Annotated in this window: 214 protein-coding genes, 3 tRNA genes, 1 pseudogene and 1 riboswitch (1 of these 219 cut by a window edge); of the genes and pseudogenes, 91 read left to right on the top strand and 127 right to left on the bottom strand. The window is 65.8% G+C overall.

Going from position 1 to position 224,863, the window contains the following annotated elements; all coding sequences use genetic code 11:
- Positions 1-468, bottom strand: partial view of a signal recognition particle protein gene (gene ffh, locus A8950_RS09725; RefSeq protein WP_133613455.1) — the start only. 963 nt of this gene lie to the left of the window's left edge; 468 of the gene's 1,431 nt are visible here — the first part of the coding sequence; its start codon is at positions 466-468; its stop codon lies beyond the left edge, outside the window.
- Positions 469-717: 249 nt separating this feature from the next.
- Here ffh and A8950_RS09720 point away from each other — a divergent pair, with 249 nt between their 5' ends.
- Together A8950_RS09720 and A8950_RS09715 are read left to right on the top strand one after the other, a co-directional pair.
- The gene (locus A8950_RS09720; RefSeq protein WP_133613454.1) at positions 718-993 is read left to right on the top strand and encodes a type II toxin-antitoxin system Phd/YefM family antitoxin; all 276 of its coding nucleotides are present in this window, start codon (positions 718-720) and stop codon (positions 991-993) included.
- 27 nt (positions 994-1,020) lie between these two features.
- Positions 1,021-1,275, top strand: a complete 255-nt coding sequence (locus tag A8950_RS09715; RefSeq protein ID WP_133613453.1) for a Txe/YoeB family addiction module toxin — start codon at positions 1,021-1,023, stop codon at positions 1,273-1,275.
- A 13-nt stretch (positions 1,276-1,288) separates the two neighbouring features.
- Here A8950_RS09715 and A8950_RS09710 read toward each other — a convergent pair whose 3' ends face one another.
- The 3 genes from A8950_RS09710 to xylF all read right to left on the bottom strand — a co-directional run bounded on the left by A8950_RS09710 (position 1,289) and on the right by xylF (position 4,590).
- Positions 1,289-2,041, bottom strand: a complete 753-nt coding sequence (locus tag A8950_RS09710; RefSeq protein WP_133613452.1) for an ATP-binding cassette domain-containing protein — start codon at positions 2,039-2,041, stop codon at positions 1,289-1,291.
- Between the two features lie 14 nt (positions 2,042-2,055).
- Positions 2,056-3,321, bottom strand: a complete 1,266-nt coding sequence (locus A8950_RS09705) for a sugar ABC transporter permease (protein WP_243735596.1) — start codon at positions 3,319-3,321, stop codon at positions 2,056-2,058.
- Positions 3,322-3,516: 195 nt separating this feature from the next.
- Positions 3,517-4,590 carry a D-xylose ABC transporter substrate-binding protein gene (gene xylF, locus A8950_RS09700; RefSeq protein ID WP_133613451.1) on the bottom strand — a complete coding sequence of 358 codons (1,074 nt, stop codon included), beginning with the start codon at positions 4,588-4,590 and terminating at the stop codon, positions 3,517-3,519.
- A 250-nt stretch (positions 4,591-4,840) separates the two neighbouring features.
- Between xylF and A8950_RS09695 the strand changes: the two genes are divergently transcribed.
- Positions 4,841-6,058 carry an ROK family protein gene (locus A8950_RS09695; protein ID WP_243735595.1) on the top strand — a complete coding sequence of 406 codons (1,218 nt, stop codon included), beginning with the start codon at positions 4,841-4,843 and terminating at the stop codon, positions 6,056-6,058.
- Between the two features lie 54 nt (positions 6,059-6,112).
- On the opposite strand, the gene A8950_RS09690 is transcribed toward A8950_RS09695, so the two are convergent.
- From A8950_RS09690 to aroA, 6 genes and pseudogenes are all read right to left on the bottom strand, one after another.
- Positions 6,113-7,663: a hypothetical protein gene (locus tag A8950_RS09690; RefSeq protein WP_133613450.1), complete on the bottom strand. Its 1,551-nt coding sequence runs from the start codon at positions 7,661-7,663 to the stop codon at positions 6,113-6,115.
- Between the two features lie 196 nt (positions 7,664-7,859).
- Positions 7,860-8,216, bottom strand: a complete 357-nt coding sequence (locus tag A8950_RS09685; protein ID WP_133613449.1) for a LapA family protein — start codon at positions 8,214-8,216, stop codon at positions 7,860-7,862.
- Positions 8,217-8,366: 150 nt separating this feature from the next.
- Positions 8,367-8,639: pseudogene (ihfB, locus tag A8950_RS09680) on the bottom strand (integration host factor subunit beta); the annotation flags it as partial.
- Positions 8,640-8,962: 323 nt separating this feature from the next.
- Positions 8,963-10,702 carry a 30S ribosomal protein S1 gene (gene rpsA / locus A8950_RS09675; RefSeq protein ID WP_133613447.1) on the bottom strand — a complete coding sequence of 580 codons (1,740 nt, stop codon included), beginning with the start codon at positions 10,700-10,702 and terminating at the stop codon, positions 8,963-8,965.
- Between the two features lie 91 nt (positions 10,703-10,793).
- On the bottom strand, positions 10,794-11,450 hold the full coding sequence (locus A8950_RS09670) for a (d)CMP kinase (RefSeq protein ID WP_133613446.1): 657 nt from the start codon (positions 11,448-11,450) through the stop codon (positions 10,794-10,796).
- Positions 11,447-12,796 (bottom strand): 3-phosphoshikimate 1-carboxyvinyltransferase, encoded by a 1,350-nt coding sequence (gene aroA / locus A8950_RS09665; protein ID WP_133613445.1) that lies wholly within the window; start codon positions 12,794-12,796, stop codon positions 11,447-11,449. The genes A8950_RS09670 and aroA overlap by 4 nt, the downstream gene beginning before the upstream one ends.
- Positions 12,797-13,017: 221 nt before the next feature.
- Between aroA and A8950_RS09660 the strand changes: the two genes are divergently transcribed.
- Both A8950_RS09660 and A8950_RS09655 read left to right on the top strand, forming a co-directional pair.
- A complete protein-coding gene (locus A8950_RS09660; RefSeq protein WP_133613444.1) occupies positions 13,018-13,344 on the top strand; it encodes a TIGR02300 family protein in 327 nt (108 codons plus the stop codon).
- A gap of 150 nt (positions 13,345-13,494) precedes the next feature.
- A tRNA-Ala gene (locus A8950_RS09655) sits at positions 13,495-13,570 on the top strand.
- Between the two features lie 72 nt (positions 13,571-13,642).
- Here A8950_RS09655 and A8950_RS09650 read toward each other — a convergent pair.
- Positions 13,643-15,334, bottom strand: a complete 1,692-nt coding sequence (locus A8950_RS09650; RefSeq protein WP_133613443.1) for a methyl-accepting chemotaxis protein — start codon at positions 15,332-15,334, stop codon at positions 13,643-13,645.
- 240 nt (positions 15,335-15,574) lie between these two features.
- Here A8950_RS09650 and sugE point away from each other — a divergent pair, with 240 nt between their 5' ends.
- Positions 15,575-15,895, top strand: a complete 321-nt coding sequence (gene sugE / locus A8950_RS09645; protein WP_133613442.1) for a quaternary ammonium compound efflux SMR transporter SugE — start codon at positions 15,575-15,577, stop codon at positions 15,893-15,895.
- A 7-nt stretch (positions 15,896-15,902) separates the two neighbouring features.
- On the opposite strand, the gene A8950_RS09640 is transcribed toward sugE, so the two are convergent.
- Positions 15,903-16,448: an ankyrin repeat domain-containing protein gene (locus A8950_RS09640; RefSeq protein WP_133613441.1), complete on the bottom strand. Its 546-nt coding sequence runs from the start codon at positions 16,446-16,448 to the stop codon at positions 15,903-15,905.
- Positions 16,449-16,695: 247 nt separating this feature from the next.
- On the opposite strand from A8950_RS09640, the gene A8950_RS09635 reads away from it, so the two are divergent.
- Complete coding sequence (locus A8950_RS09635) at positions 16,696-17,169, top strand: Hsp20 family protein (protein WP_133613440.1); 474 nt, start codon at positions 16,696-16,698, stop codon at positions 17,167-17,169.
- A 27-nt stretch (positions 17,170-17,196) separates the two neighbouring features.
- Positions 17,197-17,424 (top strand): DUF1150 family protein, encoded by a 228-nt coding sequence (locus A8950_RS09630; RefSeq protein ID WP_133613439.1) that lies wholly within the window; start codon positions 17,197-17,199, stop codon positions 17,422-17,424.
- Between the two features lie 120 nt (positions 17,425-17,544).
- On the opposite strand, the gene ptsN is transcribed toward A8950_RS09630, so the two are convergent.
- The 10 genes from ptsN to A8950_RS09580 all read right to left on the bottom strand — a co-directional run bounded on the left by ptsN (position 17,545) and on the right by A8950_RS09580 (position 25,371).
- On the bottom strand, positions 17,545-18,012 hold the full coding sequence (ptsN, locus tag A8950_RS09625; RefSeq protein WP_133613438.1) for a PTS IIA-like nitrogen regulatory protein PtsN: 468 nt from the start codon (positions 18,010-18,012) through the stop codon (positions 17,545-17,547).
- Between the two features lie 100 nt (positions 18,013-18,112).
- On the bottom strand, positions 18,113-18,700 hold the full coding sequence (gene hpf / locus A8950_RS09620; RefSeq protein ID WP_133613437.1) for a ribosome hibernation-promoting factor, HPF/YfiA family: 588 nt from the start codon (positions 18,698-18,700) through the stop codon (positions 18,113-18,115).
- A gap of 173 nt (positions 18,701-18,873) precedes the next feature.
- Positions 18,874-19,089 (bottom strand): hypothetical protein, encoded by a 216-nt coding sequence (locus A8950_RS09615; protein WP_133613436.1) that lies wholly within the window; start codon positions 19,087-19,089, stop codon positions 18,874-18,876.
- 13 nt (positions 19,090-19,102) lie between these two features.
- Complete coding sequence (gene rpoN / locus A8950_RS09610; protein ID WP_133613435.1) at positions 19,103-20,665, bottom strand: RNA polymerase factor sigma-54; 1,563 nt, start codon at positions 20,663-20,665, stop codon at positions 19,103-19,105.
- Positions 20,666-20,678: 13 nt separating this feature from the next.
- Positions 20,679-21,401: an LPS export ABC transporter ATP-binding protein gene (gene lptB / locus A8950_RS09605; RefSeq protein WP_133613841.1), complete on the bottom strand. Its 723-nt coding sequence runs from the start codon at positions 21,399-21,401 to the stop codon at positions 20,679-20,681.
- Positions 21,402-21,553: 152 nt separating this feature from the next.
- Positions 21,554-22,498 (bottom strand): LptA/OstA family protein, encoded by a 945-nt coding sequence (locus tag A8950_RS09600; protein ID WP_133613434.1) that lies wholly within the window; start codon positions 22,496-22,498, stop codon positions 21,554-21,556.
- Positions 22,495-23,241: an LPS export ABC transporter periplasmic protein LptC gene (gene lptC, locus A8950_RS09595; protein WP_133613433.1), complete on the bottom strand. Its 747-nt coding sequence runs from the start codon at positions 23,239-23,241 to the stop codon at positions 22,495-22,497. Before lptC ends, A8950_RS09600 begins: the two co-directional genes overlap by 4 nt.
- A gap of 9 nt (positions 23,242-23,250) precedes the next feature.
- Complete coding sequence (locus A8950_RS09590) at positions 23,251-24,267, bottom strand: KpsF/GutQ family sugar-phosphate isomerase (RefSeq protein WP_133613840.1); 1,017 nt, start codon at positions 24,265-24,267, stop codon at positions 23,251-23,253.
- A gap of 231 nt (positions 24,268-24,498) precedes the next feature.
- Entirely contained in the window at positions 24,499-25,122 is a 624-nt protein-coding gene (locus A8950_RS09585; RefSeq protein ID WP_133613432.1) for a ribonuclease D, read from the bottom strand.
- A 164-nt stretch (positions 25,123-25,286) separates the two neighbouring features.
- Positions 25,287-25,371 (bottom strand) — tRNA-Leu (locus tag A8950_RS09580).
- Positions 25,372-25,565: 194 nt separating this feature from the next.
- Between A8950_RS09580 and A8950_RS09575 the strand changes: the two genes are divergently transcribed.
- Both A8950_RS09575 and A8950_RS09570 read left to right on the top strand, forming a co-directional pair.
- The gene (locus A8950_RS09575; RefSeq protein WP_133613431.1) at positions 25,566-26,510 is read left to right on the top strand and encodes a complex I NDUFA9 subunit family protein; all 945 of its coding nucleotides are present in this window, start codon (positions 25,566-25,568) and stop codon (positions 26,508-26,510) included.
- A gap of 26 nt (positions 26,511-26,536) precedes the next feature.
- Positions 26,537-27,271, top strand: a complete 735-nt coding sequence (locus A8950_RS09570; RefSeq protein WP_133613430.1) for a type 1 glutamine amidotransferase — start codon at positions 26,537-26,539, stop codon at positions 27,269-27,271.
- Positions 27,272-27,422: 151 nt separating this feature from the next.
- On the opposite strand, the gene A8950_RS09565 is transcribed toward A8950_RS09570, so the two are convergent.
- Complete coding sequence (locus tag A8950_RS09565) at positions 27,423-27,638, bottom strand: alkylphosphonate utilization protein (RefSeq protein ID WP_133613429.1); 216 nt, start codon at positions 27,636-27,638, stop codon at positions 27,423-27,425.
- Positions 27,639-27,695: 57 nt separating this feature from the next.
- Positions 27,696-28,514: an undecaprenyl-diphosphate phosphatase gene (locus tag A8950_RS09560; RefSeq protein WP_133613428.1), complete on the bottom strand. Its 819-nt coding sequence runs from the start codon at positions 28,512-28,514 to the stop codon at positions 27,696-27,698.
- Positions 28,515-28,861: 347 nt separating this feature from the next.
- On the opposite strand from A8950_RS09560, the gene A8950_RS09555 reads away from it, so the two are divergent.
- From A8950_RS09555 to A8950_RS09540, 4 genes are read left to right on the top strand one after another with little or no spacing between them, the layout of a single operon-like run.
- The gene (locus A8950_RS09555; RefSeq protein WP_133613427.1) at positions 28,862-30,304 is read left to right on the top strand and encodes an NAD(P)-dependent oxidoreductase; all 1,443 of its coding nucleotides are present in this window, start codon (positions 28,862-28,864) and stop codon (positions 30,302-30,304) included.
- A gap of 5 nt (positions 30,305-30,309) precedes the next feature.
- Complete coding sequence (gltB, locus tag A8950_RS09550) at positions 30,310-34,860, top strand: glutamate synthase large subunit (protein WP_133613426.1); 4,551 nt, start codon at positions 30,310-30,312, stop codon at positions 34,858-34,860.
- The gene (locus A8950_RS09545) at positions 34,857-35,330 is read left to right on the top strand and encodes an NUDIX hydrolase (RefSeq protein ID WP_133613425.1); all 474 of its coding nucleotides are present in this window, start codon (positions 34,857-34,859) and stop codon (positions 35,328-35,330) included. Before gltB ends, A8950_RS09545 begins: the two co-directional genes overlap by 4 nt.
- Before the next feature lie 2 nt (positions 35,331-35,332).
- Positions 35,333-35,914, top strand: a complete 582-nt coding sequence (locus A8950_RS09540; protein WP_133613424.1) for an RBBP9/YdeN family alpha/beta hydrolase — start codon at positions 35,333-35,335, stop codon at positions 35,912-35,914.
- A 19-nt stretch (positions 35,915-35,933) separates the two neighbouring features.
- Here A8950_RS09540 and A8950_RS09535 read toward each other — a convergent pair whose 3' ends face one another.
- The gene (locus A8950_RS09535) at positions 35,934-36,467 is read right to left on the bottom strand and encodes a hypothetical protein (RefSeq protein WP_133613423.1); all 534 of its coding nucleotides are present in this window, start codon (positions 36,465-36,467) and stop codon (positions 35,934-35,936) included.
- Between the two features lie 370 nt (positions 36,468-36,837).
- Here A8950_RS09535 and A8950_RS09530 point away from each other — a divergent pair, with 370 nt between their 5' ends.
- From A8950_RS09530 to A8950_RS09515, 4 genes are all read left to right on the top strand, one after another.
- Positions 36,838-37,416, top strand: coding sequence for a histidine phosphatase family protein (locus A8950_RS09530; protein WP_133613422.1), 579 nt, complete (start codon positions 36,838-36,840; stop codon positions 37,414-37,416).
- Between the two features lie 22 nt (positions 37,417-37,438).
- Positions 37,439-38,095 (top strand): Crp/Fnr family transcriptional regulator, encoded by a 657-nt coding sequence (locus A8950_RS09525; protein ID WP_133613421.1) that lies wholly within the window; start codon positions 37,439-37,441, stop codon positions 38,093-38,095.
- A gap of 139 nt (positions 38,096-38,234) precedes the next feature.
- The gene (locus tag A8950_RS09520; RefSeq protein WP_133613420.1) at positions 38,235-38,426 is read left to right on the top strand and encodes a YgaP family membrane protein; all 192 of its coding nucleotides are present in this window, start codon (positions 38,235-38,237) and stop codon (positions 38,424-38,426) included.
- 97 nt (positions 38,427-38,523) lie between these two features.
- Complete coding sequence (locus A8950_RS09515; protein ID WP_133613419.1) at positions 38,524-39,597, top strand: pentapeptide repeat-containing protein; 1,074 nt, start codon at positions 38,524-38,526, stop codon at positions 39,595-39,597.
- A gap of 178 nt (positions 39,598-39,775) precedes the next feature.
- Here A8950_RS09515 and A8950_RS09510 read toward each other — a convergent pair whose 3' ends face one another.
- The 5 genes from A8950_RS09510 to A8950_RS09490 form a co-directional block, all read right to left on the bottom strand.
- Positions 39,776-40,552, bottom strand: coding sequence for a succinate dehydrogenase iron-sulfur subunit (locus A8950_RS09510; RefSeq protein ID WP_133613418.1), 777 nt, complete (start codon positions 40,550-40,552; stop codon positions 39,776-39,778).
- An 11-nt stretch (positions 40,553-40,563) separates the two neighbouring features.
- Positions 40,564-42,402: a succinate dehydrogenase flavoprotein subunit gene (gene sdhA / locus A8950_RS09505; protein WP_133613417.1), complete on the bottom strand. Its 1,839-nt coding sequence runs from the start codon at positions 42,400-42,402 to the stop codon at positions 40,564-40,566.
- A 27-nt stretch (positions 42,403-42,429) separates the two neighbouring features.
- Positions 42,430-42,828 (bottom strand): succinate dehydrogenase, hydrophobic membrane anchor protein, encoded by a 399-nt coding sequence (sdhD, locus tag A8950_RS09500; protein ID WP_133613416.1) that lies wholly within the window; start codon positions 42,826-42,828, stop codon positions 42,430-42,432.
- A complete protein-coding gene (sdhC, locus tag A8950_RS09495; protein ID WP_133613415.1) occupies positions 42,828-43,247 on the bottom strand; it encodes a succinate dehydrogenase, cytochrome b556 subunit in 420 nt (139 codons plus the stop codon). Before sdhC ends, sdhD begins: the two co-directional genes overlap by 1 nt.
- A 461-nt stretch (positions 43,248-43,708) precedes the next feature.
- Positions 43,709-44,770 carry a MaoC family dehydratase gene (locus A8950_RS09490; RefSeq protein WP_133613414.1) on the bottom strand — a complete coding sequence of 354 codons (1,062 nt, stop codon included), beginning with the start codon at positions 44,768-44,770 and terminating at the stop codon, positions 43,709-43,711.
- A gap of 192 nt (positions 44,771-44,962) precedes the next feature.
- On the opposite strand from A8950_RS09490, the gene A8950_RS09485 reads away from it, so the two are divergent.
- From A8950_RS09485 to A8950_RS09475, 3 genes are all read left to right on the top strand, one after another.
- Positions 44,963-45,721, top strand: coding sequence for an SDR family oxidoreductase (locus tag A8950_RS09485; protein WP_243735594.1), 759 nt, complete (start codon positions 44,963-44,965; stop codon positions 45,719-45,721).
- 107 nt (positions 45,722-45,828) lie between these two features.
- On the top strand, positions 45,829-46,674 hold the full coding sequence (gene pdxY, locus A8950_RS09480; RefSeq protein ID WP_133613413.1) for a pyridoxal kinase: 846 nt from the start codon (positions 45,829-45,831) through the stop codon (positions 46,672-46,674).
- A 248-nt stretch (positions 46,675-46,922) separates the two neighbouring features.
- Positions 46,923-47,915 (top strand): hypothetical protein, encoded by a 993-nt coding sequence (locus A8950_RS09475; RefSeq protein ID WP_133613412.1) that lies wholly within the window; start codon positions 46,923-46,925, stop codon positions 47,913-47,915.
- Between the two features lie 127 nt (positions 47,916-48,042).
- On the opposite strand, the gene nth is transcribed toward A8950_RS09475, so the two are convergent.
- A complete protein-coding gene (nth, locus tag A8950_RS09470) occupies positions 48,043-48,678 on the bottom strand; it encodes an endonuclease III (protein ID WP_208109814.1) in 636 nt (211 codons plus the stop codon).
- Between the two features lie 102 nt (positions 48,679-48,780).
- On the opposite strand from nth, the gene A8950_RS09465 reads away from it, so the two are divergent.
- From A8950_RS09465 to A8950_RS09455, 3 genes are read left to right on the top strand one after another with little or no spacing between them, the layout of a single operon-like run.
- The gene (locus tag A8950_RS09465; RefSeq protein ID WP_166645096.1) at positions 48,781-49,341 is read left to right on the top strand and encodes a DUF2244 domain-containing protein; all 561 of its coding nucleotides are present in this window, start codon (positions 48,781-48,783) and stop codon (positions 49,339-49,341) included.
- 3 nt (positions 49,342-49,344) lie between these two features.
- Positions 49,345-50,268: a DMT family transporter gene (locus A8950_RS09460; RefSeq protein ID WP_133613410.1), complete on the top strand. Its 924-nt coding sequence runs from the start codon at positions 49,345-49,347 to the stop codon at positions 50,266-50,268.
- Positions 50,269-50,280: 12 nt separating this feature from the next.
- Positions 50,281-50,484: a tautomerase family protein gene (locus A8950_RS09455; protein WP_133613409.1), complete on the top strand. Its 204-nt coding sequence runs from the start codon at positions 50,281-50,283 to the stop codon at positions 50,482-50,484.
- Between the two features lie 6 nt (positions 50,485-50,490).
- Here the strand turns inward: A8950_RS09455 and dapB are convergent, their stop codons facing one another.
- From dapB to dnaK, 4 genes are all read right to left on the bottom strand, one after another.
- Positions 50,491-51,309 (bottom strand): 4-hydroxy-tetrahydrodipicolinate reductase, encoded by an 819-nt coding sequence (gene dapB, locus A8950_RS09450; RefSeq protein WP_133613837.1) that lies wholly within the window; start codon positions 51,307-51,309, stop codon positions 50,491-50,493.
- A 373-nt stretch (positions 51,310-51,682) separates the two neighbouring features.
- Positions 51,683-53,176, bottom strand: coding sequence for a PAS domain-containing sensor histidine kinase (locus A8950_RS09445; RefSeq protein ID WP_166645095.1), 1,494 nt, complete (start codon positions 53,174-53,176; stop codon positions 51,683-51,685).
- Between the two features lie 252 nt (positions 53,177-53,428).
- On the bottom strand, positions 53,429-54,568 hold the full coding sequence (dnaJ, locus tag A8950_RS09440; RefSeq protein WP_133613407.1) for a molecular chaperone DnaJ: 1,140 nt from the start codon (positions 54,566-54,568) through the stop codon (positions 53,429-53,431).
- Between the two features lie 139 nt (positions 54,569-54,707).
- Positions 54,708-56,639, bottom strand: coding sequence for a molecular chaperone DnaK (dnaK, locus tag A8950_RS09435; protein WP_133613406.1), 1,932 nt, complete (start codon positions 56,637-56,639; stop codon positions 54,708-54,710).
- Between the two features lie 402 nt (positions 56,640-57,041).
- Between dnaK and A8950_RS09430 the strand changes: the two genes are divergently transcribed.
- Complete coding sequence (locus tag A8950_RS09430) at positions 57,042-57,329, top strand: hypothetical protein (protein WP_166645094.1); 288 nt, start codon at positions 57,042-57,044, stop codon at positions 57,327-57,329.
- On the opposite strand, the gene A8950_RS09425 is transcribed toward A8950_RS09430, so the two are convergent.
- The 5 genes from A8950_RS09425 to A8950_RS09405 all read right to left on the bottom strand — a co-directional run bounded on the left by A8950_RS09425 (position 57,309) and on the right by A8950_RS09405 (position 61,455).
- Entirely contained in the window at positions 57,309-58,709 is a 1,401-nt protein-coding gene (locus tag A8950_RS09425) for an ELM1/GtrOC1 family putative glycosyltransferase (protein WP_133613404.1), read from the bottom strand. The two genes, A8950_RS09430 and A8950_RS09425, sit on opposite strands and share 21 nt — an antisense overlap.
- Positions 58,710-58,851: 142 nt before the next feature.
- The gene (locus A8950_RS09420; RefSeq protein ID WP_133613403.1) at positions 58,852-59,133 is read right to left on the bottom strand and encodes a SelT/SelW/SelH family protein; all 282 of its coding nucleotides are present in this window, start codon (positions 59,131-59,133) and stop codon (positions 58,852-58,854) included.
- The gene (locus A8950_RS09415; protein WP_133613402.1) at positions 59,130-60,452 is read right to left on the bottom strand and encodes an AmpG family muropeptide MFS transporter; all 1,323 of its coding nucleotides are present in this window, start codon (positions 60,450-60,452) and stop codon (positions 59,130-59,132) included. The genes A8950_RS09420 and A8950_RS09415 overlap by 4 nt, the downstream gene beginning before the upstream one ends.
- A 74-nt stretch (positions 60,453-60,526) precedes the next feature.
- Entirely contained in the window at positions 60,527-60,877 is a 351-nt protein-coding gene (locus tag A8950_RS09410; RefSeq protein WP_133613401.1) for a helix-turn-helix domain-containing protein, read from the bottom strand.
- Positions 60,878-60,924: 47 nt separating this feature from the next.
- Positions 60,925-61,455 (bottom strand): hypothetical protein, encoded by a 531-nt coding sequence (locus tag A8950_RS09405; RefSeq protein ID WP_133613400.1) that lies wholly within the window; start codon positions 61,453-61,455, stop codon positions 60,925-60,927.
- 345 nt (positions 61,456-61,800) lie between these two features.
- Between A8950_RS09405 and A8950_RS09400 the strand changes: the two genes are divergently transcribed.
- The 3 genes from A8950_RS09400 to A8950_RS09390 all read left to right on the top strand — a co-directional run bounded on the left by A8950_RS09400 (position 61,801) and on the right by A8950_RS09390 (position 66,953).
- Complete coding sequence (locus A8950_RS09400; protein WP_133613399.1) at positions 61,801-63,558, top strand: putative bifunctional diguanylate cyclase/phosphodiesterase; 1,758 nt, start codon at positions 61,801-61,803, stop codon at positions 63,556-63,558.
- Between the two features lie 80 nt (positions 63,559-63,638).
- Positions 63,639-66,416 carry an ATP-dependent DNA helicase gene (locus A8950_RS09395; RefSeq protein WP_133613398.1) on the top strand — a complete coding sequence of 926 codons (2,778 nt, stop codon included), beginning with the start codon at positions 63,639-63,641 and terminating at the stop codon, positions 66,414-66,416.
- A gap of 126 nt (positions 66,417-66,542) precedes the next feature.
- On the top strand, positions 66,543-66,953 hold the full coding sequence (locus tag A8950_RS09390) for a tellurite resistance TerB family protein (RefSeq protein ID WP_133613397.1): 411 nt from the start codon (positions 66,543-66,545) through the stop codon (positions 66,951-66,953).
- Between the two features lie 111 nt (positions 66,954-67,064).
- On the opposite strand, the gene A8950_RS09385 is transcribed toward A8950_RS09390, so the two are convergent.
- The 3 genes from A8950_RS09385 to A8950_RS09375 all read right to left on the bottom strand — a co-directional run bounded on the left by A8950_RS09385 (position 67,065) and on the right by A8950_RS09375 (position 69,285).
- Entirely contained in the window at positions 67,065-67,916 is an 852-nt protein-coding gene (locus A8950_RS09385; protein ID WP_133613396.1) for a branched-chain amino acid aminotransferase, read from the bottom strand.
- A gap of 201 nt (positions 67,917-68,117) precedes the next feature.
- On the bottom strand, positions 68,118-68,504 hold the full coding sequence (locus tag A8950_RS19445; RefSeq protein ID WP_166645093.1) for a hypothetical protein: 387 nt from the start codon (positions 68,502-68,504) through the stop codon (positions 68,118-68,120).
- Between the two features lie 85 nt (positions 68,505-68,589).
- Entirely contained in the window at positions 68,590-69,285 is a 696-nt protein-coding gene (locus A8950_RS09375; protein ID WP_133613394.1) for a S24 family peptidase, read from the bottom strand.
- A 508-nt stretch (positions 69,286-69,793) separates the two neighbouring features.
- Here A8950_RS09375 and A8950_RS09370 point away from each other — a divergent pair.
- The 3 genes from A8950_RS09370 (at position 69,794) to A8950_RS09360 (ending at position 73,257) form a co-directional block, all read left to right on the top strand.
- Entirely contained in the window at positions 69,794-70,894 is a 1,101-nt protein-coding gene (locus A8950_RS09370) for a quinone-dependent dihydroorotate dehydrogenase (RefSeq protein WP_133613393.1), read from the top strand.
- A gap of 75 nt (positions 70,895-70,969) precedes the next feature.
- Positions 70,970-72,364: an EAL domain-containing protein gene (locus A8950_RS09365; protein WP_133613392.1), complete on the top strand. Its 1,395-nt coding sequence runs from the start codon at positions 70,970-70,972 to the stop codon at positions 72,362-72,364.
- 5 nt (positions 72,365-72,369) lie between these two features.
- A complete protein-coding gene (locus A8950_RS09360) occupies positions 72,370-73,257 on the top strand; it encodes a TIGR01459 family HAD-type hydrolase (protein WP_133613391.1) in 888 nt (295 codons plus the stop codon).
- A 38-nt stretch (positions 73,258-73,295) separates the two neighbouring features.
- On the opposite strand, the gene A8950_RS09355 is transcribed toward A8950_RS09360, so the two are convergent.
- From A8950_RS09355 to A8950_RS09340, 4 genes are read right to left on the bottom strand one after another with little or no spacing between them, the layout of a single operon-like run.
- Positions 73,296-73,913 (bottom strand): flavin reductase family protein, encoded by a 618-nt coding sequence (locus tag A8950_RS09355; protein ID WP_133613390.1) that lies wholly within the window; start codon positions 73,911-73,913, stop codon positions 73,296-73,298.
- 25 nt (positions 73,914-73,938) lie between these two features.
- Positions 73,939-74,382 carry a DUF6691 family protein gene (locus tag A8950_RS09350; protein ID WP_133613389.1) on the bottom strand — a complete coding sequence of 148 codons (444 nt, stop codon included), beginning with the start codon at positions 74,380-74,382 and terminating at the stop codon, positions 73,939-73,941.
- Positions 74,383-74,387: 5 nt separating this feature from the next.
- A complete protein-coding gene (locus tag A8950_RS09345) occupies positions 74,388-74,816 on the bottom strand; it encodes a YeeE/YedE family protein (protein ID WP_133613388.1) in 429 nt (142 codons plus the stop codon).
- 1 nt (position 74,817) lies between these two features.
- Complete coding sequence (locus tag A8950_RS09340) at positions 74,818-75,168, bottom strand: ArsR/SmtB family transcription factor (protein ID WP_208109813.1); 351 nt, start codon at positions 75,166-75,168, stop codon at positions 74,818-74,820.
- Positions 75,169-75,370: 202 nt separating this feature from the next.
- On the opposite strand from A8950_RS09340, the gene A8950_RS09335 reads away from it, so the two are divergent.
- Positions 75,371-77,710, top strand: coding sequence for an Orn/Lys/Arg family decarboxylase (locus tag A8950_RS09335; RefSeq protein WP_133613387.1), 2,340 nt, complete (start codon positions 75,371-75,373; stop codon positions 77,708-77,710).
- Positions 77,711-77,713: 3 nt separating this feature from the next.
- Here A8950_RS09335 and A8950_RS09330 read toward each other — a convergent pair whose 3' ends face one another.
- Positions 77,714-78,559, bottom strand: a complete 846-nt coding sequence (locus A8950_RS09330; RefSeq protein ID WP_133613386.1) for a LysR family transcriptional regulator — start codon at positions 78,557-78,559, stop codon at positions 77,714-77,716.
- 116 nt (positions 78,560-78,675) lie between these two features.
- Between A8950_RS09330 and A8950_RS09325 the strand changes: the two genes are divergently transcribed.
- Complete coding sequence (locus A8950_RS09325; RefSeq protein ID WP_208109812.1) at positions 78,676-79,674, top strand: zinc-dependent alcohol dehydrogenase family protein; 999 nt, start codon at positions 78,676-78,678, stop codon at positions 79,672-79,674.
- On the opposite strand, the gene betC is transcribed toward A8950_RS09325, so the two are convergent.
- Positions 79,675-81,207: a choline-sulfatase gene (gene betC, locus A8950_RS09320; protein WP_243735593.1), complete on the bottom strand. Its 1,533-nt coding sequence runs from the start codon at positions 81,205-81,207 to the stop codon at positions 79,675-79,677.
- A 118-nt stretch (positions 81,208-81,325) separates the two neighbouring features.
- Between betC and A8950_RS09315 the strand changes: the two genes are divergently transcribed.
- Together A8950_RS09315 and A8950_RS09310 are read left to right on the top strand one after the other, a co-directional pair.
- A complete protein-coding gene (locus tag A8950_RS09315) occupies positions 81,326-82,204 on the top strand; it encodes a LysR substrate-binding domain-containing protein (protein ID WP_133613384.1) in 879 nt (292 codons plus the stop codon).
- Positions 82,205-82,306: 102 nt separating this feature from the next.
- On the top strand, positions 82,307-82,891 hold the full coding sequence (locus A8950_RS09310; RefSeq protein ID WP_133613383.1) for a rhodanese-like domain-containing protein: 585 nt from the start codon (positions 82,307-82,309) through the stop codon (positions 82,889-82,891).
- 30 nt (positions 82,892-82,921) lie between these two features.
- Here A8950_RS09310 and A8950_RS09305 read toward each other — a convergent pair whose 3' ends face one another.
- The 5 genes from A8950_RS09305 to A8950_RS09285 all read right to left on the bottom strand — a co-directional run bounded on the left by A8950_RS09305 (position 82,922) and on the right by A8950_RS09285 (position 88,151).
- A complete protein-coding gene (locus A8950_RS09305) occupies positions 82,922-83,680 on the bottom strand; it encodes a substrate-binding periplasmic protein (protein ID WP_166645092.1) in 759 nt (252 codons plus the stop codon).
- Between the two features lie 40 nt (positions 83,681-83,720).
- Positions 83,721-84,584: a carbon-nitrogen hydrolase family protein gene (locus A8950_RS09300; protein WP_133613381.1), complete on the bottom strand. Its 864-nt coding sequence runs from the start codon at positions 84,582-84,584 to the stop codon at positions 83,721-83,723.
- Positions 84,585-84,649: 65 nt separating this feature from the next.
- Positions 84,650-85,468, bottom strand: coding sequence for a M55 family metallopeptidase (locus A8950_RS09295; protein ID WP_208109811.1), 819 nt, complete (start codon positions 85,466-85,468; stop codon positions 84,650-84,652).
- A gap of 82 nt (positions 85,469-85,550) precedes the next feature.
- A complete protein-coding gene (locus tag A8950_RS09290; RefSeq protein ID WP_133613380.1) occupies positions 85,551-87,134 on the bottom strand; it encodes a trimethylamine methyltransferase family protein in 1,584 nt (527 codons plus the stop codon).
- A gap of 180 nt (positions 87,135-87,314) precedes the next feature.
- The gene (locus tag A8950_RS09285; protein WP_133613379.1) at positions 87,315-88,151 is read right to left on the bottom strand and encodes a pirin family protein; all 837 of its coding nucleotides are present in this window, start codon (positions 88,149-88,151) and stop codon (positions 87,315-87,317) included.
- A 260-nt stretch (positions 88,152-88,411) separates the two neighbouring features.
- Here A8950_RS09285 and A8950_RS09280 point away from each other — a divergent pair, with 260 nt between their 5' ends.
- Positions 88,412-90,535, top strand: a complete 2,124-nt coding sequence (locus A8950_RS09280; protein ID WP_133613378.1) for a methyl-accepting chemotaxis protein — start codon at positions 88,412-88,414, stop codon at positions 90,533-90,535.
- Between the two features lie 70 nt (positions 90,536-90,605).
- Positions 90,606-91,427, top strand: a complete 822-nt coding sequence (locus A8950_RS09275) for a phosphodiesterase (RefSeq protein WP_133613377.1) — start codon at positions 90,606-90,608, stop codon at positions 91,425-91,427.
- Positions 91,428-91,541: 114 nt separating this feature from the next.
- Here the strand turns inward: A8950_RS09275 and A8950_RS09270 are convergent, their stop codons facing one another.
- The 8 genes from A8950_RS09270 to A8950_RS09235 all read right to left on the bottom strand — a co-directional run bounded on the left by A8950_RS09270 (position 91,542) and on the right by A8950_RS09235 (position 97,871).
- Positions 91,542-92,177 (bottom strand): microcompartment protein, encoded by a 636-nt coding sequence (locus A8950_RS09270; RefSeq protein ID WP_133613376.1) that lies wholly within the window; start codon positions 92,175-92,177, stop codon positions 91,542-91,544.
- 146 nt (positions 92,178-92,323) lie between these two features.
- A complete protein-coding gene (locus tag A8950_RS09265; RefSeq protein WP_133613375.1) occupies positions 92,324-92,605 on the bottom strand; it encodes a BMC domain-containing protein in 282 nt (93 codons plus the stop codon).
- A gap of 30 nt (positions 92,606-92,635) precedes the next feature.
- Positions 92,636-92,893 carry a EutN/CcmL family microcompartment protein gene (locus tag A8950_RS09260; RefSeq protein ID WP_133613374.1) on the bottom strand — a complete coding sequence of 86 codons (258 nt, stop codon included), beginning with the start codon at positions 92,891-92,893 and terminating at the stop codon, positions 92,636-92,638.
- Entirely contained in the window at positions 92,890-93,333 is a 444-nt protein-coding gene (locus tag A8950_RS09255) for a hypothetical protein (RefSeq protein WP_133613373.1), read from the bottom strand. Before A8950_RS09255 ends, A8950_RS09260 begins: the two co-directional genes overlap by 4 nt.
- Positions 93,334-93,338: 5 nt before the next feature.
- Positions 93,339-93,938 carry a BMC domain-containing protein gene (locus A8950_RS09250; protein ID WP_133613372.1) on the bottom strand — a complete coding sequence of 200 codons (600 nt, stop codon included), beginning with the start codon at positions 93,936-93,938 and terminating at the stop codon, positions 93,339-93,341.
- A 15-nt stretch (positions 93,939-93,953) separates the two neighbouring features.
- Entirely contained in the window at positions 93,954-95,549 is a 1,596-nt protein-coding gene (locus A8950_RS09245) for an aldehyde dehydrogenase family protein (protein WP_133613371.1), read from the bottom strand.
- A 14-nt stretch (positions 95,550-95,563) separates the two neighbouring features.
- Complete coding sequence (locus A8950_RS09240; RefSeq protein WP_133613370.1) at positions 95,564-96,856, bottom strand: class-III pyridoxal-phosphate-dependent aminotransferase; 1,293 nt, start codon at positions 96,854-96,856, stop codon at positions 95,564-95,566.
- 16 nt (positions 96,857-96,872) lie between these two features.
- Positions 96,873-97,871: a phosphotransferase enzyme family protein gene (locus A8950_RS09235; RefSeq protein WP_133613369.1), complete on the bottom strand. Its 999-nt coding sequence runs from the start codon at positions 97,869-97,871 to the stop codon at positions 96,873-96,875.
- A gap of 338 nt (positions 97,872-98,209) precedes the next feature.
- Here A8950_RS09235 and qhpR (A8950_RS09230) point away from each other — a divergent pair, with 338 nt between their 5' ends.
- Positions 98,210-99,280 carry an AraC-like transcriptional regulator QhpR gene (gene qhpR, locus A8950_RS09230; RefSeq protein ID WP_243735592.1) on the top strand — a complete coding sequence of 357 codons (1,071 nt, stop codon included), beginning with the start codon at positions 98,210-98,212 and terminating at the stop codon, positions 99,278-99,280.
- 93 nt (positions 99,281-99,373) lie between these two features.
- Here the strand turns inward: qhpR (A8950_RS09230) and fabG are convergent, their stop codons facing one another.
- The 8 genes from fabG to A8950_RS09190 form a co-directional block, all read right to left on the bottom strand.
- Complete coding sequence (gene fabG / locus A8950_RS09225) at positions 99,374-100,156, bottom strand: 3-oxoacyl-ACP reductase FabG (RefSeq protein ID WP_243735591.1); 783 nt, start codon at positions 100,154-100,156, stop codon at positions 99,374-99,376.
- Between the two features lie 29 nt (positions 100,157-100,185).
- A complete protein-coding gene (locus A8950_RS09220; RefSeq protein ID WP_133613368.1) occupies positions 100,186-100,998 on the bottom strand; it encodes an ABC transporter permease in 813 nt (270 codons plus the stop codon).
- A gap of 4 nt (positions 100,999-101,002) precedes the next feature.
- Positions 101,003-101,860 carry an ABC transporter permease gene (locus tag A8950_RS09215; RefSeq protein WP_133613367.1) on the bottom strand — a complete coding sequence of 286 codons (858 nt, stop codon included), beginning with the start codon at positions 101,858-101,860 and terminating at the stop codon, positions 101,003-101,005.
- A 14-nt stretch (positions 101,861-101,874) separates the two neighbouring features.
- Complete coding sequence (locus tag A8950_RS09210) at positions 101,875-102,939, bottom strand: ABC transporter ATP-binding protein (protein WP_243735590.1); 1,065 nt, start codon at positions 102,937-102,939, stop codon at positions 101,875-101,877.
- Between the two features lie 122 nt (positions 102,940-103,061).
- Entirely contained in the window at positions 103,062-104,222 is a 1,161-nt protein-coding gene (locus A8950_RS09205) for an ABC transporter substrate-binding protein (RefSeq protein WP_133613365.1), read from the bottom strand.
- A 331-nt stretch (positions 104,223-104,553) separates the two neighbouring features.
- Positions 104,554-105,249, bottom strand: a complete 696-nt coding sequence (locus A8950_RS09200) for a cysteine hydrolase family protein (RefSeq protein WP_133613364.1) — start codon at positions 105,247-105,249, stop codon at positions 104,554-104,556.
- 55 nt (positions 105,250-105,304) lie between these two features.
- A complete protein-coding gene (locus A8950_RS09195; RefSeq protein WP_133613363.1) occupies positions 105,305-105,751 on the bottom strand; it encodes a diol dehydratase small subunit in 447 nt (148 codons plus the stop codon).
- The gene (locus A8950_RS09190; RefSeq protein ID WP_133613362.1) at positions 105,748-108,069 is read right to left on the bottom strand and encodes a propanediol/glycerol family dehydratase large subunit; all 2,322 of its coding nucleotides are present in this window, start codon (positions 108,067-108,069) and stop codon (positions 105,748-105,750) included. Before A8950_RS09190 ends, A8950_RS09195 begins: the two co-directional genes overlap by 4 nt.
- A gap of 271 nt (positions 108,070-108,340) precedes the next feature.
- Here A8950_RS09190 and qhpR (A8950_RS09185) point away from each other — a divergent pair, with 271 nt between their 5' ends.
- From qhpR (A8950_RS09185) to A8950_RS09160, 6 genes are all read left to right on the top strand, one after another.
- The gene (qhpR, locus tag A8950_RS09185) at positions 108,341-109,363 is read left to right on the top strand and encodes an AraC-like transcriptional regulator QhpR (RefSeq protein ID WP_133613831.1); all 1,023 of its coding nucleotides are present in this window, start codon (positions 108,341-108,343) and stop codon (positions 109,361-109,363) included.
- A gap of 202 nt (positions 109,364-109,565) precedes the next feature.
- A complete protein-coding gene (locus tag A8950_RS09180) occupies positions 109,566-111,446 on the top strand; it encodes an ABCB family ABC transporter ATP-binding protein/permease (RefSeq protein WP_133613361.1) in 1,881 nt (626 codons plus the stop codon).
- Entirely contained in the window at positions 111,443-112,423 is a 981-nt protein-coding gene (gene meaB, locus A8950_RS09175; RefSeq protein WP_133613360.1) for a methylmalonyl Co-A mutase-associated GTPase MeaB, read from the top strand. The genes A8950_RS09180 and meaB overlap by 4 nt, the downstream gene beginning before the upstream one ends.
- Before the next feature lie 190 nt (positions 112,424-112,613).
- Complete coding sequence (locus A8950_RS09170; RefSeq protein ID WP_133613359.1) at positions 112,614-114,614, top strand: methyl-accepting chemotaxis protein; 2,001 nt, start codon at positions 112,614-112,616, stop codon at positions 114,612-114,614.
- Positions 114,615-114,772: 158 nt separating this feature from the next.
- Positions 114,773-115,066: a 50S ribosomal protein L28 gene (gene rpmB / locus A8950_RS09165; protein ID WP_133613358.1), complete on the top strand. Its 294-nt coding sequence runs from the start codon at positions 114,773-114,775 to the stop codon at positions 115,064-115,066.
- Between the two features lie 212 nt (positions 115,067-115,278).
- Complete coding sequence (locus tag A8950_RS09160; protein WP_133613357.1) at positions 115,279-116,097, top strand: gamma-glutamyl-gamma-aminobutyrate hydrolase family protein; 819 nt, start codon at positions 115,279-115,281, stop codon at positions 116,095-116,097.
- Positions 116,098-116,514: 417 nt separating this feature from the next.
- Here the strand turns inward: A8950_RS09160 and A8950_RS09155 are convergent, their stop codons facing one another.
- Positions 116,515-116,892 (bottom strand): endonuclease domain-containing protein, encoded by a 378-nt coding sequence (locus A8950_RS09155; protein ID WP_279513036.1) that lies wholly within the window; start codon positions 116,890-116,892, stop codon positions 116,515-116,517.
- A gap of 155 nt (positions 116,893-117,047) precedes the next feature.
- Between A8950_RS09155 and A8950_RS09150 the strand changes: the two genes are divergently transcribed.
- Complete coding sequence (locus A8950_RS09150; protein WP_133613355.1) at positions 117,048-117,848, top strand: exodeoxyribonuclease III; 801 nt, start codon at positions 117,048-117,050, stop codon at positions 117,846-117,848.
- Between the two features lie 103 nt (positions 117,849-117,951).
- Here the strand turns inward: A8950_RS09150 and A8950_RS09145 are convergent, their stop codons facing one another.
- The 6 genes from A8950_RS09145 to A8950_RS09120 form a co-directional block, all read right to left on the bottom strand.
- On the bottom strand, positions 117,952-118,383 hold the full coding sequence (locus A8950_RS09145; protein WP_133613354.1) for a hypothetical protein: 432 nt from the start codon (positions 118,381-118,383) through the stop codon (positions 117,952-117,954).
- Between the two features lie 229 nt (positions 118,384-118,612).
- Positions 118,613-119,566, bottom strand: coding sequence for a DMT family transporter (locus tag A8950_RS09140; protein WP_166645091.1), 954 nt, complete (start codon positions 119,564-119,566; stop codon positions 118,613-118,615).
- A 161-nt stretch (positions 119,567-119,727) separates the two neighbouring features.
- Positions 119,728-120,129 (bottom strand): Rieske 2Fe-2S domain-containing protein, encoded by a 402-nt coding sequence (locus A8950_RS09135; RefSeq protein ID WP_133613352.1) that lies wholly within the window; start codon positions 120,127-120,129, stop codon positions 119,728-119,730.
- Positions 120,130-120,135: 6 nt separating this feature from the next.
- Positions 120,136-120,936: a class I SAM-dependent methyltransferase gene (locus tag A8950_RS09130; RefSeq protein WP_133613351.1), complete on the bottom strand. Its 801-nt coding sequence runs from the start codon at positions 120,934-120,936 to the stop codon at positions 120,136-120,138.
- Positions 120,933-122,396, bottom strand: a complete 1,464-nt coding sequence (locus tag A8950_RS09125; RefSeq protein ID WP_133613350.1) for a pyridoxal phosphate-dependent decarboxylase family protein — start codon at positions 122,394-122,396, stop codon at positions 120,933-120,935. The genes A8950_RS09130 and A8950_RS09125 overlap by 4 nt, the downstream gene beginning before the upstream one ends.
- Positions 122,393-123,895, bottom strand: coding sequence for an iron-containing redox enzyme family protein (locus tag A8950_RS09120; protein ID WP_166645090.1), 1,503 nt, complete (start codon positions 123,893-123,895; stop codon positions 122,393-122,395). Before A8950_RS09120 ends, A8950_RS09125 begins: the two co-directional genes overlap by 4 nt.
- A 231-nt stretch (positions 123,896-124,126) precedes the next feature.
- Here A8950_RS09120 and A8950_RS09115 point away from each other — a divergent pair, with 231 nt between their 5' ends.
- Positions 124,127-124,969, top strand: coding sequence for an AraC family transcriptional regulator (locus A8950_RS09115; RefSeq protein WP_243735612.1), 843 nt, complete (start codon positions 124,127-124,129; stop codon positions 124,967-124,969).
- Positions 124,970-124,984: 15 nt separating this feature from the next.
- Here the strand turns inward: A8950_RS09115 and A8950_RS09110 are convergent, their stop codons facing one another.
- Positions 124,985-125,185, bottom strand: a complete 201-nt coding sequence (locus A8950_RS09110) for a hypothetical protein (RefSeq protein ID WP_133613347.1) — start codon at positions 125,183-125,185, stop codon at positions 124,985-124,987.
- Positions 125,186-125,465: 280 nt separating this feature from the next.
- Here A8950_RS09110 and A8950_RS09105 point away from each other — a divergent pair, with 280 nt between their 5' ends.
- Genes A8950_RS09105 through A8950_RS09095 form a run of 3 tightly spaced genes read left to right on the top strand, consistent with a single transcriptional unit; the run spans position 125,466 to position 127,845 of the window.
- Entirely contained in the window at positions 125,466-126,575 is a 1,110-nt protein-coding gene (locus A8950_RS09105; RefSeq protein WP_133613346.1) for a class I SAM-dependent methyltransferase, read from the top strand.
- The gene (locus A8950_RS09100; RefSeq protein ID WP_133613345.1) at positions 126,572-127,288 is read left to right on the top strand and encodes a pseudouridine synthase; all 717 of its coding nucleotides are present in this window, start codon (positions 126,572-126,574) and stop codon (positions 127,286-127,288) included. The genes A8950_RS09105 and A8950_RS09100 overlap by 4 nt, the downstream gene beginning before the upstream one ends.
- Positions 127,285-127,845: a PAS domain-containing protein gene (locus A8950_RS09095; protein WP_166645089.1), complete on the top strand. Its 561-nt coding sequence runs from the start codon at positions 127,285-127,287 to the stop codon at positions 127,843-127,845. The genes A8950_RS09100 and A8950_RS09095 overlap by 4 nt, the downstream gene beginning before the upstream one ends.
- Positions 127,846-127,869: 24 nt before the next feature.
- On the opposite strand, the gene A8950_RS09090 is transcribed toward A8950_RS09095, so the two are convergent.
- Together A8950_RS09090 and A8950_RS09085 are read right to left on the bottom strand one after the other, a co-directional pair.
- Positions 127,870-129,084, bottom strand: coding sequence for a patatin-like phospholipase family protein (locus A8950_RS09090; RefSeq protein WP_133613343.1), 1,215 nt, complete (start codon positions 129,082-129,084; stop codon positions 127,870-127,872).
- Positions 129,085-129,208: 124 nt separating this feature from the next.
- The gene (locus tag A8950_RS09085; protein ID WP_243735589.1) at positions 129,209-129,769 is read right to left on the bottom strand and encodes a GNAT family N-acetyltransferase; all 561 of its coding nucleotides are present in this window, start codon (positions 129,767-129,769) and stop codon (positions 129,209-129,211) included.
- Between the two features lie 337 nt (positions 129,770-130,106).
- Between A8950_RS09085 and A8950_RS09080 the strand changes: the two genes are divergently transcribed.
- Positions 130,107-131,678: a recombinase family protein gene (locus A8950_RS09080; RefSeq protein WP_133613342.1), complete on the top strand. Its 1,572-nt coding sequence runs from the start codon at positions 130,107-130,109 to the stop codon at positions 131,676-131,678.
- A 476-nt stretch (positions 131,679-132,154) separates the two neighbouring features.
- Positions 132,155-132,496, top strand: a complete 342-nt coding sequence (locus tag A8950_RS09075; protein ID WP_133613341.1) for a hypothetical protein — start codon at positions 132,155-132,157, stop codon at positions 132,494-132,496.
- A 736-nt stretch (positions 132,497-133,232) separates the two neighbouring features.
- On the opposite strand, the gene A8950_RS09070 is transcribed toward A8950_RS09075, so the two are convergent.
- Both A8950_RS09070 and A8950_RS09065 read right to left on the bottom strand, forming a co-directional pair.
- The gene (locus tag A8950_RS09070; RefSeq protein WP_133613340.1) at positions 133,233-133,967 is read right to left on the bottom strand and encodes a BglII/BstYI family type II restriction endonuclease; all 735 of its coding nucleotides are present in this window, start codon (positions 133,965-133,967) and stop codon (positions 133,233-133,235) included.
- A complete protein-coding gene (locus tag A8950_RS09065; RefSeq protein WP_133613339.1) occupies positions 133,964-134,872 on the bottom strand; it encodes a DNA-methyltransferase in 909 nt (302 codons plus the stop codon). The genes A8950_RS09070 and A8950_RS09065 overlap by 4 nt, the downstream gene beginning before the upstream one ends.
- A gap of 730 nt (positions 134,873-135,602) precedes the next feature.
- Here A8950_RS09065 and A8950_RS09060 point away from each other — a divergent pair.
- A complete protein-coding gene (locus A8950_RS09060; RefSeq protein WP_243735588.1) occupies positions 135,603-137,033 on the top strand; it encodes a YifB family Mg chelatase-like AAA ATPase in 1,431 nt (476 codons plus the stop codon).
- 49 nt (positions 137,034-137,082) lie between these two features.
- Positions 137,083-137,892: a hypothetical protein gene (locus tag A8950_RS09055; protein WP_133613337.1), complete on the top strand. Its 810-nt coding sequence runs from the start codon at positions 137,083-137,085 to the stop codon at positions 137,890-137,892.
- A gap of 124 nt (positions 137,893-138,016) precedes the next feature.
- Here the strand turns inward: A8950_RS09055 and A8950_RS09050 are convergent, their stop codons facing one another.
- The 6 genes from A8950_RS09050 to acnA form a co-directional block, all read right to left on the bottom strand.
- On the bottom strand, positions 138,017-138,316 hold the full coding sequence (locus A8950_RS09050) for a hypothetical protein (RefSeq protein ID WP_133613336.1): 300 nt from the start codon (positions 138,314-138,316) through the stop codon (positions 138,017-138,019).
- Positions 138,317-138,417: 101 nt separating this feature from the next.
- On the bottom strand, positions 138,418-138,792 hold the full coding sequence (locus A8950_RS09045) for a hypothetical protein (protein WP_133613335.1): 375 nt from the start codon (positions 138,790-138,792) through the stop codon (positions 138,418-138,420).
- 218 nt (positions 138,793-139,010) lie between these two features.
- Positions 139,011-139,643: a GNAT family N-acetyltransferase gene (locus A8950_RS09040; RefSeq protein WP_133613334.1), complete on the bottom strand. Its 633-nt coding sequence runs from the start codon at positions 139,641-139,643 to the stop codon at positions 139,011-139,013.
- A 177-nt stretch (positions 139,644-139,820) separates the two neighbouring features.
- Complete coding sequence (locus tag A8950_RS09035; protein WP_133613333.1) at positions 139,821-140,252, bottom strand: universal stress protein; 432 nt, start codon at positions 140,250-140,252, stop codon at positions 139,821-139,823.
- A 185-nt stretch (positions 140,253-140,437) separates the two neighbouring features.
- Positions 140,438-140,869: a universal stress protein gene (locus A8950_RS09030; protein WP_133613332.1), complete on the bottom strand. Its 432-nt coding sequence runs from the start codon at positions 140,867-140,869 to the stop codon at positions 140,438-140,440.
- 195 nt (positions 140,870-141,064) lie between these two features.
- Entirely contained in the window at positions 141,065-143,788 is a 2,724-nt protein-coding gene (gene acnA / locus A8950_RS09025; protein WP_133613331.1) for an aconitate hydratase AcnA, read from the bottom strand.
- 928 nt (positions 143,789-144,716) lie between these two features.
- Between acnA and A8950_RS09020 the strand changes: the two genes are divergently transcribed.
- Complete coding sequence (locus tag A8950_RS09020) at positions 144,717-145,223, top strand: PAS domain-containing protein (RefSeq protein ID WP_133613330.1); 507 nt, start codon at positions 144,717-144,719, stop codon at positions 145,221-145,223.
- Positions 145,224-145,232: 9 nt separating this feature from the next.
- Here A8950_RS09020 and A8950_RS09015 read toward each other — a convergent pair whose 3' ends face one another.
- The 9 genes from A8950_RS09015 to A8950_RS08975 all read right to left on the bottom strand — a co-directional run bounded on the left by A8950_RS09015 (position 145,233) and on the right by A8950_RS08975 (position 157,323).
- On the bottom strand, positions 145,233-147,467 hold the full coding sequence (locus tag A8950_RS09015) for a PAS domain-containing sensor histidine kinase (RefSeq protein ID WP_133613329.1): 2,235 nt from the start codon (positions 147,465-147,467) through the stop codon (positions 145,233-145,235).
- A 149-nt stretch (positions 147,468-147,616) separates the two neighbouring features.
- Positions 147,617-148,795 (bottom strand): DUF2252 family protein, encoded by a 1,179-nt coding sequence (locus tag A8950_RS09010; protein WP_133613328.1) that lies wholly within the window; start codon positions 148,793-148,795, stop codon positions 147,617-147,619.
- A gap of 80 nt (positions 148,796-148,875) precedes the next feature.
- A complete protein-coding gene (purH, locus tag A8950_RS09005) occupies positions 148,876-150,468 on the bottom strand; it encodes a bifunctional phosphoribosylaminoimidazolecarboxamide formyltransferase/IMP cyclohydrolase (RefSeq protein ID WP_133613327.1) in 1,593 nt (530 codons plus the stop codon).
- Between the two features lie 303 nt (positions 150,469-150,771).
- Positions 150,772-151,836, bottom strand: coding sequence for a helix-turn-helix transcriptional regulator (locus A8950_RS09000; RefSeq protein WP_133613326.1), 1,065 nt, complete (start codon positions 151,834-151,836; stop codon positions 150,772-150,774).
- 124 nt (positions 151,837-151,960) lie between these two features.
- Positions 151,961-153,727: a heparinase II/III family protein gene (locus A8950_RS08995; protein WP_133613325.1), complete on the bottom strand. Its 1,767-nt coding sequence runs from the start codon at positions 153,725-153,727 to the stop codon at positions 151,961-151,963.
- A 28-nt stretch (positions 153,728-153,755) separates the two neighbouring features.
- The gene (gene rpe, locus A8950_RS08990) at positions 153,756-154,430 is read right to left on the bottom strand and encodes a ribulose-phosphate 3-epimerase (RefSeq protein WP_133613324.1); all 675 of its coding nucleotides are present in this window, start codon (positions 154,428-154,430) and stop codon (positions 153,756-153,758) included.
- A gap of 130 nt (positions 154,431-154,560) precedes the next feature.
- Complete coding sequence (locus A8950_RS08985; RefSeq protein WP_133613323.1) at positions 154,561-155,976, bottom strand: S8/S53 family peptidase; 1,416 nt, start codon at positions 155,974-155,976, stop codon at positions 154,561-154,563.
- Between the two features lie 51 nt (positions 155,977-156,027).
- Positions 156,028-156,681 (bottom strand): transglycosylase SLT domain-containing protein, encoded by a 654-nt coding sequence (locus tag A8950_RS08980; protein ID WP_166645088.1) that lies wholly within the window; start codon positions 156,679-156,681, stop codon positions 156,028-156,030.
- A gap of 135 nt (positions 156,682-156,816) precedes the next feature.
- The gene (locus tag A8950_RS08975) at positions 156,817-157,323 is read right to left on the bottom strand and encodes a PAS domain-containing protein (RefSeq protein WP_166645087.1); all 507 of its coding nucleotides are present in this window, start codon (positions 157,321-157,323) and stop codon (positions 156,817-156,819) included.
- A 150-nt stretch (positions 157,324-157,473) separates the two neighbouring features.
- On the opposite strand from A8950_RS08975, the gene A8950_RS08970 reads away from it, so the two are divergent.
- Complete coding sequence (locus tag A8950_RS08970) at positions 157,474-158,676, top strand: glycine C-acetyltransferase (protein WP_133613320.1); 1,203 nt, start codon at positions 157,474-157,476, stop codon at positions 158,674-158,676.
- Between the two features lie 22 nt (positions 158,677-158,698).
- Positions 158,699-159,724 (top strand): L-threonine 3-dehydrogenase, encoded by a 1,026-nt coding sequence (gene tdh, locus A8950_RS08965; RefSeq protein ID WP_133613319.1) that lies wholly within the window; start codon positions 158,699-158,701, stop codon positions 159,722-159,724.
- 57 nt (positions 159,725-159,781) lie between these two features.
- Here the strand turns inward: tdh and A8950_RS08960 are convergent, their stop codons facing one another.
- From A8950_RS08960 to hslV, 5 genes are all read right to left on the bottom strand, one after another.
- On the bottom strand, positions 159,782-160,135 hold the full coding sequence (locus tag A8950_RS08960; RefSeq protein ID WP_133613318.1) for a hypothetical protein: 354 nt from the start codon (positions 160,133-160,135) through the stop codon (positions 159,782-159,784).
- Between the two features lie 258 nt (positions 160,136-160,393).
- Positions 160,394-161,833, bottom strand: a complete 1,440-nt coding sequence (locus A8950_RS08955; RefSeq protein ID WP_133613317.1) for an RsmB/NOP family class I SAM-dependent RNA methyltransferase — start codon at positions 161,831-161,833, stop codon at positions 160,394-160,396.
- Between the two features lie 109 nt (positions 161,834-161,942).
- Positions 161,943-163,604, bottom strand: a complete 1,662-nt coding sequence (locus A8950_RS08950; protein WP_133613316.1) for a sensor histidine kinase — start codon at positions 163,602-163,604, stop codon at positions 161,943-161,945.
- Positions 163,605-163,835: 231 nt separating this feature from the next.
- A complete protein-coding gene (hslU, locus tag A8950_RS08945; RefSeq protein ID WP_279513034.1) occupies positions 163,836-165,194 on the bottom strand; it encodes an ATP-dependent protease ATPase subunit HslU in 1,359 nt (452 codons plus the stop codon).
- Positions 165,195-165,199: 5 nt separating this feature from the next.
- Positions 165,200-165,763, bottom strand: a complete 564-nt coding sequence (gene hslV / locus A8950_RS08940) for an ATP-dependent protease subunit HslV (RefSeq protein ID WP_279513033.1) — start codon at positions 165,761-165,763, stop codon at positions 165,200-165,202.
- Between the two features lie 282 nt (positions 165,764-166,045).
- Here hslV and hisB point away from each other — a divergent pair, with 282 nt between their 5' ends.
- The 6 genes from hisB to A8950_RS08910 are packed head-to-tail and all read left to right on the top strand — an operon-like array spanning position 166,046 to position 169,731.
- Complete coding sequence (gene hisB / locus A8950_RS08935; RefSeq protein ID WP_133613827.1) at positions 166,046-166,672, top strand: imidazoleglycerol-phosphate dehydratase HisB; 627 nt, start codon at positions 166,046-166,048, stop codon at positions 166,670-166,672.
- Positions 166,669-167,307 (top strand): imidazole glycerol phosphate synthase subunit HisH, encoded by a 639-nt coding sequence (gene hisH, locus A8950_RS08930; RefSeq protein WP_133613315.1) that lies wholly within the window; start codon positions 166,669-166,671, stop codon positions 167,305-167,307. The genes hisB and hisH overlap by 4 nt, the downstream gene beginning before the upstream one ends.
- Positions 167,304-167,861: a GNAT family N-acetyltransferase gene (locus tag A8950_RS08925; protein ID WP_133613314.1), complete on the top strand. Its 558-nt coding sequence runs from the start codon at positions 167,304-167,306 to the stop codon at positions 167,859-167,861. The genes hisH and A8950_RS08925 overlap by 4 nt, the downstream gene beginning before the upstream one ends.
- A complete protein-coding gene (gene hisA / locus A8950_RS08920; protein ID WP_133613313.1) occupies positions 167,858-168,613 on the top strand; it encodes a 1-(5-phosphoribosyl)-5-[(5-phosphoribosylamino)methylideneamino]imidazole-4-carboxamide isomerase in 756 nt (251 codons plus the stop codon). The genes A8950_RS08925 and hisA overlap by 4 nt, the downstream gene beginning before the upstream one ends.
- Positions 168,607-169,386, top strand: a complete 780-nt coding sequence (gene hisF / locus A8950_RS08915; RefSeq protein ID WP_133613312.1) for an imidazole glycerol phosphate synthase subunit HisF — start codon at positions 168,607-168,609, stop codon at positions 169,384-169,386. The genes hisA and hisF overlap by 7 nt, the downstream gene beginning before the upstream one ends.
- A 3-nt stretch (positions 169,387-169,389) precedes the next feature.
- The gene (locus tag A8950_RS08910) at positions 169,390-169,731 is read left to right on the top strand and encodes a phosphoribosyl-ATP diphosphatase (RefSeq protein ID WP_133613311.1); all 342 of its coding nucleotides are present in this window, start codon (positions 169,390-169,392) and stop codon (positions 169,729-169,731) included.
- Between the two features lie 101 nt (positions 169,732-169,832).
- Here the strand turns inward: A8950_RS08910 and A8950_RS08905 are convergent, their stop codons facing one another.
- The 3 genes from A8950_RS08905 to A8950_RS19440 form a co-directional block, all read right to left on the bottom strand.
- Positions 169,833-170,324 (bottom strand): hypothetical protein, encoded by a 492-nt coding sequence (locus A8950_RS08905; protein ID WP_133613310.1) that lies wholly within the window; start codon positions 170,322-170,324, stop codon positions 169,833-169,835.
- Positions 170,325-170,485: 161 nt separating this feature from the next.
- Complete coding sequence (locus A8950_RS08900) at positions 170,486-171,070, bottom strand: bactofilin family protein (RefSeq protein ID WP_208109809.1); 585 nt, start codon at positions 171,068-171,070, stop codon at positions 170,486-170,488.
- 200 nt (positions 171,071-171,270) lie between these two features.
- On the bottom strand, positions 171,271-171,942 hold the full coding sequence (locus A8950_RS19440) for an EI24 domain-containing protein (protein ID WP_166645086.1): 672 nt from the start codon (positions 171,940-171,942) through the stop codon (positions 171,271-171,273).
- Between the two features lie 54 nt (positions 171,943-171,996).
- Between A8950_RS19440 and A8950_RS19435 the strand changes: the two genes are divergently transcribed.
- The 3 genes from A8950_RS19435 (at position 171,997) to typA (ending at position 175,638) form a co-directional block, all read left to right on the top strand.
- On the top strand, positions 171,997-172,449 hold the full coding sequence (locus tag A8950_RS19435; protein ID WP_166645085.1) for a hypothetical protein: 453 nt from the start codon (positions 171,997-171,999) through the stop codon (positions 172,447-172,449).
- 139 nt (positions 172,450-172,588) lie between these two features.
- Complete coding sequence (locus tag A8950_RS08890) at positions 172,589-173,581, top strand: adenosine kinase (protein ID WP_243735587.1); 993 nt, start codon at positions 172,589-172,591, stop codon at positions 173,579-173,581.
- 212 nt (positions 173,582-173,793) lie between these two features.
- On the top strand, positions 173,794-175,638 hold the full coding sequence (typA, locus tag A8950_RS08885) for a translational GTPase TypA (RefSeq protein ID WP_133613308.1): 1,845 nt from the start codon (positions 173,794-173,796) through the stop codon (positions 175,636-175,638).
- 150 nt (positions 175,639-175,788) lie between these two features.
- Here the strand turns inward: typA and A8950_RS08880 are convergent, their stop codons facing one another.
- From A8950_RS08880 to A8950_RS08865, 4 genes are all read right to left on the bottom strand, one after another.
- The gene (locus tag A8950_RS08880) at positions 175,789-176,076 is read right to left on the bottom strand and encodes a GIY-YIG nuclease family protein (protein ID WP_243735586.1); all 288 of its coding nucleotides are present in this window, start codon (positions 176,074-176,076) and stop codon (positions 175,789-175,791) included.
- Positions 176,077-176,196: 120 nt separating this feature from the next.
- On the bottom strand, positions 176,197-176,865 hold the full coding sequence (locus A8950_RS08875; protein ID WP_133613307.1) for a YggS family pyridoxal phosphate-dependent enzyme: 669 nt from the start codon (positions 176,863-176,865) through the stop codon (positions 176,197-176,199).
- A gap of 157 nt (positions 176,866-177,022) precedes the next feature.
- Positions 177,023-178,123: a porin gene (locus A8950_RS08870; protein WP_166645084.1), complete on the bottom strand. Its 1,101-nt coding sequence runs from the start codon at positions 178,121-178,123 to the stop codon at positions 177,023-177,025.
- 434 nt (positions 178,124-178,557) lie between these two features.
- A complete protein-coding gene (locus A8950_RS08865; protein ID WP_133613305.1) occupies positions 178,558-179,469 on the bottom strand; it encodes a sulfotransferase domain-containing protein in 912 nt (303 codons plus the stop codon).
- A gap of 214 nt (positions 179,470-179,683) precedes the next feature.
- Between A8950_RS08865 and A8950_RS08860 the strand changes: the two genes are divergently transcribed.
- From A8950_RS08860 to A8950_RS08840, 5 genes are all read left to right on the top strand, one after another.
- Positions 179,684-180,265 carry a DUF3576 domain-containing protein gene (locus A8950_RS08860; RefSeq protein WP_133613304.1) on the top strand — a complete coding sequence of 194 codons (582 nt, stop codon included), beginning with the start codon at positions 179,684-179,686 and terminating at the stop codon, positions 180,263-180,265.
- 141 nt (positions 180,266-180,406) lie between these two features.
- Positions 180,407-182,980: a leucine--tRNA ligase gene (gene leuS, locus A8950_RS08855; protein WP_133613303.1), complete on the top strand. Its 2,574-nt coding sequence runs from the start codon at positions 180,407-180,409 to the stop codon at positions 182,978-182,980.
- On the top strand, positions 182,967-183,557 hold the full coding sequence (locus tag A8950_RS08850) for a hypothetical protein (protein ID WP_166645083.1): 591 nt from the start codon (positions 182,967-182,969) through the stop codon (positions 183,555-183,557). The genes leuS and A8950_RS08850 overlap by 14 nt, the downstream gene beginning before the upstream one ends.
- Positions 183,558-183,572: 15 nt before the next feature.
- Positions 183,573-184,625 carry a DNA polymerase III subunit delta gene (holA, locus tag A8950_RS08845; RefSeq protein WP_133613301.1) on the top strand — a complete coding sequence of 351 codons (1,053 nt, stop codon included), beginning with the start codon at positions 183,573-183,575 and terminating at the stop codon, positions 184,623-184,625.
- Positions 184,626-184,698: 73 nt separating this feature from the next.
- Positions 184,699-185,157, top strand: a complete 459-nt coding sequence (locus A8950_RS08840; protein WP_133613300.1) for a thermonuclease family protein — start codon at positions 184,699-184,701, stop codon at positions 185,155-185,157.
- A 2-nt stretch (positions 185,158-185,159) separates the two neighbouring features.
- Here the strand turns inward: A8950_RS08840 and A8950_RS08835 are convergent, their stop codons facing one another.
- Positions 185,160-185,849: a winged helix-turn-helix transcriptional regulator gene (locus A8950_RS08835; protein ID WP_208109808.1), complete on the bottom strand. Its 690-nt coding sequence runs from the start codon at positions 185,847-185,849 to the stop codon at positions 185,160-185,162.
- A gap of 254 nt (positions 185,850-186,103) precedes the next feature.
- On the opposite strand from A8950_RS08835, the gene A8950_RS08830 reads away from it, so the two are divergent.
- Positions 186,104-187,273 (top strand): acyl-CoA dehydrogenase family protein, encoded by a 1,170-nt coding sequence (locus A8950_RS08830; RefSeq protein ID WP_133613299.1) that lies wholly within the window; start codon positions 186,104-186,106, stop codon positions 187,271-187,273.
- 83 nt (positions 187,274-187,356) lie between these two features.
- Here the strand turns inward: A8950_RS08830 and A8950_RS08825 are convergent, their stop codons facing one another.
- The 5 genes from A8950_RS08825 to mnmE form a co-directional block, all read right to left on the bottom strand.
- Complete coding sequence (locus A8950_RS08825; RefSeq protein WP_133613298.1) at positions 187,357-188,253, bottom strand: ParB/RepB/Spo0J family partition protein; 897 nt, start codon at positions 188,251-188,253, stop codon at positions 187,357-187,359.
- A gap of 156 nt (positions 188,254-188,409) precedes the next feature.
- The gene (locus tag A8950_RS08820) at positions 188,410-189,192 is read right to left on the bottom strand and encodes a ParA family protein (RefSeq protein ID WP_133613822.1); all 783 of its coding nucleotides are present in this window, start codon (positions 189,190-189,192) and stop codon (positions 188,410-188,412) included.
- 32 nt (positions 189,193-189,224) lie between these two features.
- A complete protein-coding gene (rsmG, locus tag A8950_RS08815; protein ID WP_166645082.1) occupies positions 189,225-189,860 on the bottom strand; it encodes a 16S rRNA (guanine(527)-N(7))-methyltransferase RsmG in 636 nt (211 codons plus the stop codon).
- Between the two features lie 7 nt (positions 189,861-189,867).
- Positions 189,868-191,778 carry a tRNA uridine-5-carboxymethylaminomethyl(34) synthesis enzyme MnmG gene (gene mnmG, locus A8950_RS08810; protein ID WP_133613296.1) on the bottom strand — a complete coding sequence of 637 codons (1,911 nt, stop codon included), beginning with the start codon at positions 191,776-191,778 and terminating at the stop codon, positions 189,868-189,870.
- Positions 191,779-191,825: 47 nt separating this feature from the next.
- Positions 191,826-193,166, bottom strand: coding sequence for a tRNA uridine-5-carboxymethylaminomethyl(34) synthesis GTPase MnmE (gene mnmE / locus A8950_RS08805; RefSeq protein ID WP_133613295.1), 1,341 nt, complete (start codon positions 193,164-193,166; stop codon positions 191,826-191,828).
- Between mnmE and A8950_RS20000 the strand changes: the two genes are divergently transcribed.
- Positions 193,166-193,639, top strand: coding sequence for a pentapeptide repeat-containing protein (locus tag A8950_RS20000; protein ID WP_166645081.1), 474 nt, complete (start codon positions 193,166-193,168; stop codon positions 193,637-193,639). The two genes, mnmE and A8950_RS20000, sit on opposite strands and share 1 nt — an antisense overlap.
- Here A8950_RS20000 and A8950_RS08795 read toward each other — a convergent pair.
- Positions 193,611-193,856: a DUF6489 family protein gene (locus tag A8950_RS08795; RefSeq protein WP_133613294.1), complete on the bottom strand. Its 246-nt coding sequence runs from the start codon at positions 193,854-193,856 to the stop codon at positions 193,611-193,613. The two genes, A8950_RS20000 and A8950_RS08795, sit on opposite strands and share 29 nt — an antisense overlap.
- Positions 193,857-194,089: 233 nt before the next feature.
- On the opposite strand from A8950_RS08795, the gene A8950_RS08790 reads away from it, so the two are divergent.
- Positions 194,090-194,593: a PAS domain-containing protein gene (locus A8950_RS08790; protein WP_133613293.1), complete on the top strand. Its 504-nt coding sequence runs from the start codon at positions 194,090-194,092 to the stop codon at positions 194,591-194,593.
- 95 nt (positions 194,594-194,688) lie between these two features.
- Here the strand turns inward: A8950_RS08790 and A8950_RS08785 are convergent, their stop codons facing one another.
- On the bottom strand, positions 194,689-195,204 hold the full coding sequence (locus A8950_RS08785; protein ID WP_166645080.1) for a PAS domain-containing protein: 516 nt from the start codon (positions 195,202-195,204) through the stop codon (positions 194,689-194,691).
- Between the two features lie 172 nt (positions 195,205-195,376).
- Positions 195,377-195,865, bottom strand: coding sequence for a PAS domain-containing protein (locus A8950_RS08780; RefSeq protein ID WP_166645079.1), 489 nt, complete (start codon positions 195,863-195,865; stop codon positions 195,377-195,379).
- Positions 195,866-195,983: 118 nt separating this feature from the next.
- Here A8950_RS08780 and A8950_RS08775 point away from each other — a divergent pair, with 118 nt between their 5' ends.
- The 4 genes from A8950_RS08775 to rho all read left to right on the top strand — a co-directional run bounded on the left by A8950_RS08775 (position 195,984) and on the right by rho (position 201,460).
- Positions 195,984-198,113 (top strand): thioredoxin domain-containing protein, encoded by a 2,130-nt coding sequence (locus tag A8950_RS08775; protein WP_243735584.1) that lies wholly within the window; start codon positions 195,984-195,986, stop codon positions 198,111-198,113.
- A gap of 95 nt (positions 198,114-198,208) precedes the next feature.
- Positions 198,209-199,273 (top strand): ferrochelatase, encoded by a 1,065-nt coding sequence (hemH, locus tag A8950_RS08770; protein ID WP_133613290.1) that lies wholly within the window; start codon positions 198,209-198,211, stop codon positions 199,271-199,273.
- A 5-nt stretch (positions 199,274-199,278) separates the two neighbouring features.
- Positions 199,279-199,707: a protoporphyrinogen oxidase HemJ gene (gene hemJ / locus A8950_RS08765; protein ID WP_133613289.1), complete on the top strand. Its 429-nt coding sequence runs from the start codon at positions 199,279-199,281 to the stop codon at positions 199,705-199,707.
- Between the two features lie 391 nt (positions 199,708-200,098).
- Positions 200,099-201,460 carry a transcription termination factor Rho gene (gene rho, locus A8950_RS08760; RefSeq protein WP_133613288.1) on the top strand — a complete coding sequence of 454 codons (1,362 nt, stop codon included), beginning with the start codon at positions 200,099-200,101 and terminating at the stop codon, positions 201,458-201,460.
- Between the two features lie 53 nt (positions 201,461-201,513).
- On the opposite strand, the gene A8950_RS08755 is transcribed toward rho, so the two are convergent.
- A complete protein-coding gene (locus A8950_RS08755) occupies positions 201,514-202,131 on the bottom strand; it encodes a glutathione S-transferase family protein (RefSeq protein ID WP_133613287.1) in 618 nt (205 codons plus the stop codon).
- 319 nt (positions 202,132-202,450) lie between these two features.
- On the opposite strand from A8950_RS08755, the gene A8950_RS08750 reads away from it, so the two are divergent.
- The 3 genes from A8950_RS08750 (at position 202,451) to A8950_RS08740 (ending at position 208,056) form a co-directional block, all read left to right on the top strand.
- Positions 202,451-202,942, top strand: coding sequence for a fasciclin domain-containing protein (locus tag A8950_RS08750; RefSeq protein WP_133613286.1), 492 nt, complete (start codon positions 202,451-202,453; stop codon positions 202,940-202,942).
- A gap of 188 nt (positions 202,943-203,130) precedes the next feature.
- On the top strand, positions 203,131-203,667 hold the full coding sequence (locus A8950_RS08745; RefSeq protein WP_133613285.1) for a molybdopterin-dependent oxidoreductase: 537 nt from the start codon (positions 203,131-203,133) through the stop codon (positions 203,665-203,667).
- 171 nt (positions 203,668-203,838) lie between these two features.
- Positions 203,839-208,056, top strand: a complete 4,218-nt coding sequence (locus A8950_RS08740) for a CHASE domain-containing protein (protein WP_166645078.1) — start codon at positions 203,839-203,841, stop codon at positions 208,054-208,056.
- 151 nt (positions 208,057-208,207) lie between these two features.
- Here the strand turns inward: A8950_RS08740 and A8950_RS08735 are convergent, their stop codons facing one another.
- From A8950_RS08735 to hemE, 5 genes are all read right to left on the bottom strand, one after another.
- The gene (locus A8950_RS08735; RefSeq protein ID WP_133613283.1) at positions 208,208-208,813 is read right to left on the bottom strand and encodes a putative glycolipid-binding domain-containing protein; all 606 of its coding nucleotides are present in this window, start codon (positions 208,811-208,813) and stop codon (positions 208,208-208,210) included.
- A gap of 26 nt (positions 208,814-208,839) precedes the next feature.
- The gene (locus A8950_RS08730) at positions 208,840-209,829 is read right to left on the bottom strand and encodes a quinone oxidoreductase family protein (RefSeq protein ID WP_133613282.1); all 990 of its coding nucleotides are present in this window, start codon (positions 209,827-209,829) and stop codon (positions 208,840-208,842) included.
- Between the two features lie 245 nt (positions 209,830-210,074).
- On the bottom strand, positions 210,075-210,731 hold the full coding sequence (gene ribB / locus A8950_RS08725; protein ID WP_133613281.1) for a 3,4-dihydroxy-2-butanone-4-phosphate synthase: 657 nt from the start codon (positions 210,729-210,731) through the stop codon (positions 210,075-210,077).
- Positions 210,732-210,845: 114 nt separating this feature from the next.
- A riboswitch (FMN riboswitch) is annotated at positions 210,846-211,019 on the bottom strand.
- Positions 211,020-211,105: 86 nt separating this feature from the next.
- A complete protein-coding gene (locus tag A8950_RS08720) occupies positions 211,106-211,609 on the bottom strand; it encodes a methylated-DNA--[protein]-cysteine S-methyltransferase (RefSeq protein ID WP_166645077.1) in 504 nt (167 codons plus the stop codon).
- A gap of 23 nt (positions 211,610-211,632) precedes the next feature.
- A complete protein-coding gene (hemE, locus tag A8950_RS08715; protein WP_133613279.1) occupies positions 211,633-212,673 on the bottom strand; it encodes a uroporphyrinogen decarboxylase in 1,041 nt (346 codons plus the stop codon).
- A 484-nt stretch (positions 212,674-213,157) separates the two neighbouring features.
- Between hemE and A8950_RS08710 the strand changes: the two genes are divergently transcribed.
- The 3 genes from A8950_RS08710 to A8950_RS08700 are packed head-to-tail and all read left to right on the top strand — an operon-like array spanning position 213,158 to position 215,489.
- Positions 213,158-214,039: a pyruvate, water dikinase regulatory protein gene (locus A8950_RS08710; RefSeq protein WP_133613278.1), complete on the top strand. Its 882-nt coding sequence runs from the start codon at positions 213,158-213,160 to the stop codon at positions 214,037-214,039.
- A gap of 2 nt (positions 214,040-214,041) precedes the next feature.
- The gene (locus tag A8950_RS08705) at positions 214,042-214,641 is read left to right on the top strand and encodes a Maf family protein (protein ID WP_133613277.1); all 600 of its coding nucleotides are present in this window, start codon (positions 214,042-214,044) and stop codon (positions 214,639-214,641) included.
- On the top strand, positions 214,638-215,489 hold the full coding sequence (locus tag A8950_RS08700) for a shikimate dehydrogenase (protein ID WP_133613276.1): 852 nt from the start codon (positions 214,638-214,640) through the stop codon (positions 215,487-215,489). Before A8950_RS08705 ends, A8950_RS08700 begins: the two co-directional genes overlap by 4 nt.
- Positions 215,490-215,505: 16 nt before the next feature.
- Here the strand turns inward: A8950_RS08700 and A8950_RS08695 are convergent, their stop codons facing one another.
- Entirely contained in the window at positions 215,506-216,117 is a 612-nt protein-coding gene (locus tag A8950_RS08695) for a TetR/AcrR family transcriptional regulator (RefSeq protein ID WP_133613275.1), read from the bottom strand.
- A 98-nt stretch (positions 216,118-216,215) separates the two neighbouring features.
- Here A8950_RS08695 and A8950_RS08690 point away from each other — a divergent pair, with 98 nt between their 5' ends.
- Together A8950_RS08690 and lepA are read left to right on the top strand one after the other, a co-directional pair.
- Positions 216,216-216,950: an oxygen-binding di-iron domain-containing protein gene (locus tag A8950_RS08690; RefSeq protein WP_133613274.1), complete on the top strand. Its 735-nt coding sequence runs from the start codon at positions 216,216-216,218 to the stop codon at positions 216,948-216,950.
- 151 nt (positions 216,951-217,101) lie between these two features.
- Positions 217,102-218,901 carry a translation elongation factor 4 gene (gene lepA, locus A8950_RS08685; RefSeq protein ID WP_133613273.1) on the top strand — a complete coding sequence of 600 codons (1,800 nt, stop codon included), beginning with the start codon at positions 217,102-217,104 and terminating at the stop codon, positions 218,899-218,901.
- Positions 218,902-218,928: 27 nt separating this feature from the next.
- Here lepA and A8950_RS08680 read toward each other — a convergent pair whose 3' ends face one another.
- On the bottom strand, positions 218,929-219,219 hold the full coding sequence (locus A8950_RS08680) for a hypothetical protein (RefSeq protein WP_133613272.1): 291 nt from the start codon (positions 219,217-219,219) through the stop codon (positions 218,929-218,931).
- Between the two features lie 245 nt (positions 219,220-219,464).
- On the opposite strand from A8950_RS08680, the gene A8950_RS08675 reads away from it, so the two are divergent.
- Positions 219,465-219,554, top strand: a tRNA-Ser gene (locus A8950_RS08675).
- A gap of 46 nt (positions 219,555-219,600) precedes the next feature.
- Here the strand turns inward: A8950_RS08675 and A8950_RS08670 are convergent.
- Positions 219,601-220,257 (bottom strand): helix-turn-helix domain-containing protein, encoded by a 657-nt coding sequence (locus tag A8950_RS08670; protein ID WP_243735583.1) that lies wholly within the window; start codon positions 220,255-220,257, stop codon positions 219,601-219,603.
- Here A8950_RS08670 and A8950_RS08665 point away from each other — a divergent pair.
- From A8950_RS08665 to A8950_RS08645, 5 genes are all read left to right on the top strand, one after another.
- Positions 220,244-221,452 carry an MFS transporter gene (locus A8950_RS08665; protein ID WP_243735582.1) on the top strand — a complete coding sequence of 403 codons (1,209 nt, stop codon included), beginning with the start codon at positions 220,244-220,246 and terminating at the stop codon, positions 221,450-221,452. The genes A8950_RS08670 and A8950_RS08665 overlap by 14 nt on opposite strands.
- 101 nt (positions 221,453-221,553) lie before the next feature.
- On the top strand, positions 221,554-222,981 hold the full coding sequence (locus A8950_RS08660) for a C69 family dipeptidase (RefSeq protein WP_133613269.1): 1,428 nt from the start codon (positions 221,554-221,556) through the stop codon (positions 222,979-222,981).
- Between the two features lie 7 nt (positions 222,982-222,988).
- Positions 222,989-223,627, top strand: a complete 639-nt coding sequence (locus A8950_RS08655; RefSeq protein WP_133613268.1) for a VOC family protein — start codon at positions 222,989-222,991, stop codon at positions 223,625-223,627.
- A 131-nt stretch (positions 223,628-223,758) separates the two neighbouring features.
- Positions 223,759-224,172, top strand: coding sequence for a peptide-methionine (R)-S-oxide reductase MsrB (gene msrB / locus A8950_RS08650; RefSeq protein WP_133613267.1), 414 nt, complete (start codon positions 223,759-223,761; stop codon positions 224,170-224,172).
- Positions 224,173-224,423: 251 nt separating this feature from the next.
- Positions 224,424-224,863, top strand: a 440-nt coding sequence (locus A8950_RS08645; RefSeq protein WP_133613266.1) for a caspase family protein, incomplete at its 3' end; no start/stop codon positions are given.

Here is a 224,863-nt window from a genome sequence, read left to right as displayed (position 1 = left end):
GGCAAGCTGCTGTTGCGCTGCCGGGCGGCGCGTGTCCAGCGACGCCATCAGCACCTTCTTGCCCTGCTTCTCGGCCAGGCGGCGCGCGATCTTGGCGGTGGATGTCGTCTTGCCCGAGCCCTGCAGGCCCAGCATCAGGATGGGCACCGGGGCCGGGTGGTTGAGGTCGAGGCCCGCCCCGGCGACGCCGCCCGCGTCATTGGCGGGTTTGAGCACCTTCACCAGTTCGTCATGGACGATCTTGATGACCATCTGGCCCGGGGTGACGGATTTGACGACCCTTTCGCCCACCGCCTCGGCGCGGACGGCGGCCACGAAATCCTTCACCACCGGCAGGGCAACGTCGGCCTCGAGCAGCGCCACGCGCACCTCGCGCAGCGCCTCGTCGACATCGGCTTCGCCCAACTGACCACGCTTGGTCAGCTTGTCGAGCACACCGTTCAGCCGTTCCGAGAGCTTCTCGAACATGAAGATTCCGTCAGTTTTCCAACAGGTTAGCGACAAAGCGAAAACGCGCCCGTGAGCGAAACTCGCCGACGGACGGGGCCCCTCGGGGCCAAGGCTCTGCCAAAAACCGGTAAAGCGGGCCGGAAACTAGGCGCTTCGAGCGGAAGAGTCAATGTGAAGGGGAGTATCGGCAACTATTGACGTCGCCGAGATAGATGTACATATTTCTGTACGCATAGGCGCTCGAACTTCGGACTGGATCAGATCACCATGAACAATCTCAACTACACCTATATGCGCCAGAACCTCGCCAAGGTGATGGATCAGGTAAATGACGATCAGGCACCGATCTTGGTGACACGGCAAAGCGGCAAGCCGGTCGTGGTCATGTCGCTGGAGGAGTTCAACGCCCTCGAGGAAACCGCTCATCTGTTGCGGGGGGCAGCAAATGCCCAGCGATTGATCGAAGCGACTGCACAGCTGCGCAGGGGCGAAGGCAGGACGGTCGCATTGCCACTTGACGATGATGGGGCGGAGAACGATTAGGGCCTGAGCCGGTTTCGGGACTTCTCAATGCCGGTCAAGTTCGCCGACCACGCCTGGGAGGATTACCTCTACTGGCAGCAGACCGACAAGCGCATGGTCAAAAGAATCCACGAACTTGTGAAGGCGATTCAGCGTGAGCCTTATGCCGGGATCGGCAAACCCGAACCGCTGAAGCACAACCTCGCGGGCTTCTGGTCCCGGCGCATCGACGGAGAGCATCGCCTGGTTTACGCCATGGATGGCGATACCGTGCTGATTGCACAGTGCCGGTATCATTATTAGAAGGCGCTGGGCCTCACGCCGCCGCCTGACCCGGCATCTTCCCCAGAATAATCATTCCCAGCACGTCGTCCTTGGTGACGTCCTGCGTCCTCACCGTCCCCACCAGCTTGCCGTTCTTCATCACGGACAAGCGGTCCGAGAGATCGAACACGTCGTGGAGGTCGTGGCTGATGAGGAAGATGCCGATGCCTTCGCGCTTCAATTGCTGGATAAGCTCGGCCACCATCCTGGTTTCCTGGACGCCGAGGGCCGCGGTCGGCTCGTCCATGATGAGGATGCGGGCGTTGAAATGCACCGCACGCGCGATCGCCACCGATTGGCGCTGGCCGCCGGAGAGGGCCGCGACCGGCGCGTGGTATTTGCGGAAATTGGGGTTCAAGCGCCCGATCACTTCGCGCGCCGCCGCCTCCATCGCCGGCTCGTCCAGCAGGCCCGCGGCATTCACGATCTCGCGCCCGAGGAAAAGATTGGCGCAGGCGTCGAGATTGTCGGCCAGCGCCAGGTTCTGGTAGATCGTTTCGATCCGGTAGTCGCGCGCGTCGCGCGAGTTGCGGATCGCGGCCTTCTCGCCGTCGATAAAGATCTCGCCGTGATCGGCCTCATAGGCGCCCGACAGGATCTTGATCAGGGTCGATTTGCCGGCGCCGTTATGGCCGAGCAACCCCACCACCTCGCCCGGATAGAGATCGACCGAGACGTCGTCGACGGCGCGCACGCCGCCGAAGGAGATCGAGATGTTGCGCATGTCGACAAGCGGTGTTGCCATGGTGCGCTCTCCGCTCAATAGGGCCGGCGCTGCTGGTAGAGGCGGTCGACATAGACCGCCAGTACCAGGACGAGGCCGGTGACGATGTTCTGCAGGCTGGCGTCATAGCCGAGCAGCGACATGCCGCTCTGCAGGGATTGGATGACGACCGCGCCCAGAATGGCGCCGGCGATGGTGCCGGCACCGCCGGCGAGCGAACAGCCGCCAATGACCGCCGCCGCGATGACGCGGAGCTCGTCGAGGCTGCCGATCGAGTTGCCGGCCGATTGCAGGCGCGCCGACGCCACGATGGCCGAGATGCCGACGAGGGCACCCATCAAGGTGAAGACCAGCACCGTCATGCGCTTGGTGTTGATGCCGGCACGCTCGGCCGCTTCCGGATTGCCGCCCATGGCATAGACATAGCGGCCGAAACGCGTGCGGTTGAGCAGCAGCGAAACGGCGAGTGCCAGGGCGATGAGGATGATGACAGGGATGGGAATGCCCATGAAGATCTGCAATCCCTCCGCCGGCACCTCCCAGCCTTCCATCTCGGCCAGGCGCTGCGCCGCCACCGCCGGCATTTCATAGGCATTCATCACGGCGACGAAGCCGAGGGCGAGGGCGCATTGCGAACCGGCGGTGAGCAGCTCGGCCCAGAGCGGTCGCACGGGAAAGCCATAGGCGATGCGGCGGCGGCGGCGGCGATGGGCGGCGATGGCGATGGCGAGGACGGCGATGATGCCGACGACCCAGCTGGCGGTTTCGCCGATCGTGCCATAGACGCCGCCACCCAGCAGGGTGAAGGTCTCGTCGAGCGGCGCCACGGTCTGGCCCTGGGTCACCCACCAAGCGCAGCCGCGCCAGATGAGGAGGCCACCCAGCGTCACCACGAAGGAGGGTACGCCGAGATAGCCGATGAGCAGGCCGTTGAGCCCGCCAAGTGCGGCACCCAGCACGATGCCGCAGACGACCGCGATCACCACGATCATCGGATGGCCCGCACCCAGCACATTGGGCAGCCAGAAGGCCTGCACGACGCCCACCACCATGGCGGTGACGCCCAGCATGGAACCGACCGAAAGATCGATCTGGCGGATGATGATTACCAGCACCATGCCGATCGCCATGATCGCGACCGAGGTGGTCTGCAGCGACAGATTGTAGAGGTTGCGCGGCGTCACGAAGCGGCCGTCCGACAGGATGTCGAAGCCGATCCAGATGGCGGCGAGACAGAAGATCATGCCGAGCAGGCGCTCGTCGATCTCGAGCCGCGCCATGAGGTTGCGCAGATGCGTCATGTCGCAAAACCGGTCATGTCGGGTGGATCATGCGGCAGAATCCGCCGATGGCAAGGGGGTGGGAAAAAAGCGGCCGTGACTGCCGCAGGGTGCAGTCACGGCCCAGGGCTGAGAACATCCGGTCCATTGGCCAGGACTGAAGGGCCGAGGGACCAGGGCCGAGGGGCCGGGGTTGAAGGAACCGGCCCGACGGGATCAGTCGCAGGCAGCGACCTTGCCGGCGGCGACACCCTGGCAGGCTTCCGCCTTGGAAATCCAGCCGGCATCGATCACTTCATTGAGGTTGTCCCTGGTCACCGGTACCGGCTTCAGGAAAGTGGCGTTCATCTCGACGCCCTTCGGGCTGGTCCATTTGACGGTGCCCGGCACGTCGGCAAGCTTGCTGCCCTTGGCGAGGGCCACGGCGATTTCCGCCGCCGCCTTGCCGAGGTCGCGCGCATCCTTCCACACCGACACGGTCTGCGTGCCGAGGGCGACACGGTTGAGGGCTGCCTTGTCGCCGTCCTGGCCGGAGACCGGAATGCCGGCGAGGCCCTGTGCCGTCAGTGCCGCGACGACGCCGCCCGCGGTGCCGTCATTGGAAGCGACCACCGCATCGACCTTGTTGTCGTTGGCGGTCAGGATCTGCTCCATGTTGCGCTGGGCGACGGCGGGCTCCCAATTCTCGGTATATTGCTCGCCCACCACCTTGATGTCGCCGGAATCGATCGCGGCCTGCAGCACCTCGAGCTGGCCCTCATGCAGGAAATCGGCATTGGGATCGGCCTGGTTTCCCTTGATGAAGACGTAATTGCCCTTGGGCTGCACGGCGAAGACCGCCGCCGCCTGCATGCGCCCCACTTCCTTGTTGTCGAAGGTGAGGTAATAGGCATTGGGATCCTCGATCAGGCGGTCATAGCCCACCACCGGGATGCCGGCATTGCTGGCCGCCGTGATGGCCGGGCCGATCGAGGCCGAGTCCTGGGCCAGCACGATGAGCGCATTGGCGCCGCCGGCGATCAGGCTTTCGACATCGGACAATTGCTTCGAGGGATTGCTCTGCGCATCGGCCGAGATGTATTTGGCGCCGGCCGCCTCGAGGGCCGCCTTGATCGCCGCTTCGTCGGTCTTCCAGCGCTCTTCCTGGAAATTCGACCAGCTGACGCCGACCACAAGGTCCTGCGCCTCGGCGCTGAAATGGCTTCCGCCCAGCACGGCTGCGCCAAGGGCGAGACCGAACAGGCTGTTGGCAACGCGCCGCGTGACAACGCGGCTCGCGGAATTCGTCATGAGATAAGTCCTCCCGGTTGGCATTCCTGTGAAGGCGGAAAGCCGATCGGCTCTCCAGGTTGGCTTGGCACCAATCTATTAACTTCACAAAACGAATTTAATATCGCCAGCTTTCGGGATAGCCGTCAAGATTTTCGTTCATTTCGCAAATGCAGCATAATCATATCGGTCGATTTCTTTCACGACATGAAATAAACATGATCCGGCGACGGCACTTTTCCGAGTCCGGAGCGGCCATGGGAGGACGCCCTTGCGCAAAGACGGGCCCATAAGCGAGCGCGGCGACGGCGATCACGGCCAGCGGTCGAGCGCCCAGCGGGTGCTCCAGGCGGTGCGCCGGCACGGGCCGCTCGCCCGGGTCGATCTGGGTGCGCTGCTCGAGATGAGCCCGGCCAGCATCTCCAGCCTGACCAGCGACCTGCTGCGCGAGGGGTTTCTGCGCGAGGTGCCGGAAAGCGGCGGCGCCGAGCCCGGCCGCGGCCGCGGCCGGCCCAAGGTCCTCATCGAACTGGCGCCGGAAGCGGCCTGCATGATCGCCGTGAAACTCACCATCAACCGCATCGAGGTTGCGCGCGGCGATTTCGCCGGCGGCACCGGGCCGGTGACGGCGCGGGCGTTCAACACGCTGGAACTCGGCGCGGACGAACTGCTTGCCGCCCTTGGCGATCTCATCGCCGGGGAGATCGCGGCCCTGCCGGCATCGGCCGGCCGGCTGATGGGGATCGGCATCGCCGTGCAGGGATTGATCCACGGCGCCGCGACCATCATCTGGTCGCCGGCCCTGTCGCTGCGCCACGTCAACATCGCGGCACCGCTGGCGGCGCGCTTCGGCCTGCCGGCCATCGCCATGAACGACGCCGATTGCATCGCTCTCGCCATCCGCCAGCACAGCGAATTGCAGGCGATCGACAACCTTGCCGTGGTCATGCTGGGCACCGGTGTCGGCATGGGCCTCATCATCGACGGCAAGCTGCATGCGGCAAGTTCCGGCCTCGGCGCCGAATTCGGCCACACCAAGTACCAGATCGACGGCCCGCTATGCCATTGCGGGCGACGCGGCTGCATCGAGAGCTTCGTCGGCGATTATGCGCTCTATCGCGATGCGCGCTCGATGCTCGATTTGCCCAATACCGATGCGCTGCACCCTTCCGAGGAGCAGATGCAGGCGCTGACCGATCTTGCCGAAAGCGGGCACCCCGTGGCGGTCAGCCTGTTCCGCCAGGCAGGCCGCGCGCTGGGCTATGGGCTTTCCAACCTCATCGCGCTGCTGGGGCCCGACCTCATCCTCGTCACCGGCAGCGGCGTGCGCGGCTTTCGCCAGATGGAGCCGGCCATGCGCCAGGCCCTCGACGAGGCCCTGGTCGACACCTTGCGTTCCCAGACCGAGATTCGCCCCCGCGCCTGGGACGAGGATCTGACGCTGCGCGGCATCGTGCTGCAGGTGCTGGGCGAGGCGCGGACCGGCTAGCGGTCGGGCGGTGCTGCGCCGGTCGTTCGACCGGTTTCTTCGACGACGCCCCGCTCAATTGGCCGGCGATGCCGGTTCCGGGGCACGCAGAAAAATCCGGAAGCGACCAATCGGTTCGGCTTCCCGATAGTTGCGCCAGATCTCGCGAAAGGCCGGGTCTTCGTTATAGAAGGCGAGAATGTCGAAGTTGCTCGCCTCGATGGCGTGGCGTCTCTGGCCGGCATCAAGAACAACGATGCCGGGTTTTCCGGCCAAGTCGTGGAGTATGAAACTCCGCGCCTTTTCCTCGGCGAAGGCAAGCAGGCTTGCATCCATCGGCACTCGCCCCTCGCGCAAGGCGACAACAGCCGGCAGAAACCACTGGCTGTTGGTTCGGCTGGTCCAGCGAGTCTTGGCATAGAGTGCCATCGGGAAACCAGGGGTAGGATGTGTGGATATGGCGAGATAGCCGTCCGGCCGCGCATCGATCGCGTCGATTAACCGGGTAAAGAGGCGACCATCACTTCCGGTTACCGTGTTGAAATTCCGCCACCAGAATGCGGTTGCTGTACCGCCCAGCACGAGCAGCAGCAAAAGCAGCGCAAACAGGACATTCGACGCCAGGCGACTGGCGCGCGACGTCATGAATAGCGCCGCAACCGCCAAGGTCGCGAACGCGGAAGCCGGGTAGGCATGATAGGTGTATCCCTTCTGCTGCAACAGCAATGCGACCAGAAAGCCAAGGGAGGCCGCGCCCAGCATTGACGAGAGCGGCGACCGCACTCCCCGGAAATGGAGGAAGAGGATTGCCGCGAGGGCCGTCGCCTGAAACAGGATCCGCGGCGCGTAATCGCCGAAGGGCAGGTTGAAACCCCAATAGACCGGGAGTGCCAATGCCATCCCGACATCGATATAACCCCGGTCCCAAATCATCAGATGGGTGAAATAGACAGCCGCAACGGCAAGAATGGCCCAAGTCTCGATGCGGAACAGTGTTTGAAGGCGGCGCCATCTGAGCAGGATGGCGCCTTCCAGCAGAAGCGGGATGAGGAAGAAGTAGGGCTTGATGGTGACGCCGATGCCGGCCATCAGACCGATCAGCAGGCATGCTGCCACAGGCTCAACGACACCGCCCCGATCATTGTTCCCGAACCTGATTGCCGTACCGACCACGTAAGGCAGCAGCAGGGCAGTCGCCAGATGCTCACGTTGTCCAAAATCGCGGCCGCACAAGATGAATAGCCACAAGCTGGCGATGGTGACGAGAAGCAGGCGGGTGGCAGGAGTCGCGATTGCAGGATGTCGCGATAGACGCCAATGCATACAGATCAGCGCCAACGTGGCCACCAGCAGGACGTAAAGCCGGAAGACAATCTCGAGTGCCCAGCCGGTTCGTTCAGCCACCCAAGCCGGCGGCAGCGAGAGATACCATGCGAGAGGTGGGTTCGGCTCGATGATGTCACGGCCGACCTGCGCGCCGTGCAGGATCTCGCGGGCACCCCACAGGAACCAGCTCACGTCGTGATTGAGATAGGTGAAGCTCTGCAGCAGGTAGCCGGCAGCCGCCGCCAGCAGCACAATGGCCGTTGACGGCAGGGCAGAGGCTGGCGGTTCGCGGTTAGTCATCGGCACACCTAGAACCAGCCCGAAATACAGAGCGGCCGTCGCGCCATCTGCGCGCCGGAAAAATTGGCGACCCGAGTTCCGGTTTGTCCAGCTTCGCCCCTGCGACCGATGCGGGGACAGCGTTGCCACCCCGCCCCTGCCTCAACATCGCGCAATTGCCTTAAGGTTAATATCGGTTTCCCTGCACGCCAGCCGTTCACGCCGCCGGTGGCAGCATGGTCGCCGGCGGCGTGCCCTGGGTCGGGCCCTGGGTCGTGCTCCGGCTTGCCGGCTGTCGGGCTGCCTCGGCGCGCTGCAGGGCGCCCTGCGCCTCGGCCAGTTCGCGCTGGGCGAGGCGCAGCTTTTGGCGGGCGCGGCCGCCGGAGATCCAGGTGACCAATGAACCGAACAGGAAGCCGAAGACGATGGCGCCGAGGGTGAAGAGAAAAAGCGGTGCCGTGATCTCCCAGGGGAAGGGCCACAGGCTCAGCGTCACCTCGGCGCGGTTCATGACCGCGAACAGCACGACCAGGATGGCGATGGGTGCGGTGACGATCCAGACGAGACGGCTCATGTCAGCTACTTGCTCTCTTCCGCCGGATCGCGACCAGACGCCGGCCCCGACAGGGGGCTACTGGCCGGAACCGGGCTCCTTGCCGGGCTGGCCGGGCAGCGGTGCCGCGGCTGGGGCTGCGGCCGGCCGCGGCGCGGCTTCTGCCCGGTTGTTCAGGCGGTCGCGCAATTCCTTGCCGGTCTTGAAGAAGGGAACCACCTTTTCCTCGACCGCCACGGTCTCGCCGGTGCGCGGATTGCGGCCCTTGCGGGCGTCACGCTGCTTGACCGAGAAGGCGCCGAAGCCGCGCAGTTCCACCCGGTCCTGGCGCGCCAGCGCCGCGGTGATCTCCTCGAAGATCGCGGTCACGATGCGCTCCACATCGCGGTGATAGAGATGTGGATTCAGCTCGCCAATGCGCAGAATCAATTCCGATTTGGTCATCTTCCGGTCCCCATCCGCCCGTCGTCCCCGCCAGCCGGCCCCCTTGGTTCCTTCCGGCCGCGCGGGCCGGATTTCTTTGCCCTGGAAGCCGAATTTTCAAAGCCCGGCAGGGGCATGGGCGCATCCCCAGCCCATTTGTGCGGGAAGCGTGCCGGGAAAAATCCGCCCCGTCAAGGATAAGCCGCTCATTTCTCTATGTTTTTTGACGAAAGTCGGTGGTGGACAAAAGAATGGGCCGGAAAGGTTGCCCTTCCCGGCCCATCTCAACCCGATTCCGCGCCGCAACAGCGCGCAACTCGCAATAATATTACAAGGTCAACGACTTATTCGTCATCGCCCTTCTTGCCCTTCTTGGCCTTGGACAGGGCGGCACCGAGGATGTCGCCCAGGCTGGCGCCCGAATCGGACGACCCGAATTCGGCCATCGCCTGCTTGTCCTCCTCGACCTCGCGGGCCTTGATCGAGAGGGTGAGCTTGCGGGTCTTGGCGTCGACCTGGGTGATCTTGGCGTCGACCTTCTCGCCCACCGCGAAGCGATCCGGGCGCTGTTCCGCCCGCTCGCGCGCCAGATCCGCCTTCTTGATGAAGCCGGGGACGCCGTCGCCGACCGTGACCTCGAGGCCGCCATCGGTGATTGCCGAGACGGTGCAGGTCACCACCTCGCCCTTCTTCAGGCTGCCGGCGGCTTCGGCGAAATTGTCCTTGGTCAGCTGCTTGATGCCGAGGCTGATGCGCTCCTTCTCGACGTCGACGTCGAGCAGCTTCACCTTCACCATCTGGCCTTTCTTGTAGTCCTGCACGGCTTCCTCGCCCGAGCGATCCCAGTCGAGATCGGAGAGGTGCACCATGCCGTCGATATCGCCGGGCAGGCCGACGAACAGGCCGAATTCGGTGATGTTCTTGATCTCGCCTTCGAGCTCCGAACCCACCGGGTGCTTGTCGATGAAGCTGGACCACGGATTGTCCATGCACTGCTTCAGGCCGAGGCTGATGCGACGCTTGGTCGGATCAACGTCGAGGACCATGACTTCGACTTCCTGGCTGGTCGAGACGATCTTGCCGGGATGCACGTTCTTCTTGGTCCAGCTCATCTCGGAGACGTGGACCAGGCCTTCGATGCCCGGCTCCAGTTCCACGAAGGCGCCGTAATCGGTGATGTTGGTGACGCGGCCCTTGAGCTTGGCGCCGACCGGATACTTGGCGGCGACACCTTCCCACGGATCCGATTCCAGCTGCTTCATGCCGAGGCTGATGCGCTGCGTCTCCGGATTGAAACGAACCACCTGCACATTCACGGTCTGGCCGATATGGAGCGCTTCCGAGGGATGGTTGATGCGCCGCCACGCGATGTCGGTGACGTGCAGCAGGCCGTCGACGCCGCCGAGATCGACGAAGGCACCGTAATCGGTGATGTTCTTCACGACACCCTGCAGGACCTGGCCTTCCTTGAGGTTGGCGACCAGTTCGCTGCGGGCTTCGGCGCGGCTCTCTTCGAGCACGGCACGACGCGAGACGACGATGTTGCCGCGGGCGCGGTCCATCTTCAGGATCTGGAAGGGCTGCGGCGTGCCCATCAGCGGGCCCACATCGCGCACCGGACGGATGTCGACCTGGCTGCCCGGCAGGAAGGCCACGGCGCCGTTGAGATCGACGGTGAACCCGCCCTTGACGCGCCCGAAGATCACGCCGGTGACGCGCTGGTTGTCCTTGAACTGCTTCTCGAGCGCGGTCCAGGCCTCTTCGCGCTTGGCCTTCTCGCGGGAGAGAACGGCTTCGCCGTTCTTGTCTTCCATGCGCTCGAGATAGACCTCGACAACGTCGCCGACTTTGAGCTCGGCCTTGCCGGCCGGGCCGCTGAACTCGCGCAGCGCCACGCGGCCTTCCGATTTCAGGCCGACATCGACCAGGGCGAACTCGCCTTCGATCGAGACGACGGTGCCGCTGAGCACCGAACCCTCGAGACCCTGGGCAGCGCCCAGCGATTCATCGAGGAGGGCGGCGAAGCTTTCCTTCGACGCGGGAATTTCATGAGTGGCCACGCGGGCCGCAGCTGATTTAGCCATAACGGGGATAGTCCTTTCCAAAGTTCATTTTTCCGGCCAGCCGGTTGGCTCCGGCGGTCTGCAATCGGGTACGCATGACGGAACGGTCTCTTCAGGATCGCTTGCTGTCGGCGATCGCGCGGTCGACGATGGCCTTGGCGCGGTCGAAAACCTGATCGATGTCGAGGTCCGAGGTATCGAGGTGAACGGCGTCCTCCGCCGGCTTCATCGGAGCGTCGGCCCGCGCAGCATCGCGCGCGTCCCGGGCCCTGATATCCTCCAAAACCCGCGCGTATATAGCCGCCTCGCCCCTGGCTTGCAACTCCTTGAGCCGGCGGCCCGCCCGGGCCTCGGCGCTGGCGGTGACGAAGATCTTCACCGGGGCCTCCGGGCAGATCACCGTGCCGATGTCCCGCCCGTCGAGAACGGAACCGGAACCGGTCGGCGGATGGGCGGCAAACCGTTGCTGGAACTCGAAAAGCGCCCGGCGCACGCCCGGTATGGCGGCGACCTTGGACGACGCATCGCCCGCCGCGGCCGAGCGCAGCTCCGGATCGGCCAGGCTGGCGGGGTCGAGAGTCTCGGCGGCCCTGGTCGCGGCTTGTGGGTCGGTCGGGTCGCCGCCCGCCCTGAGTACCGCCAGGCCGACGGCGCGGTAGAGCGCCCCGGTATCGAGATGGGCAAAGCCGTAATGGGCGGCGAGGCGCTTGGCCAGCGTGCCCTTGCCGGCCGCCGCCGGCCCATCGAGCGCGATGACGAAAGGCTTCATCGGTTCTGCAGCCTGATGGCCGCACCCATGCCGTTCATCAGATCGCTGAAGCCGGGGAAGGAGGTGTCGATGGGTGAGCCGTCATCGATCGAGACCGGCTTTTCGGCGCCGAGGCCGAGGACCAGGAAGGACATGGCCGGGCGGTGGTCGAGGTTGACGGCGATATGGGCCCCGCCCCTGGGCCTCTTGCCATTGCCGGTGACGCCCAGCCAGTCCTCGCCTTCCTCGACGCTGACACCGCAGGCGGCGAGGCCGCGCGCCATGGCGCCGAGGCGGTCGCTCTCCTTCACGCGCAATTCGGCGAGGCCCAGCATCCTCGTCTCGCCCTCCGCGAAGGCGGCCGCCACCGAGAGGATCGGGTATTCGTCGATCATCGAGGGGGCGCGCGATGCCGGCACGGTGATGCCGCGAAGATGGCTGTGCCTGACATGCAGATCGCCGACCTTCTCGCCCGCCTCCACGCGCGCATTCTGGATCTCGATGGCACCACCCATCTCGAGCAGCGAGTCGATGAGGCCGATGCGATGCGGGTTGAGGCCCACATTCTCGATGACGATGTCGGAGCCGGGCAGGATGAGGGCGGCGACGATCGGAAAGGCGGCCGAACTGGGATCGCCCGGCACGATGATGCGGCGGCCCTTCAGTTCCGGCTGGCCGGTGATCGAGGAAGCCCGTCCCTCCGGCGTTTCTTCGACGCGGATGTCGACGCCGAAGCCACGCAACATCAGCTCGGTATGGTCGCGCGTATGCTCGGGCTCGATCACCGTGGTGTTGCCGGGCGTGTTGAGCCCGGCCAGCAGGATGGCCGATTTCACCTGCGCGCTTGCCACCGGCAGCTTGTAGGTGATGGGGACGGGGTTGGCGGTGCCGATGACGGCGAGCGGCGGGCGGCCATTGCTGCGCGTGACGAAGCTGGCGCCCATCTGCCGCAAGGGGTCGGCGACCCGCGCCATCGGGCGCGAGCGCAAGCTCGCGTCGCCGGTGAAGAAGGTGGTCATCGGATAGGCGGCGACCAGGCCCATGAGGAGGCGCGTGCCGGTGCCGGCATTGCCGAGGTCCAGGACATCGCTCGCTTCGGCGAGCCCGCCATTGCCGCGGCCGCGCGCGCGCCAGATGCCGTCGGCGCCCTTCTCGGCAGAGCCGCCCAGCTGGCGCATCGCCGCGGCCGTGCGCAGCACGTCCTCGCCTTCCAGCAGGCCGTGGATCTCGGTCTCGCCGAGGGCAAGGGCGCCCAGCATCAGCGCGCGATGCGAGATCGATTTGTCGCCGGGGACACGGATGCGCCCCTTGAGGCCGGTACCGGTACCGGAGGTGAGGGGGCGGGGGATGGCGCCGTGCTTGCTCATGAAAACGGGGTCCAGGGCGGTTGCAGCGGAGGGGCGGCGCTTCTCTAGCACAGGCGGGCCCGCCCACGGAAACCCGGATTTTGCGGGCATTCCCGTCTTCCCGCGATCCTCGGCCGGTCCGGCCAAGGATGCGGGTTTTTTCCACAATTCCGGGCCGTTGACAGGTGCCGGGCGCTATGGCAATTGGCACCTCGCATCACTGGTATCACTCGGAGAGACTCGTGACCAAACCGGAATGGGGCACCAAGCGCGTTTGCGGCAGCTGTGGCGCGCATTTCTACGACATGCGCAAAGCCACGATCGTGTGCCCGAAATGCAAGACGGTCTATGATCCCGATGCGGTGATGAAGAGCCGCCGCCGGGTCGCCGAGAAGATGACGCCGGTGAAGCAGGCAGCCGAGGAGGAACCGATTCTCCCCGATGTCGAGGCCGATGAGGAGGCGCTGGGCGACGAGGAGGATGATTCCGTCCTCGAGGACGCCTCCGAGCTGGGCGAGGACGACGAGGATATCGAGATCGTCGAAACCGGCGACGAGGAAGAGCGCTGAACGCAAGCCGGCGCAGGTCCTTCTGCTTTCGTTGATTTTTCAGGCTTTTTTTGTGCTTGAATTCCGGGCAGCGGCCACTTAGGTTCCTGCCCGTTCGACCGCCCACCCAGAGACGGCCTACTAGCCATCCCGCGGTCGCCCCCGAGTTTCGGGCCCATAGCTCAGCTGGGAGAGCGCCACAATGGCATTGTGGAGGTCAGCGGTTCGATCCCGCTTGGGTCCACCAAATGAAAACCCCCGCACCGGAACACCCGGCGCGGGGGTTTTGCTTTGATCGGCTGATCTGCGTGACATCGCCTCAGGCGGCGCGGACGCGCTCCAGGAAGCGGGTGATCTCGCCGCGCATGACATCCGCCTGGCGCGAGAGATCGGAGGCGGCACCGAGGAGGCCGTCGGCGAGCTTGGCCGATTCGGAGAGCGCCGAGGAAACGCCGGAGATGTTCTGCGAGACATCGCGGGTGCCGTCGGCGGCCTGCTGGATCGAGCGCGAGATCTCGCGCGTGGCGGCGCCCTGTTCCTCGACCGCCGCGGCGATGGTGGCGGCGATCTGGTCGATCCGCGTGATTGTATCGGTGATGCCGCGGATGGCCTGGACGGCATTGCCGGTCGCACTCTGGATGCCGGTGATCTGGCCGGTGATCTCCTCGGTCGCGCGCGCCGTCTGGCTGGCGAGGTTCTTCACCTCGGAAGCCACCACGGCGAAGCCCTTGCCGGCGTCACCCGCGCGCGCCGCCTCGATCGTGGCGTTGAGCGCCAGCAGATTGGTCTGGTTGGCGATGTCGCGGATGAGGTTGGCGACGTCGCCGATCTTCTGGCTGGCCTGGGCAAGGCCATTGATGGTGGCGTCGGTCTGCCTGGCTTCGGCCACCGCCTGCGAGGCGATCGAGGTGGATTGCGCCACCTGCTGGCTGATCTCGGTGATCGAGGCGGACAGTTCCTCGGTCGCGGCGGCAACCGATTGCACATTGCCGAAGGCCTGTTCCGAGGCGCTGGCGACGATGCCCGCCTGGCCGGTCGTTTCCTCGGTATTGCCGGCCATGGATTCGGCCGAGGATTGCAACTCGACCGCGGCCGAGGAAACCTGGGCCACCACCTGCTGTACCGAGCTTTCGAAACTATCGGCCAGATCCAGCATCGTCTTGCGCTTCTCGGCGGCGGCGCGTTCCTCCTGCGCATGGCGCTCCGCCGCGAGGCGGTCCATCTCCAGCGCGTTCTCCTTGAAGACCGCGAGGGCGCGGGCGAGGGCACCCATTTCCGCCTGGTTGTCGGTGCCTTCGACATCGATGTTCTTGTCGCCCTCGGCGAGGCGCTGCATGGCAAGCGTCGTGCGCGCCAGCGGCTTCGAGATGCTGCGCGCGATGAGATAGCTGGCGCCGGACGTGACCAAGATGATCACCAGGATGACGCCGCCCAGGATGGCGATCAGTTCCCCGAAGATCGCGTTGACGTCGTCGAGATAGATGCCAGAGCCGACGATCCAGCCCCAGGGTGCATAGCCTTTCACATAGGAGGTCTTGGCGACCGGTTCTTCCTTGCCGGGCTGCGGCCACATGTAATCGACGAAGCCGCCGCCCTGCGCCTTCACCACGTCGACCATCTCGACGAAGAGATGCTTGCCGTTGGGATCCGCCATGTCGGCCAGCGTCTCCTTCTCGGCGAGCTTGGCGTTGATCGGATGCATGATCATCCGCGGCGTCATGTCGTTGATCCAGAAATACTCCTTTTCGTCGTAGCGGAGCGCCTGCAAATCGGCCATGGCGGCGGCCTTCGCTTCGTCTTCGCTCATGGCACCGGCTTTCGCCTTCTCGCCGTAATTGGCGATGATGCCATAGGCCACTTCGACCACATGCTGGGTCTTGACCTTGCGATCGGCGAGCAAAGTCTCGCGGATCGCATAGGCGGAATAGGTACCGATCGCGACCATACCGATGATGGCCGCCAGGACGACCGCGCCCAGGCGCGTGCCGATTCGTAGATCCTTGAGTCGCATCTCGCGTATCTCCTGAAAGAGATGACTGATTTGCGAGGAGCCTACGTCCCGGGAACTAAAACTTGATTAATGAGCTTGGTTATAGAAATAGGTGAATCTTCTTAACGTCCGGGCGTGACCTGATGATCCACTGCTCTTGCAGCGGGACCGATCCTGAACCAAATAGAGGGGCCCCGGGACGACCCGGCGGCCAGCGTCATGCAAACCGGGGACGACCCCGACATCGATCGGGAGTCCGTCATGTCCTGGATACTTCTTGCTATCGCCGGTCTTCTGGAAGTGGGCTGGGCGGTGGGGCTCAAATACACCGAGGGTTTCACCCGGCCGCTGCCTTCCATCCTCACCGTGATCTCGATGCTGGCCAGCATCGCGTTGCTGGGCCTGGCGCTCCGGCACCTGCCGCTGGGCACCGCCTATGCAATCTGGACCGGGATCGGCACGATCGGCACGGTCATCTTCGGCATCCTGGTGCTGAAGGAACCGGCCGAGCCGCTGCGCCTCCTCTGCATCGCCCTCATCGTCTTCGGCATCGCCGGGCTGAAGCTGACCACGAAAGCCTGAGGGCGCTTCAGGGCACCAGCAGCAGGGCCGCGTCGCGATGGCCCTTGAATTCGGCGATCTGCTGCGGGATGCCGCCGCGATACATCTTGGCCTTCTTGTTGGCACCGTGCTTCAGCAGCACCTTGATGGCCTTGATCGAGCCCGCTTCGGCGGCGTGGTGCAGCGGCGTGAAGCGCGTACGGTTCTGCGATTCAATGTTGGCGCCCGCCGCCAGCAGGGCCTCGATCGCATCGGCCTGGTCGTTGAGGGCGGCGTAATTGAGGGCACGGCGGCCGTTGCTGTTCTCGCTGAAATCGATGCCCTCGATATCGGCACCGGCGGCAAGTGCTGCCTCGATGCCGGCCACATCGCCCGATTTCGCCGCCGCCCAAAGCGCCTTGGTCGCCTCGCTGGCCGGCGTCTCGGGGATGTCGAGGCGGCCCTCGCCGCTATTGGCGGCGGTGGCCGCGCTGCCGCCCGGCCCGGCGCAGCCGGTCAGCAGGGGGGAAACGGCCAGCAGGGCAGGCATGGCGGCAAGAGCGGCGAAGCGGCGCCGGTTCAACACGACTGACATCAAGATCCCCCTGTTTGCGGAATTTCCCGTCTCGCTGAACAGTTTAGCAAGGGCACCGTTTCCTGCAAGACGGCGCCGGCCCGGGCCGGCTTGATTTCTTAACCTAGATTACTATGTCTTGAAGCAAGCGCCATGGGGATCGGGCGGCCGGCGGACCGGCACCCGGACCCGGAATGGGCTGGACTGACAGGCGCCGCCACCGGGTCTGCCAGCGTCGCAACGATCCGCTCGCTCGGAAGGAGGGGCCATGTCACGTCTGTCGCTTTTCAACAGCCCGCTGCTCTTGGGTTTCGACCAGTTCGAACGCACGCTCGACCGCGTCGCCAAGGCCGGTGCCGAGGGTTATCCGCCCTACAATATCGAGCAGATTTCCGACCAGCAGCTCCGCATCACCCTGGCGGTGGCCGGTTTCGGTCTCGGCGATCTCGACATTCAGGTCGAGGACAACCAGCTTTCCGTGCGCGGCAAGCAGCAGGACGACCCATCCCGCGTCTATCTCTATCGCGGCATCGCCGCCCGTCAGTTCCAGCGTAGCTTCGTGCTGGCGGAGGGGATCGAGGTGGTGGGCGCGACACTCGATAACGGCCTGCTCGCGATCGACCTCGCGCGGCCGAAGAGCGAACCCAAGGTGCGCAAGGTGCCGATCGCCAAGAGCAGCGGCGAGAACGGCAAGAGCGATACCGGCAAGGCGCAGGTCACCATCGACGGCAAGGCGTCCTGAGTGCGGCTAGGGAAAGGCAGACGGATCATGGCCAACAAGATCGATACCAGGCAGGCGGTACATGCCATCAGCGCACAGCAGCTGGCGGCACTCGGCCTCAACAACCTCGCCTATGTGAAGGAAACCGAGATCGACGGCGGCACCGCCTTTGCGATCTTCGCCGCCAATGGCGAGCGCCTCGCCATCGTGCCCGATCGCGAGACGGCGATCGCCGCCGCCTGGGAGAACGGCCTGGCGCCGGTAACGCTTCACTGAACAAATGCCGCCGACCGAAATGAAAAAGCGCGGCCAGCGATGGCCGCGCTTTTTCGTATGTGGATGCCGGGCCGGCGTCCCGGGGCGCCGTTCAGCCAGACGCTCGGTTCAGCCAGATGCTTAGGCGGCGTGGGAATGCGCGCCGTCGGTCAGCAGGGCATAGATGGCATCGGCCTGGTCGGCACCGCGCAGCTTCTCGCAGATGCTGCGGTCGCGCAGCAGGCGCGACACCCGCGCCAGCGCCTTCAGGTGATCGGCGCCCGCCCCTTCCGGGGCCAGCAGCAGGAAAATGAGGTCGACCGGCTGCTCGTCGATGGCATCGAAATCGATCGGCGCATCGAGGCGGGCGAACAGGCCGAACATGCCCTTGGCCTCGGCCAGCTTGCCATGGGGAATGGCGATGCCGTTGCCGACACCGGTGGTGCCGAGGCGCTCGCGCTCCAGCAGCACGTCGAAGACGGCGCGCTCGTGCAGGCCGGAGAGCTCGGCCGCACGACGCGCCATTTCCTGCAGGGCCTGCTTCTTGTTGCCGGCCTTCAACCGCGCCATCACATGGGCCGGGGTGCGGAGCAGATCTTCAATTTCCATCTTTCGCCTCGTACGCGTCATCGCCGGCGGAATGGCTGCCGGCGATGCTGCGAATGCTGTTCGCGTTTGATCAGGAGCCCGACATCATGCCGCCGGACACTCAGGCGCCGGCCCGCAATTGCGGGTCGACCCAGCCGATATTGCCGTCATTGCGGCGGTAGACCATGTTGAGCCCGCCATGGGCGCGGTTGAGGAACATCATCGCCTGGCTGTTGGCAAGATCGAGCCGCATCACCGCCTCGCTGACCGTCAGGGTCGGAATGTCGGTCTGCATCTCGGCCACCACCACCGGCGGTGCCTCGCCATTGGCCGGTGCCGCTTCCGGCTCCTCCGCCTCTTCCGGTTCGGCCGCCAGGATATAGGCCTGGGCGCGCATGCTCTCGGTGGCGGCGCGGTGATGGTCGCGCAGGCGCCGCTTGTAGCGGCGCAGCCGCTTGGCCAGCGTCTCGGCTGCCGCGTCATAGGCGGCATTGGCGGTGTCGGCCTGGCCCTCGGCCTGCAGCAGGATGCCGCGACCGACATGGACCGCGATCTGCGCCTGGAAGAAATAGGTTTCCCTGGACATCGTGACGCTGGCCTCGATCGGGTTCGAGAAGTACTTCCCGAAGATGTGGTCGAGGCTTTCCTGGGCGCGCGTCTTCAACGCATCGCCGATATCGATGTTCTTGCCCTTGACGGTCAGATTCATGGATTTGGTCCTGCAAACTCGGGTTTGGCCGCCGGATGCCGCCTCAGGGGGCAGTCATACGGTCGGCCGGACCCTGTCGATACTTCAATTGGCCGTGGCGCGCCGATAATCGCTGTGGCGGGCTGCGCCCGGCGGGAACGCCTGTCCCGGAAGCACCACGCCGCCGGGCTAGGTCAGGCCGGCGGCGCGGCCGGGACCATAGCGAGGTTCGCGCGGAAGTCAACGGCCGGGCGGGAAGGGGCGCCGTCGGTTCGGTGCCGGAAATGGTCAGGATCGGGTGGAATGCGCATGGATTCCCTCCTCTTTTCAATTGCTTGGTGGAATTGAAACAATCTTCCCGCGATGCCGCCGCGATCCCATTGCGCCGCCTTGCGCGGCGCCTCATTCATGATGTGGCCCATCTCAGGCGGAACGCAAGGCCTTCTCGCGCCGGCGCTGCACCGATGATGAAATTCGCAAGGATTCCCGATACTTGGCCACCGTCCGGCGGGCAATGTCGACACCCTGGCCCTGCAGGATGGCGACCAGACGGTCATCGGACAGCACATCGTCGGCCGGTTCCGCATCGATCAGTTCCTTGATCTTCTGCCGGACCGATTCTGCCGAATGGCTGCTCTGGCCGTCGGCGCCCTGGATCGCGGCGGTGAAGAAGTAGCGCAGTTCGAAAATGCCGCGCGGCGTCGCCATGAACTTGTTGGTGGTGACGCGGCTGACCGTGCTTTCATGCATGCCGATGGCTTCCGCGATGTCGCGGCGGATGAGCGGCTTCAGATGCTGCACGCCATGCAGGAAGAAGGCCTCCTGTTGGCGCACGATCTCGGTCGCCACCTTGAGGATGGTGGTGGCGCGCTGGTGCAGCGTCTTCACCAGCCAGTTCGCGGTGGCGAGCCGCTCGTTCAGGTAATCGCGCTCAACCTTGTTGTGCGCCTTTGGCAGCACCTGGGCATGGTAATGCTGGTTGACCAGCAGGCGCGGCAATTGCTCGCTGTTGAGTTCGACCGACCAGGACCCGTCCGGGCGCCGCCAGACCAGGATGTCGGGCACCACCGCCTGGATCTCGACCGGCTCGAAACTGGCGCCGGGCTTCGGGTTGAGGGCGCGGATCTCGCCGACCATTTCGGCCAGATCCTCGGCATCGACGCCACAGACCTTCATCAGCTGGTTGCGGTCATGTTTTGCCAGCAGGTCGAGATGCGCCAGCAACGCCGCCATCGCCGGGTCGAAGCGGTTGCGTTCCTTGAGCTGCAGCGCCAGGCATTCGGCGAGGTTGCGCGCGAAGACGCCGCAGGGGTCGAATTGCTGCATCCTGGCAAGCACATTCTCCACCGCCGCGGCGCTGCAGCCCAGGCGCTCGGCAAGCTCCGCAAGATCGCCGGTCAGATAGCCGGCGTCGTCGATGAGGTCGATCAGCTGCAGGCCGATCATGCGCTCGGTCGGACCGTGGATGTCGAGATAGAGCTGCTGCTCGAGATGCTCGCGCAGGGATTCGGGGCGGGACAGCGTTTGTTCGAGGCCGAATTCGTCATCGCCGAAATCGCTGCGCCCGCCGCCCGAGCCGCTCCAGCTTTCGGCAAAGCCCGCTTCGCCGCGCCCCTCGGCACCGCGGTCGCCTTCGGCGGTGTTGTAGAGATTGTCGTAATCGGTATCGAGCGGCGACTGCCGTTCGCTCTGAACGCCGTCCCTGCCATATTCGCTGGCGTCCAGCAGGCGCTCGGATTCCTGGGGCGTCGCCGGCTCGCTGGTCATCGCCTCGAGGCTGGCGAGACGGTCGCCCTCGGCGGCGGGGGTATCGGCCGTGCGGCCACCCTCTTCCCGGTCCAGCAGCGGGTTCTGCTCGAGCTCCTGCTCGATATAGGCGGCGAGTTCCTGATTCGACAGCTCCAGCAGTTTGATCGCCTGCTGGAGTTGCGGCGTCATGACCAGGCTCTGCGCCTGGCGCAAGTCCATCCGTTGCGTTATCGCCATGAAATCAAGCGTACTACAGCGAGAACCTTTCTCCAAGGTAAACGCGGCGCACATCCTCGTCCGACACGATGTCGGCGGGTGTGCCTTCCCGCAGCACCTCGCCCTCGTGCAGGATGTAGGCGCGGTCGACGATCTCCAGCGTGTCGCGCACGTTGTGATCGGTGATCAGCACGCCGATGCCGCGATCCTTCAGATGCGAGATGATGTCGCGGATGTCGTTGACCGCGATCGGGTCGATGCCGGCCAGCGGTTCGTCCAGCAGGATATAGCTGGGTCTGGTCGCCAGCGCGCGGGCGATCTCGCAGCGCCGCCTTTCGCCGCCCGAGAGCGCCAGCGCCGGCACCTTCCTGAGATGGGCGATGGAAAAGTCGTCGAGCAGTTGGTTGAGCCTTGCATCGCGCGAGGCTGGGTCGCGGTCGACGATCTCCAGCACCGCCATGATGTTGTCCTCGACCGACATGCCGCGGAAGATCGAGGCCTCCTGCGGCAGGTAGCCGATGCCGCCGCGGGCGCGCTCATACATCGGCAGATCAGTCACCTCGTTGCCGTCAAGATAGATGGCGCCGGCATCGGCCTTGAGCAGGCCGGTGATGATGTAGAAACAGGTGGTCTTGCCGGCGCCGTTGGGCCCCAGCAGGCCGACCGCCTCGCCGCGCTGCACGCCGACCGACACATCGCGTAGCACCGGCTTTTTCTTGTAGCGCTTGCCGAGGTGATAGGCGATGAGCCCCGGCATGGTAACCGGATCGACGGCGACGCCGTTGACGATGAAACCGCCATGGCCGTTCACCGCGGCCGCTCCACCCGTTGCGATGCCGTCGTCGCCGGCATCGCCGGGGGTGGGATCCGGCACACCCGAATCGGCTGCCGCCTGCATGCGTCCGCCGATCATTGCGCCGTCCCGCCGCCGGTCGACTGCTTCGGCTTGATGAAGGTGTGCACGCGCTTGCCTTCGCCGGCCAGGATGCGGCTGACCTTGTTCTTGTTGTCGATCTCGGCGCGGGCGCCGCGATACTCGTTCTCGCCATCGATGATGAGCACGTTGCCGGTGACGACGGCGATGTCGGTATCGGGGTTGTAGGCGAAATTGTTGCCGAGGATGGTCTGGCCGTTGTTCAGCACCTTGACGTTGCCGGAAGCCTCGATCTGGCTCAACTCGTCGTCGCCTGCCGCGTTCGCGGCGAAATAGAGCACGGCCTGGTCGCCGCGGATCTCGCTATCCTGGCGCTTGACCACGGCATCGCCGATGGCAACCACGGCCTTGTCGCCGCTCCAGTATTCGATGCGGTCGCGCGCGGTGATGATGTCGCCTTCGCTTTCCATGCGCAGATTGCTGCCGGTCAGCACCAGCAGCTTCTGCTCGGCATCGTAATCGCCCTGGTCGCCATAGCTGGTCGAGGAACCGGCGGTCACCTTCACGCTGCCGGTCGCCAGGATGCGCTCGAAGGAGGAATCGTCGGCGCCGGTATAGAAGACCAGCTTGTCGGCGGCGATCGAGGAATCGCCCTGGGTGGCTATGGCATTGCCGCGCGCGGTATAGGTGCGCTCGCTTTCGCGCCACTCGATGCCCTGGCCGGCGCTCAGCTCGAACGGCGTCGAACCATCGCCGAAGCCCAATCCGCCACCGCCACTGCCGCCACTGGCTCCGCCACTTTCGGCCGGTACCGCAACCGCCGGGGTCGCGCCGCCGATACCGATATCGAGCGGCACTTCCTGCGCCGAGACCGCCGCTGACGAAAGCGCGGTGAGAAGCGCGATGACCGCACCGGCGCCGCCGCGCCGCACCTGCCAGATCGAGCCGCCGGCGGCGCCCGGGTTACCCTGCCACTTCATCCGTCGCTTTCCCTTTGCTTCGGCATGATCTTCATATGCGACTGCCCCTTGAACAGTACCACGCGGCCGTTCTCGAGCAGTTCGAAGCCTTCCGCCGTCAATTCGCGCCGCTCGTCAGAGCCGGTGACCCGGACCGGCGAGCTGGCGTCATTGGTGGTGAGGTCGATCAGCGCCTTCTCCGTCACGAAGGTCATGCCGTTGTCGTGATAGATCGTCACGGCGCCGTCCAGTTCCACCCGTTCGTGCTGCCGGTCGAACATGCCGCTGCGGGCCGTGACCGCAAACCAGGACGATTCGGAGAGCTCGATCTGCGCTTGCGGCTCTTCCAGCCGGATCAGGTCCTTGTTGTCGGTGGTCTCGGTGGCGGTGAGGGCGGTGACGGAAAATGGCCGGTCGCTCTTGTTGCGGCCCTCGAAGGCAATGCCGCTGACCTTCATGCCGGTATCGACCAGCGGCGGGGTCTCCACCGCCTCGACCGTGATCCGCGTCTCGGAGATCTGCCGGTAGGACCAGAGGCCGAGATAGGCGACGGTGGCGATGGCGACGATCGGCAGCAGGATCTTGAGCCAGACGAATCGCGGGCGGCGGCGATTGAACAGGGCGCGCGGCTGCGAGACGACCGGCCCGCGCGTTTCGCCGCGCAGGCGCTGGATGCCGCCCGATGTCGCCGAGGCTGATGTGGCCTGGCCTGATGTCGCCTGGGCCGCGTCGCTCTTGCCCGTCTTGTCCTCGCCGATCGCCATCAATCCACCTCAGGCGACCCCGGCGCGCAGGCAGTCATGCAGCCGGATGATTCCGGCGGCACGCTTGCCGTCGACGACGAAGAGTGAGGTGATCGATTTTTCGTTCATGACGCGCAGCGCCTCGGCGGCCAGGGCCTGGCTGGTGATGGTCAGCGGCTGGCGCGTCATGACGTCGGCGACCTTCTGCGCCAACAGGTCGGCGCCCATATGGCGCCGCAGATCGCCATCCGTGACGATGCCGACCAGGGTGCCCGCGGCATCGGTGACACCGACGCAGCCGAAGGTCTTGGCGCTCATCTCGATGATCGCCTGCGACATCGGTGCGGTCGTGTCGATCAGCGGCAATTCCGCACCCACATGCATGAGGTCGGCGACGCGCAGCAATTGCTGGCCCAGCTTGCCGCCGGGATGCAGCTGGCGGAAATCGGCGGCCGAGAAGCCCTTGCGCTCGAGCAGGCCGACCGCGATCGCATCGCCCAGTGCCAGCATCATGGTGGTCGAGGTGGTGGGCGCCAGGCCGAGTGCCCCCGCCTCGCCGGTCGGCGGCAGGGCGAGCGTCACGTCGGCGGCGCCACCCAGCGTGCTTTCGCGCCGGCTGGTGATGGCGATGAGCGGGATGCGCCAGCGCCGCGAATAGGTAATGAGATCGGCCAGTTCCGACGTTTCGCCGGAATTGGAAAGGGCGATGACCGCATCGGCCGCGGTGATCATGCCCATGTCGCCATGGCTGGCTTCGCCGGGATGGACGAATTGCGCCGGCGTGCCGGTCGAGGCCAGGGTCGCCGCGATCTTGCGGGCGATATGACCCGACTTGCCCATGCCGGTGACGATGACCCGGCCGGCGACGGCAAGCAGGATATCAAGGGCCTGGCCGAGCCGCGACCGGTCCGGCTCGACCTCGAGATTGGCCAGCAATTGCCGCAGCGCACCCGCCTCGTGGTCCAGCACATGCAGGGCCGCCCTGAGGCCGCTTTCGGCGGTCGGACCGCCTTCGGTGGTCCGATTGGCGCCGGCCGATGCCGCCATGGCATCGGGGGCTGCTTGAGTGGCCTGCGCCTGGGTCATCCTGGACACCGAAAAGTCAGAAAATTGAGGCTGATAGAACCCCAACCTAGCGCCAAAACGGGAGCGAATCCACAGACTGCGCCGGGTTGTCCTAACTATGGCCGGCCCGGCACCCTGTCAAGGAAAAGCCCCCAATCCCGGCAATGGGTTAGCCGCCTTCCGCCGGGAATAGCGCTCGCGCCGGCGGGACCCTCAGTGGGCGAAGATGTCCGGATCCTCGTAGCCGAGGAGGTCGAACCGGGCGCGCGCGGGCAGGAAATCATAGGCAGCCCGAGCCAGCTCGATACGTCCTTCCCGGGCCAGCAGCTCGTCCAGCCTTTCGCGCAGGCGATGGAGGTGCAGCACGTCGGAAGCGGCGTATTTCAGCTGCTCCTCGCTGAGCTGAGGGGCGCCCCAGTCGGAGCTCTGCTGCTGTTTCGAGATTTCGACGCCGAGCAATTCCTTGCACAAATCCTTGAGGCCGTGGCGGTCGGTGAAGGTGCGCGTCAACTTGGCTGCGATCTTGGTGCAATAGACCGGGCGGCAGTCGATGCCGAGGTAATGCGTCAGTACGCCGAGGTCGAAGCGCGCAAAATGAAAGATCTTGAGCACCGCCGGATCTTCCAGCAGCGCCTGCAGGCGCGGCGCCCGGTGCGGCCGGTCGGGGCGGCAGAGCGGGATCTGCACCATGTGGCAGATGCCGTCGCCGGCCGACAATTGCACCAGACAGAGCCGGTCGCGCGCCGGGTTGAGGCCCATCGTCTCGGTATCGATCGCGACCGCATTGCCGAAATCGAGGCCTTCCGGCAGGTCGCCCTGGTGGAGATGGATGCTCATGGCGGGAACTCCCTCGGTAGATGCCCGGCGCGACAGGACCTGGCAACGGATGGCCGGGCTGCGCACGCCGCGCGGGCATGCCTATCGCATATCACCAAGGGGCGGGAAACCCAAACGGCTGGTAGCCAGAACGGCCAGGATGAATCCGACGGCGTTCCGTCGGATGGTGCCCAGGAGAAGACTCGAACTTCCACGGGTTGCCCCACAGGTACCTGAAACCTGCGCGTCTACCAATTTCGCCACCTGGGCAGGGGCCGAAAGCCCGCGCATTCTGTTCAGGAGCGGCGGAAAGTCAACCCCGATTGTGGCACCCATGTTGCGGTGCCGAATGGATTGCCAATCTGCCCGGAATTTCCCTATTTTAGCCGGGCAAATCAGCCCGGCGCCGCGACGCTGCGCGGTCTGGCCCGGGCACATGGCATGGCTTTTTCAGGGTGATTGGTATGGCACGCGGCTTGGTGACCGTGTTCGGCGGGTCCGGCTTCATCGGCCGGTATGTGGTGCGCAATCTGGCGCGGGCCGGCTGGCAGGTGCGGGTGGCGGTCCGCCGGCCGGACGAGGCCCTGTTCCTGAAAACCGCCGGCGATGTCGGCCAGGTGACGCCGTTTGCCGCCAATATCCGCGACGATGCCTCGGTCCGCGCCGCCGTTTCCGGCGCCGATGCGGTCATCAATCTGGTCGGCATCCTTTACGAGGGCGGGCGGCAGAAATTCGCCGCCGTGCAGGCGGAAGGGGCGGCCAGGGTCGCCGCCGCCGCCAAGGCGGCCGGCGCCCGGCGCCTGATCCAGGTCTCGGCCATCGGCGCCGATTCGCAATCCGATTCGCACTATGCCCGCAGCAAGGCGCTGGGCGAGCAGGGCGTCATCAACGCCTTCCCCGGCGCCACCATCCTGCGGCCCTCGATCGTGTTCGGGCCGGAGGACGACTTCTTCAACCGCTTCGCCAAGATGGCGATGATCTCGCCGGCGCTGCCGCTGATCGGCGGCGGGCACACCAAGTTCCAGCCGGTCTATGTGGGCGATGTTGCCGCCGCCGTCCTGCGCGTGCTGGAAGACCCGGCCACCGCCGGCAAGACCTACGAACTGGGCGGGCCGAAGGTCTACAGCTTCCGCGAACTCCTGAAGCTGATGCTGGCCGAGATCGGCCGCTGCCGCCTGCTCATTCCCGCCCCCTTCGCCCTCGCGACCCTGAAGGCGAGCGTGCTGCAATTGCTGCCGGTGCCGCCGCTCACCGTCGACCAGGTGCGTCTCCTCAAGCATGACAATGTCGTCTCGCCCCAGGCGCTGACGCTGAAGGACCTGGGGATAGCGGCGACGCCGGTGGAAACCGTGCTGCCCAGCTATCTCGACCGCTATCGCCCGCGCGGCCATTACAGCACGACACACTGACCCGTTCCGGCAACACGGAGGCTCGCATGCGTTTCCTGGTCTTCCAGCACATCGCCTGCGAGCATCCAGGCATCTTCCGCGATTTTCTGGCGGCGGACGGCATTGCCTACGACGCGGTGGAACTGGATGCCGGCGAGACCATCCCGCCGCTCGAGAACTATGACGCACTCTGGGTCATGGGCGGGCCGATGGATGTCTGGGAAGAGGACATCCATCCCTGGTTGACGGCCGAGAAGGCCGCCATCCGCGAGGCCGTCTGGCAAAGGAAGATGCCTTATTTCGGCCTCTGCCTCGGCCATCAATTGCTCGCCTGTTCCTTGGACGGCGCGGTCGGCAAGATGCGACAGGCCGAAGTCGGCATCCTCGATGTCGCCTTGACCGAGGCCGGCAAGGCGGATTCCATCATGGCGGGCCTTGCCCCCAAGCAGCAGGCACTGCAATGGCACGGCGCCGAGGTGACGAAACTGCCGCGGGAAGCGGTGGTGCTGGCCTCCTCGCCGCTCTGCGAGGTGCAGGCGATGCGGGTGGGGTCCCATGCCTATGGCCTGCAATACCATGTCGAACTTACCGCCCGCACGGTCGCCGAATGGGGCGAGGTGCCGGCCTATGCGCAGTCGCTTGATGCGGTGATGGGGCCGGGTTCGCTGCCGCGTCTCGAGAAGCAGGCGGCGGCGCTGATGCCGCAATTCAACGCGGCGGCGAAACGGCTCTACGAGAATTTCATGCAGGCGACGCTGCGCGGCGCGCGGGCGGCGCAGTAAGGTTCGGGCGCCGCCGCCGGTTCCCCCGGAGGCGACCGGCGGCAGCGCCCGATGGTAGTCGCCCCGACACGGGGGACGGCCGGCAGGAGCAGCTACCAGCGATCTGTCGCGGTGCCGCCGCCGCCGGTTCGATGCCCGGATGTGACGGCGCTCACGCCTTCTTCAGGAATTCGGTGCGCAGGACCAGGCCCTTCACCTTGTCGGCGTTGCATTCGATCTCGGCCGGGTCGCCGGTCAGGCGGATGTTCTTGATGCGCGTGCCGCGCTTCAGGGTGACGGAACTCCCCTTCACCTTGAGATCCTTGATCAGCGTGACGGAATCGCTGTCCTTGAGGATCGTGCCGTTGCTGTCCTTGACGTCTTCCATGTGGTTCCTCGAGATGTAGCGGCAAGGCGGACGTGAAGCCGTCACGTACCGCGTTGTTCAGGCGCAGCCCACCGACCAGCCGAGATAGAGCCCGACATACATCAGGATGCCGAGGCCGATGCGATAGACCACGAAGGGTGCGAAGCTGGCGCGTTTCAGCCAGTACATCATGAAGACGATGGCAAGGAAGCCGGCCACGGCCGAGAAGCCGGTCATCATCGCCGCCCGTTCGATCTGGGCCGTGTCGCCCTCCTGGAATAGCTGCAGTCCCTTGTAGAGTCCGGCCGCCGAGATGGTCGGGATCGAGAGCAGAAAGGAGAAGCGCGCCGCCTCGTGCCGCTCGTATCCCATGAAGCGCGCCATGGTCATGGTGATGCCGGAGCGACTGGTCCCGGGAATGAAGGCGAGACACTGGAAGAAGCCGATGGCGAGTGCCGAGCCTGTATTCATGTGCTCCATGCGCCGCACCGTCAGGCCGAAGCGGTCGGCCACATAGAGCAGGATGCCGAAACCGATCAGCGTGCCGGCGATGATGCGATAGTCGCGCAGGGCGTCCCCCACCCAGGTATCGAGCAGGAAACCGATGATGAGTGCCGGGACAGAGGCCACCAGCAGCAGCCAGACGAGGCGCGCACGGGGATCGCGCTTGCCCTGGGCGAGGCGGATCATGCCACCCGCCATGGAGCCGACATCGCGCCAGAAATAGACCAGCACGGCCAGCAGCGTGCCGACATGGGCGGCGACGTCGAGGGTCAACCCCTGGTCGGGCCAGCAGAACATCTGTGGCACCAGGATGAGATGGCCCGAGGAGGAGATCGGCAGGAATTCCGTGATGCCCTGGACGATGGCCAGGACCAGGATGTCGATATTGGGCAACGGCACTTCCTCAGGCAGGTGGGCCGGTCCGGCGATCTGGCCGAATGACCCAAGAGAATCAGTGCCTTGGCTTATAACATGGGTCTCGAGTCCAGCCGAATGCAGATTTAGTCCCGAAATGGTACCAAATCAGAGCCCGCGCCGGCAGATCGGCGCCTGCAAGACATCGTCAGATGATAATTTGACCATATTTAAGTCAGTATGTATGACTTAAATGCCAGTTTCCGATTGCGTGCCCGAATTCCCGCCTTATTGTTTCCGGCGCACGGACCCGCCACCGCACCGGAACGCGGCTGGCGGAAACGGGTCACCACTCACGCCCCAAAGACGGCCAAAGCGAGGTTGCCATGGCGGAAAAGCTGCTGAAATTCGTGTCGCTGGGGCGCGCCATGCCGGACAAGCGGCCGGCCGAGGAACGGACCCGCGACTTCGCCGAGATCTATGCCGATTTCGCCGCCCGTGCCGCGCAAGGCCAGGCCAGCCGCTGCTCGCAATGCGGCGTGCCCTTCTGCCAGGTGCATTGTCCGCTCAACAACAACATCCCGGACTGGCTGAAACTGACCGCCGAGGGCCGCCTCGAGGAGGCCTATGAGATTTCGGCCGCCACCAACACCTTCCCCGAGATCTGCGGCCGCATCTGCCCGCAGGACCGCCTGTGCGAAGGCAATTGCGTGATCGAGCAATCCGGCCATGGCACCGTCACCATCGGCGCCATCGAGCGCCATGTGACCGACAATGCCTTCGCGCAGGGCTGGGTGAAGCCGGTGCGGCCGGTGCGGGAATTGCCGCAATCGGTTGGCATCATCGGCGCGGGGCCGGCGGGATTGGCGGCGGGCGAGGCTTTGCGCCGCCAGGGCTACCAGGTCACCATCTACGACCGCCATGACCGCGTCGGCGGGCTGCTGATCTACGGCATCCCCAATTTCAAGCTAGAGAAGCAGGTGGTGCAGCGGCGCGAGCAGCTGCTGCGCGACGGCGGCATCAAATTCGAGCTCAATTTCGAGGTCGGGCGCGATGCCAGCCTCGATCAACTCCGCCAGCGTCATGATGCCGTCCTGATTGCCACCGGCGTCTACAAGGCGCGCGACCTCGGCGGGCCGGGCAGCGGTGCCAAGGGCATCGTCCCCGCCCTCTCCTATCTCACCGCCGCCAACCGCCACGGCCTCGGCGACCAGGTCGCGGAATTCGAGAGCGGCGAGCTTAATGCCAGGGACAAGCATGTCGTCGTCATCGGCGGCGGCGACACGGCGATGGATTGCGTACGCACCGCCGTGCGCCAGGGGGCGAAATCGGTGAAGTGCCTCTATCGCCGCGACCGCGCCAACATGCCGGGTTCGCAGCGCGAGACGCGGAATGCCGAGGAGGAGGGCGTCGAGTTCATCTGGCAATCGGCCCCTTCCGCCTTCCTCGATGACGGTGCGGGCCGTGTCCGCGCGGTGCGGGCCGAGCGCATTCATCTCGGCCTCCCCGATGCCACCGGCCGCCAGACCCCGCGCGTGATCGAGGGTTCGGCCTTCGACCTCGAGGCCGACCTCGTGGTGAAGGCGCTGGGTTTCGAGCCCGAGGATCTGCCGCAGCGCCTGAAGGCGCCGGCATTGTCGGTTACCAAGACCAATACCATCCGCGTCAACTGGCGCAGCCTCTCGACGACGATTCCCGGCGTCTTCGCGGCCGGCGACATCGTGCGCGGCGCCTCGCTGGTGGTCTGGGCGATCCGCGACGGCCGCGATGCCGCGGCGGCGATCGACACCTATTTGCAAGAGAACGCGCGCAAGGCGGCGGCGGAGTAAGAATCATGAGCCAGGAAATCGACCTCTTCCGCCGCAATGCCGCGCACCTCGCCGCGACCGGCATGTATGACCCAGCCGATGAAGGCGATGCCTGCGGCGTCGGCCTCATCGCCGCCATCGACGGCCGGCCGCGCCGCGAGATCGTCCTCATGGGCGTCGAGGCGCTGAAGGCCGTCTGGCACCGGGGGGCGGTCGATGCCGATGGCAAGACCGGCGACGGTGCGGGCATCCATGTGCAGATTCCGCACGCCTTCTTCGAGGATTTCATCCGCCGCGCGGGACAAACCCTGCAGCCCGGCAAGTTCGCCGTCGGGCAGATCTTCCTGCCGCGCACCGATCTCGGCAAGCAGGAGAGCTGCCGCGTCATCGTCGAGCAGGAAATCCTCAACGCCGGCTACACGATCTATGGCTGGCGCCAGGTACCGATCGATATCAGCGTCATCGGCGAGAAGGCCAACGCGACGCGCCCCGAGATCGAGCAGATCATGATCGCCAATGCGAGGGGTGTCTCGGAGGAGGAGTTCGAGACCGATCTCTACGTGATCCGTCGCCGCATCGAGAAGGCCGCCATCGCCGCCCAGGTGCCGGAGCTCTATATCTGCTCGCTCTCCTGCCGCTCGGTCATCTACAAGGGCATGTTCCTGGCCGAACAGCTCACCGCGTTCTATCCCGATCTCCTCGACGAGCGCTTCATCTCGAACTTCGCCATCTATCACCAGCGCTATTCGACCAACACCTTCCCGACCTGGTCGCTCGCCCAGCCCTTCCGGGTCATCGCCCATAACGGCGAAATCAACACGCTCAAGGGCAATGTCAACTGGATGGCCGCCCATGAGACGCGGCTCTATTCCGGCATCTATGGCGAACGCATGGCGGATCTCAAACCCGTCATCCAGGCGGGCGGCTCGGATTCGGCGGCGCTCGACAACGTGTTCGAGATCCTGACCACCCAGGAACGGCCGCTGCCGATGGTGAAATGCCTGCTCATTCCCGATGTCTGGGCGGGGCGGGTGACCATGCCGCAGCACATCCAGGACATGTTCTCCTACTGCAATTCGGTGATGGAGCCCTGGGACGGCCCCGCTGCCATCTGCGGCTTTGCCGGGCATTGGGCGGTGGCCGGGCTCGACCGCAACGGCCTCCGGCCCCTGCGCTACGCGGTGACCGAGGACGGGCTGCTGGTGGCCGGCTCCGAGACCGGGATGGTGCGCCTCGACGAGACGCGCCTCAGGACCAAGGGGCGCCTTGGCCCGGGCCAGATGCTGGCGGTCAATCTGGCCGAAGGGCGTCTCTACGACAACAACACGATCCTCGACCAGCTGGCGGCCACGGCCGATTTCTCGGGCTGGGTAAAGGGCATCACCGTCATCGACGACCTCATCAAGAAGAAGCGCGGCGAGCCCGCGATCTTCGAGAAGGATGATCTGCGCCGCCGTCTGGTGGCGGCCGGCCTCACCATGGAAGACATGGAGGTCGTCCTCCAGCCCATGGTCGAGGAAGCCAAGGAAGCCGTCGTCTCGATGGGTGACGACACGCCGCTGGCCGTGCTCTCCGACCAGTATCGCGGCCTGCACCAGTTCTTCCGGCAGAATTTCAGCCAGGTCACCAATCCGCCGATCGATTCCTTGCGCGAGAAGCGGGTGATGAGTCTCAAGACTCGCCTCGGCAATCTCGGCAATGTGATGGACCAGGACGAGAGCCAGTGCCGTCTGCTGCAGCTGGAAAGCCCGGTCCTCACCACCGCCGAGTTCCAGGCGATGCGCGCCTATATGGGATCGAGTGCCGCCGAGATCGATTGCACCTTCGATGTGGGTGGCGGCGATAATGCGCTGCGAGAGGCGATCCAGCTGATCCGCCGCCAGGCCGAGGATGCCGTGCGCGGCGGCGCCACGCATCTCATCCTCTCCGACGAGCAGGTGAGTGCCACCCGCGCCGCCATCCCGACGATTCTCGCGACCGGTGCCGTTCACGTGCATCTGCTGCGCCAGCAATTGCGCACCTTCACCAGTCTCAATGTGCGCTCGGGCGAGTGCCTCGACGTGCATCATTTCGCCGTCCTTATCGGCGTCGGCGCCACCACGGTCAATGCCTATGTTGCCGAGGCGGCGATCGAGGAGCGGCGCCGGCGCGGCCTCTTCGGTGACCTCACCCTCGAGCAATGCCTCGACAATTTCCGCCAGGCGGTCGACCAGGGTTTGCTTAAGGTCATGTCGAAGATGGGCATCTCGGTCATCTCCTCCTATCGCGGCGGCGCCAATTTCGAGGCGCTGGGCCTCTCCCGCACCCTGGTCGCCGAATATTTCCCGGCGATGCCGAGCCGCATTTCCGGCATCGGCATGACCGGCATCCAGCATCGCGTCGAGGAACTGCACGCCCGCGCCTGGAGCAGCGCCGTGGTGACCCTGCCGGTCGGCGGCTTCTACAAGTTCAGGAAATCCGGCGAGACCCATGCCTGGGCGCCAGACCTCATCCACACGCTGCAGCAGGCGGTGACGACGGAATCCTACCAGGCCTTCAAGCGCTATTCCGAGGCGGTCGCCAAGCTGCCGCCGGTCGCCATCCGCGACCTCCTCGACTTCGTGCCGGGCACGACGCCAATTTCCACCGACGAGGTCGAGAGCATCACGGAATTGCGCAAGCGCTTCGTGACGCCCGGCATGAGCCTGGGGGCCCTCAGCCCCGAGGCCCATGGCATGCTGAACGTCGCCATGAACCGCATCGGTGCCAAATCGGATTCCGGCGAGGGCGGCGAGGATCCCAGCCGCTTCCGGCCGCAGCCCAATGGCGACAACGCCAATTCCGCGATCAAGCAGATCGCCTCGGGCCGCTTCGGCGTCACCGCGGAATACCTCACCAATTGCCGCGAGATCGAGATCAAGGTGGCGCAAGGGGCGAAGCCCGGCGAAGGTGGTCAGTTGCCGGCCTTCAAGGTGACGCTGGAGATCGCTAGGCTCCGGCACGCGACGCCCGGCGTCTCGCTCATTTCGCCGCCACCGCATCACGACATTTATTCGATCGAGGACCTGGCGCAGCTCATTTACGACCTGAAGCAGATCAACCCGACCGCCAAGGTATGCGTGAAGCTGGTGGCCCGCTCCGGCATCGGCACCATCGCCGCCGGCGTCGCCAAGGCCAAGGCGGACGTGATCCTGGTCTCGGGCCATGTCGGCGGCACCGGCGCCTCGCCCCATACCAGCATCAAATATGCCGGCATCCCCTGGGAGATGGGCCTCGCCGAGGTACACCAGGTGCTGACATTGAACCGCTTGCGCCACCGGGTGAAGCTCAGGACCGATGGCGGCATCAAGACCGGCCGCGACGTGGTCATCGCCGCCATCCTCGGCGCCGAGGAATTCGGCATCGGCACGGCGTCGCTCGTTGCCATGGGCTGCATCATGGTGCGGCAATGCCATTCCAACACCTGCCCGGTCGGCGTCTGCAGCCAGGACCCGAAGCTCCGCGCCAAGTTTACCGGCACGCCGGAAAAGGTCGTGAATCTTTTCAGCTTCATCGCCGAGGAGGTGCGCGAGATCCTGGCGCAGCTGGGCGTGAGATCGCTGAACGAGGTGATCGGCCGCACCGAGCTCATTGAACAGGTGAGCCGCGGTGCCGCCGATCTCGACGACCTCGACCTCAACCCGATCCTGGCCCAGGCCGATCCCGGCGACGAGGCACGCTATTGCACCCTCGCCGGCCGCAACGAGGTGCCGGACACGCTGGATGCACGCATGGTCGAGGATGCCGCCGCCCTGTTCCAGGCCGGCGAGAAGATGCAGCTGCAGTACAACATCCGCAACACCTACCGCGCCATCGGCACGCGCCTTTCCTCGCACATCACCAAGCGCTTCGGCATGACGGGGCTGAAACCTGATCATTTGACCGTGCGGCTGCGCGGGAGCGCCGGCCAGTCGCTGGGCGCCTTCGCCGTGCAGGGACTGAAGCTCGAGGTTTTCGGCGATGCCAACGACTATGTCGGCAAGGGGCTGTCGGGCGGCACCATCGTGGTGCGGCCATTGCCCTCCTCGCCGCTGGAAAGCAATCGCAACACCATCATCGGCAATACCGTGCTCTATGGCGCCACCGCCGGCAAGCTGTTCGCCGCCGGCCAGGCCGGCGAGCGCTTCGCGGTCAGGAATTCCGGCGCCGATGTGGTGATCGAGGGCTGCGGCTCCAATGGCTGCGAATACATGACCGGCGGCACCGCCGCGATCCTGGGGCCTGTCGGCGACAATTTCGCCGCCGGCATGTCGGGCGGCACGGCCTTCGTCTACGATGCCGACGGCCGTTTTCCCCTGCGGGTCAATCCGGAGAGCGTACTCTGGCAGCGGCTGGAAAGTACCCATTGGGAAGGGCGCCTGCGCGCGCTCATCGAGGAGCATGCCAGGGAGACGCAGTCGAAATGGGCCGGGCGACTCCTCAATGACTGGGCGGAGGAGCGCCTGAAATTCTGGCAGGTGGTGCCGAAGGAGATGCTCGACAAGCTCGACCAGCCCCTGCAGGACCGCTCCCCGCAGGACCAGCGGGGCGCACGCAACACGGCCAAGAAGGCGCGATGAGCGCGCGCTACGGCGAGATTCCCCTGCGCTGCCGCGCCGTCGCGGCAGCACTCATTGCCGGCAGCGGCAATGAGGCCGGATTGCTGGTCCTGCGCCGCGTCGGTCCGGTCGCCGGCGGCGCCTGGGGCATCGTCACCGGCAGCATCGAGCCCGGCGAGACGGCGCCACAGGCGATCCGCCGCGAGATCCGCGAGGAGACCGGGCTGGAGATCGGGCGCCTCTACACGTCGGGACTGACCGAGAGTTTCTATTTCGGCCCCGACAACGTCATCGAACTGATGCCCATCTTCGTCGCCTTCGTGCAGGAGCGGCGCGAGATCACGCTGGATCACGGCAGCGATGACTTCCGCTGGTGCGGCCGCGACGAGGCGCTCACCCTGCTGCATTTCGCCGGGCAGCGGCGCGCGATTCTCGACATCTGGCATGATTTCGTCGACCGCGGCCCCGACCCCTTTCGCGAGGTCGTCTAGCGATGGATGCCGATATCCTGCACGCACCCGTCATCATCATCCCGGGCCTCGGCAATTCCGGCCCGGCGCATTGGCAGCGCCTGTGGCAGGTGCGTCTCGGCCCGGTGGCACGGGCCGTCGAGCAGGCTGATTGGGACAGGCCCGACCGCGCCGGCTGGATCGCCGCCCTCGACGCCGCGATCGCGACCGCGGACAACCCGCCGGTACTGGCGGCGCATTCGCTCTCCTGCGCGCTGGTGGCGCATTGGGCGGGACTGCACCGGCGCGACATCGCTGGCGCCCTGCTGGTGGCGCCGGCCGACACGGATTCGGATTCGCACACCCCGCCGGAGGCCCATGTCTTCCGGCCGATGCCGCAGCGGCGCCTGTTCTTCCCCAGCATCGTGGTCGCCAGCCGCGACGACCCCTATGTCGCGCTTGGCCGTGCCGAAGCCTTCGCCCGCGCCTGGGGCAGCGAGTTTGTCGATATCGGCCCCGCCGGCCACATCAACAGCGAAACCGGCTTCGGCCCGTGGCCCCTGGGCGAGGTGCTGCTGGAGCGCCTGCGCCGCCACGTGGTCGCGCCGGCGACGCAGGGTCTCTAGGCATACGGGCCACCGGCCGTCACGTCCCCGCGATCCGCAGCAGGGCGCGGCCGCCATCTGCCAGGCGCGAGGCGGGGTCGGCCAGATTCACCACATGGGCGATCTTCCAGGGCCGGCCCGGACTGGTGGCCGAGCGGCGCAGGGTATAGCGGCGCGGCACGCTCACCATGGCGACATCGCGCCGGTCGGCGAGGGTCCAGACGACCCGCGCCGTCGCAAAATCCGCCGCCACCGATTCCAGTTCCAGCGCGGTGATGCTGGCGGCGACGATGCCGTGCTGGCGATAGCCGGCAAAGCGGCCGAGCAGCGCCTGGCGCAATTCGCCGCGCGCCGAAAAGGCCGTGCTGCCGGAAGCGGTCGAGATCAGGCAGGGGAGATCATAGATCGCCGCCACCGCCTCGGCATCGAGGTCGAGGCAGGCGGCATCATATGCCTTGAAGAGGCGCTGCAATTCGGCGCGCGCATCCTCGCTGAGCGGGCGCTCGGCGAACGGCCGCGGCGCCTGGGGACGCGCGTTGTGGCGCGTTCGGTCTGGGGAGAGCATGTTCAGCATGGGTCGAAATCCTGGGCAAATCTTCTGGCGATCTGCGCGGCGCCGCCCCTTGCGGGAGCCTGCCCGGTCGGGTTCCTGGACCCGAACTCGAGGCAAAGAAAGCTGGAATGGCGGTCGGCGCGCGGCGTGAAGCCCGGCCTGAACAGGTCAGGCCGGGTTGCTAATTCGCGACCCGGATACGTGCGCCGTGGCGGCGGTATGCTTGCGCCTGGACATAGATGTCACTCTAGCGCGGCGACGGCCATGGTCAAGCCCGGTCGTCCATGCGCTGACGGGCGGCTGGGTTGCAGCGGCGGCGGGGCTTCGCCTATCTTCCCTCGCCCGCCGCGCATCAGGACCGCGCCGGCCCTTGACCAATGGATTGGATCGCATGCTGCCCGCCATTCCCTTTCATTTCGTGCGCCACGGCGAGACCGACTGGAATCGGGAGGGTCGCTTCCAGGGCCGCAGCGACATTCCCCTCAACAGCCGGGGCGAGGCCCAGGCGACGGCGCTGGCGCCGCGGCTCGGCGCCTATCGCTTCCGCAGAATCGTCGCCTCGCCCCTTGCCCGCGCGCGGCGCACGGCCGAGATCCTCAATGCTGGGCTCGGCCTGCCCATCCGTTTCGACGATGCCCTGATGGAGTTTGACGTCGGGCCCTACGCCGGCCTCACCGAGAATGCGTGGCTCGGCGCCTGGCGCCGCGGCCAGGCGGTGTCGGGGGTGGAAAGCCTCGACGCCTTCGCCAAGCGGGTAGCCCAGGGCATCGCCCGGGCGCTGCAACCGGCCGAGGCGATGCGAGGGCAAGAACCGGTCCTGATCGTCGCCCATGGCGGTCTGGTCTGGGCGCTGGAGCATCTTCTCGGCTTGCCCTCAGCCCTCGACATCCGCAATACCGCGCTGGCCCATTTCCGGCCGCCGATGGGGGCGGGAAACTGGCGTATCGACATTCTGTTCGAGCCGGCCTGAGCGCGCACGGGCGGATGGCGCGATGATCGGCACCGATCTCCTCGCAAGTTTTCCTCTGCTGGCTGATGCCGATGCCGCAACGGTCGCGCGCATTGCGGCCGCGGCCCGCCCCATCGCAGCACCCGCCGGCACCATCCTCGCGAGGCCGGGCGAGGCGCTGCCGCATTTCGTGCTGCTGACCCGGGGCGTCGTCCGCGTCAGTGGGATAAGCGAAGGCGGCCGCGAGATCGTGCTCTACCGGGTCGGGCCCGGTGAGACCTGCGTGCTCTCCAGCGCCTGCCTGCTGGGCCAGACGGCCCTGTCGGCCGAACTGGTGGCGGAGAGTGACGTCGCGGGGTTTGCCCTGCCCGACGCGACCTTCCAGGAACTGGTGGCCGGCGCCCCCGCCTTTCGCCGCCTGGTCTTCGCCAATTTCGCCGAGCGCCTGCGCGAGATCGTAGCGCTGCTGGAGGACATCGCCTTCCAGCGCATCGACCGGCGCCTCGCCGCCTTTCTCACGCAACGATCCGGCGCCCCGCTTTCCCTCACCCATCAGGCAATCGCCACCGAACTCGGCACCGCCCGCGAGGTGGTCAGCCGGCAGCTGAAGGAGTTCGAGCGGCGCGGCTGGCTGCGCCTTGGCCGCGGCACGATCGAGCTGGTGGACCGCCCAGCCCTGGCGCAATTGGCTGCGGGTTGACGCAGCAAGCGCCAGGGTGACCAAGTTCCAGGGTGACCAAGTCCCAGGGTGATCAAGTCCCAGGGTGATCAAGTCACTGAGCGCTTGCCGCGCTGCGGCTAGATTAGGCTGCAAAGCGTTCAATCAATTGGAGGGTGCCATGGGAAAAAATGTCGGTAACGTTGACCGGATTCTCCGGGTGGTGGTGGGCCTGGTGCTGATCGCCCTGGTCTTTGTCGGTCCGCAGACGCCCTGGGGCTGGATCGGCATCGTGCCGCTGGCGACGGCGCTCGTCGGCTTCTGCCCGGCCTATCGGCTCATCGGCATCAATACCTGCGGCCTGAAGCGATAGCTGGGCTCAGATAGGCGGCCGATCAGCCTGACTTCCGCCACCGGGATGTGATTCCGCTGGAAGCCGGGGCTTGTGGCCGGCTTGCGGCAAGGTCACCATGACGGGTGATCCCGAGTCGCATGCCGGTCCGCTTGCCCCGATGAATGCCCAGACGCCCAAGGTGCTGAACAAGCTGACGCTCAACGCCGGGGCGTTGAAGCGGCTGGCGGAACTGCACCGCAACTGGCGCCTCGGGCGGGCCCAGGGCCAGCGCCTGATGCTCAGAGAATGCAATCTGGCGCGGCTCGATCTCAGCCTGATGGATTTCACCGATGCCTATCTGGTGCGCTGCAATCTCGAGCGTGCCAATCTGCGCGGCACCAATTTCCGCGGCGCCATCCTGACCGGCTCGGTCTTCGACGAGGCCGACATGACCGGGGCGAATTTCGAACGCGCCGACATGCGCGGTGCCGTCTTCCACGGCACCGACCTCACCCGCTCCTCGCTCTCCGCCGCCGATTTGCGGCAGGGTCCGGAGAAGGAGACGGAATGGGAGGAGGCGCCGGCCTGCCGCTTCCGCGGCGCGAAGCTGGCCCAGACCAAGTTCAAGGATGCGCGGCTGGTCAGCGTCGATTTCTCCGGCGCCTATATGCTGGAGACGGATTTCTCCGGCGCCGATCTCAGAAAATGCAATTTCGCCGCCGCCGATCTGCAGGCGATCCGCCTCAACAACGCCGAATTGGAAGGCTCCGATTTCAGCCATGCGGTCGTCGACCAGGCGACGCGCGACCAGGTGCGGGCGGCGCAATTACCGGTGGGCTCGGCGCCGCGCATCAGCGATGACGAAATGGACGAGCGCCTCGGCCAGCATGCGCGCTGGGTCGATTCACTGGGCCGCACCGGCAGGCGCCTCGAACTCGAAGGCTTCGATCTTTCCGGTCTCGATCTCTCCAGCCGCAACCTCGCCGCCGCCCGTCTCGTCGGCTGCCGCCTGACGCGCACCAAGCTGAAGCGCGCCTGGCTGCTCGCCACCGATCTCAAGGGCGCCAACCTGACCGAGGCCGATGTCAGCGGCGCCGACATGCGCGGCGCCGATCTCTCCGACGCGCATCAGCGCGGACTGGAAATCGCGGACACCAAGACCGGCGAGATCCCGGGATTGGGGCTGCGGACGAAGGGACTGCGGCGGTAGTACTGCCTTCGTCAGCCCAAGTGTATTGTCATGGCCCGCTTTAGGCGGGCCATCCACGAGTAGGCCGGCAACTGACGAAAACAACGCGTGGATCCCCCGGCCAAGCCGGGGGATGACAACAAGGGGATAGGCGCCGCACAATCGGACAGCGCTTAGTCATGATTGGCCTCGCCGCGCCTCAGCGCCGCTCCACCATCAGCTTCTTGATCTCGCCGATGGCCTTGGCCGGGTTTAATCCCTTGGGGCAGGTCTTGGTGCAGTTCATGATGGTGTGGCAGCGATAGAGGCGGAACGGGTCTTCGAGCGCATCCAGCCTTTCGCCGGTCGCCTCGTCGCGGCTGTCCGCGATGAAGCGATAGGCCTGCAGCAGGATGGCGGGGCCCAGATACCGATCGCCGTTCCACCAATAGCTGGGGCAGGAGGTCGAGCAGGAGAAGCAAAGGATGCATTCCCAGAGGCCGTCCAGCTTGGCGCGCTCCTCCGGCGTCTGCAGCCGCTCGCGCGTCTGCGGCGGCGTGTCCGATTTCAGCCAGGGCTCGATCGTCTCGTACTGCGCGAAGATGTGGGTGAGGTCGGGGACCAGATCCTTCACCACCGGCATGTGCGGCAGCGGATAGATCTTCACATCGCCCTTCACCTCCGCGATGAACTTGGTGCAGGCCAGCGTGTTGGTGCCGTCGATATTCATGGCGCACGACCCGCACACACCCTCGCGGCAGGAGCGGCGGAAGGTGAGGGTCGAATCGATCTCGTTCTTGATCTTGATGATGGCGTCCAGGATCATCGGCCCGCAGGTATCCAGATCGACCTCGTAAGTGTCGATGCGGGGATTGGCCCCGGTATCCGGGTCCCAGCGATAGATCCTGAAGTTCCGGATGTTCTTCGCCCCTGCGGCCGCCTTCCAGGTCTTGCCGGTCACGGGTTTCGAATTTGCTGGCAGTGTCAGTTCGGCCATTTTTGCGGTCCTTAGTACACGCGGGCTTTGGGCGGGAAGACCTGGACGTCGTTGGAGAGCGTCGTCATGTGGACCGGGCGGTAGTCGAGCGTCACCTTGCCCGCCTCGTCGATCCACGAGATCGTGTGCTTCATCCATTTCTCGTCATTGCGCTCGGGGAAGTCCTCGCGCGCCTGAGCGCCGCGGCTCTCCTCGCGATTGAGCGCGGATTCGATCGAGACCAGGGCCTGGTACATGAGGTTGTCGAGTTCCAGCGTCTCGACCAGATCGCTGTTCCAGATCAGCGAGCGGTCTTCGACCTTCACGCGCTGGCGCTGGCCGAAGACATCGCGGATCTTGTCGACGCCTTCCTTGAGGGTCTTCCCCGTGCGATAGACCGCGCAATCGTTCTGCATGATCTTCTGCATGTCGAGGCGCAGCTTGGCCGTCGGGATATCGCCCTTGGCATGGCGCAGGCGGTCGAAGCGCTCGAGCGCGAATTCGCCCGCCCCCTTTGGCAGGTTGCGGTGCTTCTCGCCCGATTTCACGATCTCGGCGGCGCGGATGGCAGCCGAGCGGCCGAAGACGACGAGGTCGAGCAGCGAATTGGACCCTAAGCGATTGGCGCCATGGACCGAGACGCAGGCCGCCTCGCCGATCGCCATCAGGCCCGGCACCACGGCATCGGGATTGCCGTCCTTCTTGGTGACGACCTCGGTGCGATAGTTCGTCGGCACGCCGCCCATGTTGTAATGGCAGGTGGGAAGAACCGGGATGGGTTCGCGCGTCACATCGACGCCGGCGAAGATTCGCGCCGTCTCGGCAATGCCGGGCAGGCGCTCATGGATGATCTTCGGGTCGAGATGCTCGATATGGAGATGGATGTGGTCCTTGTGCTGGCCGACACCGCGGCCCTCGCGGATTTCCATGGTCATGGCGCGGGAGACGACATCGCGCGAAGCGAGGTCCTTCGCCGACGGCGCATAGCGTTCCATGAAGCGCTCGCCCGCGGAATTGGTCAGGTATCCGCCCTCGCCGCGCACACCCTCGGTGATGAGGCAGCCGGCGCCATAGATGCCGGTCGGGTGGAACTGGATGAATTCCATGTCCTGCAGCGGCAGGCCGGCGCGCAAGGCCATGGCATTGCCGTCGCCGGTGCAGGTATGAGCCGAAGTCGCCGAGAAGAAGACGCGGCCATAGCCGCCGGTCGCCAGCACCACGAGCTTGGCGTGGAAGCGGTGGATAGTACCGTCATCGAGGTTCCAGGCGACCACGCCGACGCAGGCGCCCTCCTCGTCCATGATGAGGTCGAGGGCGAAATATTCGACGAAGAACTCGGCGCGGTGCTTCAAGGCCTGCTGGTAGAGCGTGTGCAGGATGGCATGGCCGGTGCGGTCGGCGGCGGCGCAGGTGCGCTGCGCGATCCCCTTGCCGTATTCGGTGGTCATGCCGCCGAAGGGGCGCTGGTAGATCTTGCCGGCCTCGGTGCGGCTGAAGGGCACGCCGTAATGCTCAAGCTCGATGATGGCGGGTACCGCCTCGCGGCACATGTATTCGATGGCGTCCTGGTCGCCCAGCCAGTCCGAGCCCTTGACGGTGTCGTACATGTGCCAGCGCCAATCGTCCGGGCCCATATTGCCGAGCGAGGCCGAGATGCCGCCCTGGGCCGCGACGGTGTGGGAGCGGGTTGGATAGACCTTGGAGATGCAGGCCGTTTTCAGGCCTTTCTCCGCCATGCCGAAGGTGGCGCGCAGCCCCGCCCCGCCGGCCCCGACCACCACCACGTCATAGACATGGTCGATGAAGGGATAGGCCTGGCCGTTGATCTTCGGGGAAGCCTCGGTGGCGCTGTTGCTGGTGGTGTCAGCCATGATGGGTCACTCTATGAATTGTACGCGTCAGCCGGCGAAGGCGATCACCAGCAGCGAGACGATGGCGGCGGCGGCAAGGCCGAAACCGGCGAATTGCAGGCCGACCAGGAGGACGAGTTTGAGCGCCTTGCCGTGGATGTAATCCTCGATCACCACCTGCAGGCCCAGCACCGCGTGATAGAAGACGGCGAGGATGGTGAGGCTGAGGGCACCCACGGTGAAGGGCTGCGACAGCCATTGGCTGACTGCCGCGTAATCGGCGCCGGCCATGCACACCACCGAGGCCACGAACCAGAGGCTCAAGGGGATGAGGGCGAGTGCCGTCAGGCGCTGCGCCCACCAATGGTGCAGGCCCTCATGGGCGGAACCGAGGCCGCGGGCGCGGCCGAGATGCGAGCGGAGCGCGTTCTCGTCGCGGCCGGCCATCACAGCACCCCCATCTGGAAATAGGCATAGACCCAGGCGGCGATGGTGAGGAGACCCGTGCCAATAAGGACGGCATAGCCGGAGCGATAGGCCGCCGGCAGCTCGAAACCGAAACCGGCATCCCAGGCGAGGTGCCGGATGCCATTGAGCAGATGATAGAAGAAGGCGACCGACCAGCCGAACAGCAGCAGGCGGCCGATGACGCTGCCGTTGAAATCCTGCAGCGCGTCGAAGGCCGCCATGCCCTGCGCCGCCGCCACCAGCCAGCAGACCAGATAGAGCAGGCCGAGCCCGAGCGCTATGCCGGAAAAGCGGTGAAGGATCGAGGTAATCGAGGTGAGCTGCGGCTTGTAGACCTGCAGATGCGGGCTTAGGGGCCTTGAGTGGCGCCGGGCTCCGCTGGACTGGCTTTCGGCCATGATGTTTCCCGTCCGAATCGCCTGCGCGGCCGGGCCCCGCAGGTTTTCGCCCGCGATCATCCCCCCGGCGTCACGCAGTTGGGTTGCCTCGGGGGCGCGGCGCCCCCTTGGGTAAGTCACTGCGGTATTACGCTGCAGAACGGTGGTCGGGTCAGGTTCCGGACCGCCGGGCGAGCGCCGGCGGGGGAGCGCGTGGCCTGCCGCAATGCAGCAGAAAACGCGATCTTGATACCTAATGGTTACCTTAAGGTCAACGAAACAGCGACAAGGAGCGACATTTTATTGCGCGGGAGCGGCAGGGATCGCATGGGTCGTGCTTCGTCAGCCGCCCCGCCATTATTCCTGTCATCCCCCGGCTTGGCCGGGGGATCCACGAGTTCACTTCATCAATTGCCGGCAAACTCGTGGATGGCCCGACTAAATCGGGCCATGACAATGAAAGAAATCATAAAGGGCTGTATTTACCCCCGCCGCTTCATCAGCACGGTGTAGTCGAGGTCGAGCACCACGTTCTCCGGATACTTCCCGGCCGCGTCCGGCCCGGGGAAGTCATGGCAGGGCCGGTCCTTGGTGGCGATGGTGCGGAGGCGCAGGGCCCCCACATCGCGCCGGTCGGGAAGCTCCGCCTTTTCCAGCACTTCCGACCAGGCATAGATGGTGTCGCCGGCGAAGCTGGGGTTCACATGGCGCCCGCCATTGATGGCGGCGATCTTGAAGGCATTGGCGAGGCCGTTGCAGGAAAGCGCGCGGGCGAGGCTGATGATATGGCCGCCATAGATAAGGCGCCGGCCGAACCGCCCCTGGCCTTCCGTATGCTGGTTGAAATGCACCTTGGCATTGTTCTGGTAGAGCCGCGTCGCCGTCATGTGGTCGGATTCCTCCAGCGTCATGCCGTCGACATGGTCGATCTTCTCGCCCAATGCATAGTCCTCCCAGAGATGGGGCGAGCCGCCGAGCACCAGGTCGTAGCCCGAGAGGTCGAGATCGAGCGGCACGTCGAGATCGGCATAGGCGACCTTGTCGGGGAGCTGCGGCACCAGTGGATCGGGGGCAGGTGCCGCCTTGTCGCGCTTGCGCACCATCACCCAGCGCACGTAATCCAGCACCACCTCTTCGGCCTGGTTCGTCCCCACAGTGTGCACGTAGACGACGCCCGTCTCGCGGTTGGAGTTTTCCTTGAGTCCGATCACGGTCGAGCGCGCGGTGATGGAATCGCCGGGGAAAAGCGGCACGCCGAAGCGGCCGGCGGCATAGCCCAGATTGGCGACGGCATTCAGCGAGATGTCTGCGACCGTGCGACCGAACACCATGTGGAAGGCCAGCAGATCGTCGATCGGCGCCCCGGGCAGGCCGACACTCTGCGCAAAAGAATCGGCGGAAGGCAGCGCGAAACGCGATCCGGTGAGGCCGATATAGAGCGCCACATCGCCCTCCGTCACCGTGCGTGGCACGGCGTGCTGAATCTCCTGCCCCAGTCTGAAATCCTCGAAGAAATTGCCCGGATTGGTTTTCGGCCCGTTCATCCAACAATGCTCCCTGCGCCAGTCGCGGGCAGGATATGACACAGGCGGCAACAGCGCGCAATTGTGAGGCAACAATTGCAGGGCTGATGCCATGCGCGCCGTGCATTCGGTGGTCCCGCCACCGCAGCTTGCGCAGCCGGATCGGCCGCGACACTCTGCCAGCCATCGGATCGGCGAGAAGCGAGGAGACAGATGACCAATCGCATGACCCAGACCATTCTCATCACCGGCGGCAGCCGCGGCATCGGCCGTGCCGCCGCCATCATGTGCGGCAAGCGCGGCTGGTCGGTGGGCGTCAATTATGCCGGCAACGAGCTAGCGGCGCAGGAGACCGTGGCGCTGGTCGAAAAGGCCGGCGGCAAGGCCGTCGCCATCCGGGGCGACGTCTCGGTCGAGGCCGATGTCATCGCCATGTTCGCGGCAACCGAGAAGGCTTTTGGGACCATCGCCGGTGTGGTCAACAACGCCGGCATCGTGGCACCGGGCATGGCGCTGGCCGAGATGAGCGCCGAGCGCCTTGCCCGCATGTTCAATGTCAATGTGCTGGGCGCCTATCTGGTGGCGCGCGAGGCGGCAAGGCGGATGGGAACGGATCGCGGCGGCAAAGGCGGCTCTCTGGTGAACCTGTCCTCCGCTGCCGCACGCCTCGGCTCGCCCAACGAATATGTCGATTATGCCGGGTCCAAGGGCGCCATCGATACCATGACCATCGGCCTGTCCAAGGAACTGGGCCCGCGCGGCATCCGCGTCAATGCGATCCGCCCCGGCCTCATCGACACCGAGATCCATGCCAGCGGCGGCGCCCCCGACCGCGCCTTCCGCCTCGCCACCCAGGTGCCCTTGGGTCGCCCCGGCACGGCGGACGAAGTCGCCGCCATGATCCTCTTCCTGCTGGGCGAGGAGGGGTCCTATCTCAACGGCGCCATCATCGACGTGACCGGCGGGCGGTAGAGCCAGGCACCACAAGCGTATCGAGACATGATCCGCGTTGCGTGGGGCCGGCCGATTGCCTAGGCTCGCGGCCGCAACAAATCCGTCATCCAGAAACGCCACCGATCATGCCCATCCTCTCGATCCAGTCCGAAGTCGTCTATGGCCATGTCGGCCACCAGGCCTCGCGTTTCATCCTGGAGCGCATGGGCCATCCGGTCTGGGCGGCGCCGACGGTCGTCTTTTCGAACCATCTCGGCCACAAGACGGTGACGGGGCGCGTGCTGCCGGCTTCGGAAGTGCGGGAGCTGATCGACGGGCTGCGGCAATTGGATGTGCTCAAGCAGGCGAACACCGTCCTCACCGGCTATCTGGGGGCACCCGAGACGGCAGCACTGGTGGCCGAGGTGGTGGCCGAGGTGAAGGCCGCGAACCCTGACGCCCTCTTCATCTGCGACCCTGTCATCGGCGACCAGGGCAGCATGTATGTGAAGCCGGAATTGGCGCAGGCCCTGGCCGAGATCCTGGTCCCCATCGCCGACGTGCTCTCGCCCAATGTCTATGAGCTCGGCCACCTCACCGGGCGCGAGGTGAGATCGCGCGCGCAGGCCGTGGAGGCGCTGCATGCGCTGGCGGCGCGCTCGGCCGCGCGCATCGTCATCGGCACCGGAATCCCGGACCCGGATCACCCGGAGGAGCTTGCCGTCCTCGCCCTCGCCCGCGCCCATGGCCATGATGTGGCCCCCGTCGCCATGACCACGACGCGGCGCCACCCGATCTTCGCCTCGGGCACCGGCGATGCCTTCACCGCCCTCTTCACCGCCAGCTACCGCCGCGACCCCCACCTGCAATCCACCCTCGACCGCGCGGTGGCCGCCATGGCCATCATCGTCGGCGAGACGGCCGCCACCGGCTCGGACGAATTGAAGATCATCGAAACCCAGGAAGACTGGGTCGCCGCATTGAAGAAATAGCGGCGGCCAGAGCCGGGCGGATTGGCGCCGGAGCCCACAGCGTTGAGTCGACTACAACCTAAAATCGTATCATTTTTAATTTTTTCATGAAAAATAGGATTAGTATGAAAATCTGCGCTGGGCAGGGAGATGTCCATGGTTTCGCCGCTTAACCGCTTTTTGGACAAAAGCCCGGCCATGAAAGACCTGGCCTTTCCGGTCGCCTTCTTCCACTGAAGAGCCACAATCGCTGACGGCGGACACTCTGCGTGACGGTCCTGAAACAGAAGTGGATTCATAGCAAGAAAGCTGAATGCGATCAGCATCGACCGCGTCGAGCCGAGGACATTTCGCATGATCCCGCGAGGCTCAGTCACAGGAAGCGGGGGCTGTCCGCTTACATGAATTGGTCGGACCTGCGTGTCTTCTCCGACGCTCTGAAAATGCTTCTGCCGGATTTGGTCTATTTCCCCTCGGTTTATGTGGGCGGCGGGCTCAACAATGAGGCACCGCCCAACCAACCGATTCCGATCTACCGGACTCTAGTCGACTGCCTGAAAGATTCGACACACGGCGTCCTTGTTGAGATATCGATCCGGTGGCCCTGGCCGGACGAGGTCGACAGCGACAACCCGGACATTCTCGCCGGCAATATCTACGGGTCGACATCTCCCTGGTTCGATCCGCCGTGGCGGTTACCGACGAATTGGAGTCGCCGGCGACGGGCTGGGCGCCGCGCCAGCATAACGATTCATTTCCGCGGCTATCAGCGTCTCCAGGAAATTACGCAATGGGAAGGGAAGGATTTCTGGGGTACGAAGCTTGACGAGAGTGGGCGGCGCCTGGCCGAGCGCGTTCCAGAATCATGGGTGTTTCGTTTCGGTTGCGCCAGCTTCGTCAATGCGAGCTATGTACAGGAAGACACAGACAAAGCCTTCTTCTGCGAGTTGCTTCTCGATTTGTGGCGCAAATGCTCGACTGATCTCTCCGGACTTTATGATGCCGTCACCGGTGAAGTTCTGAAACCTGAACACAAGAACTACGAAGCCCGATATGGGTGGAACGTGCTGAAGCATGGCATCAGCGGCAAGCGCCATTTCCTCACCGTCGTGCCCGATCGAAAAGAGGACAGATTCTACGCGACCGGGCCGGCGGCAAAGCAGGCGAAGCGCGCCCTGCTTTCCCCCGACCTGGAACCGTTCGACGCCTATGACTTCATCTATCCGAGGAAACGATTGCCACTTCTATCCGGAAAAACATGACCGGCCGGAATCCTTGTTGTTCGCAAGGGTCGGCAGGTACGGCGGCTCCCCCGGTGCAGGCAGGTCAACCAGGACGCGCTGTCCGCCTATATCCAGGCACGGGAAGCGGAACGCGCTGCCACCCCGCTCACACATTCTTCTCCTTGAACTGGCAGAGATCCCGCACGACGCACCGGCCGCAGTCGGGCTTCCTTGCCTTGCAGACATAGCGGCCGTGCAGGATCAGCCAGTGGTGGCAGTGGAGCTTGAACGGCTCCGGCACGCGTTTCTCCAGCGCCGCCTCGACCTTGAGCACGTCCTTGCCGGGAGCGAGGCCGGTGCGGTTGGCGACGCGGAAGATATGCGTGTCGACGGCGATGGTGGGCAGGCCGAAGGCGATGTTGAGCACCACATTGGCGGTCTTCCGGCCCACCCCGGGGAGGGTCTGCAGGATGTCGCGGTCCTGCGGCACCTCGCCCTTGAAGTCGCGCAACAGGATCTCCGAGAGCCTGATGACGTTCTTCGCCTTGGTGTTGAAGAGGCCGATGGTCTTGATGTGCTCCTTGAGCCCGGCCTCGCCCAGCTTCAGCATCTTCTGCGGCGTATCCACGCGCTGGAAGAGCTTTTCCGTCGCCTTGTTGACGCCGACATCGGTGGCCTGGGCCGAGAGCACGACCGCCACCAGCAGGGTATAGGGGTTGACATAGTTGAGTTCCCCCTTCGGCGCCGGGTTGGCCGCCTGGAGGCGGGCGAAGAAGGTCTCGATCTGGTCGCGTTTCAGCATGGCTGGCCTGTCATTTTGGCGGCTGTGCGGGCGGGCGGCGCGGTTGTGGGAAAGCCGCCACCGACTATACTCGGGCGCATCCATAACGGAAGCATGGCCAGGATGAGCGAGACCCAGAGCGGCGGGCCGGCGGCGCCCCATGACGCGACGGCCGAAACCGGCGAGGCGCCGGTCTTCGAGGCCATCCTCTATCCGCACCGCTCGCTCGGCCGGCGCGGCTATACCATCCTCATCGCCGGCACCGCGATCATCATGGGGCTCTATGGCCTCACCTTCCTCCTCCTCGGCGCCTGGCCGATCTTCGGCTTTATCGGCGCCGAATGGCTGCTGTTCTGGTATCTCTTCTCGCGCCATCTGCGCGGCGACCGGCGGGCGGAGCGCCTGCGCCTCTATGCCGATCGGCTGGTGATCGACAAGCTCGATGCCAAGGGGCGCCACACCACGCTGGCGTTGCAGCCCTATTGGCTGCGCGTCATCCTGAAGCGCGCCGGCGAGGCCGATTCCAGCCTCTATCTGGGTTCCCACGGCAGGGCGGTGGAGATCGGCGCGTTCCTTTCCGGGCCGGAACGCTGCGGCTTTGCCGAGGAACTGGAGGCCGTACTGGCGCGCCACCGCGACGGGGCGCATCTGCGCGAAGGCGCACAGCCAGCGCCATCGGCCTGATCCATGACCGCACAGCACCAGAAGCCGCCGGCGATCCAGGCGCCCGGCCTTGCCGAGTTCGGCCTCCTCGGCCTCCTCGCTTTGGTCTGGGGCTCGTCCTTCCTCTTCATCAAGGTGGCGGTGGATCACGGCCTGCCGCCGCTCAGCCTGGCGATCCTGCGCATCGGCATGGCGGCCGTCATCCTGGTGGGCCTCGCGCGCTGGCGCGGGCAGGAATGGCCGCGCGGGGCGGGCTTGTGGGCCAGGCTCACCTTCCTCGGCGTCATCGGCAATTCGCTGCCCTTCTTCCTGATCGGCTGGGGCGAGCAATTCACCACCTCGCAGCTGGCCGCCATCCTGATGGCGACCATTCCGCTGCTGGTCGTGGTGATCGCCCATGTCATGACCCATGACGAGAAGCTGTCGCTGCCCAAGATCGCCGGCGTGCTGTGCGGCTTTGCCGGCGTCGTCACTTTGGTCGGCTTCGACGCGCTCAAGGGGCTGGGGGCGCAGGTCGTGGGCCAGCTTGCCATCCTCGGCGCCTGCCTCAGCTATTCCCTCTACGGCGTCAATGCGCGCCGCCTGCCGCAGATGGGGGCCGAGATGACAGTCGGCATCATCCTGGTGCTGGGCTTCGTCACCATGGCGCCCATCTGGCTCATCGTCGATCAGCCCTGGAACCTTGCCCCCGACGGCAAGGCGGTCTTCGCCGCGTTCTGGCTGGGGCTGCTTTCGACCGCCTTCGGCAACTGGCTGTTCTTCACGCTGATGCGCCGCGCCGGCGCCAGCTTCGCCTCGACCAACAATTTCCTGGTGCCGATCATGGGCCTCGGCTGGGGCTATTTCGGCTATGCCGAAGTGCCGGGATGGAACGCGGTGGCGGCCCTCGTCCTCATCCTGATCGGGCTGGCCCTGCCGCGCCTGCGCCTCGGGCGCAGGCAATCATGACGGAGGAAGACCATGCCCTATGTGAACGTGCAGATCACCCGCGGCGCGACGCGCGCCCAGAAATCGGCCCTGGTGGCCGAGATCACCGACGCCCTCGTCCGCAACCTCGGCAAGAAGCCGGAGCACACCCATATCGTGATCCAGGAGATCGACGAGGCGGATTGGGGCTTTGCCGGGATGCTGACCGACGATTGGAAGCGCCAGGGCGGCAGTTGATGACCGCTAGGTCGCGCTGCCGCCGACGCTGAACCCCAGCACGTCCTTCATGGAATAGAGGCCGGGCCCCTTGCCGGCGGCCCACAGCACCGCCTTCACGGCACCCCGCGCGAAGATCTCGCGGGATGACGCCTTGTGGGTGATCTCGACCCGCTCGCCATCGGCGGCGAACATGACCGTGTGGTCGCCCACCACATCGCCGCCGCGCAGCGCCTGGAAGCCGATCTCGCCCTTGACCCGGGCGCCGACATGGCCGTCGCGGGCGCGCCTGGCGACCCGCCGCAGGGGCACGCCGCGGCCACGCGCCGCCGCCTCGCCCAGGGTCAACGCCGTGCCGGAGGGCGCATCCACCTTGTGCCGGTGATGCATCTCGACAATCTCGATATCCCAATCGGGATCCAGGATGCGGGCAATCTGTTCCACCACCTGTTCCAGCAGATTGACGCCCAGCGACATGTTGGAGGCCATGACAATGGGCGCCTTCTGTGCCGCCCGGCCGATCGCCGCCAGTTGGTCGGCATCGAGGCCGGTCGTGCCGATGACATGGGCGGTGCCAGTGCGGGCGGCAAAGCCGGCATGCTGCGCCGTCGCCGCCGGATTGGTGAAATCGATCACCACATCGGCCGCCTCGAACAGCGCGGAGGCGTCGTCGCCCACCGTGATGCCGAAGGGTTCGGTGCCGGCCAGTGCGCCCAGATCCATGCCGAGGGCGGGCGAGCCCTTGCGCTCGCTGCCGCCGACCACCAGGACGCCGGGCACCGCCGCCAGGGTCTTTAGCAGCATCTGGCCCATGCGCCCGGCACAGCCGGCGATGCCGACGCGGATGGCACCGTTGACCGGCCGCTTGGGCCGCAGGCCGCCGCCGCCCGGTTTTGCTGTCACGGGTTTTGCTGTCACGGGTTTTGCCGCCGCCGGTTTTGCCGCCGCCGGTTTTGCCGATTGCGGCACGGCCGCCCTGCTATCGCGGGCTGGCTTCGCAGACGCTTTTTCCTTTTTCGGCAATGGCTTGGTCTTGGCATTGGACTTTGCCGCCGGTGCTGGCGCCGCCTTGGGCTTGGGCCGCTTGGCCTGAGCTTTCCCCGCCATCTTTCCCCCTAACGTTTATCGCCGTGAAATCTAGACGACGTTGCGCGGCCTCGGCAACAGGCTGGGCCCGAGTTTCGTCGCGGCAGGGATGGGGGCCCGGCGAGACCGGCCGCTATTGCAGGTCCTGGGGCGCGGGCGGCAGCACGGCGGTAACGGCGGTGCCTTCGCTGCGGCGGCTGACGATATCGAGGGTGCCGCCATGGATTTCGACCAGGTTCTTGACCAGAGCGAGGCCAAGACCGGTGCCGCGATGGTTGCGCGCCACGGCGGAATCGATCTGGCGGAAAGGGTCCAGGGCCTGGCCGATCTCCTGCGGGTCCATGCCGATGCCGTTGTCGCGCACGGTGATGGCACTGGCGCCGCCCGGCCCGGGGCCGATGGAAAGGGCCACATGCCCGCCATTGGGCGTGAACTTCACCGCGTTCGAAAGCAGGTTGATGATGATCTGCTTGATAGCGCGGGAATCGCCATAGAGCGTCTCGATGCCCTGTTCGACATCGGTCAGCAGCTTGACCCCCGCTTCCTTGGCAAGGCCGGAGACGAGGCGCGAGCTCTGCTCGATCACCGCGCGCACCTCCAGCAATTCAGGCTTCAGCTCGAACTTGCCGGCCTCGATCTTGGAGATGTCGAGGATGTCGTTGATGAGGTCCAGCAGCAGATTGCCGCTTTCATGGATGAGCTGCGCGTAATCGCGGTAGCGCGGCGGCTCGACCGGGCCGAAGGTGCCCTGCCGCGTCACGTCGGAGAAGCCGATGATGGCGTTCAGAGGTGTCCGCAATTCATGGCTCATATGGGCGAGGAATTGCGATTTGGCGCGGCTGGCGGCCTCGGCGGCCCGGTGCAGTTCGCGCAACTCGCGCGCCTGTTCCTCCAGCTTGGCACGGTTTTCCTCCAGCTCGACCTGGTATTCGCGGACTGCGGTCACGTCGGTCTCGCTGACCAGCAGCGCCGGGGCGCCGGTGGCCGGATCGCGGCAGGTGCGCGCCGTCAGTTCGTGCCAGCGCGGCCCCGCGATGGTGCGGATGCGGGCCACCTGGCGCGCCTCGCCCGCTTCGGCGATGGCGGCGGCGAACAGGCGGTAATCCGCCGCGTCGTCGAAACGCGCGGCAAGATCGACATCGGCGCCCGCGCCCACCCCAATCACCGCCAGTCGCGCCGCCGGGTTGCGGTAGAGTGGTCTTCCATCCAGGTCGTAAAGCGTGATCATGACCGAGGTGTGCAGCAGCGCGTCGGCGCTGCGGAGCGATTCCGGTGTGTTGCGATGTTCGGCCGAGGCCTCGCACAGCATCGCCATGCGCCCGTCCGGTAGGCGCGCGCCGCTGAACACGGCATTCACCGTGACCGGCTCGCCCTGCGGATAGATGGTCCAGATCTCGGTGAAGCTGGCATCGCGGGCGTTGAAATCTTCCTGGTACTGCCGGAGGCGCGCCGCCACCGCGGGCGACATGTCCGCGCCCATGTCGCGCGCGGTGAGTTCCGCGAGCGAATCGGCACGCCAGATGCGGAGGGCCGCACGATTGGCCCAGATCACGCGCGATTGGTCGATATCGAAGACCCATAACGCCGTCTTCAGCCGATCGACCGGCAATCCCGGGAATCCTGTCACGCCGCTACCCCCCAATTGGCATCACGCCGGATTGGCGTCATTCCCCGGTGCCAGTGCAGATCCGGCACCGGACCGGAAAAGCCGGTTAAGTTTTTTCGGGTGATCTGTGGCGACGCTGCGGAACGCCGGCCACGCGCAGGAAAAGACACCGGGGGCCCGGCGTCAAGTCCTCAGAATTGGCACCCAGGGCCCGGTGCCCGTCCGCCGGGCGGGCATTTCCCTGTTGAATAAGTTCCTGTCGAGTTGCCGGGGCTAGTCGCGGGAATTGTCGAAGAATTCCTTCACCCGCGCGAAGAAGCCCTCGCTTTGCGGGGAATGATTGCCCTGTTTCTTGCCCTCGGCCTCGAACTGGCTCAGCAATTCCTTCTGCTTCTTGGAAAGGTTGACCGGGGTTTCGACCACCAGTTCGACATACATGTCGCCGCGGGCGCTCGAACGCAGCACCGACATGCCCTTGCCCTTGAGGCGGAATTGCTGCCCGGTCTGGGCCCCGGCCGGGATCGTCACCTTGGCGCGGCCGCCATCGATGGTCGGGATCTCGACCTGGCCGCCAAGGGCTGCCGTCGTCATGATGATCGGCACGTGGCAGTGGATGTTGGCGCCGTCGCGCTCGAACAGGCGGTGCGGCTTGATCGAGAGGAAGATGTAGAGGTCGCCGGCGGGCGCCCCCATCATGCCCGCCTCGCCCTCGCCGGCCAGGCGGATGCGGGTGCCCTCCTCGACGCCGGCCGGGATGTTGACCTGGAGCGTCTTCTCCTTGGCCGTGCGGCCGGAACCGTGGCAGGTCTTGCAGGGCTTCTCGATCACCTTGCCGGCGCCGCCGCAATGCTGGCAGGTGCGCTCGATGGTGAAGAAGCCCTGGGTCGCGCGCACCTTGCCATGGCCATGACAGGAGGGGCAGGTAACCGGTTTCGAGCCCTTCTCGGCACCGGCGCCGTCGCAAGCCTCGCAGACGACCGAGCTTGGCACGCGGATGGTGGTCTGCTTGCCGGCAAAGGCCTCCTCCAGGCTGATCTCCATGTTGAAGCGGAGATCCGAGCCGCGCCCGCGGCCCTGGCCGCGCCTTCCGCCGCCCATGAAATCGCCGAACATCTCGTCGAAAATGTCGGCAAAACCGGACGCGTTGAAACCATGCGCCTGGCCGTTGCGGAAGCCGCCACCGCCATTCTCGAAGGCGGCATGGCCGAACCGGTCATAGGCGGCGCGCTTTTGCTCGTCCTTGAGCACGTCATAGGCCTCGTTCAATTCCTTGAACTTGCCTTCCGCCTCCTTGTCGCCGGGATTGCGATCGGGATGGTATTGCATGGCCAGCTTGCGATAGGCCTTTTTCAAGGCTTCCGCATCCGCGCCCTTCTCCACCCCCAGCGTCTCGTAGTAATCGCGCTTCATGATGCAATCGTCTGAATTCGGGTCTGCAGCACTTGTGCCGCGCTGATAAGAACCGAGGCCGGGTCGGGTATCAAGCAGATACCCGACCCGACCTCGCTGTCACGTCATCCGTGGGTCGGGCGCCATCCGGGACGCCACCCGCTCAGGCGCTCTTGCCCTTGCGGTCGTCGACTTCCTCGAAATCGGCGTCGACCACCTTCTCGTCATTGGAGGCCTGGGCAGAGCCGGCATCGGCTTCCGCGCCGCCGCCCTCGGCACCGGCCGCCTCGGCCTGCGCCTTGTAGAGCGCCTCGCCCACCTTCATCAGGGCCTGGGTGAGGGCCTGGGTCTTGGCCGTGATCGCCTCGACATCCTCGCCATCCTGGACCGATTTCAGATCGGCGATGGCGCCCTCGACCAGGGACTTGTCCTCGGCCGAGACCTTGTCGCCGGCATCTTTCAGCTGCTTCTCGGCATTGTGCACCAGGGCGTCGGCCTGGTTGCGCGCCTCGACCAGCTTCTTGCGCTTCTCGTCCTCGGCCTTATGCGCCTCAGCATCCTTGACCATCTTCTCGATGTCGCTGTCCGAGAGACCGCCCGAGGCCTGGATGCGGATCTGCTGCTCCTTGCCGGTGGCCTTGTCCTTGGCCGAGACGTTGACGATGCCGTTGGCGTCGATGTCGAAGGTGACCTCGATCTGCGGCACGCCGCGTGGGGCGGCGGGCAGGCCGACCAGGTCGAACTGGCCGAGGAGCTTGTTGTCCGCCGCCATCTCGCGCTCGCCCTGGAAGACGCGGATGGTGACCGCGGTCTGGCCGTCCTCGGCGGTCGAGAAGACCTGGGACTTCTTCGTCGGGATCGTGGTGTTGCGGTCGATCAAACGGGTGAACACGCCGCCCAGCGTCTCGATGCCGAGCGAGAGCGGGGTCACGTCGAGGAGCAGCACGTCCTTGACGTCGCCCTTCAGGACGCCGCCCTGGATCGCGGCACCGATCGCCACGACTTCATCCGGGTTCACGGAACGGTTCGGCTCCTTGCCGAAGAATTCCTTCACCTTCTCGATCACCTTGGGCATGCGGGTCATGCCGCCGACCAGGATCACGTCCTGGATGTCGGAGGCCTTGAGGCCGGCATCCTTCAGCGCCTTGCGGCAGGGCTCCATCGTGCGCTCGATGAGGTCGTCGACGATGGCCTCCAGCTTGGCGCGGGTGAGCTTGATGAGGAGGTGCTTCGGACCCGTCGCATCGGCGGTAATGAAGGGCAGGTTGACCTCGGTCTGCATCGCCGAGGACAGCTCGATCTTCGCCTTTTCCGCAGCTTCCTTGAGGCGCTGCAGGGCGAGCTTGTCCTTCTTCAGGTCGATGCCGTTTTCCTTTTTGAACTCCTCGGCCAGGTAATCAATGATCCGCGCGTCGAAATCCTCGCCGCCGAGGAAGGTGTCGCCATTGGTCGACTTCACCTCGAAGACGCCGTCGCCGATTTCGAGCACGGAGACGTCGAAGGTGCCGCCGCCGAGGTCATAGACCGCGATGACGCCGCCATTCTTCTTGTCCATGCCATAGGCGAGGGCGGCCGCCGTCGGCTCGTTGATGATGCGCAGCACGTCGAGGCCGGCAATCTTGCCGGCATCCTTGGTCGCCTGGCGCTGGCTGTCGTTGAAATAGGCCGGCACGGTGATGACCGCCTGGGTCACCTTCTCGCCGAGATAGGCCTCGGCCGTCTCCTTCATCTTGCCGAGGATGAAGGCCGAGATCTGGCTGGGGCTGTAATTCTTGCCGTGGGAGTTGACCCAGGCATCGCCATTGTCGCCCGACGTGATCTTGTAGGGGACGAGGTCGATGTCCTTCTTGGTGGTCGGATCGTCGAAGCGGCGGCCGATGAGGCGCTTGATGGCGAAGAGGGTGTTCTCGGGGTTGGTCACCGCCTGGCGCTTGGCGGCCTGGCCGACCAGGCGCTCGCCGCTATCCGTGAAGGCCACCATCGAGGGGGTGGTGCGGGCACCCTCCGCATTCTCGATGACCTTGACGTCCTTGCCTTCCATCACGGCGACACAGGAATTGGTCGTGCCGAGGTCGATGCCGATTACTTTGGCCATGAGTCTTCATCCTTTCCTGCGGCAGATCCCTGTCTTGGGCCTTCCCATGAAGCACCCGACCGGAGCATGGAAGCTCCAGGGACCCCCGACTTTGACAGTTGCTGCGAAGTCATGCCCTGGCGACCGGAGCCGGCTTCCCCAACAAATCCATCCCGGGGCCGGGCAGTCGCCGTTTAGGCATTGGTTTCGAGGGGTTATATAGGCGGTCCACAAAGCCGCGCAAGTCGCGCCGCCGAGATTCTTAATGGTCCGGCGGATACCCCGACAACCTGTCGCGGCCGGCCTTGTCCCAGTAAATTACTCGGATTTTGATGCGGGCAGGTGCAGGGCGGCTTCTGGCGCCGGCCGGCAAACCGGATAGAATGTCGCTGGAGGGGAGACCGAATGCCCAGTGACAGCAGTATGCCCGACAGCAAGATGTCCGACAGCGAGATGCCCGACAACAGCCGCCCGGTTGGCGGTCACCAGGATATGCGACCGCTGGAAAGGCGCGAGGGCGACCGGCGGAAGGACAGCATCCACCGCGCCATCGTCATCCTGATGGCCCTCGACATCGTTATGGGGGCCACGATCGCGGCCGTCGGCCTCGGCGTGCTGCAGGACCAGGCGATCGCCCTGGCCGGCGGGGGGCTGGCCCTGTGCGGCCTCGTCCTGCTGGTCTTTTTCGAGCTATTCGGCCGCCGGGGCTAGGGCCGCAAGGCGCCCCCCGGCCAGCATCCCGGTGGCGGGGGCCGCGGCAGCGGCCGTTCGGATTCCCAGATTCTCCGCCTCGATTCGCGCCTGCCGCTCGGCCAGCAGCGCCGCGATGCGGCTTGCCACCATGTCCAGTTCGCAGGCGCAAAGATCGGCCAAAACCCGGTTGACCGGCTCCGGACCAGCCAGACCCGCCGACCCCCTGCCTGCTTGCTCCGCGCCTGCTTGATCCCCGCCCGCTTGTTCGGCGTCCAGCCGCGCCACCAGCCCGTTGCGCAGCAGCCGGTTGGTCAGAATCGGCACATGGCGGATCGGCTGCGCCTGGCCGCGGCGGACCGCGGCCTCGAAGCGGCGGTCGAGCCAATCGGCAGGGCTGCCCCGCTCCAGCCTTTGCAGCCGGCGGCGGCCCAGCCAGTGCAGCGGCCGGCTCGGCATCCAGAGGGGCGGGCGTGGCGTCGCCGGCAGCGCGAAAAGCCGGAGCGGACGGCCGGTGAGGGCGGCATCGGCCAGCATCGAGATGCTGTCGCTGGTGACGATGAAGGCATCGGCCAGGGCGAGCAGGCCAAGATAGGGATTGGGGCCTGTGCGGTCGCGCCGGAAGGGGAAAAACTGATGCGGCGCCGGCAGGTCGCGGGCGAAGAGATCCTGCACCGCGGCCGGGGTCCGCGGCGAGGCGGCGACCAGCAACGTACCGCCGGTCGCCCGTACCAGGCCGAGGGCCCGCTCCAGCAGCTGCCGCCCGTCGGATTCGCCGAAATCGATCGGCCGGGAAGGGCCGCCCGCCAATACGCCGATGAGGGGCCTCGGGAGGGCGGCGAACCGGCCGGCAAAGGAGGTGGCTGCGGCGGCCAGCGACGCTTCCGGCCGTGCCGTGACGGGGAGGGTGAGGTGCAGCACATTGGGTGCGGCGGGCAGTGCGTATTGCGCCGTGCTCACCAGCAGGTCGATATCGCGGTAGTGGTCCTGGTAGCGGCCGAGCTGCACATGGATCGCGGCGGGGTTTTTCCGCGTCTTGATCCAGCGCGCGACCGGCGCCGCGCGGCGGCCGATGGAAACCACCAGATCGGGATAGGAAAAATGCGCCGGCGTAGAATCGGCGGCGCCGATATCGGCGCTGGCGGCGCGGTCGACATGGTCTAGGGCGTGTTCGAGCGGCACGCGTGCTGCCGGCGCATGGCGATAGGCGATCTGCTTCACCTCGGCCGGCCAGCCGAAACGCCGGGCCAAGGCAGCGCCCAGCGCCAGCACCTGCTCGTTGTCGCCGAGGCGCGGCCCCTGCAGCAGCCAGACCAGCGGCGGCTTTCCCGGCAATTGGCCTTGCGCCAGGTCGAATGGCAAACGCATATCCGGCGCCGCCAGCGCCTTGTCATCAGTCATCGCCCGATTCCCCGTCCCGGAATTGTCCGACAAAACCTAGGACAGGGTTGATGACGACAGGCTGACGCCGGTCTTGCAGACCGATGACAATTGTCATTGGCGCCGTTATCAGGTGGGGAACCGCGGCAGCTGGAGAATGGTGTTATTCCGGCTGCCGCTCGGAATGGCCGAGTGCGCGGTCGGGAGCAATCTGATCGCGCAGGCGCTGTTTCAACTCCTTCAATTCCGGAAACCGCCCCTCATCCTTGCGCGACCAGATGATCTGATCCGCCGCCCGCACCTCGAAGATGCCGCTGCTGCCGGGGATCAGCGTCACGCCGCCCAATTCCTCCTCGAAGGTCACCAGCAATTCCTGCGCCGTCCAACCGGCCCGCAGCAGCCAGCGGCATTGCGTGCAATAGGTGATGGTGACGATTGGTTTCATGTCGGCAGGACAGCTGCCCCGGCCGCCGTCGGCGGCTTTGCGGTCATGCCCTGGGGATAGAGCTTTGCGATCCAGAACAACAGCAGCAGTCCCGGGATCGCCATCACCGTAGTCAGCGCCCAGAACGTGACCCAGTCCAGATGATCGGCGAACCAGCCGCTGCCGCTGGACAGGATCGTGCGGCCCTGCGCCATGAAGGAGCTGAAGAGGGCATATTGCGTCGCCGTGAAGGCGACATTGCAGAGGCCGGAGAGATAGGCGACGAGGGCGGCCGCGGCGACGCCGCCCGCCAGATTGTCGGCCGTGATGGCAACACCCAGCCAGAGGAGGTCGTTGCCCATCATCGCCAGGTAGCTGAACAGCAGATTGGTGACGGCCTGCAGCACGCCGCCGACCAGCAGCGTCCGGAACAGGCCGTAGCGCGCGACGATCAAACCACCGAGTACGCCACCCACCAGGGTGGCGATGACGCCATAGAGCTTGGATATGGCGGCGATCTCGGTGCCGGTGAAACCGAGCTCGACATAGAAGGGGTTGGCCATGGCGCCGCCGAAGGCGTCGCCATATTTGTAAAACAGGATGAAGAGCAGGATGACGATCCAGCCGCGGCGACCCATGAAATCGGCGAAGGGCCGCACCGCCGCCTGATTGAGCCAGTCGGCATAGCTTTTCCGTTTGGCCGTCTCAACGCCGCGCCGTTGCGGTTCCGGCACGAACAGGGTGAAGGCGGCGCAAAGCGCCGCGGCGATGGCGAGGATGGCAAAGATGGTCGGCCAGTCGATGAAATCGGACATCGCCGTGACGCCCGCGCCGGCCAGCAGCATGCCGATGCGATAGCCGACCTGGGTCGTGCCGGCGCCGGCGCCCTGTTCGTCGTCGCGCAGAATTTCGATGCGATAGGCATCGATGACGATGTCCTGGCTGGCCGAGAAGAAGGCGACCAGGATGGCGAGAATGGCCGTGAACTCGGGATCGATGGTGGGGTCGGTCCGCCCCATCAGGAAGATGACCGCGACCAGCCCCGCCTGGCACAGGAACAGCCAGCTCTTGCGCCGGCCGATGCGGCCGATGAGCGGCAGGCGCAGATGGTCGATGATCGGCGACCAGGCGAATTTCAGCGTGTAGGGAATACCGACCAGGGTGAAAAGGCCGATGGTGGTCTTGTCGACGCCGACCTTGGAAAGCCAATAGGACAGGGTCGACAAGGTCAGCAGCAAGGGCAGGCCGCTGGCAAATCCCATCACCAGGATGATGATCTGGCGGCGCGTCAGATAGACCGACATGGCCTCCCACCAACCGACCTGACGTTCGACGCTCATGCTCTGTCCTTCACCGGCGACTCGGGGTCCTTGATCGCGCGCCATGCTGAATCAGATTGCCGTGGGCCGCAATGTCAGCGCTTCAGCCGCTCGTTGATCTCGCCCAGCGTGTCCGCGTCGAGATCGGCGATACGCCTGGCAAGGCGGTTGGCAAGCTCGGTGGCCAGCGGCGACAGCCCGCCGGTCTCGATCGTGACCCTGGGGTCGGAGAGGTCGGCCAGCGCCTTCAACTCGTCTACCTCGTCCCAAGCGAGGTTGAAATAGGCGGCAACCTGCTGCACGAAGCCGGCCTTGGGACGCGCGCGATGGCCGTGCTCCAGCGCCGAGAGATAGGCGGAGGAGACCTTGAGGGCCCTCGCCATGTCCTTCAGCTGGCGCTCATGCTGCTGGCGGAGTTCGCGCAGCTTCTGTCCGAAGGGTGTCATGCGGCGGCGAGATTACGGGAGGGACGGAGTCGCCGGCAACAGGACGGCTAGACCGCCAGCCGGAAGCGTGCCGCGCCGCTGCCATCGGCCAGCGCCGGCTCGCCGCCGGCCTGGCGGTAGGCGCGGTCGGCTTGCTGCAGCGGCGGATCGTAGAGGCCGGGGCGCAGCTGCTCCTGGGCGATGAGCTGGGCCAGAAAGGGGGCTGAGAACCCGCTGGCGGTAACGGCATCTGCCGGCACCCGGCGCGATTCGCCGGCAGCGGCCGATTCGCGGCGCGCCTCGGCGCCGGCGGCGCGGTTCGCGGCGGCATCCCGCGCCGGCACGCCGGCATTGCCGGAGAGGCTTTCATCCGGCCTGCCGCCGTCATAGACCCGGAAGCGGAAGGCCTTGGCGCGGGCATTTTCCTGTCGGTCCGCCGCCCCCTCCGCGGCACCGATCCCCCCCGCCGCGGGAGACTGGTTCGCCGGATACCGGTTTGGCGAGATCTGGGCAGGCTGCGAACCGCCCGGCTGAATCGTTCCCGCCCGGCCGGGAACGGCCGGTGGCGGCAGAAAGAGCAGGCGACCGATCTCGGCCATCAAATCCGCTTCGGTTCGGGGGGTGGCTGGAGAATTAGATAGAATTTTAGATAAATTCGATTGAGGCACAAGCCCCCGCCCCGGCAGAAACCGCCGGAAGCACACATCCAGATCCGTGATCGGCCGGCCGCGGGGCGAAATATTTATGGTAAACAAATGTTTACCATATCTCTGGTCGGCGATGTCACAGAATGGCCCCAGGCCGGTCGGATCGGAACCGGCCCGGAATATGGCCCGCGACATGGCCCCGTAATATGGCCGATGAGTCAACTTTTAGGACTTTGTTTAGACTCTCGGCGTTAGGGTCTCTGTCTGTTGGCAGGCGGTGGCGATTGAGGAGCGCTCGTGACGGCCCTGAGGAACGAGCAAGAGGTTGATCCTTTGTCGCCGGATTCGGTTCTGGACGCGATCGCCGGCGATTCCGACAGCCCGCGCGCGGCACCCGAATGGCTGCAACAGGCGATCCGCGGCTCGGGCGACATTCTCTATCGCTGGGACATCCTTTCCGACCGGCTCAACTGGGCCGGCGACGTGGAAGAGGTGCTGGGCGAGGCCGAGCAGGCCATCGCCAGCGGCCATGGCTTCAACAACCGCATCCATCCCGAGGACCTGCCGCGGCGCCTCAAGGCGCTCTCCGACCATTTCAGCCAGGGCGACACCTATGACTGCGAGTACCGCGTCCGCAACGCCCAGGGCATCGTCATCTGGGTGCATGACCGCGGCCGCGTCGAGCTGGACGCCAACGGCATGCCGCGCGCCATGTCCGGCACCATGCGCATCATCACGCAAAGGAAGCAGAACGAGGCGCGCCTCGAGCGCATCGCCAATTACGACGAGCTGACCGGCCATTTCAACCGCGCGCGCCTGCGCGACGAGCTGGACCATGCCCTCTCCGCCGCGCGCCGCTTCGGCCTTGCCGGCGCCTTCCTGGTGATCGGCGTCGACAAGCTTGCCATGGTCAACAACGCCTATGGCTACGAGATCGGCGACGCCGTGCTGGTGGCGATCGGCCAGCGCTTCGACCGTGTGCTGCGCGCCAGCGACATCATCGGGCGCCTCGGCGGCGACCGCTTCGGCGTGCTGCTGGGCAATTGCCCGGAGGAATGCGTCACCCAATGCATGGACCGCATCATCGAGACCATGCGCAACCAGGCGATCGAGATCAACGGCCAGTCCATCCCGGTCACCGTCTCGATCGGCTGCGTGCTGTTCCCGGGCCTGGTCAACACCGCCTATGAGGTGATGACCAAGGCGGAATCGGCCCTCGCCTATGCCAAGAAGGCGGGGCGCTGCTGCGCCAATGTCTACCGCCCCTCGGAACAGCAGACCCTGCTCTATCGCCGCACGCTCGACATCGGCACCCAGGTGCAGCAGGCGATGCGCGAGGAGCGCCTGATCTTCACCTACCAGCCGATCGTGGCGGCACAGACCCTGACCGTCTCGAAATACGAATGCCTGCTGCGGATGCGCGACGAGGACGGCAAGATCCTGCCGGCTGGCGCCTTCATCCCGGTGGTTGAGCAGCTCGGCATGACGCGCCTGATGGACCGCTATGTCCTCGACATGACGGTGGGCGAGTTGCGGCGCGACCCGGCTGCCGTGCTCTCGCTCAACATCTCCGGCCTCACCGCCACCGACCAATCCTGGCTGCGCGCCCTCATCGCCGCGGTGAAGGCGACGCCCTCGATCGCCGAGCGGCTGATCGTCGAGATCACCGAGACGGCAGCACTCCACGACATCGAGGAATCGGCCCGCTTCGTCAATGTCGTGCGCGATGTCGGCTGCCGCGTCGCGATCGACGATTTCGGCGCCGGCTTCACCTCGTTCCGGCACCTGAAGGCCTTGACCGTCGACCTGGTCAAGATCGACGGCTCCTTCGTACGCAACCTCGCCAACAATGCCGACCAGCAGTTGTTCATCCGCAATTTGATGGGCCTCGCCGGCACCTTCGGCCTCGAAACCGTGGCCGAGTTCGTCGAGAACGACGCCGATGCCAGCGTCCTCATCAATGCCGGCGTCCACTACCTGCAGGGTTATTATTACGGCCGCCCGCAATTCGATCGCCCCTGGCCGATCGGCGCCAGGATCCAGCCGGCCGGCTGACGCCGCCGGCGACACCACTCCGCACCCGCATCCCAAGCCCACATTGCCATCGCCGCATGGCTGCGCCATAAAGCGCGGTGATGAACGAAAGCGGTACATCTCCCGACCGGATTGTCCCACTCGCCGATCTGCCGGCGTTGCTCGCCCTGCATGGCGCGGCGCTCTGGCTGGAGCGGGGCGATGCGGCGCCCGAGCATGTCAGTCAGGCGACAGTGGCCCTCAGTGCCCGCGCGCGCGCGCCCCTGCTGGTGCACGGGCCGGCCTGCGCAAGGCGCCTGCGCACCGATCGGTTCGCCGCCTTCGATCTGCTGGAGCTCTATGCCTTCGTGCGGCCGGCGAGCTTCTGCCTGCCGACGGCCAAGGGTCTCGCCGAGGCTTTGGGCCTCGCTGTCCCCACGCATCACGATGCCGCCGCCGAGATCCGCCTGCTGCATGAATCGGCACGGCTGCTGCTGGGCGAACTCCGCGCCCTCAACCGCCAGCGCCGGCGCGTAATCGGTCTGGCCTGGGCAATGGCGCGGGCCGGCTGGGCCTGGGCACCGTTGGTGCTGGCCGCGCTCGATTTCCGGCGCGACGACGGCAAGCCTGCCCCGGGTATCGGCGTCTGGGACGACCTCCCCGAATGGGCGGATGGCGCGCCGCCGCCGGAGCCCGGACACCAGCCGGTCCAGGCCGAGGAGACGCGAAGGCGCCTGGCCGAACTGACAGGCGCCCATGCCGAGCAGCGTGCGGCACAGGCGGATTTTTCGGCCGGCCTCGTCCCCGCCTTCACGCCGCGCGCCGAGGAAGGGGCACCCCAAGTGGTGCTGGCCGAGGCCGGCACGGGGGTGGGCAAGACGCTGGGTTACATCGCCCCCGCGAGCCTCTGGGCCGAACGCAACCAGGGACCGGTCTGGATCAGCACCTATACCAGGCATCTGCAGCACCAGATCGACCAAGAGCTTGACCGCCTCTACCCCAATCCGGCGCAGAAGGCTCAGAAGGTGGTGATCCGCAAGGGGCGCGAGAACTATCTCTGCCTGCTCAATCTGGCCGAGATGGGCGCGCAATTGTCGACGCGCCCCGTGGATGCGGTCGGCTTCGGCCTCGCCGCGCGCTGGGTCATGGCGACGCGCGACGGCGACATGGTCGGCGGCGATTTCCCGGGCTGGCTGCCCGATCTCATTGGCCCGGGCCGCAGCCTCTCGCTGGCCGACCGGCGCGGCGAATGCATCTATGCCGCCTGCCCGCATTACACGCGCTGCTTCATCGAACGCTCGGTCAGGCGCGCAAAGAAGGCCGAGATCGTCATCGCCAACCATGCGCTGGTGATGATCCAGGCGGCGCTGAACGGTGGCGCGGAGCAGAGCGAGGAACAGCGCCTGCCGACGCGCTATGTCTTCGACGAGGGCCATCACCTGTTCAGCGCCACCGACAGCGCCTTTGCCGCGCATCTGACCGGGCAGGAGATGACGGACTTAAGGCGCTGGCTGCTGGGCGCCGAGGGCGGCCGGTCGAGCCGCGCGCGGGGCCTCAAGCGCCGCCTCGACGACCTGCTGCTCGACGATGCCGAGATGCCGCAACTGGTCGAGGACGTGCTGGCTGCCGCGAAACTCCTCGCCGGCGAAGGCTGGCAGCAGCGCGTGATCGACGGCCAGCCATTGGGGGCTGGCGAGCGCTTCCTGCTGGCGGTCAGACACCAGGTGCTGGCGCGAAGTGCCAGCCCGCGCAGCGGCTACAGCCTGGAATGTGCGACCGCACCGCTGGAAGATGCGGTCGCGCTGGCGGCGGTGACACTGGAACGCGGCCTGAAGCAACTGACCCAGCCGATGCTGGCGCTGGCCGCAAGACTGATGCGGCGCCTGGACGAGGAAGCGGATTCCCTCGACAGCGCGCAGCGCCAGCGCCTTGATGCGCTCGCCCGCGGCCTCGTGCGCCGCGCCGATGGCGAGGCCGGCGCCTGGCGCCACATGCTGGCAGCACTCACGGCACCGATGGCCGAGGACGAGCGGGAACAAACCTTCGTCGACTGGTTCGGGCTCGAACGCAGCGACGGGCGCGAGCTCGATCTCGGCATGTACCGGCATTTTCTCGATCCCACCCTGCCCTTCGCGGAAACCGTGATGAAGCCGGCCCACGGCATCGTCGTCACCTCGGCGACGCTGACCGATGGCAGCGGCTCGGAACTGGCCTGGGCGGGGGCTGAGGCGCGCGCCGGGACCGTGCATCTGCCGCTGCCCGCCTATCGCCTGCGCGTGCCCTCGCCCTTCGACTATGCGCGCCAGACCAGGGTCATCATCGTCACCGACCTCGACAAGGACGACATGGCGCAGGTGGCCGCCGCCTATCGCACCCTGTTCCTGGCGGCAAGGGGCGGCGCGCTCGGCCTCTTCACCGCGATCCAGCGCCTGCGCGAGGTGCATCGGCGCATCGCCCCCGCCCTGGAACAGGCCGGGCTCAACCTGCTCGCCCAGCATGTCGATGCGATGGACAACGCCACCCTCATCGACATCTTCCGGGGCGACCGCGATGCCTGCCTGCTCGGCACCGATGCGGTGCGCGACGGCGTCGACGTGCCGGGAGATGCGCTGCGCCTCATCGTCTTCGACCGTGTGCCCTGGCCGCGCCCGGACCTCCTCCACCGGGCGCGCAAGCAGGCCTTCGGCGGCACCGCCTATGAGGACCAGCTGACTCGCCTCAAGCTGAAACAGGCCTTCGGCCGCCTCATCCGGCGGGCCGATGATCGCGGCGTCTTCGTGCTCCTCGACAAGGCGATGCCGAGCCGCCTGCTCTCGGCCTTTCCGGCGGAGATCACGGTCGAGCGGATCGGTCTCAAGGACGCGATCGCCGGTGTGCGCGCCTTCCTGGGTCCGGCGTAGGTCGCGGATTTTGCCTGATTCCGGCCGTTTTCCGGGGGCTTGAGCGGATATCCGCCCGCCGCTATTGTGGCGCCGTTCCGGCAGCCGCCGCGAGCCTTCCCATTTTCAGCCGACAGGATTTTCGCCATGGCGAGCATCAACCACCACACCGCCCTCATCTACACCATGATCCTGGTGTCGGCGGCGGATCGGGACATGACCGATGCCGAGATGCAGTCGATCGGCGACATGGTCGGACACCTGCCGGTGTTCCGCGATTTCGACAAGGCCAAGATCGCCAAGACCGCCGCCTCCTGCGTCGACCTGCTGAACGGCAAGAACGGCCTTGACGGTGTGCTGAAGGCCATTTCCGACCACCTGCCGGAGCGATTCCGCGAAACCGCCTATGCGCTGGCCTGCGATGTCGCCGCCGCCGATGGCAAGGTTAGCCAGGAGGAGGCCCGCATGCTGGACCTCATCCGCTATGAGCTGAAGGTCGGCAAGCTGGTCGCCGCCGCCATCGAACGCGGCGCCCGCGCGCGCCACATGACGCTGTAGATCAAAGCCGACGAACTGGCGGTTGCCACCACCCTTCGCCCGCACCTTTTCCCCGCTATCGCGGGGCGCAGGTATGGTGCGGGGCGCGGGGCTGGGATGAGGGGTGCCTGTCTACGCCGCCGAGCGCAGATCGCCGTGGGCGAAATCCATGTAGAGCTGGCGCGCGCGGCGATAGAGCGGGCCCAAATCGAGATCGCGATCGCCGATGCCGGTCACCGGCAGCACCTTGCCGAAATTGCCGGTCGAGAAGATCTCATCGGCATCCATGAGATCGGCCGGCGACAGCGTGCGCTCATAGACCGGGATGCCGGCGGCCATGAACAGGCGAATGAGGCGCTGGCGCGTGATGCCGTTGAGGAAGCAGCCGTTATGGGCCGGGGTATAGGCGGCCCCGTCCTTGGCGATCCAGAGATTGGAGCCGGTGAATTCCGCCACATTGCCGAGCGGGTCCAGCATCACCGCATCGTCGAAGCCGGCGGCGCGCGCCTCGCCCGAGGCACGCCCCGCCTGGGCATAGAGGCAGACCGCCTTGGCATCGGTCGGCGCCGTTTCCGGCGAAGGGCGGCGGAAGCGCGAGATCATGACACGGCAGGGTTTCGGTTCGGGGAGCGGCGTCAGGGTCACCGAAATGCAAATGCGCGTGCTGGCCGGGTCGGGCGCCATCCAGCCATCCTCGGACCACATGAAGGGGCGCAGGTAAAGATGACTGCCGCGCGGGAAACGCGCGATGCCGTCGCGGCAGATCTCCTCGATCTCGCCGGCGGAAAGGGGCGAGCGCAGGCCGACATTGCCGGCCGAGCGCACGGCGCGGCGGCAATGCAGGTCGAGATCGGGGGTGACGCCGTCGAACGCGCGCGCCCCGTCGAAGATGCCGCCCATCAGCCAGGTGGCATGGTCGAAGGCCCGCATCAGGGGTGGATTGCCGGTCACCCATTTGCCGTCGATGAAATGCCATTGATCCATGGCGCACCTCGTTCTGCCCCGCCGCCACATCACCGCCATGAATGCATGGCGGGCCGGCATGACGGGCCGGCGCGGTGGAATTGACAGGTAAAACGCTAGGCCGGGCGTTCGGATGCCGTCAAGCATTCCCGCCGGATGCCGGATCCCTGGCCCGGGCGACAACGATGCTGCCGGTGCCGCCGGTGGGGGGTGCGATTGCGGTTATTTCCCCGACCGGGCGATCTCGGCCAGGAGGGTGAGGCTAGCCTGGCGCAGCTGTCGCAGCGCGCCCTGCACCTCCGCCGCCATGACATCGCGGCAGCGATCTTGCGCCGCCGCGGCGAGGCGGCGGCTGATGCCGTCGATCTCGTGCCGCCGGGCGTGAAGTTCGGCAAGCCGCGCCGCGCCGTCGGAGCCGAATCTGGCCTGCCGCCGAGCCAGCCAGGGCAGGATGTCAAAAGCCAGTCCGGCATCGATGGCGCCCGGGTAGCACTTTGCGCTGTCGCCCGATGTCGCTGGACCGGGCGCCGGTGGGGTGGCCACTATCGGCCCTGCTGCCGTCGGCCCTGCTGCCGGGCGATTGAAGGCGATCGGATGGTCGTTCGGCATGACCTGCCCCCTTTCGGCCGCTGGATCCTCATTTGCGGCCGAATGGAACATATCATGAACTCGCGTCGGATGAAAGTGTCCGGCGTTACTGGCTGACCCAGATGATGCGGGCGGCGAAGCGGACTTCGCTATTGGTGAGGAATTGCGCGCGGCCGGACGGGCCGATCGATTCGGTGTAGTAGCCATCGGCATCGTGCCGCGCCACCCGCCGGATCAGGATGCCGCCGCTGCCGAGCCCCAGCACCACCCGGTCGCCGCGGCGGATCTCGGCCCCGGTGCTGGCGATCAGCGTATCGCCGTCACGGTAGACGGGATCGAACTCGCTGCCGCTGATCTCGATGCCGAAGGCATCGCGGCCGATACTGCCGTCGAAATCGAGATGGCCCCAGCCGGCGCCGACCGGCTGCCCCGCCGCTGAGAAATGCTCGGTGGCCAGCCGCTCCAGCGGCAGGACGGGCACGATGCGGCTGCCGCGCGCAGCAGCACCCCGCTCCGCCAGTTCCGCGCCGCCATGGCCGTTGCTGACCGCGTCACCGCCATGCGCGCCGGTGAGGAGAACGAAGTCGATGAAGGGTTCACTGGTGACGGCCAGGATCTTCGACAGGGATTCGGTACTGGGCCAGCGCGGCCGTCCCTCGCGCGTGATGCGCTTTGACGGGTTGAAAGCGGTCGGATCCAACCCAGCACGCCGGGCAAGACCGGAAGCGGAAAGGCCGTGCTTGGCGGCCAGCCGGTCGATACCGCGCCAAACATCGGCATGCTGCAGCATGGGAACTGTCACGATGGCGTCTCCTAACGTTACGTCAGAATACGACTCGCTTCCTGCAGCCCCAGTTTCCGAGCGTTTCTAAGCCTTCTCCCAGTATTGCATCCCTGTTGCCTGCGCCTGTCCGACATACGCGATCCGCGTCCGACTCAGGCATGGCACCTGGGTATGCTCGCTGTCCTGTCGCACATCGCTCCCCCCGAAGCGATGCCCGTTCCTAACCAAGACAAAAATCATTTTATCCCAGGTCGCCCAAGGAAAGAACAAGGTATTTACTGATAATTGGTTGTAAATAACTCGCAGGCATGATGGGAAGAAAAGCCGAATTACTGGACGACGCTGGAAACCAGCCAAAAAAAACTGGGCGATCGCGGCAGACCGACGCTGCTTGGGAATTTCACTACATGTTAGAATACAAACATTCGTGCGGACGGCCGCCGGGCATCGCCCAGGCCGCACCAGCATCCGCCGCCCTGCCACCAGCGGCGGGTGTGCCGCGTGATCCAATCCGGGCAGCAGAAAGATGATCCGCCTTTCCGACCTTTATCCGCTGCTGCGGCCGCTCCTGTTCCGGCTCGACGCCGAACGCGCGCATCGCCTCGCCGTGCGCGCGCTGGCCGGTTGCGGATCCGGTGGCCAACGGCCGGCCGATACCATGCTGGCGCAGCGTATCTGGGGCCGGCATTTCCCCAATCCGATCGGCCTTGCCGCCGGCTTCGACAAGAATGCGGAATGTTATGCCGGCGCGCTCGGGCTCGGCTTCGGCTTCGTCGAGATCGGCAGTGTCACGCCGCTACCCCAGGCCGGCAATCCGCGGCCGCGACTCTTCCGCCTGCCGCAGGCGCGCGCCGTCGTCAACCGCATGGGCTTCAACAATGATGGCATGGAGGCGGTGGCGGCGCGCCTCGCCGCGCGCGACCGCGCCGGGGGCATTGTCGGCGTCAATCTCGGCAAGAACAAGGAAACCGCGGATGCCGCCGCCGATTACGAGAAGGGAATCGCCTGCCTCGGCCCCTTTGCCGATTATCTCGTCATCAACGTCTCGTCGCCCAACACGCCAGGGCTGCGCGCATTGCAGGGGCGCGCCCCGCTCGCCGCCCTGATCGATCGCGCGCGTGCCGCGCGCGATGCATTGCCGGTAGCGCCGAACGGAGGGCGGCCGCCGCTGCTCCTGAAGATCGCACCCGACCTCACCGCCGAGGACCGCGTCGATATCGCGGAGGTGGCCCTCGGCCGTCACGGTGGCAACCATGCCAGTCGCGGCCTCGACGGGCTCATCATCAGCAATACGACGATCGAACGCCCGGCAGAGATTGGCGCGGCCTGGCAGAACGAGGCGGGTGGCCTTTCCGGAGCGCCGCTGTTCGGCCCCTCGACCGCGCTGCTGCGCGATATGTATCGCCTGACCGAAGGTCGGCTGCCATTGATCGGCGTCGGCGGCATCGCCAGTGCGGCCGAGGCCTATGCCAAGATCCGCGCCGGCGCCAGTCTGGTGCAGCTTTATTCGGCGCTGGTCTATGAAGGGCCCGGCCTGCCGGCGCGCATCGCCAGGGAATTGCCGGCGCTGCTGGCGCAGGACGGCTTCGGCCATGTCGCGGAGGTGGTCGGTGCCGACCATCGCTGAGGCACCCGCCGGATACCCCCGGGCCAGCCAACTTTTCGGTGGCTTCGCCCCCGGCCTCGGGATAGGTCTAGAGCCATGAAGCGCTCGGGGAACTTCCTGCTTTTCCTGCTTTATGTGCTGGCGGCCGTGGGCCTTGCCATCTGGCTGCCGCAATTCGTGCCCAGCGTTTCGCCGATCCTCGGCGCCATCGCCGGCGGCTTCGTCTTCCTGGCCGGCGGCCTCTCGCATCAATCGGCCCTCGCCGGCAGCCGCGCGCGCCGGCAGGAGAGTTCGCTTGCCACCCTCGCCCGCCAGCTCGAGGCGATCCTGCGCGACCAGCGACGCATCGAGGACGATCTGCTGCAGCTGCGCGCGACGCTTGCCAACCTCGCCAAGGAACCGGCGCAGGATGTCGGCGGCGTCGTCGCCGAGGTGAAGGTGCTGCAGCAATTGATCGAACAGCTCTACAGCTCGCGCACCAGGCCGGGCGCGGCATCGGCCGCATCCGGCGCGTCGAAGCCACAGGCCGCCCAGGCGACGGCAGCGATACCGGCAGCACCGGGGCCGAAGCTGGTGGTTGAGAAGGCGCGCAACGGCGGCGACGGACAGGAAGAAAGGGCCATCCCCCTCGACCAGCCGCTGCGCCAACCAGCGCCGCCACCAACTGCCGGCACCGGCGCCGGTGCCGGCAGCAATGCCAGCCTGCCGATGCCGCCGGTCGCCTATGATCTTGGCGAGGGCGAGATCCTGGATGCGCTGCGCGACGGGCTGCGCGAGAGCGGCGTCGAGCTTGCCCTGCAGCCCATCGTCAGCCTGCCGCAGAGAAAGCGGCGCTATTTCGAATGCTTCTCGCGCATCCGCGTGGCGGATGGCCGCGTGCTCATTCCCGAACAATATATCGAGCTGGCCGAGCGCCACGGCCTGGTAACGGCGATCGACAACATGCTGCTGTTCCGCTGCATCCAGACCCTGCGGCGCATAAGGAAGTCCAATGCCGCCGTCGGCTTCTTCCTCAACATTTCGCACCATACCCTGGCCGACCGCGCCTTCTTCCGCGAATTCATCAACCTGATGGCGCAGAATGCCGAACTGGCCCCGGCCATCGTGTTCGAGTTCTCGCAGCGGACGATGGATTCGGCCGACGACGCGCTCTTGGGCGATCTCGAGCGCCTGGCGCAGCTCGGCTATCGCTTCAGCCTCGACCAGGTGACGCATTTCGACATCAACCCGGCGGTGCTCTCCAGCCGCCATTTCCGCTTCATGAAGATCGAGGCCGAACGCCTCATCGCCGCGGCGCGCGCCGGGGCGCTGGGCGAGGACCCCGAGGATTTCAAGCGCATGCTGGATTCCTTCGCTGTCGATCTCATCGCCGACCACATCGAGTCCGAGCCGATGCTGCTCGAGCTGCTCGACCTCAACCTCGATTTCGGCCAGGGCTATCTGTTCGGCGAGCCGCGCCTCGCCCGCAGCGGCGCCAACATCGCACCATAGGTATCATGACAGATTCAACGATTGCCCATCCCGCCACCACCTTTCCGACGGGGCTCGGCGCCATTGCCGACGGCCTCGAGCTTGTCGTCATGGATCTATGGGGTTGCATGCATGACGGGGTCAGGGTCTATCCGGCCGCCCTCGACGCGCTCCGTCGCCTGAAAGAGCGGGGCATCGCCGTGGCGCTGGTCTCGAATGCGCCCCGGCGCATCGCGCGCGTGGTGCCGCGGCTTGAGGAGATGGGCATCGGCGCGGATCTCTATGCCGGCATCTATACTTCGGGCGAGATGATCTGGCGGCATCTGGCGATACGCGCGGAGGCAGCCTATCGCGCGCTGGGCCGCCGCGCCCTTGCCATCGGCGCGGTCGAGGACAGGGGCTACTTCGGCGGCACCGATTGCGCCTTTACCGATGACATCGAGATGGCCGATTTCACCATCGTCTTCGGCGTTGCCGACGAAAGCGTGCGGGTGGCGGATTTCGATTCCCTGTTGGCGCGGGCGCTGGCGCGCGGACTGCCGATGATCTGCGCCAACCCGGATCTCATCGTGCATCGCGGCGGGATCGAGGAAATCTGTGCCGGGGCCATCGCCGAGGAGTATCGCCGGCGGGGCGGGACCATCCTGATCGAGGGCAAGCCCTATCCCGGCATCTATCGCCGCGTCATGGCGGATCTCGGCATCAGCGATCCGGCTTGCGTCCTTGGTATCGGCGATGCGCTGCGCACCGATGTGGCGGGGGCTGCCGGCATCGGCGCCCGCTCGCTGCTGATCGCCGGCGGCATCCATCATGGCGAATTGCTGCGCGATGGCGCCATCGATCGCGCCGCACTGGCGCGCATCACGGCGGGGGCGCCGAGCCCTACCCATGCACTGCCCTATCTTGTTTGGTAGCGGGCTGGACTGATGGCGGACGCGGGCGGTAGCGGCGTTCAGTCCGGCCGCGTCATGCGGAAGGTTTCCGTCACCGCGGCATAGAGTGAATAGCCCAGCCGCGCGATCGGTTTGGCCCGCGCGATGTCGACGCGCCCCTCGGCGGTGATGAGCCCGTCATCGATATGGATGCCGACCACCTCGCCGAAGATGACACCATTGGGTTCATCGGGATCAAGGCTGGGGAGATCGGTCGTCTTCAGGTAGCGGCATTCGAGCGCGACCGGTGCTGCGGCAAGGCGCGGTGCCGCGACCAGGCGCGAAGGCACCATTTCGAGGCCGGCCAGCGCCGCCTCGTCAGTGCCGTGGGGAAGCTGCGCCGAACTGGCGTTCATCGCCTCGCGCAGGTCCCAGGTGGCAAGGTGGACGACGAAGGCGCCGACCGCCTCGATATTGACCTTGGTGTCCTTGATCTCGCCATTCCGCTTGCGGCCATAGGGGGCGAAGACCACGATCGGCGGCGCCTCGGCCACCAGGTTGAAGAAGCTGAACGGCGCCAGGTTGACGCGGCCCGCGAGGTCGACGCTGCTGACCCAGGCGATCGGCCGCGGCACCACCAGCGCCTTCAGGGGGTCGATGGCAAGGCCGCTGTTGTCGAGGCGCGGTTCATAGAACATGCAAGGCTCCGGAAATGCGGCCGGCTCAACCCTGCCGCAGGGCCGGGCGATTGGCGGTCAGGCGGTGGAGCGCCATGCCGCCGAGCATGGCGGCGAAGAAGACGAGGGCCTGATAGCCGTCGAGGCCGAGAATGGCAAGCGCCGGACCCGGGCAGATGCCGGCCAGACCCCAGCCGAGACCGAAGATGGCGCTGCCCGCGATGAGCGGGCGGTCGATCCGGGTCGCCTGTGGCCAGGCGAAGCTGTCGGCCAGCGCCGGCTTCTCCAGGCGCCGCAGCCAGGCAAAGCCGGGCACGGCCACGGCGAGGGCACCCGCCATGACCAGGGCGAGGCTGGGATCCCAGCCGCCGCTGGCAATGGCGGCGAGGTCGAGGAAGGCCAGCACCTTCTGCGGGTTGGCCATGCCGGAGAGGACGAGGCCGGCACCGAGGGCGAAACCGGCAAGGAGAGCGGAAAAGAGACGCAGCATGATGATCACCCAGCGATGACGTGGCGCATGACGAAGACGGTCGCGATGGCGACGGCCATGAAGGTAAGGGTCGCCGCCAGCGAGCGCTTGGAGAAGCGCGCCAGGCCGCAGATGCCGTGGCCGCTGGTGCAGCCCGAGCCCAGCCGCGTGCCGAAGCCCACCAGCAGGCCGCCGATGACAAGGACCGGCCAGCCGCCGCTGAAGACCGGCTGGAAGCCGCCCAGCGCATAGGCCATGGCGATGGCACCCAGTACGATGCCGCCGAGGAAGGCGAGGCGCCAGCTGCGCTCGTCGCCCGCGCCGAAGACGCCCTGGGCGAGGATACCGCTCACCCCGGCGATGCGCCCGAGGCGCAGCATCAGCATGAAGGCAGCAAAGCCGATGAGGGCGCCGCCCAGCAGGGCGCGCAAGGGGTCGAAGGCAATCCAGTCCATCTCAGTCGGTTCCTTTTCGTTGGCGCGGCGGCATTGCCGGCGCCGGGCAGAACGCACCCTGCAGGGCGGTGACGATGGTCGCCACCGTGCCGTTGGCAAGGGCATAGGTCTGGCGCGTGCCACTGCGGGTGGCGCTGACCAGCCCCTCCGCCCGCAGGATGGCGAGATGCTGCGAGACCTTGGGCTGGGCAAGCCCCAGCCGTGCCGCCAGTTCGCCCACCTGGCAGGGCTGCTCGATCAGCGCGCATAGGATGGCAAGGCGATGCTCCTGGCCCAGCGAGCGCAGGAACCGCGCCGCCTCGGCGGCCTTGGCCAGCATGTCGCCGGCCGCCAGGGCAGCGGTGTCCCGCATCGGCTGGGCGTTCCGTTTATTCATACATTCGAATATGCGAATATATTGGCCGCTGTCAAGGGATAGGGAGTCCGTCGCGGCAAAGCGCCAGTCCAGCCGGCGATTGGTCGGTGACTTGATAGGGCTGCCCGGCTTTCTGCCAGTTTCAACCGGGCACGGATTCGCGCGACACTCCGGGCGGAAAAATTGCGGGGTCGGATAGATGGTGCAGCATCTCAACTTTCCAATTCTCATCGTGCACCGCGAGGTGGGCCAGCCCAGCGCGGCGGGGCGGCGCCTGGCCGAGATCGCGCGGCATCTGGAGGCGGACGGCTTTGCCACCATCACCACCGGCGACTATGCCGATGCCGCCATCGTCGCCGCCACGCATCGCGGCCTCTCCGCGCTCCTCTTCGGCGAGGCGGCGTTGGCCGGCGACAAATCGGCCCAGGCCCGGATGCAGGAGATCGTCGCCGGCATCCGCCAGCGCGCACCCGGCCTGCCGATGATCGCCCTGGCCGAGACCCATGCGGCACCGGTCACGCCGCCCGCGGCAAGGTCCCGTGGCGCCGGCCGCAAGGCGCCGGCGCGGCGGCAGGAAGGTACGCGCGGCCTCCTCGGCGAGGTGCGCCAGGTGATCTATCTCTACGAGGACACGGTGGCCTTCGTCGCGCGCCAGATCGAGCGCGTGGCGGAGAATTATCTGCAGGGCCTGCTGCCGCCCTTCTTCCAGGCGCTGGTCGAACATGCCTCGCGCTCGAATTTCTCCTGGCACACGCCGGGCCATGCCGGCGGCGTCGCCTTGAAGAAAAGCCCGGTCGGCCGCGCCTTTCACGATTTCTTCGGCGAGAACACGCTGCGCGCCGATCTTTCCATCTCGGTGCCGCAGCTGGGCTCGCTGCTCGACCATATCGGCCCGGTGAAGGAGGCCGAGGCGCGCGCCGCGCGCAATTTCGGCGCCGATCACTGCTTCTTCGTCACCAACGGCACCTCGACCGCCAACAAGATCGTCTGGCAGGGATTCGTCGGCAAGGACGACATCGTGCTGGTCGACCGCAACTGCCACAAATCGATCCTGCACGCGATCATCATGACCGGGGCGACACCGGTCTATCTGGAGCCGAAGCGCAATGCGCTCGGCATCATCGGTCCCATCGGCCGCGAGCAATTCAGCCCCGAGGCGATCCAGAAGCGCATCGCCGCCAATCCGCTGACGCGCGGGCTTGGCCAGGCGCGGGGTCGGGGCAAGGCGCGCGTGCGCCTCGCCAGCATCACCAACTCGACCTATGACGGGCTCTGCTACAATGCGGAAGCCATCAAGGAAACCATCAACGGCGCCGTCGACGTGCTGCATTTCGACGAGGCCTGGTACGGCTATGCCGCCTTCCACGAATTCTATGCCGGGCGCCACGGCATGGGCCGGCGGCACGGCTTTCCCCGCGCCGGCCATCCTATCGTGGTCGCCACGCAATCGACTCACAAGCTGCTGGCGGCCTTCAGCCAGGCATCGATGATCCATGTCGAGGATGCCGAGAAGCCGCGCTTCGACTGGGCGCGCTTCAACGAAGCCTTCATGATGCATACCTCGACCTCGCCGGCCTATGGCATCATCGCCTCCTGCGACGTCGCCTCGGCGATGATGGAAGGACCCGCCGGCCGCTCTCTGGTCGAGGAGACGCATGAGGAGGCGCGCGGCTTCCGCGCCGCCATGGCCGATGTGCGGCGCGGCCTCGGCGCGCGCGACTGGTGGTTCTCGGTCTGGCAGCCGGACGGCATCGATCTCGACCGTCCGACCAGCAATGCCGACTGGACGCTGAAACCGGGCGCCGCCTGGCATGGCTATGGCGCGGTGGCGAAGGATTTCGTCACCCTCGATCCGATCAAGGTCACCATCCGTACGCCTGGCCTCGAGATCGACGGCCGCATGCCGGCCTTCGGCGTCCCGGCGGCAGTGGTCAGCAAGTTCCTCGGCGAACGCGGCATCGTGGTCGAGAAAACCGGCCTCTACTCCTTCCTGGTGCTGTTCTCGATGGGCATCACCAAGGGCAAGTGGAACACGCTGGTGACCGAGCTCCTCGCCTTCAAGCGCGCCTTCGACGAGAACCAACCACTGGAACGCGCCCTCCCCTCGATCATGGCGAAGCATGGCGATGCCTATCAGGGGCTGGGCCTCAAGGATCTCTGCCAGCGTCTGCATGATTGTTATCGCGGCGACAAAATCCCCGCGCGCATGAATGCGATGTTCAGCGGCCTGCCCGAACCGGTGATGAAGCCCGCCGAAGCCTATGACCGGCTGGTGCACGGGAAATACGAAACGGTTGCCATCGACAATCTGGCGGGGCGCGTGGCCGCCGTGATGCTGGTGCCCTACCCGCCCGGCATTCCGCTCATCATGCCGGGGGAGCGTTACGGCGAGGGCGCCGAGCCCATTCTCGACTACCTGAAATTCGCCCGTGATTTCGACCGCCGCTTCCCCGGCTTCGAAATCGACATCCACGGGATCCGCTTCGAAACCGGCAAGAACGGCGAGAATCTTTATCTGGTGGATTGTTTGCGGGAGTGACGCTCAGGCGAGGCGCTGCAATGTGAAGTCCAGAAGCGCCCGCAACCGCGACGTGCGTTTCAGGTCACGATGATAGCCAACCCAGACATCGCGGCCGGGCGGCGATTCGCCCAGGTGGAATACACGCAGCTCGCGCATACTGTCACCCAATGGCCTCGGCAGCACGGCAAAGCCCGCACCCATGGCACACGCCCTGGCTTGAACATCTCGGTTGTTACTGCGGTAGGCTATGCGGGCCCGGGGCAATTTCCGCTGCAGCCACAGCATATCGGGGAGGTTGCCAAAGGATGTATCCATTGTGACCAAGCTCAGACCGTCACCGTCTTCCGGCAGGTCGCCCGACCAATCACGGCTGCCATAGAACGCATACTCCATCCGCAGCAATTTGCGCTGGATGATCTCGGGTTCCATGAAGGGCGAGATACGAAAGGCAATGTCCGCTTCCCGGCGCGCCAGGCTGAACAGGCGCGCATCGGTGACGAGTTCCAAGGAAAGCCCTGGGTGTACCTTGATGAACTCAGTAAAGACCGGCGTGAGAACATGGAGTCCGAACCAATCGGAAGAAGAAACGCGGATCAGACCCGAGAGAGCGTCGCCGCCACTCAGTATGCGCTCAGCGGATAGGGCAGCCTCCTCCATGCGCTCGGCTGGAGCGAGCAAGGCTTGCCCTTCATCTGTCAGCACGAAACCATCGCTGGTACGCTGGAAGAGGCTATGACCGGTTTCCGCCTCGAGAGCGCGCAACCGGCGGCCCATTGTCGGCTGCGTCAGGCCCAAATGGCGCCCAGCTGCACCCAAGGTTCCGGTTCGGGAGATCGCCAGAAATATCCGGAGGTCGCTCCAGTTCATGCTCTATCATACATTTCTGCATGGAGTTTGAACATACTTGTTCCTTCTCATTCAATATCGCACGGATCAATTATTTGTTGGCTTGTTGAACTGCCGAACCGTTGCAGGAGATGACAATGATGCCGACGAAAACACGGGCCATCCTGGCCGAGGGACCCCGGACCCCCTTTCGACCGGTGGAGCTTGAATTGCGCCAACCCGGACCGGACGAGGTCGTGGTGCGTATCTCGGCCAGTGGCATCAATCCGCTAGATCTCAAGATCAGGGCGGGGGTAGCAGCCCATGCTCGACACCCACTGCCGGCGGTGCTTGGCCTCGACATGGCCGGGACCGTCATCGCAACTGGCCCGGGCGAAAGCCGATTCCGGGTCGGTGACGAGGTCTATGGGATGATCGGCGGTGTTGGCGGTTTGCAGGGCTCGCTGGCGGAATATGCGACCGTCGACGCCAACCTGCTGGCCCGGAAGCCGACCAACATCGACATGCGCGCGGCGGCGGCTCTGCCGCTCGTGGTAATCACGGCGTGGGAAGGGTTGATCGATCGCGCCCAGGTCAATCCCGGTGATACGGTGCTGGTCCATGGCGGGGCCGGTGGAGTCGGTCGGCTGGTGGTGCAAATGGCGATCGCCAAGGGCGCCCGAGTCTTTGCCACTGGTAGCGCCCAGAGCCGCGCCGCAATCGAGTCCATGGGGGCGACGGCCATCGACTACCTTGCCGATAGCGTTGAACACTACCTGGCGCGGCTCACCGATGGTGCCGGGTTCGACATCATCTATGACACCGTCGGCGGTGCCACTCTCGACGCATCCTTTGCCGCCGTGCGCCACTATACCGGTCGCGTCGTTTCCTGCCTCGGCTGGGGCACCCATGCGCTGGCGCCGCTTTCTTTCCGAGGCGCCAGCTATAGCGGCGTCTTCACACTTTATCCCCTGCTGTCGGGACAGGGGCGCACGCGGCACGGCGAAATTCTGGCCGCTGCCGCCGAAATGGTCGAGAGCGGTCAGATCAAGCCGCATCTCGATCCCGCGCGCTACACGCTTGCCACAACCGAACTTGCCTATGCCGCCGTCGATAGCGGCGCGGCTCTGGGCAAAGTGGTTGTCGAGATCGCCTAGCTACTCCGCCGCCTTCTTGTAGACCGGGAAGCGCGAGCGCATTTCGAGCTCGAAGATCGGCACGGTGTTGCGGATGTATTGCCCGCGCGCATCGAAATGCGGCTGGTAATCCCAGGCTACGTTCTGGGCGCGGATGATGTCGTTCAAGTAGCGCCGCCGGCGCTGGCTGGCGATGACCGTCCGGCGGATCGCCTCCAGATCCCAGCCTTTCGCGATCTCGGCGCGGAGGGCCGCCACATAGGCGGCATGTTCCGGCGCCCCCGCGAGATTGTTCACCTCCAGCGGGTCGTTGGCCACATCGTAAAGCTGGTCGGGATCGGTCGGGCAATGGATGAATTTGAGATTGCCGCGGCGGATCATGATACCGGGGGCACTTGCGCCCTCGCCCATGTATTCGCCGATCACCTCGTCATGACCCTGATGCCCTTCGAGATGCGGCACCAATGAGCGGCCATCGGTGATCGACATTTCCGGACGCGGCAGCTTGCCGCCGGTCGCAAGGTCGAGCAGGGTCGGCATGATGTCGATCTGCGAGACGGCGGCGGAAACGCGGCGTGGGCGGAAGCGCTTGGGCGCATGCACGATCATCGGGATGCGCGCCGAATTCTCGAACCAGTTCATCTTGAACCACAGGCCGCGCTCGCCCAGCATGTCGCCATGGTCGCCGGTGACGATGGTGATGGTGTCGTCGGCGAAGCCGCTTTCCTTGAGCGCCGTCATCAGGTCGTTGAAGCGCTCGTCGATATAGGAGACCGAGCCGTAATAGGCATGCCGCGCATTGCGCACGGCTTCCGGCGTCGGCGCCGGATCGTCCATGCCGATGCCGTTCTTGATGCGACGGGAATGCGGATCATCCGTGACGTCGCCGGCCGCGAGCTTCGGCATGTCGATGTCGTCATGGCGATAGAGATCCCAGTATTCCTGGCGCGTCAGATAGGGATCGTGCGGGCTGATCAGCGAGACCACCAGGCAGAAGGGCTTGTTGTCCTGCTGGCGCGCGAGATCGAAGAGATGGCGCTTGGCCAGGAACACCACCTCGTCATCGAAATCGAGATAGGCCGAGCGCGTGCAGATGCCGGCCTCGTGCACCACGTTCATGTTGTGGAACCAGTCGAGGCGCTTTTCCGGGTGCTCCCAATCCGGCACCCAGGCGAAATCGGAGGGATAGACATCGGTGGTGAGGCGGCGGTGGAAGCCATGGAGCTGGTCCGGCCCGCAGAAATGCATCTTGCCCGACAGGGTGGTGTCATAGCCCAGCGCCGAGAGGTGATGGGCGAAGGTCGGGATCTCGGCCATGAACTCGGCGGCATTGTCCCAGGCGCCGATCTTGGTCGGCAACTGCCCGGCCATGAAGGAATAGCGCGCCGGTGCGCAGAGCGGATAGTTGCAATAGGCCGCGTCGAAGACGACGCCCTCTTCGGCGAATTTCTGCAGATGGGGCGCCTTGACCAGCTTGTGCCCGTAGGTCGGCATGAATTGCGGTGCCAGCTGGTCGAGCATGAAAATGACGAAATTGGGCTGCTTGGCGGGCATTGGGAATTCCCTGGCTGAGTTGGCATCGAGGCCAAGTGTCATATTTGTCATTTAACGCTACAAACGATAAATTCTGACCCCGGAGGCTAAATTTAGCTTAGCCTGATGGAGGGAGAAGATGCGCCGGCTGCCGCCGCTTGCCATGTTGCGCAGTTTCGAAGCGGCCGCGCGCCATGTCAGCTTTGCCCGCGCCGGGGCGGAGCTTGGCGTCACCGCCGCCGCCATCAGCCAGCAGGTGCGGGCATTGGAGGAGCATCTCGGCCAGGCCCTGTTCCTGCGCCGCGCCCAGGGCCTCGCCCTCACTGATCGGGGCCTCTCCTATCTGACCGTGGTGCGCGACGCATTCGACCGGCTGGGCGCCGGGACCGACGAATTGTTCCATGGTCGCGACCGGCACATGGTCACGATCCGCGTCACCGCCGGCTTTGCGCATCTCTGGTTCATGCCGCGTTTATCGGCCTTCCTGGCAGCCGAGCGCGAGATTCCAGTGCGGGTGCTCACCTCTCTCTGGACGCCGCTTGAACTCGACGCGGCGACCGATTTCGAAATCCGCTGCGGCATCGGCGCCTGGCCGGGCCTCGCCGCCTATCCCCTCACCCGCGACCGGCTGTTTCCGGTCTGCGCGCCCACCCTGCTGGCCGGGGCGATGCCACCCCTGGATGCCGCCTTCCTGGGGCGGCAGCGGCTTATCCAAATCGAGGGTTTTGCCGAAGGCTGGGGGGAATGGGGTCGCGGCGCCGGAGTTGATCTGCCACCGCCCGGATCGGTCTTCGACACGGCCAGCCTCGCCCTGGATCTGGCGCTTGCCGGTGAAGGGGTGCTGATCGGGCGCTCCTGCTTTGTCGATCCTCATCTGGAATCGGGCCGGCTGATGGCCCCCTTCGGCACCAAGATCAAATGCGCTGAGAACTTCTATCTTGTTGAAAGGGCGGGTGAAAAATTGCCGGCGGCAGCCCGCGCATTGCGCGATTTCCTGCTCGTGCAAGCCGCCCAATAGATCGCAGATAAGACAGCTAGCTTGACATTTCCCGGTTAATTGGCTATTTAGTCTATCAAATTGATAGACTATTAATCGCGTCAACGCCGATCGGATGGGATCATGAAGAGCGTCGCCGACCAGTTCAGTCTGCCCCCGTTTCAATTCCTCAAGCTCAATCTGCGCAAGTTGCCGGGCCTTGCCGCTGTGGTGGCGGCGATGGCGATCCTCATTGCACTGCTGGCGCACCTCGCCGGCCTTGCCGGCCATGCGGCGGCCGGCATCGCGCCGACCAAATTCGACGTCATCGATTTTGCCGAGAACCCCGTCATCGGCGTGCAGGAAGCCCGCGCCCTCATCGCCTCCGGCGCCCTGGTGCTGGATGCGCGGGCGCCCGCGCGGCGCCTCGCCGAACCGATCGCCAACGTGCTGCCGATCGACGGCATCGACCTTTCCAGCGACGACGCCACTCTGACCGCGGGCCTGCGCGCCTATGGCGTGTCGGCCATGCAGCCGGTGGTGGTGGTGGGCGATCCCGCCGATGCCGGCAGCAATGACGCAGCCATCGCGGATGCGCTCCGCCGCCTCGGCCATCCCCGCGTGGTGCGCGTCGCGGGCGGCCTCCCCGCTCTGCTGGCCGCCGGCTTCGTCGCGATCTATCCCCCGGCCGGCGGGGGCGACTTCACGGTCGCGCGCCAGGATTTCTAGCCAGCGCTTGCTGATTGCCGGCGGGGCACCTCAGTTGCCGCCGACAAGATTGAATTGCGTAGCCCAGCGCCGCGTGATTTCGTCATAGGTGCCGTCAGCCCGGATCAGCGCCAGGCCACGATCCAGGGCGGCGATGGCGCGGGGAGTATCCGGATGGATTCTTGAGAAGGAGACGTAGAGGTCGGGCTGGCTGAGCACGCCGACGACCTTGATATTGCCGGCAAGCTCCCCGCCATGCTGACTCATCAGATGCGCCATCACCTGCTCGTAGATGACGCCATAGGGAACGCGCTTCAGGGCCACCAGGCGCAGCACGGCCAGATCCGAGCTGGCCACGTCCTTGTCGACACGCGTGCTGCTCTGGAACGGCTCGTCATAGGTATAGCCGTTGGTGACGGCGACCGCCTGGCCTTCAAGATCGAGGGGGCCGAGGCCGCTGGCGGTCGAATCGGCCGGGGCGACAATCAGGATGCGGGCCGAGAACAGCGGCGCGGCATGGAACAGGAAGCGCGCCTCGTTGGCCGGTTCGCGGATGGTGTTGAAGCAACCGGCCTGCCTGCCGAGCTCCAGTCCCTCGAGACAGCGCGCATAGGGCTGGATTACCAGCTCGAGTTCTGCGCCGGCGGCGGCGAAGGCCGCCCGCACCAAATCGACCGCCATGCCGACGGGCTGGCCATCCTGGTCGCTGGCATAGGGGAACCAGTCGTTCTCGGCGACGATGGTGATGGCCCGGTCCGCAGCGGCGACGGAAAATGGGCCGGGCAGGAAAAGCAGAATGAACAGAAGCAAACCCTGCCGCCATCGCCCGCGCCACTGCATCGCCCGCCCTTCAGCTCTGTTGTGCCCTCACCTTAACATGTCGGTAGAGATCGTCACGCAGCTGATCATTGAGCGGCCACCAGTTGCGCACGCGTCTGACTTGATCAAGGTCAATCGTGGTGGTCAGCATCGCCTCCTCGTCCGGCGCCCCGGCCAGGATGACGCCCCAGGGATCGACCACGGTGGAGCGGCCGATGAAGCCGATGCCGGTGGTCTTTTCCTTGCCCGTCATGCCGGAGGCGGCGATGAACATCTGGTTGTCGGTGGCGCGTGCCTTCAGCAGGAAATCCCAATGATCGAAGCGCGGGCTCAGGAACGCGGTCGGCAGCAGGATCAGCTCGGCCCCGGCCTTGGCATAGGCGCGGAACATCTCGGCAAAGCGGATATCGGCGCAGATGCCCACCCCGAAGCGGCAGAGATTGGTATCGTAGAGCTGCAGCTCCGACCCCGGTGAGACCTTCCTCGATTCCATGATGCCCGGCGGCAGGTCGGTGCGGTTGGGGACATCGAAGAGATGCGTCTTCCGATAGCAACCCAGCAGATCCCCGCCCGGCGCCACCACGGGGGCCGTGTTGTAGAATCTGCCGTCGGCGCCCTTCTCGTAGAACGAGCCGGTCACATACATGGCGTAGCGCCGCGCCGCCGCCGCCATCATCTCGAAGGTCGGGCCTGGTATCGGCTCGGCCAGCGCCTCATGGGCGTTGCCGCCGGAAAAGCCGGTGCCGGTGAAGAGCTCCGGCAGCACCACGATATCGCTCTTCCGGGCCCCCGCCTCGTCCAAAAAGCGCTCGGCCTTGGCAAGGTTGCCGGCCTTGTCGTCGTCCTGGGCATTGAACTGGGCGATGGAAATGGTGACGGGTCGTCGTTCGGTCATGGCTTTGCTCTCGATTCCTCTTGCGTCATCCCCGGGTCAAACCCGGGCATGACGAATTGAGACTGTCACGCCCCCAGGATGAATTTCTGCGCGCGCATGATCTCGAAGAAATCGCTGTGCGCGAAACGGACCGTGCGGTTTCCGACATGCGTCGCACCCGGATAGAAGGACGCCTTGTAGGCCGAAACCGGATTGGTGAAGAAGACCTCCATCACCGTTTCCGCTGCCGGCTTCATGACGCAGGCGGTGCGATTGCCGGCCCGGCTGGCGCTGAGCGCGCGCTTGACCCCTTCCTTGATCTTCGCCCGCGCCAGTTTCGGCGCGATGGAAAAGGTCGAGCGGCCGATGCCTTCCATGGTCGCCACCGTCTCGATGCCGGGATTGAGCTTCTCCGCATCGGCGCAGATGCCCGCGTCGCCCGAGAGGAAAACCGCCGGCACGCCGTAATAGCCGGCTGCCGTAGCGTGAAGATGAAATTCCGAAGCCGGTACGCCATTGAGGCGCAACTCGCCGATATCGAGATTCATGGTATGGGCTAGCGGATTGCCTTCCGCCCCGGCGCGGGAATGATAGCCGGTGAAGATCACGGCATCGAAGCTGGCGTCGATCTCCTGCACCATGCTCAAGGGATGGCCGCTCCAGCCGCGCACGATCCGGACACAATCGGGCAGTTCCCCGGTCAGGATATTGCGGCCCGAATCATGGGCGTCCTTGAGCACGATCTCGCTGGCTCCCGCCGCGATCGCGCCATCCACCGCCGCCAGCACCTCGCCCGTCATCAAGTCGCGGAATTCGGTGTAATCCTTGTGGTCCTTCTCGGCCTCGTTCCAGTTGGTGATGCCGGCCGTACCCTCGATGTCGCTGCTGATATAGACTTTCATCATGTGCTCGCTGTTCCCCGTGACGCGTCAAGTGATGCACGAAGCAGGGGGCGAAAGCTAGCCGGGATCGGCAGGGGGGAGCGGCTCAGTCCGACGCGTGTTTGCGCTCTTCCCGGCGCTTCGCCACGAAGGCGTCGAGCGCTTCCGCGATGGCGGGATCGAGGGGTGGCGGGGTGAAATGCGCCAAGGCCTGCTGCCAGATGGCGGTGGCTCGCTGGGTGGCATCCTTCGCCCCATCCTCGGCCCAGGCCGGGTAGGAACGCCAGTCCGAGAGCAGCGGCTGCTGGAAGGCGTGCTGGTAGCGTTCCAGCGTGTGCTGCGCGCCGAAGAAATGCCCGCCCGGCGGCACCTCGCGCTGGGCGTCGAGGCCAAGTTCGGCCGGGCTGGTATCGAAGGGCTGGATCAGGCCCGCCATCATCTGCAGCATCTCCACGTCCAGGACGATCTTTTCGAAGGAGGCGGTGAGGCCGCCCTCCATCCACCCGGCCCCGTGATAGACGAGGTTGGCGCCGCCCATGACCGAGGACCACAGCGACATCTGCGATTCATAGGCCGCCTGCGCATCGACGATGTTGGAGGCGGAGGCATTGCTGGCGCGGTAGGGGAGATTGTAGCGCCGCGCCAATTGCCCGCCGGCCATGGTTGCGCGCGCATTCTCGGCCGTGCCGAATGCCGGCGCCCCGGAGCGCAGATCGACATTCGAGGTGAAGGCGCCATAGACGACGGGCGATCCCGGGCGCGTCAACTGGGTGAGGGCGATGCCGGCCAGCGCCTCGGCATTCTGCTGGGCGAGCGCCGCCGCGATCGAGACCGGCGCCATGGCGCCCATCAGGGTGAAGGGCGTCACCACCACCGCCTGGCCCCATTCCGCCATCGCCATCAGCCCGTCGCTCATCGCCTCGTCGAAGCGGCGCGGGGAATTGACCGAGATGATGGTCAGCACGCCGGGATCATCTACCATCTGCTCGCGGGTGAGGCCGCGCGAGATCGCCATCATGTCGATGCCGTCGAGCGCGCGTTCGCGGCCGATCGCGGTGCAGTGATAGACCTTGTCGGTGAGCGTCACATTGGCGCGGTAGCAATCGAGATGCCGTGTCGCCACCGGCAATTCCTGCGGCGCCGTCACCTGGTTGCCGAGGAGGTGGATGATGTCGAAGCATTGCGCGAGGGAGACTAGGCGCTGGTAATCGGCGAGATTGCCGGCGCGCCGGCCGATGACACAGTCATGCACATTGGGCGGCCCGGCGACGAGGCCGAAGGCAACGGCATCATGGCCCAGTTCGATGGCGCGCGCCGGGTTGCGCGGGGTGAGGCGAAAGCAGGCCGGCGCGGTCTTCAGCGCCGTGTCGATCACCGCGCGCGGGATCCTGACGAGGCCGCTGCCATGGTCGACCCGGGCCCCGGCCTGCTCGAAAAGAGCGCGCGCCGCCGACCCCATGAACTCGATGCCGATCTCTTCCAGGATGGTGAGCGACGCCTGGTGGATGTCCTCGAGTTGGTCGTCGCGCAAGGGTTCGATGGGTTTGAGGGCGCGGCGCAGGATCGCCGGGAACTTCACCTGCGGCACGCCGCTCTCGCGCGGGCGGCGTGCCGACTCCACGCCGCGCCGGCGCCGGGCTACCCGCGCGCCGCTCTCGCTTTCCGGGTGGCCGCCGCGATGTTCATCCATGCTCTCTTCCCGCCGTGAATCGTCGCCAGGGCCGGGCCAGGCCCGGGGACGACAGAACTGAAGCCCCGGGAAGTCTAGCGAAACGCGGCGGCGGGGCGGGCCAAGAAATTGCGCTAGGGCGATGCGCTGGGATCATCGCCCTAAGCTCAGTGCGCTGAGGTCATCGCGAGAAAAGGCCGCTCAGGCCAGCCGGCCGGATTGGTAATCCATGAAGGCCTGCTCGATCTCGGCCCTGGTGTTCATGACGAAGGGACCGGCGCGGGCGACCGGCTCGCCGATCGGCCGTGCAGCCAGGATCAGGGCACGGCCACCGGCGGCGCCGGCCTTGAGGGCAATCGTATCGCCCTCGGCCGTCACCGCCATATGGGCGGCGGGCAGGGTCTCGTTGCCGACCGCGACCTCCCCCTCGAAGACATGAACGAGGACGGTGGCAGCTGGATCGACCGGGCATTGCCAGGCCGCATTCGCCGGCAGCGCCACATCCACCAGCAGGGGCTGGCGCGAGACGCCGTTGACCGGCCCCGCGATGCCGGCGGCCTTGCCCGCCACCACCTTCACCTGGATACCGCCCGCCAGTTCCACCTCGGGAATTTCCTCCGGCGCATAATCCTGGTACCGCGGCGGCGTCATCTTCTCGGCGGCCGGCAGATTGACCCAGATCTGGAAGCCGCGCATCAGCCCGTCGGTCTGTTCCGGCATTTCCGAATGGACGAGGCCGCGCCCGGCCGTCATCCATTGCGCCCCGCCGGCGGTGAGCAGGCCGGAATTGCCGCGGCTGTCGAAATGGCGCATGCGTCCGGCCAGCATATAGGTGACCGTCTCGAAGCCACGATGCGGATGGTCCGGGAAGCCGCCGATATAGGCATCGGGATCGTCCGAGCCGAATTCGTCGAACAGCAGGAAGGGGTCGATCTGCACGATGCCCGCCACCGGAAAGAGGCGTTTCATTCTCACCCCGGCGCCGTCGGAGGTCTCCTGGCCGGGAATGACGTGAATGGTCTGGCGGATCTGGCTCATGGCATCGCTGCTCCCTTTCCCGGACAAGATTAGGGGTGGGCAACCCGCGAACCAATCACCCAGCCGGTCAATTCATTGTTGACCTTTTCGAAACGATCCCGCAGCCGGGCGCATATGGATGATGATTGCGTTTTCAGGCTCCCGACTGATTTTGGTTAAGTTTTTGCTCAGATTCTTCTGACAGCATGTCTCGATAACTGGAATCTGCCGGTGCGATCCGCGCCATCCGACAGATTCCGGCAGAGGGGGAGAATCCAGTCATGAAGCTTGTCGCCAAGGTGCCGCTCGCGATCGCCGCCCTGATCGCCGTCGTCGTCGCCATCCTCGGGACGGTCGCCGTCTATTTCGCCCAGGACGCGCTGCGCAAATCCACCGACGACCGGCTGATGGCGCTGGTCGATGCCCGGACCGCCGCCTTCACGGATTACCTGCGCGCGATCGACGAGGATCTGGCGCTGATGGCGAAGGCGGGGCCGACGGTCCTCGCCATGTCCACCTTCGAGCGCACCTATGCCGTCCTCGGCGGCGAGGCCCTGCGCCAGCTTTATGTCGAGCGGAATCCCAACCCGTCCGATCTCGGCGCCCTCGACAACGCCATGGACGGCTCGGATTACAGCAAGGCGCACCAGAACCTGCACGGCAATTTCCGCAGCTTCTCGCTCGGCCGCGGCTATTACGACGTGTTCCTGATCTCGGCCAGTGGCGATGTGGTCTACTCGGTCACCAAGGAACCCGATTTCGGCACCAACCTGGCCGAAGGGCCATGGCAGGATTCCGGCCTCGCCGCGGCCTGGCGCCAGGTGGTCGAGGGCGAGGGCAAGGTGACGGCGGGCTTCGCCGATTTCGCCCCCTATGGCCCCAGCAAGGATGCGCCGGCCAGTTTCATCGCCGCCCCCATCCTGCGCGGCTCCAAACTGCTGGGCGTGCTGGCCTTCCAGATGCCGGTCGGGCGCATCAACGAATTGATGCAGCGCGCCGAGGGCATGGGCGAAAGCGGCGAGACCTATATCGTCGGCGCCGACTACCTTATGCGCAGCGATTCCCGCTTCCTGAAGGAGGGCGAGACCTCGATCCTGACCACCAAAGTGGAGACACCGGCAAGCGTCGCGGCACTGGGCGGCGAGCACGGTATCCGGCTGATCGAGGATTATCGCGGCGTCGAGGTGGTCTCGGCCTTCAGCCCGCTGGATTTCCATGGCACGCGCTGGGCAGTCATCGGCGAGATCGACAGCGCCGAGATCTTCGCCCCCGTGACGCTGACCCGCAACATCATCATCGGCTTTGCCGTGCTGGCGCTTATCCTGGGCGCTGTCGCCGGGGTGCTGGGCGCCCGTTCGCTGACCACGCCGCTGGCCCGCCTGACCGGCGTCATGGGCGAGATGAGCGGCGGCGTCTACGACGTCAGCGTGCCGGCCACCGAACGCCGCGACGAGATCGGCGACATGGCCAAGGCCACCGAACTGTTCCGCCAGAAGCTGATCGAGGGGCGCGAGCTGGCCGCCGCCCAGGCCGCCGAACAGGCGCGCCAGATCGAGCGCGGGCGCCGGCTGGAGCAGGAAGTGACCCAGTTCGACGCCAAGATCGCCGCGGTGATCGATGCGGTCAGCGCCGCCGCGACCGAATTGCAATCCACCGCCCAATCGATGTCGGCGACCGCCGAGGAGACGGCACAGCAATCGAACGCCGTTGCCGCGGCAGCCGAGGAGATGACCCAGAACGTGCAGACGGTGGCGTCGGCGACCGAGGAACTCACCTCCTCGATCAGCGAGATCAGCAACCAGGTGACGGAATCGACCCGCATCGTCGGCGAGGCGGTCGCCCAGGCCGGCGTCACCAACGACCAGGTACAGAGCCTGGCAGCGGCGGCGGCCAAGATCGGCGATGTGGTCGGCCTCATCAATGCGATCGCCAGCCAGACCAACCTGCTGGCCTTGAACGCCACGATCGAGGCGGCGCGCGCCGGCGAGGCCGGCAAGGGTTTCGCCGTGGTGGCTTCCGAGGTGAAGAACCTGGCGACCCAGACCGCCCGGGCGACGGACGAGATCGGCGAACAGGTCCGCGCCATCCAGGATTCAACGCAATCCTCGGCGACAGCGATCGGAGAGATCTCCCAGACCATCACCCGGGTCAGCGAGATCTCCACCGCCATCGCCTCGGCGGTCGAGGAACAGGGTGCCGCCACCCAGGAAATCTCGCGCAACGTGCAGCAGGCCGCCGCCGGCACCAGCGAGGTCTCCGGCAATATCGGCGGCGTCACCGCCGCCTCGCGCGAGACCAGCGAGGCGGCGAGCCAGGTCCTCACCGCGGCGGCCGAGCTGGCCCGCAACGGGGTCACGCTGAAATCCGAGGTGGAGCAGTTCCTCGGCACCGTGCGGGCGTTGTAACACGCAGCCGCTGGTGGATTTGCCCGCGCAGGGATAGGATGCCGGCCCAATCCCCGGCAATCCGTGCAGCATGCTGAAAATCATTCACCTCACCGATACCCATCTGGTCGGGCGCGGCGAGGCGCTCTATGGCACCGACCCCTCCTGGCGCTTGCGCGCCTGCGTCGACGACATCCTGGCCGCCCATGGCGATGCCGCCTTCTGCATCATCACCGGCGACCTCGCCGATCGCGGCGGGCGTCCGGTCTATGAACTGATGAAGGAGATCCTGTCACCCCTGCCGATGCCGGTGCATCTGCTGGTCGGCAATCATGACAGCCGCACCGATCTGCGCGCCGCCTTTCCGGATGCCTTCGATGACGGCAATGGCTTCGTGCAGGGGCGGATCGAGACTCCGCTCGGCGATTTCCTGATGCTGGACACGCTGGAACCGATGAAACATCACGGCGCCTTCTGCGAGCGGCGTGCGGCCTGGCTCAGTGAGGCGCTGGCGAAAGGCGGCGAGAAGCCGGTCTATCTCTGCCAGCATCACCCGCCCTTCCCGGTCGGCATCGCCGGCGACGACCGCCTCGCGATCCTCGAGCGCGCGCCCTTCGAACGCGCCATCGCCCCGCACCGCAGCCGCATCCGCCACATGTTCTTCGGCCATATCCACCGGCCGATTTCGGGCTCCTGGCGGGGCATGCCCTTCTCGACCCTGTTCGGCACCAACCACCAGACGGCGCTGGAGCTCACCCCCTATCTCTCGATCGAGCGGGCGCTCAACGAACCCGACGATACCGTCTGGGGCTCGCCCGAGGCGCCGCATTACGGTGTCGTGCTGATCGATGCCGAGCTGGTGGTGGTGCACCAGCGCAGCTTCCTCGCCGGGCCGCAAAGGTTTGTGCTGTAGGCGCCCTTTGTAACCGTCATCCCGGGGCTTGACCCGGGGACCCAGCCCATCCATGGCGGCACTGGATGCCCGGAACAAGTCCGGGCATGACGACATGAAACTTGCGGGGACGTCCTACCCCTTCCCCGGGCGTCCGATGACCTTGCCCAGCACCTCGTCGATGCGGTCGCGGGCGCGTTCGCATTCGGCATGCGTGCCGGCCAGGAACAGGCGGCCGCTGGCACCGATCATCTGCACGTCGACGAGGGTGATGCCGGGCGCCACCTTCTCCGCCTCGTTGGCGGCGACCGAGGCGAACAGCGCCGGCTCCAGTTCGTAGAGCAGCAGCGATTTCCCCGGCAGCAGCATCGAGGCTTCCCGGGTCCGGTTGAGGATGATCGCATGCTGGTCGGAGACATCGTCGATGATGTCGGCATAGAGCGTGCGCGGTTTCAGCTGGTCCTCGGCCTTGCGGCCGATGCCCTCCAGGATCGCCTTTCCCGCCGCATGCAGCTGGGCGAGATCGCGCGAATGCAGCTCCAGGATGCCGTATTGCCGCTCGGTATAGAGCAGGCCCGGCTCCATGTCCGGCATCTTCTTGAGCGCAAGGTCGCAGATGCGATGGATGGCGAGCGCCGGCGCCACCTCGATGATGAGGCTGTGCTCGCCCTCCACCGGCGGATAGCCGCGGGCGCGGGTCGGTGTCGACATATAGGCCGCAAACTGGCGGCCGAGGTCCTCGACCAGCAGATAGACGCGAAGTTCGGTCATGGCATTCCGTGGTTCGGTGATTGCTCACCCCTGGCTGTCATGGCCCGCGCAGGCGGGCCATCCACGAGTTTGTCGGCAACCGAAAAGGAACTCGTGGATCCCCCGGCCAAGCCGGGGGATGACAGCATCATTGAAGGCTGCTCCCGTTACTTCCCGGCGACGGTCGAGAAATGCTTGCCGAGATCGGGATGCGGACGCGGGATGACATGGACCGAGACCAGCGTGCCGACGCTGCTGGCGGCTTCCGCGCCGGCTTCGGTTGCCGCCTTCACGGCGCCGACATCGCCGTTGATGATGACGGCGACCAGGCCGTCACCCACTTCCTCGCGGCCGACCACGGTGACGTTGGCGGCCTTCACCATGGCATCGGCCGCGGCGAGGGCGGCGACGAAACCCTTGGTCTCGATCATTCCGATGGCGTTGGACATGTTGCTCTCCTTGCTTGCTGGATGGGTTGGTTATTTCGATTTCGATTTGCCGGTCTCGTCGAGCGAGCCGATGATGAGTGCGTCGATCGGGATCTTGCCGCCGCCGAGCCAGGAGGCGGCGGTGGAGCCGGTGACGATGAGGACGTCCTCGCCCTCGCCGCAGCCGAGCACATCGAAGGCGACCATGCGCGCGCCACCGGCACTCTCCACCTCGAGAAAGGCGCCCGAGGGGATGTGCTCGATGCGCTTCGTCGCCCAGTACCGGCCGACGACCTTGCCCCTGATCATGGTCCGATCCTTTCGATGCTGATGTTGCGCGCCTTGGCCTTGTCACGGGCGAGCGGGGTGATGCTGACCCCCGCCGCGAGGACCAGGCGCTGGGTCCCCTTCGGCAGCTTGCCGATCACGGCTTCGGTGACGACGCCCTTGTCGATCCGGTGGGTGTCGACCCGGTGGGTGTCGATGCGCTGCGATGACATGGCGGATGACGCCGGTGACGGTGCCGCGCCGGCGAGGTGGAACGGATGCCGCCCGGCGGCGATGGCGGCGCGGGTCTTCGGATCCTCGGCCAGTTCCAGCACGCGGCGGGCAAAGGCGGCGAGATCGGCATCGCTGCGGATGCTGACCGTCTCGCCGGCCGGGGACGCCGCCTGTTTCGCCTTCAGGTGCCGCACTTCCTCGGCGATCACGTCGCGGATGAGGTGGCGGATCATGTCCTTGTCCAGCATCGCGATCACCCGTTCAGCGCGGCAAGAGCCGCTTCGGCGCCCATGCGCACGTCCGATTCCTCGCCCGAGAGATAGACCCGGCCGGTGGCGCCGAACATGCGGTAGTCGATCACCTTGATGTTCGCCGTCTTCTCCGCCTCGTTGGTGGCGAGGATGGCATAGGAGGCGGGCTGCATCTCGAGCACGAAGAGCGATTCGCCGGGGAGGATCATGGAACCCGATTTGTTGCGGTTGATGAGGAAGGCGTGGCCATGGTCGATTCGCGTCACGATCTTCGAGGCGAGGATCCTGGGCGGGGTCGCATCTGCGGTCTTTGCCTCCAGCTCCTCCAGCACCGCTTCGGCCGCCGCCTTTACGGACGCGGTCGAGCGGGCGTGGAATTCGAGATAGCCGTATTGCCGTTCCACCACCAGCATGCCGCCCGAGACATCGGCGTGTTTGAGCGCCACGTCGGTCAGCGCCTCGATGTCGAGCCCGGGCGCGACCTCGATGATCTGCGCTGCCATGTTGGTACGCGGCAGGCGGCCGCGCATGCCGCTCGCCATATAGCAGAGCGTCTGCGGCTGCAGCTGGTCGATGAAGATGAAGGAGCGGAGCTCGGCCATGATGCTAGCTGTTCCTCACGAGCGCAGCGCCCCGCGCAATTCCTCGAGCACCATGCGGCGGATCTCTTCGCGCATCAGCGCCATCTCGTCGGTATCGCCCGCGCGTCCCGGCGGTTGCGGCGGCGGGTTCTGCACCGCCTCGGCGCCTTCCTGCAGGCGGCCCAGGGTCATCGGCGCCTCGCGCCCCAGCGCCAGCGCCGGCCCGCCGGCCCAGGCGTCGAGTCCGTCGAAGCCGCCGAAGGCTTCCGCGGCGTCGGCGTTGTAGGCGATGCGGGTCCAGTTCACGAGATGCTGCGGGCCGACATTCTCGCCCACCGAGGACGATCCGAAATAGCCGGTGCCGATGGTAAAGGCGGGGGCGAGATGCGTGCCGAAGCCGGCCGCCCCCTGGGAACACGGCGCGTTGACGACGACGCGGAGCGCCTTCACCGCCGCGCCATAGGCGAGGATGGTCGGGGCGTGCTTGCTGTGGATCGCCGCCGAATGGCCGGCGCCGGATAGGCGCACGAGCGCGCGGGCCTGGGTGATGCCGGCCTGCGCATGCGGCACGCGCAGGAAGCCCAGCACCGGGCAGAGCTTCTCCTTCGACAGGGGCTCGTCGATGCCGATGCGGTCGATCTCGGCAAGGATGATTTTCGTATTGGCGGGCAGCTTGAGCCCGGCCTTGGCACCAATCTCGATGGCCGATTTCCCCAGCACGTCGATATTGAAGGTGCCGCGCCCGAAGAGCAGCTCGCGCAGTGCTGCGACCTCCTCCGGTTTCGCCACATGGGCGCCGGCGGCTTTCAGGGATTGCAGCAGGCGGTCGGCAATGCTCTCCACCGCGATGACGACGCTCTCATTAGTGCAGAGGATGGAATTGTCGAAGCTTTTCGATTCCACGATGCGCTTTGCCGCCGCATTGAGATCGGCGGTGTCGTCGACCAGGACCGGGGCGTTGCCGGGGCCGACGCCGATCGCCGGGTTGCCGGATGAATAGGCCGCGCGCACCATCGGCGTGCCGCCGGTCGCGAGAATGACGCCGACGCGCGGGCTTTTCATCACATGCTCGATCAGGGGCAGGCTGGGCTGCTCGATTACCTGGATGACGCCGAGCGGCGCGCCCGCCGCTTCCGCCGCCTCGGCCATCAGCTTCGCCGCGCGGACCGAGCATTTCTTCGCCATCGGATGCGGCGAGAGGATGATGGCGTTCCTGGTGAAGAGCGCCATCAGCACCTTGTAATAGACGCTGCAGACCGGGTTGGTGGAGGGGGTCAGCGCGAAGACGATGCCGGCCGGGCGCGGCAGTTCCACCATCTTGAGCTCGGCCCGGATGCGGGCCGAGCAGAAATCCTCGGCCGCGTAGAGATCGTGGAGCGCCTTGGAGGTCAGCTCGTTCTTGATCTTCTTGTGGGCGGCCACGCCGAATCCGGTCTCGGCGACGGCGGCGTCCGCCAACTCGCCGGCATGGGCATAGGCCACATCGGCGGCGGCCCGGGCGATGCGGGCGATGCGGGCGCGGTCGAAGCGCGCGAAGGCGGCGGCGGCCCATTCGGCGCTCTCCAGCATCATGTCGGCTTCACCGGTGGCGCGCTGGTCGCCGGCGAGGATGGCTTCAACGATTGCAGTCATCTCGCGTTACCCCTTCATGCCGCGCGCGTCTTGTGGCGGCCGCGCTCCATGCATTCGGCATGGGCAAGGCCCACCGCGCGCTCGACCCGTTCCAGCACCTCGGCGCAGAGATCCGCGGTCATGAGGACGCCCGGCTTGAACTGCAGGACGCGCGGGTCGAGGGTCGAGAAGATCGCCCAGACGCCGTTCTCGTAGAGATGCTTCATCACCGGCTTGGCGCCTTCCGGATAGTCGAATTCGAGACCCATGACGAGGCCGCATTGGCGGATGCCGACGAAGAAGTCGGGATAGAGCTTCATGATCTCGTGAAGGCCGTTGCGGAAGGTCTCGGCGATGTAGTTCACCATCGGCCTCATGGTCGGGCGCTCGAGGATCTCCAGCACCTTCATGGCGACGAGGCAGCCGAGCTCGGCCCCGCCCATGGTCGACATATGGGCAAAGCCGTCCTGCTTCAGCCATCCGGCATAGGGTTCGCGCGCCACCACGCAGGCGATCGGATACATGCCGCCCGAGATGCCCTTGCCGGTCACCATGATGTCGGGCTGGATGCCATAGCGCTGGTAGCCCCACATCTCGCCGCAGCGCATGAGGCCGGTCTGCACCTCGTCGGCGACATAGAGCGCGCCGTATCTCTCGCACAGCTTCTTCACTTCGGCGAGATAGCCGGGCAGCGGCATGGGGAAGCCATAGGTGGCCGGGATCGTCTCCATGATCAGGCAGGCGACGTCGCGGCCCTTGAGGGCGTCCTCCATCGCATTCAGGTCATTGAAGGGAACGTGGACGAAATCCTCCGGCTGGTCGGAGAGGAAGATCTTCTTGAATCGGTCGGCGCCGGCAGCGACGGCCAGGCCGGTATGGCCGTGATAGGCATTGATGATCGAGACGATCTTGCGCCTTTGCGTGGCGTTTCGCGCGGTCTTCAGGGCGATGTCGATCGCCTCGGCGCCGCCCGAGGCATACATCGTGTAGTGCATGTCGCCGCCGCAGATCCGCGCCAGCATTTCCGCGAGCGCCGTGCGGCCCTGGTTGGGAAAATGGTGGTTGCCCATGTCGAAGCGCTGCATGCCGCGATTGAGCACCTCGATCAGCTCGGGGTGGCGGTGGCCGATATTGTAGGTGCCGCCGTTGAGGTGGAGATCGATGAGCCGCCGCCCGTCCATGTCCCAGAGCAGGTAGCCCTCGCGCCGGTCGATCACCAGGTCGACACCCATGTCCTGCCAGGCCTGGGTCTTGGCCGGGTTCCAGAACTGCTTCGACTTGGCGATGAATTCGCGCTTCTCGGGACTCTGCGGCATGTGATCGGGCATGGGATTGCTCCGGGATTCAGGAATATTGACTGAGATAGCGCTCGGCGAGTTCGCAGGTGCCGGTCGAATAGCCGGGCCCCTCGGTCCGGGCCAGCAGGGTCTCGCTATGCGAGCCCATCCAGGCGAACAGCGTCATGCGGCGCATCAGGATGAAGGTCCACAATTCGTCCTCGTCCTCCTTGGGAAGCACGCGGGCGCGGCGATAGCCTTCCTTCCAGGCCTCCATCAGCTCCGGCACATCGGCCCGGTCCTCGAAGAACGAGACCGCGGTGCCGGCGTCATAGAGAAACCAGCCGAGGCCGCAATCGTCGAAGTCGATGACGCGCACATCGCCATTGTGGAGGAGCAGGTTGGCGAGGCGGAAATCGGCATGGATGAGGCCATAGCGGTTGGGCGCCTGGCCGAAGCGGGCGAGGCGCCGTTCCATGAGGTCGACCGCGCGCTGCAGCAGTTTAGCTCGGTCCGGCGAGCAATCCGGCCCGTCGCGCCACGAGCCCCAATTGGCATTGGGCCCGAAGGAATGTTCGAAATCCCAGGCGAGGCGCTCGAAATAAGGCGGACGCTTCCAGGTCTCGCTGTGATTGTGGCAGCGGGCGGTGACCTCGCCCAATTGCTTGAAGGGCTCGACCAGATTGTCCTGCGGCGGCTCGATGCCGTCGATAAATTCGAAGAGGACGCATTGCCGGGCCACGCTCAGGGCCGGATGCGATACCGACTGGATGTCCTCGCCATTGCGGCCCGGGATGGCCTGGGGCGTCTTGACGCCGCCTTCCGCCTGCAGCGCCCGCATCCAGGCCAGTTCCGAGCGGATGCCGTTGATGGTGTGATAGCCCTCGCGGTGCACGCGCAGTATCACCGGCCGCGCGGCACCTTTCGGGGTGACGCGGTAGGTCCAGTTTTCGGAATGGTTGATCAAACTGAGATCGGCACCCTCCAGACCCCAGCAGGGCAGGCTCGCCGCCGCCACCTCGTCGACCGCCTTCAGCAATTGTTCCGTCGTGAGCGCACCGCTCATCAGCCTGATCCTCGCTCCCAGCCCGGGCATCTCGCCCGGGGATGAAAAAATGGCCGTATCTGCTTCGTCCGCCCGATCCCGGTCCGATCCGCCGTCTGGCGGTATTTCGTGCAGGAGCGACCGGCCGGCTGCTGCTCCGCGGACGGCATGTTTCCACCTCAGGCGTGAGGCTAGTCCCGTTGGGCAGCCATGTGCTTGACCCGTGGCAGGATGATTTTGACAGCTGACCCCGCCCGGCCGGCGCGTGGCAGCCATCGGCCTTGAAGCGGGCGATGCGGGCGTGCCATCATTCCCGCTTATCCACGGCCGGCCTGGCCCCGGCAGGAAGGACGTTCGCCATGACCTCCGCCCTGATGGATCTTTCCGCTTCCGCCCGCGGCGGCGATGCCGCACCCGTGGTGCTGGCCGCGGCCGCGACCGGCCTCGTCGATTTCATCGGCGCCCAGGGCGGCGATGTCGATTCCATTTTCGGCAATTCCGGCATCGCGCCGGACATGGCGGGGGCGCCGACGCTCAAGGTGAAGCTGGCTTCCTATTGCCGCCTGTTCGAGGAGGCGGCCCGACAGATCGGCGGCGACCGCCGCGAGGCCGGTAATTTCGGCCTGTGGTTCGGCCAGCAATTCCAGCCGCGTGATTTGGGCATGTGGGGCTATGCCGCCATCTCGGCGCCGAACCTGGGTGTGGCCCTCGACAATCTGGTGCGCCTCTTCCACTACCACCAGGAATCCTCCGGCATGCGCATGGTGCGCGGCCATGACGGCATGATGCGCCTGGAATACCAGATCTACGCCTCCGAGATCGTCGAGCGGCGGCAGGATGCGGAATTGTCGCTGGGCATGTTCGCCAATGTGATCCGCGAATGCTGCGGGCCGCGCTGGGCGCCGCTGGAGGTGCATTTCGAGCATCCGCGCCCGGCCTTGTGGAAGGAGCACGAGGCGGCATTCGACGCCCCGGTCTATTTCAGCCAGCCGACCAACGCCCTCGTCTTCCGTCCGGAACTGCTGGAACGCGGCATGCCGGGCTCCGACCTGCAGCTGATGACCATGATGCGGACCTGCCTCGAATCCCTGGGCTCGCACAGGAGCGGCGATGAAGGCCTGGTGGAGCGGGTGAAGACCGCGATCCGCGTCTCTCTCCCCAACGGCTATCCGGCGCTGGAGCGCATCGCCCAGGATCTGCGCCTCTCACCGGGCAGCATCCAGCGGGAACTGGCGGCGGCCGGCCTCACCTACAAGGACGCGGTGGAAACGACCCGCCAGTCCCTCGCCCGCATGTATCTCGACCAGCATCAATTGCCGCTGACCGAGATCGCATTGCTGCTGGGCTATTCCGAGCTCTCCGCCTTCACCCGCGCCTTCACGCGGTGGACCGGGGTGAGCCCGCGGGCATACCGGAAACAGGCGCACTAGTCTTCACGTCGGCCCCCTCACCCTGACCCCCTCCCGCGAGGGGAGAGGGGATGAGGTGAGCGGGTGGCGCGACCGGGCCCCACCCTCTATCGCTTACATCTGAGCGAGCGCGTCGGGCGATTCGGGCAGGATCTGGCCGCCATCGACGATGATGGTCTGGCCGGTGATGTAGCCCGCTTCCTTGGTGGCGAAGAAGAGCGCGGCATGGCCGATATCCTCGACCTCGCCGAGATGGCCGAGCGGTACCGCCGCCGCCATGCCCTTCATGTATTCGGGCCCGAGTTCCTTGAGGCCTTCCGTCACGATGTTGCCGGGGAGAACCGCATTCACCGTGATGCCGTATTTGCCGAGCTCCATGCAGGCGGTGCGCATGAAGCCCAATTGCCCGGCCTTGGTGGCGCCGTAATGGGTCCAGCCGGGGAAGCCGGTGACCGGGCCGGTGATCGAGGAGGTGATGACGATACGCCCCGCCCCGCTTTTCTTCAGATAGGGAATGCAGGCCTTGACCGAGAGGAAGGTGCCCTTGAGGTTGGTCGCCATCACCTCGTCCCAGGTCTCGGGCGACATTTCCTCCATCTTCACCTGCGGGAAGACGCCGGCATTGGCGCAGAGCACGTCGACGCCGCCATGGCGCTCGGCCGCAACCTTGGCCATCTTCTCCATGTCGGCAAGCTTGGTCACGTCGGCGGAGAAGCCGCTGGCCGTGCCGCCCGCCGCCACGAATTCCTTCGCCGTCGCCTCGGCCGCGGCGAGGTCGCGCCCCACCACCAGCACCTTGGCGCCATGCTGCGCGAAGACCCGCGCGATGCCCTTGCCGATGCCCTTGCTGGCGCCGGTGACGATGACGGATTTGTCCTTGAGCGATGCACCCAACATGGTCGAGACCTCCGGTTTCCAGTTGCTGGTCAGGCGCCATCCGCCGAGCGGCGGCGGCGCAGGTAGACGATGAGGAGATAGCCGCAGAGCAGCAGGATTCCGGCGCCCAGCGTCGAGGCGGTGCCAAGCACCGGGACGCCCGGCGTGTAGCCGGCGATCATCTTGGAATAAAGATATTCGGGCAGCGTCGTGTCGGCGCCGGTGGTGTAGAGCGAAAGCGGGAAATTGCCCCAGGAGAGCAGGAAGGCGAAAAGCGCACCGGAGAAGATGCCTGGAAACAGCACCGGCAGCGTCACCTCGCGGAACACCTGGAAGCGGCTGGCGCCCAGATCGAACGCCGCCTCTTCCAGGGCCGGGTCGAAGGAATAGACCTGGATCGAAATGACCAGCGTGCAGACCGGGATGATCCAGACCAGATGCGCGAAGACCGCCGTCTGCCACGACATCTGCAGGCCGAGCGCGTTGAACCAGAGCAGGAGGGCGAGGCCCAGCACGGTCTGCGGAAAGAAGATCGGCAGCAGCACGATCTTCTGGAAGATCCCGCGCCCCTTCCAGTCATAGCGGGCGAAGGCGAGCGCGCCGAAGAGCGCGATCACCACGGCGATCACGGTGACCGAGCCGGCAATGGCGAAGGAAGTCTTGAACAGCTGGTGGATCTCCAGCGAGACGAAGGTCTTCTGCCACCAGTCGAAGCCCCAGCGCTGGATCGGAAAGATGAAATAGCGCGAAGAAGTGCTGGAAGCGAGCAGCAGGCCGATGGCCGGCAGATACATGAAGAGGATGATGGCGCTGGCCCAGGCCCAGATGAGGGCGCGGATCATGCGGTCGGAACGGCTGTTCATGATCTCACCTCCGGCCCAGGATGGTGTCGAGGTCGAAGCGCCGCAGCACGATCAGGACCAGGAAGCCGACCAGGAGCATCAGCAGCACCGCCAGCGCCGAGCCCAGCGGCCAGTTCTGCGCATAGGTGAAGGCCACCTCGATGTCGTTGGCGATCGGGATGATGCGCTGGCCGCCCAGCACCTTGGCCTCGGCAATGGCACCCACGGCAAGGACGAAGGTCAGCAGGAAGCCGATGACGATGCCCGGCATGGAGAGCGGCAGATCGACCTCGCGGAAGACCTGCCAGCGGCTGGCGCCGAGGTCATAGGCCGCGTCGCGGGTCTGCTGCGGCACCATCGAGACGCCCAGCGTCATCGGAAACAACATGAAGGGCAGATACACATAGACCATGCCGAGCAGGGTCAGTTCCGGCGTGAAGACGATGCTGTCCGGTTCCCAGCCGAACAAGGATTTCAGCGTTCCCAGCAGCACGCCGTTCTTGATGAAGACCATGATCCAGCCATAGAGGCGGACATTCTCCGAGACGAAAAGCGGCAGGGTGAAGAGCAGCGTGATCAGCGTCGCCCATTTGCCGAAGACGCGCGCCAGGCCGAAGGCGACCGGATAGCAGACCAGCGCCAGGATAAGGACGGTTGCGGCGGCGAGGCCCAGCGACCAGCCGAAGGCGATGTAGCTGGTGGAATTGAAGACCTCGAGATAGTTGTCGAAGCTCCAATCGGCCCACAGGTCGAAGGTGCGGGCTGGCACGAAGCTGTAGGCGATGACTGCGAAGAGGGGCGCCGCAAATCCCACCGCCATGAACAGGATCAGCGGCAGGGCGTGGCGGCGGCCCGGGGGCAGCAGGCGGGAGAGGATCGACATGGCGCGCCCCACCCTCAATCCGTCACCAGGATGCTGTCCTTGGCATCCCAGCCGATGAGCACGTTGTCGTCGAGCTTGCCGGCGAAGGCCTGCTGACGCAGCTTCTCGACGATGAAGACCTGCTCGCCGACGCGCACCTGGTACTGGATGCGCGAGCCCAGCACATATTCGTTGTAGACCCGGCCGCTCAGGGCATTGTCCGCCTCGCCGGCATGCTCGAGGAAACGCAGCGATTCCGGCCGCACCACCAGATGCCCGGCGGCAAAGCCGGCGGGTGCCGGCGGGCTTTTCAGGCCGACGCCCAGCGTCGGCGCCGTGACGCCGGACCCGTTGACGGAGACGGCGATGATGTTGACGTCGCCGATGAATTCCGAGACGAACTTGGTCTTCGGCGCGGTGTAGATCTCCTGCGGTGTGCCGACCTGGACCAGCCGCCCGGCGCGCATGACGCCGATGCGGTCGCTCATCACCATCGCCTCCTCGAGGCTGTGGGTGATGTAGATGAAGGTCTTGCCGGTCTCGCGGTGGATGTCCTTCAGCTCCTTCTCCAGCGTCTTCCGGAGCTTGTAGTCGATGGCCGAAAGCGGCTCGTCGAAGAAGAGAATGTCCGGCTCATAGGCGAGGGCACGAGCCAGCGCCACGCGCTGCCGCTCGCCGCCCGAGCATTTGGTGACATTCTTGGCATAGTAGTTTTCGGGCAGGCGCAGCTGCGCCATCAGCTCGAGCGCGCGGGCCTTGCGCCTGGCCGGGTCGATTCCCTTGATCTTCATCGAGAACTCGATGTTCTGCCCGACGGTCCGGTGCGGGAACAGCGCCAGCGACTGGAACACCATGCAGGTCGGCCGCTTGTTGGCCGGCAAATCGTTTATCCGCTCGCCGCGCAGGAGGATGTCGCCGGAGCTGGCGAATTCCATCCCGGTCAGCATGCGCAGCAGCGTCGTCTTGCCGCTGCCGGACGGACCGACGATGGTGAAGAACTCGCCCTCGGCAATGTCGAGATCGATGCTGTTGACAGCGGCGAAGCTGCCGAACGTCTTGGTGAGGTTGCGCAATTGCAGGATGGGCGAACGGCCGGTCATGATCCCCGTCATGGTTCCCTGGATGGAGTCTCGTGAAGTCAGTTCTCGCTAGCACGAAAACGACGCGGGCCGCCCGATCCGTGACGAAAGGGGCGACCCGCGTGTGGTCTTGTGGCCTTGCGTCAGCCGCCGGACGCTTCGCGCTTCGCCGCCGTCATGATGTCGAGCAGCTTGTCATAATCCGGCACGATATCATATTCGACGCAGCGCGCCATTTCCTCTTCCAGGCTGTCCCACTGGATGATGTCGAGCTCTTCCTTGGTGAAGAGATCGAAACAGGCCTTGTTGCCCATCTGGGTGACCGGATTGAAGGTGCCTTCGGCGAAGGCGACCGTGTGCGACATTTCCGGCGACTGGACGTATTCCAGGAAGTTCTCGGCATGGGTCGAGATATCCGGGTTGTTGACCACCGAGGTGATCTCGATCCAGGAAATGCCCGCCTTGCCGTCGGCAAACGGCCCGCGCAGCGGCGTGATGGCGCGGATGTTGAGGGCGCCGTCGGCGCGCGCCGGCGAGGCGGTATAGGTGCCGCCGGTGAGGTAGAAATCGATCTCGCCCGAGACCAGGCCCTGGTTGAGGGTGGCGAGGTCGCTCACCATCTTGGCGCCCTTGAAGACCTTCGCCGCGGTCTCGGTGAACTTCGCCACTTCCTCGTCCGAATGCTCCTTGAAGGGGTCGAAGCCGGCAATGCAGCAAATGTCGAAGACGTTCCAGTCATCGGAGGCCTGCACGCCGTACTTGCCGGCATTGGCCGGATCGTTCCACAGATCCCAGCCCTGGTCCTCGGCCGTCGCCCGGCTGATCTTGTCGGTGTTCACCACGTAGGAGAACGGACCGAAGCGCTGCGCCATGCCGAGCAGCTGCTCGCCCTTCTCGTCCATCGCCCATTTATAGGGCGCCTTGAACTCGGGCAACATCTTGTCGAAATAGGGCTCGAAGCGGGCGCGGTCGATCGGCTTGATCAAGCCTTCCGGATACATGATCTTGCGCGCCCAGGGATTGTTGACGTTGATCAGGTCCCAGACATTGGTCTCGCCCGCCCTGAGGCGGTTGATCATGGTGGGATCGTTGGTGAGCGATTCGGCGCGGATCGTGATGCCGTGTTCCGAGCGGAACGGATCCAGCACCTGGGCCGAGTTGTAGCCTTCCCAGCACAGGATGTTGAGTTCGTTGGAGCGCGCCGAGGCGGCTCCGAGGCCGGTAAGGCCGCCCGCGGCAAGACCGCCGGCCGCCAGCGCGGAATGCTTCAGGAAATCGCGACGCGTCTGCTTGAAATAGCTCATCTTCCCTCTCCGTTGCCGCGGCCCTGGGCGCGTGACTGCCGCCGTCGGCCGCTTCCCTGTTGAATCAGCCCTGTTGGTCCAACCTATCTCGACCCGTATCGGGGTCAGGCTCGCTTGGCGCGAGTTCATCTGTTCTTCGCAGGATGCCGACGATAGGCCCCGCCTGCCACCCGGTCTTGACATTTCGGGCGATAATCTTGACAGACCCATCCCACACCCGATCGCGCGCCACCGCCAGCCACGAGCGCGTGAGCGGCGGCTTTCTGGACGATCGGTCAGCATTCAGCCCGGATTCAGCCCGTATCCAGCTGGGATCCGGCATGGCCGGGCATCAGGCGGGTGCCAGTTGCGCCTTCAATTCCGCGGCATTCATCACATGGCAGTAGATCATGTTGATGATGGCGAGTTCCTGCTGGTGCAGTGCATCATTTCCCGCAGCGCAGCAATCCTCCAGCACCACCACGCGGAAGCTTTCATCGGCCAGAGACCGCACGGTGGAAGCGACGCATTGATCGGTGAAGATGCCGGCGCAGATCACGTTGCGGATACCGAGATTGTGGAGGATGAGCCGGAGATTGGTGCCGGTGAGGGCGGAATCCGTGGTCTTGGTGACGACGATCTCGTCGCCCTGCGGCTGCAATTGCGGCACGAGCTGCGAGGCATGCTCGTCCTTGGGCAGCAGCAGGTTGTTCCAGCCCGGCAGTTTCTGGCTCAAGGAGCGGTCGCGGCCATCCCCGGTCTGGCAGGCGATGCGGGCGAACAGACATTCGATGCCGCGGGCGCGCGCGAATGCCAGCATGTCCCTGATGCGCGGGATCACGATACCGTTCATGCGTTCATGAAACGGCGTCCACGCGTCATAGGCGGCCTGGCCCGCCGGATCGAGGCCGGCGCGGTCGGGCCGCGCCAGATAGGTGTTCTGCACGTCGATGACGAGGAAGGCCGTCTCGGCCGGCTTCCAGTCGAGATCCTCCGGCTCGGGGGCGTCCTGGTAATAGAAGGAACGGTTGCGGGTCTTCCAACTCATGCTGTTCCGCCGGGCCGATGATCCACCATGATTCCCCTCAATACCGTGGTTCTCCTCAATAGCGGAAGGTGAACAGGCCGCGCCGCTCGTAGATCTCGGCCGCCTCCTCGACGAAGGCCGCCATGGTGGGGGCGTTGTAGGTTTCCCGCAACTCCCGCGCCGCCGCCAGCACCTCGTCCTTGTTCCCGGCCCGGCCGGGCCGCAGCAATTCGTAGATGCGAAGCAGCACGTCCTGCGGCACCTCGACCAGTTCGGCGGCGCGGGCGAAATTGCGGGCGAGGGTGGGCCGCCCCGCCTTGGCGGCGATCGCCGCCTGGTCGAGCAAGGCCTGCGGCGTGATCCCGAGATCCTCAAGCGTCACCTCGCCGGCCTCGACCGCAGCCAGGGTGAGGTCCTTGAGCGGCTTGCCGCGCGCCGATTTCACGATCTCCGGCCGCTTCTCGGCGAGCGGATAGTCGGCGATACCGCGGATGCGCCCGTTCCTGTCGGCCGGCCCGCTCATTCCGCCGCCTCCTGGAAGCTGATCTCGATCGCCTCGGGCTTGGCGCCGTCCTGGGTCAGCGAGGTTTCGATCGCATAGATGAGGGCCACCTGGGCGTGATAGCGGGCCCCCAGGGCCTGGCCCTGCGTCGGCACCACCACCGGTTCCGGCATCTCGCCCCGGGCATAGAGGGCGGCATTCTCGCCCAGCCCCCGGTAATGGTCGAGCGTGGTGATCGGCGCGTTGGAGAAAAGTTCCAGATTGTGGTGCGGCAGGCGGTCCTTCTGATGGATAACCGCGGTGCCCTTGGCCTGCAGGCCGATGCCGATCCCCGACCCCGCCAGCCGCGCCGCCGAGAGGCCGAGGAAGGAGGTGTCGGCGGTGTGGCGCAGGCGCACGAAGCGGGGCTCTCCGCCGCGCGCCCGGATGCCGTCGCCGATCGCGCGCAGCACGGCGGAGAGCGGATGACCCGCCAGCGTTCGGTAGAGCTTGATGCCGAAGGCGGGACTGACCCCGACAACCACCTCGTTCTCGGGTCCCGCCGCCGGCGCCGTGCCGAGGGCGCGGTAGGTGATGCGCCGGTTTTCCGCCGCGGCATAGGTGGCCTCGGTGCGCAGCACTTCCTCGCGCGTCAGCACGTCGCGGATTGCGGCCAGTTCCTGGCGCCGCTGCGGCGACAGGCGATAGCCGCTGCCGGGCCCCCCGTAATCGTTGGGATCGTTGACCGCCGAGATGACGCGGCCGCGGCGCACCACGGCGGCCGTCTGCAGGTAGTCGCCGGAGACGCGCAGCCGCACCACCTGGAGGAGATTCTCCGCCTCCTCGCGGAAGCCGCGCCGGGCCAGCGCCTTGATGACGTCGAGCACGTTTATGCCCTTTGCCTTGATCTTCTCGCTGATGAAGCTGACCTCGCGCGGGGTATAGCTGGCGGTCTCGTTCGAGCCGGAGGCGATCGCCACACTCTGTTTCATGGCGGCTGTCGGCGAGCCCAGATCGAGCTCGGCGAAGACCGCGCAAAGCGCATCGATGGCCCGGCGGCGCAGCTCGAGGGCGCGGGATTCGTCGACCGAGTTCAAGCCGCCATCGGCCTCGAAATCCCGCTGCAGCACCAGGAAATCCTCCATCTCCTCGCCGTTGAACGAGGAGGGGTTGAAGGAATTGTCGTATTTCAGGATCGAACCCATGCCGGAACAGACCAGATCCGAGCCGGCGATGAGGAAGGGCAGGATCTTGGCGCCGACCCGGATCTCGGATTCGGAATGGCGCGCATCGTTGCCGGTGGCGCATTCGAGATCGAGCCAGACCGCGATCAGATTCTCGGCCATCAATTCGCGCACCCCGCCCGGCATGGTGGAAGCGAGCGGCGCCCCGTCGATGCCGCCATTCTGCGTTCCCTGGACGCCCATGGCGCGCTGCAGGCAGAGGCAGCGCGCCTCCAGATAGAGCAGCGATTTCGCCTCGTGGAAGCCCATCAGCAATTCGGACGCCGCGCCGGAGGTGCAGCGCATCTTGATGCCGCGGCTGGCATAGGCGGCGGCCAGGAAGGCCTTCGACCAGGGCGTGTCGTCGCCATCGGTGAAGGCCTTCTCGGTGCCATAGACCGAGACCGTCTCGGCATAGGAGGTGAAGCCCGCCATGCCGATCTGCAGTTCCTCGTTCTCCTCGCTGGAGCATTGGAAGAGGGTACCCCAGCGCCCGATCGCGGCCCCCACGGAACAGGCCAGCGCGTTCGACCAGGAGTTGCGGGCAACGCGCATGGTGGTCTCGATCTCGTCGAAGCCGAAGGCGACGGCAGCGGCGGCGTCGGCCGCCAGCTGCAGGGGATCGTCCTTGGCATTCGTCACATGGCCCTGGTTACCGGGGGTCTTGCGCGTGCGCATCTTCGAAAAGGCGAAGGCCAGCTCGATCGCCGACAATTGCGCCACCACCTCGGCGAGCTTCGCCGGAGTGAGACCGTGGGCGAGGCGCGCCAGTTCCGTGCGCGGCACGGCGACGTCGACCAGCATGCGCGCGATCTCGCGCGAGGGCAGCGCCATCGCCTCGGGCGCGAGATCGAGGTCGAGGTGATGCGTGGCGATGAAATGGTCGATCATGTCGAAATCGGCGGCCGGGATGCCGTCCATCGAGAGGATGCGGCCATCCGCGATCTCGATGCCCGGTTTCGGGTCCTTCGCCCCTTTGAAGGCGGCAAAGCCGTTCTCCGGATCCTCGATCGCGAAGCGGTCGAGGCGCAGCGGCCGTTCGTCCCAATCGGCAAAGCGGCGCCAGCGATTGGCACCCCCGCTTCTCGGGTCGGTCGCACTGGTCTTGCCGCTTTCACCGCTCACTGACTTGCTCATGACTGCCACATCGCCAGTTCTCCTGCGCCAGTTCTCCTGCGCCAGTTCTCCTGCGCCAGTTCTCCTGCGCCAGCCGACCTTACTCCCCCGGGAAAACCGGCGGCTTGACCGAAACCCGGGCTGGCTTGACAGATTGGGGATGCTGCCTTGCAGCATGGCAGGCCCCATGCCATCATTGCGCCCCGCAACATCGTCATCCGCAGCCGCTTGCGAGGTCGGTATCGGCATGCTTCAGCCGGGTCAAGATGGAAGGGAAGGCCCGGTGGCGGAGATGCCGGGCGCGGAAGTTCCGGTCGTGCTGGCCGCCGCCGCTGCCGGCCTGGTGGATTTCATCGCCGCCCAGGGCGGCGATATCGACACCATCTTCGGCCGCTGCGGCATCGCCCCGGAAATGACCGATGCGCCGACCCTGCAGCTGCCGCTCGACACCTTCTGCGCGCTGTTCGAGGAAGGTGCCAGGCAGACCCGAAACGACAATTTTGGCCTGTGGTTCGGCCAGCAATTCGCCCCGCGCGATCTCGGCATGTGGGGCTATGCCGCCCTCTCCTCGCCCAATCTGGGGGCGGCCCTCGGCAATTTCGTCGACCTCTTCCGCTATCAGCAGGGCTCCTCGGTCATGCGCCTGGCGCCGGCGGGCGCCAACCATATGCGCCTGGAATACCGCATCGAGGCCCCGGCCATCCTGGCGCGGCGGCAGGATGCGGAATTGTCGCTGGGCCAGTTCACCAACGTGATCCGCGAATGCTGCGGGCGCCACTGGTCGCCGCTCGAGGTGCATTTCGAGCATCCGAGGCCGGAGAACTGGCGCCAGCATGAAATGGCCTTCGGCGCCCCGGTCTTTTTCGGCGCCGCCAGCAACGCCATCCTGTTCGAACGCGCGCTGCTGGCGCGGCCGATGCCGGGCAGCGACCCGAAGCTCCTCGCCATGATGCGTTCCTGCCTCGAATCCATGGGTTCGCATCCCCAGGCCGAGCGCCTCGCCGACCGCATCCTCAGTGCCATCCGCCAGCGCCTTGCCGAAGGTGCACCCAATCTGGAGGAAATCGCAGCCACCCTGCGCCTTTCCCCCGGCGCCATACAGAAGGCGCTTTCCGCCGAGGGCCTCGGCTTCCGCGAGGCGGTCGAGCATGTGCGCTTCGAGCTTGCCCGGCACTATCTCGCCCAGCTGCACCTGCCCTTAAGCGAGATTGCCCTGCTGCTGGGCTATTCCGAGCTTTCCGCCTTCACCCGCGCCTTCACCCGCTGGTCCGGCGTCTCGCCCCGCAGGTGGCGCGCCGGGCTCGCACGGCATTAGGGCGGAGAAACCTCGCTCCCTCCCGCCTTCTGCCTGACCGTCTCCCGCCCTGCGATTACGCTCCCCGTGATTGCCCCCCTGCGATTGCCCCCTGCGATTGCCCCCTGTGATTGCTCCGGCGCGCCGCATCCGTTAATGCTGTCGCAAAGAGACCGTCCCCGCATGTTGCGCGGACCGAAAGTCCGTTCATCGAAAGTCGTTCATGGCCGTGTCGCCCGCACAACCCACTGCCGCGCCCCAAAAGGCACCCGCCGCGCCGCGTCACCCGCAGCTAGAGGCCCTGCGCACCCTGCTGCCCTATCTGTGGCCGAAAGGGGAATGGGATTTGCGCGCCCGGGTGATTGCCTCGGTCACCTGCCTGATCGTCGCCAAGCTGGCCAATGTCTATGTGCCGATCCTGTTCAAGCAGATGGTCGACAGCCTGGGCACCGTCGCCGGCACCACGGCGACGGCGGCGGTGTCGGTGGCCGGCGTGTCATTGGGCCTGCTGCTGGCCTATGGCGCGGCCCGCGTCATGAGCCAGGCCTTCGCGGAATTCCGCGACGGCATCTTTGCCAAGGTGGCGCAGCGCTCGATCCGCAAGGTGGCGCTCAACACCTTCCGCCATTTGCACAGCCTGTCGCTGAAATTCCACCTCGAGCGCCAGACCGGCGGACTCAACCGCGCCATCGAGCGCGGTGCCAAGGGCATCGAGTTCCTGCTCTTCTTCATCCTCTTCAACGTGCTGCCGACCCTGTTCGAGATCGGCCTCGTCTGCATCATCCTTTGGACGCTCTACGACTGGACCTTCGCCGCCGTCACCTTCCTCACCATCGCGGTCTATATCTGGTATTCGCTCTTCGTCACCGAATGGCGCATCAAGTTCCGCCGCGAAATGAACGAGAGCGACCAGTCGGCCAATACCAAGGCGGTCGATTCGCTGCTCAACTACGAGACGGTGAAATATTTCGGCAATGAGGAGCACGAGGCGAGGCGCTACGACGTGGCGCTGCAGGCCTATGAGAAGGCGGCGGTCAAGAGCCGCACCTCGCTCGCGACACTCAATGTCGGCCAGGCCTTCATCATCGCCGCGGGCCTTGTCCTGATGATGGGCATGGCGGCCAGGGGCACCGCGCAGGGCCACATGACGGTGGGCGATTTCGTGCTGGTCAACGCCTATCTCATCCAGCTCTATCTGCCGCTGAATTTCCTCGGCTTCGTCTATCGCGAGATCCGGCAGTCGCTGATCGACATGGAGGCGATGTTCGCCTTGCTGCGGGTCGATGTCGAGATCGCCGACGCGCCGGGTGCGGCACCGCTCGATGTCACTGCGGGCGAGATCCGCTTCGAGAATGTCGAATTCGGCTACGACCCTCGGCGGCCGATCCTGAAGGGCGTCAGTTTCACCGTGGCGCCGGGCAGGAAGCTTGCCATCGTCGGCCCGTCGGGTGCCGGCAAGTCGACCATCTCGCGCCTGCTCTACCGCTTCTACGACGTCGGCAGCGGCCGCATCCTGATCGACGGCCAGGATATCCGCAACGTCCAGCAGGCCTCCTTGCGCGCCGCCATCGGCATCGTGCCGCAGGACACCGTCCTCTTCAACGACACCGTCGCCTACAACATCGCCTATGGCCGGCCGGGCGCCGATACGGCCGAGATCGAGAACGCGGCGCGCCTTGCCCATATCCACGACTTCGTGAGCGCGCTGCCCGACGGCTACAAGACCATGGTGGGCGAGCGCGGCCTCAAACTCTCTGGCGGCGAGAAGCAGCGCGTCGCCATCGCCCGCACCATCCTCAAGGACCCGCCCATCCTGCTCTTCGACGAGGCGACCTCGGCGCTCGATTCGCATACCGAGCGCGAGATCCAGGACAACCTCGCCGAAGTGGCGAAGAACCACACCACGCTGGTCATCGCGCACCGGCTCTCCACCATCATCGATGCCGACGAGATCATCGTGCTGGATGCCGGGCGCGTGGTCGAGCGCGGCCGCCATGACGAGCTGCTGCGCGCCGAGGGCGCCTATGCCGCCATGTGGCGGCGCCAGCAGGAGGCGGCGCGGCGCGAATGGGCTGCCGTGCCCGCGGTCGAGGTGCCGGCATGAACCATGCCGCCGCCATCACGCCCGCACAGCTGCTCGCCGGCGACCGTCGCGCGCTGGCGCGCGCCATCACCCTCATCGAATCGACCCGCGCCGATCACCGCCGCCAGGCCGAGGTGCTGCTGGAAGAGGTGCTGCCGAAGACCGGGCGCAGCTTGCGCATCGGCATATCGGGGCCGCCCGGCGTCGGCAAATCGACCTTCATCGAGGCCTTTGGCCGCCATGCCATCGCCGCCGGCAAGCAGCTCGCCGTGCTCGCGGTCGATCCCTCCTCGCGCCTCTCCGGCGGCTCGATCCTCGGCGACAAGACGCGTATGTCGGAATTGTCGCGCATGAAGCAGGCCTTCATTCGCCCCTCGCCTGCCGGGCTGACGCTGGGCGGCGTGGCGCGGCGCACGCGCGAAGCCCTGCTGCTCTGCGAGGCGGCGGGCTTCGACCTCATCATCGTCGAGACGGTGGGAGTCGGCCAGTCGGAGACGGCGGTGGCCGAGATGGTGGATCTGTTCCTGCTGCTGCTGCTGCCCGGCGGCGGCGACGACCTGCAGGGCATCAAGCGCGGCATCATGGAACTGGCCGACCTTGTCGTCGTCAACAAGGCGGATGGCGATCTCGCCCCGGCGGCCGAACGCGCCGCCGCCGATGTCGCCAATGCGCTCCGCCTGATGCAGCCCCTGCACAAATCCTGGTCGCCCGAGGTGCTGCGCTGCTCGGCGCTGCGCGATATCGGCATCGACCATGTCTGGGATCGCGCCCAGGCCTTCGCCACCGCCATGGGTGCCAGCGGCGAATTGCCCGCGCGGCGCCGAATCCAGGCCAAGGCCTGGCTGTGGCACGAACTCTCCGACAATCTCCTCGAGACGCTGAAGGCGCATCCCGCCGTCGCCGAGCGCCTGGTCGAGCTTGAGGACAAGGTGGCGGCCGGCCGCATCGCCCCCGCCAGTGCGGCGCGCCAGGTGCTGGCGGCCTTCCTCGGCGGCTAGGCGCCGCCTTTCATCCTGGAAATCAGGATTCTATGCCGCCGAATCGCCGGCTGGGCAGGACATTCATCGTTCGTTAAGCATCCGCACCTAACACTTCGCCTATCATATGATTAATCAGCAGCGTTTCGCACCGGGGCCGGATGGTCCCGCAGGGTCATGTCGTGCGACGCCGCAAGCGGAGAAACAGGCGATGCAACGCTCTCTTGGAATCGCGGCAAAACTGGCGCTGGCCATCGCGCTCTTCCTGCTCCCCGTAGGCTATACCATCTACCAGCTCTATGGCACGCAGCAGATCGCGATCGATTTCGGCACCAAGGAAGCCCAGGGCAATGCCTATCTCGGCCAGTTGCGCGCCGCCCATGGTGCGTTGCTGGCAGGCAGGGATCTCCCCGCCATTGCCGCCGGAATCGACCGGGCCGGGGCACAGTTCGGCCCGGGCATGGAATCGGCCGAGCAGCATGCGGCACTGAAGGCGGCACTGGATGCCGGCGATGCGGCCGCGGCGCGGGCCGCCATCCGCGCCCTCATCACCCGGGTCGGCGACAAGTCGAACCTGATCCTCGATCCCGATCTCGACAGCTATTATGTCATGGATCTGGTGCTGCTGAAGATTCCCGAACTGATGGACCAGGTCGACAATGTCGCCGCCTATGCCGCCAGCCATGCCGCCTCCGGCGGTACGGGCTACAGCATCGCCGATGTCGCCGGCTTCCTGCAGATGACCGGCGCCTTCGACACGCTGGTCGGCGGCACGCAGGCCTCGATCGGGCAGGCCTATGACGGCAGCAGCGGCAACATCTATGACCGCGTCGATCTGCTGCCGGGCCTGCTGCAGCCCGGCGCCGAGGCGATGTTCGCCTCCCTCGCCGCCTTCAAGGCGAGCTATGCCGGGTCGCAACTTTCCGCCGGCGAGGCCGCCCTCGACCTCGCCGCCATCGGCGCGGCGCGGGACGCGGCGCTGGATGCCGTCATCGCCTTCGGCGATGCCAATCACGCCGCCCTCGACGCATTGCTGGCGGCGCGCATCGCCAGCTTCCAGCAGGACCGGATCGTCGTCTTCGCCACCACCGCCCTGCTCTTCGCGCTCGCCATTTTCGGCGTCATCTTCTTCATCCGCCGCAATGTGACCCGGCCGATCGACCAGCTGGCCGTGACCATCGAGGCGATCGCCCGGGACCGCACCGACATCGCCGTGGCACTCACCGCGCGCGGCGACGAATTGGGACGCATGGCGCGCCATGTCGAGACCTTCCGCGCCGGTGTCGCAAGGCGCCTGGAGCTGGAAGCGGCGGCAAGGCAGGAGACGGCCCGGCGCGAATCGCAGATCCGCGACATCCAGGCGCTCTGCGGCGATTTCGAGCAGCGCTTCGTGGCGGCGGTGGGCGCCATGATGGGCAGCGCCGGCGATCTCGAGCAGCAATCCGGCGTCATGCGCCAGGCGGCGGAGATCTCCGGCCGCCAATCGGAGAATGTGGCGCAGCTGGCCGAGATCGCCGCCGGCAATGCGCAATCGATCGCCAGCGCCGTTACCGAGATGTCGGCCTCGTTCGAGGAGATCGGCCGCCAGGCGGAAAGTGCGACCGAGACCGCCGGCACCGCGGTCGGCCGCGCCGGCGAGATCAGCCGCATCGTCGGGGGATTGACCGAGGTCGCGGCCAAGGTCTCGGGCGTGCTCGGCCTCATCCGCGACATCGCCGGCAAGACCAATCTGCTGGCCTTGAACGCCACCATCGAGGCGGCGCGGGCGGGCGAGGCCGGCAAGGGCTTTGCCGTGGTGGCGACCGAGGTCAAGAACCTCGCCGCCCAGACCACCAGCGCCACCACCGAGATCGAGAGCCAGATCGCCGGGGTGCAATCGGCGGCCCAGGAAGCGGCCGGCGCCATCTCCGAGATCGCGACCATCATCGAGGGGATGAACCAGTCGACCGCAGCCATCTTTGCCGCCGTCACCCAGCAATCGGCGGCGACGCAGGAGATCGCGCGCAACGTCACCGAAGCGACCGCTAAGACCCGCGAGGTGGCGAGCGTCATCACCGAGGTGAAATCGGCGGCCGAGACCACCGGCGCGCGCTCGGACCGGGTCCATGACGTCGCCGGCTCGGTCAGCGGCCAGGCGGGCGACCTCAAAGCCGTGGTGGAGGGCTTCCTCAGCCGCCTGATCGAGACCGCCGGCCGCGGCCAGGCCGCCTGAATCCGGGCGGGGAAAGGCCGACAGGCGGCGCCGGGAAACCCCGGAATCGCCTTGACGGCGAGAGGCTTAGCCCGTAAAACCCCGCCCGAGCCGGCCGGAAGCCCCTGTTTCCGGCCCCTTTGTTTTCGTCAAGTATTTGATCTGGAAGGATTACCGTCATGTCACGGCGCTGCGACATCACCGGCAAGGGCGTGCAGAGCGGCAACAATGTCAGCCACGCCAACAACAAGACGCGCCGGCGCTTCCTGCCCAACCTGCAGGAGACCAGCCTGCTTTCCGACATTCTCGGCCAGCAGGTGCGCCTGAAGCTCTCGACCAATGCCATCCGCACGATCGAGCACAATGGCGGCCTGGATTCGTTCCTCGCCAACACGGCGGACAAGAACCTGACCGCCGAGGCGAAGCGCCTGAAGCGTCGCATCGAGAAGGCCGCCGCCAAGAAGGCCGCCTGATCGGAAAAAACGATCAAGACCCGAAAAGGCCCGCCCTCGCGCGGGCCTTTTTGTTTGGCGGTTTCTCGGCCTTACGGGATAGCCCCCCCTGCAGCAAACCGGGGTCGGCCCTGCAACGGGGGCGGCTTGTGGGGCCCGGAGGCGCTGGCTAGATTTTGGGACAGCCACAAGTTCGGCCAAGATACCAGCCATAACGCCGCCGGGATGCACCCATGATCACGCCGCCGCAACCGACCCTGAAGACCCAGCAGCTGCCGGCCCATGCGCCGGTCGTCGCCGTGCCGATGTGCGTCAAGCATATCGACGGGCAGAACTATCACACGGTGGGCGAGAAGTACCTGACCGCCCTCATCGACGGGTCGGGGGTCTATCCCCTCTCCTTTCCGGCGCTGGGCACCGTCCTGCCGGTCGAGGCGCTGCTCGACCATGTCGACGGCCTGTTGCTGACCGGCAGCCCCAGCAACATCGCCGTCGGCCATTACGGCGGCGATCCCGATCGCGATGACAGCCCGCAGGATCCCGGCCGCGACGCCGTCACCCTGCCCCTCATTCGTGCCGCCCTCCAGCGCGACATCCCGCTGCTCGCCATCTGCCGCGGCTTCCAGGAATTGAACGTGGCGCTGGGCGGCACGCTGCACACCCGCATCCACAAGCAGACGGGCAAGATGGACCATCGCGGCAGCGACGGCCCCTATGACGACATCTACAAGCCGGCCCATGACCTGATCCTGGAGGCGGACAGCCGCTTCGCGGCGATCTTTGGCGCCACCCGCATCACCATCAATTCGGTGCATTGGCAGGCGATCGATCGCCCGGCCGATCGGCTCGTCGTCGAGGGCCGCGCGCCCGACGGCGTCATCGAGGCGGTGCGCGTGAAGGGTGCTACCTTCGCGCTGGGCGTGCAATGGCATCCGGAATATCGCTGCATCGAGAATGCGGATTCGATGAAATTGTTCGGTGCCTTCGGCGATGCCGTGCGGGTCTATGCGACGGCGCGTCGCAGTGCGCGGGATGCCGGCCGCGCGGCATAGGCGCGCGGATTGGGACCAAAGACCGCTGGCGCGCGATGTATACAGCGCCGAGTCCTGATCATTTTGTCGTGAAGGCCTGATTCACGCGGCGATTCCAAGCACTTCCGAGCCATGCAAGCGGGCGGTTTCTGATCTGCATTCTTTTGCGATCCGAGGCCTTGAATTCGGGTGTATCAACCTCATCTAGAGTTTATGCGAATGACGGTCGCTGCAATGGCGGCAGTCGCACCGGAAGCGGTCTCCCCCACCGTAACCGGACTCCGATGAGGAGTAACGAACGCCCGGTCCTCCCCTGGCCGGGCGTTCACTTTTTCTGGTTCATAAGACCACATATTTGGCATCACCCCCCACCCTAACCCTCCCCCCGCCAGCGGGGAGAGGGGGCAAGCGGGCGCACGCGCTCGTCGTATCCCGCCGCTAATCCCCTCTCCCTTCAGGGGGAGGGTTAGGGTGGGGGTCGTGCAGCCGAAGGTCAGCGCGAATCTTCTCTACGACGCCTCCGATATTCTCGATTACGTCATTGTTCCAGAAGCGCAGCACGCGGTAGCCCTGCGTCGCGAGATAGCGCGAGCGCCGGTCGTCGCGCAGATTGTCGGCATGTTGTCCGCCATCCACCTCGATCACCAGTCTGGCCCGGCGGCAGCAGAAATCCGCAACATAGGGACCGATCGGAAACTGCCGCCGGAAGTGTGCATTTTCGAGTTGGTGGTTGCGGATTGCGCGCCAGAGCTCTTTCTCCGCGGCGGTCATGTCGCGGCGAAGCCGGCGCGCCGTTTCAATCGGATCCCGCGTCACAGCTCCATCAACCTCTCTCCGGAAATGCTGGTGCGCAACCTGCCCTTGGCGGAAGCGAAGACTTTATCGCGGTATGCATGGGTCGTCATTTGCTGGACGGCGAACGATTCGGCGTGTCAGGAAGAAGCGTCCTCAACAGCGCCGGAAATCACGTCATGCGCGTCGCCACCTGGAACATCAATTCGCTGCGCCTGCGCCTCGATTTGCTGCGCCGCCTGGTGCAGCAGGAGGGTCCCGACGTCATCTGCCTGCAGGAGATCAAGGTGGAGGACAGCCTCTTTCCCTTGGCCGATCTCCACGCGCTGGGCTATCCGCATGTGCGCTTCCACGGCATGAAGGGCTATAACGGCGTCGCGACGCTGTCGAAGCTGCCGTTCCGCGAGCTCGACCCCACCGATTGGTGCGGCAAGGGCGATTGCCGCCATGCCCGCGTCGTGCTGCCGGGCGATGTCGAACTCCACAATTTCTATGTCCCGGCCGGCGGCGACATCCCCGACCCGGCGGCGAATGCGAAATTCGCCCACAAGCTGCAATTCCTCGACGAGATGCGGGATCATTTTGCGGCGGCACCCAGGGCCGGCGGATCGGCCAAGGGCAAGGCGATCCTGGTGGGCGACCTCAACATCGCGCCGCTGGAGGAGGATGTCTGGTCGCACAAGCAGCTGCTCTCGGTGGTCAGCCACACACCGATCGAGGTGGAGAAGCTCGCCGCCGTGCAGCAGGCCGGGAAATGGGTCGACGCCGTGCGCCAGGTGACGCCGCCGCCGGTCAAATTGTATTCGTGGTGGAGCTATCGCTCGGCCGACTGGACGAAGAACGACCGCGGCCGGCGCCTGGACCATATCTGGGTGACGCCGTCACTGGCCAAGCGTGTGCGCCATGCCACCATCCTCAAGGACATGCGCGGCTGGACCCAGCCATCCGACCATGTCGCGGTGATCGTCGACCTGGATTGATCGCCGTCCCCGGTTGCGCTGCCCCCGATTGCCCTGGCCCCGTTTGCACCGCCCGCAGTTGCACTGCCCGCACTGGCGGGAGTGCCGCGCCACGCCGGGTACTTCAGGCGAGGCGCAGTTCCTCGTCGATCTTTTCCATCAGGAACAGGGCCACCGGCAGGCGCTCCTCGGCGACATGCCGCGCGGTCAGTTCGACCAGCGAGGCGAGCCGTTCCGGCGACAGGCTTTCGGCGCAGAGATAGCCGAGCGCGCCATCCCCGGCAGCGATGAAGCTGTTGACCAGCTGCGCCCGCGTGCCGACCCAGTCGAGCTGGCGCGAGAGCGAGCGCGTGACGCCGGGATTGCCCGCATGGCGATGCATCCGGTCCAGCAGGCAATCGCCCATGCGTTCATAGATCCGCGGCAATTCCCGCATCGCCAGAAGCGGATTGATTCCGCCAGAAATACCGGCCGCCGGCCGCGCGCGGCGAACGGACCGCTTCATGTCGAGACGGCGGATGATCTTCTTGTCTCCGACCTTTGCTTTTTTTTGCATCTTGGCCCCCAGGTGAATGCCGGCAATGGATCATGGCCGGCCCATACAGCATCGTATGGGTGGGGGTCTGAACAGAAGAATTCGCGATGTCTCTTTGTCGCCATTCAACAACGGAAATCCGACAACGTACCTAAGGATGTGTTGTCGGTCCTGCTGCCGCCCGTCGCGTGACGGATCGCGCCTCATCGGCGCATCCTGTTTTACGTTCATATGATTGTCATGCGTGCCGTCAGGCCGGCGCCGCGCGGTCGCGCCAGATATAGATCATGAGCGTCGCGAAGATAAGGCCGCCGCCGAGGAAGGTGGCAAGGTCCGGCAATTCGGCAAAGGCCAGCCACACCCAGAGCGGCGCCAGCGGCGTTTCCAGCGCCGAGAGCAACGCCGCCTCGGCTGAGGGCAGGCGCTGCGCCCCTTGCGTGTAGAGCACGAAGCCGATGCCGGTGGTGACTGGCCCGAACAGCAACAGCCAGGGGATGTCGCCGGCGCGGACGGCAAAGGGATCGGCGAAGGGGAGTGCGATGAGCGCGCTCAACAGGCAGGAGACCGCCGCGACCGCGACGATGGGGATATCCGGATAGCGCCTGACATGGACGGTGAGCAGCGCCATCAGCAGGGTCATGAGCAGGGCGAGCGCGTCGCCGCCGAGCGAGCCGCCCAGGCCTGTTCCAGCGCCGAGGGAAATGCCGACCAGGCCTGGTGCGACCATGATGGCAATGCCAAGGGCGGCGATGCTGCTGGCGGCAAGGACGCGGCGGCCCGGCTTTTCGCCGATCAGCAGAAAGGCGAGCAGGGCAGCGGCAAAGGGCACCGCCGCATAGATCAGCGAGACCTTGGCCACGGTGGTGTTGGCGAGGGCGGCGATGAAGGCGACCATGGCGAGGGCCGCGAGCAGGCTGGCGGTCCAGAAGGCGCGGCCTTGGGGCTGCAGCGATGGCCGCCACCATTTCAGCCAGTCGCGGCCGTCGCGTAGGCGCAGGAAAGCGAAAAGGACGAGGGCACCGAGGCCGCCGCGCCAGACCAGCATGCTCCAGAGATCGGCTTCGACCACGCGGGTGAAGAAACCGGCGCTGCTCCAGGCCAGGGCCGCCCCGGTCACCAGCAGGATGCCGGCGCGCCGGCGCGCCGGCATGGCGCCCGCCCGGGTGCCTTGCGCCGCGGCGGTGCCGTTGGCGGTCGAACTCATGCGCTTGATCCGCGTCTGTATACAGCTTCCAGCATCGATCGATACTGGCATGGGGGCGGCCCGGTCCCGAGCCTGTAAGGTCGTGGGATTGCGACAATCGATCATGGGATTGGGCCAGACGGTTGTAGAACGCCGCCACGTTTCAACCGCCTGGTCGAACTTCACGGTGCGATCGGTCGGCCGATGTCGGAATCGCCCGGCGCCCCGGCGGCGGCTGACAGCGTGACCCGGGCACCGGCAAAGCAGATGCCGCTGCCAGCCGTCCCCGGCACGGCGACGACCCAGTCCTTGCCGATGCGGATCGCTGGCCAGGCCCGCGCCAGCAATTGCCGACGCGCATGCCGCCGCCCATGCCAGGGACAGCGCAGCGTCTGCGTCCGGCAATCATAGCTGCCGAGGGCGAGCGGTCCGCCGCGATGCGGGCAGATGCCGTCGATCAGCGCCGGCCTGGCGTCGGGCGTCGCCAGCAGGAAGGCGCGCGCATCGCCGAGCCAGATCGTATCGGCCGCAGGCGCCCGGAAGCGCAGGAAGCGAAAGCTAGGCGGTGGGACGAGGCTGCTCATGGCGCCTCAGCCCGCACGATGTGCCACCAGGATGTCCTCATAAAGATCATCCGGTGTCGGCAGGCGCGCGACCCGGGCGAAACCGGCATCGCGCAGGAAACCGGCCAGCTCGTCGAGATCGAACAGATAGGAGTGCCGGGTCTGGGTGAACTCGCGCGCCCCCACGCGCACGATATTGCGCCAGGTCTTGATGCGCCGCTCCCAGTCATAGGTCATGTGCCAATGCGCCTCGGCGGTGATTCCGTCCAGTTCCATCGCCCCCACCTTCATCGGATAGAAGCGGTTGCCCTTGTGGTTGTTCTTCTGCAGGCCGATGAAGAAGCGCCCGCCCGGCGCCGTCACCGCATGGAAGTTGCGCAGGACCTCGGTGACGCGGGCGAAGATGTTGGCGGGACCCTGGCGCATCTCGCCGGTCACCCAGGAATCCATGAAGCCGATGGCGGCATCGACGCAGAGCACGTTGGCGAAGGTTTCCGCAATGCGATCGGGCAATTGCTGCCAGCTGGCCTCGATCAGGCGCGGCTGGCGGGCGCGCAGGCGCGGATAGGCGGCAAGGCGCTGCCGGCAGCGCGCCAATAGATCAGGATCGGCATCGCTGCCGGTGAGGTGGCGGAAGCCGAGGCCGATGAGCTCGAGCAGCGGGAAGCCGGTGCCGCAGGCGGCATCGAGGATGGCGGCGTCGCGATCGCCCAGAGCCGCCGCCAGCAGGCCGGCATGGCGGGCGCGGTAGGCGGGGGTGTGCAGCAGCTGGCCGCTCACCGACCACATCTCGGCCAGCTTGACCTCGCTGTCTTCGGTTGCGTTCATGCTTTCCTCCCTTTGAGCTCGGCTGCGTTGCGGCGGATGATCTCGGGCAGCCGCGCGAGTGCCGCCCGGTCGGTGTTGGGGCTCATGATCTGCGCCCGCAGCCAATAGGCGCCGCGCGCCAGGCAGCCGGTGAGATAGGCCTCCGGCCCGGCGGCGATCTGCCGGCGCAGGCGGCGATTGTGAGCGTCCGCATCGGCACAGCCCGGCGGCAGGTGGCGGAAGCAGACCATGTTGAAGGCGGGATCGGCGAGGAGCTCGAAATCGTCCGCGCCGCGCAGGATCTCGGCGAGATCGCCGGCTGCGGCACAGCAGCGCTCGACCCTGACGCCGAGCCCGTCCAGCCCATAGGCGGCAATGGCGGCATAGAGGCGGAAGGCGGCGAAGAAGCGCGTGCAGGCCAGCGTCCAGCGCAGCGGCTCGTCGCCATCCGATTGCATGAGGGAAGTCTGCGGATCAGGTATCACGTAATCGGCATGCTCCAGCCCGATGCCGAGCGAGGCGGCGAAGGCGCCGCGCCGGCGGCACAGCAGTACCGAGCAGGGGGCGCTGACGAAGAACATCTTGTGCGGGTCGATGACCAGGGAATCCGCCGCCTCGATTCCCGCCACCAGCGGCGCAAGGCGCGGCGCAAGCAGGGCGGCACCGCCATGGGCCGCATCGACATGGAACCAGGCGCCGTGGCGATCGGCGATGGCGCGCTGGGCGCGGAGATCGTCGAAGGCGCCATTGGCGGTGGCACCCGCCGCTGCCACGATCGCCATGATGCGGTGCCCGCCCGACTGTTCACGCGCGGCCGTGGCGGCGAGGGCGGCAACATCCATCGCGAGATCGGCACGCGACGGAATGGCGACGAGGGCTTCCGCCGGCAGGCCCAGCACATGGCGGGCGCGGGCGATGCTGTAATGCGCATGTTCGCCGGCGAGGATGCGGAGATCCCCGTGCGCGGCCCCCGCCGCGATGGCCTGGTCGCGCGCCACCATGAGTGCGGTCAGGTTGGATTCAGCCCCGCCATTGACCAGGGTCGCCACGGCGTCCGCGGGATAGCCGGCCAGTTCTTTCATCCAGGCGAGGACGCGGCCCTCCACCGCGACCGCATAGGGCCCGCCCTCGAACATGGTGACGCTGGGATTGAAGGCGGCGGCGGCCAGGTCGGCATAGAGGCTGGCGAAGCCGGGCGCCGGGCGCTGGTGGCCGAGATGCAGCGGATGGCGATAGTCGCGCAAGGTGGGCAGGAACTCGTCCAGCAGGATGGTGCGCAGTCGTGCGGCCCCGCCGCCGCGACGCGGTGCCGCCCTGGGCAGCAGCGCCTCGATGGCGCCGCGATCGAGCCCCGGCACGGTGGCGGCGGCCGGCGTCGCGATGCGGGCGACGATCGCCGCGGCCGCCTCCTGCAGCAGGCTTGTCATCTCGGCCGGGGCGCATTCCGGGAAGCGGGTGCCGGCCTGGCCGGGGCAGCTCATGATCGAGCCCCCGCATTCATTTCCGGGCCGGGCCGCCAGAGTGGCGCGGCTTCCTGCGGCGTCAGGATCGGCTGGTGATAGGTCGAGCTGGCCGAGCGCACGATGGAGCCGTGCAGACGGCCCTGCGGAATGAGGAGGCAATCGCCGGCGCGGAGGCGGAGCGTGACGCCGCAGAGCGGGAAGAAATCCATCTCACCCGATTCCAGCACGAGGAGCCGGTCATCGGGATGAATATGGGTGGTCGAGCGTTCGTCCAGCGCTTCGTGGAAGGTTTCGGACGGGAAGGAGTTACCTGATCCCTCTGCCTGCGCCGCGCGCCAGCGCGATACATGCGCGGCGACATCCGGCGCATTGGGCGTGAGCCGCCCTGCCCAGAGAAGCTGGTCCGCCATGTCCTGATCGGCGAGGCGCTGCAGCAGGCGCAGTTCCTCGAAACCCCTGAGCACGCCCCGGATGGCGCGCTGGCCATAGGCGGCGATGGCGGGCTCGATCAGGCGGTGGCGCACCATCTCGCTGTGATGGCGGTCGATATGGTGGTGCTCGTCGAAATAGCGCGTGTCGACGGCATTGCCGAAGACGCGTTCCAGCAGCGCGCTCTGGCGCGCGGTGACGTTGACCAGGGTCGATTCGGTGTAGAACAGCGCCCCCAGATAGCGGAAGAAATGCGCCTTGTTGCGCGTGATGTAGTGGAAGTAGTTGGTCAGCATCAGCGCCGAGGGCTGGTAGAATTGCCAGTAGCAATGCGGCCTGGGATCGAGGCCGAGCGAGGCCAGCGTCGCCTCGAACAGGGTCGAATGCTTGGCGCGGTGCACGGCGGCGCCGTATTCGTCGATCAGCACATTGAAGAGGGCCGATTGCAGCGGGCCATAGGCGCCCGGCGCGAGGCGCGCCATGGCCGAGGCCTCGGAGAGAAAGTCGGGCGCCATCTGCACCAGATAATGCTTCGCCGCGGCGGTTGGGTCGGCGGCGGCGAGAATCGCCGCCAGCAGCGGATCGGCCTCGGCCGGTGCGCCGGCCTGGCGCCGCTCCTCGGCCAGGAAGTCGTCGAAATAGGCGCCGAGCGTCGCGTCCTGCCAATTGCCGCTGATCTCGATCTCGTCATCGAGTGCGGCGAAGAGGATGTGTTCGAGACAGGGCCTTGCCCGCTCGCCCCTGGCAATCGCCGCGGGCCCATAGAAGGCATCGAAACCGTCCCAGGCAGTTGCGTCACCGGCGGCTACGGGCAGTACGAGCTGGTCCGCTTCATAGATGTTGAGGAGCAGGCGATGCAGCGCCAATGCCGAATTGCCGGCGAGCTGGCCAAGCGGCAGCGGTTTGCCGAGCGGGATGAAGGGCAGGTCCTTGGCCCGGCTCGGACGGCGGAAGGGATTACCGTCGATCTGCAGCTCATCTGCCTGCGCTTCGTCGTTGAAGGGGAGCCGGGCGAACGATTCGATGGCCGTGCGCGCGATCCGACTGGTGGCTGGATGGGGTGATTGCGTCGCTGCTGTCACGCTCATGGCATTCTCCTGCTGGTGGAACGGTCGCGAAGCAGGTGTTACCATAGCGTGTGGTCAAGTAACCTGCCACAACCTATGCGGGCAAAATGCGATAGTACGCCGAGTGTCGTGATTCAGCCGTAAAATAGGCGGAAGTTGCATCACCGGCAGCGGCGCGGCACACTCGATCGGGTGGTGACACTTGGCCCGGCGCAATGCCGGCGGCAGCAGGAGAGACCCCGCGTGCTACCGATGGAAGCCTTCGACCCCAGCAAGTTTCCGACCGCGATCCGCGAGGAGATCGATGCCCGCTGGTTCGATGTCGATGCCGTGCCGGTGCCGGCCATGATCGTGCCGATCGACTACCCGACCGATTGGCAGATCGAGCGTCATGCGCACCGCAAGGCGCAGCTGATCTACTGCATCTCCGGCGTCATGACGGTGGAGACGGAACACGGGCAATGGGTGGCGCCGCCCAATCGCGGCATCTGGGTGCCGGGCGGCATCGAGCACGAGATTCTGATCAACCAGGCGGCGGCGATGCGCACGGTCTACGTGGCACAGGATGCGCGCGCCAATCTGCCGACCCGGCCCTTCGCGCTCGCCGTCACCCCCTTGCTGCGCGAGCTGGTCCTGGCGGCGCATGTCGCCATCGGGCCGCCCGACCCGGCCCTCTACCGGCCGGGAACACCGATGGCGCATATCACCGAAGTGCTGCTCGACCAGATCGTGGCGCAGCCCACCAGCGATCTGCACCTGCCCTATCCGCGCGACCGGCGCCTGAAGCCGATCTGCCAGGCGCTGACCGGCGATCCCGCCGACCGGCGCTCACTCAAGGAATGGGCCAAGGTGGTGGGTGCCAGCGACCGCACCATCGAACGCCTGTTCATGGCCGAGACCGGCATGACCTTCCATCGCTGGCGCGAGCAGATGCGGGTGCTGAAAAGCCTCACCCTGCTCGCCAACGGCCATGCGGTGAAGAACGTGGCGCTGGAACTGGGCTTTGCCAATCCCAGCACCTTCATCACCATGTTCCGCAAGACCATGGGCGAAACGCCCGGCGCCTATATCAAGGGCGACCGCCACACGGCATGACCCGGCGATTGCCGATCAGGCTGCCTTGCTGGCCACCTTGCCGGTCTCTGCCCTGGCCTGGTTGTCAGGCGGCACTTCCGGCGCCGCAGACACCGGTGAAGCCGGCACCTGCGCGCCAGGTACCTGCGCATTGGGCACCTGTGCATTGGGCGCCTGCACATTGGGCAGCGGCCTTTGCGGCGTATCGCCAATCACGTCGAAATCGAAGCTGGTCATCACAGTCTCTCCTTGGGCGGTGGTTGGACCGCCTTGCGCGACTGTCGATCTCTGCTCGTTCCGGGATGGAGGGTGGAAAAACAAAGGCCGCCAGTTTGCGAAGGCGGCCATCTTTCAGAAAGAAGCGAGGAAGCGCAGGTCCTCAGGCCGCTGGCTTATACCAGCGGTACCAAAATCGGCCCATCAGGGGGGCGGCGGTGGAATGCGACTTGCTCATGTCCGGCAGACTAGCTTCCCCAATGCCTTCACGCAAGTCCCGCAATCGGCTACATCCCGCTGCATGACCGCCGCACCCCTTGCCGACCCCGTCCTCGACACCCTGCTGCTGCCCTTTGCGACAGGCGATCTCGCCTGGCCGGAAAGCGGCAATATCCTCTTCCTGCGGGCGCGCGCCGGGGCGGCGCTCGGCAAGGCGCCGCGGGCGCGCCTGCTATGCCGGCAAAGCTATTTGCCCTTCGCGCAGGGCCTGTCGGCGGCGGGATTGACCCTGGACCATGCCACGCCGCCGGCATCCGGCTCCTTCCCGCTCATCCTCGTCTTGCCGCCGCGCCAGCGCGCGGAAGCGCGCGCGCTCCTCGCCGAGGCGGTCATGGCGGCAGAAGCCGGCGGCATCGTGGTCGCGGCCCTCGCCAATGCCGAGGGAGCGAAGTCGGTCGAGGACGATCTCGCCGCCCTCGCCGGCGGCGTCGAGAGCCGCTCCAAGAACAAGTGCCGCGTGTTCTGGGCGCGGATCGAACCATCGCGCATCGACCGGGCCCGCGTCGCGTCATGGCAGGCAGGCGTCAGCCCGCGCGAGATCGCATCCGCCGAATTTCCCGGCGGCAAATTCTGGTCCCGGCCCGGCCTTTTCGCCTGGGACCGGGTCGATGCCGGCTCCGCCCTGCTCGCCCGACACCTCCCCACCGATCTCGCTGGGCATGGCGCCGATCTTGGCTGCGGCACCGGCTATCTCGGCGCCGTGATCCTCTCGCGCCGCCCCGGCGTCACGGCGCTCGATCTCTATGAGGCCGAACAGGATGCGCTGGAACTTGCGCAACGCAATCTGGTCCCGCTGGCAGGCGGGCGGCGTCTTGCATTCTACTGGCATGACGTGACGCGGGGTCTCTCGCACATCACCGGGCAACAAGAAACTGGGCAACAAACCGATGGCCGGCGGGACTATGATTTCATCGTCAGCAACCCGCCCTTCCATGTTTCGCGCGCGGACCGCGCCGATCTCGGCCAGGCCTTCATCGGCGCGGCGGCAAGGGCGCTGAAGCCCGGCGGGCGTTTTCTGCTGGTCGCCAACCGGCACCTGCCCTATGAGCAGGGCCTCGTGGCGGGCTTTGCCCATTTCCGCGTGCTGGCGGAGGAAGGCGGCTACAAGGTGATCGAGGCGGTGGCGCGATGAAACTGGTGAAGCACCTCGCCAATCTCGGCTATGGCAGCCGCAAGGAGGTGGCGGCCCTGCTGCGCAACGGCCGCATCACCGATGCCGCCGGCAACGAACTCGACGCGGACAGCGAGGTCGCGCATCACGATATCCGCCTCAACGGCGCCCCGCTCGATCCCGATTCGCAAGCCGTCATCATGCTGCACAAGCCGCTGGGCTTCACCTGCTCGACCAGGGATCCGGGTCGCATCATCTACGACCTCCTGCCCATGCGCTGGCGCCTGCGAAAACCCGCAATCTCGCCAGTGGGGCGCCTCGACCGCGACACGACGGGCCTGCTGCTGCTGACTGCCGACGGCGCCTTTCTCCACCGAATCATCTCGCCGAAATCCAACGTGCCCAAGGTCTATGAGGTGACGCTGGCGCGGCCGATGAAGGGCGACGAGGCGGCGCTCTTCGCCAGCGGCACGATGATGCTGGAATCCGAGGAAAAGCCGCTGCTCCCGGCCGAGCTGGTGGTGATCGACCCCATCCATGCCCGCCTCACCTTGCATGAGGGGCGCTATCATCAGGTGCGGCGCATGTTCGCCGCCACCGGCAATCATGTCGAGGCGCTGCACCGCTCGGTGGTGGGCGGGATCGATCTCGGCGATCTGGCGGAAGGAAAATGGCGCGAACTCGACGCGGTAGAAAAGGCGCGCGTCATCCTGCCCCAGGGCGCGCCGGCATGAGAACGGGTGCCGTCCCCGCCGTCATCCTTCATCCGCGCCTGCGCGCGCTCTATCTCTATTGGCGCGGGCTGGTGGTCGAAGGCCGCCTGCCGCGCCGGCGCGACATCGACGCCATCGCCCTCGGGCCGCTGCTCCCCCATATCAACCTCCTCGACGTGGGGGCAACGCCGGATGAACTGCGCTATCGCCTCGCCGGCGGCGCCATCTGCCAGGCCTTCGGCTTCGAGCCCAGGGGGTTGACCAGGGCCGAGATCCGCCAGCGCCATGTGGCGCCCGCTGCCCATGCCGATTTCGACGAAACCTCGCGCCAGACCCATGACGTGGCGGCCCGGCGCATCGTCGCCTACACCCATGACCGCATGACCTCCTATGACCGCCAGTTCATCGCCTATGCGAGGCTGATGCTGCCGCTTTCGGAGGATGGAATCCATGCCACCGGCGTGCTGGGTTGCATCCTCACCAGCGCCGACCGCGATCCCTTCTGGAATGACTTCGTGGAGCTGCACCACGAACTGCCGCTTGCCGAACTGGGCATCCCGGATCCGGGTGCGGCGTGAGGGAAACGGATGGCGGCGGCGGCCCTAGGGCGTGCTGCCGGCCTCCGGCAGCGGCGTCGTTTCCTGCAGCAGCCAGGCGGGGATGTCGCCGGAATTGAGCGGGCTGTGAAACCAGGGGTTCTGCTGTGCCGCGAGTTCGCGCCCGGAATCGAAGGCGGCGCGCATCTGCTGGGGATCGAAGGCCAGCACGTCATTGCCGATATCGACGCCGTCCGGAATACCGACCATGTTGAAATCATAGCCGAGCAGTTTGGTGCCGACATAGGAGCGCGTCAGCGCCGTCTGCATGGATTGTTCCATCATCACGCTGATGGTGGTGGCGGCAATCTTGCCCAATGCGCGGATCAGCGCCTCCGGCGGCTGGGTGACCTTGCCGTTGTCGATCAGGTAGAGGTTGCCCGGCCCATGCAGCGGCGGGTTCGGCTTCTGCGTGCCGCCCATGCCCGGGATCACCAGGTTGGAGCGGGCGGCACCGTCGACGAAGAGATGCCCGTCGATCTCGACCGGCGGGAAGACGATGGGGAACGAGGCCGAGGCCAGCAGCACGTCGCGATAGAGGTCAAGCTTGCCGGCCTTGGCGATCAGGGTCATGTTCCAGACCCAGGTCTGGCCGTAATCGATATTGGTGGTGCCGACGAAGAGCATGCGGTCGTCGTCATAGGCCGCAGCCACGCGCGCCAGCGTCTCCTGCGTGATGTATTTCTGCAGCAAGGCCCGCAGGGGTGCGGTGTCCCGGAGCGAATCGGCCGAGAGCAGGGCGAGGAGGCCGCGATCCTCGTAGATGTCTTCGGCCGAGATGCCGGTATACATCTCCTCGAGCAGCGCGTCGTCTTCCGGTGTCCCCAGAAAGGCATGGGTGGCAAGCAGCGCCCCGGTGCTGACGCCGCCAACGAGATCGAATTGCGGCCTGGTGCCGGCCTCGCGCCAGCCGTTCAGGAAGCCAGCCCCGAAGGCGCCGTTCTGGCCCCCGCCGGAGAGCGAGAGGAGGTTGAGCGCATGGCCGCGCTTTTGCTCGAGATGGCGGATCAGGTTGTTGCCCGGCACCGCCGCCACATCGGCATAGAGATGCGAGATTCGTGTCGGGTCCAGCGGCTCGAACCCGTTCGGAAGCGTGGCATAGGCCGGGGCCTGCAGCGACAGCGTGCGCTCCGGCGGCGAGGCGCAGGCGGCGAGCAGCGACAGGGCGAGGAGAACGGGAAAGATGGCTGCCCGTTCCAGTGCCTTTCGCGTCCGTCCCATGCGTATCCCCCCTCATTGCGGCTGGAACGGAAGCTTGTCCCAATTCCGGAACGCCCGCAAGCAAGCGCGCGACGGGCGACAATTTTCCCACACCCTGCCCTGATCGGGGTGAAACCGGCCGGCCCTAATGCCCCCTGCCGGCTTGCCAGGCCGCGCGCGTCAATTCGTACCAGACGTCGCCCTGCTCGCTCCCCGGAATGGGATCGCCCGAGGTGAAGGGCACCGTGCGGGTGTGCGTCATGCCAATCTTTTCCATGACGCGGCGCGACCCCTGGTTCACCACCATGGTGGTGGAAACGATCCTCCCGTAGCCGGCCGCGGTGAAGCCCCAGGCGATGAGGGCGGCAGCACCCTCGCTGGCAAGGCCCCGGCCCCAGAAGGCCCGCGCGAGGCGATAGCCAAGTTCGGCCAGCCCGTCATCCTCCGGCCAGAGGCAGAACCAGCCGACAAAGGCTTCGCCGGCAGCAAGGCGCGCCGTCCACACATGCGGCTCGGTCCCGCGCGGCATCAGGAAGGGCGCATCTGGATCGGCTTCTTCCTGGTCGACGGGATGTCCGCCATTGAGATAGCGCATCACTTCGGGATCGCGCTCCAGTGCCCTGAAATCGGCGGCATCCGCCGGCATGGAGGGACGAAGCGTCAGGCGCGTTGTCTGCAGCAGGGCCAAGGCGGCAAACCTCATCATCGCTCGGTTGGAGCCATGTCTTGTAGATGGCCGCCCCTGCTGGCTCAAGCGCTGGGGCGGATGGAGGCATAGCCGGAGAAGAGGTTGCCGGCGCGCCCGGTTGCCAAAGCGGGCTTGCTTTGCCATGCTGCGCGCCATGATTGTTTTCTCCTAACCTCAACAACCCCAGGTCGGATCAAACAAATCCATGGTCGCGCGCATCCGCACGGTGGCATTCGAGGGCGTCGATGTCCGTCCCGTGGATGTGCAGGTGCAGGTCTCGGGCGGGATGCCGGCCTTTACCCTGTTGCGGCTGTAGAGACCTCGTGATATCTACCGCGCCCCCACGAGGAACCCCATGCCGAAGGCTTACTCTTATCTTCGATTCTCGACCCCGGAGCAAATGCAGGGGGATTCATTCCGCCGACAATCGGAAAATGCGGCTCGCTACGCCAGAGAGCACGGTCTTGACCTTGACGTGACACTGACGTTCCAGGACCTCGGGGTTTCAGCCTACCGGGGCCGGAACGCGAATCGTGGGGCGCTGAGAGCCTTTCTCGATCTTGTCGAAGAAGGGCGGATTGAAGCTGGCAGCTATTTGATAGTGGAATCGCTGGACCGCGTGAGCCGTCAACAGGTGATGTCTGCACTCGGTCTGTTCACGATGATCATAGAGAGCGGCGTGGTGATCGTTACCCTGACAGACAAGCAAGTCTATTCAAAGGAATCCATTGCCGCCAATCCCTATCAGCTTTTCATCTCGCTGGGGATCATGATCCGCGCCAACGAAGAAAGCGTGTCGAAGGGGGTGCGGGTAAAGGAATCTTGGAAGGGACGCCGCGCCAAGGCAGCCGAAAGGGTCCTCACGGCAATGGGTCCAAGCTGGTTAATCCTCGACCGTGAAAAGCGCCAATGGACAGTTATCGAGGCTCGGGCTGAGGTGGTGAAGCGCATTTACGAGATGCGAGCAGCGGGGGCCGGTTATCTCACGATCACAGAGACTTTGAATCGAGAGAACGTGCCAGTCTTCGAGACTGCGGATCGGAAAGCCGACCGCTGGTACGAAAGCTACGTGAAGAAGATTTTGGTTAACCCTGCGGTGATCGGAACATACGTGCCGCACGAGCTTGAATACGACAACAACAAGAAGGTTCGGAAGCCTCTCGACCCCGTCGAAAACTACTATCCCGCCGTGGTGGACGTTGAGACGTATCGAACTGTTCAGGCTATCGCCAACACCAAGTCTCCTAAGCGCGGTCGCCATGCGGCCCACGAGGTCCAAAGCATCCTGGCTGGTCTCGCGCGGTGTCCGTTGTGTGGTGGCACCATGACCCGCAAGTCTCACGGAAAGAAGCATGGGAAGTACGGGAATCCCTATCTGGTCTGCAACCGTGCCAAGACCGGCGCTGGCTGCGTCTATCGTAGTGTTGTCCTCAGTGAAGTCGAAAGGTGCCTCGTAGATCGAGCGAGACAACTGCGGGAGACGATGCCCGCGCCCGCACAGCGGGAAGGCGAGATCGACGATGAATTGGATTCGTTGGAGATGGCTATAGCGGGGGCGGAAGAGAACATTGATGTCTTGCTCGACCAGCTAACCCACACCTCTTCACCGTCCATCCGAGAACGCATCCGGTCGCTAGAAAGCGCAATCGGCTTGAACAAGGCCCGTCGAGACACGCTCCTTACCGCTCGCGCCCAGGCCAGCGCCCCAACCCTGATCAAGCGGGTGGACAACCTCGTGTCCCTTCTAGTCTCCGCCTCGCTCGACATACCCGCCACCAATCACCAGCTACGACAGCTTGTGGAGGGGGTGGAGGTCGATTGGCGGTGGGGTAAGGTGGTGCTCCATTGGCACCATGGGGGCACCTCAGAACTACAATACGGCTGGCCCGACGAGGAATACCTGAAAGCCCCAGCCGCCGCTCAGTGACAGGCAGGATGCCTCAAAACCCGAGGCAGGACCGTCTCTGGACATTTAAATCCACCTAACGGAAGGACCCCCTGCGATACCTGAGGGTAGGGTGCGCTTTCAAATCCACCTATCGCTAGGCCCCGTGCGATACCTAGGGGCAGCCACGGCTTTTTCTGGGGAGACGTACTCCTCACCCCCCGTTTTACCGTCATACACTAGGAGGCTTAACTGCACTCAGTGCGACCGCACGTCCTTAATGTGCGGATGTCCAATCCCGAGATGGCCGTCTTTAAGACCATCACCAGCGCCCTCTCCCAGCGCGACAGCATTCGTTATCCCGACAGGTCATCCGCTATCCGATATGCCCTAGACCTTGTGGGTGGGCTGGTGGGTCGTAACCTTCTCGACCACGTCGAGTCCCTCTTGTCCCCCAATGGCACCAAGGGGAAACAATGAGGTCTTGGGACCTATACGATCTCACAGGGGCCGAAGGGTTGAAGCCCATCACCTACCCAACGCCCAAACATGCCACCCGCCGCACTCAGAACCGAGAAGTCATCATGGCTCCGACGGTCGAGGACGTGGCCATGTTCCATAAGCTCCAAGAAACACTGCGCCCCCTGACCACGGACGGCAGCCGCCCCTCCCGGCCCGGCGTGATCCGAGCGGTTATGCGGGCCGCCATCATGATCGACGATTTTGACCCAGGGCTGTTGGTGGACATGTTGGAAGGGGTGAGACTTCCCAAGTCGAGAGAGACCCCCCTGCCGGACCCGAAGGACACTGCGGTCATCCTGGCTGATGAATTGATGAATGAGTTCGTCAGTCGCAAATAGAGAGCGTCCCGCCAACCCCTCCTCCACCATTACCCCCAGTTCTGACCTGGGGGTAATCTCGCTGGGCTTCAGGCGGCGTTAGTGCTGGGGGCCTTGGAAGGGTTGCTCGATACCAACCCGTGGCCCCTAGACTAACCAACGCCACAACGGCCCCTCAGGACTCCTCTGGCGGCCTCTGGGCGCTTCCGCACCACCCCTACCCGAAACAACGCACCCCCTGCCCAGCGACTCCCGCACGGGCAGCGAGGACTCATTCCTGACAGGACCCTCTATGACCCATCCAAATCGAACCTTCCGACCCCGTTCCCCTGCCCCCTACCGCCTCTTCAGCAGCCCCAATGGGCGGAAGGTGGCAATCGTAGAGGTCGAAGGTGGATCGTTCCAGATTTACGCCGCTGACCTCGCGGCCCTCCGCGACCAATTCGGCATCGTCCGCCCATGCTTGAACAGCGATGGGCAGGGGCACCTCTATGTGGTCGGGTGGGTTGATGGCCGGAAAGTTCCCATCGCCCGCCTTCTCACCCAAGCCAAGAGGGGCCAGCGCGTCACGTACCACGACGGCAACGGCCTCAATCTTCGACGGGACAACCTAACGGTCGGACGGGGATATTCCAGACGCCCAGCCGTAACGGCATCGGAAGAGAAATCGGCAGCTTAGAGGGCGACAGCAAAGCCCACATTGTGGAAGCAGCGGCGGCGAAGCAGGTAAAATGGGCGCTGATCGTAAATCGGTGGTCTAAGGTGCGCTACCGCTCGCTTCTTCTTCCTCTTCCTCGGGTGCGGTTTCTAGCATGGGGCCTGTTGGGCTGTGAGGCCCAATGTCCTTCATTGGTACGCCCGCGAGATAACCATTGATGATTCGCCAGCGATTCTCAGTGTTCCCCTTGCCGACGATATCCTTGAGGCTTGCGAAAGCGCACTCGCGAACGTCTACTTCCGGCGTGTGAGCATCCTGTTCAAGCCCGACCAACATGATTGGCAGTGTGATCGACAGATTTGCCGCTGGTAGTTCACGAGAAGCTCGCTCGAACTGCGCCACGTTGGAGTCTGTTACCTTAGCCATTTCGGCCATTGGCACGACAAGCAACCCAAGCTGAATAAGCGAGTTGGAATATGCCGCCTGTAGCTTGAAGATATCGGAGTACCACCGTGCCATGTTGCCGAACTGAATTTCAGCCTGAATGGTGAGGTTCCCGAATTGCTTCTGGAAGTCCGCTGCCAAGTTGGAGTTTTTAATTGCGGTAGCGAGCGGATGATACTTCCACCCAAGATCAACAGCGAAGCGCCTGTCGAAATAGGTGTTCATTAGCTGCTGAACGATTTTGAGCTTTTTGCTCTTGGTGCTTTTCCCCGGATAGATAAAGACCGGCGCCTCCTGAAGAACCGACTTGATCTCGTTCCAGGCGCCCACATTGTTTGGGTGTTCGAGGATTTCCTGCGCGTATCGATAGCTGTAGACCGACAACTTCATTCTGCGGCCATCGCCGCCATCGACACGACATTGTCTTCTCGATCCATGTCAGGTTGTCCGCCACGAGGCTTTGCCGGATCGTAAACCGGACGAGTCATGGGGCGCGTCTTCAGTGTCTTGTTCCTAAGCTGCTTCAATCGGTCTTTCGCGATCTCAACGTACTCTTTAACGACGTCACAACCATACCCCGCCCGCCCGTGCATCTCGGCGGCAACCGCTGACGAACCCACGCCCATATAAGGATCGAGCACTGCGTCACCCGGTTCCGTAAGTGATAGGACGAGACGTTCGACTAATTCGACCGGGAACTGGCAGGGGTGAATGGTCTTTTCAACATGGTTGTTTTTAACGTTCGGAAAAATCCATACGTCACCAGGGTTCTTGCCGAGAGGATTACAGGACAGTTGGCCCGCCTTCGGGCCTTTATAGTACTTCTTCCCAGGATACTTGGGCGGCACTCTAATAGCATCGAGGTTGAATACGTAGTCATCTGACTTCGTGAACCACATAATGGTTTCGTAGCGACCCGAGAGGCGTTTCGAGCAATGCAGTCCGTGCTCAAAGTGCCAGACAATTCGGTTTCGGAGCTTCAAATTGTATTTGCGGAAGATGGGATAAAGAACGACATCCAACGGGAAAATTTCGCCCCCTTGAACGTGATTCCCAATCTGCCAGCACAGAGAACCCTGCTTGTCGAGCAATCGGACGCATTCGCCTATGACCTTATCCTGGCCCGCAATGTAGTCGTCCAACGTGATTCGGGTTTCATATGACTTCCCGATATTGTACGGCGGTGACGTAACAATCAGCCGCATTGACTCATCCGCCAACGAACGCATGAACGAGAGGTTGTCGCGACAGGCAATCCGGGAATCGTTCCGTCGTTGCGCGCCGTTGGTATGCATGATTGCTCCTCTATAGGCAGTAGTCTGTCCGACCGCCGCGATTCACCAGGGACTCCTTCCCCCTCCGGTACTATGTCCGGCAGTGGAACGGTGTGTGGAATAGCCTCTCCCCGACGCGCACGCGACTCGGAGAATAGGGTGCGCTCTACGCCCAAGAAGTCAAGAGTCCGAGCGATTGGTCGGTTGCGACTAAATGCTTGGACTGACAAGATTTCCAGGTTCATCGTAAGGAATTATCTCGTGCTCGTGCGGTTTCCCCGAGATACCAACGCTTTCGCCAAGGTGGCAGAGTGTAATTGGCTAACGACTTTTCGAATCCTCGCCAAAGCTGACGGCTGGCAGCTACCTATCGCGCAGATGGAGAAACAGCCCGACCAGCAACATGACGACTGTAAGGATCGCCCCGAATGCACCCATGCGAAGGTCGTCATCACACGCTTTTCCCCAACAAGAAGCAAAAGCCCGAGACGAAGTAACGGTAAGCATTAGAGTTGCCCAGAAGCCGATGAATCCCCGCTTTAAAATGGGACTGTGATTCGCGAGCATGTATTTCCCTCCGTGCGCATATGGATTCCCCCGCCCCCCCTCGCTAGCGGGAAGTTGCCTTGGCCGATGCAGAGGGGGGTGATTTCATTTGTCTAAGGCGTCGTCATTCGACCCCGACCACTCTCGGTGACTGTGACCTTCTCCTTTAGACTCGTTCTACCCTGTCATTTTGGGTCTCCAGGGCTTGACATGGACCCTCGTCGGTCTCCCGGACAAGGCGGTGGGGGAGAGTCGCGAGCGGGTGCGCGCCGCCCTGACGGCGATCGGCCTGGCGCTGCCGCCCAAACGCATCACGGTGAATCTCGCCCCGGCCGATCTTCTGAAAGAGGGCTCTCATTTCGATTTGCCCATCGCCCTCGGCCTGCTCGCCGCCATGGGGGTGATCGAGGCGAAGGCGCTGGAGCCCTATGTGGTGCTGGGCGAGCTTGGCCTCGACGGCTCGGTCGCCAGTGTGGCCGGCGTGCTGCCGGCGGCGCTTCATGCCGCGGCGGCGGATCTCGGCCTCATCTGCCCCCGGGCGCAGGGTGGCGAGGCGGCCTGGGCGGGCGAGATCGAGGTGCTGGCACCCGCCAATCTCCTCGCCCTCATCCATCACCTCAAGGGCGAGCAGCTGCTGAGCCCGCCGGAGCCGAGAATCGCCGCGGATGAGGGCCAGGCGCTCGACCTTAGGGACATCAAGGGCCAGGAGAGCGCCAAGCGCGCGCTCGAGATCGCGGCGGCGGGCGGGCACAATCTCTTGATGGTGGGTCCGCCGGGCTCGGGGAAATCCATGCTGGCGCAGCGCCTCCCCGGACTGCTGCCGCCGCTCTCGCCGGCCGAGGCGCTGGAAGTCACCATGATCCATTCCCTCGCCGGCAATCTTTCCGAGGGCAAGCTGCTGAGGCGCCGGCCCTTTCGCGACCCGCATCATTCGGCCTCGCTCCCGGCGCTGGTGGGTGGTGGTTTGCGGGCGCGGCCGGGGGAGATCAGCCTCGCCCATCTCGGAATCCTCTTCCTCGACGAGCTGCCGGAATTCCAGCGCAGCACCCTGGAGGCGTTGCGCCAGCCGATGGAGACGGGCCGCGTCTCCATCGCCCGCGCCAATGCGCATGTCACGTATCCGGCCCGCGTGCAGGTGGTGGCGGCGATGAACCCCTGCCGCTGCGGGCATCTCGGCGATCCCGCGCTGGGCTGCGGCAAGGCGCCGAAATGTGCCGCCGATTACCAGGCGCGCATCTCGGGGCCGATCTTCGACCGCATCGATCTCCATGTCGACGTGCCGGCGGTCTCGGCCGCCGACCTCACTTTGCCGCCGCCGGCGGAAGGGAGCGCGCAGGTGGCGGCGCGCATCGCCGCCGCCCGCGCCTGCCAGGCGGCGCGCTATGCCGAGCTCAACATCCGCACCAATGCCGAAGCCGATGGCGACCTCCTCGAAAACCTCGCCGCCCCCGATGCCGAAGGCCGCCGGCTGCTGACGCAGGCCATCGAGAAATTCCGCCTCTCCGCCCGCGGCTATCACCGCGTCCTGCGCGTCGCCCGCACGCTGGCCGATCTCGCGGGCAGCGAGGACGTCCGCGCGCTGCACATCGCCGAAGCACTCGGCTACCGCCGCGTGGCGCCGGCAAGGGCGGCTTAGTTCTACGCATGCTGAACGTTCAGCAGGAGTTTGACACAGGAGACGTTAAGTGAAACTGGTCCGTGCCTTTTTTATTTTCTGGAGTTTGCTCTTCTTTACAACGGTTTCTTTTTTGGTAACCGCTAAAGCACAGGTTGCCGATGAATCTAACATGAGCTCAACGGAGGGGCTGTCAGTCGATAAGCAAAATACCTCATCAATTGAGAATGACGCTCTGATACAACAGTGGTTCGCAATCTTAGGTCAGTCAAATGATCGAATGATTGCTACAGTCTATTGGGCATTGGGGGTTGTAGCTGGCACGATGGTGGCGTTGGTCGGCTATAGTTGGTTTACAAATTACCGGGTGTATGAGCGAGATAAACAAGCTTTGAGTTCAGTTCTGCTGGCTGAAGTTCAGAGCAAAGCTGCGGAAATTCGCGGCGACTTGCAGAAGCTTCATGAAATACATATGGCCGCGATTGACTCTGCTATTACAAATTCAGTTGAAGGAAAGATCGCTTCGGTCTCTAAGGAGTTACAGGAAATTCAAAAGCGAGTTGCTTCACTTAGAGATCGCAATTCGAAGTTGGAAAAGGAGATGCTACTTAAGATCACTGAGTTTGAGGTGTTCCTGTGGGAACAAAGAGATGTTCCCGCTAATGTACTCACAACTTCGATGGAAGTTGTCAGTCATGCGTTAGAAATTGGGTATATCTGGAACGCCGAGAGGGCTCTGAAGAAGATTGAGGAGCTACAGACGAAGAATCAAATTGAGCCTTCGGATTTCGATTCTGAAATGATTGCAATCCTTGACAAGCTGCCGAGAGAACTGAGTCCATATAAGGAGAGAATTACGGGGCGATTGCGGCAAGTGTGAGCTGCAAAATTTCGTGAAGCAGCTGTGGTTCGAATCAGGCAAATGCCTACTCCGCAAGGTGCTGCGGCTGACGGACAGCGGATGTCTCACCGTCCGCCGTTGCCAAGATCAGCGAAGATCAAGCCTAAGCACCCAGCTTAGCGTTGAAAGCATTGCGAAGTACTCGCGCCTGCGCCTCGAAATTGAGCTCCGTGTCGAGAAGAACGCCGGGATTGCCGCTGCGCGTGGCGAGGTCGTGGGTCACCTCGCGCACCAGTTCCTGGATGACATGGCGAACATCCTGCACCTGCGCGGCCGGAATCCTTTTGCCGGAGTTTTTCTGGACCAGATGCGGCGCGGCCGGGTTGTTGCGCGTACAGGTCTTTCGCATTTCCATGATTGATCCCCATTGATGCCGGCTATGCGCCAGCGGCACCGCCTGCATGTGCAGATCGGGAAATCAATGGTGGGTTTTGCGCGACAACCATCGCCAATTCGACCAGTGGCGGCCAAGTCGCGCAAATAGGATTCCGGGCGACCCCTCCCTCAATACCCCATGCCCTTGGCGAGTCCGTCGTAATGGTCGCGCAAATCCTCGAGCCCCTGCAGGGCGCGCAGGAGGTCGATGAGGGCCCAGAGTTCGCGCTCGGCATCGGTGAGTTCGGTCGCCGCGGCATCGCCGAGATCTTCCAGATCGTCGACCAAGCGCCCCAATGCGCGCACGGCGGCGCGCAGGCGCGACTTGGTGGTCTTCGCCTTCTGCCATTCGTCGTCGAAGCGCCTGCGGTCGTTGGGCTTGCCCTTGAGGTTGGCGCGGATCTTCTGGCGCAGCGCGCGGATGGCGCTTTCGAAGGCCTTGATCGTGGCCTCCATGGCATTGGCGAGATTGCGGAAGACGGGACCCAGGACAGCGCTGGACATGGCTGGTCTCCATTGGTGACGGGTGGCGGACGCGCCTGCCGCACGGGGCGGGCAAACGCGAAACGCGCCGGCGGGTCGGGGGGACACCGCGGCGTTCATCCAGCCACGACCGGAAATTGAGACAGCGCCGCCACGATGCGACCGCGCCCGGTCCAGTGTCAAGGGAGCGTCGTTGCGCCGGAAAGGGCGATCAGGAGAGATCGACCAGCAGAGTTCAGTCAGACTGGCTCGATCAGCGGCAGATGCGGGGCGGCGTCGCGCGGGAGCAGGCCGGTGAGGCGCGGGTCGTCGGCCACCTCGACCATGAAGGCGTAAGGCTTGAAGCCGGCCTTCCGGTAGAAGGCGAGGGCATTCGGGTGGTCGAACGTGCAGGTATGCACCCAGAAGCGCCGGATCTGCCGCCCGTCCACATCCCTCGCCCAGGCGAGGCGCGTCGCCTCGCCCACCAGGAAGCGCCCGGCACCCTTGCCGATCGCCGCCTGGACGAGGCCGAAGAAGGCCAGCTCGCATTCGCCTTCCGCGCGGAAATCGAGTTCCAGCAGGCCGAGCACCCGACCGGCGCGATCCATCAGGCGATAGAGATCGACCCGGGGGTCGGCGAGAATCGCCGCCAGCCTCTCATCCGCCATGACGAGGCGCGAATACCACAGCCAGTCGGTGCCGATGGCGCGGAAGAGGTCGCGGTAATCGGCGAGGTTCGCCCCCCGCCAGTCCTCCAGCACGAAATCCGCGTCGCCCGGATGCGCGGGGGCTTGCGGCGGCGGCGCCAGCATCTCGAGGCAGGTGACGACATTGGCAATTTGGCCGGGCTTCACGGGCGAATAGCCGGCGGGGAGAATCGGGTTGGGCATGGATCACGTCGCGGATGGGAAAAGCGGCAAAGGAAAGATGCGCCACCCACAGGCGGCGCCCCTTCCTAGCCGTTGCCGGGGCGCCGGACAAGCAGCGTCCCTTTTCCGTTGTTGATTTCCCGCTGTCGATTTCCGGCTGTCGATGGCGCCTGTTTGACGATCGTCACGTCACGATCGTCACTTCACGATCGTCACGGGCGCCTTGGCATGGGAGACGACGGCGGTGGCGACCGAGCCCATGAAGATGCGGGCAAGCTCGCTGGTGGTATGGGTGCCCATGACGATGTGGTCGGCCTTCATCTTGTCGGCATAGGCGACGATGGCATCGGCCACGTTGTGGCCGGTGGCGCTGACGCAGGTGAAGGCGTCGAACTTGGCTGCCCGGGCGGCCTTGGCGGCGAGCGCCAATTGCTTGTGCGACTGGGCGTCGGCCGCGTTCATCAGCTCGGCATCCCAGAAATAGGTGCGGCGCGTGCGGGCCGGCACGATGTCGATATTGAGGAATACCAGCTTGGCGCCGGTGGCGCGGGCCAGGTCGATGGCGCATTCCGCCACCCGCCCGGTATTCTTGGAGCCGTCCACCGCGCAGAGAATGTTCTTGATGGCCATGGTTTTGTTTCCTCCGGTTTATCTTTGTTGCCTGGGATTATAATTGCAGCCCGCAAATCCGCAATCCTTGCGCCAGATCAAACGCCGGATCGGGGCGGCGCCGATTGGGGAGCAGTTTGCGTCGGTCGCGGAGAACTCGACCGGAAAATCGACGAAAAAAACGCGGCAGGTAAAACGCGCCGCTTCTATTTCACCACCGTGACCGGCGCCCGCGCATGAGAGAGGACGGCGGTGGCGACCGAGCCGACGAAGATGCGGGCGAGCTGGCTGGTGGTATGGGTGCCGATGACGATGTGGTCGGCCTTCATCTTGTCGGCATAGGCGATGATCGCATCGGCCACGTCGCTGCCAAGCACGCTGACACAGTCGAAGCCGTCGAAGCCTTGTGCCTTCGCCGCCTTGAGGGCCGGGGCGAAGCCCTTGTGCCGCGCCGCATCGGCGGCATCCAGCCGGCGCGGGTCCCAGAAATGTGCCCGGCGCAGCCGTGCTGCCATCGTCTCGACCGAGAGGAAGGTGAGCGTGGCACCGGAACCCGCGGCGATCTCGACGGCGCAGGAGGCGACCGCCTTCGTCACCTTGGAGTCATCAACGGCGCAGAGGATCTTCTTGAGCGGCATGGAGGTGTTCCTTCGGCAATGGATTCAGGCGGCCGATTGCGGCATCAGGCCCAGATAGCGGAGCCTGGCATCCGGCGGCAAGTCCGCCGGATGTTGCCGCATGCCGATGCGCGGATCAATGCGGTCCGCCAGACAAGAAAAGGGCCGCATCCGGTCATCCGGCTGCGGCCCCCGTTATGCGATGACAAGCCGCCGTTACGACGCCGCCAGGTTCCTGAGCACATAGGGCAGCACGCCGCCATGGCGGAAGTATTCGACCTCCTCCGCGGTATCGATGCGGCAGAGCACCTTGATCTCGTCGATCTTGCCATTGGCGCGGGTGATGCGCACGTTCACATCCATGCCCGGCTTGATGTTGCCGGCCTTGCCGGGACCTTCGAGGCCGGTGATGTCGAAGATCTCGGACCCGTCGAGGCCGAGGCTCTTGCGCGTCATGCCATCCTTGAACATCAGCGGCAGGACGCCCATGCCGACCAGATTCGAGCGGTGGATGCGCTCGAAGCTTTCCACCAGCACCGCCTTCACGCCCAGCAATGCCGTGCCCTTGGCCGCCCAGTCGCGGGATGAGCCGGTGCCGTATTCCTTGCCACCCACCACCACCAGCGGCACCTTCGACTTCTGGTACTGCATGGCGGCGTCATAGATCGACATCTGCGTGCCCACCGGCATCAGCCTGGTAAGACCGCCCTCGGTGCCCGGCACCATCTCGTTCTTGAGGCGGATATTGGCGAAGGTGCCGCGCATCATCACCTCGTGATGGCCGCGCCTGGCGCCATAGGAGTTGAAGTCTTTCGGCTCGACGCCATTGGCGATGAGATACTGGCCGGCGGGGCCGTCCTTCTTGATCGAGCCTGCCGGGCTGATGTGGTCGGTGGTGATGGAATCGCCGAGGATGGCCAGCGGCCGCGCCGCGCGGATGTCGCGGATGCTGCCGGTTTCCATGGTCATGCCCTGGAAATAGGGCGGGTTGGCGACATAGGTGGATTTGGCCGGCCAGGCATAGGTGAGGCCCTTCGAGGTCTTCACCTTGCGCCAATTGGCATCGCCCTTGAAGACATCGGCATAGCGCTTCTTGAAATCCTTGAGCTTGACCGCCTTGGCGACCGTATCGGCCACCTCCTTGGTCGAAGGCCAGATGTCCTTCAGGTAAACCGGCTTGCCCTTCTTGTTGTAGCCGATGGGGTCGCGCGTCACGTCGATCTTCATCGAGCCCGCCAGCGCATAGACCACGCAGAGCATCGGCGAGGCGAGGTAGTTCGCCTTGCAATGCGGGTTGACGCGGCCCTCGAAATTGCGGTTGCCGGAGAGCACCGAGGTCGCCACCAGATCGCCCTTGACGATGGCGTCGGCAATGGGGTCCGGCAGCGGGCCGGAATTGCCGATGCAGGTGGTGCAGCCATAGCCGACCAGGTTGAAGCCGAGCTTGTCGAGGAACTTGTTGAGGCCGGCATTCTTCAGATAATCGGTCACCACCTGCGAACCCGGCGCCAGTGACGTCTTTACCCAGGGCTTCACGCTGAGCCCGGCTTCCACCGCCTTCTTGGCGACGAGGCCGGCCCCCAGCATGACCGACGGGTTCGAGGTGTTGGTGCACGACGTGATGGCGGCGATCACCACGGCGCCGTCGCCGAGCTCGTAATCCGCCCCCTTTACCGAAACCGCGCTTTCATTGCCCTTGCGGCCGAAGGTGTCGGTCAGTGCGCTGTTGAACATGGCGGCGGCGGAAGCCAGCGGCACGCGGTCCTGCGGGCGCTTCGGCCCGGCAAGGCTCGGCTCCACCGTCGACATGTCGAGGGAGAGTGAGTCGGTGAAGACGGGATCCGGCGTCTTCTTGTCGCGCCACATGCCCTGTGCCTTGGCGTATTTCTCGACCAGCGCCACGCGGTCGGCCTTGCGGCCGGTGGCTTTGAGATAGCGGATGGTCTCGGCATCCACCGGGAAGAAGCCGCAGGTGGCGCCATATTCCGGCGCCATGTTGGCGATGGTGGCGCGGTCGGTCAGCGGCAGGTCGTCAAGGCCGGGGCCGTAGAATTCGACGAACTTGTTGACGACACCCTTCTTGCGCAGCATCTGTGTCACGGTGAGGACGAGGTCGGTCGCGGTGGTGCCTTCGCGCAATTTGCCGGTCAGCTTGAAGCCGATGACTTCGGGGATCAGCATCGAGATGGGCTGGCCCAGCATGGCGGCCTCGGCCTCGATGCCGCCCACCCCCCAGCCCAGCACGGCGAGGCCGTTCACCATGGTGGTGTGGCTGTCGGTGCCGACCAGCGTGTCGGGATAGGCGAGGGTCTTGCCGGCGACGCGCCTGCCCTTCACCGTCTGCGCGGGCTCCTTCATGGTCCAGACCACCTGGGCCAGGTTCTCGGTATTCACCTGGTGGCAGATGCCGGTGCCGGGCGGCACGACGCGGAAATTGTTGAACGCGGTCTGGCCCCAGCGCAGGAAGGCATAGCGCTCGCCATTGCGCTCGTATTCCAGATCGACATTCTTCTTGAAGGCGCCGGGACCGGCAAAGAAATCGACCATCACCGAATGGTCGATGACGAGATCGACCGGCGACAGCGGATTGATCCTGGTGGGATCGCCGCCCAGCTTCACCATCGCGTCGCGCATGGCGGCAAGGTCGACCACGGCGGGGACACCGGTGAAGTCCTGCATCAGCACGCGCGCCGGGCGGTAGGCGATCTCGCGGTCGGATCTCTTCTTCCTGAGCCAAGCGGCGATCGCCTTGATGTCGGCCGCCTTGACGCTGCTGCCATCCTCGTGGCGCAGCAGGTTCTCCAGCAGCACCTTCATCGAATTGGGCAGGCGGCTGAGATCGCCCAGCGTCTTCTCGGCGGCCTTCAGGCTGTAATAGTCATAGGCTTTCGACCCGACCTTGAGGCTCTTGCGGGTCTTGAGGCTGTTCAATCCGGACACGGAGACACTCCCACTTGGCTTTGCGCCCTGAAACCGGGCGGCTTGGCGACTGAATTCTGGCGGCTCAACGAGCCGGCGGCGGCTTTCCCCGCATGTTCGCCTGCCGGCGTTAACCAATCCTTTCCGCCGGGCTGGCGGCGCGCGGGACGGGATCTTGCCTTGGGCTGCCGACCGGGGCTGGAGAACCTGATCTTCTGGTGCTGGACGCTGGCCGGCAGATTAACACGAAGGCCCGGCACCAGCGAGTGGGATTGCCTGCATCGGACCATGCCGACCCCGGCTGACCCGGCCCCGGGCGACCCCGGCCGGCCCGGCGCCCATCGCCAGAATTGCTTCCTCTTAACCGGGATGGATCGGTGGGCGTCAGGCGCCAAACGATCGGCCTAGGCCAATATATTGTTGGGGTCCGCCGAAACGGCGAACAGCGCCGGCCCCGCCCGCCAGCGGCATGGGGCCCGGGTCGTTGCCGCGCGCCTTCTGCCGCTTCTGGGCAGATACCTTATTCTTGCCACATTCCGGTCCTAAACGGGCCACAGGGCACGATGACAGTGCCGGACGGGTCGGAATGGCCATCCCCCCTTCCGATCCGCGACCCAGACGGGTGGTCGGCCCATTCGTCCGGATGCCCCTCGATGGGCTTGGGGTTTCGTCGGCGCCCGCGCGACCGGCGGTACCAGGTCCAAGGCCGAGGTCCGCGCCAGTCCCTACCCCCGAATGGCGCGGCGTGAAGGGCAAGGCCGCCGCGCGCCATCCCCCATCCCCCAGGCGCGCGGCGGTTGCCTTTGGCATGCTCGACGGCGTCGCGCGATCCTTTGTGTCCATCGGGAAGCGCGGCGCCGTTTTTCTTTTTCCTGCAGCGCCCGCCGCAGACCGGTCCGGCCGGTTGGATCAAACCGAAAATTAACCGGCCCGCGCCTAGCATCGCCGCATGATGCACCATCCCGACATGCCGATCCCGGTTCTGCCCGGATTGGCCGGGCGCCGGATCGCCTGGGCGCGCGCGGATGATTTCGTCACCCAGCCGCTCAAGCGCATCTTCGCGTGGTGGAGCGCCCGGGCCGGGTCCGACCTGCCGCGGCGCACCGATTTTGACATCCTCGAATTCGCCGATATTGCCCAGAATCTCTACCTTATCGAGGAAATCGCAGCAGGGTTCGAGTTGCGCCTTGCCGGCGAGGAATACATCCGCCTGTTCGGCCTCAAGAAGGGCTGGGTGTGGCGCTTCGATTCGCCCGATCCGGTGATGCGCGATTCGGCCCGGCTGATGCAGTTGGTGGCCCAGGCCGGCCGCCCCATTCGCACGATCGGGAATCTGGAACTGACCGCGCGGCACTGGATCGAGCTGGAGGCGCTGGTCTGTCCGCTGGCGCCCGCGGATGGCGCGGCACGCTTCCTGGGCTGCAGCTGCGTCCTGCCATCGGCGGAGGGACGCTGAGCTGCGTGGCTATTCCGCCGCCGATCGGGCGGAATCGGCGCCGGCCAGAGGCAGGTGCAGCGTGATGGTGGTCCCCTTGCCGAGCTCGCTCTCGAGGCGGAAGGCGCCGCCGGAGAGATCGGTCAGCGATTTCACGATGGGGAGGCCCAGCCCGGTGCCGGATTGCCGGCGCTGATGCGCCGAATCCACCTGGACGAAGGGCTTCACCACCTCGTCGAGATCCTGCCGGGCGATGCCGATGCCGGTATCCCTGACCACGATCTCGGCCTGGGCGTCGTCGAGCCGCCGCGCAGTCAGCGTCACCTCGCCGCCCTTGGGCGTGAACTTCACCGCATTGGAGGCAAGGTTGACCACGATCTGCTTCATGGCGCGGTGATCGACCATCAGGTCGGGGAGATCGGGGGCCACCTCGGTCCGCATGGTGATGCCGCCATTCTTGGCGCGTTCGCGCATCAGGGTCATCGCGGTGTCGAACACCTCGGCCACCGAGACGGGCTCGGGATGCAGTTCCATCTTGCCGGATTCGATCTTGGAGAGATCGAGGATGTCCTCGATGAGCGAGAGCAGCAGCTTGCCGCTGTCGAAGATGTCCCTGATATATTCCTGGTAGCGCGGCGTGCCGAGCGGTCCCAGCAGCTCCATCTTCATCACGTCGGAAAAACCGATGATGGCGTTGAGCGGCGTCCGCAATTCGTGGCTGACATTGGCGAGAAACTCGGATTTCGAGCGGTTGGCGAATTCGGCCTGGTTCTTCGCTTCGCGCAGGCTCTCCTCGGAACGGATGCGCTGCGTCACGTCGCTCATGATGCCGACGAATTGCACGACGCGGCCGCTTTCGTCGGCCACCGGGCTGATCGACAATTCGTTCCAGAAGGTGCGGCCGTCCTTGCGATAGTTCCGGAGCGTGATGTTGATGGCGCGCTGCTGGCTGAGCGCGCGGCGCAGGCGATCAAGCGCCTCCCGGTCGGTGTCGCGGCCCTGCAGGATACGGCAATTGCGGCCGATGATCTCGTCGGGCGCATAGCCGGTGATGCGGGTGAAGGCCTGGTTGGCGAAGGTCACCGGATAGCCGGGCTGGGTCGCGTCGCAGATGACGATGCCGCTGGTGACGGCACCGACCGCAGTTGCCAGCACCTCGTTGCGCTGCGCCAGTTCGGTGAGCCGCGTCTCGCGCCCCTTGATCGCCGTTATGTCGGTGCTGAGGCGCAACGTGCCGCCCTCGGCGGTCTGCGATTCGATCACCAGCAGCGTGCCGCCTTCGGGCGATGGGCGTTCGGCGCGCCAGGGCAATTGCCGGTGGCGCATGAGCTGCTCGGCGATGGCGCCTTCCGGATCGGCGCCGCCGCCCTGGCGCAGGAACTCGGCGCGCACCAGATCGGGATAGGCGGCGCCGATCTCGAGCAGATCGGCGATGGCGGCATTGTGCCGGCGGTAGGTGGCGTTGCAGGCGATCAGGCGGTCGGCGGAATCGAACACCGCGACCCCTTCCGGCAGATCGGCGATGGTGCGGTTGATGAGCGGGGCGGCGCGCAGGGCACCGCCGGCCAGGGCACCGGCCCCGGCCCCCGCCGCGGCAGCTTCGCTGTCGCCGGCCAACGGCGCCGGCGGTTCACCCAGCAGGCGCTGGCCGGCAATGGCCGAAAGCGGCGCCAGCACCACCGCGAGCAGGGTGAGGGCGGCATCCGGCAATGACTGTCCGATCAACAGCGGCAGCAAGGCGAGGGCGGAAGGCAGGGCAAGAAGGGCGGCCCCGCGTGCATCCGGGCGCAGGAGGCGACGGCGGGAAAGCAGCGGCGGCAGCAGCGCCGCAACCAGCAGCAGCGGAAGGGCCGGCACCGTGGCGATGCCGCCAAGGCTGAAGAGCACCAGACCGGCCGGCAGAGCGGCCAATCCCAGCCAGGCATCCTGCCGGGCTGCGAGCGCCAGGCCGAGGCAGGCGGGGGCGGCGAGCAAGGCGGGCACGGCCCAATAGCTGCCGATCCAGAGGGCGAGGGAATGGGCGGGGGCGGTTGCTGCTGCCGGTTGCAGGTTTCCGGCGGAAAGCAGGGCTGCTGCAAGAAGTTGCGCGAGCGCCAGCAGCATGCCCAGCGCCAAACCGGCACCGGCGCGCCCCAGCCGGCCATAGGCGCGCCAGGATTCCAGCCGCAGCGCCGGATAGAGGGCGAGCGCGGCCAGCATGAAAACCAGGCTCGCCAGGGCGGCGGCAGGGGGCAGGAAAAGGCTATGGGCGGTGCCGTCGATCACTTGGCGCCTTCCAGGATCAGCTGCGGATCACGCTGGCTCCGGCAGCTTATACTCATGTCCATGGAATCGGGCAATCTCTGTAATATCAAGCATTTGAGGCAATTTTTCGGAACCGCGGATTTGCGCGGAAAACGGGTTTCCGCGAGCTGCTAATTTGTCGCCGGCTGTGCCCCGGCCCAGGCCTGAATGGCGGATTTGGCCGCCCTGGTGGCCAAAGCGAGGAGCGGTGCCGGCCAGTCGCGATTGCCGCCCCAGGCCATCAGCTGATCGATCGTGGCGCTGCCGCGCCAGCCGCCCGTCCGCAGCTGCGCCCAGGCGATGAGTTCGGCCATGGTGCCCAAGGCCTCGCGCCGCCGCGCCGGGTCGCCGGCGAGGTGCCGCGCTTCCAGCTTGTCCTGGTCGGGCTGCAATTCGCGAAAGGTGAAGGGGCGCCGGCCGATCGCCAGTTCGGTAAGAAAGGCGGGGGCCGCCGCCTGCAGGCGGTATTCGATCTCGACCACGCGCCTGGCCTCGTTGGCAAAGTCGGGCTGGCGCTGGCGGCGCGTCACCAGCAGCGGGGCGAGGATCGAGCCCGGCTGCAATTTGAGATCGATCAGGGCCGGGCCGTGGCGCCCGCCGCCGTTCTTGCTGTTGCCGGCAACAAGGACGACATAACGCGCGCGGCCAAGGGCGCCGAGACCGGCGACGCGCTGCGCCACGTCGAGCACGCGGAAGAAGCCGGGGGCGGCGCGGTCGCGCGCGAAACGGTCGAGGGCGGCCACCACGCGCGCCGCCTCGGCCTTCTCCAGCTTCAGCGCCTTGCCGGTGTCGAAGCGCAGCCGCCGCTTGCCGTTCTTCAGTACCGTGCGCTTGGCCAGCAGATCGATCTGGCTGCGACCCTCGAGCTCGCGCAGCAGATCGCCGATGGCACCCGAGGCGACACGGCGCTCGATCCAGCGCGCCTTGCCGTCGACCAGCGCCGCGCGATAGCGCATGAGTGCCTGCCGCGCCTCGCCGCGCGCCTCGGCGAAGCTGAGGCCCATCTCGGGCGCCGCCACCATGATGCCGCCGAGGAAACGGGCAAGGTCGATCACCGCCGGCCCCAGACAGGCATCGTCGAAATCGCCGATGTCGAAATAGGTGAGCCGGTTGTCGCCGCGATAGGTGCCGAAATTCTCCAGATGCAGATCGCCGTTGAGCCAGACCGCGGGCGCCTTCAGCCGCAGCAGCTCCGGCAGCGTGCGGCGATGGAAATCCTCACCCGTACCGCGGAAATGGGCGAAGGCGGATTGCGCCATCTTGCGCTGGCGCAGCGCCAGCAGGGCGCGGTCGATCTCGGCACGGGTCATTTGGAAACTATGACCACTTGTCGGTGCGATGCAACCGCCCCCTCGCCACCTTCAGGGGGTGAGGGGGCCGCCTTGCATACTCAATGCCGGAAATGGCGCATGCCGGTGAAGACCATGGCGAGGCCGGCCTCATCGGCGGCGGCGATCACGTCCTGGTCGCGCATCGAGCCGCCGGGCTGGATCACCGCCGTGGCCCCGGCGGCGGCGGCCGCCAGCAGGCCGTCGGCGAAGGGGAAGAAGGCGTCGGAGGCGACCACCGATCCCCTGGCGAAACTTTGCGCAGCGCCAGCAGCCTTGGCCGCTTCCTCGGCCTTCCAGGCGGCGATGCGCGAGGAATCGACTCGGCTCATCTGTCCGGCGCCGATGCCCACCGTGGCACCGTCCCTGGCATAGACGATGGCGTTCGACTTCACATGCTTGGCGACGCGGAAGGCGAAGAGGAGGTCGGCCAGTTCCCGGTCGCTGGGGCTACGCTTCGTCACCACCTTGAGATCGGCGGTGTTGATGCGGCCGCCATCGCGGTCCTGCGCCAGGAAGCCGCCGGCCAGCGACTTCACGACGACATCGCGAGCAGCGGGATCGGGCAGCGCGCCGGTTTCCAGCACGCGCACATTGGGCTTGGCCGAGAGCACGGCCCTGGCGCCGGCATCGATCGCCGGGGCGATCACCACCTCGGCAAAGAGTTTCACGATCGCCTCGGCGGTCGCGGCATCGAGCGTGCGGTTGAGCGCGATGATGCCGCCGAAGGCCGAGACCGGATCGCAGGCCAGCGCCCGGGCATAGGCCGCGGCCAGCTCGCCATCCGTTTGCGCGATAGCGACGCCGCAGGGATTGGCGTGCTTGATGATGGCAATGGCGGGCGCCTCGAACTCGGCCACCAGTTCGAAGGCGGCGTCGGTGTCGTTGAGGTTGTTGTAGGAAAGTTCCTTACCCTGGAGCTGTTTCGCCGTCGCCACACCGGGGCGCGGCGGCTGGGTGCGATAGAAGGCCGCCTGCTGGTGCGGGTTCTCGCCATAGCGCAGCATCTGCACGCGGGTGCCGTTGAGGCTGATGCTCTCGGGCAGGGCCTCGCCATCCTGCGCCGCCATCCAGTTGGCGATGGCACCGTCATATTGCGCGGTATGGGCATAGGCCTTCTGCGCGAGGCGCCGGCGGAAACCCGGCGTGGTGCCGTTGCCATGGGCGGCGAGTTCGGCCAGCAGGCCGGCGTAATCGGCCGGGTCCACCACGACGGTCACGAAATCATGGTTCTTGGCGGCGGCACGCAGCATGGCGGGGCCGCCGATATCGATGTTCTCGATGCAATCCGCCCAGGCCTTGCCGGCCGCCACCGTCGCCTGGAAGGGATAGAGGTTGACCACCAGCAGATCGATATCGGGGATGTCGTGGGCCTTCTGCGCTTCGACATGGGCGGGAAGGTCGCGCCTGGCCAGCAGGCCGCCATGGATCTTCGGGTGCAGCGTCTTGACGCGCCCGTCCATGATCTCGGGGAAGCCGGTATGGGCGGCCACTTCCCTGACCGCGATGCCGGCGGCGGCAAGTGCCCTGGCCGAGCCGCCGGTGGAGAGGATTTCGATCCCGGCGGCGGCCAAGGCGCGGCCGAGTTCTTCCAGCCCGGTTTTGTCGGAGACGGAAACGAGGGCGCGGCGGATCGGGCGCGCGTCTTGGCTCATGATCGGGGCTTCCCTGGCTCTGGTAGCGATGGGGCAGGGATTAATCCGCCGCGCCGGGCACCGGCAAGGAAAAAGGAAAGGCGGCGCGCGAGTCTGCCGGCCACAGGGGCCGGCAGACACTTATCAGGGCCCTGTTTCAGGGGACGGCCGAAACGAACCCGGATAAGACTTGTGCGCGGAAAATCGAGATCTCGACCGGGCCGGCGAGGCACCGGCGCGGTCGGGCGGAACCTAGCCGCCAGATGGCCTGCTGTCTTGGCGGCTTGCGCAAAAACCGGGCGAAAAACGAAGAATCGGTCAACGTCAGGTCAGGTCCTGACCGGACCCTGTGCAATTCCCGCCGGACTCACACCTATCGCGCAACTGGCGGAGCTCCTTGTCGCGCAGGTCGCGCGGGCCCTTGTCGCGCACATCGCGCGGGCTGGCCGCAAAGCGCGCCCGGAAGGCGCGGTTGAAATGCGACAGATCGGAAAATCCGGCCTCGGCGGCGATCGCGGCAATGCTGGCATCGCGGCGCCGCGGATCCTCCAGCAGGCGCCAGGCGCGCAGCAGGCGCTGGTCGCGCAGATAGGCGGTGAAGGTGGTCTCGCTGGCGGCGAAGAGGGCCTGCAGGTTCCGGGGCGACATGCGGTACTGGGCGGCGATGTCGCCGACGCTGAGCGCCGGATCGCCGAGACGGCGGCAGATGTCCGCCTTGATGAGGTCGAGCCGCGCCAGCGCCAGCGCGCGACGCCGGGTCTCGGGCATGGCCACCACCGGCTGGCGGCGGGTGAAGGCATGGGCCGCCAGTTCGACGAGATGGCGCGACATCTCGGCCTGCAGTTCCGGCACGGCAGCGGCACGCTTCATCACCAGTTCGGCATAGCCCAGCAACAGGTCGAGGGCACCCCCCTCGCGCGGGATGACATGACAGGGCTGGCTGTCGAGATCGGGCAGGATGCCGGCCAGCAGTGCCCGCGGCAGGCGCATGCAGCGCACTTCGGAACGCTTGTGGTCGAGGCGCCAGGGCCGGTCGAGCGGATAGATGAGACCGTCGCCGGCCTTGACCTCGATTTCCCAGCGCCCCTCGACCGAGAGGAACATCGGCACGTTCATGACGTCGAGCATGAAATCGTCCTGGCCGTCGCCTAGCCGGTCGACAAGCCGGGCGCAGGAAAGCTCGTCCGAGCGGCCATAGGCGATGAGGAGGTCGGGCAGGGTCAGCGCATGCACGCTGACGTAAAAGCCTTCCTCGCGGATGGGAGTGATCTCGACGCCCATCAATTCGCGCGCCAGGAAATCGCGCAGGGTTCCCATGCGCGTGCCACGCGGCAGATCGTTGGTGTCGATGCTCCTGAACTGCCTGTTTCCGCCCTGGTCGCCGTCCATCGGACCTCCCTCGCGACCGTCCCCGCATCTTTCATGGCGGGTTGACCGAGGGACGTCAAGCGCTGGACGTCAGGGAGGTGTTTTCAGGCGGGTGTTTTCAGGCGAGTGCTATCTGGCGGGTGCGCTACTTCTTGCCGCCCTCGCGCTGCAGCAGCCAGCGGATCTCGGTGCGGTCGCTCTCGATCGTGCCGATGACGACGATCTGCTGGCTGCGGCGCACCTGGCCCAGTTCGGCGATATGCACACTTTCGGCGAGCGCCAGTTCGGCGCCGTCGACCCGCAGGCGCCAGCCCGAACCCTTGGGCATGCGGATCAGCGCCGCCTGGCCGTTCTGCGTCACGCTGACGGAGACCTGCGGATGCAGGTGGAAGCGCAGCGCATAGGCATTGCCGCCGGGCCCCACCAGATGCTCCTCGCCGATGAATTCGTGCCCGTCGGCCGAGAGATAGAGCTTGCGCCGGTGCACCAGGCCGAAGCTTTCCTCATAGCCGTCATGGGAAGTGTCGAGCCAGATCTGGCCGTCGGTCTCCTCGCGCCGGCAGGTGACCACTTCCGGGCGCAGCGCCAGCCCGCCATGGGGCAGCAGCATGGCCGAATTGGTGTTGTCGACGACGAGGGTGTTGTGGGCGGCGGTGGTGCGCTGCACCTGGCGCCAGTCATGGGCCCAGGGATGCGCGCCGCAATTCACCAGCATGCGCTCGCCGTCATGCGAGAGCTCGAAGGAGAGCGTCCCGGCATGGGCATGGGTATCGAGGCCGTGGCGCGGCGGCGCCCCGCAATCCATGATGATGGTGGTGCGGCCGCGGTCGAGGCGCTGGAAGCCGGTCATCGGCAGCTGGTTCAAGGGGCGCAGCTTCTCGCCCACGCGCTCGATGGTGCGCACCAGTTCCTGCGGGTCGATCTCGGGCGTGTCGTTGAAGCCGGCCAGCATGCCGTCGCCATGGCTGAGCATGAGGAGCACTGAGCCCAGATTGTTGATGGTGAGTTCGAGGCTGCTGGAAAGCGGCGAGGCGGGCAGTTTCGGCGCCGCATCGCCGCGCTGCCTGGCCGCCGCCAGATAACAATCGCGGAGGTCGATCAGATGCTGCAGCACCTCCAGCATCAGCTGCGGCGAGCGTTCGACATGGCCGCCATCGGCCAGCATCTGGGTGGCAAGCGCGGCGCGCAGATGCGCCTCGCCCCGGCCCAGCCATTTCTCGCCCCGAGGCAGCATCATGCCGGCCAGCATCAGCGCAGCCGCCGCCTTGATATAGGCGCCGCCCGAGAGCGCGTCGGGCAGCGCGCGGGACAGATGCTCGGCCTGGCGCGAGAGGCTGAGCAGCAGCGCCGAGCGGAACAGCGCGTCGTTGTTGACGTCGAGATAGCTATGGTTGAGCAGGATGTTGCGCAGCCGCGCCGCCAGGATGTCGCCGCGCCAGGCGAAGGGCTCGTAGCGCTCGTTCTCCTCGACCCAGCGCTGGGTGAGGGCGCGCGCGCGCTGGCGCGCATAGGGGCCGCCGACCAGGCGTAGATCATTCAGCCAGGCGAAGGAATTCATCACCGTGCGCCAGCCAATTCCGGCGCCGATCGGGTTGCCGAGCGGCGCCGGGGCGCGGATCGCCTCGCCGGCAAAGCGGAACTCGTCCGAGAGCAAGGCGAGGCCGCATTGGTCGTCGCCGCCCCAGGCTTCCGGTGCCGGCAGGCGCATCTCGCCGGCCGAGCGCCTGCCCAGCGACATGTGATAGAGGCCGCTCTGGTAATAGGGCTGGCGCAGCCGGCGCTTCAAACGCTGCCAGATCAGGCCGGCCGGCAGGGCGAAGAAGGTCTGCAGCCGGGGTGCCAGCAGCTTCGGGCGCTGGTTGCCGCGCCGCGCGCCCTGTTTCGGCTTGCTGTCGCTGCCGCCATCCGCCATCGCGAACCGCCGCGCCGGCCGGGGCCCGTCAGGCCCGAAGGCCGGCAATATTGCCGGCATAGGACGAGGGACCGCCCTTGAAGGTGGCGGTGCCGGCGACCAGCACGTCGGCGCCGGCCCTGACCGCGGCCTGCGCGGTCTCGAGATTGATGCCGCCATCCACCTCGAGATCGATCGGGCGGCCGTTCTGGCTGGCGCTCACCGCATCGATGCGGCGGCGGATCTCGGCGATCTTCTCCAGCGCCGAGGGAATGAAGGCCTGACCGCCGAAACCGGGATTGACGCTCATGACAAGGACGAGGTCGAGCTCCGGCAGCAGGTGGTCGAGGACCGAGAGCGGCGTCGCCGGGTTGAGCGAGAGCCCGGCCTTCTTGCCCTCCGCCTTGATCAGCTGGACGGTGCGGTGGGGGTGCGGTCCGGCTTCCGGGTGAAAGGTGATGATGTCGGCTCCGGCGCGGGCGAATTCGACCACATAGGGATCGACGGGTGCGATCATCAGATGGACGTCGAAGGGGATGCCGGCATGGGGTTTGAGCGCCTTCAGCACCATCGGCCCGATGGTGATGTTGGGCACGAAATGCCCGTCCATCACGTCGACATGCACGTAATCGGCGCCCGCGGCGGCAATCGCCGCCACTTCCGCGCCCAGTTGTGCGAAATCGGCGGAAAGGATCGAGGGGGCGATTTTAGTCCTTTGCTGCATGCGCCCTACCTAGCACCCGGCCCGCGCCGCGATCAAGGCAAGCGCGGTGACAAGCCGGGCAAAAGCAACGAAAAACGCCGGGCGGGGAAAGGCGCCGGGCGGGCGGCTGCCCCCCGTCTGGGGTCTGGCGCTAGACCACTTCGCCCTCGGCCGGCGTCTCGATCATGCGCAGATCGTCGGGGTTGGGCAGCTTGGCCTTGAGCAGGGCGGCGACGTCCAGGATGCCGGCGCCGAAATCCTTCTCGTAGCGCGCCCAGTCCGCCGGGCGGTGGGCGCTGGCCCGGACCACCTGGCGGAACGCTTCGACCCGGCGCCAGGTGCGGCCGTAACGCTGTTCGATCGCCTTGCCGTGATAGGCCAGCCACAGCGCCGCGGCGCCGGAGAGATGCGCCGTCGCATAGGAGGTGCCGTCGGCATCCTCGTCGCCATAGCCGGCCGGCGCCTGGGCACGGAAGATCTCGTCCGCCGGCGCCACCAGGTCGACCCGCTGGCCGCGGGAACTGCCCGCCCAGGGCTTCTTCCCCGGCTTGGCGAGGCCGCCCGCGGTCAGGGTGCGGCGATAGCGCCCGGGATAGGTCACCTCGCTGGTGATGTTGCCGGCGGCGCAGCAGACCAGGATGCCTTCCAGATAGGCCTCGTCGATGGCGCGGCCCATCTCGCGCCCCGGCAGGCAGGGATCGCCGAGGCTGATATTGACCACGTCGCAGGCGGCGTGGCGGACGGCATGGCGCAGCGCCGGCGCCACCAGATTGGGGGTGCTGCCGGTGCCGATCACCACGAAATCGGTGATGCGATAGGGCACCACCGTGACGCGCGGTGCCACACCGGTAATGCGCTTGCCGTCGATGCCGCAGATGACGCTGCCGATCCTGGTCCCGTGGCCGGGTGTGCCGGATTTGGGCAGCGGGTCGAGCGGCCGGCCCGCGCCGTCGAACAGGTTGAGGCCAAGATCGGCGCGCATCCAGGTGGCCGGCGTCGGCTCGCCGTTTTTGTCGAAGCCGAAACAGGCATGGGGTGTGTAGCCGGTATCGAGCTGGGCGATGCGCATATGCGACCAGGGCGCGGCGGCAAGCCCGCCCTTGAACATGTCCCAGGCCGCGGCGGCATTGACGCGCGCCAGATTCCAGCCGGTCTTTAAATTGTCGGGCGCCGCCGCCGGCTGTACCTCGTGCAGCTTCGCCTGCATGGCGTCGACCACGGCATCGGCCTCTTCCAGATAGGCCCTGGCGACGCCGGGCAGATTGGCGACATGAGAAAGCGCGCTCGGCGTGCCCTTGGCGGCGCGCAGGCGGCGATAGACGGCGCGCGACAGGGCATAGCTCCGGGCACCGATCTGGCTGAAGGCGTGGCCCGCCTCCTCGCCCAGATAGGGTGCCAAGCCCTGCTCGATGCCGGGCAGGAAATTGGCGCCGGCAATGTCGACCACCAGGATCGAGGGCAGCTCGGTCGCTGCCGCCGCGGCTGCGCTGGTTGCGGGCTCTCCGGTGGAGGCCTTTTTCGCGGTTGGTTTCTTCGCGGCCGGTTTCTTCGCAGCTGGCTTTGCCATGGCAGGAATCCTTCCAGTACTGTTTCCGCCGCAGCAAATATCGCCCGGATATCAGCCCTGCAGTGCCCGGACGAAGCCCGGCTGCGGCGCCTGCGCGGGATCGTCGAACAGCAGGAAGCAATCGTTGAACCAGGCGACGAAACGGTCGGCATGGGCGCCGGTGCCGATCGGATACTGGCGCATGCGCCAGCGATTGGCACTGCCGGTATTGTGATAGAGCCCGCCGGCATTATAGGCGCAGGCCACCTTGGGCGGATCGAAGCCGGTGATTCCGCCCTGGCGCGCGATATAGGCGGTGCCGGCATCAATCGAGACCGCGGGCATGCGCAGATCCGCGGGCCCCAGCGCAGGATTGCCGCTGGCCTCGCGCGCGGTCGAAATCAGCGTCTGCATGAGGCCGATGGAAACGCGGCCGGGCGTCGCCTGATAGGAGACGAAGCCGGGCTCGGTGCGCTCGGCATTGGGGTTGCCGCGGGATTCCGTGGCGATGGTGGCGATGACGAGTTCGACCGGCACGTCATGCTTGCGCGCGGCGGCGGCGATGTCGGCGCCGAAATTCTGCCAGATGTTGCGCACCGTCCTGGGCGGCCCGCCGCTGGTGCGCGGCACGTTCTCCCCGCCCACCAGCAGACCCATCGGCGTCAGGTACCAGACCTGGCTGTCCTTGAAGCCGTGCGGCTCGCGCAGGGCGGCTAGATCCGGCATGGCACACTCCACCCCGAAAGGTCGCCGGCCCGGACTTGCCGGCGGCAGGGCGATTGGCATCGCGGGAAATACACGCGACGGTAGTTCTGCCGTGGCAAAAAGTCAATCAGCAGCCAGCGACCCAACCCCGGCCCGTCACCCCTGGCGCGGCGTCAGATCGACCTGGGCAAAGGTGACCACCATGTTGACCACGAGGTCGTCATCCGAGAGGGGCAGGAGCAGGCCCTCCTGGCTGCGGAGAAAACCGGAGCGGCTGACATATTCGGCCCAGTCGAACACCGGCAGTTGCTGATCCACCACCAGCTCGTAATTGCGCAGCGTCTCGGAAAGACTCTGGCCGATCATGCCTTCCTCGACCGAGCGCCCGGTCGGGTTGTAGCCGCGGAAGGCGACATCGGTCTCGCCGACCAGGCGATAGATCAGGCGCCGGGGATTGTGGAACACGTCGATCAGCTGCAGATGCGCCAGCCAGGGCCGCATCTCGACGGGATCGAGATCCGCCCGCGCCGGCATGCGGCGCTGGCTGCCGTCGGGACGGCGGCGCTTGGCATCCCAATAGCAGTAGAAGGCCCAGGTCGCCGGCCGGCAGCGGCGGCGGATTTCCTCGACATCGGTCGTACGGGGATAGGGACGCTGTTCCATGCCATTCTCCATACAGACCGCACCGGATGAGATCAACGCCGGCCCGGGCTTTCGCAAATGTCACTTTGCCGGCACCCGGTGATGCGGGATCATGGATGGCAGAGGCGCGGGCCCCGTCCGCCGCCCGCCAGCCGCCCCGCCGGAGTTCCTATGATGCAAGCCTATCTCGCCCATCTCGACGGCATCCTCGCCGGCATCCGCGCCGAGGGGTACTGGAAATCGGAACGGATCATCGCCACGCCGCAGGAGGCGAATATCCGCCTCGGCGACGGACAGAGGGTGCTCAATCTCTGCGCCAACAACTATCTCGGCCTTGCCGACGATCCGCGCCTGATCGAAGCCGCCAAGCGCGGACTCGACGAGCACGGCTTCGGCATGGCCTCGGTCCGTTTCATCTGCGGGACCCAGGATTTGCACAAGGCGCTGGAGGCAGCGATCGCGCGATTCCTCGGCACCGAGGACGCGATCCTCTATTCCTCCTGCTTCGACGCCAATGGCGGCCTCTTCGAAACGCTGCTCGCGGAAGAGGACGCGGTCATCTCGGATGCGCTCAACCATGCCTCGATCATCGACGGCATCCGCCTCTCCAAGGCGCGGCGCTTCCGCTATGCCAATAACGACATGGCCGATCTCGAGGCGAAATTGCAGGAAGCCGATGCCGGCGGCGCCCGCTTCAAGCTGATCGCCACCGATGGCGTTTTCTCGATGGACGGCATCATCGCCGATCTGGCCGGGATCACCGACCTTGCCCGGCGCCATGACGCGCTAGTGATGGTGGATGACAGCCATGCCGTCGGTTTCGTCGGCGCACATGGCCGCGGCTCGGCCGAGTATCGCGGTGTGCAGGACCGGATCGATCTTTTCACCGGCACCTTCGGCAAGGCGCTGGGCGGGGCCTCGGGCGGCTATGTCGCAGGGTGCCGGCAAGCCATCGAATTACTGCGCCAGCGCTCGCGGCCCTATCTCTTTTCCAATTCGCTGATGCCCGCGATCGCCGAAGCGACACTGGCCTGCCTTGCCCTTATCGACAGCGCGGAGGGCGCCGAACTGCGCCGCCGCCTTGCCGCCAACGGCACGCATTTCCGCGGTGAAATGACCAAGCTCGGCTTCCGCCTGGTGCCGGGCGAACACCCGATCGTGCCGGTGATGCTGGGCGATGCGCGCCTTGCCTCGGCCATGGCCGATGCCTTGCTCAAGGAAGGCGTCTATGTGGTCGGCTTTTCCTATCCCGTGGTGCCGAAGGGCCAGGCCCGCATCCGCACCCAGATGTCGGCCGCGCATACGAAAGAGGATATCGACCGCGCCGTGGCGGCCTTCGCCACGGTCGGGCGCGCATTGGGCGCCATCCGATGACGGCCTAAAAGGGAAACGGGACATGAAAGCATTGGTGAAGGAAAAAGCCGGGCCGGGCCTCACCCTGGCCGAAGTGCCGCAGCCGGAAATGGGGCATAACGATGTCCTCATCCGCATCCGCAAGACCGCCATCTGCGGCACCGACATCCATATCTGGAAATGGGACGAGTGGGCGGCGAAGACGGTTCCGATCGGCATGCATGTCGGTCACGAATATGTCGGCGAGATCGTCGCCATGGGCGAGGAGGTGCGCGGCTTCCAGCTGGGCGACCGGGTCTCCGGCGAAGGCCATGTCACCTGCGGCCATTGCCGCAACTGCCGCGCCGGGCGGCGGCATCTCTGCCGCAACACGGTGGGGGTCGGCGTCAACCGGCCCGGCGCCTTTGCCGAGTTCCTGAGCCTGCCCGCGGTCAACGCCTTCAAGATTCCCGACAACATCGCCGACGATCTCGCGGCCATCTTCGATCCCTATGGCAACGCGACGCACACGGCACTGTCTTTCAACCTGGTGGGCGAGGACGTGCTGATCACCGGGGCGGGGCCGATCGGCATCATGGCCGTCGCCATCGCCCGCCATGTCGGCGCGCGCCATGTCGTCATCACCGATGTCAACGACTATCGCCTGGACCTGGCAAGCAAGATGGGGGCGAGCCGTGTCGTCAATGTGGCGCGCGAGCGGCTGACCCATGTGATGTCGGAGCTCGGCATGGTGGAAGGCTTCGATGTCGGGCTCGAGATGTCGGGCGTGCCCTCGGCCTTCACGCAGATGCTGGAGGTGATGAATCACGGCGGCAAGGTGGCGCTCCTCGGCATCCCGCCGGCCGAGACCGCGATCGACTGGAACCAGGTCATCTTCAAGGGACTCGAGATCAAGGGCATCTATGGCCGCGAGATGTTCGAGACCTGGTACAAGATGGTGGCGATGCTGCAATCCGGCCTCGACCTCAACCCGATCCTCACCCATCGTTATCCCCTGAACGCCTATGTCGAGGGCTTCGAGACCATGCTCTCCGGCCAGTCCGGCAAGGTGATCCTGGAATGGCCGTAAAAAAGGGCCCCGCCTGTGGGGCGCCACGTGGGGCGGCACGACTTAGGGGAAGTCGCGTTATGACGCGCGGGGCGGCTTGCGGTCGAGCGCGATGATCTGCGCGCCGCCGACCTTGCCGGTCGGGTCCTTCTCGGCATCCGCCGCGCCGCCAAGGCGATCTATGCAGGCGCGCACCAGGCGCAGGCGCTCGGCGGCGGACTGGCTGCCATCACCTGCCATGTTCTCCTCGCCCGCCACCAGCAGCAGACCGAGATCGTAATCCCATTGCTGCAGCAGTTTCAGCTTCTGCGCGCGGCTGAGGCGCTCGTCGGCCAGCAATTCGGCCGGCGAGCCGAAGGCCTTGGCCACATCCTGCATGGCGGTCTCGAATTCCTCTTTCGGCATGGCATTCGTCATCACAGCTTTCGTCATATCAGGCACCTCCATCTGATGCGCTCCGGCGGGTGGAACGGCAGCGGCGCTGATCGGGTTCCTCAACTGAACAGGAAATAAATGAGGATCAGCACCGGGATCGGCACGCCCAGCAGCCAGAGCAGCGCATAACGCATGATCGACCTCCATCGCGTGGCAACTCATCCGCGCGGCAAATCACCGCCGCCGAAGGGCGGTGGTGAAGGCGGCGGCATGTCTTGATGGAGACGAAACGGCGGCGGGTATGAAGGGTTCCCGTCAACCCGCCTTCAGTAATCTGGCTGCATAGAAGCCGTCAAGGCCGCCCTCCGCCGCGAGATGGCTGGGCAGCGAGCGGAAATCGCCGGCGGGGGAAATGAGTTCGAACAGGCCGCCCACTTCTTCCGTGTGCACGCGGTCGCGCTTCATCCCGGCATGGCGGGCAAGGGCCGCCTCGATCCGCAGCGGGCCTTCCTCGGGCTGCAGCGAACAGGTGCAGTAGATGAGCGTGCCGCCGGGGCGGAGCAGCGAGATCGCCTTGTCGAGCAGGCGGTCCTGGGTGCCGGTGAGCTTCGGCAAATCGCGCGGGTCCTTGAGCCAGGCGACGTCAGGATGGCGGCGGATGGTGCCGGTGGCCGAACAGGGCGCATCCAGCAGTACGGCATCGAAATCGCGCCCGCCATGCCAGAGGGCGGCATCCGCCACCTCGAGCTCGGCATGCAGCTTGAGGCGTTCCAGATTCTCCTTCACCCGGGCAAGACGCGGGCGCGAGCGGTCGAGCGCCGTCACCTGGGCGCCGGCGGCGGCCAGCTGCGCCGTCTTGCCGCCGGGAGCGGCACAGAGGTCGATGACGCGTTGCCCGGCGACATTGCCGAGGAGACGGGCCGGAATCTGCGCCGCCATGTCCTGCACCCACCAGGCGCCCTCGGCATAGCCCGGCAGATCCTCGACCCTTTGATGCAGCCGGTCGCCGCCTTCCGAGGCAACCGGGCGCCTGAGCGTGCCGGCAAGCGGCATCAGCCGCGCATGCAATTGCCCGGCCCAGTATTCCGCCTCGGCCGGGCGGCGGCAGCAGAAATCAAGCGGCGGTTCATATAGATGCGCGGTGGCGATCTGCGTCGCCTTGGCGACGCCATAGGCCTTGACCCAGCTCTGCCACAGCCAGTCGGGCAGCGAGACGGCGCCGGCCGGTGCCGCCGCCAGGAAGGCCTGCGGATCGCGCGCGATGCGCCGGAGCACGGCGTTGATGAGACCCTTGAACGCGGTTTCGCCGCGCGTAGCCGCCAGCGTCACCATGGTGTCGACGGCGGCATGCGGGGCGGTCGCCAGGAACATGATCTGGGCCGCCCCCAGACGCAGGATGTTGCGCACCAGGAGGGCGCGGGCCGGCAGCGGCTTTTCCAGGCATTGACCCAGCGCATGGTCGATCTGGCCCATGTGACGGAGCGTGGTGGTGACAAGGGCGCGCACGAATTGCCGGTCGCGCGGCGCCAGCTTGTCGAGCTCGGCATGTTCGGCGAGCGCCTCGTCCAGCGGCTTGCGCCGCCGGAAGATGGCGTCGAGAAGATCGAGCGAGATCGAACGCGCGGAAACCAGCGGCGATCCGTCGCCCCCCGATGATGGCGCGGCGGATGTCGGACCGGCAGCAGCATCGGCCCGCTCCGGTGCGGACTTTTCCGGTGCGGGGTTTCCTGGATTCGGCGGGTCCTGCGGCGACATGGCCGCCCTGATAGCGGATCGGCCCCCGCTTGTCTAACTCGGACTTGGCGCCTGCTGGCGGCAGGGCTCAGGTGTCGGGGTTCAGCCGGCAGGGTTCTGGCGGCAGGGCTCAGGCGGCGCTGCTGGCGAGGAGGCGCGAGGCCGGCAGCCAGATGGTGACCCGGGTGCCGATGCCGAGGCGGGAATGCAGATCGAGCTTGCCGTCCATCAGCTCGATGAGCGCCCGTGCGATGGGCAGGCCGAGCCCGGCGCCCTCATGGCCGCGGGCAAAGGCGTCCTCGACCTGGCCGAAGGCGGTGAAGACCAGCGGGATGTCGTCGGCGGCGATGCCGATGCCGGTATCGGTGACCGAGAGGGCGATGCCGTCCGATAGCAGGGTCGCCTCCACCGTGATCTCGCCGCCCGGCAGAGTGAACTTGATGGCATTGTTGACCAGGTTGAGCAGCACCTGGGTCAGTGCCCGTTCGTCGGCGCGGATCGGCGGCAGATTGCCGGGCAGCAAATTGCTGACCCGCAAATTCTTGGTCTGCGCCGCATTGTCGATCAGGTTGAGCGTCGTGCGCACGATCTCGCCGAGATCGCAGGTGGTGTCGGTGAGGGTGACGCGGCCGGCCTCGATCTTGGAGAGATCGAGAATGTCGTTGATGATTTTCATCAGCAGCTGGCCGCTCTGGTGGATGTCGGCGGCATAGGCGCGGATCCGCTCCAGGCTGACCGGGCCGATCGCCTGCTGGGCGATGATCTCGGAAAAACCCAGGATCGCGTTCAAGGGCGTGCGCAATTCGTGGCTCATATTGGCAAGGAATTGCGACTTGGCCTGGCTTGCGGCCTCGGCCCGCTCCTTGGCCTCGATCAGCTCCTCCTGCCCCAGCTTGCTGTCGGTGATGTCGATACCGATGCTGCCGATGGTCGCGGTCCTGCCTTCGGCATCGCGGATCGGGAACTTGATCTCGTGGAACCACAACTCGCGTCCGCGCCAGAGATAGCGGCTCTCGCGGATGAGCGGCTTGCCGGTGCCGAGCACGGTCGCATCGGCCGCCTCGACCACCGCCGCCATCTCGGGGGCGGCGATGTCGCGGATATGCTTGCCGATCAGTTCGGATTCATGGACGCCGTAGAAGCGCCCAATCGCCGGATTGACGATCATGTAACGCCCGTCCAGGCATTTCACCGACATGTTGATCGGCGCGTTCTGCAGGAAGCCGCGGAACTGCGCCTCGGCGGTGTTGAGGGCCTCGGTGCGGTGGGCGATCTCGTTCTCGAGTTGACGCGCCACAGTCCTGAGCTCGATCAGATTGGAGCATTGGTTGGCGAGGCGGATGAGGGAGGCGCGCTGGCGCGCATCGAGCCGGCGCGGCGTCACATCCATCACGCTCAGGGTGCCGAAGGCAAGGCCGCAGCCGGATTTTATCTGGGCGGCGGCATAGAAGCGCAGCTGCGGCGTGCCGGCGACCATCGGATGGCCGGCGAAGCGCGGATCGGCCGCCAGATCCTGGACCTCGACAAAGTCGGGATCCGAAATGGCATAGTCGCAGAACGAGCCTTCGCGCGGCATCTCGCTGATCTCGATCCCGACCCGCGACTTGAACCACAGCCGGTCGGCATCGACCAGCGAGATGACCGCGATCGGCATCGCACAGATTTCGCTGGCGAGGATGGTGAGATCGTCGAAGGAAGGTTCGGGCGCGGTGTCGAGGATCTGCCGGCGGTGCAGCGAGTCGAGGCGCTCGCGCTCGATCGCGGCGTCACCCGCGGCGGTCGGCCTGGCCACTTCTCCCCCCTGCTTCCCCTGCGCCGCCAAAGCCTACATCCTGTGCATCGTTGCGAACCAAAATCCTGAACAAATCGATGAAACCAGAATATGAGCGGAAAGGCGGGATTGCGCAATTGTCCGTTGCGGACCTGGCGGCGCGCTATCCCGGGTTCGCCCGGCCCGATATGCTCGTCCCCCAAGCTGTATACGGGCGCGCGGCGGCGCTGGAGGCGGGGCTAGAGGCGGGGGCTAGAGGATGAATTTGGAAAGATCGGTGTTCCTGGCCAGCGGCGCCACCCGTTCGCGCACATAGGCGCCGTCGATGGTGACTTTTTTGCCACCCATTTCCGAGGCGCCGAAGCTCACCTCTTCCAGCAATTTCTCCAGCACCGTCTGCAGGCGCCGCGCGCCGATATTCTCGACCGTGCCGTTGATCTCGGAGGCGAGATCGGCCAGGGCATCGACCGCATCCTCGGTGAAGACCAGGTCGACCGATTCGGTCTGCATCAGGGCGATGTACTGCTTGAGGAGGCTCGCTTCCGGCTCGGTGAGAATGCGCCGGAGATCGGCACGGGTGAGGGCATCAAGCTCGACCCGGATGGGCAGGCGCCCCTGCAGCTCCGGCAGCAGGTCGCTGGGCTTGGCGAGGTGGAAGGCGCCGGAGGCGATGAAAAGGACATGGTCGGTCTTGACCGGCCCGTGCTTGGTGGCGACGGTGGTGCCCTCGATCAGGGGCAGGAGGTCGCGCTGCACGCCCTCGCGGCTGACATCGGCGCCGGCGCGTTCCGAGCGCGCGCAGATCTTGTCGATCTCGTCCAGGAAGACGATGCCGTTCTGCTCGACCGCCTGAATGGCGGCGCGCGTCACCTTCTCCTGGTCGAGCAGCTTGTCGCTCTCCTCGGCCAGCAGCACGTTGTAGGATTCGGCCACATTCATGCGCCGGGTCTTGGTGCGGCCGCCAAAGGCGTTGCCGAGCACCTCGTTCAGGTTGATCATGCCCATCGAGGCACCGGGCATGCCGGGGATCTCGAAGGTCGGCAGCGCGCCGCCGCCATCCTTGACGCTGAGCTCGATCTCGCGCGCGTCGAGGTCGCCCGCGCGCAGCATGCGGCGGAACTTGGCGCGGGTCTCCTGGCCGGCACCTTCGCCCACCAGCGCGTCGATGACGCGTTCCTCGGCCAGCACCTCGGCCTTGGCGCGGACCTGGCGGCGCATCTTCTCCTTGGCCATGCCGATGGCGATCTCGACCAGGTCGCGGATGATCTGCTCGACATCGCGACCGACATAGCCCACCTCGGTGAACTTGGTCGCCTCGACCTTGAGGAAGGGCGCCTGGGCCAGCTTGGCGAGGCGGCGCGCGATCTCGGTCTTGCCGACGCCGGTCGGGCCGATCATCAGGATGTTCTTGGGGTTCACTTCCTCGCGCATGGCGGCGTCGAGTTGCTGGCGGCGCCAGCGGTTCCTGAGCGCGATGGCGACGGCCCGCTTGGCGTCGTTCTGGCCGACGATGAAGCGGTCGAGTTCGGAGACGATTTCGCGCGGCGTCAGGGCCGAGTTCTGTACCGGTTCTTCCTGGTCGGCCATGGTCTGGCGGGCGCTCTCGGTCATGGGGATCACAGCTTTTCGATAAGGACGTTGTGGTTGGTGTAGATGCAGATGTCGCCGGCGATCTTCATGGCACGCCGCGCGATCTCCTCGGCCGGCAAGCCGTCGACATTGATGAGGGCACGCGCGGCAGCCAGCGCATAGGCGCCGCCCGAGCCGATGCCGATGAGGCCGTCCTCCGGCTCCAGCACATCGCCATTGCCGGTCAGGATCAGGCTGACATTGGCATCGGCCACCGCCATCATCGCCTCCAGCCGCCGCAGATACCGATCTGTGCGCCAATCCTTGGCCAGTTCGACGCAGGCGCGGGCGAGCTGCGCCGGATATTGCTCCAGCTTCGCCTCCAGCCGCTCGAACAGGGTGAGGGCGTCGGCGGTGGCACCGGCGAAGCCGGCTATGACCTGGCCTTTGCCGAGGCGCCGCAGCTTTTTGGCATTGGCCTTCATCACGGTGGGGCCCACCGTCACCTGGCCGTCGCCGGCCAGGACGACCTCGGCCTCCTTGCGCACCAGCAGGATGGTGGTGCCATGCCAGGGGGCCATTCCGTGGCGGTTGTCGCGATCCTCGGCCATGAAGGTTCCTTTGTCGGACGGGGCGGCTCTTGGCCCAATTGAGAGCGCCGCCCCCGGGCCTCGCCCGGGACGGACGCCCGAGATGACGCCCGGGTGGCAGGCGGCACCTGAATTCCATGCCACCCGGAGATAGGTTAACGAAAGCGGCGGATCAAGCCGGAATCCGGGGCGGGCGGCCTTGCCGCAGGAGAAGCGGCCCGAAAGACTGGCCATTTCGGGTTTCTGCTGCTAAGAACCCGCCAATTCACGCCTTTTTCACCCTTTCTTGCAGGGATCAGGATGATGCGGACCGGCCGAGTCGAGCGCAGGACCAAGGAAACCGAGATCATGGCGGAAGTGAATCTGGACGGCCAGGGCCGTTCCGACATCGCCACCGGCATCGGCTTCCTCGACCATATGCTGGACCAGCTGGCGCGCCATTCCCTGATCGACATCACCTGCAAGGCCAAGGGCGATCTCCATATCGACTATCACCACACCACCGAGGATACCGGCATCGCCCTGGGCGAGGCCGTTTCCAAGGCGCTGGGCGACCGCAAGGGCATCACCCGCTATGGCGAGGCGACCATCCCGATGGACGAGACGCTGACCCGTGTCGCGCTTGATGCCTCGAACCGGCCCTATCTCATCTGGAAGGTCGGTTTCAGCCGCGACAAGCTGGGCGAGATGGATACCGAGCTCTTCAAGGAATGGTTCCAGGCCTTCGCGCAGAATGCCGGCCTCACCCTCCATGTCGAGAATCTCTACGGCGAGAACAACCATCATATCGTCGAGAGCAGCTTCAAGGCGCTGGCGCGCGCACTCCGCCAGGCGGTCGAGATCGACCCCCGGAAATCGGATGCCATTCCCTCGACCAAGGGGACGCTGGGCGGCTCGCTGGAAAAAGAACCGGCGGCCAGGAAGTCATGAGCGTCGCGATCATCGATTACGGGGCGGGCAATCTCAAATCCGCCGCGAAGGCGCTTGCTTTCGCTGGCCGCGCCAGCAACACGGACGTGGTCGTCACTGCCGATCCCGATCAGGTGGCGAAGGCCGATCGCATCGTGCTGCCCGGTGTCGGCGCCTTTGCCGAATGCAAGCGCGGCCTCGAATCGAAGCCCGGAATCGTCGCGGCGCTGTGCGAGGCGGTGCTGCAGCGGGGCAGGCCCTTCCTCGGCATCTGCGTCGGCATGCAGTTGATGGCCAGTGTCGGCGTCGAATATGGCGAGCATCCGGGCCTCGGCTGGATCAAGGGCCGCGTCGTCCGGCTGACGCCGAAGGATCCCGCGCTCAAGATTCCGCAGATGGGCTGGAACGATCTCGTGCTGCGCCGGCCGCAGCACCCGCTCTTTGCCGGCCTTGCCAGCGGCGTGCACGGCTATTTCGTGCACTCCTACCACTACCTGGTGGAGGATCCGGCGCATCTGCTGGCCGAGGTCGAGTATGGCGGCAGGGTCGCGGCGGCGATCGGCCGCGACAACCTGGCCGGCGTCCAGTTCCACCCCGAGAAGAGCCAGCAGGTGGGCCTGCGGCTGCTGGCCAATTTCCTCGCCTGGAAACCATGAGCGGCGCGATGAACGCAGAGGCAGGGGCCGATATCGCCATCGAGATCGTCAGCGAGTTGAAGCGCGGCGAGCTCGAGGAATTGTGCGAGGCGACCGAGGCGGCGATCGCCGCCGGCGGCGGGTTCGGCTGGCTGAAGCCGCCGCACCGGAACATCCTCGAGGTGTTCTGGAAAGGGGTCACGCTGGTGCCCGACCGCGCCCTTTTCGTAGCCAAGCTGGACGGCATCATCGCCGGTTCGGCGCAACTGGTTCGGCCGACGCGCAACAACGAGGCGCAGGCGCATTCGGCGCAGCTGACCACCAGCTTCGTCGCCCCCTGGGCGCGCGGCCACGGCCTCGCACGGCAATTGACGCTGGCGGTCGAAAGGGAAGCCCGCACCCGCGGCGCGCGCGTGCTCAATCTCGATGTGCGCGAGACGCAGGGTGCGGCGATCCAGCTCTATCGCAGCCTCGGCTTTCATGAGATCGGCCGGCATCCGCGCTATGCCATGGTCGACGGCCAGTTCGTGGCCGGCCTCTATTTCTGGAAATCGCTGGTGGAGGGCGAGTCGTGATCCTGTTCCCGGCGATCGATCTCAAGGGCGGGCAATGCGTGCGCCTGGTCAAGGGCGACATGGCGCAGGCGACGGTGTTCAATACCGACCCGGCCGACCAGGCGCGTCAGTTCGCGGCGGCCGGTGCGGAATGGCTGCACCTGGTTGATCTCGACGGCGCCTTCGCCGGCAAGGCGGTCAATGCGACGGCGGTCGAGGCCATCCTCGCGGCGACGGCGCTGCCCGTGCAGCTGGGCGGCGGCATCCGCGACATGGCCGCCATCGAGGCCTGGCTGGACAAGGGCGTGGTTCGCGTCATCTTGGGCACGGTGGCACTCAAGAATCCGGAGCTTGTGCGCCAGGCCGCGCGCGCCTTTCCCGGCAGGATCGCCGTTGGCATCGACGCCAAGGGCGGCAAGGTGGCGGTCGAAGGCTGGGCGGAAACCTCGGAACTGACTGCCCTCGACCTCGCGCGCCGCTTCGAGGATGCGGGCGTCGCCGCCATCATCTATACCGATATCGACCGCGACGGCCTGCTGCAGGGCGTCAATGTCGCGGCGACGGCGGAACTGGCCGCGTCACTGGCCATCCCGGTGATCGCCTCGGGCGGCGTCTCGGCACTCGACGATCTTGCCGCACTCCTCGCCGTGCTGCCGCAAGCGCGCGCCGGCGGCGGCGGCATCGTCGGCGTCATCTCCGGCCGCGCCATCTATGACGGCCGCCTCGACCTTCGCGCCGCGCTGCAATTGCTGAGGGAGCAGGCGGAATGCTGAAGATGCGCGTCATACCCTGCCTCGACGTGAAGGACGGACGGGTGGTGAAAGGGGTCAATTTCGTCGACCTGGTCGATGCCGGCGATCCGGTGGAACAGGCCAAGATCTATGATGCGGCCGGTGCCGACGAGCTGACCTTCCTCGACATCACGGCGAGCCACGAGAACCGCGACACGCTTTACGACGTGGTGGCGAAGACGGCCGAGGCCTGCTTCATGCCGCTGACCGTCGGTGGCGGTGTGCGCAAGGTCGAGGACATCCGGAAACTGCTGCTGGCCGGGGCCGACAAGGTCTCGATCAACACGGCCGCCGTGAAGGACCCGGACTTCGTGAAGGAGGCGGCGACGCGCTTCGGCGACCAATGCATCGTCGTCTCGATCGATGCCAAGGAAACCGCCCCCGGCAGGTTCGAGATCTTCACCCATGGCGGGCGCGAGCCCACCGGTATCGACGCGGTCGCCTTTGCGCGGCGCATGGCCGAGAACGGCGCCGGCGAATTGCTGGTCACCTCGATGGACCGCGACGGCACCCGGGCCGGCTACAACATTCCGCTGACGCGCGCCATCGCCGATGCGGTGACCGTGCCGGTCATCGCCTCGGGCGGCGTCGGCACGCTCGATCATCTGGTCGAGGGCATCCGCGACGGCCATGCCACCGCTGTGCTGGCCGCATCGATTTTCCATTTTGGCCTGTTTACCATTGCGCAAGCCAAGGCGCATATGCTGGCTGCCGGACTTCCCATGCGGGTTGAGCCGCACAAGCAAGCGATGTGAGTTATGGCCGACGATCGCAAACTCGACGGGACAACACTGGATAGCCTCTACGGCGTGATCGAGAGCCGCCGGGGCAGCGACCCCACGACCTCGCACACGTCCAAGCTGTTCCACCGGGGCACGGCCAAGATCGCGCAGAAGCTGGGCGAGGAAGCGGTCGAGGCGGTGATCGAGGCGATGCGCGGCGACAATGCGGCTTTGGTCGCGGAATCCTCCGACCTGCTCTATCACCTGCTGGTGCTCTGGGCCGATCGCGGCGTGAGGCCGGAAGAGGTCTGGGCCGCCCTCAAGGCTCGCGAAGGCATTTCCGGTATCGCCGAGAAGGCGGCGCGCAAGGGGCGCTGACAGAAGCCGTCATTCCCCGCGCAGGGCTGGCGCGACGACTCAGCCGTGACAATTCACCGGGGACAAATCACTGGGGACAATTCGCCTGGAAAGCGGCGCGTTTACGTGCTGGGCTGCGTGTTCGCGGCGACGATCGGGGCCGGCAGGGTGCGGAGGCAGGCTTCGACCGGCTTGTGTTCGGCCTTCACGCTGCGCGCCTCGGCATAGGTGACGCGGTAGATGCCGGCCTCCTGGTAGAGGAAGAGGTCAAGCACGCAATCGCCGCCGACATATTGATAGATCTGCGCCGGCTCTTCCTCGCGGATGCGCGCCGGGGCGCCCAGGGCAGCGCGGATGTCTTCCGATCCCAGGCCCATCAGCTGGTCGGCATCGCTCCAGGCCACGGTGGCGGGCGCCGCTTCCGGCGCCGGTTCCGCAGCCGGATCGGGCGCAGTACCTGGTTTCGCGCCGGGTGTCGTGCCGGGCTGGGCCTTCTGCGCGGTCTTGGCCGGGTTCGCGGCATCCTTGCCGAGCTGGTGGCCGGGCTGCACGCAAGCGGCCAGCAGCAGGACCGTCGCCAGGACGGCCAGCAGCGGGATAATGCGATGGATCACAGGGTGGGGCGCGGCGACGGCCCGGGCGGACTGCCGGCGTGGGTGGCGGTTAAAACTTGCACCGGAACGATACACGTTCCCTACTCCCCCAAACGCACCCCAGAAACGGGACCGGACCTGCTCCGGCAATCCCGTCTTAAAGACTCAACCCTAAGAAATTGTTAAGAATTTGACCCGCTGTCGCCGTTTCCGCCCGCATTGCTGCCGGAAGCGGCCTGGGATTCGGCCAGGCCCTCGATGGTGCCCGAAATGATGCCGCCGCGCTCGACCTCGAGCTGGCCATAGCGGATCTTGCCCATGACCTTGCCGCTGGCGCGGATGGTCAGGCGCTGGCGCACCACCAGATCGCCGTCGAACCGGCCGGAAATGTCGGCGGATTCGATCTCGGCCGAGCCGCGGAACTCGCCCGAGCCGGCGATCTCCATGGCGCGGCAATCGGAGAGGACCGCCTCGACCTTGCCCTCGACCACCAGGCTGTCGCAGGTGCGGATCTCGCCATTGAGGAAGATGTCGCGGCCGACGATCAGCTTTTTCTGCTCGGCCTCGCCGGCCCGGGGGGCGGCGGGGGAAGAGGCGGACGGGCGCGCATAGGCGCTCATATCCGGGCTGCGGCGCGGAATCTCGGGGTTCATGGCCGGGCGCGACGGCGCTGCCGGGGCTTCCGGCTTGGCGTAGCTCTTGGCCTCGCCTTCGCTCTTGGTCTCGGCGCCCGGGGCGGGTTGCTCGTCTTTCTTTCTGCCAAACATGAGGTGCTGGTCCCTAGCCTGAATCTTGCGGTCCGGACCTTGCGATCCCGGAACCTGTGTGTCTGTTGCGACGCGGGCCCGCAAGGGATCCGTTGCCGCGCGTATCATCCCCCGTGACCGGTCCCCTGCCCCTCCGGCGCCACCCTTGGCCCCCCCGCCAGCGGCAGGACCTCGACTCGGGGCGGCGGACGGAGAAGGATTCACCCCCGGCGCGTTTCCAGATTTACCACAGATTCAAAGATATGCACCATAAAAGCGATGCCAAGAACAGGTGCGATCAGGTTTAACACAGGGACGGTCGAGAGAAAGGCGATGATGATCCCGGCGAGGATGAAGCGGCCCTGATGGCGGCGGAAGATGTCGCGTGCCGCCGGCCGGGACAGGCGGCGGAAACCCGGCATTTCGAAATATTCGCGCCCCAGCAGATAGCCGTTGAGGACATAGGCCACCGTCGCGTAGACCGGCGGCACGAAGAGCAGCGGCAGGATGACGATATTGCCGATAAGGGCCACCAGCGCCATCTTGACACCGTCCAGAATGGCGCCGACGACCGGCACGCTGTGCGGCATCGGCCTTTCCGGATAATGCCGCGCCATGACGGCATCAATGACCTGATCGGAGAAGAGGGCGGCGGCTGCCACCGCCACCATCGGGAAGGTGAACCAGGCCACCACGAAGGCGGCGAAGCCGCCCAGCACCTGGGCCGCCGAGCCCCACCAGCCGTCAAGCCCGGAAAAGGCGCCGATCAGGTACCAGGTCAGCGCAATGAGGCCGGCGAAGACGGCGATGGCCAAGCCGACGCTGAAACCGATGACCTTCTGGATGCGGGGGTCGCCAAGCTGGCCGAAGGCCAGGGAAAGGGCTTTCAACACCTTGTTTTTCCAATTCTGCCTGATTGTTGCCAAGATGTAGGGGATGATCGGGCCATGTGCAACGACGACCCTTCCCCCCCGCCACCCGGTCCCACCCCGCGCAGGCATCGCCTGCTGCGGCGCCGCTTGGGTCAACTCGGCCTCGTCCTCGGCCTGATGGCGGCAGCCCTGCCGCTGCGCGCCGAAGGACCGCATGAGGCGGCCGCCCTGATGGGCTCCTGGTGCGACGACACCGGCTATCAGCTCAACCTGACGCAAAGCGCCATCTGGTTCCGCGACCTGCAGGCCGTGGAGGACCCGCCGGCCGGCGCCGATCTGGCCTTTGCCGCCAATATCGCCGTCTATACCCAGGATTTCCGGCAGAGCGCCTATCCCGAGATCGGCCTCATCGCCTGTTCCCTTACCCTCACCGGCCCCGACCGCGCCCGCGAGCATTGCGAGGGACCCGGAATCGGCTTCCGCCCCACCATCGACCTCACCCGCTGCCCGGAAACGCCGATCAGCTGAAACGCCGATCAGCGGAGCAGGCCTTGCGCCGCTTCGTCCGACGTCATGACCGGCAACCTTGCCCCGGGCCCGCCGATCCCTATACTCCCGCGCCATTGACGGCCCGGCGCCGGGCCGGGGAGCAACATGCGGGGATGAAGTGACCGACAAGCCTTTCGACGTCTGCGGGATCGGCAATGCCATTGTCGACGTGCTGGCCCATTGCGATCTCGATTTCATCGACCGCATGCAGCTCAACAAGGGCACCATGACCCTGATCGACGCCGCCCGCGCCGAGGAGCTCTATGAGGCGATGGGCAGCGCGGTCGAGGCCTCCGGCGGCTCCTGCGGCAACACCATTGCCGGCCTTGCGTCGCTCGGCGGGCGCGGCGCCTATATCGGCAAGGTCGGCAACGACCAACTGGGCGGCATCTTCCGCCACGACATGAAGGCGCTGGGCGTGCATTTCGAGACCGCCACCGCGACCAGTGCCACGCCGACCGCGCGCAGCATGATCTTCGTGACGCCGGATGCCGAGCGCACCATGAACACCTATCTCGGCGCCTGCGTCGAGCTGACGCCGGAGGATGTCGACCCCGCGGTCATTTCCCGCGCCCGGGTGACCTATCTGGAAGGCTATCTGTGGGACCCGCCGCTGGCCAAGCAGGCCTTCCTGAAGGCCGCCAACATCGCCCATGGCGCCGGGCGCGAGATCGCCCTTACCCTCTCCGACCCCTTCTGCGTCGAGCGCTACCGGGCCGAGTTCCAGGACCTGGTCAAGAACCATGTCGATATCCTGTTCGCCAACGAGCATGAGATCACCGCGCTGTGGCAGGTCAGCGATTTCGACGAGGCGGTCCGCATCACGCAACGGCATTGCGGCCTTGCCGCCATCACCCGGAGCGCCAGGGGCTCGCTCATCGCCACCGACAAGAAAGTGATCCAGATCCCGGTCTGGCCGGTCGACAAGGTGGTGGATGTGACCGGGGCGGGCGATCTTTATGCCGCCGGCTTCCTCTATGGCTATACCCAGGGTCGCGAGCATGCCGATAGCGGCCGCATCGCGGCACTGGCGGCCGGCGAGATCATCAGCCATTTTGGGGCAAGGCCGCAGACCCCCCTGGCCGAGCTTCTGTTGCAGCAGGTCGGCTAATCCTGTACAAGCCGCGGCGAGAAAAGCGCCCTTCACCCCCCTCCCCGACCCTCCCCCGCTAAGGGTGGAGGGAGTCGATCCGAGCGGCGGCAACAGCCTCGTTCCAGTCCTCGCCCCCTTTCGAGTGGGTGAGTTAGAGAGGGGGGTCGGTGACGATTGTAATAATCGTCATGGGATGATGGGTGCCAACGCAATTTTCGAAAAGCGACGTCATGAAACTGCGCAATATCGCCATCATCGCCCATGTCGACCACGGCAAGACTACCCTGGTCGACCAGCTGCTGAAACAATCCGGCGCCTTCCGCGCCCACCAGCAGGTGGCCGAGCGGGTGATGGATTCCAACGACCTGGAAAAGGAACGTGGGATCACGATCCTGGCCAAATGCACCTCGATCCAGTGGCAGGATACAAGGATCAACATCGTCGACACCCCGGGCCACGCCGATTTTGGCGGCGAGGTCGAGCGCATCCTCTCGATGGTGGACGGCGTCGTGCTGCTGGTGGATGCCGCCGAGGGTGCGCTGCCGCAGACCAAATTCGTCACCACCAAGGCGCTGCGCCTGGGCTTGCGCCCGATCGTCGTCATCAACAAATGCGACCGGCCGGATGCCGACCCGCATGCGGTGCATGACCAGGTCTTCGACCTGTTCGCGGCCCTCGACGCCTCGCCGGAACAGCTCGACTTCCCGACCCTCTTCGCCTCCTCGAAACAGGGCTGGGCGACCGAGGATCTGGAGAAGGGCGAGCGCAAGGACCTCTCGCCGCTTTATGACCTCATCGTGCGCCATGTGCCGGCGCCGAAGGTCGAGGACGACAAGCCGTTCTCGATGCTGGTCACCACGCTTGAATACGACAACTATCTGGGCCGCGTGCTGACCGGGCGCATCCAGACCGGCACCGCCACCGTCAACATGCCGCTGCGCGCCATGCGCCCCGACGGCACCCAGGTGGAGGTCGGGCGCCTGACCAAGCTGCTGGCCTTCCGCGGCATCGAGCGCACCCCGGTCGAGAAGGCCGAGGCCGGCGACATCATCGCCATTGCCGGCCTGACCGACGCCACCGTCGCCGACACCATCGCCACACCAGAGGTCGAGGTGCCGCTGAAGGCGCAGCCGATCGATCCGCCGACGCTTGCCATGTCCTTCTCGGTCAATGACAGCCCGCTCGCCGGCCGCGATGGCGACAAGGTGACGAGCCGCATGATCCGCGACCGGCTGATGCGCGAGGCCGAGGGCAATGTCGCCATCCGCATAACCGAGACCGCCGACAAGGACGCCTTCCAGGTGGCGGGGCGCGGCGAGTTGCAGCTCGGCGTCCTCATCGAGACCATGCGCCGCGAGGGTTTCGAACTGTCCATCAGCCGGCCGCGCGTCATCTTCCAGACCGATCCCAAGACCGGCCAGCGCCTGGAGCCGATCGAGGAAGTGGTGATCGATGTCGACGAGGAATTTTCCGGCGTCGTCATCGACAAGCTGGGCCAGCGCCGCGGCGAGCTCGTCGAGATGCGCCCTTCCGGCGGCGCCAAGACGCGCCTTGTCCTGCTGGTGCCGTCGCGCGGCCTCATCGGCTATCACGGCGAGTTCCTAACCGATACGCGCGGCACCGGCGTGATGAGCCGCCTGTTCCATGCCTATCAGCCCTATAAGGGCCCGATCGAGGGGCGCCGCAACGGCGTCCTCATCTCGAACGCCAATGGCAACAGCGTCGCCTATGCCCTCTGGAATCTCGAGGAGCGCGGCAAGCTGATGATCGATGCCGGCGTCCCCGTCTATGAGGGCATGATCATCGGCGAGAACAGCCGCTCGAACGACCTCGAGGTCAATCCACTGAAGTCGAAGCAGCTCACCAACATCCGCACCACCTCGAAGGACGAGGCCATCCGCCTCACCCCGCCGATGAAGCTGAGCCTCGAGCAGGCGCTCGCCTATATCGAGGATGACGAGCTGGTCGAGGTGACGCCGAAGGCAGTACGCATCCGCAAGGCGATCCTGGATCCCAACGACCGCAAGAAGGCCGAAAAAGCCGCCGAAGCCGCCGCCGCCGCCCAGGCGTCGTAAGGGGACGTCGTAGGGGCGGCCTCGTAAAGGCCAGCCATATTTGCCTGTCATCCCCCGCGCAGGCGGGGGATCCACGAGTTGCCTTCTTCAGTGACCAACAAACTCGTGGATGGCCCGCCTAAAGCGGGCCATGACAATTGGGAAATGCCGTCAGCGAAACAGGTCGTGGTAGAGGTCCCGCCATTCCGGGTTTTCGCGTGTTATCAGTCGGACCTTCCAGGCACGCGGCCATTTCTTCAATCGCTTCTCGCGATGGATTGCCGCGTTGATGTCTTCGTGTGGTTCAAAATAGACCAGCTGCTTCAGGTCATACCGCTTCGTGAAACCGACAATCTCGCCAGCACGATGCTGGCTCACGCGCCTGGCGAGATCGGTCGTAACGCCGACATAGAGCGTGCCGTTTGGCCCGTCGGTCATGATGTAAACAGCGGCGAACACGGTGCGCCATTCCCCATTACTGTCATGGCCCGCTTTAGGCGGGCCATCCACGAGTTTGTTCGTGAGTGATTGAAGGAACGCGTGGGTGCTCCGGCCCAACCACCCATCGCCGCTATTCCACTACCCCCTTTTCCCGAATATCGCGGTGCCGATGCGGACATGGGTGGCGCCGCACTGGATGGCGGTTTCGAAATCACTGCTCATGCCCATGCTGAGCTGGGCGAAGCCGTGGCGCGCGGCGAGTTTCCTGAGCAGCGCGAAATGCGGCGCCGGGTGCTGATCGACCGGCGGGATGCACATCAGGCCGGTGACGGGGAGTTTGAGCTGGTCGCGGCAGAGCATGACGAAACCGTCGACATCGCCCGGATGAATGCCGGCCTTCTGCGGCTCCTCGCCGGTGTTGACCTGGATGAAGAGGCGCGGGCGGCGGTTCTGTTTCGCCATCTCGGCGGCCAGCGCCTCGGCCAGCTTCGGCCGGTCGAGGGACTGGATCACGTCGGCAAGCGCCACCGCCTCCTTCACCTTGTTGGTCTGCAGCGGGCCGATGAGGTGCAACTCGAGAGCGGGATGCGCCGATTTGAGGGCGGGAAACTTGGCCTGCGCCTCCTGCACGCGGTTCTCGCCGAAAACCATCTGCCCGGCGGCGATGGCGGCAGCCACGGCCTCGGCCGGATGGGTCTTGGAGACGGCGATCAGGGTGATTGCGGCGGGATCGCGGTCGGCCGCGCGCGCGGCAGACGCGATGGCGGCGCCGACGGCGCGCAGATTCTCAGCGATATGGCCAGTCATGATGGCGCCGAATATAGGGGGGGCGATCGGCGCGGGGAAGTGCCGTGGTCAACGGCTGGTCGGCGCTGCAACCCCGACCGCGAAAGCAGAAAGGGCGCAGGTTTCCCTGCGCCCTTTCCATTCCATACCTGGTATCGCCAGCTTGCGCTGGACGAAATCAGAAGGAGATCGACGAACCGACGCCGAACTCGATCGAGTCGTAGTCGCCTTCGCCGACGGCGTCTTCGCCCCAGGTGTAGAAGATGCCGGCATCGAGATCGATGCCAGGACCCATGGCGTAGTTGCCGGTGACGCCGACGCGGTCGGCCGAAGCGTCACGAGCGCCAGCAACTTCGAGCTCGGCATGCGCCCAGCCAAGACCGACGGTCCAGGCTTCGACGTTGTAGGTCATGCCGGTGCCGATCGACCAGATATCCTGGCCGGCGCCGTTGCCGTCGTCGAGATAGGTACCGGCGACACCGAAGGCGAAGCCACCGAAGCTCAGGTTGATACCGGCGTTGTAACCGGCCTGCTCATCCTGACCAGCAACCTTCTGCTGCACGTCGCCTTCCCAATAGGCGGCGGCGCCGAGGTCGAGACCCCAGCCGTCACCCTCGTGGGTGTAGTGCAGGCCGAGACCGATGTTGTTGTCGGAATCGCCCTGCGCGCTGGCAGCGCGCCACTGGCCGTCAGCGTTGTCGCCGTTGTTGTAGTCCTTCTCGTTGTCGTTCGGGGTGAACGACACACCGAAGCTGAAACCGCTCCAGTTCGGCGAGTAGTAGACCAGCTTCTGCGACTTGTCCTGGTTGGCAAGCATGCCTTCCGGATCGAACACGCCCGGGCTCAGCGCCGAGCCGGTGGTGTTCGGCGAGTACGGGCCGAAGTTCGCGGTCGAGCCCGGCGGCAGCATGTACATGTTGCCGGCGGCACCGGCCTGCGAGCCGATGCGGATGTCACCGAAGCCGCCCTTGAAGTAGGCATAGGCCTGGTCCATCTGGTCGTTGTTTTCGTCGCCGCCTTCGAGGTCGAAGCGGACGCCGACGGTCACGCCATTGTCCAGCGTGACGCTGCCGATGAAGTAGATTTCGGCATCGGTGCCAACGCCGAAGGCGTTGATGTTGTCACCGGCTTCGCCAGCGCTGTCGTCGTCAAACGCGACGCCCATCTGGTTGGTCATGTAACCACCCAGGCTGAGCTTGACACCGTCGGACGCCTGAGCGGTACCGGCCAGGAGGCCGACGCCGAGCAGAGCCGAGGTCCCCAGGAGAACTTTTTTCATCTCGAGATTCCCTAAGTTTGCGATTGCCACCGGCACCATCCTTCTCCGTCGGTCTGCGCCGTATCGGTTTGAAGGCGGGGCCGGATGCCCCTCGTCCGCGGTCCACCTTGCCAAGTCGGTTGGGTTAAGTCCTTAACGCAAACGACTCAAACTGCATGGGCAGTCCGGAACCAGCGATACATTCCTGGAATGGGTGGGGGGGTGTCAAACCATTTGAGCCGAACACTGTGGCATTTTCCCGCCCCTGTGGCGCAAAAGCCACAAGGACGGAACGGGCGGAAATGCGTTTCGCCGCCCATACTTGCGACGTTTGCCCAAGGTTCCTGGCAGGGCCGTTGCCGGACGGAAACAGGCCGGGAAGCCACAAGCCTCGACAACTGCCCTGTCTTCCAGCCAGAGGTGACGGAGTTTGGGAATTCCTACCTGAAAAAACCTCAGTGTCGGACGATATCCTCGGCTTTTTCGCCGGCCGGTTCGGCCCTGGCGCTGTCCCTCGCCCCCGGCAGCGGCCAATAGCCGAACCGCGCCATCTGCTCCTGATGCTGGGCCACGATCCGCTCGATCTGGGCGGGGGTCAGGGTTTCCAGCCATTGCCCGGCCTTGCCGACGCGGAAGAAGCGGGAGCCTTTCTGCGATTTTTCCTGGAAGCCCTTGGCCTCCTCCTGCTGGCGCAGGTTCTTGAAGGAAGAGAGCTCGATCGCCTTCTCCAGCTTGTCCCGGGGCGGGTTCAGCCCCATGAAGCGGGCGATGCCGCCGAAGGCTTCGCGGGGTTTGGCCAGCATGTCCTCGTAGCGCACGACATGGAGCCCGGGATGCGCCTGGTGGGTCCAGCTTTTGACATGGACCGACCAGGAGGAATGGATCTCGAACACGATGTTGCCGTCGGCGAGGCCGCCATTATTGGTGTCGCCCATGACCTCGATCGCCTTGTCGATGTCGACGCCGTAATGGTCGGCCAGCGAGATGACGAGGTCCAGCGGGTTGCGCACCACATAGATGGCGCCGGCGGTCAGGTCCATATTGATGGTCGGGTGGCCGTGCAGCTCGAGGAGGGCATTATGGGTCTTGGCGATCACCGTGCCGGGCTTCGAGGCCATCATGGCCAGCTGCGCACCGCGGCGCATGGCGGCGACGTCCTGGCGGCTCCAGGCCAGGGGCGGGCGCGGGTCGAGATGGCGGAACCACTGCACCAGGGAATCCCCGGTGGTCAGCCGGTTCATGTCGTTGATGTCGACCGGCGCCGCGCCGGCCTTCGGGTCGGCCTGGCGCAGCAGGTTGTGGATGAACGCCCGGAGCCAGGTGTTGCCCGATTTGGGATAGCTGGCCAGCCACAGAATCTTGCCCATTGGTCCTCTTGCCGCGCCGCCGGCTGCGAGCTGCCGGCAGCGATCTGCCGATAGCGATTTGGTTGACGGCGGGGCCGGATTTCGCTTACCAGTCATGGGCCGCCGCCTGAGATCCGGCGCAGCGCGGATAAGCCATTGAGAACCGGCCCATCCCGCGCCGTGACCGGCTCGTTCAAGAAGGTGGCTTTAGGGGCAAGAGCGTCAGGCCGTCAATATGAAACTCCCACATCATCGCACTGGCCGGCCCCCGTCCGGCGGTATTCTCGGGAAACGCTGGTCCTGCGCCCTCGCCGGCCTTGCCGCACTGGCTGTCCTTGGCGCCTGCAATGCCGATCTGGGCGGCGAGGAGCAATACCCGACCCGCCGGCAGAAGGGCGATTCCGGTCCGCAATACGAGGAAGGCGCCACGGTCTTCGGTCCCGGCGGCCTGTTCGGCGGCCCCGCGGCCCCCGATGACGGGTCCGGCGGCGGCGGGGTCGGCGTCAATTCGCTGCTGTGGCGCGCCAGCCTCGACACAGTGTCCTTCATGCCGCTGGTCTCGGCCGACCCCTTCGGCGGTGTCATCATCACCGATTGGTACACCCCGCCGGCGACGCCGGGCGAGCGCTTCAAGGTCAATATCTATATCCTGGGCCGCGCCTTGCGCGCCGACGGCATCCGCGCCTCGGTCTTCCGCCAGCAGGACATGGGCGGCCAGTGGATCGATGCGCCGGTGGCGCTCAACACGGCGACCGACCTCGAGAACGCCATCCTGACCCGCGCCCGGCAGCTGCGCCAGTCCGGGCAGCAGGAGTAGGGGCAGCCGCCTTTTTAGTTCCGTTGTCATGGCCCGCTTCAGGCGGGCCATCCACGAGTTGGCAGGCAACAGATCAAACTCGTGGATGCCCCGGCCAAGCCGGGGCATGACATGTTTAATGTCCCGAACAGAAAACCCACCATGTCACGCTATAACTTCCTGGAAGCAGAGACCAAATGGCAGGCGGCGTGGAATGCGCGCAATTGCTTTGCCAGCTCTGCCGACACGACCCTGCCGAAATACTATGTCCTTGAGATGTTCCCCTATCCGTCGGGGCGCATCCATATGGGCCATGTGCGCAACTACACGATGGGCGACGTGGTCGCCCGCTACAAGCGCGCCAAGGGCTTCAACGTCCTCCACCCCATGGGCTGGGATGCCTTCGGCCTGCCCGCCGAGAACGCCGCAAGGGACATGAAAGTCCACCCGGCCGCCTGGACCTATGACAACATCGCCAATATGCGCGCCGAACTGAAGCGCATGGGCCTCGCCCTCGACTGGTCGAAGGAGCTGGCCACCTGCCATCCGGGCTATTACCAGTACCAGCAGGCGATCTTCCTCGACTTCTTCAAGGCCGGCCTCGCCTACCGCAAGGAGGCCTTCGTCAACTGGGACCCGGTCGACCACACCGTGCTCGCCAACGAGCAGGTGATCGACGGCAAGGGCTGGCGCTCCGGCGCACCCGTGGAGAAGCGCAAGCTCAGCCAGTGGTTCCTGAAGATCACCGAATATGCCGATGACCTGCTCTCGGCGCTCTCTTCGCTGGAGCGCTGGCCGGAGAAGGTCCGGCTGATGCAGGAGAACTGGATCGGCAAGTCGACCGGCGCCTATGTGCGGTTCCGCATCAAGGGCAGCGACCAGCGCATCGAGGTCTTCACGACGCGCCCCGACACGCTGTTCGGCGCCAGCTTCATCGCCGTCTCGCCCGACCATGCGATCGCGGAAGAGGCGGCGCAGCATGATCCCAAGGTGGCCGCCTTCATCGCCGAATGCCGCGCCGCCGGCACCTCGGAAGCCGCGGTCGAGACGCAGGAGAAGAAGGGCCATCGCCTGCCCCTCGAGGTCGAGCATCCGCTGATGCCGGGCAGGACGCTGCCGGTCTACATCGCCAATTTCGTCCTCATCGAATACGGCACCGGCGCCATCTTCGGCTGCCCCGCCCACGACCAGCGCGACCTCGATTTCGCCCGCAAATACGGCCTCGGCGTGATTCCGGTGGTGCTGCCGCCGGATGCCGACCCGAAGACCTTTGCGGTCGGCGATACCGCCTATACCGATGACGGCGTCATCTACAATTCCGGGTTCCTCGACGGCCTCGACAGCGAGGGCGCCAAGAAAAAGGCCGGTGCCAAGCTCAAGGAACAGGGCGACGGCGAGAGCACCACGATCTTCCGCCTGCGCGACTGGCTGGTCAGCCGGCAGCGCTATTGGGGCTGCCCGATCCCGATCATCCATTGCGATGCCTGCGGGCCCGTGCCGGTGCCGAAGGAGGATCTTCCCGTCCTGCTGCCCGATGACGTCAGTTTCGAGAAGCCCGGCAATCCGCTGGACCACCATCCGAGCTGGAAGCATGTCGATTGCCCCAAATGCGGCAAGAAGGCCCGGCGCGAGACCGACACCTTCGACACCTTCGTCGATTCATCCTGGTATTTCGCGCGTTTCTGCGCGCCGCGCCACGACCAGCCGGTCGATCAGACGCTGGTCGATTACTGGCTGCCGGTCGACCAGTATATCGGCGGCGTCGAGCATGCCATCCTGCATCTCCTCTATTCCCGCTTCTTCACCCGGGCGTTGAAGAAGACCGGCCATGTGAAGCTGGACGAGCCCTTTGCCGGCCTGTTCACGCAAGGCATGGTCTGCCACGAAACCTATCGCGACCCCAAGACCGGCGAATGGCTGAACCCGGCCGAGGTCGAGAAGCAGGGCGAGAAGGCGGTGCGCGTCGGCAGCGGCGCGCCGGTCGAGATCGGCCGCTCGGAGAAGATGTCGAAATCGAAGAAGAACGTGGTGGCGCCGGATGTCATCATCGGCGCCTATGGCGCCGATACCGCGCGCTGGTTCGTGCTGTCCGACAGCCCGCCCGAGCGCGACATGGAATGGACCGCTTCCGGGGTCGACGGCGCCTGGCGCTTCACCCAGCGCATCTGGCGCCTCACCGACCAGTGGCTGGAGGCGCTGCCCGGCATCGCGGGCGCCACGCCGGCGGTGGCCGAGGGCCCGGCGCTGGATCTGCGCCGCGCTTCCCACAAGGCGATCGCCGCCGTCTCGGACGATATCGAGAAGTTCCGCTTCAACCGCGGCGTCGCCAAGATCTATGAATTCGTCAATTTCCTGGCCGATCTCGGCACCGAGAAGCTGGCAGACGCGCCGGGCCTGTTCGCCCGCAAGGAAGCTCTCGACACCCTGGCTCAGCTGATCGGCCCGATGATGCCGCATCTGGCCGAAGAGATCTGGCAGCGCCTGGGCCACCAGACCCTGCTGGCCGAGACCGCTTGGCCACAAGCCGATCCGCAGCTTATCATCGACGACCAGGCGACCGTCGCCATCCAGGTCAATGGCAAGCTGCGCGCCACCATCCAGCTGCCGCGCGATTGCGACCGGGCGGTGGCGGAGGCCCGGGCGCTGGCCGAGGATGCGGTCATCCGCGCCATGGACGGCAAGTCGCCGAAGAAGGTTGTCGTGGTGCCAAACAGGATCGTCAATGTCGTGGTCTAGACGCGCTCTTCTGCAGTCGCTTGGCAGCGGCATCGCGCTTGGCGGTGCCGGTGCGGCGCTTTCCGCCTGCGGCTTCCGGCCGCTTTACGGCCAGACCAGCACCACGGCGCAATCGGGCGCCACGGTGGATTCGCACCTCGCCGCGATCAAGATCAAGGCGCCGGTCTGGGAACGCTCGGCCAGCCCCTATGACGCCGCCGGCAAGGCCAAATACGATGCGCGTACCGCGCAGGTGCTGCACAACGCGCTCAGGAACGCCCTCAACCCCTATGGCCAGCCGACCAATCCGGCCTATGAGCTCAGCATGGAGCTGAGCGAGCAGGTTGATCCGACCCTTGCCTCCGATGACGGCGAGATCGACCGCTACGATCTGCGCCTCAAATCGCATTTCCGCCTCGGCAGGGTCGACGGCACCGAATTGATGCTGGAGGACGTCTTCGTCTATTCCTCCTTCAACAAGGTGCGCGAGCCCTATCTCGACCTCGTCGCCCAGAACGACGCCCGCGAGCGCGCCGCCAAGCAGCTGGCCGAGATGCTGAAGTTCCGCCTGTCGACCTATTTCGTCGCCAATGGCTGAGGCGCCGGCGGCGCCATGAAGCTGGAGCGCCAGGCCCTGGAGCGATTCCTGCGCCAGCCCGGCGAGGAAGTGGCGGCGGTGCTGGTCTTCGGCCCCGACGAGGGCATGGTGCGCGAGCGCGCCAACCAGATGACCCGCGCCGTGCTGGGCGAGGCGGACGACCCCTTCCGCCTTGCCGAAATGACCGGCGACGATATCAAGGCGGATCCGGCGCGGCTCTCCGACGAGGCCCATGCCATCGCCATGATGGGCGGGCGGCGGGTGGTGCGGGTCAGCCGCGTCGCCGATGCGCTGGAGCCGGTCTTTGCCGAATTGCTGGCGGCACATCGCGACAGCCGGCAATGCCTGGTGGTGGCCGAGGCCGGCGATATCGGCGGAAAGTCCAGCCTGAAGAAATTGTTCGAGGCCCTGCCCCATGCCGGCGCCATTGCCTGCTATCGCGACGAGGCGGCCGATCTGCCGGCCCTCGTCACCGCGCAATTGCGCGCGTCCGGGCTGGAGATCGCGCGCGATGCCGTCGACTACCTCGCCGCCAATCTGGGCGGCGATCGCGGCGTCACCCGCTCCGAGATCGACAAGCTCATCCTCTATATGGGCGACGAGAAGCGCGTGACGCTGAAGGATGCCGAGGCTTGCGTCGCCGACCAGGCGGCGGTCGGCCTCGACGACCTCTGCCAGGCGGTGGGCCTCGGCGATCTCAGATCGCTCGAGCGTCAGCTGGACCGCAATCTGGCCGAGACGCATCCCGTCCTGCTGGTGAAGATGGTGTCGCGGCATTTCCTCCGCCTCCACCAGGTGGTGGCGCGCATGCAGCGCGGCGAGAGCCTGGATGCCGCCATGAACAGCCTGCAGCCGCGCGTCTTCTGGAAGGCGCTGGAAGGCTTCAAGAACCAGTGCCGCCGCTGGCAGGCCGGTTCGATCGCCCAGGCGCTGCTGCGCCTTGCCGAGCTTGAGGCCGAGGCGATGCGCTATCACCAGATGGCGGAAACCCTGATCCGCCGCGGCCTGATGGAAGTGGCGAGCCTCGCCGACAAGGGCGCGCCGGGAAAAGCGGCGGGCCGAAGCTAGCGCGAGAAAGCCGCCACCATTGCAGCCGCGCGTCGCTTGTGGCGACTCGGACCGGCGGCGCATCGATGACGCCATGATCGGGCGCCGCCATCTTCCGCTACTGGTTTTCCTGTCACTGCTTCACCTCGGTCTTGCCGCGGCGGCGCTGGCGGCACCCGATGACGGCTATCGCTGGCTGGTGCTGGGCGCCGTCGACGGCGATACCCTTCGCGTCGAACTGCCCGGCCTGCCGCCCGAATTGCAGCCGATCAAGGTGCGCGTCCTTGGCATCGACACGCCGGAGGCCGGCGGCCGTGCCGCATGCGCACTGGAGCGCGACCTCGGCGCCAAGGCCACCGCCCTCACCCGCTTCCTGATCCATGAGGCGAAGCGGCGCGGCGACGCGATCGTCTTTTCCGCAATCGGCTGGGACAAATATGGCGGCCGCATCGATGCCCATGTCTCGATCGGCGGCCAGTCGCTGGGCGACACGCTGATCCGCGCCGGTCTCGCGCGCCCCTATGACGGCGGCAAGCGCCGGAACTGGTGCTGAGGCTAGTTGGCCCGGTTGGGCGCGAAAGGCGAGAGGCCGAGCCAGGCCTGCATCGAGCGGGCAAGCTCCCGGTCGCCGGTTAATGTCAGGCGGTCCGCCGCCATCTCGCTCTTGACCGTGGTGAGTCCCATCCAGATCGCCGTCATGCTTTTCAGCGGGCATTCGACATATAGGTCGATCTCGAAGCCGGGATCGGTCTGGCAGAGATCCACATTGCGCTTTTCCACCAGCATCCACCAATCGCGCCGGCTGGGCAGCTCGGGATAATGGAACTGGATGGTGGCGCGGCGCGGCGGCAGCGGCGTCGGGTTGAGGTTGCGGCGCATATCCCACATCAGCAGGCTGGGGTCGAGCTTCGCCAGCGCCTTGCCCGTGTCGACCCATTGTGTGCCCCAGAAGCCCAGGGCCATCACCAGGCCGCGGAGATCCTCGCCGGCCTGGGTCAGGTGGTATTCAGTGCCGCCCGCCTGTTCCTGGCAGGTGACGATGCCGGCCTGCTGCAATTCCTTGAGGCGCTTCGAGAGCAGGGTCGGCGAGATACGCGGCACGCCACGGCGGATGTCATTGAAATGGTGACTGCCGCAGAGAAGCTCGCGCAGGATCAGCGGCGTCCAGCGGGTACAGAATATCTCCGCGGCCATGGCGATCGGGCAGAACTGCCCATAGCTCGCATAGCTTGTCTGCATGTCCATGACGCCACTCCCTCCTCACAAGGTGAACCGTCCCCGTTCGAAAAGCCGGCGAGCCTAGACCCGGCCGGGCCAGCATGCAGCTCCAGAATCTGTACCACCGGAGCGGGTGAGAATGCCAGCGGAGCCGCTACACAAACTGGACTGGAACGGATCGCAGGGCTGGTGAGAGAACGCGCCATCCGAGGCCGGGCAGGAGCCGGCGGCGGAGTCGAGACCTCAATCATTGCCCCTAAGAAACGATCCAGGAGAGCATCATGAGCAGGACCAGCCAGGCGGAAGCCGTTGTTAACATCTCGCCCGAAACGGGTATCGACCCCATTGCCATCGTCAGGAAACTGGGCCCCGGCTTTGCCGCCCGCGCCCGGACGGCCGACGACACTGACGCCTTCGTCGCCCAGAATTTTGCCGAGCTGAAGGCGGCCGGCCTGGTTACCGCCGGCGTGCCGGCCGATCTCGGCGGCGGTGGCGCCGGCATCTCGGCGCTGGCCGGCATGGTGCGCGAACTGGCGCAGCATTGCGGCTCGACCGCGCTTGCCTTTTCCATGCACACGCATCAGGTGGCGATCCCGGCCTGGCGCTGGACCCGTCAGCAGGCGGCCCCGGTGGCCCCGCTCTTGAAGCGGGTCGCCGCCGAGAACCTCGTCCTGCTGTCCTCCGGCGGCTCCGATTGGATCGCCGGCTCCGGCAAGGCGGAGAAGGTCGAGGGCGGCTATCGCATCACCGCACGGAAAGTCTTCACCTCGGCGGCGGAGGCCGGCGACATCCTGATGACCGGTGCGGTCTGGGAGGAAGCGCCGGAAGGACCAATGGTGCTGCATTTCGGCGTGCCAATGAAATCGCCCCATGTCAGCATCATCCAGAGCTGGAAGACCATGGGCATGCGCGGCACCGGTTCCAACGATGTCGTCATCAACGGCCATGTGGTGCCGGAGGAAGCCGTCGCCCTCAAGCGCAAGCAGGGCGAATGGCATCCCCTCTTCCACATCATCTCGATGATCGCCTTCCCGCTGATCTATTCGGCCTATCTCGGCGTCGCCGAGGCGGCCCGCACCCGCGCCCTGGAACTCGCGGCGAAGCGCCGGCAGAGCAACGAGGTGGTGGCCCTGGTGGGGCGGATGGAGACGGAATTGCGCACGGCACAGCTGGCCCAAGCCGCCATGGTCGCTCTGGCCGAGACGGCGCAGCCCGGGCCGGCGACCACCAACGAGATCATGATCGGCCGCGCGCTGGTGGCGCGCCACGCCATCGCCGCCACCGAGCTGGCCATGGAAGCGGCGGGCGGCGGCGCCTTCTATCGCGACAATGAACTGGAGCGGCATTTCCGCGACGTGCAGGGGGCGCGCTACCACCCGATGCAGCAGGGCCAGCAGGCGCTCTATGCCGGCAGCGTCGCCCTGGGCCTCGACACGGCCAAGGTGTACTGAGGGAATCGACGCCAGATCGTTCCCGTCATCCCCGGGGCTTGGCCCGGGGATGATTCCCCCTTAAGACGGCGCCAGTTTCGCGATCAGCCCAGTTTCGCGATCAGGCCGTCGAGCTGGGCGAGCGTCTTGTAGTGCAGGGTGACCTTGCCGCCCTTGCCGTCGAAATCGATCTCGACCCTGAGGCCGAGCTTGAGCGCCAGGTCACGTTCGAGCGCCTTGGTATCGGCATCCTTTTCCTTTGGTGCCTTCTTCGCCTTCGTCGATTTCAGCAACGCGCCGGGCTTGAAATCACGGGCCAGCTTTTCCGTCTGGCGTACGTTGAGGCCCTGCGCCACCACCTCATTCGCCACCGCGACCGGATCGGCGCAGGTCAGCAGCGCGCGCGCATGGCCAACACTGAGCCTGCCATCCACCAGCATGGAGCGCACCTGGCCCGGCAGCTCGCGCAGGCGCAAGCTGTTGGCGAGCGCGGAGCGGCTCTTGCCCAGGCGCTCGGCCAGCTCCTCCTGGGTATAGCCGAATTCCTGCATCAGGCGGTGATAGCCCTCGGCCTCCTCCAGCGGATTGAGGTCCTGGCGCTGGATGTTCTCGATGAGGGCGATCTCGAGCGCGTCGCGGTCGGTGAGCTGCTTCTCGACCACCGGCACTTCATGGAGCTGCGCCAGCTGTGCGGCACGCCAGCGGCGTTCGCCGGCGATGATCTCGAACTCGCCCTTGGGGCGACTGGGATGCGCGCGGACGAGAATGGGCTGCAGCACGCCCTTGCTGCGGATCGATTGCGCGAGGTCTTCCAGCGCCTGGGTGTTGAAATGGCCGCGCGGCTGGTACCTGCCGGGATGCAGCAGCTCGATCGCCACCTGGCGCTGGCCGGCCACGGCCGCCGCCGCTGCCTCGCCCGCATGCGGCGCCGTTGCCGCCGCCACCGCCGGATCGCCGCCCAGCAGCGCCGACAATCCCCGTCCCAGATGTTTCTTCGCCATATTCGTCTTCTTTGCTTGGAATCTTCAGTTGCCATTCCCCTCTCTAACTCTCCCCCTCAAGTGGGAGAGGATTGGAGCGTGGCGTTTGCGACCATTCGATCTGAACCCCCTCCCCACTTGAGGGGGAGGGTCGGGGTGGGGGGTGGCCTCTCGGCCTTACGCCACCTTCAGCGATTTACCCGCCTGGCCCTGCTCCCGCCGCAGCAATTCGGAAGCGAGGTGGATATAGGCCTGCGATCCCGCGCAGCGGATGTCGTAGAGCAAGGCGGGCTTGCCATAGGAAGGCGCCTCGGCGATGCGGACATTGCGCGGGATCGCGGTCTCATAGACCTTGTCGCCGAAATAGGCGCGCACATCGGCCGCCACCTGTTCGTTCAAGCTCGAGCGCTTGTCATACATGGTGAGCACGACGCCCTGGATTTCCAGCACCGGATTCAGGTTTTGCCGCACGCGCTCGACCGTCTTGATCAGCTGGCTCAAGCCTTCCAGCGCATAGAACTCGCATTGCAGCGGCACCAGCACGCAATCCGCCGCCACCATCGCATTCAAGGTGAGGAGCGAGAGCGAGGGCGGACAATCGATGAGGACGAAATCATAGAGGAGCGGATCGGCTGCCAGCGCGTCCTTCAGGCGGTATTCGCGCCGGTCGAGATCGATCAGCTCGATCTCGGCGCCGGCCAGATCCGGCGTGGTCGGCACGATCCACATATTGGGGACAATCGTCGGTTGTGTTGCGTCCTTCAGGCTCGCGCCATCGATGAGGACCTCATAGGCGCCGGTCTCGCGCTGCGCCGCCTCGAGGCCGAGCCCGGTCGAGGCATTGCCCTGGGGATCGAGATCAATTATTAGGACTTTTTTCCCGCAGGCCGCCAGGGCCGTCGCCAGGTTGACCGCGGTCGTGGTCTTGCCGACGCCACCCTTCTGGTTGACGACAGCCATGATCCGCGGCTGATGGTTCTGTTGGCCGTCGCTCACGCCCTACCCCGTCTTTGCAGGTGAGAAAGTTCCAGGATGACGCCGCTGGAATCGGTGAGGCTCCCATGGCGCTTCGCCTGCATTGTCCAGATGCGCGCGGCCTCGGTCAATTCCTCATCCGCCCGCGCCCCCTTGAGAAAGAGGCAGGTGCTGGCGGGTGTCAGATAGGGCTCGGCCCAGTCCAGCAATTGCCGCAGGCTGGCCAGCGCCCGGGCGGTCACGATGGGTGCGGGCCAGGCTGTCGCCGCCTCGATCCGCGTCGTGTGGATCGTGACGCGGCCAAGCACCCCGGTCTGGCGTGCCGCCTCCAGCAGGAAGGCGCCCTTGCGTTCATCCGAGTCAACCAGATGCACCTGCCGCCCGGTCATGATGGCGAGGACCAGCCCCGGGAAGCCGGCGCCGGAGCCGAGATCGGTGATCGGCGCCTCCCCCGGCGGCAGCAGGGGCAGCAGCTGGGCCGAATCCAGGAAATGCCGCCGCCAGAGGTCGGGCAGCGTATCCTTCGCCACCAGATTGATGCGCGCCTGCCATTTCACCAGCAAAGCGGCATAGGTCTCCAGGGCGGCTAATGTTTCACGTGAAACATCCTGGCCGATCCGGCTCATTTCTGCGGAAAATTCGGCGGGAGTCACGGATGCCTCAGGCACTCTGTCTTTCGCTTTCCCGGCGCTCGTCCTTCCGGCGGCGCACATGGCGCAGCAGGATGGTGAGGGCGGCGGGGGTGACACCCGAGATGCGCTGGGCGGCGCCGAGGGAAACCGGGCGGGCTTGTTTCAGCTTTTCCCGCACCTCGGCCGAGAGCGAGGGGATGGAATCGTAATCGAGATCCTCGGGCAGAATCAGCGCCTCGTCCTTGCGGAAGGCCAGGATATCCGCCTCCTGGCGCTTGAGGTACCCGGCATAGCGGCCCTCGATCTCGATCTGCTCGGCGATTTCCGGGCGGAAACCCTGGATCTCCGGCCAGATCTGGCCGAGCCGGGCGAGATCGATGTCTGGATAGCCGAGGAGCCCCATGGCCGTGCGGCGCTGGCCGTCCTGGTTGACGGCAAGGCCCAGCTTGCGCAGTTCGCTGGGCGTCGCGGAAAGGCCCTCCATGACCCCCCGCGCCGCCGCCAGGGCGGCCATTTTCCCGGCGAAGGCCCGGGAACGGGCACTCCCGACGATGCCCCAGGCCTCGCCCAGGCCGGTCAGGCGCTGGTCGGCATTGTCCTGCCTGAGCTGCAGCCGGTATTCGGCGCGGCTGGTGAACATGCGGTAGGGCTCGGATGTTCCACGTGAAACAAGATCGTCGATCATGACGCCGATATAGGCCGTGGCACGGTCGAGGCTGACGCCCTCCCCCCCGCCATTTGCCCCGGCCCCACCCGCCAGCCTGGCGGCATTGAGCCCGGCCATCAGGCCCTGCGCCGCCGCCTCCTCGTAACCGGTGGTGCCGTTGATCTGCCCGGCCAGGAACAGACCCGGCAGCGCGCGCAGCTCCAGGCTGGGTCTGAGGGCCCGGGGATCGACGAAATCGTACTCGATGGCATAGCCCGGCCGCAGCATGACCGCCTGCTCGAGGCCCGGAATGGTCCTGAGGAGATCCCGCTGCACCGCTTCGGGCAGCGAGGTGGAAATGCCGTTGGGATAGACGGTGTCGTCGTCGAGGCCCTCCGGCTCCAGGAAGATCTGGTGGCGGTCCTTGTCGGCGAAACGCACCACCTTGTCCTCGATCGAAGGGCAATAGCGCGGCCCCGTCCCCTCGATCTGGCCGGAATAGACGGCCGAGAGATGGATATTGTCGCGAATGACGGAATGGCCGGCGGCGCCGGTATAGGTGATGCCGCAGGCGATCTGCGGCGTGGTGATCTCGGCCGTCAGATAGGACATCGGCAGCGGCGGGTTGTCGCCGGGCTGCGAATCCAGGGATTTCCAGTCGATGCTGCGGCCATCGAGGCGCGGCGGCGTGCCCGTTTTCAGCCGGCCCAGCGGCAGAGCGAGGCGCTTCAGGGTCTCGGCCAGCTTCAGGGAAGGCTGCTCCCCCACCCGCCCCGCCGGCACCCGTTCCGTGCCGCAATGGATGAGGCCGTTGAGGAAGGTGCCGGTGGTCAGCACCACGGCGCCGCAAGCGAGCCGCGCGCCCGCCTCGGTGATCACCGCCGCCACCCGGCCATCGCGGCCGATCTCGAGATCGGCGGCAGCCCCCGCCTGGATGCTGAGATTCGCCTGCTCGGCGAGGAGCGCCTGCACCGCCTGGCGATAGAGCTTGCGGTCGGCTTGGGCGCGCGGGCCGCGCACGGCCGGGCCCTTGGAGGCATTGAGCATGCGGAACTGGATGCCGCCCCGGTCGATGGCGCGGGCCATGATCCCGTCGAGGGCGTCGATCTCGCGCACCAGATGGCCCTTGGCGAGGCCGCCAATGGCCGGGTTGCAGGACATCTCGCCAATCTTTTGCGGATCATGGGTCAGCAGCAGGGTGCGGGCCCCGGCGCGGGCCGCCGCTGCCGCCGCTTCGGTCCCGGCATGGCCGCCGCCCACCACGATCACATCGAATTTTTGCTCAGCGCTCATGTTTCACGTGAAACAGTTCAATATTTACATATATTTCAATAGCTTGATCACTTGCCGATGCAGAATTCCCGAAAGATCAAATCGAGAACATCATCGACTTCCACCCGTCCGGTGATCCGGCCCAAAGCCTGCACGGCGAGACGCAGATCCTCGGCCTTCAATTCCACCACCGGCGCGGTCCGGCCCCGGTTGAGGGCGCCGAGGCACCTCTCCAGCGCCGCCCGGTGCCGCAGCCTGGTCAGCGCCGGCTGGGCACCCGGGTTGAGCGCCGCCGCCGCCCGCCCCGTCAGCGCCGCCACCAGGGCATCGAGGCCGAGGCCAGTCTTCGCCGAAACCTTGAGGAGCGGCCGCCCCGCAATGGCGGGATCGGGATCGGCCACGAATTCGGCCTTGTTCAATACGACAATCGCCGCCTCGTCAATCCGCTCGGCAATGGCGGGATCGAAATCGGGCCAGACGGCGCCGTCGAAAACGATCAGCTTGAGATCGGCGAATTCGGCCCGTTTGAGGGCACGGGCCACCCCCTCCTGCTCGATCTCGTCCGGGCTCTCGCGCAGGCCCGCCGTATCGGCCACCAGCACCGGATAGCCGGCAAGGTCCAGCTTCACCTCGATGACATCCCGCGTCGTCCCGGCGCGGGCCGAGACGATGGCGGCCTCACGACCGGCGAGGCGATTGAGCAGCGATGACTTCCCCACATTGGGTGCACCGATGATGGCGACCGAATATCCCTCGCGCAGCATCTCGCCGCGATGATCGTCGGCGAGATGCGTCTCGATCTCGCGCGCCAGCACGCGCAGGGTCTCGTCCACCAGGGCGATGAGATCGACCGGCAGGTCCTCGTCGGGAAAATCGATCGCCGCTTCCATGCGGGCGAGCGCCGAAATGAGCGCGCCGCGCCAGCTTTCGTAGAGCGCCGACAATTCTCCCTCCGCCTGGCGCAGGGCCTGGCGCCTTTGCGCTTCCGTCTCGGCGGCGATGAGATCGGCGAGACCCTCAATCTCGAGGAGATCCAGCTTGCCGTGATCAAAGGCGCGGCGCGTGAACTCGCCCGCCTCGGCGAGGCGCAGACCGGCAGCACTCAGCGCCTTGCCAATGGCCGCGATGATGGCCGGCCCGCCATGGACGTGCAGTTCGACCACATCCTCGCCGGTGAAGCTGGCGGGTGCCCTGAAGTAGATGACGAGCGCGTCGTCGAGGAGGATGCGATGTTCGTCGGTGGCAGCTGATGAAAAGAGCCGCCGCCTGATCGCCTCGCGCGGCCGCGGAAGCGGCCGTCCTGTAAGGGTTTCCAGCACCTCTCCAGAACGCGGACCGGAAAGACGAAAGACAGCGACGCCCGATCGTCCCGCCGGCGTGGCCAGGGCGAAGATGGTATCCGCGCTCATTGCCCCGCTTTGGCGAGGCGATCTTCCGGCAGGCGGTCTTCCGGCAGGCGGTCTTCCGGCAGGCGGTCTTCCGGCAGGCGGTCTTCCGGCAGGCGGTCTTCCGGCAGCAGCATCAGGCGCGTGACGCGCTCGCCCCGGATCAGGTGGCGCTGGATGATCTCTTCCGCATCCTCGATCGAGTGATAGGTGTACCAGACGCCCTCCGGATAGATGACGAGGGTGGGACCGAGTTCGCAGCGGTCGAGGCAGCCCGACTGGTTGACGCGCAGATCGCCGAGGCCGAGTTCCTTGGCGCGCGCCTTCATGTAGTTCCTGAGCTTCTCCGCGCCGCGGCTCTTGCAGCAGCCGCGGGCGTGGCCTGCCGGTCGCTCGTTGACGCAGCAGAAGACATGGGCCTGGTAATAGGGTGCCGGATCGCCCGGCCGGGATCGGTCCGTCATGGGGCTACTTCTTGCTGTCGCTGCCGCCGGTGAAGCCCTGCCAGAACATCTTCTGCATCTGCTCGAGCCCGGCGGCACCCGCCGGCAGCCAGGTCTTCAGCAGCGTCTCGGCATCGGTCCCGCGCATCGCCGCCATGACGCGGTCCTGCATCTCCTGCATCACGGCTTCCTGCATCGGCGCCACATTGGGCAAGCCGAAAAAGGCCCGCGCCTCCTCCGGCGTGCAATCGATATCGAGATGGATCTTCATCCGGCCTCCCGCAGTCCCGTCAACAAGATGACATCGTTCCGTAGCTTTGGTTCGCCGGCGTGGATTTACCAGCTTGGGTTCGGTGGCGACACTAGCCGATGGCGCCGCGCAACTAAAGGCCGGCAGCAGAAGGCGCGCGGCCGACCAGGTCCTGCCGGTGACGATCCGGTGACATTGCCACCCCACCGGGAGGGGGAGTGCACATCCGCCCGCTTCTGTGCTAGAGCGCCCATATGACAGGCTATATCAACTATCTGAATTTGCCTCTCGATCCCAGATTGCGGGATCTGCTGGAGGCCTGGGAGCGGTTGCGCCCGGCGGCGGACACCCTGCCGGCCTATGACGTGCCGGCGCAGGCGGCCTTCGCGCCGGCCAGCGATCATCTCTGCATCGTCCAGATCCGGCACGAGCCGGGGCGCAAGGGCCCGCGCTACTTCATCATTCAGGATGGTCCGGGAACCGCGGCGGAACTCGGTTTCGACATGACCGGCCGCTATCTCGACGAAATCAGCGAATTGCCCGAATTCCAGACCATGCTGGAAAGCGATTACGACATCGTGCGCAAGAGCGGCAGGCCGCGCAGCTATGCCGAGGAGCACCATCTCGACAATTCCCTGCGCCAGATCGTCGGCATCCAGTTCCCCTTCGCCGCCGATGGCAAGACGGTCGACCACATCCTCGAAGTCACCTACCGGATCGATCTCGGCCGGGAGGATCCAGGTCAGCAACGGAATTAGGGCAGGAAACGGCTTCCGCCAGGCCGCCGGCCTTTTCCCGCCTCGGCCAAGCGGGCCAGGTCGGGCCAGGTCGGGTCTGTTCGGCTCTGGCTCGGTCAGGTCAGGAGGCAGCCCATCGCCCGGCGCCGCGCCCGGCGCGCCTCGTCAAGATCTTCCAGTACCAGCAGGCGCGCGACCTTGTCGCCGTCGCCATAGGGCAGGATCACATAATCCGACTGATAGGTGCAGCCGGTCTGCGAGCGCCAGCAATAACGGCCCAGTTCCGGCCGGCCCGAAAGCGCCACCCGGGCATAGGCGGCCGCCATCGCCTCCCGCTCCGGAAAGGGCGAATCCAGCACTGCCATTCCACTGCAATCGAGGCCAAAGAACTCCCGGAAACCGGAACCGAACAGGCGGAATTGCGGCCGCGCCGGGTCACTGACACAGACCACCACCAGATCGCCAAGGAAGGGTCTCAGCGCGATCGGATCGATCGCCGCCAAAGGCGGAAATGCCCGCGCGCCCCTGTCTTCCTGCCATTTTTTCTGCAGGGCATCGAGGCGCGTCGATTCCGGCGCCGGTGTTGGTACGGAAACGAGTACTGGCACAGCCGAATGCAGATTTGTCGTCATGAAGAGTCCAACGAGCCATGACCCCGTCCTAATCCATGGCCGCGCATTAAATATTGCCATCCGGAAATTGCGGTTGATCCGATCGTCTGGCCGGAAAACGGGCTGACCTGAACAGGTTCGGGCAGGGCATGGATCGGCGAGTGATGCGACGCCCCCGACAGCCTCGCGGCGCTCAGCCCGGCTGCGTGGTGCGGCCCTGGCGGGCGGGATCGAGATCCTCCATCACCAGCAGGCGCTCGACCTTGCCATCGCCAAAGGGCAGTACGACGAATTCGGAGTGATAGGTCACTCCCTCCTCAGAGTGCCAGCGATACCAGCCCAGCAACGGCCGGCCGCTCAGCGCCACCTGGCGATAACTCTCGAGGATGAGCTCCCGCTCGGGAAAGGCGGCGTTGCGCACCTTTTCCCCGCTGAAGGGCCGGGTGAAGAAATCATTGAAGCCGCTGCCGACCAGGCGGAAGACCGGCTCCTTCGGATCGCGCACGTCGACCAGCACCAGATCGGCCAGGAAAGGCTTGAAGCGCACGGGATCGATCGCGGCGAGGCCCGGATAGGGCGCGCCGCCACAGCTTTCGACCCATTGCCGGTGAAAATCCCGCAGCCGCTCGGAACGCAGCGCCGCCGCATCGTCATAGAAGGCTTGCTGCTCGTCCCCGGACATTCGAACACCCTGCTTGCCGGCGCTGCCGGTGGGCTGATTGGCTCGTTTGGCAGCGCCGTGCATGTCGCCGCCGGTCCACCGCTTCTTACCCATTAGCACAATGCGGTTGATTGAGGCGATGCCGCTTGCCACCTTCAGCCCCATGACCCGACATGCCGCCCCCACCCGCCCCGCCAAGCCCAATCCCCTCAATCTGCTGGTCCACGAGACCAGCCCCTATCTGCTCCAGCACCGGGACAATCCCGTCAACTGGCGGGCCTGGAACGACGACGCCCTCAAGGAAGCCCGCACCAGCGACAAGCCGATCCTGCTGTCGGTCGGCTATGCCGCCTGCCACTGGTGCCATGTCATGGCCCATGAGAGTTTCGAGGATGACGGCATCGCGGCGCTGATGAACGAGCGTTTCGTCAACATCAAGATCGACCGCGAGGAGCGGCCCGACCTCGACCAGATCTACCAGCAGGCCCTGGCCCTTCTCGGCCAGCAGGGCGGCTGGCCGCTCACCATGTTCCTGACCCCCGATGCCGAGCCCTATTGGGGCGGCACCTATTTCCCGAAGGAGGCGCGTTACGGCCGGCCGGGCTTCGGCGACGTGCTGGTGGCACTTTCCGACGCCTATCACCACGACAAGGAGAAGGTGGCGAAGAATGTCGGCGGCCTCGCCGAGGCCATGCGCCGGCTGGCCGTCCCCGCCGCAGGCGAGGCAATCGAGGCCGAGATCCTGGACCGTATCGCCGAACATCTCCTGGGACGGATCGATTTCGTCCATGGCGGGATCGAGGGAGCGCCCAAATTTCCGCAGGCGCCGATCCTCAACCTGCTGTGGCGCGCCTATCTCAGGAATGGCGACGGCCGCTATCGCGAGGCGGTCCATCTCAGTCTCACGCGCATGCTGCAGGGTGGCATCTACGATCATCTGGGCGGCGGGCTCGCGCGCTATGCCACCGACGCCGCCTGGCTGGTGCCGCATTTCGAGAAGATGCTCTATGACAATGCCGAGTTGCTCTCGCTGCTCGCCGATGCCTGGATCGATGCCGGCGAGCGGCTGTATGAAGAGCGCGCAGCCGAGATCGTCGGCTGGCTGACGCGCGAGATGCTGGCCGCCCCGAACGAGGCCGGCAACCGCGCCTTCGCCGCCTCGCTGGATGCCGATTCCGAAGGCATCGAGGGCAAGTTCTATGTCTGGGACGAAGCCGAGATCGATGCCGTGCTGGGCGACGAGGCCGCCTTCTTCAAGCAGGTCTATGGTGTCACAGCCGAGGGCAATTGGGAGGACACCAATATCCTCTCCCGCGGCCATCAATCCGGCCTGCTGTCGCCGAAGGACGAGGCGCGCCTCGCCGCGGCACGCACAAAATTGCTGGCACGGCGCGACACCCGCATCCGCCCCGGCTGGGACGACAAGGTCCTGGCCGACTGGAACGGCCTGATGATCGCCGCCCTCGCCAGGGCCGCCCAGGTCTTTGCCAGGACCGACTGGCTGCGCCGCGCCGAAGACGCCTTCGCCTTCATCGAGACGACGATGCGCGACAGCAACGGGCGCCTCAAACATGCCTGGCGCGCCACGCCCGACCAGCCGCAGGGCCGGCTGGCGCATCCCGCGACCCTCGACGACCACGCCAACCTCGCCCGCGCCGCCCTGGCCCTGCATGAGGCCACCGGCGACGGCCGCTACCTCGCCGCCGCGAAACGCCTCGTCGCCGATCTCGACGCGCATTTCTGGGACGATGCCGGCGGCTATTTCTTCACCGCCGACGACACCACGGATGTCATCATCCGGACCAAATCGGCCGGCGACAATGCGACACCTTCGGGCAACGGCACGATGCTGGACGTGCTGACGCGACTTCATCACCTGACCGGCGATGCGGCCTATGAGGCGCGCGCGGCAGAGCTGCTGAAGACCTTCGCCGGCGAGGTCGAGCGCAATTTCTTCCCCCTCGCCACCTTCCTCAATGCCGCCGATTTCCGCGCCCATGTCACCGATGTGGTCATCATCGGCCAGCGGGACGAAGCCGGCTGCGCCGCCTTGCTGGCCGCCCTCAAGGCGGGGCCCCAGGTCAATCTCATCGTCTCGGTCCTGGCCGATGCCGCTTCACTGCCCGACTTCCACCCCGCCGCCGGCAAGACGGCCGTCGACGGCAAGGCTACGGCCTATGTCTGCCGCCAGCAGAGCTGCTCGGCACCGGTGACGGCACCGACGGAACTGGCGCGGCTCCTGGCATCCAATCGTCGCAGCGCGGCGTAGGAAGGTCTAAATCCATAGACGGCAGCAAGGCCGAGGCGCTAGCCTTGGCATCGAGCCCAACCCGTTCCCGCCGAATCAGCCCCCAGGAAGACCCCATGCCGGGCGCGCGCCGCATCGCCATCGTTCTCTTCAACCTCGGTGGACCGGACCGGCAGGAGGCCGTCCAGCCCTTCCTGTTCAACCTGTTCAACGACCCCAATATCATCGCGCTGCCCAATCCGTTCCGCTATCTGCTGGCGAAACTGATCGCCAAGCGCCGCGCGCCGGTCGCCCGCGCGGTCTATCAGAAGATGGGCGGCGGCTCGCCGATCCTGCCCAATACCGAAGTCCAGGCGCGGGCGCTGGAGGCGGCGCTGGGCGATCTCGGCCCTGGCACAGAGGTCGGATGCTTCATCGCCATGCGCTACTGGCATCCGTTCACCGAGGAGGCAGCAAAGGCCGTGCTGCAATGGGGCGCCGACGAAATCGTCCTGCTGCCACTCTATCCGCAATTCTCCACCACCACCACCGCCTCCTCCTACCGCGTCTGGAAAGCGGCGGCGCGGAAGCTCGGCCTCAAGGCACCGCAGCGCCTCGTCTGCTGCTATCCGGCCGAGCCCGGCTTTGTCGCCGCCCTCGCCGACATCACGGCTGGCGCCATCGCCAAGGCGCGGGCAGAAGCGCCCCAGGCCAGGCTCCGCGTCATCTTCTCGGCCCACGGCCTGCCGAAGAAGATCGTGGACAAGGGCGACCCCTATGTCGCCCAGGTCGAGGCCACGGTCGCCGCCACGGTGACGAAGCTGGGCCTCGCCGCTGACGACTGGATCATCGCCTATCAAAGCCGGGTGGGGCCGCTGGAATGGGTCGGCCCGGCCACCGACGTCGTGATCGAAGAGGCGGCCAGGGCCGGCCAGGCGATCGTCGTGGTGCCCGTCGCCTTCGTCTCGGAACATTCCGAAACCCTGGTCGAGCTCGACATCGAATATGGCGAGCTCGCCCATGAGGCGGGCGCCGCCGCCTATGTTCGCGCACCCACGGTCGATGCGCATGAACGCTTCATCGCCGGCCTCGCCGGCCTGGCGCGGGATGCCCTCGGCACAACCGCACCCATCCGGCCCGGCTGCACGCGCGACGCCTGCAAGGGCCGCGAGCAATGCGCCATGACGCAGGCGGGGGCGTAACGACGATGGACCTCTATCTCTGGCTGAAGGCGCTTCATGTCATCGCCATCATCGCCTGGATGGCGGGCATGCTCTATCTGCCGCGGCTCTATGTCTATCACTGCAAGGCCAAGCCCGGCTCGGAGATGAGCGAGACCTTCAAGGTGATGGAACGGCGACTCTTACGCGCCATCATCAATCCCGCCATGATCGCCGCCTGGGTGTTCGGCCTCTCCATGGCCTGGCTCGGCGATCTCTGGGGCGAGGCCTGGTTCCACGGGAAGCTCGCACTTCTCCTCGGCATGCAGCTCATCCATGCCGGCATGGCGCGCTGGCGCAGGCATTTTGCGGCGGACACCAACCGCCATCCCGAGCGCTTCTACCGCATCATGAACGAGGTGCCGACCTTGCTCATGATCGGCATCGTCATCCTGGTGATCGTGAAGCCGTTCTGACCCTTGCCGTCCGGCCGACACGCGAATTTCATCCGCTGCCTCTTGCGCCAGGTCAGGCGGATGCCTACCTCGGATTTGACAAGTATCGGTGATTCCGATAGGGCTTTTACCTGAGGTCCGGCTTCGCCTCCCAGGTCGAGCCAGCCTTTTCTTCGCAAATCCTCCGCCAGACCGTGCTCGCCAAGACCCGCCGACAGGCGGCCGATTGTCAGGTATAGCGGCGACCAGCCCGGCGACTAGTTTGCGAAGAAGCGCTCGACAGCCCGAATCCGGCAGCGTTCAGCCAGCGACATTCCCCATCGAGATCGCCTGCAGACACATCCGCCCGCATCCCGCCCATCCAGGGCATTAAGCGACCCTCAGCCCCACATTCCACAACTTTGAAAATCACATGAACCTTCAAGAACTTAAGCGCAAATCGCCAGCCGAACTCCTGGAGTTTGCGGAAAGCCTGCAGATCGAGAACGCCTCCTCGCTCCGGCGCCAGGACATGCTCTTTGCGATCCTGAAAAGCCTGGCCGACAACGACACGGCGATCTTCGGCGCCGGCGTCCTCGAAATCCTGCAGGACGGTTTCGGCTTCCTGCGCTCGCCGGAGGCCAATTACCTGCCCGGCCCCGACGATATCTATGTCTCGCCCTCCCAGGTGCGCCGCTTCGGCTTGCGTACCGGCGACACGGTCGAGGGCCAGATCCGGGGCCCCAAGGATGGCGAACGTTATTTCGCGCTCCTCAAGGTCAACACGATCAATTTCGAGGAGCCGGAGAAGATCCGCCACCGGATCAATTTCGACAACCTCACCCCGCTCTACCCCGACGAGCGCCTGAAAATGGAGCTCGAGGGCAAGGGCGACGACAAGATGCCCGAGCCCGAGGCGCTGCCGAAGAACGAGGCGGCACGGACCGTCGAGATGAGCCGGCGCGCGCTTAAGGCGCGCGAGAGCAAGGAACTGAACCGGGTCGACATCACCGGCCGCGTCGTCGATCTGATCTGCCCCATCGGCAAAGGCCAGCGTGCCCTGGTGGTGGCACCGCCGCGCACCGGCAAGACCGTGATGCTGCAGAACATCGCCAATTCCATCGCCGCCAATCATCCGGAAGCCTATCTCATCGTGCTGCTGATCGACGAGCGGCCGGAGGAAGTCACCGACATGTCGCGCTCGGTGAAGGGCGAGGTCGTCTCCTCCACCTTCGACGAACCGGCGGCGCGCCACGTCCAGGTGGCCGAAATGGTGATCGAGAAGGCCAAGCGCCTGGTCGAGCACAAGCGCGACGTCGTCATCCTACTGGATTCGATCACGCGCCTCGCACGCGCCTACAACACCGTGGTGCCGTCATCGGGCAAGGTGCTGACCGGCGGTGTCGATGCCAATGCGCTGCAGCGGCCGAAGCGCTTCTTCGGTGCCGCCCGCAACATCGAGGAAGGCGGGTCGCTCACCATCATCGCGACCGCCCTCATCGATACCGGCAGCCGCATGGACGAAGTGATCTTCGAAGAGTTCAAAGGCACTGGCAACTCCGAAATCATCCTCGACCGCAAGCTCTCCGACAAGCGCACCTTCCCCTCGATCGACATCACCAAATCCGGCACCCGCAAGGAAGAGCTGCTGGTCGACCGTGCGACGCTCTCCAAGATGTGGGTCCTGCGCCGCATCCTGATGCCGATGGGTGTCACCGATGCGATGGAGTTCCTGCTCGACAAGCTGAAGCATTCCAAGACGAATGCCGACTTCTTCCAGTCGATGAACCAGTAAGGAAAAGGGCCGGGGAAATTTCCCCGGCCCTTGTTCCATGTGGCGATGACCCGCTAGGCCTGCGCCGCCAGCACCCTCCTGAACGCCGGCCGCGCCGCCATCCGATTGCGATGCGCGAGCACCTTGGGGAACTGCGCCGGGTCGACACCGTCGCCTTCGAGCCAGGTCGCGATGGTGAACAGATAGGGGTCGGCGATGGTGAAGTTGTCGCCCATCACGAACGGCCCTGCGAACATCTCGTCCTCGATCAGGGCGAAGCAGGCGGCGATATTCTCCGGCACCTTGCGCTTCATCTCGGCGATGGCGGCCGCGTCATCCGCCCAGCGATAGCCGCGCGGCTTGTGGGCATGGGCGACATGCACGGTCGAGCAGAGATAGCTGTTGAAGGCCTGGATCCTGCCCAACTCGAAAGCATCGTTGAGCGGGGCGAGGTTCGCCGCGGGATGCGTCTGGGCGATGTAGAACAGGATGGCGGGCGTCTCTGTAAGGATGCCGCGATCGGTAACCAGCGCCGGCACGCGGCCCTTCGGGTTGATCTTCAGATAGTCGGGCTTGCGCTGCTCCTCTTTGGCGAAGTCCACCCGTATCGCCTCATAGACGGCCCCCGCTTCCTCGAGGGCGAGATGCGAGGCGAGCGCGCAGGTCTGCGGCGCGAAATAGAATTTCAGCATGACGGCCTCCGGCGCGGGACAGCATCGCGCCCGACGCTCTCACGCCAGGCGCGCCGTGTAAATCCTGACGGTCCGTGCCGGGCAGGCCTGCCGGCAGAGCGATACCGGCGACGATTCGGCCTCTCTTACGCGCCGTCGCCACGCCGGATCACGGCCCGCCGCGATTTCTTTTTTTGCCGCTCCCCGTGAACCACCCGGGCCGCCCCTGCCGTAGATTCCGCCGACGGATCACCCCGGCCGGGTTCTCGCTGCCGTCCATCGACAAAGCGACGCGGATTGCCATCCCGCAATCCGCCAAACCATTTGGGAGTGACTGAAGATGAAACTGAAGACCACCCTGCTTGCCGCCATCCTCGCCCCCGTGATCGGCGCCTGCGCCGCGCAGGCAGGCTCGGCGCCGAAGGACATCGTCGACACCGCGGCTTCGGCCGGCCAGTTCAACACGCTGCTGGCCGCCGCCACCGCCGCCGGCCTGGTCGAGACGCTGAAGGGCGACGGCCCCCTGACCGTGTTCGCGCCGACCGATGACGCTTTTGCGGCGCTGCCCGCCGGCACGGTCGACAACCTGCTGAAGCCCGAGAACAAGGACCAGCTGGTGAAGGTGCTCACCTATCACGTGGTCGCCGGCAAGGCCGAGGCCAAGGACGTGGTCGGCCTCGACATGGTGAAGTCGGTCGAGGGCAGCGATATCGACATCACCGCCGAGGGCGGCAAGGTGATGGTCAACGACGCCACCGTCGTCACCGCCGACATCGCCGCCAGCAACGGCGTCATCCATGTCATCGACAAGGTGATCCTGCCGCCGATGTAACCCTGTCGCCAAGGCGAAACCGGGTAGGGAGCGTGGCGGGCTGTCGGGCCCGCCACGCCTCTTTTCGTTTACCTATTTCCGCTGGCTTCGGCAGCACCAGCGACGGATAATTACGTAAGGCGACGGCGCATGCCAAGGCCCGCGCCGATCGCCACTGTTGCAATCGGGCTGGATTGTGGGGGGCAGACATGAATCTCGTTCCGGGTCGGGCCGGTCGTTACGCCGTGCCGATATTGTTGTCGATATTGCTGCTGGCGCTGTTGCCGGTCTTCACCGCGGCGGCGAACCCGCTGCCGGCACCCAGCGGGCCCGTTATTCTCACCATCGAGGGCGGCATCGCCCATAGCAATACCGCGGACGGCAAGGCGGCACTCGACCTCGCCATGCTGGAATCCCTGCCGGCCCGGACCATCGAAACGACGACGCCCTGGACCGAAGGTCCGCAGACCTTCACCGGCGTCCTGCTGGCCGATCTGCTGGCCCATGTCGGTGCCAGCGGCGATCGCCTTCATGCCATCGCCAGCAATGATTACGAGGTGACCTTTCCAGCGGGCGATGTCACCGATTACGGCGGCATCCTCGCCTATCAGCAGAACGGCGCCGCCTTGCCATCCGACAAGGGCCCGCTCTGGATCGTTTATGACTATGACAGCGACCCGCAATTGCTGGGCGACCGCTTCCAGAGCGCCTCGATCTGGAACCTCGTCACCCTGGCCGTGCGCTGAGCTTGCGCTAAGCGACGGGTGACCACATTTGCCTTGAAATTTAAGGGAACCTTAATCGCATCGTCGTATTGCTGAGGAGTTATTCCTCGTAACACGACAGCCCCCGGGAAAGACCCGCACCGCATGATCCGGTCGGACTGGACAGCACCAGTCGAGCTAGCCGGCCGAAGAATGCCCTTCGGGGTCGGCGCGTTCCTGGTGGTCGGGATTTATTTCCTTCTGGCCCGCGCCGGCCTCGCCTTCGCCCAGTTGCAGGAAAGCGCCTCGCCGATCTGGCCGGCCTCGGGCTTTGCCGTGGCAGCCCTCACCCTGCTTGGGCCCCGCTTCGCCCCGGCCATCTTCCTCGCTGCCCTCGCTGCCAATTGGTTCACCGGCGGGCTCGTCACGGCCCTTCCGATCGCTCTCGGCAATACATTGGAGGCACTCGCCGGCGCCTGGCTGATTACCCGTCTTGGCCGGATCGACCGCGATCTCCTGCCCCTGACGCGAATGGCCGGAATCACCGCCGCAGCACTGCTGGCCTCCCTTGTTTCCGCCGCGATCGGCACCGCCAGCCTGGCATTGGCGGGCGTGCTCGACGACCTCTCGCGGAGCGCCATCGCCTTCACCTGGTGGGCCGGCGATGCGCTGGGCATCCTGCTGCTGACACCCCTGCTGCTGGCCCTTGCGGAACGAAACGGTGCGCGCGCCGTGCCGATGCCGGGTGACGCGATCCCGGCGCAATCATGGCTGTCCCGCATCCCTGCTGGCCGCCGGAGCGTCATTGCTGCCGCCCTCCTCTTCGCTCTTGCCCTTGCCCTCCTGGTCGTCATCCATCCGGTCGCCGCGCCAGCCCTCTTCCTGGCCCTGCCGGCCTTCGCCCTCGTGGCCTGGCTGGCCGGCGGGCTCCTGGCGCATCTTGCCCTTCTCATTCTCGCCGCCATCTGGCTGGTCGCCACCAGCAGCTCGGCGTTCGGTCCCTTCACCGGCCACGACCTCAATGCCGCCATCATCGACACGCAGATATTGCTGGCGGGCTTCGCCATCGGCACCATGACCTTCGCCGAGTTGCGCGCGGTCAGGTCGCCCTTGCCCCTCCTCGTCTTCACGCTCGGCTGCGTCATCGCCGGCATCACCTTTGCCGCCCTGCGCTACGAACAGCAGCGCATCGATGCGCGGCATCTCATCAATGTCGCCGAGCGCGTGCAGCAGCAGATCGCCAACCGCATGGGGATCTATGTCAACGCCCTGCGCGGCGGGGCCAGCCTCTATGCCGCCTCGCGCTCGGTCAACCGCCAGGAATGGCGCGACTATGCCCAATCCCTCGACATGCCGCGGCATTATCCGGGCGTCCTCGGCATCGGCGTGGTACTGCCCGGCGACAAGGCCAGTGCCACTTCCTTCACCTATGCCATGCGCCGCGACGGCCGGCCCGATTTCACCATCCACCCGGTGCCGGGCGTGGATCCCGAAGCAGCCGCCTACACGCAGCACTTCACCATCGTCTATATCGTGCCGGAGGAACCGAATCAGGCCGCCATCGGCCTCGACCTTGCCAGCGAGCCCAACCGCCGCCTCGCCGCCCTGAAGGCGCGCGATTCCGGCAACCCGGCGATGACGGCGCGCATCATCCTGGTGCAGGACGCAAAGCGACAGCCGGGTTTCCTGGTCTTCGTGCCGATCTACCGCCAGCCAGGCGGTGCCACAGATATCGAGACCCTGCGCTGGTATTTCCACGGCTGGATCTATGCGCCCTTCCTCGCCGCGGATTTCTTCAGCCATGCGATGATCACCGAAAGTGCCGAACTGCGCCTGCGCATCCATGACGGGCCGGATGCCGATCCGGCCGAACTGGTCTTCGACAGCGGCACCGATCCGGCCGCTCCCTTTCGCGCCAGCCATCGCAGCCGCATGTACCTGCTTGGCCACGAGTTCACCCTGGAATGGCAGGAATCGCCGCTCTTCGACCGGCAGGACCCCTTCATCCCGACCACACTCAGCGCCGGCGGACTGGTCTTCGCTTCCCTGCTTGCGGCCCTCGTCGCGGCCCTCCTCAGCCAGAAGGACCGCGCGCAGTATTTCGCCGACCGCATGAGCGCCGCCCTCGCCCTTGCCAATGAGCGCTTCGAACTCGCCGTCGATTGCAGCCAGGACGTGATCTGGGACCACAACATCCGCACCGACCAGATCTGGTCCAGCCCGCGCATGGCGCAACTCTACGGCTGGGGCCACGAGGATATCAGGGACCGCTACTGGGAATTCTGGCAACAGGTAATGGGGCCCGAGACCTATGCCGATTTCCGACGGCAATATGACGAACTGGTCGCCGGGAAACGGGATGACATCGATGCCGTCTTCCGCTGTCGGCATCGTGATGGCCGCCCGCTTTACGTCCAGACACGCTGCCGGTCACTGCGCGACGCCGACGGCAAGGTCGTGCGCGTGATCGGCGTTGATACCGACATCACTTTAGTCAAGCAGCTGGAAATCCGCCTGCGCGATGCGATCAGCGTGATGGAGGATGGCTTTGGTTTGTTCGATGCCGATGACCGCGTGGTCCTCTACAACGATCGCTTTATCGACGAAGGCACGCGCAAGGTGATCGGTGACCCGACCGGACACACCTTCGAGGAGATCCTGCGTGCCTTCGCCTACAACGACATGCCGGTAACCGATCCCGCCTTCGATCGCGAGGCCTGGATCGAGCAGCGTCTGGGACGGCACCGGAATCCGCCGGAAGAGCCGATCGAGGTCACCTGGGGCGACGGCCGCATCATGCGCATCAGCGAAAGGCGCACCAGCGATGGCGGCTATGTCGGCATCTGGACCGACGTCACCGAGATCAAGCGGCTCGGCCAGCGTCTCGAGGCGGCGATCGGCACCATCACCGACGGCTTCGCCCTCTACGATGCCGAAGACCGGCTGATCATCGCCAATGATTCCTTCATAACACCGACCATGCGCCGGCATTTCGGCGAGCGCGTCAACGGCATCAGCTTCACCGAGCTCTACCGCGCCTATGGCGAGATCGAACTCGGCTTCAGCGGCGAGGCGCTCGAGACCTGGTTCGCACGGCGCCTCGAGCTGCATCGCAATCCGCCACCCGACCCCTTCGAAGTGGCCATGCCGGACGGCCGGGTGCTGCGCGTCTTCGAACGGCGCACTGGCGAGGGCGGGACCGTCGGCACCTGGACCGACATTACCGCACTCCGCCGCGCCGAGCAGCGCCTGAAGGACGCCATCGAGAGCATCAACGAAGGCTTCCTGCTGCTGGATGCCGATGGCCGCTATGTGGTCTTCAATTCGCAACTGCTCAAGCTCTACCCGAAGACGGCGCCCCATGTCGCGGTGGGTGGCTCCTTCGCCGAGGCCCTGCGCAAGGGCGCCGAGGCGGGCGAGTATCCGCACCTGGATACGCCGGAACAGATCGACGCCTTCGTCGCCGAATGGTCAGGGCGCTTCCGCGACAAGACGCCCTTCCAGGGCGCGGCGCCACTTGCCGGCGGCGGCTGGGTCCTGGTCAGCCACCGCCCGACGGCGGAAGGCGGCTCGGTCAACATCTATACCGACATCACCGACCTCAAGGCGCGCGAAAGCGACCTCGCCGAGGCCAATATCCGCCTGCAGCAGCAGGCGCAGGCGCTGACCCTGCTGGCCGAGGAGTTGCGCGCCGCCAATCTTGCCGCCGAACAGGCCAATATCAGCAAGTCGCAGTTCCTCGCCAATATGAGCCACGAGCTCAGGACGCCGCTCAACGGCATCATCGGCTTTTCCGACATCATCCGCCGCGAACTCTTCGGCCAGATCACGCCCGCGCGCTACCGTGACTATGCCGAGGACATTCACCAGAGCGGCGCGCATCTGCTCAATCTCATCAACGATATTCTCGACCTCTCGAAGATCGAGGCCGGCAAGATGTCGCTGCGGATCGCGGCGATCCCGACCGACGACGCCGTCGCCCAGGCCCAGCGCATGGTGCAGCCGCTGGCCGACAGCCGCCGCATCACCCTGCATCCGCCGGTGATCGAGGATTGCCCGCTGCTCCATGCCGACGAGCGGCAGCTGAAGCAGATCCTGCTCAACCTGTTGTCCAACGCGGTCAAGTTCACCCCGGAAGGCGGCGAGGTCCGCGTCGCCATCCGCAGCGATGGCGACGCCGGCGCCGTCATCACCATCGCCGATACCGGCATCGGCATGTCGCCCGACGAGATCCGCATCGCCCTCGAACGCTTCGGCCAGGCGGATTCCTCGCTCGCCAAATCGACCCCCGGAACCGGCCTCGGCCTGCCCCTGGTGGACGGCCTCGTCAAGCTGCATGACGGCAGGCTGGAGATCGCGAGCGAGAAGGGCCAGGGCACCACCGTCACCGTGCGCCTGCCCTGGCACAAGGATCTGCAACGATCGGTCTAGCGTGTTTCAATATTGCCTGGATTCGACAGATTGTTCTCGTCATGCCCGGGCTTGTCCTGGGCATCCAGTTCAGCGGCCGCGACACTGGATCCTCGGGACTTCGCCCGGGGATGAGGATGAAGGCGGCTGTTTCAGGAAAACGTGAAACGATCTAGGGCGCTTCTGCCGTCGCCGGCACGCGGCGGAAGACGCCCTCGTAATCCAGCACGAGGCCGTCGCCATCGACCGGCAGATGCGCGCGGAAATTGCCGTCAAGATTTTCGTAGAGATAGCGCCCGTCGCGCAGCAGCGTATAGCCTTGGCGCATCGGCTTCACGGTGATCTCCGGCCCCGAGACCGCATCGACCCAGGCCATGGCATATTCGGCGCGGCTATCGGGGGCGGCGGGCGGCGCGCGGCGAATCGGGAAGGTATTGGTGAAGGGCGTCGGCCAGATGTCGATATCGATGCAACCGGCAAGATGCGGCAGCGCGGCACCGCTGCCGTCGCGCCAGTTGCCGGCGCCATTATGCGCCAGTTCCAGCGACTGGCACGTAGCGCCCATCCGCCGTTCGATCGCCGCCTTGCGCAGGAACCAGGCCGCGTCCCATTCCAGGCGGTAATCGACCCGGAACGAGACGCCGCCTTCGGTCATGCCGAGGATGACGCTCTCCGCCCAGCCTTCCTGCGGGCCTTCCTGCAGCACCAGGCGCTCCATCCCGATGCCGGGAAACCGCGCATTCCAAACGGGCTGCCAGCAGATGACGCGGGCGGCCATGAGGCCCTGCCCCTTGGCCGCCTCCCTCAAGGCAGCAGCACGACGGAGCCGGTCGTCTTCCGGCCCTCGAGATCGCGATGCGCCTGGGCGGCGTCCTTCAGCGGATAGGTATGGTTGACGGCAATCCTGACGATGCCCTTCGCCACCACATCCATCACCGCATGGGCCGACAATTCCAGTTCCGCGCGGGTGCCGGTATAGGCGGCAAGCGTCGGGCGGGTGAGGAAGATCGATCCCTTCTGCGAGAGGGTGAGGGGCTCGATCGCCGGCACCGGCCCCGAGGCATTGCCGAAGGTGACCAGATAACCACGGGGTCTGAGGCAATCCATCGAGGGAATGCAGGTATCCTTGCCGACACCGTCATAGACCACATGCACGCCCTTGCCGTCGGTGATCTCGCGCACCCGCTTGACCCAATCCTCGGCGCGGTAGTCGATCACATGGTCGGCGCCCAGCGCCTTCGCCTTGGCGCATTTCTCGGCCCCGCCGGCGGTGCCGATGACCGTGGCACCCAGATGCTTCAGCCATTGCACCGCGATCGAGCCGACGCCACCCGCCGCGGCATGGAACAGCACCCAGTCGCCCGCCTTCACCGGATAGGTGCGGCGAATGAGGTATTCCGTGGTCATGCCCTGCAGCATCATCGCGGCAGCGGTCTTGTCGTCGATGGCATCCGGCACCTTGACCGCCTTGTCGGCGGGATAGTTGCGCCATTCGGCATAGGCGCCGGCAGGGGCCGCGCAATAGGCGACGCGGTCGCCGACCTTGAGCGCGCTGACACCGTCACCAACCGCCCGCACGATGCCGCAGCCCTCGAGGCCGAGGCCCGAGGGAAGGGCCAAGGGATAGAGCCCGCTGCGATGATAGGTGTCGATGAAATTGAGGCCGCAGGCCTTGTTCTCGATGGTGATCTCGCCCGGCTTCGGCGCCTCGAGCTTCACCTTCTCCCAGCGCATCACCTCGGGTCCGCCAGTCTGCGCGAAACGGATGGCATGGGTTTCAGTAGGAATGGTCATGGGGTCTTGCTCCGCGGATCGGTTTGCTGGAAAGCATAGCGGGCGTATCGGCGAACGTCATCCCCGGTCACGCGCGATGGCCACGCGCGATGGCCACGCGCGATCACATCAGTTGTCATGGTCCGCGCAGGCGGGCCATCCACGATTTTGTCAGCACGTGAAAAAACAACTCGTGGAACCCCCCGCCTTCGCGGGGGATGACAACAAGCATCGGGCGAGCCATTTCCCCCGCTACGCCGACCCTTCTACGCCGCCTGGGCCAGCTCGTTCTCGCGATAGGCGACGAGGTCGGCGATGGTGAGATAGGGAAAGCCGTTGCGCCGGGCATAGGCCTTGGCCTGGCGGCCGCGCAGCATCTCGCCATCCCTGGTCATCAGCTCGCACAGGATCGCGGCGGAACCCAGCCCGGCCAGCACCGCGAGATCGACCGAGCCCTCGGTATGCCCGCGCCTGGTCAGCACGCCGCCGGGCTGCGCCCGCAGCGGGAACATATGGCCGGGGCGCACGAAATCCCCCGGCTTGGCATGTGGCGCGATGGCGGCCTTCACGGTGGCAAGGCGGTCGGCCGCCGAGACACCGGTGGTAGTGCCGAACCTGGCATCGATCGATACGGTGAAGGGTGTGCCGAAGCGGCTGTCATTGTTGGTCGCCATCATCGGCAGATCCAGCCGCTCCACCGTGGCGCCGTCGAGGCACAGGCAGACGATGCCGCTGCAATCGCGGATCATGCGGGCCATGACGTCATGGCTGAGCGTGGCGGCGGCGGCCACCAGATCGGCCTCGTTCTCGCGGTCGTCGTCATCGGCCATGACCACCGGCAGGCCGGATTGCATGGCGGTGATGCCGGCGGCGACACGCGCCCGGACGCGACCAAGTTCAAGTTGGGAAATCAGTTTCGGCATGGTGAAACGCTCCTCGCAAAGGGTTGCGACAAACGTTCCAGGGCGATCTCGTGAAATGAGCCCTGGGCAGAATCCCGCGCGCAGGGCGCGGGACCGCCAGGGCGGCCGTCACGATCTCGTCTTCTTTCATCCGGACTATGACCGTCGGCCCAGGAATTGCCGCTGGCGCAGCGCACCTGATCTGCTGACCCGGCAGGATCAGTTCCTGCCGGCGCTCGCGGGCTCGATCCAGGGTCGCCCCTAAATCCTACCGCCGGTGGGGACTTTCACCCCGCCCTGAAGACGTATTGACGGGGGCACCATGGCAGGCGGGAAGCAGGGGCGTCAAGGCGCCGCGGCGGCCTGAAATGACGGATTTCCGCCAAATCATCCCCTCAGAACAGCCGGCCCTGGCCTTTTTCCAGATCCAGCAGAAAGCGTTTGGCGGTGAGGCCGAGATCGCCGCTATAGCCGCCCAGCGCCGCGGCGCCGATGACGCGGTGGCAGGGAATGATGACGGCGATCGGGTTCTGGCCGCAGGCGCTGCCGATGGCGCGGGCGTCATTGCCGGTGGCCTCGCCGCCGATCAGGGCCGAAAGATGGCCATAGCGCCGCGTCTCGCCATAGGGAATGCGCAGCAGCATGTCCCAGACATGGCGGGCGAACTCGCTGCCCGCATAGCGCAACGGCAGGTCGAAGCGGGTAAGCCGGCCGGCAAGATAGGCCTCGACCTGGCGCTTCGCTTCCTCGGCCAAGGGATTGGATACCAGCACCCCGGGCTCGATCGCACGCCAGTGCAACTGAGTCACCGCTTCCTCATCGGCACGGATGTCGATCCAGCCGATGGCCGTGCGGAGGATCGCGCCGGTCGGGACGAATGCGGGTTCGGAACTTGCCACGGCCACCATGTCCCGCCGGCGCGTTATCGCTGCCAGTTCCGCACCAGTTCCACCAGCTCGGCGACATGCTCGGGCGGCGTTTCCGGCACGATGCCGTGACCAAGGTTGAAGATGAAGGGACCATGGCCGAGCGTATCGAGGATGCGCGTCGCAGCAAGGCGCATGCCCTCACCACCCACCACCAGCCATTGCGGGTCGAGATTGCCCTGCAAAGCGAGGCGACCCTGCAATTGGGTGAAGGCCCAGTCCAGCGGCACGCCGGTATCGAGGCCAAGGCCATGCATGAAGGGCTGCCGCGCAAAATCGAGATAGCCGGCGCCGGCGCCGCGCGGAAACACGATCACCGGCACGTCCGGATGGCTCATCCTGACCCGGTCGATGATCGCCTTCATCGGCTGATAGCACCAGCGCAGCAGACCCGCATGGTCCAGCGACCCAGCCCAGCTGTCGAACAGCTGCAGCGCCTCGGCCCCCGCCTCGATCTGGGCATTGAGATATTGCGCCGTCGCCTCGACCACCAGATTGATGAGGCGCTGGAAGGAATCCGGCCGGCCATAGGCCCAGGCCTTGATCCTGGCATAATCCTTGGACGAGCCACCCTCGATCATATAGCTCGCTACCGTCCAGGGGGCACCGGCAAAGCCGATCAGTGCCGTTTCCGCCGGCAGTGCGGCACGGATCCCGCTCACCGCCTCATAGACCGGCTTCAGGCGCTGATGGAACTGGTCCATGGTAAGGCGCGCCACCGCCGCATCATCGGCCAGCGCCTCCAGCACCGGACCACGGCCTTCCTCGAAGGCAACCTTCTGGCCGAGGGCATGCGGCACCACCAGGATGTCCGAGAACAGGATCGACGCATCGAAGCCGAAGCGGCGGATCGGCTGCAGCGTCACCTCGATCGCATGTTCCGGGCTGTAGCAGAGGTCGAGGAAGCTGCCGGCCTTCGCCCGCGTCGCCCGGTATTCCGGCAGATAGCGCCCGGCCTGGCGCATCAGCCAGACAGGCGGCCGGGACAGGGTCTCGCCGCGCAGGGCACGTATCAGCAGCTTGTCGGCCGTCTTCATGATGAGTTTCCGCCTTTCCCGATCCGGTTCCCTTCCTACAACTCTAATAGATAAGACTCTAGGTGGAAGATGATGATGTGCGGTGAATCAGTTGAATCCCCGGAATTCCCGGCATCCTCGACAAACGCCTGGGGAAATCCGGTCCCGGCCGCGGGATGGCGCAACCCCGGCAAAAGTCCCGGGACAAATCGGTTGGAATGCCGCCTGGTTCGCCACTTCCCTGTCACCGGGAATGACGTGGATAACGGGGATCGGCTGGTCGAGAACAGTGCTGCCACACTTATCCACGTGACTCGAACCGGGCAGGCAGCAGGCTTGTCAGGCGGGAAAAGCAATGTCATGAGTCGAGAGGCAACGGGGACAGATCCGGTGCACCCCTTTTATCCACAGAATTCCGGCCGCTTATCAACGGCTGCCCTGTGGACGAGTGAATGATTGACCTCGTGCGGCAAAGTATCGGCGCCGCAAGACCGGCAGGCAAGGAATGGCTGCGACGACCTCCACCAGTGACCAGCAAAATTTGGTGCCGCCGGTTGCGGCCCAGCTGCACCTGCATCTGGTTTCGGATGCGACCGGCGAGACGCTGAATTCGGTGACGCGCGCCTGCCTGGTGCAGTTCGAGCGCGCGCATCCGATCGAGCATCATTGGACGCTCATCCGCACCACCGGCCAGATGGACAAGGTCTTGGCCGGCATCGAGGCGCATCCCGGCCTGGTCCTCTTCACCGTGGTCAATGACCGCCTGCGCGAGCATCTGCTGGATGGCTGCCGGCGCCTCGGCGTCAAGCATGTCTCGGTGCTCGATCCCATCATGGGGGCGCTTACGGAACATTTTGGCCAGGCAGGGCGCGGCCTCTCCGGCCGCCAGCATGCGCTCGACGCCGAATATTTCGACCGCATCGCGGCGATGGATTTCGCCCTCATCCATGATGACGGCCAATCGGCCCGCACCTATGACGAGGCGGATGTCATTCTCCTCGGCGTCAGCCGCTCGTCGAAGACGCCGACCTGCATCTATCTTGCCAATCGCGGCATCAAGGCGGCCAATGTGCCGCTGGTGCCCGGCTGCCCGCTGCCGCCGGAACTCTTTCTGGTGAAGAAGCCGCTCATCGTCGGCCTCACCAAGGATGTCAACCAGCTGGTGCAGATCCGCCGCAACCGCCTCGCCATGATCGCCAAGGACGAGCAATCCGACTACATCGATCCGCAATCGGTGCGCGACGAGGTGGCCCAGGCGCGGCGGCTCTGTTCCGAACATGGCTGGCCGCTGATCGACGTCACCCGCCGCTCGATCGAGGAAACGGCCGCCACCATCATCCAGATGCTCTCCGAACACCGCGACAAGCGCCTCGCCGAAGCAAAGTGAGCATGCCGCAGCTGATCCTCGCCTCCGGCAGTGCGACGCGGGCTCGGCTGCTGTGCGAAGCGGGCCTCGATTTCGAGATCATGAAGCCCGCCGTCGACGAGGCGGCGGTGAAGGAAAGCTGCCGCGCCGAGAATGCCTCGGTCGAGGAAACCGCCACCCTGCTGGCGGGGTTGAAGGCCGCTGCGGTGGCGCGGCGCTGCCCTGCCGGTTGCTTCGTCCTCGGATCCGACCAGATGCTGGCATGCGACGGCGCCTGGTTCGACAAGCCGGCGGATGTGGCCGCGGCGCGGGAACAATTGCGTGCCCTGCGCGGGCGCGCGCATGTCCTCCTGTCGGCTGTCGTGCTGCTGAAGGACGGCAGCCGCATCTGGCACCATGTCGACCGGGCCGAGCTCACCATGCGCGCCTTCTCGGACGATTTTCTCGAGGATTATCTGGCCCGCGCCGGCGCCGACGTGCTGGGCAGCGTCGGCGCCTATCAGCTGGAAGGCCTGGGCGCGCAATTATTCGCCCGCGTGCGCGGCGACTACTTCACCATCCTCGGCCTGCCGCTTCTCCCCGTGCTTGCGATCCTCCGCGAACATGGCATGGTGGCTTCATGAGCGGCGAGATCTTCACCCATAGCGGCCGGACCAGGGTCGCCGGCGTGTTCGGCTGGCCGGTCAGCCATTCGCGTTCCCCGCGCCTCCACGGCTACTGGCTCCGGAAATACGGCATCGACGGCGCCTATCTCCCTTTCGCGACCACGCCCGAGGACATCGTCGAGGCGATCCGGGCACTCCCTAAACTGGGTTTCCGTGGCGCCAATGTGACGTTGCCGCACAAGGAGACGGCCTTCGACGCTGTCGACGACATCAGCCCGCGCGCGCGGCGCATCGGCGCCGTGAATACGCTGATCGTCCAGGAGGACGGCGGCATCCTCGGCGACAATACCGACGGCTTCGGCTTCCTCGAACATCTGCAGGCGAGTGCCCCCTCCTGGCGCGCCGATGCCGGCAGTGCCGTCATCCTCGGTGCCGGCGGCGCCGCGCGCGCCATTGCCGTGGCGCTGCAGGATGAGGGCGTCAGGCGCGTCGTCATCGCCAATCGCAGCATCAGCCGGGCCGAGGAACTGGCCAAGGAACTGGGCGCGCTCGAGGTCGTCGCCTGGGAGGAGCGCGGCGCGGCATTGAAGGACGCCGCCCTCCTCGTCAACACCACCCAGCTCGGCATGACCGGCCAGCCGGCGCTGGAGATCGATTTGGGCGCCCTGGCACCCGAAGCCGTGGTCGACGACATCGTCTATGCGCCGCTGGAAACGGGGCTGCTGGCTGCCGCCCGGGCACGCGGCCATGTCGTGGTCGACGGTATCGGCATGCTGCTGCACCAGGCCCGACCCGGCTTCGAGGCCTGGTTCGGCCGCGCGCCGGAAGTCGATGCCGCCCTGCGCGATTTCGTGCTGGCGGGGTGACTTTCCGCGGCGGCGCTCACTTCTTCCCGAAGATCGCCTCCGCCATCAGCTCGACCGCCGTTGCAGGATCGAGCCCGCTTTCGAGAACCAGCGCGCGCCAGGTGGGGAAGGCGAGGGCGAGATGGAGCAGGGCCAACTGGTGCCGGTCCAGTCTTTCCCCCAGGATGCGGGCATAGGCGGCCATGATCGGGCCGTGCCGGCGGGCCAGGATCTCGCGCGTCGGCGCGTGCCACTCGGCATCGCGCAGCACGGCGGCCAGCAGCCCGGCATTGCGCCCGTACCAGTCATAGAGGGCCCCAAGCCCGGCCTTCAGCCGCTTGCGCGGCCGCTCGATCCCCGCCCAGGCATTGGGATCGGGCTGGGGGTCGCGCTCCAGGACCAGGCCGGAGCAGGCCTCGAACAGGCTGCCCTCGTCGGGGAAATGGGCATAGAGCGTGTGCCGCTGTACGCCGGCTCGCTCGGCGATCATGCTGTAGGTGGTGCGGGCGGGGCCGACCGAGCCGTGCAGTTCGACCGTCGCCGCCACGATCCGCTTGCGTGTTTCCGCTGTCAGGGCGGCGCGGCGCGCTTGGCGATAGGGGCGTTTCGCGCCCGGATGGGTTTCGGCGGGACCTGTGACGTCCGTCATATTTGGGTGCACACTTGTGTTTCTTTAATTGACCGGTGCCGGCATTTTAGATACACATCGCCGTGTATTCAATTGAGATTTGCCTGAAGGAGGTCCCCATGGAGACGAAAATTGCCGAAATCGCTGATGGCATCTACCGCCTCTCCACCCTGGTGCCGGAAGTGGCGCCGCCCGACGGCTTTACCTTCAACCAGTTTCTGGTGAAGGGCGAGGAGGCGCTGCTGTTCCATACCGGGCCCCGGCGCATGTTCCCGCTGGTCCAGGCGGCGGTGGCACGGATCATGCCGCCTGAAAAGCTGCGCTGGATCAGCTTCGGCCATGTCGAGGCGGATGAATGCGGCGCCATGAACGACTGGCTGGGGGTGGCACAACGGGCCGAGGTGACCCATGGCGCCACCGCCTGTTTCGTCTCGCTCAACGACCTCGCCGACCGGCCGCCCCGGATGCTGGAAGAGGATGCCGTGCTGGATCTTGGCGGCAAGCGCCTGCGCTTTCTGCCGACCCCGCACCTCCCCCATGGCTGGGAGGCCGGGCTTTTCCACGAGGAGGCGACGGGAACGCTGCTTTGCGGCGATCTCTTCTCGCAGGTGGGCGACGGCCCGGCCTTGACCGGGGGCGACATCCTCGGCCCCGCCATCGCCGCCGAGGACATGTTCCATGCCTCCAGCCTGCACCCGGAATCGGGTGCCCTGCTGCGCCGCCTCGCCGCCCTGCGGCCGCAAAAGCTCGCCCTCATGCACGGCCCCAGTTTCGAGGGTGACGGCCGCGCGGCACTGCTCGCTCTGGCCGATGATTACGACCGGCGCGCCCATTCCACTGGCGCGACCCACTAACGTTTTGACATCACGTGGTTTTTCGCCAGTTGATTAAGTCCGGGGTCACCCCTATCTTGCGCGCCAATCAATCCCGTGGGGCGACCCACCCTTGGGGCGACCCCCCCTGGGCCGACCCGCCGGGACCGACCCCCCGCTTTTTCGTGGCCAAATGACCGACCTCGCGCATATCCGCAATTTCTCCATCGTCGCCCATATCGATCACGGCAAGTCGACCCTGGCCGACCGCCTGATCCAGTATTGCGGCGGCTTGACCGACCGCGAGATGACCGAACAGGTCCTCGACAACATGGAGATCGAGAAGGAGCGCGGCATCACCATCAAGGCGCAGACCGTGCGCCTCAACTACAAGGCCGACAATGGCGAGACCTATCAGCTGAATCTCATGGACACGCCCGGCCATGTCGATTTCGCCTATGAGGTGTCGCGCTGCCTCGCCGCCTGCGAGGGTTCGCTGCTGGTGGTCGATGCCAGCCAGGGGGTCGAGGCGCAGACGCTGGCCAATGTCTACCAGGCGATCGACCACCACCACGAGATCGTGCCAGTCCTCAACAAGATCGACCTGCCGGCGGCCGAGCCCGCCCGCATCAAGCAGCAGATCGAGGACGTGATCGGCATCGACGCATCGGAAGCAGTCGAGATCTCGGCCAAGACCGGCCTCAACATCAAGGGCGTGCTGGAAGCCATCGTCACCCGCCTGCCAGCACCCAAGGGCGACCGCAACGCGCCCTTGAAGGCGATGCTGATCGACAGCTGGTACGACCCCTATCTCGGCGTCGTCATCCTGCTGCGCGTCATCGACGGCGTGGTCAAGGTGAAGACCCAGGCGCGCATGATGGCGGCGGGGGCGGTCTACGAGATCGACCGCGTCGGCTGCTTCACGCCGAAGCAGACCCAGGTCGCGGAATTGGGCCCGGGCGAGGTCGGCTTCATCACCGCCGGCATCAAGGCGGTGGCGGATTGCAAGATCGGCGACACCATCACCGATGACAAGAAGCCCTGCGCCCAGGCCCTGCCCGGCTTCAAGCCCTCGATACCGGTGGTGTTCTGCGGCCTCTTCCCGATCGACGCCGCCGATTTCGAGACCTTGCGCGAAAGCATGGGCAAGCTCCGCCTCAACGACGCCAGCTTCCATTACGAGATGGAAACCTCAGCGGCCCTGGGCTTCGGCTTCCGCTGCGGCTTTCTTGGCCTCCTCCATCTCGAGATCATCCAGGAGCGGCTGGAGCGCGAGTTCAACCTCGACCTCATCACCACGGCGCCCTCGGTGGTCTACAAGATCCATATGAATGACGGCTCGATGATCGAGCTGCACAACCCGGCCGACTTCCCCGACGTGGTCAAGATCGACCGCATCGAGGAGCCCTGGATCAAGGCCACCATCATGGTGCCGGATGAATATCTGGGCTCGGTCCTGAAGCTCTGCCAGGAGCGGCGCGGCCTGCAGATCGACCTCACCTATGCCGGCAGCCGCGCCATGGTGGTCTATCGCCTGCCCTTGAACGAGGTGGTGTTCGATTTCTACGACCGCCTGAAATCGATCAGCCGCGGCTATGCCAGTTTCGACTATCACCTCGACGGCTATGAGGAGAGCGACCTCGTCAAGCTCAACATCCTGGTGAATGGCGATCCGGTCGATGCGCTTTCCTGCATCGTCCACAAGTCACAGGCCGACAGCCGCGGCCGCGTGCTGTGCGAGAAGCTGAAGGATCTCATCCCGCGCCAGCTCTTCAAGATCGCGATCCAGGCCGCGATCGGCGCCAAGGTGATCGCCCGCGAGACCGTGGCCGCCTTGAGGAAGGACGTCACCGCCAAATGTTATGGCGGCGACATCAGCCGCAAGCGCAAGCTTCTCGAGAAGCAGAAGGAAGGCAAGAAGAAGATGCGCCAATACGGGAATGTCGAGATCCCGCAAAGCGCCTTCATCGCCGCCCTCAAGATCCACGAATAGGGCGGATGGCGCCGCGGCGGCAGCGGGTCAGTTGCTGCTGCTGCGCCCGAACGCGACCAGCACCACCGCGAGCAAGGCCAGCGTCAGCCAGAGCGGCAGGCTGATGAAGGGCAGCAGGATGCCGTTCCACAGCAGGCTGGAGAATTCGCCGACCACGCTCTGCAGCGACATCAGGCTGCCGGCATGGATCATGGCCCAGAGCCGGGCCAGCGAGATGGTCTGCCAGGTGGGCTTCAGGGCACCCAGCGAGAGGTCCAGCACCAGCATCACCAAAGCGGCGGCAAGGCAGGCAAGACCGGCGATGCGGATCGGGTTCATGGATCTCGTCCCAGGGGGCTGGTGCCCCGCAACTTCCGTCCCCTCCGGATCCTCCCCGGATCCCCTCTGGACCGGGCCAGCATGCCCCGAACGCGGGGATTTCGCCATAGGAATCAACACGTAACCGGCATTTGAGACGCATTGGCGGGATTTCCGGACCTGCCCTATTGCCAGCCCGCCCCCCCTTCGCTAGTTTCCCGCCCGCATCAGCCACATGCCCCGGAACCGCCAGGCTCCGACAGGTTGGAGAGATGGCCGAGTGGCTTAAGGCACACGCTTGGAAAGCGTGCATAGGGTAACACCTATCGTGGGTTCGAATCCCACTCTCTCCGCCACCCTTCGCCCTGCGGGCTTCGGGTGGCAGGCCACCCAATTCTCCAATCATCGCCGCACAGCCCGCTTCACCGCCACCCGCTTGCGCCTCTTGCCGCCGCTTTTGGCAGCCTTTCTCCCGGCCAGTGACACCAGGCGGCGGAATTTCGGGCATTCCATATGCGAAGGCGCGCGGCAGTGGGCGACGTGGCGCAGCGTGTCGCGCAAGGCGGTGAGCTTGCGGATCTGCTGCTCGAGTTCCAGGGCCTTCTCCTCAAGCGTCGCGCGCGGCAGATCGGGGAGGCCGTTGCGGCCGAACATGCCGGCGATCTCGTCGAGCGAGAAGCCGGCGGCCTTTCCCATGGCGATGAGATTGAGCTGCAGCAGCACCTCGGGCGGAAAGACCCGCCGCAGGCCGCGGCGCGCGACCGAGGTGATCAGCCCGACTTCCTCGTAATGGCGCAGCGCCGAGGGGCGCAGCCCGCTTATTTCCGCAACTTCCCCAATATCGAGCAATTTCATGCTTGACCTCAAGTTGACTTGAATTCGTAGCCTGTACCCGAAACGCCCATCAGGCAAGACGAAATCAAGACAAGAGGTCATCATCATGGAACAGGCATTGGCGCCGGCCCAGGTGCCGGAATTACGGACAAAAGACGCAAGCAGCGAGGCACACAGAAAGACAGACAGCAAGCGGGGCATCACGGCGGCCTTGGCGCTCGCCATGCTGCTGGCCTCGCTCGGCACCAGCATCGCCAATATCGCGCTGCCCAGCCTGACGCTGGCTTTCGGTGCCCCCTTCATCGAGGTGCAGGGGGTGGTGGTGGCCTATCTGGCGGCGTTGACGGTGGCGGTCGTCATCGCCGGACGTCTCGGCGACCGCTACGGGCTGCGGCGCATGCTGCTTCTGGGCCTCGGCCTCTTCGCCGCCGCTTCCCTGCTCTGCGGTTTCGCAAATGACCTATCCCTGCTGATCGGCGCGCGCGCCCTGCAGGGTGTGGGCGCTGCCTTCCTGATGACGCTGCCGCTGGCGCTGATGCGCGCCCATGCCGGTCAAGGGCGGATCGGGCGCGCCATGGGCATGCTCGGTTCGGTCTCGGCACTGGGGACGGCACTCGGCCCGTCACTGGGTGGCCTGCTGCTGCCCTTCTTCGGCTGGCGCGGCATCTTTCTGGTGCAGGTACCGCTGGCGCTGCTGGCGCTCAGCCTCGTTTTCCTGCTGCTGCCGCGGGAATCGGGTGAGGCGACGGCAAAAAGCCCGGAATCAGGAACCCACGCGCCGTCCGGTGCACCGATCTGGGCCAATCTCGTCGCCAATCTGCTGGTCGCCGCCGTGATGATGACGACGCTGGTGGTGGGACCCTTTTATCTCGATTTCGGCCTGGGTCTTTCCGCGCTGCTGGTCGGCCTTGTCCTCTCGCTGGGTCCCGTCGTCTCGATCCTTGGCGGCATTCCTTCCGGCCGCCTGGTCGATCACTGGGGCGCCGGGCGCGTCGTGATGCTGGGGCTCGTCCTGCTGGCGGCGGGTGCTTTCCTGCTGGCCATGCTGCCGGGTGCTCTTGGCCTCGGCGGCTATGTCCTCGGCATTCTCGTCCTCACGCCGGGCTATCAGCTTTTCCAGGCCGCCAACAACACGCTGGCCCTCGCGGGCGTGTCGGCGGCGCGGCGGGGTGCCGTCTCCGGCCTGCTCGGCCTCGCGCGCAATATCGGGCTGATCGCCGGCGCCTCGCTGATGGGGGCGGTCTTTGCCCTCGGCACCGGCACGGCAATCGGCAGCGGCGATTTCACCCACACGGCACCCGATGCCATCGCGACGGGCCTCAACCTCACCTTCCTGCTGGCCGGCGGAATGATGCTGGCGGCAATCGCGATCGCCGGCGGCCGGCTGACCATGTCTCCGGCCGCCACCGCCAGGATCTGAAGGAGCCGGCGATCACCCGGGCGGCGGGTGACAGCGCCCGCCGCTTCCCATAGATTGCGGCCTCGCACTCATCCCTGGCAGCGCGGGCGGAACGCAATTCCATGAGTTATGGACTCTATATCGGGCGCAATCATACCGCCGACGGCATCGCCTATCTCGCCGGCTATGGCGACGAGCCATCGAGCCACTGGCTGGAGATCGTGCCGGCGGCCGATCATGCGCCGGGTGCCGGCATCAGGGTTGGGGTGACGCCGCAGGCCGACCTTCCCGGCAGCCTCAGCGAGATCCCGCAGGTGGCGCACACCTTCCGCCATCTGCGCGTCAGCTATTCACATTATCTGGGTGTGCCGGCGCCGCTCACCAATGGCGGGCTCAACGAGCATGGCGTCGCCGTGCGCGACATCTGGTCGAGCTCGCGCGACGAGCTCATCGCGCTGACGCCGGCCGACCAGACGGGTCCCAATTATTCCGACCTCGCGCGGCTCGTCCTCGAACGCGCGCGCTCGGCCCGCGAAGGCGTCGATCTCATCGCCGCACTCATCGCCGAGCATGGCTATGCCGATTACGGCGGCAATTCGCATCTCATCGCGGACGCTGACGAGGCCTGGGTGGTGATCGAGTTCTCGGGCGGCAAGGGACTCTGGGTGGCCGAGCGATTGGGTCCCGACAGCATCCGTGCCTCGCGCCCCGGCTATGTCGGCGTGATCCCGGCGGCACCCAATGCCGATTTCCTGTTCCCGCCGCATTTCATCGAGACGGCCGTGGCACTCGGCTGGTACGACCCGGCGCAGGGTCCCTTCGACGTGAACGCGGTCTATGGCGATGGCAAGGGGCGCTGGGACGGTGTCCAATGGATCGAGGGCGAAATGGCGCGCCGCGCCGCGCGCCCCGAAAAGATCGGCCTTGCCGATATCGCCTGGGCGATTGCCACCGAGAAACTGACCGGCGACACGGCCGGCTATGGCCAGATCGTGCCGCTGGCGACACCGGTGCATCCGGATCTCCGCATCCTCTGGCATGCACCCGTGGGTGCCGTGACGGCACCGCTGGTGCCGGTGGCCCTTGGCATCACCGAGGTGCCGGCGGAATTCGCGCAGCATCGCTATCTCACCGATGGCGAGGCAGCCCGCTTCCAGGACGAGCGCCATGCGGTCAGTCGGCCGGATACGCTGTCCCACGTGCCACAGGGGGTGGAGGCGACGCGGTCGGCGGTCCATGTCTACAAAAGGCTGATGCAGCTCTGCTTCCAGGCCCCCGCGCCGTTCCTCGCCGAGACCTTCGACCACTGGCGCCGGACCGAGCAGCATCTTGCCGCCGAGCTCGCTGACGTGCTCAAAAGTGCCGAGATCCTGCTTGCCGCCGGGGAGCAGCGCCTCGCCCGCCGGCTCCTCACCGATCATGCGGCGACGCGCCTGCTGCATTGCCTCGACGCGGCCGAGGCGCTGGTCTCGGCCGCCCTCGTCCGGCAGCGGGTGATGGGTGCGCTCAATCTCGACCGCGTGCCGAAGCGACCGGAACAAATCTGGTGAGCGGACCGTGCTGAAGCTCGACCACCTCACCATCATCGCGCCGACCCTCACCGAGGGTGTGGCGCATGTGCGCGACTGCCTCGGTCTCGACGTGCCCTTCGGCACGCGCCACCTTTACATGGGCACGCACAATCACCGGCTGCAACTGGGCGCCAACCGCTATCTTGAAATCGTGGCGCTTGATCCGGCGGGAACCAGGCCGCCCCGAGCGCGCTGGTTCGGTCTCGACGACCAGGAAAGGGTCCGGGCCGATTGGAAGGAAGGCCGCCGGCTGCGCGGTTGGGTTGCCAGTACCGCGGCGATCGATGCGGTTCTCCACGGGCGTCGCGGGATCTTCGGCGACAAGGTCGCCCTGCCCTTTGCCGAACCGAGCTTCTGCTTTGCCATTCCGGCGGATGGCAGGCTGCCGCTTGATGGTGCCGCCCCCTCGCTGATCGACCACCTCGGCGATCCCACCTCGATGGAGGATATTCCCGATCTCGGCGCCCGCCTGCAGGCGCTCACCCTGGAACATCCCGACCCGGCGATGATCGCGGTCCTCTATCGCGACCTCGCCATCATAGACCCGCCGGTCCTTCGGCAGGGTGCGACGCTGCGCTACCACGCCCTGATTGAAACCCCGGCGGGCTTGCGGGAATTGACCTGACCCCTCAGCACGGCAGGCTGCAACAAAGGGGCGGCGATGTTCGTATACCGGTGCAGGAGATCGCGGCGGCGGGCTTGTTTCGCGACCCGTCGACGCCAGATAATGGAAGCCATCGATCACGGGAGACAGACATGAGCACCGCGACCAAGAGTTTTCCCGTCACCCGCTCGGAGGCTGAATGGCGCCAGCGCCTGACGCCGGAGCAGTACCGCATCATGCGCGAGCATGGCACCGAGCGGCCGGGTTCCTGCGCGCTGCTGCTCGAGAAGCGGGCCGGTACCTTCACCTGCGCCGGCTGCGATCAGCCGCTCTTCGCGGGCGGCACCAAGTTCGAGAGCGGCACCGGCTGGCCGAGCTTCAATGACCCCCTGTCCGGCGCCGTCGAGACCAGCACCGACCGGAGCCATTTCATGGTCCGGACCGAGGTGCATTGCGCCACCTGCGGCAGCCATCTCGGCCATGTCTTTGAGGACGGCCCGCCGCCCACGCATCTCCGTTATTGCATCAACGGTGTGGCGATGAACTTCACGCCGACGGAAGGCTGACCCGCGCTTCCGGCTGGGGATGGCAGGCCGGCGGCCGCGCAGCACCGGCGCGCCCGGCCAGCATCACCCGTGACTCCAGTTTCACCGCGACTCCAGTATCACCGTGACGGGGGTCACGCCTGCTTCCATCCCTGGTTGTCACACCGGGATATAGCACCTAGGATAATTGCTTGAGAACGATCCGGCTCGCCGGATCCGGTGCCGGCTGCGAGCGGGCGGCGCCACGACGCAGCATAGCTTTCGGGGGAAAAATGCGCCGTCTCACTGCCGTGCTGGCCATGATCGCCGGCCTGTTGATCTCGGTGAACACCGTATCGGCCGATGCGCCGCGCCTCGCCCTGGTCATCGCCAATTCGAAATATACCGGCGGCATGGATCCGCTGGTCAACCCGGCCAATGACGGCGCACTGGTCAGGCAGACCCTCGAGCGCCTCGGCTTCCAGGTGACGCTGCTCAACGATGCCGACCAGCGCAGCATGAAGCGCGCCATCGCCGATTTCGGCTCGGCGCTGGAAGAGGCCGGTCCGGAAACCACCGCGCTCTTCTATTATGCCGGCCACGGCCTGCAGGTGAACGGCTTCAACTATCTGATCCCGGTCAATGCCGATATCCGCAAGGAAGCCGATGTCGATATCGAAGGGGTGGCGGCGGAAAACATCCTGCGGCAGATGGAATTCGCCATGCCGAAGAC

The organism is Dongia mobilis, from assembly GCF_004363235.1.
Taxonomy (GTDB): domain Bacteria; phylum Pseudomonadota; class Alphaproteobacteria; order Dongiales; family Dongiaceae; genus Dongia; species Dongia mobilis.
Note: the sequence above shows the minus strand (reverse complement) of the source record. Positions and strands in the feature narration are given on the sequence as shown.

Bases quoted from the DNA above. Each gene is read 5' to 3' on its own strand.
- A8950_RS09720 (WP_133613454.1), top strand. From the start codon at position 718: ATGAACAATCTCAACTACACCTATATGCGCCAGAACCTCGCCAAGGTG.
- A8950_RS09715 (WP_133613453.1), top strand. From the start codon at position 1,021: ATGCCGGTCAAGTTCGCCGACCACGCCTGGGAGGATTACCTCTACTGG.
- A8950_RS09710 (WP_133613452.1), bottom strand. From the start codon at position 2,041: ATGGCAACACCGCTTGTCGACATGCGCAACATCTCGATCTCCTTCGGC.
- A8950_RS09705 (WP_243735596.1), bottom strand. From the start codon at position 3,321: ATGACGCATCTGCGCAACCTCATGGCGCGGCTCGAGATCGACGAGCGC.
- xylF (WP_133613451.1), bottom strand. From the start codon at position 4,590: ATGACGAATTCCGCGAGCCGCGTTGTCACGCGGCGCGTTGCCAACAGC.
- A8950_RS09690 (WP_133613450.1), bottom strand. From the start codon at position 7,663: ATGACTAACCGCGAACCGCCAGCCTCTGCCCTGCCGTCAACGGCCATT.
- A8950_RS09685 (WP_133613449.1), bottom strand. From the start codon at position 8,216: ATGAGCCGTCTCGTCTGGATCGTCACCGCACCCATCGCCATCCTGGTC.
- rpsA (WP_133613447.1), bottom strand. From the start codon at position 10,702: ATGGCTAAATCAGCTGCGGCCCGCGTGGCCACTCATGAAATTCCCGCG.
- A8950_RS09670 (WP_133613446.1), bottom strand. From the start codon at position 11,450: ATGAAGCCTTTCGTCATCGCGCTCGATGGGCCGGCGGCGGCCGGCAAG.
- aroA (WP_133613445.1), bottom strand. From the start codon at position 12,796: ATGAGCAAGCACGGCGCCATCCCCCGCCCCCTCACCTCCGGTACCGGT.
- A8950_RS09650 (WP_133613443.1), bottom strand. From the start codon at position 15,334: ATGCGACTCAAGGATCTACGAATCGGCACGCGCCTGGGCGCGGTCGTC.
- sugE (WP_133613442.1), top strand. From the start codon at position 15,575: ATGTCCTGGATACTTCTTGCTATCGCCGGTCTTCTGGAAGTGGGCTGG.
- A8950_RS09640 (WP_133613441.1), bottom strand. From the start codon at position 16,448: ATGTCAGTCGTGTTGAACCGGCGCCGCTTCGCCGCTCTTGCCGCCATG.
- A8950_RS09635 (WP_133613440.1), top strand. From the start codon at position 16,696: ATGTCACGTCTGTCGCTTTTCAACAGCCCGCTGCTCTTGGGTTTCGAC.
- A8950_RS09630 (WP_133613439.1), top strand. From the start codon at position 17,197: ATGGCCAACAAGATCGATACCAGGCAGGCGGTACATGCCATCAGCGCA.
- ptsN (WP_133613438.1), bottom strand. From the start codon at position 18,012: ATGGAAATTGAAGATCTGCTCCGCACCCCGGCCCATGTGATGGCGCGG.
- hpf (WP_133613437.1), bottom strand. From the start codon at position 18,700: ATGAATCTGACCGTCAAGGGCAAGAACATCGATATCGGCGATGCGTTG.
- A8950_RS09615 (WP_133613436.1), bottom strand. From the start codon at position 19,089: ATGAATGAGGCGCCGCGCAAGGCGGCGCAATGGGATCGCGGCGGCATC.
- rpoN (WP_133613435.1), bottom strand. From the start codon at position 20,665: ATGGCGATAACGCAACGGATGGACTTGCGCCAGGCGCAGAGCCTGGTC.
- lptB (WP_133613841.1), bottom strand. From the start codon at position 21,401: ATGCCGGGGCTCATCGCCTATCACCTCGGCAAGCGCTACAAGAAAAAG.
- A8950_RS09600 (WP_133613434.1), bottom strand. From the start codon at position 22,498: ATGAAGTGGCAGGGTAACCCGGGCGCCGCCGGCGGCTCGATCTGGCAG.
- lptC (WP_133613433.1), bottom strand. From the start codon at position 23,241: ATGGCGATCGGCGAGGACAAGACGGGCAAGAGCGACGCGGCCCAGGCG.
- A8950_RS09590 (WP_133613840.1), bottom strand. From the start codon at position 24,267: ATGGCGGCATCGGCCGGCGCCAATCGGACCACCGAAGGCGGTCCGACC.
- A8950_RS09585 (WP_133613432.1), bottom strand. From the start codon at position 25,122: ATGAGCATCCATCTCCACCAGGGCGACCTGCCGGAAGGCCTCGATTTC.
- A8950_RS09575 (WP_133613431.1), top strand. From the start codon at position 25,566: ATGGCACGCGGCTTGGTGACCGTGTTCGGCGGGTCCGGCTTCATCGGC.
- A8950_RS09570 (WP_133613430.1), top strand. From the start codon at position 26,537: ATGCGTTTCCTGGTCTTCCAGCACATCGCCTGCGAGCATCCAGGCATC.
- A8950_RS09565 (WP_133613429.1), bottom strand. From the start codon at position 27,638: ATGGAAGACGTCAAGGACAGCAACGGCACGATCCTCAAGGACAGCGAT.
- A8950_RS09555 (WP_133613427.1), top strand. From the start codon at position 28,862: ATGGCGGAAAAGCTGCTGAAATTCGTGTCGCTGGGGCGCGCCATGCCG.
- gltB (WP_133613426.1), top strand. From the start codon at position 30,310: ATGAGCCAGGAAATCGACCTCTTCCGCCGCAATGCCGCGCACCTCGCC.
- A8950_RS09545 (WP_133613425.1), top strand. From the start codon at position 34,857: ATGAGCGCGCGCTACGGCGAGATTCCCCTGCGCTGCCGCGCCGTCGCG.
- A8950_RS09540 (WP_133613424.1), top strand. From the start codon at position 35,333: ATGGATGCCGATATCCTGCACGCACCCGTCATCATCATCCCGGGCCTC.
- A8950_RS09535 (WP_133613423.1), bottom strand. From the start codon at position 36,467: ATGCTGAACATGCTCTCCCCAGACCGAACGCGCCACAACGCGCGTCCC.
- A8950_RS09530 (WP_133613422.1), top strand. From the start codon at position 36,838: ATGCTGCCCGCCATTCCCTTTCATTTCGTGCGCCACGGCGAGACCGAC.
- A8950_RS09525 (WP_133613421.1), top strand. From the start codon at position 37,439: ATGATCGGCACCGATCTCCTCGCAAGTTTTCCTCTGCTGGCTGATGCC.
- A8950_RS09520 (WP_133613420.1), top strand. From the start codon at position 38,235: ATGGGAAAAAATGTCGGTAACGTTGACCGGATTCTCCGGGTGGTGGTG.
- A8950_RS09515 (WP_133613419.1), top strand. From the start codon at position 38,524: ATGACGGGTGATCCCGAGTCGCATGCCGGTCCGCTTGCCCCGATGAAT.
- A8950_RS09510 (WP_133613418.1), bottom strand. From the start codon at position 40,552: ATGGCCGAACTGACACTGCCAGCAAATTCGAAACCCGTGACCGGCAAG.
- sdhA (WP_133613417.1), bottom strand. From the start codon at position 42,402: ATGGCTGACACCACCAGCAACAGCGCCACCGAGGCTTCCCCGAAGATC.
- sdhD (WP_133613416.1), bottom strand. From the start codon at position 42,828: ATGGCCGGCCGCGACGAGAACGCGCTCCGCTCGCATCTCGGCCGCGCC.
- sdhC (WP_133613415.1), bottom strand. From the start codon at position 43,247: ATGGCCGAAAGCCAGTCCAGCGGAGCCCGGCGCCACTCAAGGCCCCTA.
- A8950_RS09490 (WP_133613414.1), bottom strand. From the start codon at position 44,770: ATGAACGGGCCGAAAACCAATCCGGGCAATTTCTTCGAGGATTTCAGA.
- A8950_RS09485 (WP_243735594.1), top strand. From the start codon at position 44,963: ATGACCAATCGCATGACCCAGACCATTCTCATCACCGGCGGCAGCCGC.
- pdxY (WP_133613413.1), top strand. From the start codon at position 45,829: ATGCCCATCCTCTCGATCCAGTCCGAAGTCGTCTATGGCCATGTCGGC.
- nth (WP_208109814.1), bottom strand. From the start codon at position 48,678: ATGCTGAAACGCGACCAGATCGAGACCTTCTTCGCCCGCCTCCAGGCG.
- A8950_RS09465 (WP_166645096.1), top strand. From the start codon at position 48,781: ATGAGCGAGACCCAGAGCGGCGGGCCGGCGGCGCCCCATGACGCGACG.
- A8950_RS09460 (WP_133613410.1), top strand. From the start codon at position 49,345: ATGACCGCACAGCACCAGAAGCCGCCGGCGATCCAGGCGCCCGGCCTT.
- A8950_RS09455 (WP_133613409.1), top strand. From the start codon at position 50,281: ATGCCCTATGTGAACGTGCAGATCACCCGCGGCGCGACGCGCGCCCAG.
- dnaK (WP_133613406.1), bottom strand. From the start codon at position 56,639: ATGGCCAAAGTAATCGGCATCGACCTCGGCACGACCAATTCCTGTGTC.
- A8950_RS09430 (WP_166645094.1), top strand. From the start codon at position 57,042: ATGCCCGACAGCAAGATGTCCGACAGCGAGATGCCCGACAACAGCCGC.
- A8950_RS09425 (WP_133613404.1), bottom strand. From the start codon at position 58,709: ATGACTGATGACAAGGCGCTGGCGGCGCCGGATATGCGTTTGCCATTC.
- A8950_RS09420 (WP_133613403.1), bottom strand. From the start codon at position 59,133: ATGAAACCAATCGTCACCATCACCTATTGCACGCAATGCCGCTGGCTG.
- A8950_RS09415 (WP_133613402.1), bottom strand. From the start codon at position 60,452: ATGAGCGTCGAACGTCAGGTCGGTTGGTGGGAGGCCATGTCGGTCTAT.
- A8950_RS09410 (WP_133613401.1), bottom strand. From the start codon at position 60,877: ATGACACCCTTCGGACAGAAGCTGCGCGAACTCCGCCAGCAGCATGAG.
- A8950_RS09405 (WP_133613400.1), bottom strand. From the start codon at position 61,455: ATGGCCGAGATCGGTCGCCTGCTCTTTCTGCCGCCACCGGCCGTTCCC.
- A8950_RS09395 (WP_133613398.1), top strand. From the start codon at position 63,639: ATGAACGAAAGCGGTACATCTCCCGACCGGATTGTCCCACTCGCCGAT.
- A8950_RS09390 (WP_133613397.1), top strand. From the start codon at position 66,543: ATGGCGAGCATCAACCACCACACCGCCCTCATCTACACCATGATCCTG.
- A8950_RS09385 (WP_133613396.1), bottom strand. From the start codon at position 67,916: ATGGATCAATGGCATTTCATCGACGGCAAATGGGTGACCGGCAATCCA.
- A8950_RS19445 (WP_166645093.1), bottom strand. From the start codon at position 68,504: ATGCCGAACGACCATCCGATCGCCTTCAATCGCCCGGCAGCAGGGCCG.
- A8950_RS09370 (WP_133613393.1), top strand. From the start codon at position 69,794: ATGATCCGCCTTTCCGACCTTTATCCGCTGCTGCGGCCGCTCCTGTTC.
- A8950_RS09365 (WP_133613392.1), top strand. From the start codon at position 70,970: ATGAAGCGCTCGGGGAACTTCCTGCTTTTCCTGCTTTATGTGCTGGCG.
- A8950_RS09360 (WP_133613391.1), top strand. From the start codon at position 72,370: ATGACAGATTCAACGATTGCCCATCCCGCCACCACCTTTCCGACGGGG.
- A8950_RS09355 (WP_133613390.1), bottom strand. From the start codon at position 73,913: ATGTTCTATGAACCGCGCCTCGACAACAGCGGCCTTGCCATCGACCCC.
- A8950_RS09350 (WP_133613389.1), bottom strand. From the start codon at position 74,382: ATGCTGCGTCTCTTTTCCGCTCTCCTTGCCGGTTTCGCCCTCGGTGCC.
- A8950_RS09345 (WP_133613388.1), bottom strand. From the start codon at position 74,816: ATGGACTGGATTGCCTTCGACCCCTTGCGCGCCCTGCTGGGCGGCGCC.
- A8950_RS09340 (WP_208109813.1), bottom strand. From the start codon at position 75,168: ATGCGGGACACCGCTGCCCTGGCGGCCGGCGACATGCTGGCCAAGGCC.
- A8950_RS09335 (WP_133613387.1), top strand. From the start codon at position 75,371: ATGGTGCAGCATCTCAACTTTCCAATTCTCATCGTGCACCGCGAGGTG.
- A8950_RS09330 (WP_133613386.1), bottom strand. From the start codon at position 78,559: ATGAACTGGAGCGACCTCCGGATATTTCTGGCGATCTCCCGAACCGGA.
- A8950_RS09325 (WP_208109812.1), top strand. From the start codon at position 78,676: ATGATGCCGACGAAAACACGGGCCATCCTGGCCGAGGGACCCCGGACC.
- betC (WP_243735593.1), bottom strand. From the start codon at position 81,207: ATGCCCGCCAAGCAGCCCAATTTCGTCATTTTCATGCTCGACCAGCTG.
- A8950_RS09315 (WP_133613384.1), top strand. From the start codon at position 81,326: ATGCGCCGGCTGCCGCCGCTTGCCATGTTGCGCAGTTTCGAAGCGGCC.
- A8950_RS09310 (WP_133613383.1), top strand. From the start codon at position 82,307: ATGAAGAGCGTCGCCGACCAGTTCAGTCTGCCCCCGTTTCAATTCCTC.
- A8950_RS09300 (WP_133613381.1), bottom strand. From the start codon at position 84,584: ATGACCGAACGACGACCCGTCACCATTTCCATCGCCCAGTTCAATGCC.
- A8950_RS09295 (WP_208109811.1), bottom strand. From the start codon at position 85,468: ATGATGAAAGTCTATATCAGCAGCGACATCGAGGGTACGGCCGGCATC.
- A8950_RS09290 (WP_133613380.1), bottom strand. From the start codon at position 87,134: ATGGATGAACATCGCGGCGGCCACCCGGAAAGCGAGAGCGGCGCGCGG.
- A8950_RS09285 (WP_133613379.1), bottom strand. From the start codon at position 88,151: ATGAGCCAGATCCGCCAGACCATTCACGTCATTCCCGGCCAGGAGACC.
- A8950_RS09280 (WP_133613378.1), top strand. From the start codon at position 88,412: ATGAAGCTTGTCGCCAAGGTGCCGCTCGCGATCGCCGCCCTGATCGCC.
- A8950_RS09275 (WP_133613377.1), top strand. From the start codon at position 90,606: ATGCTGAAAATCATTCACCTCACCGATACCCATCTGGTCGGGCGCGGC.
- A8950_RS09270 (WP_133613376.1), bottom strand. From the start codon at position 92,177: ATGACCGAACTTCGCGTCTATCTGCTGGTCGAGGACCTCGGCCGCCAG.
- A8950_RS09265 (WP_133613375.1), bottom strand. From the start codon at position 92,605: ATGTCCAACGCCATCGGAATGATCGAGACCAAGGGTTTCGTCGCCGCC.
- A8950_RS09260 (WP_133613374.1), bottom strand. From the start codon at position 92,893: ATGATCAGGGGCAAGGTCGTCGGCCGGTACTGGGCGACGAAGCGCATC.
- A8950_RS09255 (WP_133613373.1), bottom strand. From the start codon at position 93,333: ATGCTGGACAAGGACATGATCCGCCACCTCATCCGCGACGTGATCGCC.
- A8950_RS09250 (WP_133613372.1), bottom strand. From the start codon at position 93,938: ATGGCCGAGCTCCGCTCCTTCATCTTCATCGACCAGCTGCAGCCGCAG.
- A8950_RS09245 (WP_133613371.1), bottom strand. From the start codon at position 95,549: ATGACTGCAATCGTTGAAGCCATCCTCGCCGGCGACCAGCGCGCCACC.
- A8950_RS09240 (WP_133613370.1), bottom strand. From the start codon at position 96,856: ATGCCCGATCACATGCCGCAGAGTCCCGAGAAGCGCGAATTCATCGCC.
- A8950_RS09235 (WP_133613369.1), bottom strand. From the start codon at position 97,871: ATGAGCGGTGCGCTCACGACGGAACAATTGCTGAAGGCGGTCGACGAG.
- qhpR (WP_243735592.1), top strand. From the start codon at position 98,210: ATGACCTCCGCCCTGATGGATCTTTCCGCTTCCGCCCGCGGCGGCGAT.
- fabG (WP_243735591.1), bottom strand. From the start codon at position 100,156: ATGTTGGGTGCATCGCTCAAGGACAAATCCGTCATCGTCACCGGCGCC.
- A8950_RS09220 (WP_133613368.1), bottom strand. From the start codon at position 100,998: ATGAACAGCCGTTCCGACCGCATGATCCGCGCCCTCATCTGGGCCTGG.
- A8950_RS09215 (WP_133613367.1), bottom strand. From the start codon at position 101,860: ATGTCGATCCTCTCCCGCCTGCTGCCCCCGGGCCGCCGCCACGCCCTG.
- A8950_RS09210 (WP_243735590.1), bottom strand. From the start codon at position 102,939: ATGACCGGCCGTTCGCCCATCCTGCAATTGCGCAACCTCACCAAGACG.
- A8950_RS09205 (WP_133613365.1), bottom strand. From the start codon at position 104,222: ATGAGCTATTTCAAGCAGACGCGTCGCGATTTCCTGAAGCATTCCGCG.
- A8950_RS09200 (WP_133613364.1), bottom strand. From the start codon at position 105,249: ATGAGTTGGAAGACCCGCAACCGTTCCTTCTATTACCAGGACGCCCCC.
- A8950_RS09195 (WP_133613363.1), bottom strand. From the start codon at position 105,751: ATGAGCGGGCCGGCCGACAGGAACGGGCGCATCCGCGGTATCGCCGAC.
- A8950_RS09190 (WP_133613362.1), bottom strand. From the start codon at position 108,069: ATGAGCAAGTCAGTGAGCGGTGAAAGCGGCAAGACCAGTGCGACCGAC.
- qhpR (WP_133613831.1), top strand. From the start codon at position 108,341: ATGCCGGGCGCGGAAGTTCCGGTCGTGCTGGCCGCCGCCGCTGCCGGC.
- A8950_RS09180 (WP_133613361.1), top strand. From the start codon at position 109,566: ATGGCCGTGTCGCCCGCACAACCCACTGCCGCGCCCCAAAAGGCACCC.
- meaB (WP_133613360.1), top strand. From the start codon at position 111,443: ATGAACCATGCCGCCGCCATCACGCCCGCACAGCTGCTCGCCGGCGAC.
- A8950_RS09170 (WP_133613359.1), top strand. From the start codon at position 112,614: ATGCAACGCTCTCTTGGAATCGCGGCAAAACTGGCGCTGGCCATCGCG.
- rpmB (WP_133613358.1), top strand. From the start codon at position 114,773: ATGTCACGGCGCTGCGACATCACCGGCAAGGGCGTGCAGAGCGGCAAC.
- A8950_RS09160 (WP_133613357.1), top strand. From the start codon at position 115,279: ATGATCACGCCGCCGCAACCGACCCTGAAGACCCAGCAGCTGCCGGCC.
- A8950_RS09150 (WP_133613355.1), top strand. From the start codon at position 117,048: ATGCGCGTCGCCACCTGGAACATCAATTCGCTGCGCCTGCGCCTCGAT.
- A8950_RS09145 (WP_133613354.1), bottom strand. From the start codon at position 118,383: ATGCAAAAAAAAGCAAAGGTCGGAGACAAGAAGATCATCCGCCGTCTC.
- A8950_RS09140 (WP_166645091.1), bottom strand. From the start codon at position 119,566: ATGAGTTCGACCGCCAACGGCACCGCCGCGGCGCAAGGCACCCGGGCG.
- A8950_RS09135 (WP_133613352.1), bottom strand. From the start codon at position 120,129: ATGAGCAGCCTCGTCCCACCGCCTAGCTTTCGCTTCCTGCGCTTCCGG.
- A8950_RS09130 (WP_133613351.1), bottom strand. From the start codon at position 120,936: ATGAACGCAACCGAAGACAGCGAGGTCAAGCTGGCCGAGATGTGGTCG.
- A8950_RS09125 (WP_133613350.1), bottom strand. From the start codon at position 122,396: ATGAGCTGCCCCGGCCAGGCCGGCACCCGCTTCCCGGAATGCGCCCCG.
- A8950_RS09120 (WP_166645090.1), bottom strand. From the start codon at position 123,895: ATGAGCGTGACAGCAGCGACGCAATCACCCCATCCAGCCACCAGTCGG.
- A8950_RS09115 (WP_243735612.1), top strand. From the start codon at position 124,127: ATGGAAGCCTTCGACCCCAGCAAGTTTCCGACCGCGATCCGCGAGGAG.
- A8950_RS09110 (WP_133613347.1), bottom strand. From the start codon at position 125,185: ATGACCAGCTTCGATTTCGACGTGATTGGCGATACGCCGCAAAGGCCG.
- A8950_RS09105 (WP_133613346.1), top strand. From the start codon at position 125,466: ATGACCGCCGCACCCCTTGCCGACCCCGTCCTCGACACCCTGCTGCTG.
- A8950_RS09100 (WP_133613345.1), top strand. From the start codon at position 126,572: ATGAAACTGGTGAAGCACCTCGCCAATCTCGGCTATGGCAGCCGCAAG.
- A8950_RS09095 (WP_166645089.1), top strand. From the start codon at position 127,285: ATGAGAACGGGTGCCGTCCCCGCCGTCATCCTTCATCCGCGCCTGCGC.
- A8950_RS09090 (WP_133613343.1), bottom strand. From the start codon at position 129,084: ATGGGACGGACGCGAAAGGCACTGGAACGGGCAGCCATCTTTCCCGTT.
- A8950_RS09085 (WP_243735589.1), bottom strand. From the start codon at position 129,769: ATGATGAGGTTTGCCGCCTTGGCCCTGCTGCAGACAACGCGCCTGACG.
- A8950_RS09080 (WP_133613342.1), top strand. From the start codon at position 130,107: ATGCCGAAGGCTTACTCTTATCTTCGATTCTCGACCCCGGAGCAAATG.
- A8950_RS09070 (WP_133613340.1), bottom strand. From the start codon at position 133,967: ATGAAGTTGTCGGTCTACAGCTATCGATACGCGCAGGAAATCCTCGAA.
- A8950_RS09065 (WP_133613339.1), bottom strand. From the start codon at position 134,872: ATGCATACCAACGGCGCGCAACGACGGAACGATTCCCGGATTGCCTGT.
- A8950_RS09050 (WP_133613336.1), bottom strand. From the start codon at position 138,316: ATGCAGGCGGTGCCGCTGGCGCATAGCCGGCATCAATGGGGATCAATC.
- A8950_RS09045 (WP_133613335.1), bottom strand. From the start codon at position 138,792: ATGTCCAGCGCTGTCCTGGGTCCCGTCTTCCGCAATCTCGCCAATGCC.
- A8950_RS09040 (WP_133613334.1), bottom strand. From the start codon at position 139,643: ATGCCCAACCCGATTCTCCCCGCCGGCTATTCGCCCGTGAAGCCCGGC.
- A8950_RS09035 (WP_133613333.1), bottom strand. From the start codon at position 140,252: ATGGCCATCAAGAACATTCTCTGCGCGGTGGACGGCTCCAAGAATACC.
- A8950_RS09030 (WP_133613332.1), bottom strand. From the start codon at position 140,869: ATGCCGCTCAAGAAGATCCTCTGCGCCGTTGATGACTCCAAGGTGACG.
- A8950_RS09020 (WP_133613330.1), top strand. From the start codon at position 144,717: ATGATGCACCATCCCGACATGCCGATCCCGGTTCTGCCCGGATTGGCC.
- A8950_RS09010 (WP_133613328.1), bottom strand. From the start codon at position 148,795: ATGACCCGTGCCGAGATCGACCGCGCCCTGCTGGCGCTGCGCCAGCGC.
- purH (WP_133613327.1), bottom strand. From the start codon at position 150,468: ATGAGCCAAGACGCGCGCCCGATCCGCCGCGCCCTCGTTTCCGTCTCC.
- A8950_RS09000 (WP_133613326.1), bottom strand. From the start codon at position 151,836: ATGGACGGCGACCAGGGCGGAAACAGGCAGTTCAGGAGCATCGACACC.
- A8950_RS08995 (WP_133613325.1), bottom strand. From the start codon at position 153,727: ATGGCGGATGGCGGCAGCGACAGCAAGCCGAAACAGGGCGCGCGGCGC.
- rpe (WP_133613324.1), bottom strand. From the start codon at position 154,430: ATGCAGCAAAGGACTAAAATCGCCCCCTCGATCCTTTCCGCCGATTTC.
- A8950_RS08985 (WP_133613323.1), bottom strand. From the start codon at position 155,976: ATGGCAAAGCCAGCTGCGAAGAAACCGGCCGCGAAGAAACCAACCGCG.
- A8950_RS08980 (WP_166645088.1), bottom strand. From the start codon at position 156,681: ATGCCGGATCTAGCCGCCCTGCGCGAGCCGCACGGCTTCAAGGACAGC.
- A8950_RS08975 (WP_166645087.1), bottom strand. From the start codon at position 157,323: ATGGAACAGCGTCCCTATCCCCGTACGACCGATGTCGAGGAAATCCGC.
- A8950_RS08970 (WP_133613320.1), top strand. From the start codon at position 157,474: ATGATGCAAGCCTATCTCGCCCATCTCGACGGCATCCTCGCCGGCATC.
- tdh (WP_133613319.1), top strand. From the start codon at position 158,699: ATGAAAGCATTGGTGAAGGAAAAAGCCGGGCCGGGCCTCACCCTGGCC.
- A8950_RS08960 (WP_133613318.1), bottom strand. From the start codon at position 160,135: ATGACGAAAGCTGTGATGACGAATGCCATGCCGAAAGAGGAATTCGAG.
- A8950_RS08955 (WP_133613317.1), bottom strand. From the start codon at position 161,833: ATGTCGCCGCAGGACCCGCCGAATCCAGGAAACCCCGCACCGGAAAAG.
- hslU (WP_279513034.1), bottom strand. From the start codon at position 165,194: ATGACCGAGAGCGCCCGCCAGACCATGGCCGACCAGGAAGAACCGGTA.
- hslV (WP_279513033.1), bottom strand. From the start codon at position 165,763: ATGGCCGAGGATCGCGACAACCGCCACGGAATGGCCCCCTGGCATGGC.
- hisB (WP_133613827.1), top strand. From the start codon at position 166,046: ATGCGGACCGGCCGAGTCGAGCGCAGGACCAAGGAAACCGAGATCATG.
- hisH (WP_133613315.1), top strand. From the start codon at position 166,669: ATGAGCGTCGCGATCATCGATTACGGGGCGGGCAATCTCAAATCCGCC.
- A8950_RS08925 (WP_133613314.1), top strand. From the start codon at position 167,304: ATGAGCGGCGCGATGAACGCAGAGGCAGGGGCCGATATCGCCATCGAG.
- hisF (WP_133613312.1), top strand. From the start codon at position 168,607: ATGCTGAAGATGCGCGTCATACCCTGCCTCGACGTGAAGGACGGACGG.
- A8950_RS08910 (WP_133613311.1), top strand. From the start codon at position 169,390: ATGGCCGACGATCGCAAACTCGACGGGACAACACTGGATAGCCTCTAC.
- A8950_RS08900 (WP_208109809.1), bottom strand. From the start codon at position 171,070: ATGTTTGGCAGAAAGAAAGACGAGCAACCCGCCCCGGGCGCCGAGACC.
- A8950_RS19435 (WP_166645085.1), top strand. From the start codon at position 171,997: ATGTGCAACGACGACCCTTCCCCCCCGCCACCCGGTCCCACCCCGCGC.
- typA (WP_133613308.1), top strand. From the start codon at position 173,794: ATGAAACTGCGCAATATCGCCATCATCGCCCATGTCGACCACGGCAAG.
- A8950_RS08875 (WP_133613307.1), bottom strand. From the start codon at position 176,865: ATGACTGGCCATATCGCTGAGAATCTGCGCGCCGTCGGCGCCGCCATC.
- A8950_RS08870 (WP_166645084.1), bottom strand. From the start codon at position 178,123: ATGAAAAAAGTTCTCCTGGGGACCTCGGCTCTGCTCGGCGTCGGCCTC.
- A8950_RS08865 (WP_133613305.1), bottom strand. From the start codon at position 179,469: ATGGGCAAGATTCTGTGGCTGGCCAGCTATCCCAAATCGGGCAACACC.
- A8950_RS08860 (WP_133613304.1), top strand. From the start codon at position 179,684: ATGAAACTCCCACATCATCGCACTGGCCGGCCCCCGTCCGGCGGTATT.
- leuS (WP_133613303.1), top strand. From the start codon at position 180,407: ATGTCACGCTATAACTTCCTGGAAGCAGAGACCAAATGGCAGGCGGCG.
- A8950_RS08850 (WP_166645083.1), top strand. From the start codon at position 182,967: ATGTCGTGGTCTAGACGCGCTCTTCTGCAGTCGCTTGGCAGCGGCATC.
- holA (WP_133613301.1), top strand. From the start codon at position 183,573: ATGAAGCTGGAGCGCCAGGCCCTGGAGCGATTCCTGCGCCAGCCCGGC.
- A8950_RS08840 (WP_133613300.1), top strand. From the start codon at position 184,699: ATGATCGGGCGCCGCCATCTTCCGCTACTGGTTTTCCTGTCACTGCTT.
- A8950_RS08835 (WP_208109808.1), bottom strand. From the start codon at position 185,849: ATGGACATGCAGACAAGCTATGCGAGCTATGGGCAGTTCTGCCCGATC.
- A8950_RS08830 (WP_133613299.1), top strand. From the start codon at position 186,104: ATGAGCAGGACCAGCCAGGCGGAAGCCGTTGTTAACATCTCGCCCGAA.
- A8950_RS08825 (WP_133613298.1), bottom strand. From the start codon at position 188,253: ATGGCGAAGAAACATCTGGGACGGGGATTGTCGGCGCTGCTGGGCGGC.
- A8950_RS08820 (WP_133613822.1), bottom strand. From the start codon at position 189,192: ATGGCTGTCGTCAACCAGAAGGGTGGCGTCGGCAAGACCACGACCGCG.
- mnmG (WP_133613296.1), bottom strand. From the start codon at position 191,778: ATGAGCGCTGAGCAAAAATTCGATGTGATCGTGGTGGGCGGCGGCCAT.
- mnmE (WP_133613295.1), bottom strand. From the start codon at position 193,166: ATGAGCGCGGATACCATCTTCGCCCTGGCCACGCCGGCGGGACGATCG.
- A8950_RS08795 (WP_133613294.1), bottom strand. From the start codon at position 193,856: ATGAAGATCCATCTCGATATCGATTGCACGCCGGAGGAGGCGCGGGCC.
- A8950_RS08790 (WP_133613293.1), top strand. From the start codon at position 194,090: ATGACAGGCTATATCAACTATCTGAATTTGCCTCTCGATCCCAGATTG.
- A8950_RS08785 (WP_166645080.1), bottom strand. From the start codon at position 195,204: ATGACGACAAATCTGCATTCGGCTGTGCCAGTACTCGTTTCCGTACCA.
- A8950_RS08780 (WP_166645079.1), bottom strand. From the start codon at position 195,865: ATGTCCGGGGACGAGCAGCAAGCCTTCTATGACGATGCGGCGGCGCTG.
- A8950_RS08775 (WP_243735584.1), top strand. From the start codon at position 195,984: ATGCCGCTTGCCACCTTCAGCCCCATGACCCGACATGCCGCCCCCACC.
- hemH (WP_133613290.1), top strand. From the start codon at position 198,209: ATGCCGGGCGCGCGCCGCATCGCCATCGTTCTCTTCAACCTCGGTGGA.
- hemJ (WP_133613289.1), top strand. From the start codon at position 199,279: ATGGACCTCTATCTCTGGCTGAAGGCGCTTCATGTCATCGCCATCATC.
- rho (WP_133613288.1), top strand. From the start codon at position 200,099: ATGAACCTTCAAGAACTTAAGCGCAAATCGCCAGCCGAACTCCTGGAG.
- A8950_RS08755 (WP_133613287.1), bottom strand. From the start codon at position 202,131: ATGCTGAAATTCTATTTCGCGCCGCAGACCTGCGCGCTCGCCTCGCAT.
- A8950_RS08750 (WP_133613286.1), top strand. From the start codon at position 202,451: ATGAAACTGAAGACCACCCTGCTTGCCGCCATCCTCGCCCCCGTGATC.
- A8950_RS08745 (WP_133613285.1), top strand. From the start codon at position 203,131: ATGAATCTCGTTCCGGGTCGGGCCGGTCGTTACGCCGTGCCGATATTG.
- A8950_RS08740 (WP_166645078.1), top strand. From the start codon at position 203,839: ATGCCCTTCGGGGTCGGCGCGTTCCTGGTGGTCGGGATTTATTTCCTT.
- A8950_RS08735 (WP_133613283.1), bottom strand. From the start codon at position 208,813: ATGGCCGCCCGCGTCATCTGCTGGCAGCCCGTTTGGAATGCGCGGTTT.
- A8950_RS08730 (WP_133613282.1), bottom strand. From the start codon at position 209,829: ATGACCATTCCTACTGAAACCCATGCCATCCGTTTCGCGCAGACTGGC.
- ribB (WP_133613281.1), bottom strand. From the start codon at position 210,731: ATGCCGAAACTGATTTCCCAACTTGAACTTGGTCGCGTCCGGGCGCGT.
- hemE (WP_133613279.1), bottom strand. From the start codon at position 212,673: ATGAAGACGGCCGACAAGCTGCTGATACGTGCCCTGCGCGGCGAGACC.
- A8950_RS08710 (WP_133613278.1), top strand. From the start codon at position 213,158: ATGGCTGCGACGACCTCCACCAGTGACCAGCAAAATTTGGTGCCGCCG.
- A8950_RS08705 (WP_133613277.1), top strand. From the start codon at position 214,042: ATGCCGCAGCTGATCCTCGCCTCCGGCAGTGCGACGCGGGCTCGGCTG.
- A8950_RS08700 (WP_133613276.1), top strand. From the start codon at position 214,638: ATGAGCGGCGAGATCTTCACCCATAGCGGCCGGACCAGGGTCGCCGGC.
- A8950_RS08695 (WP_133613275.1), bottom strand. From the start codon at position 216,117: ATGACGGACGTCACAGGTCCCGCCGAAACCCATCCGGGCGCGAAACGC.
- A8950_RS08690 (WP_133613274.1), top strand. From the start codon at position 216,216: ATGGAGACGAAAATTGCCGAAATCGCTGATGGCATCTACCGCCTCTCC.
- lepA (WP_133613273.1), top strand. From the start codon at position 217,102: ATGACCGACCTCGCGCATATCCGCAATTTCTCCATCGTCGCCCATATC.
- A8950_RS08680 (WP_133613272.1), bottom strand. From the start codon at position 219,219: ATGAACCCGATCCGCATCGCCGGTCTTGCCTGCCTTGCCGCCGCTTTG.
- A8950_RS08670 (WP_243735583.1), bottom strand. From the start codon at position 220,257: ATGGCGAGCGCCAAGGCCGCCGTGATGCCCCGCTTGCTGTCTGTCTTT.
- A8950_RS08660 (WP_133613269.1), top strand. From the start codon at position 221,554: ATGAGTTATGGACTCTATATCGGGCGCAATCATACCGCCGACGGCATC.
- msrB (WP_133613267.1), top strand. From the start codon at position 223,759: ATGAGCACCGCGACCAAGAGTTTTCCCGTCACCCGCTCGGAGGCTGAA.